This is a genomic window from Chitinophaga sp. S165, assembly GCF_003182155.1.
Classification (GTDB): Bacteria; Bacteroidota; Bacteroidia; order Chitinophagales; family Chitinophagaceae; genus Chitinophaga.
This window is the reverse complement of the sequence record NZ_QGTG01000007.1, coordinates 1-230686: the sequence shown is the minus strand read 5'-3', so window position 1 is coordinate 230686 and position 230686 is coordinate 1. Positions and strand designations below refer to the sequence as shown.

General features: G+C 45.0%; 177 protein-coding genes and 2 pseudogenes (1 of these 179 cut by a window edge). 69 read left to right on the top strand and 110 right to left on the bottom strand.

Annotated features, from left to right (window positions below; translation table 11 throughout):
* Positions 1-836, bottom strand: the 5' portion of a protein-coding gene (locus C7475_RS24115; RefSeq protein WP_110055971.1) for an MFS transporter. It extends 412 nt beyond the left edge of the window; the window shows 836 of its 1248 coding nt (coding positions 1-836); the start codon lies at positions 834-836; the stop codon falls past the left edge of the window.
* Positions 837-960: 124 nt separating this feature from the next.
* Between C7475_RS24115 and C7475_RS24110 the strand changes: the two genes are divergently transcribed.
* The 4 genes from C7475_RS24110 (at position 961) to C7475_RS24095 (ending at position 3956) form a co-directional block, all read left to right on the top strand.
* Positions 961-1395, top strand: coding sequence for a MarR family winged helix-turn-helix transcriptional regulator (locus C7475_RS24110; RefSeq protein WP_110055970.1), 435 nt, complete (start codon positions 961-963; stop codon positions 1393-1395).
* A 10-nt stretch (positions 1396-1405) separates the two neighbouring features.
* Complete coding sequence (locus C7475_RS24105; protein ID WP_110055969.1) at positions 1406-1876, top strand: OsmC family protein; 471 nt, start codon at positions 1406-1408, stop codon at positions 1874-1876.
* 238 nt (positions 1877-2114) lie between these two features.
* A complete protein-coding gene (locus C7475_RS24100) occupies positions 2115-2753 on the top strand; it encodes a YiiX family permuted papain-like enzyme (RefSeq protein WP_110055968.1) in 639 nt (212 codons plus the stop codon).
* A gap of 105 nt (positions 2754-2858) precedes the next feature.
* Positions 2859-3956 carry a tetratricopeptide repeat protein gene (locus tag C7475_RS24095; RefSeq protein ID WP_158286606.1) on the top strand — a complete coding sequence of 366 codons (1098 nt, stop codon included), beginning with the start codon at positions 2859-2861 and terminating at the stop codon, positions 3954-3956.
* A gap of 37 nt (positions 3957-3993) precedes the next feature.
* Here C7475_RS24095 and C7475_RS24090 read toward each other — a convergent pair whose 3' ends face one another.
* The 5 genes from C7475_RS24090 to C7475_RS33185 form a co-directional block, all read right to left on the bottom strand.
* A complete protein-coding gene (locus C7475_RS24090) occupies positions 3994-4362 on the bottom strand; it encodes a hypothetical protein (protein WP_110055966.1) in 369 nt (122 codons plus the stop codon).
* Between the two features lie 285 nt (positions 4363-4647).
* The gene (locus tag C7475_RS24085) at positions 4648-5577 is read right to left on the bottom strand and encodes an endonuclease/exonuclease/phosphatase family protein (RefSeq protein WP_110056140.1); all 930 of its coding nucleotides are present in this window, start codon (positions 5575-5577) and stop codon (positions 4648-4650) included.
* A 37-nt stretch (positions 5578-5614) separates the two neighbouring features.
* The gene (locus C7475_RS24080) at positions 5615-7417 is read right to left on the bottom strand and encodes a RagB/SusD family nutrient uptake outer membrane protein (protein ID WP_110055965.1); all 1803 of its coding nucleotides are present in this window, start codon (positions 7415-7417) and stop codon (positions 5615-5617) included.
* Positions 7418-7449: 32 nt separating this feature from the next.
* A complete protein-coding gene (locus C7475_RS33190; protein WP_199236280.1) occupies positions 7450-9504 on the bottom strand; it encodes a SusC/RagA family TonB-linked outer membrane protein in 2055 nt (684 codons plus the stop codon).
* Positions 9505-9510: 6 nt separating this feature from the next.
* Positions 9511-10656 (bottom strand): carboxypeptidase-like regulatory domain-containing protein, encoded by a 1146-nt coding sequence (locus C7475_RS33185; protein ID WP_199236279.1) that lies wholly within the window; start codon positions 10654-10656, stop codon positions 9511-9513.
* 255 nt (positions 10657-10911) lie between these two features.
* Between C7475_RS33185 and C7475_RS24070 the strand changes: the two genes are divergently transcribed.
* Together C7475_RS24070 and C7475_RS24065 are read left to right on the top strand one after the other, a co-directional pair.
* A complete protein-coding gene (locus tag C7475_RS24070) occupies positions 10912-13482 on the top strand; it encodes a kelch repeat-containing protein (RefSeq protein WP_158286605.1) in 2571 nt (856 codons plus the stop codon).
* Positions 13483-13570: 88 nt separating this feature from the next.
* A complete protein-coding gene (locus tag C7475_RS24065; RefSeq protein ID WP_110055963.1) occupies positions 13571-14095 on the top strand; it encodes a DinB family protein in 525 nt (174 codons plus the stop codon).
* A gap of 137 nt (positions 14096-14232) precedes the next feature.
* Here C7475_RS24065 and C7475_RS24060 read toward each other — a convergent pair whose 3' ends face one another.
* Complete coding sequence (locus C7475_RS24060; protein WP_158286604.1) at positions 14233-15627, bottom strand: VWA domain-containing protein; 1395 nt, start codon at positions 15625-15627, stop codon at positions 14233-14235.
* Positions 15628-15746: 119 nt separating this feature from the next.
* Between C7475_RS24060 and dinB the strand changes: the two genes are divergently transcribed.
* Entirely contained in the window at positions 15747-16865 is a 1119-nt protein-coding gene (dinB, locus tag C7475_RS24055) for a DNA polymerase IV (RefSeq protein ID WP_110055961.1), read from the top strand.
* Between the two features lie 108 nt (positions 16866-16973).
* Here dinB and C7475_RS24050 read toward each other — a convergent pair whose 3' ends face one another.
* The 16 genes from C7475_RS24050 to C7475_RS23975 all read right to left on the bottom strand — a co-directional run bounded on the left by C7475_RS24050 (position 16974) and on the right by C7475_RS23975 (position 41504).
* Positions 16974-18608 carry a RagB/SusD family nutrient uptake outer membrane protein gene (locus C7475_RS24050; protein WP_110055960.1) on the bottom strand — a complete coding sequence of 545 codons (1635 nt, stop codon included), beginning with the start codon at positions 18606-18608 and terminating at the stop codon, positions 16974-16976.
* Positions 18609-18627: 19 nt separating this feature from the next.
* Positions 18628-21597, bottom strand: a complete 2970-nt coding sequence (locus C7475_RS24045; RefSeq protein ID WP_233259948.1) for a SusC/RagA family TonB-linked outer membrane protein — start codon at positions 21595-21597, stop codon at positions 18628-18630.
* A gap of 590 nt (positions 21598-22187) precedes the next feature.
* Entirely contained in the window at positions 22188-22691 is a 504-nt protein-coding gene (locus C7475_RS24040) for a DinB family protein (RefSeq protein WP_110055958.1), read from the bottom strand.
* Positions 22692-22718: 27 nt separating this feature from the next.
* Positions 22719-23759 (bottom strand): exo-alpha-sialidase, encoded by a 1041-nt coding sequence (locus C7475_RS24035; protein WP_110055957.1) that lies wholly within the window; start codon positions 23757-23759, stop codon positions 22719-22721.
* 109 nt (positions 23760-23868) lie between these two features.
* Complete coding sequence (locus C7475_RS24030; RefSeq protein ID WP_158286603.1) at positions 23869-25491, bottom strand: SusD/RagB family nutrient-binding outer membrane lipoprotein; 1623 nt, start codon at positions 25489-25491, stop codon at positions 23869-23871.
* 34 nt (positions 25492-25525) lie between these two features.
* Positions 25526-29050 (bottom strand): SusC/RagA family TonB-linked outer membrane protein, encoded by a 3525-nt coding sequence (locus C7475_RS24025; protein ID WP_233259947.1) that lies wholly within the window; start codon positions 29048-29050, stop codon positions 25526-25528.
* 408 nt (positions 29051-29458) lie between these two features.
* Positions 29459-30508: a FecR family protein gene (locus C7475_RS24020; protein WP_158286602.1), complete on the bottom strand. Its 1050-nt coding sequence runs from the start codon at positions 30506-30508 to the stop codon at positions 29459-29461.
* 96 nt (positions 30509-30604) lie between these two features.
* Positions 30605-31246, bottom strand: a complete 642-nt coding sequence (locus C7475_RS24015) for an RNA polymerase sigma-70 factor (protein ID WP_110055953.1) — start codon at positions 31244-31246, stop codon at positions 30605-30607.
* 193 nt (positions 31247-31439) lie between these two features.
* Positions 31440-31937 carry a ferritin gene (locus C7475_RS24010; RefSeq protein WP_110055952.1) on the bottom strand — a complete coding sequence of 166 codons (498 nt, stop codon included), beginning with the start codon at positions 31935-31937 and terminating at the stop codon, positions 31440-31442.
* Positions 31938-32036: 99 nt separating this feature from the next.
* Complete coding sequence (locus tag C7475_RS24005) at positions 32037-32366, bottom strand: cupin domain-containing protein (protein WP_110055951.1); 330 nt, start codon at positions 32364-32366, stop codon at positions 32037-32039.
* Between the two features lie 177 nt (positions 32367-32543).
* Positions 32544-33677: a TlpA disulfide reductase family protein gene (locus tag C7475_RS24000; protein WP_110055950.1), complete on the bottom strand. Its 1134-nt coding sequence runs from the start codon at positions 33675-33677 to the stop codon at positions 32544-32546.
* A gap of 194 nt (positions 33678-33871) precedes the next feature.
* Entirely contained in the window at positions 33872-35188 is a 1317-nt protein-coding gene (locus C7475_RS23995; protein ID WP_110055949.1) for a sugar porter family MFS transporter, read from the bottom strand.
* 220 nt (positions 35189-35408) lie between these two features.
* Positions 35409-36254 carry an aldo/keto reductase gene (locus C7475_RS23990; protein ID WP_110055948.1) on the bottom strand — a complete coding sequence of 282 codons (846 nt, stop codon included), beginning with the start codon at positions 36252-36254 and terminating at the stop codon, positions 35409-35411.
* A 402-nt stretch (positions 36255-36656) separates the two neighbouring features.
* The gene (locus C7475_RS23985) at positions 36657-39095 is read right to left on the bottom strand and encodes a glycoside hydrolase N-terminal domain-containing protein (protein ID WP_110055947.1); all 2439 of its coding nucleotides are present in this window, start codon (positions 39093-39095) and stop codon (positions 36657-36659) included.
* Positions 39096-39314: 219 nt separating this feature from the next.
* Positions 39315-40964, bottom strand: coding sequence for a glycoside hydrolase (locus C7475_RS23980; RefSeq protein ID WP_158286601.1), 1650 nt, complete (start codon positions 40962-40964; stop codon positions 39315-39317).
* A 258-nt stretch (positions 40965-41222) separates the two neighbouring features.
* The gene (locus C7475_RS23975) at positions 41223-41504 is read right to left on the bottom strand and encodes a hypothetical protein (RefSeq protein ID WP_110055945.1); all 282 of its coding nucleotides are present in this window, start codon (positions 41502-41504) and stop codon (positions 41223-41225) included.
* A gap of 101 nt (positions 41505-41605) precedes the next feature.
* Between C7475_RS23975 and C7475_RS23970 the strand changes: the two genes are divergently transcribed.
* Complete coding sequence (locus C7475_RS23970) at positions 41606-42541, top strand: AraC family transcriptional regulator (RefSeq protein WP_110055944.1); 936 nt, start codon at positions 41606-41608, stop codon at positions 42539-42541.
* A 317-nt stretch (positions 42542-42858) separates the two neighbouring features.
* Here C7475_RS23970 and C7475_RS23965 read toward each other — a convergent pair whose 3' ends face one another.
* Positions 42859-43053, bottom strand: coding sequence for a hypothetical protein (locus C7475_RS23965; protein ID WP_110055943.1), 195 nt, complete (start codon positions 43051-43053; stop codon positions 42859-42861).
* A 95-nt stretch (positions 43054-43148) separates the two neighbouring features.
* Here C7475_RS23965 and C7475_RS23960 point away from each other — a divergent pair, with 95 nt between their 5' ends.
* The 7 genes from C7475_RS23960 to C7475_RS23930 all read left to right on the top strand — a co-directional run bounded on the left by C7475_RS23960 (position 43149) and on the right by C7475_RS23930 (position 53725).
* Complete coding sequence (locus tag C7475_RS23960; protein WP_110055942.1) at positions 43149-44978, top strand: ABC transporter ATP-binding protein; 1830 nt, start codon at positions 43149-43151, stop codon at positions 44976-44978.
* Positions 44979-45050: 72 nt separating this feature from the next.
* On the top strand, positions 45051-46394 hold the full coding sequence (locus C7475_RS23955; protein ID WP_110055941.1) for an NAD(P)/FAD-dependent oxidoreductase: 1344 nt from the start codon (positions 45051-45053) through the stop codon (positions 46392-46394).
* Positions 46395-46439: 45 nt separating this feature from the next.
* Complete coding sequence (xseA, locus tag C7475_RS23950; protein WP_110056139.1) at positions 46440-47879, top strand: exodeoxyribonuclease VII large subunit; 1440 nt, start codon at positions 46440-46442, stop codon at positions 47877-47879.
* On the top strand, positions 47857-48063 hold the full coding sequence (xseB, locus tag C7475_RS23945; protein ID WP_110055940.1) for an exodeoxyribonuclease VII small subunit: 207 nt from the start codon (positions 47857-47859) through the stop codon (positions 48061-48063). The genes xseA and xseB overlap by 23 nt, the downstream gene beginning before the upstream one ends.
* Before the next feature lie 211 nt (positions 48064-48274).
* The gene (locus C7475_RS23940; protein WP_110055939.1) at positions 48275-49531 is read left to right on the top strand and encodes a TolC family protein; all 1257 of its coding nucleotides are present in this window, start codon (positions 48275-48277) and stop codon (positions 49529-49531) included.
* Between the two features lie 2 nt (positions 49532-49533).
* Positions 49534-50544 (top strand): efflux RND transporter periplasmic adaptor subunit, encoded by a 1011-nt coding sequence (locus tag C7475_RS23935; protein ID WP_110055938.1) that lies wholly within the window; start codon positions 49534-49536, stop codon positions 50542-50544.
* Positions 50545-50578: 34 nt separating this feature from the next.
* Entirely contained in the window at positions 50579-53725 is a 3147-nt protein-coding gene (locus C7475_RS23930) for an efflux RND transporter permease subunit (protein WP_110055937.1), read from the top strand.
* Positions 53726-53865: 140 nt separating this feature from the next.
* Here the strand turns inward: C7475_RS23930 and C7475_RS23925 are convergent, their stop codons facing one another.
* From C7475_RS23925 to C7475_RS23835, 19 genes are all read right to left on the bottom strand, one after another.
* Positions 53866-54681, bottom strand: a complete 816-nt coding sequence (locus tag C7475_RS23925) for a hypothetical protein (RefSeq protein WP_110055936.1) — start codon at positions 54679-54681, stop codon at positions 53866-53868.
* Between the two features lie 78 nt (positions 54682-54759).
* Positions 54760-59262: a chemotaxis protein CheB gene (locus tag C7475_RS23920; protein WP_110055935.1), complete on the bottom strand. Its 4503-nt coding sequence runs from the start codon at positions 59260-59262 to the stop codon at positions 54760-54762.
* Positions 59263-59312: 50 nt separating this feature from the next.
* A complete protein-coding gene (locus C7475_RS23915; RefSeq protein ID WP_110055934.1) occupies positions 59313-60836 on the bottom strand; it encodes a GAF domain-containing protein in 1524 nt (507 codons plus the stop codon).
* Between the two features lie 25 nt (positions 60837-60861).
* Positions 60862-61440: a biliverdin-producing heme oxygenase gene (locus C7475_RS23910; RefSeq protein WP_110055933.1), complete on the bottom strand. Its 579-nt coding sequence runs from the start codon at positions 61438-61440 to the stop codon at positions 60862-60864.
* Between the two features lie 76 nt (positions 61441-61516).
* On the bottom strand, positions 61517-61966 hold the full coding sequence (locus C7475_RS23905; RefSeq protein WP_110055932.1) for a response regulator: 450 nt from the start codon (positions 61964-61966) through the stop codon (positions 61517-61519).
* A gap of 265 nt (positions 61967-62231) precedes the next feature.
* Complete coding sequence (locus C7475_RS23900; RefSeq protein WP_146217638.1) at positions 62232-63722, bottom strand: S41 family peptidase; 1491 nt, start codon at positions 63720-63722, stop codon at positions 62232-62234.
* A gap of 196 nt (positions 63723-63918) precedes the next feature.
* A complete protein-coding gene (locus C7475_RS23895; protein ID WP_110055930.1) occupies positions 63919-64680 on the bottom strand; it encodes a hypothetical protein in 762 nt (253 codons plus the stop codon).
* Between the two features lie 120 nt (positions 64681-64800).
* Positions 64801-65763: a hypothetical protein gene (locus C7475_RS23890; RefSeq protein WP_110055929.1), complete on the bottom strand. Its 963-nt coding sequence runs from the start codon at positions 65761-65763 to the stop codon at positions 64801-64803.
* 35 nt (positions 65764-65798) lie between these two features.
* Complete coding sequence (locus C7475_RS23885) at positions 65799-66518, bottom strand: hypothetical protein (RefSeq protein WP_110055928.1); 720 nt, start codon at positions 66516-66518, stop codon at positions 65799-65801.
* Positions 66519-66540: 22 nt separating this feature from the next.
* Entirely contained in the window at positions 66541-67326 is a 786-nt protein-coding gene (locus C7475_RS23880; protein WP_110055927.1) for an HmuY family protein, read from the bottom strand.
* A 33-nt stretch (positions 67327-67359) separates the two neighbouring features.
* A complete protein-coding gene (locus C7475_RS23875) occupies positions 67360-68058 on the bottom strand; it encodes an HmuY family protein (RefSeq protein WP_110056138.1) in 699 nt (232 codons plus the stop codon).
* A gap of 8 nt (positions 68059-68066) precedes the next feature.
* On the bottom strand, positions 68067-70193 hold the full coding sequence (locus C7475_RS23870) for a TonB-dependent siderophore receptor (RefSeq protein WP_110055926.1): 2127 nt from the start codon (positions 70191-70193) through the stop codon (positions 68067-68069).
* A 39-nt stretch (positions 70194-70232) separates the two neighbouring features.
* Positions 70233-71258: an HmuY family protein gene (locus C7475_RS23865; RefSeq protein ID WP_158286600.1), complete on the bottom strand. Its 1026-nt coding sequence runs from the start codon at positions 71256-71258 to the stop codon at positions 70233-70235.
* Between the two features lie 39 nt (positions 71259-71297).
* On the bottom strand, positions 71298-73382 hold the full coding sequence (locus tag C7475_RS23860) for a TonB-dependent siderophore receptor (RefSeq protein WP_233259946.1): 2085 nt from the start codon (positions 73380-73382) through the stop codon (positions 71298-71300).
* Between the two features lie 263 nt (positions 73383-73645).
* Positions 73646-73963: a DUF6686 family protein gene (locus C7475_RS23855; protein ID WP_199236278.1), complete on the bottom strand. Its 318-nt coding sequence runs from the start codon at positions 73961-73963 to the stop codon at positions 73646-73648.
* A 425-nt stretch (positions 73964-74388) separates the two neighbouring features.
* Positions 74389-75420, bottom strand: a complete 1032-nt coding sequence (locus C7475_RS23850) for a hemin-degrading factor (protein ID WP_110055923.1) — start codon at positions 75418-75420, stop codon at positions 74389-74391.
* Positions 75421-75423: 3 nt separating this feature from the next.
* Positions 75424-76272 (bottom strand): heme ABC transporter ATP-binding protein, encoded by an 849-nt coding sequence (locus C7475_RS23845; RefSeq protein WP_110055922.1) that lies wholly within the window; start codon positions 76270-76272, stop codon positions 75424-75426.
* Entirely contained in the window at positions 76269-77333 is a 1065-nt protein-coding gene (locus tag C7475_RS23840; protein WP_233259945.1) for an iron ABC transporter permease, read from the bottom strand. The genes C7475_RS23845 and C7475_RS23840 overlap by 4 nt, the downstream gene beginning before the upstream one ends.
* Positions 77334-77340: 7 nt before the next feature.
* Positions 77341-78186, bottom strand: a complete 846-nt coding sequence (locus C7475_RS23835) for a hemin ABC transporter substrate-binding protein (protein ID WP_233259944.1) — start codon at positions 78184-78186, stop codon at positions 77341-77343.
* A 500-nt stretch (positions 78187-78686) separates the two neighbouring features.
* Between C7475_RS23835 and C7475_RS23830 the strand changes: the two genes are divergently transcribed.
* Positions 78687-78938 (top strand): hypothetical protein, encoded by a 252-nt coding sequence (locus C7475_RS23830; protein WP_110055921.1) that lies wholly within the window; start codon positions 78687-78689, stop codon positions 78936-78938.
* Between the two features lie 8 nt (positions 78939-78946).
* Here C7475_RS23830 and C7475_RS23825 read toward each other — a convergent pair whose 3' ends face one another.
* The 4 genes from C7475_RS23825 to C7475_RS23810 all read right to left on the bottom strand — a co-directional run bounded on the left by C7475_RS23825 (position 78947) and on the right by C7475_RS23810 (position 84103).
* The gene (locus tag C7475_RS23825) at positions 78947-79816 is read right to left on the bottom strand and encodes a DUF4249 domain-containing protein (protein ID WP_158286599.1); all 870 of its coding nucleotides are present in this window, start codon (positions 79814-79816) and stop codon (positions 78947-78949) included.
* A gap of 9 nt (positions 79817-79825) precedes the next feature.
* Positions 79826-82465, bottom strand: coding sequence for a TonB-dependent receptor (locus tag C7475_RS23820; protein ID WP_110055919.1), 2640 nt, complete (start codon positions 82463-82465; stop codon positions 79826-79828).
* A gap of 23 nt (positions 82466-82488) precedes the next feature.
* The gene (locus tag C7475_RS23815; RefSeq protein WP_110055918.1) at positions 82489-83445 is read right to left on the bottom strand and encodes a FecR family protein; all 957 of its coding nucleotides are present in this window, start codon (positions 83443-83445) and stop codon (positions 82489-82491) included.
* A gap of 148 nt (positions 83446-83593) precedes the next feature.
* Positions 83594-84103: an RNA polymerase sigma-70 factor gene (locus C7475_RS23810; protein WP_110055917.1), complete on the bottom strand. Its 510-nt coding sequence runs from the start codon at positions 84101-84103 to the stop codon at positions 83594-83596.
* A gap of 129 nt (positions 84104-84232) precedes the next feature.
* Here C7475_RS23810 and C7475_RS23805 point away from each other — a divergent pair, with 129 nt between their 5' ends.
* Entirely contained in the window at positions 84233-85255 is a 1023-nt protein-coding gene (locus C7475_RS23805; RefSeq protein ID WP_110055916.1) for a quinone-dependent dihydroorotate dehydrogenase, read from the top strand.
* Between the two features lie 223 nt (positions 85256-85478).
* Here C7475_RS23805 and C7475_RS23800 read toward each other — a convergent pair whose 3' ends face one another.
* From C7475_RS23800 to C7475_RS23770, 7 genes are all read right to left on the bottom strand, one after another.
* Positions 85479-87479, bottom strand: coding sequence for a glycoside hydrolase family 127 protein (locus C7475_RS23800; RefSeq protein ID WP_110056134.1), 2001 nt, complete (start codon positions 87477-87479; stop codon positions 85479-85481).
* A gap of 1 nt (position 87480) precedes the next feature.
* Complete coding sequence (locus C7475_RS23795) at positions 87481-89097, bottom strand: RagB/SusD family nutrient uptake outer membrane protein (protein WP_110055915.1); 1617 nt, start codon at positions 89095-89097, stop codon at positions 87481-87483.
* 17 nt (positions 89098-89114) lie between these two features.
* Entirely contained in the window at positions 89115-92393 is a 3279-nt protein-coding gene (locus tag C7475_RS23790; RefSeq protein WP_233259943.1) for a SusC/RagA family TonB-linked outer membrane protein, read from the bottom strand.
* A 269-nt stretch (positions 92394-92662) separates the two neighbouring features.
* The gene (locus C7475_RS23785) at positions 92663-93535 is read right to left on the bottom strand and encodes a FecR family protein (RefSeq protein ID WP_110055914.1); all 873 of its coding nucleotides are present in this window, start codon (positions 93533-93535) and stop codon (positions 92663-92665) included.
* A 68-nt stretch (positions 93536-93603) separates the two neighbouring features.
* On the bottom strand, positions 93604-94179 hold the full coding sequence (locus C7475_RS23780) for a sigma-70 family RNA polymerase sigma factor (protein ID WP_146217637.1): 576 nt from the start codon (positions 94177-94179) through the stop codon (positions 93604-93606).
* Positions 94180-94323: 144 nt separating this feature from the next.
* Positions 94324-95031, bottom strand: a complete 708-nt coding sequence (locus C7475_RS23775) for a 16S rRNA (uracil(1498)-N(3))-methyltransferase (protein ID WP_110055912.1) — start codon at positions 95029-95031, stop codon at positions 94324-94326.
* Positions 95032-95204: 173 nt separating this feature from the next.
* A complete protein-coding gene (locus C7475_RS23770) occupies positions 95205-95450 on the bottom strand; it encodes a hypothetical protein (RefSeq protein WP_110055911.1) in 246 nt (81 codons plus the stop codon).
* A gap of 224 nt (positions 95451-95674) precedes the next feature.
* Between C7475_RS23770 and C7475_RS23765 the strand changes: the two genes are divergently transcribed.
* Positions 95675-96364, top strand: coding sequence for a hypothetical protein (locus tag C7475_RS23765; protein WP_110055910.1), 690 nt, complete (start codon positions 95675-95677; stop codon positions 96362-96364).
* Here the strand turns inward: C7475_RS23765 and C7475_RS23760 are convergent.
* The 3 genes from C7475_RS23760 to dnaB form a co-directional block, all read right to left on the bottom strand.
* Complete coding sequence (locus C7475_RS23760) at positions 96341-96538, bottom strand: hypothetical protein (RefSeq protein ID WP_110055909.1); 198 nt, start codon at positions 96536-96538, stop codon at positions 96341-96343. The genes C7475_RS23765 and C7475_RS23760 overlap by 24 nt on opposite strands.
* 117 nt (positions 96539-96655) lie before the next feature.
* Complete coding sequence (locus C7475_RS23755; RefSeq protein WP_110055908.1) at positions 96656-97999, bottom strand: MATE family efflux transporter; 1344 nt, start codon at positions 97997-97999, stop codon at positions 96656-96658.
* 74 nt (positions 98000-98073) lie between these two features.
* Positions 98074-99651, bottom strand: a complete 1578-nt coding sequence (gene dnaB, locus C7475_RS23750) for a replicative DNA helicase (protein ID WP_110055907.1) — start codon at positions 99649-99651, stop codon at positions 98074-98076.
* A 983-nt stretch (positions 99652-100634) separates the two neighbouring features.
* Here dnaB and pheT point away from each other — a divergent pair.
* The 6 genes from pheT to C7475_RS23720 all read left to right on the top strand — a co-directional run bounded on the left by pheT (position 100635) and on the right by C7475_RS23720 (position 107443).
* Complete coding sequence (pheT, locus tag C7475_RS23745; protein WP_110055906.1) at positions 100635-103067, top strand: phenylalanine--tRNA ligase subunit beta; 2433 nt, start codon at positions 100635-100637, stop codon at positions 103065-103067.
* Between the two features lie 75 nt (positions 103068-103142).
* A complete protein-coding gene (locus tag C7475_RS23740) occupies positions 103143-103451 on the top strand; it encodes a hypothetical protein (protein ID WP_110055905.1) in 309 nt (102 codons plus the stop codon).
* Between the two features lie 20 nt (positions 103452-103471).
* Entirely contained in the window at positions 103472-103765 is a 294-nt protein-coding gene (locus tag C7475_RS23735; RefSeq protein WP_110055904.1) for a cell division protein ZapA, read from the top strand.
* A gap of 376 nt (positions 103766-104141) precedes the next feature.
* A complete protein-coding gene (rny, locus tag C7475_RS23730) occupies positions 104142-105707 on the top strand; it encodes a ribonuclease Y (protein WP_110055903.1) in 1566 nt (521 codons plus the stop codon).
* Positions 105708-105825: 118 nt separating this feature from the next.
* Positions 105826-106425 carry a DUF1080 domain-containing protein gene (locus C7475_RS23725; RefSeq protein ID WP_110055902.1) on the top strand — a complete coding sequence of 200 codons (600 nt, stop codon included), beginning with the start codon at positions 105826-105828 and terminating at the stop codon, positions 106423-106425.
* 205 nt (positions 106426-106630) lie between these two features.
* Complete coding sequence (locus tag C7475_RS23720; RefSeq protein WP_110055901.1) at positions 106631-107443, top strand: purine-nucleoside phosphorylase; 813 nt, start codon at positions 106631-106633, stop codon at positions 107441-107443.
* Positions 107444-107510: 67 nt separating this feature from the next.
* Here the strand turns inward: C7475_RS23720 and scpB are convergent, their stop codons facing one another.
* The 6 genes from scpB to C7475_RS23690 form a co-directional block, all read right to left on the bottom strand.
* Positions 107511-108821, bottom strand: a complete 1311-nt coding sequence (gene scpB / locus C7475_RS23715) for an SMC-Scp complex subunit ScpB (RefSeq protein ID WP_110056132.1) — start codon at positions 108819-108821, stop codon at positions 107511-107513.
* 150 nt (positions 108822-108971) lie between these two features.
* Positions 108972-109862 carry an ATP synthase F1 subunit gamma gene (gene atpG / locus C7475_RS23710; RefSeq protein WP_110055900.1) on the bottom strand — a complete coding sequence of 297 codons (891 nt, stop codon included), beginning with the start codon at positions 109860-109862 and terminating at the stop codon, positions 108972-108974.
* A 161-nt stretch (positions 109863-110023) separates the two neighbouring features.
* Positions 110024-110950, bottom strand: a complete 927-nt coding sequence (locus C7475_RS23705) for a WG repeat-containing protein (protein ID WP_110055899.1) — start codon at positions 110948-110950, stop codon at positions 110024-110026.
* A 106-nt stretch (positions 110951-111056) separates the two neighbouring features.
* A complete protein-coding gene (locus C7475_RS23700; protein ID WP_110055898.1) occupies positions 111057-111638 on the bottom strand; it encodes a DJ-1/PfpI family protein in 582 nt (193 codons plus the stop codon).
* A gap of 185 nt (positions 111639-111823) precedes the next feature.
* On the bottom strand, positions 111824-113437 hold the full coding sequence (locus C7475_RS23695) for a RagB/SusD family nutrient uptake outer membrane protein (protein ID WP_110055897.1): 1614 nt from the start codon (positions 113435-113437) through the stop codon (positions 111824-111826).
* A gap of 18 nt (positions 113438-113455) precedes the next feature.
* Entirely contained in the window at positions 113456-116446 is a 2991-nt protein-coding gene (locus C7475_RS23690; RefSeq protein WP_110055896.1) for a TonB-dependent receptor, read from the bottom strand.
* A 242-nt stretch (positions 116447-116688) separates the two neighbouring features.
* Here C7475_RS23690 and C7475_RS23685 point away from each other — a divergent pair, with 242 nt between their 5' ends.
* From C7475_RS23685 to C7475_RS23675, 3 genes are all read left to right on the top strand, one after another.
* Positions 116689-118065 (top strand): DUF1080 domain-containing protein, encoded by a 1377-nt coding sequence (locus C7475_RS23685; RefSeq protein WP_110056131.1) that lies wholly within the window; start codon positions 116689-116691, stop codon positions 118063-118065.
* Between the two features lie 304 nt (positions 118066-118369).
* On the top strand, positions 118370-120133 hold the full coding sequence (locus C7475_RS23680; protein ID WP_110055895.1) for a DUF885 family protein: 1764 nt from the start codon (positions 118370-118372) through the stop codon (positions 120131-120133).
* Positions 120134-120529: 396 nt separating this feature from the next.
* Entirely contained in the window at positions 120530-120871 is a 342-nt protein-coding gene (locus C7475_RS23675) for an MmcQ/YjbR family DNA-binding protein (protein WP_233259942.1), read from the top strand.
* Between the two features lie 145 nt (positions 120872-121016).
* On the opposite strand, the gene C7475_RS23670 is transcribed toward C7475_RS23675, so the two are convergent.
* The 13 genes from C7475_RS23670 to C7475_RS23610 form a co-directional block, all read right to left on the bottom strand.
* On the bottom strand, positions 121017-121811 hold the full coding sequence (locus C7475_RS23670; protein ID WP_110055893.1) for a sulfite exporter TauE/SafE family protein: 795 nt from the start codon (positions 121809-121811) through the stop codon (positions 121017-121019).
* A 318-nt stretch (positions 121812-122129) separates the two neighbouring features.
* Positions 122130-122735, bottom strand: coding sequence for a hypothetical protein (locus tag C7475_RS23665; protein ID WP_146217636.1), 606 nt, complete (start codon positions 122733-122735; stop codon positions 122130-122132).
* A gap of 83 nt (positions 122736-122818) precedes the next feature.
* Complete coding sequence (locus C7475_RS23660) at positions 122819-124189, bottom strand: alkaline phosphatase family protein (RefSeq protein WP_110055891.1); 1371 nt, start codon at positions 124187-124189, stop codon at positions 122819-122821.
* Positions 124190-124238: 49 nt separating this feature from the next.
* Positions 124239-125450: a metabolite traffic protein EboE gene (eboE, locus tag C7475_RS23655; RefSeq protein ID WP_110055890.1), complete on the bottom strand. Its 1212-nt coding sequence runs from the start codon at positions 125448-125450 to the stop codon at positions 124239-124241.
* Positions 125437-126600 (bottom strand): 3-dehydroquinate synthase, encoded by a 1164-nt coding sequence (locus C7475_RS23650; protein ID WP_110055889.1) that lies wholly within the window; start codon positions 126598-126600, stop codon positions 125437-125439. The genes eboE and C7475_RS23650 overlap by 14 nt, the downstream gene beginning before the upstream one ends.
* Before the next feature lie 104 nt (positions 126601-126704).
* A complete protein-coding gene (eboC, locus tag C7475_RS23645) occupies positions 126705-127565 on the bottom strand; it encodes a UbiA-like protein EboC (RefSeq protein WP_110055888.1) in 861 nt (286 codons plus the stop codon).
* Positions 127566-127727: 162 nt separating this feature from the next.
* The gene (locus C7475_RS23640; RefSeq protein WP_110055887.1) at positions 127728-128714 is read right to left on the bottom strand and encodes a TatD family hydrolase; all 987 of its coding nucleotides are present in this window, start codon (positions 128712-128714) and stop codon (positions 127728-127730) included.
* Positions 128715-128819: 105 nt separating this feature from the next.
* Positions 128820-129707: an EboA domain-containing protein gene (locus C7475_RS23635; RefSeq protein WP_110055886.1), complete on the bottom strand. Its 888-nt coding sequence runs from the start codon at positions 129705-129707 to the stop codon at positions 128820-128822.
* Between the two features lie 380 nt (positions 129708-130087).
* Entirely contained in the window at positions 130088-131584 is a 1497-nt protein-coding gene (locus C7475_RS23630; RefSeq protein WP_146217635.1) for a VCBS repeat-containing protein, read from the bottom strand.
* A 97-nt stretch (positions 131585-131681) separates the two neighbouring features.
* On the bottom strand, positions 131682-133478 hold the full coding sequence (locus C7475_RS23625) for a RagB/SusD family nutrient uptake outer membrane protein (protein WP_110055884.1): 1797 nt from the start codon (positions 133476-133478) through the stop codon (positions 131682-131684).
* A 60-nt stretch (positions 133479-133538) separates the two neighbouring features.
* Entirely contained in the window at positions 133539-136790 is a 3252-nt protein-coding gene (locus C7475_RS23620; RefSeq protein ID WP_110055883.1) for a TonB-dependent receptor, read from the bottom strand.
* A gap of 462 nt (positions 136791-137252) precedes the next feature.
* Positions 137253-137873 (bottom strand): peptide chain release factor H, encoded by a 621-nt coding sequence (gene prfH, locus C7475_RS23615; protein ID WP_110055882.1) that lies wholly within the window; start codon positions 137871-137873, stop codon positions 137253-137255.
* Between the two features lie 4 nt (positions 137874-137877).
* Positions 137878-139278 carry an RtcB family protein gene (locus tag C7475_RS23610; RefSeq protein WP_110055881.1) on the bottom strand — a complete coding sequence of 467 codons (1401 nt, stop codon included), beginning with the start codon at positions 139276-139278 and terminating at the stop codon, positions 137878-137880.
* Between the two features lie 346 nt (positions 139279-139624).
* Between C7475_RS23610 and C7475_RS23605 the strand changes: the two genes are divergently transcribed.
* Positions 139625-140005 carry a transmembrane 220 family protein gene (locus C7475_RS23605; protein WP_110055880.1) on the top strand — a complete coding sequence of 127 codons (381 nt, stop codon included), beginning with the start codon at positions 139625-139627 and terminating at the stop codon, positions 140003-140005.
* 129 nt (positions 140006-140134) lie between these two features.
* Here the strand turns inward: C7475_RS23605 and C7475_RS23600 are convergent, their stop codons facing one another.
* The 7 genes from C7475_RS23600 to C7475_RS33440 all read right to left on the bottom strand — a co-directional run bounded on the left by C7475_RS23600 (position 140135) and on the right by C7475_RS33440 (position 148559).
* Complete coding sequence (locus tag C7475_RS23600) at positions 140135-143551, bottom strand: ThuA domain-containing protein (protein WP_110055879.1); 3417 nt, start codon at positions 143549-143551, stop codon at positions 140135-140137.
* Positions 143552-143626: 75 nt separating this feature from the next.
* Positions 143627-144472 (bottom strand): ThuA domain-containing protein, encoded by an 846-nt coding sequence (locus tag C7475_RS23595; protein ID WP_233259940.1) that lies wholly within the window; start codon positions 144470-144472, stop codon positions 143627-143629.
* A 12-nt stretch (positions 144473-144484) separates the two neighbouring features.
* Positions 144485-145198 (bottom strand): DUF1080 domain-containing protein, encoded by a 714-nt coding sequence (locus tag C7475_RS23590; RefSeq protein WP_110055878.1) that lies wholly within the window; start codon positions 145196-145198, stop codon positions 144485-144487.
* A 125-nt stretch (positions 145199-145323) separates the two neighbouring features.
* Positions 145324-145737, bottom strand: a complete 414-nt coding sequence (locus C7475_RS23585) for a c-type cytochrome (RefSeq protein WP_110055877.1) — start codon at positions 145735-145737, stop codon at positions 145324-145326.
* Between the two features lie 242 nt (positions 145738-145979).
* Positions 145980-147032: a sugar phosphate isomerase/epimerase gene (locus C7475_RS23580; protein WP_110055876.1), complete on the bottom strand. Its 1053-nt coding sequence runs from the start codon at positions 147030-147032 to the stop codon at positions 145980-145982.
* Between the two features lie 17 nt (positions 147033-147049).
* Complete coding sequence (locus C7475_RS23575) at positions 147050-148213, bottom strand: Gfo/Idh/MocA family protein (RefSeq protein WP_110055875.1); 1164 nt, start codon at positions 148211-148213, stop codon at positions 147050-147052.
* 214 nt (positions 148214-148427) lie between these two features.
* Positions 148428-148559: a hypothetical protein gene (locus C7475_RS33440; RefSeq protein ID WP_255412665.1), complete on the bottom strand. Its 132-nt coding sequence runs from the start codon at positions 148557-148559 to the stop codon at positions 148428-148430.
* Positions 148560-148962: 403 nt separating this feature from the next.
* On the opposite strand from C7475_RS33440, the gene C7475_RS23570 reads away from it, so the two are divergent.
* The 11 genes from C7475_RS23570 to C7475_RS23520 all read left to right on the top strand — a co-directional run bounded on the left by C7475_RS23570 (position 148963) and on the right by C7475_RS23520 (position 162909).
* On the top strand, positions 148963-149706 hold the full coding sequence (locus C7475_RS23570) for a glycosyltransferase family 2 protein (RefSeq protein WP_110055874.1): 744 nt from the start codon (positions 148963-148965) through the stop codon (positions 149704-149706).
* A 12-nt stretch (positions 149707-149718) separates the two neighbouring features.
* Entirely contained in the window at positions 149719-151407 is a 1689-nt protein-coding gene (locus C7475_RS23565; protein WP_110055873.1) for a hypothetical protein, read from the top strand.
* Positions 151408-152286: 879 nt separating this feature from the next.
* The gene (locus tag C7475_RS23560; protein ID WP_110055872.1) at positions 152287-152946 is read left to right on the top strand and encodes a DUF4253 domain-containing protein; all 660 of its coding nucleotides are present in this window, start codon (positions 152287-152289) and stop codon (positions 152944-152946) included.
* A 327-nt stretch (positions 152947-153273) separates the two neighbouring features.
* Complete coding sequence (gene secA, locus C7475_RS23555) at positions 153274-156636, top strand: preprotein translocase subunit SecA (RefSeq protein WP_110055871.1); 3363 nt, start codon at positions 153274-153276, stop codon at positions 156634-156636.
* 404 nt (positions 156637-157040) lie between these two features.
* Positions 157041-157904 carry a carboxypeptidase-like regulatory domain-containing protein gene (locus C7475_RS23550; RefSeq protein WP_110055870.1) on the top strand — a complete coding sequence of 288 codons (864 nt, stop codon included), beginning with the start codon at positions 157041-157043 and terminating at the stop codon, positions 157902-157904.
* A gap of 55 nt (positions 157905-157959) precedes the next feature.
* The gene (locus C7475_RS23545) at positions 157960-158736 is read left to right on the top strand and encodes a carboxypeptidase-like regulatory domain-containing protein (protein ID WP_110055869.1); all 777 of its coding nucleotides are present in this window, start codon (positions 157960-157962) and stop codon (positions 158734-158736) included.
* A 6-nt stretch (positions 158737-158742) separates the two neighbouring features.
* Positions 158743-159567: a carboxypeptidase-like regulatory domain-containing protein gene (locus C7475_RS23540; RefSeq protein ID WP_110055868.1), complete on the top strand. Its 825-nt coding sequence runs from the start codon at positions 158743-158745 to the stop codon at positions 159565-159567.
* A 75-nt stretch (positions 159568-159642) separates the two neighbouring features.
* The gene (locus C7475_RS23535) at positions 159643-160479 is read left to right on the top strand and encodes a carboxypeptidase-like regulatory domain-containing protein (RefSeq protein WP_146217634.1); all 837 of its coding nucleotides are present in this window, start codon (positions 159643-159645) and stop codon (positions 160477-160479) included.
* 137 nt (positions 160480-160616) lie between these two features.
* On the top strand, positions 160617-161264 hold the full coding sequence (gene deoC, locus C7475_RS23530) for a deoxyribose-phosphate aldolase (RefSeq protein ID WP_110055866.1): 648 nt from the start codon (positions 160617-160619) through the stop codon (positions 161262-161264).
* A 45-nt stretch (positions 161265-161309) separates the two neighbouring features.
* Positions 161310-161750, top strand: a complete 441-nt coding sequence (locus tag C7475_RS23525) for an SPOR domain-containing protein (RefSeq protein WP_158286598.1) — start codon at positions 161310-161312, stop codon at positions 161748-161750.
* On the top strand, positions 161734-162909 hold the full coding sequence (locus C7475_RS23520) for a M20 family metallopeptidase (protein ID WP_110055864.1): 1176 nt from the start codon (positions 161734-161736) through the stop codon (positions 162907-162909). The genes C7475_RS23525 and C7475_RS23520 overlap by 17 nt, the downstream gene beginning before the upstream one ends.
* A 143-nt stretch (positions 162910-163052) precedes the next feature.
* Here C7475_RS23520 and C7475_RS23515 read toward each other — a convergent pair whose 3' ends face one another.
* The 4 genes from C7475_RS23515 to C7475_RS23500 are packed head-to-tail and all read right to left on the bottom strand — an operon-like array spanning position 163053 to position 165819.
* Positions 163053-163721, bottom strand: a complete 669-nt coding sequence (locus tag C7475_RS23515) for a hypothetical protein (RefSeq protein WP_110055863.1) — start codon at positions 163719-163721, stop codon at positions 163053-163055.
* An 18-nt stretch (positions 163722-163739) separates the two neighbouring features.
* On the bottom strand, positions 163740-164111 hold the full coding sequence (locus tag C7475_RS23510) for a GntR family transcriptional regulator (RefSeq protein ID WP_110055862.1): 372 nt from the start codon (positions 164109-164111) through the stop codon (positions 163740-163742).
* 30 nt (positions 164112-164141) lie between these two features.
* Positions 164142-164969: a hypothetical protein gene (locus tag C7475_RS23505; RefSeq protein WP_146217633.1), complete on the bottom strand. Its 828-nt coding sequence runs from the start codon at positions 164967-164969 to the stop codon at positions 164142-164144.
* 16 nt (positions 164970-164985) lie between these two features.
* On the bottom strand, positions 164986-165819 hold the full coding sequence (locus tag C7475_RS23500; RefSeq protein WP_110055860.1) for an ATP-binding cassette domain-containing protein: 834 nt from the start codon (positions 165817-165819) through the stop codon (positions 164986-164988).
* Positions 165820-166042: 223 nt separating this feature from the next.
* Here C7475_RS23500 and C7475_RS23495 point away from each other — a divergent pair, with 223 nt between their 5' ends.
* The gene (locus C7475_RS23495) at positions 166043-167113 is read left to right on the top strand and encodes a hypothetical protein (RefSeq protein WP_110055859.1); all 1071 of its coding nucleotides are present in this window, start codon (positions 166043-166045) and stop codon (positions 167111-167113) included.
* A gap of 55 nt (positions 167114-167168) precedes the next feature.
* Here C7475_RS23495 and glyA read toward each other — a convergent pair whose 3' ends face one another.
* On the bottom strand, positions 167169-168446 hold the full coding sequence (gene glyA, locus C7475_RS23490) for a serine hydroxymethyltransferase (RefSeq protein ID WP_110055858.1): 1278 nt from the start codon (positions 168444-168446) through the stop codon (positions 167169-167171).
* Between the two features lie 267 nt (positions 168447-168713).
* Between glyA and C7475_RS23485 the strand changes: the two genes are divergently transcribed.
* Positions 168714-169706 (top strand): sugar phosphate nucleotidyltransferase, encoded by a 993-nt coding sequence (locus tag C7475_RS23485; RefSeq protein ID WP_110055857.1) that lies wholly within the window; start codon positions 168714-168716, stop codon positions 169704-169706.
* Positions 169707-169939: 233 nt separating this feature from the next.
* Positions 169940-170875, top strand: coding sequence for a nitronate monooxygenase family protein (locus tag C7475_RS23480; RefSeq protein WP_110055856.1), 936 nt, complete (start codon positions 169940-169942; stop codon positions 170873-170875).
* Positions 170876-170879: 4 nt separating this feature from the next.
* Here C7475_RS23480 and C7475_RS23475 read toward each other — a convergent pair whose 3' ends face one another.
* The 6 genes from C7475_RS23475 to C7475_RS23450 all read right to left on the bottom strand — a co-directional run bounded on the left by C7475_RS23475 (position 170880) and on the right by C7475_RS23450 (position 177559).
* Positions 170880-172193 (bottom strand): ABC transporter permease, encoded by a 1314-nt coding sequence (locus C7475_RS23475; protein ID WP_110055855.1) that lies wholly within the window; start codon positions 172191-172193, stop codon positions 170880-170882.
* 60 nt (positions 172194-172253) lie between these two features.
* A complete protein-coding gene (locus C7475_RS23470) occupies positions 172254-173207 on the bottom strand; it encodes an ABC transporter ATP-binding protein (protein WP_110055854.1) in 954 nt (317 codons plus the stop codon).
* 38 nt (positions 173208-173245) lie between these two features.
* Positions 173246-173938 carry a LytTR family DNA-binding domain-containing protein gene (locus C7475_RS23465; RefSeq protein ID WP_110055853.1) on the bottom strand — a complete coding sequence of 231 codons (693 nt, stop codon included), beginning with the start codon at positions 173936-173938 and terminating at the stop codon, positions 173246-173248.
* Positions 173935-175440 carry a sensor histidine kinase gene (locus C7475_RS23460; RefSeq protein ID WP_110055852.1) on the bottom strand — a complete coding sequence of 502 codons (1506 nt, stop codon included), beginning with the start codon at positions 175438-175440 and terminating at the stop codon, positions 173935-173937. Before C7475_RS23460 ends, C7475_RS23465 begins: the two co-directional genes overlap by 4 nt.
* 69 nt (positions 175441-175509) lie before the next feature.
* Positions 175510-177072 carry an NAD(P)/FAD-dependent oxidoreductase gene (locus C7475_RS23455; protein WP_110055851.1) on the bottom strand — a complete coding sequence of 521 codons (1563 nt, stop codon included), beginning with the start codon at positions 177070-177072 and terminating at the stop codon, positions 175510-175512.
* Positions 177073-177175: 103 nt separating this feature from the next.
* On the bottom strand, positions 177176-177559 hold the full coding sequence (locus C7475_RS23450) for a DUF3127 domain-containing protein (RefSeq protein WP_089828619.1): 384 nt from the start codon (positions 177557-177559) through the stop codon (positions 177176-177178).
* A gap of 588 nt (positions 177560-178147) precedes the next feature.
* Here C7475_RS23450 and dnaA point away from each other — a divergent pair.
* From dnaA to C7475_RS23420, 6 genes are all read left to right on the top strand, one after another.
* Positions 178148-179581, top strand: a complete 1434-nt coding sequence (gene dnaA, locus C7475_RS23445; protein WP_110055850.1) for a chromosomal replication initiator protein DnaA — start codon at positions 178148-178150, stop codon at positions 179579-179581.
* A gap of 142 nt (positions 179582-179723) precedes the next feature.
* Positions 179724-180272: an RNA polymerase sigma factor gene (locus C7475_RS23440; RefSeq protein WP_110055849.1), complete on the top strand. Its 549-nt coding sequence runs from the start codon at positions 179724-179726 to the stop codon at positions 180270-180272.
* A gap of 85 nt (positions 180273-180357) precedes the next feature.
* Positions 180358-181317, top strand: coding sequence for a FecR family protein (locus tag C7475_RS23435; protein ID WP_110055848.1), 960 nt, complete (start codon positions 180358-180360; stop codon positions 181315-181317).
* Between the two features lie 121 nt (positions 181318-181438).
* Entirely contained in the window at positions 181439-184822 is a 3384-nt protein-coding gene (locus C7475_RS23430; protein ID WP_110055847.1) for a TonB-dependent receptor, read from the top strand.
* A gap of 21 nt (positions 184823-184843) precedes the next feature.
* The gene (locus C7475_RS23425; RefSeq protein ID WP_110055846.1) at positions 184844-186358 is read left to right on the top strand and encodes a RagB/SusD family nutrient uptake outer membrane protein; all 1515 of its coding nucleotides are present in this window, start codon (positions 184844-184846) and stop codon (positions 186356-186358) included.
* Between the two features lie 94 nt (positions 186359-186452).
* Positions 186453-188285, top strand: coding sequence for an alkaline phosphatase (locus tag C7475_RS23420; protein WP_110055845.1), 1833 nt, complete (start codon positions 186453-186455; stop codon positions 188283-188285).
* 297 nt (positions 188286-188582) lie between these two features.
* Here the strand turns inward: C7475_RS23420 and C7475_RS23415 are convergent, their stop codons facing one another.
* Positions 188583-189638, bottom strand: a complete 1056-nt coding sequence (locus C7475_RS23415) for a hypothetical protein (protein WP_110055844.1) — start codon at positions 189636-189638, stop codon at positions 188583-188585.
* A 245-nt stretch (positions 189639-189883) separates the two neighbouring features.
* Here C7475_RS23415 and C7475_RS23410 point away from each other — a divergent pair, with 245 nt between their 5' ends.
* Genes C7475_RS23410 through C7475_RS23400 form a run of 3 tightly spaced genes read left to right on the top strand, consistent with a single transcriptional unit; the run spans position 189884 to position 193390 of the window.
* Complete coding sequence (locus C7475_RS23410) at positions 189884-190981, top strand: caspase family protein (protein ID WP_110055843.1); 1098 nt, start codon at positions 189884-189886, stop codon at positions 190979-190981.
* Positions 190971-192530: a hypothetical protein gene (locus tag C7475_RS23405; protein WP_110055842.1), complete on the top strand. Its 1560-nt coding sequence runs from the start codon at positions 190971-190973 to the stop codon at positions 192528-192530. Before C7475_RS23410 ends, C7475_RS23405 begins: the two co-directional genes overlap by 11 nt.
* Positions 192527-193390 carry a caspase family protein gene (locus tag C7475_RS23400; RefSeq protein WP_110055841.1) on the top strand — a complete coding sequence of 288 codons (864 nt, stop codon included), beginning with the start codon at positions 192527-192529 and terminating at the stop codon, positions 193388-193390. The genes C7475_RS23405 and C7475_RS23400 overlap by 4 nt, the downstream gene beginning before the upstream one ends.
* On the opposite strand, the gene C7475_RS23395 is transcribed toward C7475_RS23400, so the two are convergent.
* Positions 193391-195772, bottom strand: coding sequence for a histidine kinase dimerization/phosphoacceptor domain -containing protein (locus tag C7475_RS23395; protein ID WP_158286597.1), 2382 nt, complete (start codon positions 195770-195772; stop codon positions 193391-193393). It abuts the gene before it with no gap.
* Positions 195773-195932: 160 nt separating this feature from the next.
* Positions 195933-197573 carry a M28 family metallopeptidase gene (locus C7475_RS23390; RefSeq protein ID WP_110055839.1) on the bottom strand — a complete coding sequence of 547 codons (1641 nt, stop codon included), beginning with the start codon at positions 197571-197573 and terminating at the stop codon, positions 195933-195935.
* 203 nt (positions 197574-197776) lie between these two features.
* Here C7475_RS23390 and C7475_RS23385 point away from each other — a divergent pair, with 203 nt between their 5' ends.
* From C7475_RS23385 to C7475_RS23370, 5 genes are all read left to right on the top strand, one after another.
* Entirely contained in the window at positions 197777-198829 is a 1053-nt protein-coding gene (locus tag C7475_RS23385) for a helix-turn-helix domain-containing protein (RefSeq protein WP_110055838.1), read from the top strand.
* Positions 198830-199017: 188 nt separating this feature from the next.
* Complete coding sequence (locus C7475_RS33040) at positions 199018-199185, top strand: hypothetical protein (protein WP_158286596.1); 168 nt, start codon at positions 199018-199020, stop codon at positions 199183-199185.
* 222 nt (positions 199186-199407) lie between these two features.
* Positions 199408-200412: an AraC family transcriptional regulator gene (locus C7475_RS23380; protein ID WP_110055837.1), complete on the top strand. Its 1005-nt coding sequence runs from the start codon at positions 199408-199410 to the stop codon at positions 200410-200412.
* 290 nt (positions 200413-200702) lie between these two features.
* Positions 200703-202517, top strand: a complete 1815-nt coding sequence (locus C7475_RS23375; protein WP_110055836.1) for a glycoside hydrolase family 2 protein — start codon at positions 200703-200705, stop codon at positions 202515-202517.
* Positions 202518-202809: 292 nt separating this feature from the next.
* A complete protein-coding gene (locus tag C7475_RS23370; RefSeq protein ID WP_158286595.1) occupies positions 202810-205320 on the top strand; it encodes a S9 family peptidase in 2511 nt (836 codons plus the stop codon).
* A gap of 81 nt (positions 205321-205401) precedes the next feature.
* Here C7475_RS23370 and C7475_RS23365 read toward each other — a convergent pair whose 3' ends face one another.
* The 5 genes from C7475_RS23365 to C7475_RS32825 all read right to left on the bottom strand — a co-directional run bounded on the left by C7475_RS23365 (position 205402) and on the right by C7475_RS32825 (position 211960).
* Positions 205402-205881 (bottom strand): hypothetical protein, encoded by a 480-nt coding sequence (locus tag C7475_RS23365; RefSeq protein WP_110055834.1) that lies wholly within the window; start codon positions 205879-205881, stop codon positions 205402-205404.
* A 295-nt stretch (positions 205882-206176) separates the two neighbouring features.
* Positions 206177-206668, bottom strand: a complete 492-nt coding sequence (locus C7475_RS23360; RefSeq protein ID WP_110055833.1) for a thioredoxin family protein — start codon at positions 206666-206668, stop codon at positions 206177-206179.
* Between the two features lie 2 nt (positions 206669-206670).
* A complete protein-coding gene (locus C7475_RS23355; RefSeq protein WP_110055832.1) occupies positions 206671-209778 on the bottom strand; it encodes an NAD(P)/FAD-dependent oxidoreductase in 3108 nt (1035 codons plus the stop codon).
* Positions 209779-209881: 103 nt separating this feature from the next.
* Positions 209882-211411: a hypothetical protein gene (locus C7475_RS23350; RefSeq protein ID WP_146217632.1), complete on the bottom strand. Its 1530-nt coding sequence runs from the start codon at positions 211409-211411 to the stop codon at positions 209882-209884.
* A 207-nt stretch (positions 211412-211618) separates the two neighbouring features.
* Entirely contained in the window at positions 211619-211960 is a 342-nt protein-coding gene (locus tag C7475_RS32825; RefSeq protein WP_146217631.1) for a hypothetical protein, read from the bottom strand.
* A gap of 986 nt (positions 211961-212946) precedes the next feature.
* Here C7475_RS32825 and C7475_RS23345 point away from each other — a divergent pair.
* From C7475_RS23345 to C7475_RS33565, 7 genes and pseudogenes are all read left to right on the top strand, one after another.
* On the top strand, positions 212947-215535 hold the full coding sequence (locus C7475_RS23345; RefSeq protein ID WP_110055830.1) for a S9 family peptidase: 2589 nt from the start codon (positions 212947-212949) through the stop codon (positions 215533-215535).
* A gap of 555 nt (positions 215536-216090) precedes the next feature.
* Positions 216091-216255, top strand: coding sequence for a transposase (locus C7475_RS33035; protein WP_158286594.1), 165 nt, complete (start codon positions 216091-216093; stop codon positions 216253-216255).
* Between the two features lie 687 nt (positions 216256-216942).
* The gene (locus tag C7475_RS23330; protein ID WP_233259938.1) at positions 216943-218607 is read left to right on the top strand and encodes a reverse transcriptase/maturase family protein; all 1665 of its coding nucleotides are present in this window, start codon (positions 216943-216945) and stop codon (positions 218605-218607) included.
* Between the two features lie 324 nt (positions 218608-218931).
* Positions 218932-219222: an IS66 family insertion sequence element accessory protein TnpB gene (tnpB, locus tag C7475_RS33575; RefSeq protein ID WP_370445440.1), complete on the top strand. Its 291-nt coding sequence runs from the start codon at positions 218932-218934 to the stop codon at positions 219220-219222.
* 169 nt (positions 219223-219391) lie between these two features.
* The gene (locus C7475_RS23320) at positions 219392-220303 is read left to right on the top strand and encodes a transposase (RefSeq protein ID WP_158286593.1); all 912 of its coding nucleotides are present in this window, start codon (positions 219392-219394) and stop codon (positions 220301-220303) included.
* A pseudogene (locus C7475_RS33570) lies at positions 220260-220669 on the top strand (transposase). Before C7475_RS23320 ends, C7475_RS33570 begins: the two are co-directional and overlap by 44 nt.
* On the top strand, positions 220659-220796 hold the full coding sequence (locus C7475_RS33565) for a transposase domain-containing protein (RefSeq protein WP_110055822.1): 138 nt from the start codon (positions 220659-220661) through the stop codon (positions 220794-220796). Before C7475_RS33570 ends, C7475_RS33565 begins: the two are co-directional and overlap by 11 nt.
* Here the strand turns inward: C7475_RS33565 and C7475_RS33560 are convergent, their stop codons facing one another.
* The 7 genes and pseudogenes from C7475_RS33560 to tnpB (C7475_RS33555) form a co-directional block, all read right to left on the bottom strand.
* Positions 220797-221054, bottom strand: coding sequence for a transposase (locus C7475_RS33560; RefSeq protein ID WP_370445443.1), 258 nt, complete (start codon positions 221052-221054; stop codon positions 220797-220799).
* A gap of 2 nt (positions 221055-221056) precedes the next feature.
* Positions 221057-221866 (bottom strand): IS66 family transposase, encoded by an 810-nt coding sequence (locus C7475_RS23295; protein ID WP_158286590.1) that lies wholly within the window; start codon positions 221864-221866, stop codon positions 221057-221059.
* Positions 221857-222093, bottom strand: coding sequence for a hypothetical protein (locus C7475_RS23290; protein ID WP_110055819.1), 237 nt, complete (start codon positions 222091-222093; stop codon positions 221857-221859). Before C7475_RS23290 ends, C7475_RS23295 begins: the two co-directional genes overlap by 10 nt.
* Before the next feature lie 205 nt (positions 222094-222298).
* Positions 222299-223021: an IS21-like element helper ATPase IstB gene (istB, locus tag C7475_RS23285; protein WP_110055818.1), complete on the bottom strand. Its 723-nt coding sequence runs from the start codon at positions 223019-223021 to the stop codon at positions 222299-222301.
* A 21-nt stretch (positions 223022-223042) separates the two neighbouring features.
* A complete protein-coding gene (locus C7475_RS23280; RefSeq protein WP_146217630.1) occupies positions 223043-223246 on the bottom strand; it encodes a hypothetical protein in 204 nt (67 codons plus the stop codon).
* Between the two features lie 25 nt (positions 223247-223271).
* Entirely contained in the window at positions 223272-224999 is a 1728-nt protein-coding gene (gene istA / locus C7475_RS23275) for an IS21 family transposase (RefSeq protein ID WP_146217629.1), read from the bottom strand.
* 250 nt (positions 225000-225249) lie between these two features.
* Positions 225250-225612, bottom strand: a pseudogene (tnpB, locus tag C7475_RS33555) (IS66 family insertion sequence element accessory protein TnpB).
* A 1046-nt stretch (positions 225613-226658) separates the two neighbouring features.
* Between tnpB (C7475_RS33555) and C7475_RS23255 the strand changes: the two are divergent.
* From C7475_RS23255 to C7475_RS23235, 6 genes are all read left to right on the top strand, one after another.
* Positions 226659-227009 carry a hypothetical protein gene (locus C7475_RS23255; protein ID WP_110055812.1) on the top strand — a complete coding sequence of 117 codons (351 nt, stop codon included), beginning with the start codon at positions 226659-226661 and terminating at the stop codon, positions 227007-227009.
* Positions 227010-227712: 703 nt separating this feature from the next.
* Entirely contained in the window at positions 227713-228060 is a 348-nt protein-coding gene (locus C7475_RS32820; protein ID WP_146217628.1) for a hypothetical protein, read from the top strand.
* Between the two features lie 359 nt (positions 228061-228419).
* Positions 228420-228764, top strand: coding sequence for a hypothetical protein (locus tag C7475_RS23250; RefSeq protein WP_110055811.1), 345 nt, complete (start codon positions 228420-228422; stop codon positions 228762-228764).
* Positions 228761-228967 (top strand): IS66 family insertion sequence element accessory protein TnpB, encoded by a 207-nt coding sequence (gene tnpB / locus C7475_RS33550; protein WP_110055810.1) that lies wholly within the window; start codon positions 228761-228763, stop codon positions 228965-228967. Before C7475_RS23250 ends, tnpB (C7475_RS33550) begins: the two co-directional genes overlap by 4 nt.
* Positions 228885-229124, top strand: coding sequence for an IS66 family insertion sequence element accessory protein TnpB (gene tnpB / locus C7475_RS33545; RefSeq protein WP_110055809.1), 240 nt, complete (start codon positions 228885-228887; stop codon positions 229122-229124). Before tnpB (C7475_RS33550) ends, tnpB (C7475_RS33545) begins: the two co-directional genes overlap by 83 nt.
* Before the next feature lie 52 nt (positions 229125-229176).
* On the top strand, positions 229177-229620 hold the full coding sequence (locus C7475_RS23235) for a hypothetical protein (protein ID WP_110055808.1): 444 nt from the start codon (positions 229177-229179) through the stop codon (positions 229618-229620).
* On the opposite strand, the gene C7475_RS23230 is transcribed toward C7475_RS23235, so the two are convergent.
* The coding region (locus C7475_RS23230) for an IS66 family transposase (protein ID WP_110055807.1) at positions 229604-230686 on the bottom strand (1083 nt) is incomplete at its 5' end. The two genes, C7475_RS23235 and C7475_RS23230, sit on opposite strands and share 17 nt — an antisense overlap.

Sequence of the window (230686 nt, the reverse complement as noted above, 5' to 3'; positions counted from 1 at the left end):
TTAAGCGTAGCCATAAAAACTGCTCCGAACAATGCGCCTAGTCCTGCTGCACTCTCAAACCAGCTGAAAGTGGTTGCATCTCCGTGGAAAACATCTTTAGCGAAAACAGGCAATAACGTTGTATATGGGATCACCAGAAGGCTGGATGCCGCCAATAAAAGGATCAGGGAAGAAAGGTCGGGGGATTCCTTCAGATATTCATATCCCTTACGCAGGTCCATCCAGATATTCACCTCCGATCTGGAGGCAGGGATCAGTTTCAGCTTCATCATCAGCAAACAGCAGATCACTGCAATAAAGCTCAGGAAATTGACCAGGAAACAGACATCTTCTCCCAGGGAGCTGAGTATGATACCCGCCAGCGCCGGTCCCACTAACCGGGCTGCGTTGAAGGCGGAAGAGTTCAGGGCGATAGCATTCGGCAGGTCTTCTTTGTCATCTACCAGGTCAACCATCAATGCCTGACGGGCAGTGGTATCAAAAGAATTGATCAGCCCCTGCATCAGGCTTAATGCCGAGATCCAGGCAATACTGTAGTAATTCAGCCATACCATGGCCGCCAGGGCACCGGCTTGGACCATCAGGGCGATCTGTGTGACCATGACCACCTTAAATTTGTTATGTCTGTCTATAAAACTGCCGGCGAATGGCGCCAGCACAAGTGAGGGTATCAGACTGAGAAAAGTGACCAGCCCGAGTAAAAAAGCGGAGCCTGTAAGGCGGTATACCAACCAACTGATGGCTACCCGCTGCATCCATGTACCTATTAATGATATGGCTTGTCCTGTAAAGTGAAGTCTGAAGTTATGGTGTTTAAGTGAACGAAATACTGACATGTTAATAAAGTAAATTAATAAAGCTACTTTACAAAAGTACGACTTTTTAGCCAGATAGATGTAGGACAAGGTAGTATAGGTAGTTAAATAAATGTAAAGTAACTTTGCAAATTGATTTTCTTATATGCCTACTAAAACTGATGAAGTAGCAGCGTCATTACGGAGTACGGTCACTCGCCTCGTAAGACAGCTACGCAAACAAAATATCTCGTCCGACTTCTCCAATGCAGAGCTTTTAACCATGGGACTGCTTGACCAGCATGGTAAACTCCTCCCCTCCGCATTGGCCGACATGGAACGGATCTCGGCACAGGCCATTTCCCAGATCCTTAACCGGCTGGAAGAAGCCGGCTGTGTGAACCGGGTCATGGACGAAACCGACAAACGGAAGTCGGTCGTATCCCTGACGGAAAAAGGCACCGAATATCTCTACGAGAATAGGCGTATTAAAGAAGAATGGCTTGTAAAAGCCATGGATAAGTTATTTTCGGCGGAAGAGCTGTCGCTCATCGAAGCCTTCCTCCCTCTCCTACAAAGATTGGCTGAATACAACGGATAACCACTCACATATGAAAGCACATCATTATACAATGACCACCCGGTGGACGGGTAATACTGGCAGCGGAACCGCCAGTTATCAGTCTTATGAACGCAGCCACGTTCTTCAGACCGATGGCAAGCCCGAGATTCCCGGCTCGTCCGACCCTTCATTCCGGGGCGACAAGACCCGGTACAATCCGGAGGAAATGCTGGTCGCGTCTCTCTCCTCCTGCCACATGCTATGGTACCTGCACCTTTGCTCGGCAGCCGGTATCGTTGTAATTGATTATGTTGACCATGCCACCGGTACCATGACAGAAACTGCAGATGGCGGCGGATATTTTTCAGAAGTGACCCTGCATCCCGAAGTGACTATCACCGATGCTTCCCTGACAGACAAAGCCAATGAACTGCATCATGAAGCCAATGAGCTGTGCTTCATTGCCAATTCTGTAAAATTCCCGGTACATCATCAACCCACCTGCAAAGTACAGGCATAATGCCTGCTTGAAACGTCAGGAGTACTAAGTAATGGAACTCATTCCCGGAAATCCCTTTTTGGGTGCAAAGCCCCATTTCTGCCCAAAAGTTGATAAAAAAGCATAAAAACCGGGTTAAAAAAAGACTAAACAGGCCTTTTCGTATTACCGTACAAGTATTTTAACATTTGCGTAGCGATAAAATTATCTAATTTTATATATGTTATAACGCAGGCGCTTATACCAAACTTTTCTTCTTATGAAAAGGATACTCACAACTGTATTGGTAGTTTTTACTTTGGGACTGGTTATCACACTGTACGCCTTCAGGGACGATACTCCCGCACTGCGTTCCGGTGATGTCATTTTTCAGACCTCTATGTCGCCACAGTGCCATGCCGTACGGCTGGCCACCCGTTCCAAATTCAGCCACTGTGGTATGATATGGAAAAAAGGCGATAAAGACTATGTACTGGAAGCGGTACAACCGGTAAAAATAACACCGCTGGACGAGTGGATCTCCCATGGAGAGGGAAAGAAATACGTGATCCGGCGCCTGAAAAATGCAGACAGCGTGCTGACGCCTGTAGTGTTGGACAAGATGGAGGCCGAAGGAAAGAAAATGCTGGGGAAATCTTATGATGGGTTCTTCGAATGGTCTGACGATCAGATATATTGTTCTGAACTGGTATGGAAGATCTACAAAAGAGCAGCAGGAATAGAGGTAGGCAGACTGCAAAAGATAAAGGACTTTGACTTGACCAGCAAGCCTGTGCAGCAGATTATCCGGGAACGTTACGGCGACAATCTTCCTGTAAATGAAACAGTTATCTCACCGCAGAGCATTTACGAAAGTAGTCTATTTGTAACCGTTGTAACGAAATATGGCAAAAAATAGTATTATCTTCAGTAACTTTGCAGTACAGGTCTGGTTTAACCAGTGAGAACAAGGTTCGATTTTTTATATCAACGGCGTAGTACCGTTTATTCCAATCCTATGAATATGAAAAGAATTTCTACATCCCTATTGCTATCCGTAGTGTTTTCCCTATCCGCTGCAGGACAAAACTATAAACAGGATTTTGAAAAATTAAGTGTCAGTGGCGATACCGCTAAGCAGCGTACTCTCCTTGCTAAATGGGAGAAGGCTAAACCCGGGGACGCGGAGCTATACATCGCCTATTTCAATTATTATGTTACCAAGAGTAAGACCGAGGTGGTGACCATCAATCACACCGCCAATGGCTCCAATGCTTTAAAGGCTGGTAAAAACGGAGATCCTGCCGGATATACCAGTGAAGTAGGTTATAAAAAGGAACCCCTGAACAGAGGTTTTAAATATATCAACACAGGTATTTCCAAGTTTCCTAACAGACTGGATATGCGCTTCGGTAAGATCTACATGCTGGGCGAAAACTATAATTATACCTATCTGACAAAAGAACTGGTAAGTGCTATCAATTACGGTCATACGATCAGCAATAAATGGAAATGGACGGACAACAAACCGCTGGATAAGCCGGAACAGTTCATGCTGAACGCTGTACAGGAGTATGTTGCACAGATCTACAACGTAGGTAAGAGCCAGGCAGATAACATGAAGCTGATCTCTGAAACAGTATTAAAATATTATCCTAAACATGTAGAAAGTCTGTCCGACCTCGGCCTGGCCTATACACTGAAAGAGGACCTTGACAATGCGCTGAAAACTTTGCTGAAGGCCAATAGCATCGCTCCAAAAGATTTTATAGTATTAAACAACATTGCAAACATCTATGCAAAGAAAGGAGATGACGCGAATGCCGTAAAGTACTATGAACAGGCGCTGAAATATGGCGACCAGGAAGCGAAGGACCTGGCCACCAATGAGATCAAACGCATAAACGCTAAGAAACCGGTGCCAAAGGCTACTATGCCTAAACCAGCTACTGCAAAGGCATCTACTGAAAAAGCAAGTACGTCCAAGCCGTCGGCAGCTAAAACTACTGCAAAGGCGAAAACTACCAGTACCAAATCAACTACATCAAAATCAACTGCATCTAAGTCTACTGCTTCTAAAAGCAGCAGTAAGACTACAGGTAAAAAGCCTTCCAAGAACTAATCCCGGAAGGCTTTTACCGGCAAAAAGAAGATTGCTCTTATTTGATGGACTGTAGTAAACTACAGAATTCCAGTTTCTGGTCTGAGCTCAGAAAGGTATTGGCAATCGTTTCATTGATTAAATCGCTGGTCATAGAAAATTCATCGTACAGATCATTTTGTTCCACTCCATACTTTTTGGCTGTAGAATAGCGCACTGCTGCCAGGATTTCTTTCGAGGGGACCTTCTTTTCCACCAGTAAAGGCCTGATAGAATACAGCATTTCATTGTTCGCAATCTCTATTTTTTTCTGATAGTCATTTTTACCGTGCCTTGAAAAATACTGCCTGGTAAATAAGTAGACGATCAATGATAGTAATACACCGAAGATTGCAATAAAAACAGTGTTGTCAGGAAAGTGCATCATAAATGGTAAATGGTTATGCGAGCTTAAATGTGTAGAAATACATTATCAACATCCACAATATATGAGATACACATTCTAATAATCTACTGATTTATTGTGCGTTCCAACAAGATTATTTCCTCCTTCGTATCAACTGCCTGTTAATCAGTATACATTATAAAAAGTACTCACAGAAACGAAAATGAGTACTACCACTCGATGCTAAAAGAAAAATAATGGGTATTTAAAACAAATGCTCCTGACAGGAAAACCCATCAGGAGCATTGATCAATTAAGTAGTTAACCTTACTTCCAGGAAACAACGATCATTACCGGGAAATGGTCTGATGGCTCACGGGCCACATATTTGTTAAGAGATACTTCTTTCGGGAAATCAGCGGAGCTAACCTTCTCATCGCCTTTATCTGATACTACCGGACCACGGTAAGTGTCTGTCAGAATACCATACTTTTCCACACGGAATTGTTTAGTCAGGAAGACATGATCTATCCTGCTGTCAGTTTTGCTGTTAGGATTGAACGCATTGAAAGTGCCATTTTCCGCGTAACGGATAGCGGTTGTTTCATATGCATCTTTCAGCAATCCGGATGTATTGATCAGCGTATAAGATTCGCTGTGCTGGTCCACGTTAAAGTCGCCCGTCAGGATAGTGGGAATATTGCCAGCCATCTTCTTTACCTTTTCCATTACCAGTTTTGCACTTTCTGCGCGGGCTTTTACACCTACGTGGTCCATGTGCAGATTAAAGAAATAAAAGGTAAAGCCGGTTTTAATTTCTTTGAATTTACCCCAGGAACAGATCCTCGGCAGAACAGCGTCCCAGCCTTTATTAGGTCTGTCAGTGATCTCTGACATCCAGAAATCACCGTTTTCCAGCAATTTGAATTTCTTTGAATTATAAAAGATAGCAGAATATTCGCCTGCCTGCTTTCCGTCGTCACGGCCTATCCCTACATAAGCATATCCCGGAAGACTGTCTTTAAGATTTTCCAGCTGGTGGTGCATACATTCCTGTGTACCAAATATGTCAAAGCCATGAAACTTTATCATGCCTGCAATCACCGGAAGCCGCTGTTTCCAGCCATTGCCGCGGGCGGCATCTTCCTTGTTATTGTCGTTACGCATGTTGTAAGTAGCCACATTGATCGTTTGTGCGATCACCGCGTAAGAGAATATGGTAAAAACTGCTGCTAAGAGGAGCATCCTTCTTTTCATCTGCATCTCAATTTTATAATGATCATTAAAATTCACTTTACAATTCCCAACCCGGATTCTGCCCTAACTTCGGATTCAGCTGCAGGTCGTTATACGGGATCGGATAAAGATATTTATAATCGCTCCAGTCACGTTCCACGTTATCCAGCCAATGAATCTCTCCATAAGTATCGTTAGATAACTGCTGTGGATTGGTCACGCCATTAATTGTAGGAGAAACATTGATATAAGTTACTCCCTTAATCTGTGTAGCCGGCAGTGTTTTATAGAAACACACATCATATTGACCATCTCCATTCAGGTCCATCGGCGTATCCAGCGCAGGCACATACATACCGTTCCATGATTTTGACAGCAGGTCGCCCTTCTTCCATCTGATGAGGTCATGAACGCGGAAGCCTTCCAGTACCAGCTCAATTCCCCGCTCCCTGCGGATCTCCAGTAAAGCAGCATCCGTGATATCCGGAAAATAGTTGGTTTGCAGATAATTGTCAGCCACTGTTGGCTTTGCCCCCAATCCTCCTGTAATACCCGCACGCTGGCGAAGTGCACCTACTGTTTTCGCCCAATCAGCATCAGATAATTTTCCGAGTTCAGCTGTTGCCTCCGCATAGTTCAGCAGGATCTCTGCATAACGCATTAGTGCGATGGAGCTCGTACCGGTTCTGCCATTGTCATAATAAGTATCATCCAGGCTGAACTTGATCGGCATATATCCGGTGTAAGTATAAGAAAATACGGGCGGAGCTGCAATGGTTTTTCCATTATCGGTCCGGGTGTACGATCCCATACGGATAGTTTGCTGTAAACGTTTGTCGCGATCCAGCGTTTCTTTCGCCAATGGTAGTGTATCATGCCCCGATTTACTGGTAAATGGTGTACCATCGATATTCAGGTAAGTATTTATAAACTTCCTTGTAAAGCTCAGGCGGTTTCCATATGTAGCACTGGTGAAGTACCAGTTGGCATCGTTGAACACCGCAAGTGTGGTACTGGATACGTTAGCAAGCATCACTTCAGAAACAACCGGTCCTGCACTGGTAAACAGCTGACGGTAAGACAATCCGTTACCGCCTGCCTGGTTAAGACTGAAACCACCTTCGGCCATTACTTTCGCAGCTGCATCTGCTGCCTGTTGTAATAATGCCGGAGCTGTAGAGGTCAGCTCATATGATGTCTGATATTTACGGAAAGTACCTTCGAAAAGGCATACCCTCGACTTCAATCCATACACGACATATTTGGTGATCTGACTGGCTGTCGGATCAGTTTTCAATGTGATATGTGACGCTGCATAATCCAGGTCGGCAATGATGGAATCCATCACCAACGTACGTTTATCACGACCAGCATACAACATATCCTTATCATCTATGCTCAACGGCCTGTTGATCCAGGGAACGTCACCAAAACGTTTTACTTTCTCAAAATAAAAATACGCTCTGAAGAACCGTGCCAGTCCGATATAGTTGCCACGGGTAGTGGAATCTACTGCAGGGTTATTACAATTTACGATGAAGTAGTTGATGTTACGTAACTGCTTCCAGTCCCATCCATCTGCCACGCGGGCATTGTAAGCACCTTTCCTCAGATAATCGGGAATGCTGCTTACTGCACTGAAGTCAGCCGTTGCATCTACCTTATAGGTATCGTTAATACCAGGCAGCACATCATAAAAAGAGTTGGTATAAAGTTTCATACCTGCCTCACTGCCGAAGATCGCATCCTTATCGACAGTCGATTCCGGCTGCTGGTCCAGGTTCTTTGAGCAGCTACCGGCCAGCACTGATATTGTCAGCGCCATCACTATCCATTGTAGCCGGGAAATATATTGTCTCATCGTTATTATCTTTTACTGTTTGAATTAGATGATCAGAATGTAGCACTCAGACCGAAAGTCAGACTTTTCAATATTGGATAGTTGTTACCATTACCCGAGTTGTTATTGTCGGTAACGGTGTCAGATCTGCCAATGCTTTCCGGATCGAGATCTCTTGTAACCTTGTACATCGGAGAATATGACCAGAGATTTTCTGCAGAGATATAGAAACGTGCTGCAGTTAATTTAGCCCTGCTGATAAACGCCTTAGGCAGGTTATATCCGACCTGTATATTTTTCAGTCTGATGTAAGCCACGTTCTGCAAGTATTTTGTCTGCTTCACGTTCAATACGCCTGAACCGTTCTGTGCGATGTAGCCACGATAACGTGGGAAGTAAGCATCAGGGTTTTGTTCTGACCAGATCTTTCCTACCTGCGATTTAGGCATAAAGTTGTAAGGACGGTTGTATTGTCCCCAGAATACATCTGCTTCTGCACCAGGCCACCAGTCCTGTTTTCCTACGCCCTGGAAGAATGAGCTGAAGAAGAAGTTATTCCAGCTTGCATCCAGGTTCACACCATATGTATAACGTGGTGTACTGTTACCGATGATCCTCATGTCACCATGTTCGGCAAGGGTATTCGCTCCATTGTTGATTACCTTATCCTGGCTATTATCCAGGTTTTTGAACTTGATATCACCTGGTAACCACTGACCGCCATTGGAGGCTTTGAACAGTGCCTGTGTTTTCGGTGCATCAGCTACATTCTGCGCAGTCCAGTAACCATCGTTCTCATATCCCCAGATCTCTCCGGCTTTCTGTCCTACGTAATAATCTGTCAGCTTGTTGTTGGTATTGTTATACTTTGTAATGGTAGCTGTATAGTCGGCCAATACCAGGCTCACGCCATAATTGAAAGGCTTGTCTGCTACCTTGAAATTATCTCTCCAGGATACAGTAGCTTCCCAACCTACCGTCTTCAGATCAGCGTAGTTACCTTTAGGCACATCTGTACCAAATACAGCAGGCAGCGTTTGACCTACAGTGAACATGTTGGTCGTTCTGCGGATATAAGCATCTCCGCTTACGTTCAACCTGTTGTTCAGGAAGACCATATCGATACCGCCATTGGTTGTTGTAGAAGTTTCCCAGGTAAGACCATTCGGCAATACCACCGGCTGGCTGGTCATCTGTGGCCTTACGGCATTGATCACCCTACCAGACTGGGTGATATTAAATAACTCCTGGAAAGCGTAAGATGCGATGTTACCGTTTCCGAGGGAACCATAAGAACCTCGGATCTTCAGATCAGACATGATCGTTGCGGGTACTTTCCAGAATTTCTCCTGAGACACTCTCCAACCTGCAGACACAGACGGGAAGAATGCATACCGCTGATTGGACGGGAATTTAGAAGAACCATCATAACGGCCATTCACCTCTAACAGATAACGGTCTTTATAGCTGTAGTTCACACGGAAGAACTCACCCTGTATCGCCCAGCGCTCATAGCCGCCGTTGGTGGCGATATTACTGCCCAGGGCCAGGTTCAGGTCTTTCGCATCACTGTAAATGAGGCCGTTCCTGTTTACAGCAAAACCTTTGAAGGTAGATTGCTCGTAGTTCAGACCTGCCAGTACTTTGATGTAATGACCACCACCGAGCGTAGTTTCATATTCACCATAAAGGTTTGAAGCCATGTATTTGACAGTGGAGTCTCTCATGTACAGATCATTATATCCCGTACCTACATAAGCTATAACACCGGGAGCAGCACTATAAGGCACCTGTACGCGGATGCGTTTCTGTCCTTCGGTCAGATGCTGGAAGGTGAAGTCGCCTCTCAGTCTTAATTTATTCTTATACACATTGGCAATAAAGCCTGTTGTGTTACGGAACAACGATCTTGTAATATCCACGCCGTTCCTTCCATAGAATAGATCTCCCACCGTATAAGCGGCGCTATAGGTTAGCGTACCATCAGGGTTAAACAGCATAGAAGAAGGATGCGCCTCATCGGCCATATTCCTCCAGATGCCGCCGCCTTCTCCGACGTTCAGCGGGTTGTGATACTGACGGCTGGAATATTCGGTGTTATTGTACACCTGTAGTCAATCAGTCAGTTCGATATTTCCCTTCGCACGCATGTTGTACATTTTGTAATCGTCGGAATTATATCTGAACAGACCATCCTGACCATAGTAGCGGCCGGTTACTGTGTAGCTGGCTTTCCCGCTGCTACCGGAAACAGACAGGTTCTGATCTATGCTGGAAGTACGTTTTTTATATAAAAGGCCATACCAGTCAGTATTACCATAGTAAACATAGTTACCATTGGCATCCAGTTCTGTTTTAGGCAGGGAAGGATCATCGTTATGTGCCTTCAGCGCCTCCAGGTAAGCCGGAGAGAACTTCTGGGTCTTATTGATGTTCTGTGGTGTTTGCGCATAATCATTCCAGGCAGTCCACGCTTCATTAAAGTTTTTGGCATACTCATACCCATTGGTTACCATGTCTGGCACCGTTGTAGGCTTCTTAATGGAATAACCGGAGGAATAGGTAACCGTCAGCTTGTCTTTAGCAGGATTTTTAGTAGTGATCAGCACCACGCCGAAAGCACCCCTTGCACCATAAATAGCGGCGGAAGAAGCATCCTTCAGTACAGAAACACTTGCCACATCTGCAGGGTTCAGCATACTTGGATCGCCTTCCACACCATCGATTATTACCAGGGCGTTACCGCCCTGACCAATAGAGGTCATACCACGGATGTTGAATGCAGGCGACTGGATAGGCTTGCCATCTCCAGGTATCAGGTTCAGGTTAGGTATCATACCCTGCAGGCCTTGAGCCAGGTTAGGAATAGGACGGTTTTCCAGGACCTTACCGGATACCTGGGAAACTGCACCTGTCAGATTTACCTTCTTCTGAGTACCATATCCTACTACCACCACATCATTCAGTGCAGATACATTGCTATGCAGCACTATATGAATATCTGACTGCGAGGTAACCTTCACGCTATCCGTTTTGTAGCCGATAGAACTGAAGATCAATACGGAATTCTCAACTGCATTCAGTTGGAAAAGCCCTTTTACATCTGTACCGGAACCGTTGGCGGTACCCCGTACTTTAACCGTTGCCCCGATTACAGGCTGGCCTGTTTCGTCGGTCACCCTGCCTTTAACAATACGCGACTGTGCGTAACTGTTAAAAACACAACACGCCAGTAAGAGGACGCATAACCATCTTTTCATGATGTTTCTTGTGATTTGTAAGAATTAGAAATTGAGTTAAATGGCTGCAAAGGAACTTTCAGAGGGTGAACAGAGAGATTAATAAGCGGTTAATGAATAGCGCTAACCGGTTAAAAGAATGAGTGTTAACACAACAAAACATTGACCTGCAACAAAATACACCTTAACAGAATACATGTTGTTAAAGAAAAGTTAACATACGCTAACCCATAAAGAATATATCTTGCCGTCTCAAATGAGTGAATGATGGGGTTTGTGACCTATATATCTTTATTGAGGAAGTACCGTTGTTTTCTTTATACGATGGTATTACTGTTGATGGCTTATTCTCTCTATGCACAGGAAAAGTATGGGGTAGAATTTGCAAGTAAAGGGATAGATCCGGAGTATAGAACAGGAGTTAATTTCTTCCCTGAAAAGCCGTTAACCGTTACTCATAACTTTTCACTTGCCTTTGACCTTTCTCTTATGCCGGACGCCGGCTCTTATTTCGGATATGTCTTTCGATTAACAGATGAGAAGGGACAGCACATTGACCTTGTATTTAATATGAGGACCTCCTCTTTTGATCTTATCGGTGGAAATGCTTATTCAGGCATATCCATTAAAACCACTCCCCGAACTTTTTTCCATAACTGGCATAACATACGATTAGATATCAACGATAAGCAGCGCACCTTCATACTATCGATGAATGGGAAACAGATCAGCAAAGCCTCTATTACTTTCCCTGCCGGCCATGAATGGCGGCTTTCGTTTGGCGCCAACCGCTATGATGAGGCGAAGATACTTGACCTTCCTCCCATGCGGTTGAGAGATGTTAAGATCTATATAGACGATGAGTTAACGCACCATTGGCCACTGGACGAAGACTCCGGCGCCATAGCGAGGGACCTTATTGACGGGGCAACAGCCACTATTGAAAATCCTATCTGGCTGGCATATACTTGTCGCAACTGGCAGCAGTCAGCCGATTTTGTAACCCTGGGTAATGCAAGTGTCGCATTTGATGGCGAACAGGGGATTGTGTACATCGGCGGAAGGGATTCGATGTATTATTATAACTGTGCAAAAAATATCCTCGGGGCAGACCGGCTGGAAGAAGCGCAGGGATTACCCGCTGGTAATATGACGGTTTTCGGCGGAAAACAGTTGTATAACTTCTTACCCGACCTGAAAAAGGTATCGACGTATGACGGGGAACATCACGCATGGGATCTCAATGCAGATAAAGACAGCGTGACAAGGTTCTGGCATGCCAACAAATATTATGCTCCCTTCGACAGTGCTATTTATGTTATAGGCGGATATGGCTACTACCATTTCACCAACCAGGTACAACGCTATTCCACCACGAGCCATACCTGGGACAATCTTGATATTGAAGGCGACAGCTTCACACCCCGCTACATGTCGGCGCTAGGTACAACACCCGACGGCGATTCCGCCTTTATCATCGGCGGTTATGGTAGTGTGTCCGGCGATCAGCTGCTGAATCCGCACAACCTTTATGACCTTCTTCTTTTTGACGCCAAAGCCAGAACATTCAAAAAAATATACCAGTTACCTGTACCGGAAAAGCCTTTTGTATTTGGCAGTTCTATGGTTGTCGATACCAAAAGCCAAAGCTATTATGCTTTAACCTTCGGGAACGACAGGATGCAATCGTCCCTGCAACTTATCAAAGGCTCACTGCTGCGCCCTGAATATACCAAGCTGGCCGGCGAAATACCTTTCAGATATTTTGACATCCGTTCCGGTGTTGAGCTCTTTTATTATGCCAAAGGACAAAAGTTGATTGCTGTAGTACGTTACACGCCAGAGAACCACGTGACACAGATCAGGATCTATAGCATCCCTTTCCCGCCCGCCTTATTGACGACCAGCCCCGCTCCGTCACATCCTTTCAGGATATGGCTATGGGTGATAGCAGGCGTTTGTCTGGCGGCATTCCTGTTGGTCAGAAGCAAATATTTCTTCCAGGCCAGCCAGCCTTCGGAAGCGCCTTACACTATCAATGTTTCCGCACCGGTAATATCCGATACCCGGCCATCAATGACGGTGGCAATCAGCCGGCAGGAAACAGGGCAGATCCTTCCGGCACATTCCTCCAGACCATCTATTCTACTTCTTGGTCAGTTCACAATATTAGACAAGGAAGGGACCAATATCAGCAAGTTATTCAGTCCGCTGGTGAAAGAGCTTTTCCTGTTATTATTATTGCATTCGCTGCCTGACAAAAAAGGCATCACGTCCGAAAAGATCAATGAAACACTGTGGCCGGGCAGAGCCGCAAAAGATGCTAAGAATAACCGCTCGGTAAATATTGTCAAGCTGAAGGCCATACTTGATAGAGTGGGATATTATACACTGGAAAAAGAGGAAGGCAAATGGGTACTTCATTTTGACAATGAATACGTCGATATAGACCTGCAACAGTACTTTGGAATGTCTGACTACAAAAGTGATAGTGACATCCGCCAGCTGATAAACATCACCGGGAGAGGTGGATTATTGTCCGAGACGGAATACAGCTGGCTGGACAAATTCAAATCAGACTTAGCCGCGGAGGTCACCCTTCTTTTTATTAACTATCTCAACCAGTGGGCTGCCGGGTCATCGGCGGAGCGGATCATCGCTATTACCAACTGTATACTCAACTTTGATCCATTGAGTGAAGAGGCGGTCATGTTCAAATGCCGTGCCCTGGTAACGCTCAGACAACATGCTGCCGCCAGGGCCATTTATAATAATTTCGTCAGGGAATACAAGGACATCTACGGCGAGATGTTCCGAAAAGAATACCAGGAATTACTGGTAGACTAAAAAAGTTTGAGGTTGTGACATTCCTGCTGACATAGGGTTGTCACAAGGCGGTCGTTACTTTGTTTCAGAAACAAAAAAACACGCAATCATGGAACTCATACAATCTCTCCTCAAAGAAATGGAACAGGAAGCACAGACAACCCGTAAAATGCTTTCTATCATTCCTAATGATAAGTTCAACTGGCAGCCGCACCCCAAGAGTATGTCTATCATCCGGCTGGCTACCCATATTGCAGAACTGCCCACCTGGGTCAGCATGGTACTGACTACGGAAGAACTGGACTTTGCGGCCAATCCATACGATCCAAAGGTGATCAATAACGTAGAAGAACTGCTGGCCTATTTCGAAGAATCACTGGCTGACGGCAGGGCACACCTTGAAAAAGCGAAGCTCTCACAGTTCGACGAAAATTGGACGCTGAGGAATGGTGATGACATTTATGACGTATCCCTCAAAGGGGAAGTGATACGTATGGCATATAGCCAGATCGTGCATCACAGAGCACAGTTAGGTGTATTCCTGCGTTTGCTGGATGTTCCTATCCCGGGTAGTTATGGCCCAAGTGCAGATGAAGAGTTTACAGTAGCGGTAGTAGATACGCCGACATTATAAACGGGAAACCAGGGGAATTGACAGGAGTTGAGAGCGACCGCCATTCGCCTCCATCCTGGTCAGTTAAAAAAGGCGTTGCTACAAACACATAGTTCCAGGATAGAGCTATGCGTTTGTAGCAACGCCTTATATCAACCCTATAACTTGGTTTCCGCTGATTTCACTTTTTTAGTCTGATAGTTGAACGACTTATTCATCTTTTGATACATTTTCTTTTCTGACTCACGCATCACTTTTACAGAGTCCATCTGCTGTACGTAGATCGTCATCTTTTTTACCTGTTCTTCCAGTTTAGGCGAATTATACATCACCTGTTTTTCCTTTAACACTTTCACAGCCGCATCGCCTTTCAGGCGGGCAGATTCGTAATTCCCTTTATCCACATCCGCCATCACATCGTCAAACCTTTCAGTAGATTCAAATAACGCCAGCATTTCCTGTACGTCCTTCTCCTCTCCTGTCTTGATCAGTTCTTTATCTGTAGTTACTTTGACCTGCACCGGTTTTCCTTCTTTCACCTGATCGAAGGTAGCTGCATCTGTATATCCTAATGTACAATCGAACCGCAGATTGTCTGTAAACCTGGTCCTGGCTTTCAGTTTGATCAGAATAGCTTTTTCGTCATTGGCATAAATATCATTGAAACGGATCAGCACTTTCCCATCCTTTACTTCATAGGGATAACCGTACACGTGCTGGCACTCCAGTCCTTCGGGAATAGTTACCTGCGCCCAGGCATTTTGTGCTACTACGTTCAACAGCCCTTTCAATTCGCGGGCAAACAATTGCGGGATCTTGTCAGCGCTGTCGATGAAGTAATAATTAGCTCTGCCGGTTTCCGCCAACATGGTCAGCAGGTCTTCATTATAATCTGCACCTAAGCCGAATGTGGACAACGCGATCCCATCTTCCAGGTATTTCTTTTCAGTCAGCTTTTTTAATTGCTGCGGATCAGTGATACCTTCATTCGCCAGTCCGTCTGTCAGCAGCAAAACCCTGTTTACATATCCTTCCTTACGGGTGCTTTTTACCTGCGTATATCCTTCCAGCATGCCACCACTCAGATTGGTAGCTCCTCTATCTGTTATTTTATCTACTATGTTCTTCAGCGCTTCCTTATTTTTCACTGGCTGCGATCCACTGGTCACTTCTACCTTATTGTCATAGTTAATAATAGACAGATAATCTGATGTACTTAACTGATCTATCAGGAATTTGGCTGCCCGCCTTGCATATTCGATCTTCTCTCCTGCCATAGAACCGCTTCTGTCCAACACCAATGAAATGTTCAACGGCACTCTTGGCTTATCGGATGCCCCTGCCCCACTCTTGATATTCACATACAAATAGCAATCGCCGGCGCTGTTCTGTAACAACCAGCTGTTGCCCGGCTTTACTTCCCAGTTGATCACTTTATTGTCATCCGGTTTTGCTGGCGCGGGTTTATCGCTGTTATGTCCGGCCGGGCCGCCACTGGAAGTCAGCCACACAGGTATCGATAAACTTGCAAGGAAAAGTAAGGCAAACTGCATAGCAATAGTTTTAGGGTAAATGAATAATTTAAGCGTAGGATGCAAACTGTCCGAACATTCCATAATGTCCCATGCCACTTTAACATTTCTTTGGCGATCTTTGTATTACTGCGGCTACCATGGAAGGTGAAACACATAGGAAACAACGGAAGATCATTCATATAGATATGGATGCATTTTATGCATCTGTAGAGCAGCGGGACAACCCTGACTACAGGGGCAAAGCCATTGCAGTAGGCGGATCTCCTGAAGGTCGCGGCGGTGTGGTAGCTACCGCCAGTTATGAAGCCCGCAAATTTGGCGTCCGCTCGGCCATGCCATCCAAAAGAGCCATACAATTATGCCCTGATATTATCTTCGTACGGCCCCGTTTTGATGTATACAAGGACGTATCCCGCAGGATACGCGAAATATTCAGCCGGCATACCGATATTATTGAACCCCTCTCGCTCGATGAAGCCTACCTGGATGTAACGGAAGACAAACAACAGATCGGTTCTGCCATAGAAATTGCTAAACTGATCAAACAGGCCATCAAAGAAGAACTTCAACTGACTGCGTCCGCAGGCGTATCCATTAATAAGTTCGTTGCCAAGATAGCATCAGACCTCAACAAACCGGATGGGCTTACATTTATCGGCCCCTCTTCCATTGAATCATTCATGGAAAAATTGCCTGTAGAGAAATTTCATGGCGTGGGTAAAGTAACTGCCGACAAAATGAAGCGAATGGGGCTACACACTGGGGCCGATCTGAAACGGCTATCTGAAAATGATCTGAAACAGCATTTCGGTAAGGTAGGCGCCTTTTATTATCAGATAGTGCGAGGTATAGACGAGCGGGAGGTACAGCCACACCGGGAAACAAAATCCCTGGGCGCAGAAGATACATTTCCTTTCGATCTTACAAAGACGGAAGAGATGTATGCGGAGCTGGAAAAGATCGCTGTAACAGTTTATGAACGGCTGAAAAGATATGGGTTGAAAGGCCGCACTATTACACTGAAAATAAAATACGCCGACTTCAAACAGATCACCCGTAACCAGTCATTCCCATTCCCTGTGGGAGATTTTGAGAAAATACTGGAAACAGCCAAACAGCTGTTGTTATCCACAGAACCGGAAGATAAACCTGTAAGACTACTGGGCATTTCTTTGTCCAATTTCGGAGAGGTGATTTCTGTTGCAGGAAGGACGGACAATCCGGCACAATTGTCCTTGTTTGACGAGGAAGAATAGACAACTTCAATATGCTATAAATCACGAAAGCCTTCCGCCAATGGCGGAAGGCTTTCGCTATCGTTTATGGAACCGCATTGAGATCAATGCGCGCTTATAAGTACTTTATTAGTTTGGATAACCTGGGTTCTGTTTCAGGTTTGGATTGATCAGGCGCTGATTCTGCGGCACAGGGAATATTTCTCTGTACGCTTCAGATGCCTGGTGATCCCACCATGTATTGCCAGTGTATTTACCCCAGCGGATCAGTTCCTGGCGACGGAAACCTTCAAAGATGAATTCGCGGCCCAGTTCAGCCAGCAGTTCATCCATGGTCAGCGTAGTAGTGGTATACTTGTGTGCATCCCATACTTCTGCAGCGAACGCACGCTGACGACAGGTATTGATCAGGTCTACAGCTTCCTGTGTTGCTACTCCGTTGTTCTTACGCATCAGCGCTTCTGCCTTTGCATAGTAAATCCATGTCAGACGATATACGGCCCAGTCAGTGCTTCTATACTGAGGATCTGTCTGAGCTCCCAGTTTGTATTTATTGAAACGTACGCCACTGTTCTCTTCACCCTGTGTCATATCGGAAACAGTGCTACCTAACTTATTTTTGCGGATGTTATCTACGAATACCAGTTGTTCACCATTATATTCGTTACCGCCGCTACTAATAACAGGATCAGTTCCATTAGAACCATATTTCCATTGTGGGCCTTCCAGTATCCATTCCTTCTTACGCTTGTCGGCATCATTGAATGTGGTATACACACCAGGTATTACGACTACGCCATCATTACCGTTACGGTCGTTGCCATTGATCTGTCCCTGATTGAAGTGGAAGAAATCACCGGTCCACTGAGGAGTAAAGTTAGATACCTGGAAATCGTAAGCAATAGAGAAAATAATCTCTTTGGCAACATTACCGTTATTAGGAATATAAGTATCTGTCAGGTTCTGATCGAGAGCCAGCGCACCATTCATACCACCTGCTTCGTTGTTGATCAGTTTATCTGCGGCAGCGATACAATCATCCCAGCGCGGAGTACCTGACCATTTCTCAGCATTCAGATACAATTCCACCAGCATGGCATAACCACCTGCTTTAGATATACGCCCGAGCAATGATTTAGATAAAACCGGCGCTTTATCAATATTATCCTTGATCTCCTTTTCAACGAATTCAAACACCTCTTTCCGTGTTTTTGTAGCAGGACTGATAGGCTCTCCTATTTTTGTTACTATAGGTACATTACCCCAGATGTCCAGTACCTTGAGGTAATGAAAAGCACGCAGCATGATGAGCTCAGACACATAACCGTCTTTCTCTTCCTGGGTCAGTCCCATTGAAGCGGCATCACGGCCTTGAATATTCTCTATCGCTGTAGTACAGAAACCAATTCCTGTCCATATCAGGTTCCAGCAATCTCTTACCGGACCATCATCCACCAACCAGGTATGATAATGCAGCCTTATCCAGTTGCCACCATCATAACCATGGCGACCTTTCTGTGGCCATGCCAGCTGGTCTGCCGACAGTTCGCTCAATCGCCACCAGCCATTCTGTCCTGGAGTGGTCCAGGCATTGGCGTGCGTATAAGGTCTTAATACAGCAGATACTACTTCGTTCTTATTATTGTAAAAATCATCCGTTACGATCTCGTCATATACGTTCTCTGTAAGATCAGTACAGCTGTTGGCAAATACAGGGAGTAAAGCCAATGCAGTATATGTCGCTATTTTTCTAATTTTTTTCATCCCGAAATGTTTAATTTTTTTAGAAACCTACATTAAGACCAAACATGAAAGATCTCGTGCTTAAGTAAGGAGTACGTTGGTCGCTGTTGTTCAAAGCGTCAATTCCAGGGTTCAGACCTGAGTCCTTGATGAAGTCAGGATCGTTACCGGAATATCCTGTAATAGTAGCCAGATTACCACCGGTGAAGTAGATCCTCATATTGTGTATATACTTGTTCTTGAACGGAACATTGTAACCCAATGTTACCTCATCCAGTTTCACAAACGCACCTTTTTCCAGATAGTAGTCAGAATACTGATAACTATCATTCAGCTTTGCATGCTTAGTGAATGCAGTTTCCAGTACATTGCTAGGCAGTGACTGTTTGTTACCGTACAACATTTCCATTGTGTTCAGCACATCAAATCCGAAACGGCCGCGCATGAATACACGCAGGTCCCAGTTTTTGTAACGGAAGCTGTTGGTAAGTGACATGTAATATTTCGGGATAGCGTTACCGATGATGGTAAAGTCTTCTTCACTGCTCAACTGATCAGCAGAAGCTTTGGTTCCGTCCTTTTTATAGAACTGCCATTTACCATCGTCTGTCAGGCCAGCAAAACGTTTACCATAAAAGTTACCGATATTACCACCTTCTTCAATACGCAGTGCATTACCCAGTGCTCCATAACCGCCAATGTCGCCATAAGTTTTAAAGTCAGACTTATATACATCATTGGAAAAGCTTAGCATCTTGTTATTAACAGTACTGAATGTGAAGTCTGTCGACCAGCGGAAGTCTTTCATTTCTACTGGCGTAGCATTAACAGTTAACTCCAGACCTTTTGACTGAAACGATCCTACGTTAGTATATATCGTTGTCTGAACATATGAAGGTAGCTGAGAGTTAAAGGTTTCCAGGAGATCAGTTGTTTTACGCGTAAAGACGTCCAATGATCCGGATAAGCGGCCTTTAAAAAAGCCATAGTCCACTCCGACGTTCCATTCCGCTTTCTTCTCCCATCTCAGATTCGGATTAGGGTTTCTATTCGGGCCATACGTCTGGCGCCAGGTACCATCAGGGTTAATGTAGTTCCCACCGGTTCCCATAGTAACCAGAGATGCATAGTTTACAAGACTGGTATTGCCCGTAATACCATAACCAACTCTCACCTTTAACTGATCAATGAAGCTAACATCGCTCATGAAATCTTCTTTATGAAGGTTCCAGCCTGCAGAAAGTGCGGGAAAATTACCCCACTTATTGTTCTTGCCAAAGCGGGAAGAACCTTCATGACGCAGAATACCGGATACCATGTATTTATCATCAAATACATAGTTTACCCTTCCGAAAAAAGCAATGAGCTTACTGTCATTTTTATAACTGGTCATGGTCGCTTTACCTAAGCCAAGCTGTGTACCTGCCTCCAGATTATTTTCCTGGAAAATATCATTTACAAAACCATAGTTACCGGAATCAAAGCCCTGATTCACATCATAACGGTAGCTATAACCACCTATCGCTGTGACATTATGCTTATTATTTATCTGTAAACTATATTCCAATGTAGGCTCAATGGCATATTTAATCTTTAGCTCACTATTCTGGTAAGCCCAACCAGTACCCTGGTAGCTTTCCAGAGACAATTCCGATTTCAGGTCGGCATAAGCACCATCAGTCCAGCTATCACGTGTTACTGCTCCAAAAATTGAAGCCTTTAGTCCTTTTACAAGTTCAAGGGACACTTTAGCATCACCGGAAGTAGTTTGCTGCTGACGCATATTAGTCTGCTGTGACAGACGGGCCAGTTCATTCGTGCTGGTCTGCTCAAAATACCAGGAACCATCATCATTGTATGGAGAATAGGTTGGCTGGAACGTCAGGTAGCCTACCAGGTTACCGCCGTCTGTTAACCGGTTTGCCTTATTAAAATTAGTAGACAGGTTAAACTGTGCTGTCAGGCGGTTATCCAGGCCTTTAGAAGTCACGCTTAAACGGCCACCGTATTGCTGGCGTTCGTTTTCTTTGAGTATACCTTCCAGGTTCGAATAATAAACGCTTGCACGGTAAGTTGAATGTTCATTACCGCCTGAAACTGCCAGATTATGATACTGAGTAAAGTTATCGTGGTTTACCAGCAGATCAAGAAAATCTGTTCTGTGACCTCGATCTGTTGTAACGATCTCGCCACTAGCGATCTTCTCAGCAAATGCATCAGCAGTCAGGAATTTAGGCCTGCGCTGTACATACTCTTTACGAAAATAAGTATTATAATCGACGCGGGCATTACCTGCTTTACCACGTTTGGTAGTGATCAGTACAACACCACCATTTGCCTGCGTACCGTAAATAGCAGCAGCTGAACCATCTTTCAGTACAGAGATAGACTCAATATCATCCTGTTGCAGCAGGTCCAGGTTACCACCGGGAATTCCATCTATCACTATCAATGGGGCCTGGCTTCCCGCCAATGAAGTAGCACTACGTAACTGAATAGCAGGGCCAACATTGGGGTTGGAGCCGCCTGTACGTGTGATCTGCAAACCCGCAACCTTACCTTGTACGAGGTCCATTGCATTACGGGCTCCACTTTGTCTGAAATCATCTGCAGTAATAGAAGTAACTGCGGATGTAACCTCAGATTTTTTCTGTGTACCATAACCCACCACCACGATATCTTTCAATGCAGTAACATCTGCAGCTAAACTAACGTTGGTTGCACCGGAAGCACTGATCAGCTGCTCGGTCTTCTTATAACCAACAAAAGTAAAGATCAGCGTAGTAGAACCTTGTGGTACTTCCAGCTTATAAGTTCCATCAGCGCCTGTTTGAGTTCCTTTATTTGAACCTTTGACTTGTACAGTCACACCAGGTAAAGGGGAATTTCCCGGCGTCTCTGTGACTTTACCGGTAATTGTTCGGGATTGGGAAAATGCTACCAGCGACAGGAGTAGCATCCATAGGCTGTGCACGAATACCCGAGAAAGAAATGATGATCCTCTCTTCATATATACTTAAATTTTGGTATTAAGCTGACTGTTACGACAATAAAATCTGTTACGCTCCCTGCACCCGCAGCGGAGGTTTAAATAAATGATCTCTAAAGGAAAGTTCAGGAAGTTGCGCCTGTTCTAGTTCTTAGCGATGATTCTGGTTCAATAAGCAAAAAGGCTTTTAGCAATAAATGAATAATAAGTTCAATAGTTTCAATAGTTCAATAACGTTCGCACCGGACAAATAACGCCCGCATTAGCATGATCTGTCCCTTTTTTTCATTACGTTTTTAGCAATTCTTTTTCTGGATAGCTTCCTCTACATACAGATAAAGTAAAATCGATTTAGCAATCGGTAGTAAAAATAGAGACTTTTTTAAGAAAGCAAAATAGAAACAAGGGGTTTTGATTTGCGTTAACAATGTTTAATATTCATTAACAATTAACGCATTAGGCAATCTTACTGCAGTGAGTAAATGGAGATCTGTCAATGGTTTAGTACTGCTAAAAACCGTGCTTATCTAACTAAAATGAGTTAAATAAGTATTGACTAAATGTTTTACACATTGCAGTAAGACATTATGGTGGTTACAAACATTAACACATTATTGGCCTTTCAATACGCTCGCAGTGACTAACAACTGGCCGGTATGTCTCATAGTATGTTCTGCCGAGTGGAATAATAATCCCATTACAGTAGAGGGCAATTGCTTCCGCCCTACTCCACGGAAATCGGTCAGACTGCTTTCTTCAGTAGCCTTTAGCCCCGCGATGGCAGCTTTTATCTGTCCATCCAATGCCGTCAGTAAACTGTTTACAGTCACGCCTTCGATTTGTTTCCCCTCCCCGGTCAGATACTCCATTTGTACTGGCGATAAGGATTGACCGGCCGCATAAGTGAACAATCTGTCCAGTACACCGGGAATATGTTGCAGATGAAATCCTACCGAGGCAACACCCATAGGTTGCTGCCATAATAATGTTTCCGGAAAATCTTTCATTGCATCATGCAACTCTTCCTGTGCCTGCAGCAACGTGTGCGCCACCGGCTGCAATAATGCCGGAATACCGGCCACCGGTCCCCGCATCCATACTTCGGGTTGTTTCATATTATTTGCAGATTTAAAATTCAATACTTAATACTTTCCCAGTTTTAGCACCACGTGTTTAATATTTTCCCGGTTGTATGTATATGTAATATGAAGTGATCCATCTTTAGTCTGAATGATTGCCGGGTAGCTGAACTCTCCCTTCGGCTGTTTCACCAGCTCATATACATCCTTCCAGTGCTCTCCGTCTTTCGACACTGCTACCCGCAGCTCATTCCTTCCCATCCACCAGTCTTTTCCTGCTATCGCAGGATTGTATACCAGCACATGAAGTCCCTTTGCTGTAGTCACTGCGTCAATACCGGAATTGGGATTCTTAATTGACTGTCTGCTCAGCGGCGACCACGTTTTCCCGTTATCGTCCGACCAGGTCTGGACAATCACGTTCTGGCGGCTCCTGCTGATCATTTGCAGCCGTTTACCGGCGTGGAACAATACGGAAGGCTGTATCACCCCAAAAGTATCACAATCGATCGCTATATGTCTCCAATTGTGCCCGGTGCTGTCAGAGAGTTCCACATGTATATGCCACTCCTTCTCATCCAGGCTCTCCGTACTTGAAGGATGGAGGATACTGCCATCTGCCAGCTGTACCGGTTTATTCTTGATAGGCCCGAGTATCCCTTCCGGCAGCCGCTCGGCCGCCGACCAGGTTTGACCGTTGTCCGTGCTCGATTGCATCAGCCCCCACCATTCACGCGGATTAGGTCCTACCTTATAAAACAACAGGATCCTGCCGGTTCGGGTGGTCAGCAATACAGGATTCCAGGCGGCATACCTGGTCGTATCGTTTATAATACCAGTCGCTGCCACTACCGGGTCAGACCACCTGCCCTTTTGAAAGCGGGAAGTATAGATACAAACATCCGGCGCACTTTCCCTGCTGCCGCCAAACCAGGCAGCCAGCAATTCCCCGCCTGGTAACTCCGTAATAGTAGATGCATGTGCTGCCGGTACAGGAGGATGCTGCATGATAAACTCATCCTTAACAAGCACTGCTTTCTGCTGTGCCGGGACCTGCAGTAGTGTGATAATTACCAATCCGGCCGTGAGAAGATATCTTTTCATTGCGTTCCGCTATAATAAAATTGACAAGGCCACAAAGATAACAATGTCTGCCATTGTTAGCTTTGTGGCCTTGTCCCCCATCTAAATTATAATTCTTAAAGCCGGTCTGTTATTCTTTCATCCAGAAAATTTTTGCGTCACGAGTATCTTTTGCCTTCACTTCTGAATAGCTGCTGTTATAAGCAACTTCACTTGTTGGGTAGAGCAACCTGTTTGGAGGCAACTCATATCCCGGACGTGGTGAAGGGAAAGTAGTTATTTTCGGAGAACCGGTACGACGCCACTCAGCCCATGCCTGACGAGATTGCAGCATATTGAAATGAAGCCATTTCTGTGTCCAGATCCTGTCAAGCTTCGTAGCCTGATCGCCTGCGTATGCAACAGATGGCTGTGTCAAAAATGCCGATACAGTAGCTGTAGACGGCTGTGTCAGCGCTTCATACTTGCTTGTGCTCGTATTGTATAAATAATACATAAAAGCAATTGCCTGACGGATCCCTAACTCATAAGCAGCTTGAGCCGAACCTGCGTAGAAGCCACGTTCAAACGCCTCTGCTTTGAGGAAATTCGTTTCTGCAGCAGATACATAAACACCCGGAAGCCTTGAGTTAAAAACGAATACGCTTGAGTCCATAATGGAGCAATAAGTAAGACTGTCAGCCTGTTTTGTTTCGTTGTATTTCATCGCCCGATATGTCTTATTAGGCTCTTTACCCTTATTGGTATTTTTATCGAACATGAACGGTATACGCGGATCGTTCGCCGGCAGCATCACGGTATTTAACATGTAGTCCGGTGCAGCGATAGCCCTTGTTTCTGTAAAAACGTTTCTCAGGTTATCGGTATAGTTATTAAACTGCTGCAATAGAACATCCGTGTTGAGCGGATTATAGTTATCTCCTACACCATCTCCATCTACCAGTGGGTAAAAGATCGGATTTGAAAGGATTTCCGCTACCTCTGCCTTTGCTCTTTCCTCATCAACGAAAGAAATACGCATCAGGTAACGCAAACGGATAGAGTTGATGTAACGACGCCATTTATCAAGACTTCCACCCATCAGATAGTCCTGTGACTTAAATGATGCTTCTGCACTTGAGTTCAGGGTTGTTCCTGCAAACCATTCAGCAACGTCTTTCAGACCGATAAGAATTGTATCGTACAATTCTTTCTGGTCCTGGAATTTTGCATTTGAAATAGTGTTGCTATAATCCAGTGAGCCTGCTTCTGTGAAGGGAATATCTCCAAACAGATCGATCATCTGAGCTGTCTGATCAAGAAGCAGCGCCCTGCCCGCCATCATAAATACCTGAACGTTCGGACGCTCATCCAAAGGCAATACACCATACAAACGCTGCATAGTGCGGTACTGCGCCATCACACCATTACCGGTGTTATAATCGGCAGGATTTGAGCTCTGGTTGCTCGGTCTGTAGAAGTCATTCCAGAAACCCTCTACGTGACCGGCATTCTGGAAATATCTGTCTTCAGCAGAGTTATCAATTGTAGCGGTCTGGCAATAAGCACCGGCTATCGTCGCGGACATCGTACGTATTTCCCAATACTGAGGCCTTATACGGTTGTTCTCCAGAATACCTGAGAATAACTTCTCAATTGTTGGATTGGTGGTTTTGTCAGGGTCTACATAATAATCATCAAGCTGGCTGCTACAACCCGCTATTCCCAGGACCAACCCTATTAGACAACTTATATTTATTATTAATTTTTTCATACTTAGAACTGTTTGTAACAAGTCACATTTAAGATTAGAAGCTTGCATTTAGACTGAATCCGTAGCTGCGGGTCGCACCTGATGAACCTTCATCGATACCCTGTTTTAACCAGCTGCTACCCATTGGAGCTTCCGGATCAAGGTTCTTCATGGTTCTGTACACATACAGCAGGTTTCTTCCGATCAGGGAAAGACGCAAACTCTGGAAGTGCAATTTCGCCGCTGTCGCTTTTGAAATGTTATAGCCGAGTACAAGTTCACGCAATTTTGCATAATCGTTCTTCTGTACCGCAGGCGCATTCCATGTTGTAGCACCATCAGTAAATGTGTTACGGTAGTAATAAGCCGCTTCAACTATTTTGGTATTAGGGGAACCATCTTTCGTTACGCCTTCCAGTCTTACACCGTCATGATAAGCCTTTCCAACAGGAGGGACAGAGTTATGGCTTGGTAATTCTACTTTCTCATTAGCAGCGTTTATGTAGTAAGGAATACCTCCATGCTCTTCATCACGATACTCCAATGTGTTAGTGAACATACCACCCGCTGTCTGGAATTTCAGTGGCGTTGATACGATCTTTCCACCAAAACGGTAGTCGATCATAAAGTCCAGCGACAGATTGTGATAATTAATTGTATTCGCAAAACCACCCACGACCTTCGGTAACAGGTTACCTACTTTTTCCAGTTTGTTAACATCGATCTGGTATAAACCATTGTCACCAATGATGAAGTTACCTTTAGCGTCAACAGCACGTGGATACATATAGATATTACCGATAGGCTGTCCAACTTCAGCAACCACTCTCAACGCGTTCTGAGAAGCATTGAGCATCACGATCTGATTTACACCTGGCGCCAGTGACTCAACAGTAGAGGAGTTCATAGCGAAGTTCAGACGTGTATTCCACTTGATCTTTCTGTTTACCGGATTCGCGTTTATTGCAACTTCAAGACCATGGCTATGCAATTCTCCCACGTTAGTGATCCTCGTCAGCGCACCGTTACTTGCAGCAACGTTCAAACGCATCAACAGGTCAGTTACCCTACTGTTATAATAAGAGATGTCCAGACCTAAACGGTTTGACATTACTTTCAACTCGGTACCGATCTCCATTTCTTTTTTGCGCTCTGACTTCAGGCTCTCATTACCGTAATTATCCTGTGCAACAAGTACCGGAATCGATTTTGTACCTACCGAAACTGGTTTCTGAGTATAAGTCACGTTAGATTCGAATGCAGGAGGCGCATTACCTACCAGACCATATGAAGCTCTCACCTTACCATAAGAAAGGAATGTCGGCAGGCGGAAAGCTTCAGTAAAGATGAAGCTCGTGTTTACTGAAGGATAGAAATAACTGTTATTCTGGTGAGGCAATGTTGAGGAATATTCCTGACGGGCAGTACCTTCCAGGAACAAATAGTTCATATAACTCAGGTTCATGATACCGAGATATGCATATTTAAATACACCGCTGCGGCGCTCAGATGTGGTCTGAATATTATATGAGTTATTGATACTAAACCAGTTTGCAGTTACCAGACCACCGTTCGTGCCCGAGCTCTGATCACTGTAGCTTTCTTTACGTGTCTGTAAACCTGCGCTGAATGAATAACCAAACTTCCTGGAATCTTCATCTTTTGCATATGTCAGTAACTGGTCAGTATAGGTAACCGCATAGCGGCCCTTAGATACGATGTAAGCACCGGTACTTCCACTTGCTGCGTTAAACGCAATTGGTTTTTCGTTGTATTGTTTGCTTTCAGTATTCAAGCTAGTGAAGTCATTACCTATCCTGGTACGGAACTTCAGCCCTTTTGCAAGTTCAACATTCAACGTTACACTGGAAAGTAAACGGTCCTGCTTTTCTACCTCCTGGTTACGTAACTGTCTCCACAGGAAATCAAGCAACTCAAAAGGACGGATCTGATACTTGAGTGCTTCTTCGGGGTTTTCATTCACCCTGTCGAAGGGGACCCACTTGTACCCTTTTGAAGTTTTGTACTTGTCAAAGATCACACTCATATCTTCTGCACGGGAGAAGAACCCGTCGAACGCATTGAATATACGTGCCATCTGCATAGGCCTGTTGGTGATCTTTGTATTTACATAACCACCCACAACATCCAGGCTTATTTTGTTATGCAGCTTGATAGTACTGTTCAGGTTGAAAGTATTACGCTGCTGGTCACCGCCGATCTGGATACCTTTGTAATCATTACGGGTATAAGAGAAGCGGTAATTTGCTTTTTCTGTCATGTTCGAAAGGGATACATTCAAATTTGAATTGTATCCCTTCTGAAAGAGTTGCTTATAGTTATCGGGTTGGGGTGAATAGGGATGCATAGTACCATCCCACCAGGGAACCATCTGTCCCTCCATTTTCGGACCAAACTGGGAGTAAGCCCTGAAAAGCGGTCTGACCGTTCCGTCGGTTCCTACATCTACCCATCCATCTGCTCTCGCGCCCTGGCTGATGTTAACTGCAGCATCGTTACCAGGTCCATATATATTCTGGTATTGAGGAGCAAAAGCAATTCTCTCTGCGGTATGTGAATAGTTCACGTCAACGCCTAAGCCTCTTCCTTTCATACCTTTCTTGGTAGTAATTACCACAACACCGCTCGCTGCGTCAGAACCATACAGCGCAGTAGCACTCGCACCTTTCAATACTGTCAGACTTTCGATGTCGGCCGGGTTGATATCCAGGATACCGTTACCACGGATACGTTGATCTGCCCAGTAGTCAGTGTTGTTTGTACCTGCTGCACCTTTTTCGTTGTTATTCCTGATCTGCACACCGTCTACTACATACAGCGGTTGCGTATTGTAGTTGAGGGAGTTCACACCACGGATCTGTATATTCACCGCACTGGTAGCACCACCTGGAGCGGTAGTGATCTTTACACCGGCAGCCTTACCATACAAGGCAGAGGCAAAGTTGGTGGCGCCAGAAGCAGTGATCTGTTCAGAAGTGATAGTACTTACTGCGTACCCGAGAGCCTTTTGCTCTCTCTTGATACCCAGTGCAGTTACTACCACTTCATTCATCATTTTTTCATTTGGTTGCAGAGTGATAGTGATGGCGGTCTTACCATTCACAGGAATTTCCTGTGTTTTAAAACCTACATAAGACACTAATAATACTGCATCGTCCGGAACGCTAATGGTGAACGCACCATTTTCATCCGTCGCTACCCCATCAGAAGTTCCCTTGATCTTTACAGAAGCTCCGATCAAAGCCTCACCAGTCTGGTCCAATACCTTACCGGTAACTTTGATAGCTTTCAGCTGAGCGCCTTCCGGCATGATAACGATCAGATTGTTGGACAGTTCCTGGTATGTATAACCAGAGTTGTTCAAAATCAGATCCATTACTGTAGTGATCTGTGCGTCTTTTACATTAATGTCTACTTTACTGTCGCTCGGTATGTTCCTGTTGCTGAACATAAAGCGGTAATCGCTCTGACTTTCAATTACAGTCAGTACCTTTTTAAATTCAACGTCACGGAGGTTAAGAGTGAGTTTGGTTGCACGGGCGCTTGCGCTAACACTCATAGTAAGTATTAGTCCCAAGACCAGATTCATAAGTAGCATTGGCTTTAAAAGCCCGTAAGGGATCTTTACGCCCCTGGGGCGTAGGATAAAAGTCATAACTTAGATGTTAAGGGTGATTAAAGTCTTTCAAATGTCAGGATTGTTCAAAAAACCATTCATTTAAGGATATAAGTTTCGTTGACAGCAGGTACCATTTAAAAAAGGTCCCTGCTTTATCTAATAGTTGTCGATCTCTTTTCCCATACACAAAATTTTAGGCGTTAATACTTTGTTTCTGGTGAAATGAACGAGCGAATACATAGGTGTAATCATAGACATAGGTATCGGCTGCATAGGGTTCTCATCTCACCTTCCAATGTTTGAAAGGATAATTCTTAAATCGTTTTCTCTTTTTCCAGGTCTTCCTGATCAATATATTACTATCGTCGAATCTTCTATTCTGTAACTGAAATCTTCCGTCAGGTGTAGTGCGCTAAATGCTTCCGCCACCGTTTCCCCCTCCAGGATGCCGGTAAATCTTAACTGCTTCATACCGCTTTTGTTAAACCGGATACTGATATTATACCAGCGTTCCATTCTTTTTGCCAGCGTTTCAAAGGATTCATCCTGGAAAACCAGTTTATTCTGTAACCAGGAAGTTTCCATGATCACGGTATCCTTTTGCTGGAAGTAAGTCAGTGTGGTTAATGCCGGTACGACATTTTTCAGGGATACTGACTTCTTTTTCGTAGAGTCATAGTTGTTTACGACCAGTTTCTGGGATGGTTTCAGTACTATCTTCTCAGAAGGATTGTCTGCTACCGTTACTTCTATTGCCCCTTTTAGCAGCGTTGCTTCTGTTGACGTTTCGTTTGGATAGGATTTTACGTTGAATGCTGTTCCCAACACCTTAATATCCATTTTATTAGTATGGATGATGAAAGGCTTCTGTGCATCACTGTGCACATCAAAGAATGCCTCACCGGTCAGATATACCTCCCGGCTTTCCTCCGGGAAGTTAGCTGCATATTCCAGCTTACTGTCCGCATTCAATGTTACCCTTGTGCCGTCTTCCATCATAAAGGTGGATTTCTCCCCTTTAGAGGTATACTTGGCCACAAGCGGCTCATGCAGTGAGGTGTATAGATACACACCGCCGGTGATCAGGAGCGCTACTGCTGCAGCAACACCAGACATCCATACCAGGCGGCCTTTTCCGCGTACAGGCGTCATCAATGGCTCGATGACCTGCGTACCGGCTTCTTTCTCCAATTCACTGATACGCGTTTGCACATTAGAAAAAAGTCTTCTGCTGTCAATATGATCATGATGATTCTGGGCCCAGTACATGCGGAACAGCTCATACTGTCTGGCGAAGACAGTATCCTCACTCATGATATGTTGCAGTTCCTGGCCTTCTTCTGGTGTTGAATCACCAGCCAGGTCCTTTATAACAATTTCAAAAAAACGTTCGCTCATTGTCCGATGGAATAACCCTTTGTATATAAGACAACATTTAATACCTAATATGCGTACAAGGTTTAAAATTTTTTTTAACATATATATATTGAAGGGTTAATTACCCATAAATATTGATATTATCAGCAATGTTGTTATTATAGTATCTGTGATATTATCTGAAGCTTGTTTATTTGCCTTTTTAAGATAAGGCTCCATCGCTACCGTCATCTTCTTCATAGCACGTAACATCTGGGTATGCACCGTGCGGGGGGATATATTCAGGATCTCTGCTACTTCCTTGTATTTCATCCCGCTCTCCTTCACCAGCCGGAATATAATGCTACACTGGCGAGGCAGGGAAGAAATAGCCTGGTCCATCCTGAAAAACAACTCTTTCTTCTCTAACTCCATCTCCGGGGAAGCTGTATTGACCAACTGCGTACCTCCCTCGTGGTCGTCTATATTTACCAGTTGGAGACTGGAAAAACGCTTGTTGTAGTTTAATGCGTGGTTCTTTACGGCAATAAAAAGATATGTCTCAGGCTTGAGAACGTCCTTCATTTTAGCTCTGTCCATCCAGCATTTAACAAATACGTCGGAAACTATCTCTTCCGCAACTTGTTGATAATGAACGTACATAGTGCAAAACTTCACGAGCCTGGGGTTTAATTCATGGAAAAAAACCTCAAATGATTTTGGATCGCTGTCAACCGTGATGCGCTCCCATAGATCATTTATATTAACCTCCTTTTGCATTCTAACTTTTCATTATATTTCAGACGGCAATGTAGTAAAACTATATGGCAAATAAAAATAATAAAACTTTCTGAATTAATTATTTATAATATATATTAACTCCAATACATTAGGAAAACACATCCTGTTTTGGTGCAAATAAGAAGCCCGGTCTGCTTACGCAGGCCGGGCTTATAAATATCTGTAAATCAATCTATTCCTGATCCATAGTCATGATATCGCGGTCAAACAGGTACAAACCGCTCTTATCATCGCCTATCAGCTCGAGCTTGTCATTACACTCTCTGGCCAGGCGCTCCTCTTCAATCTGCTCATTTACATACCATTGCAGGAAATTATGGGTCGCATAATCCTTTTCCTGCAGGGCGATGTCCACCAGCTCATTAATCCCTTCACTCACTTTTACCTCGTGCGCGAAAAGCTCCTCGAAAGCTTTTTTCAGAGACACAAAAGTCAGGACCGGTTGTGCCAATGCAGGAACTACCGCAAAACCTCCTCTTTCGTTAATATAATGGATCAGCTTCAGCATGTGGAAACGCTCCTCGTCGCTGTGCTTGAAGAAAAACTTTGTTACGCCTTTCAGACCGGGCTGGATATCCGCCCAACTGCCCATTGCCAGGTAAGCCTGGGAAGACTGCGCTTCCATTACCACCTGCCGGTTCAGGGCTTCCTGCATTCTTTGTGACAACATATTATTCGCTTTTAGGGTGAAAAATTGAACAAGCTAAATGTACTAAATTTCCTGAGCCCGCTGAAATCTCACGCTCAATTAGTATTGAAAACCACTGCCTTACTTAATAAAATCTTCCCGGTGCGGGCTGAAAACGTCTATCAGCACGCCAGGTTCCAGGCACAATGCCCCATGTACCACGTGAGGCGGGATATAATAGGCGTCCCCTGCTTTCAGGGTCTTCTTCACGCCGTCAATGGTGATCTCAAAAACACCACTTTCTACATGGGAGATCTGTGAGTGGTAGTGCTCATGCAACGCTCCTACCGCTCCCTGCTGAAACTCCACTTTTACCAGCATCAATTGCTCATTATACGCCATTATCTTCCGTCGGATGCCCACATCGGGCGTTTCCCACTGAATATGTTCGTCTTCTATAAATAGGTCCATTTCGGGTTATTTTAAGCGCTTCAGTGGCGCGCTTCACAAGCCTGTTAAAATGAAATAGCCCATAGCGCACCGTTCCTGTTGCCGGTTTCTTAGCTTACCAAGTTAATCATTGATCTGCTAATAACTACTCAACAATTTCGATCTCTATGGACTATATCTTAAATAAATATCCCGGAACTATTTCAGTATTTCACTCAAACGTTTATCCAGCTCCTCTCCTCTCAGGTTTTTAGCCACGATCTTACCCTGCGGGTCAAGCAGGAAGTTCTGAGGCACTGATCTTACACCGTACATCTTAGCCACGGCATTGTCCCAGAATTTCAGATCGGATACGTGCGTCCAGGTGAGGTTATCCTTATGGATCGCCTTCAGCCAGGCGTCACGACCGGTCGGCTGGTCTAACGACACGCTGAGAATGGTGAACTGCTTGTCTTTGTGGTTGTTATACGCTGCAACTACATGCGGGTTCTCTGCACGGCAGGGACCACACCAGGAAGCCCAAAAGTCAACCAATACATATTTACCACGGAAGTCTTTCAGGTTCACTGGTTTACCCAGGGTATCATTTTGAGTGAACAGCGGGGCTTCTGCTCCAACAGCAGTGCTCTTCCAGCTGGTCAGCAGTTTCGCATATTCCGCCCCGTTCTTGCTCTTTTGCACGCTGGCGTCCAGACTGTTGAACATGGTTTCTATCTGTCCGATATCGTCGGGCATACCTCCTGAATATTGCTGTAATGCATCAAGGCTGATAATAGATTTGGGATTGTTCTTCACAAAGTCTGCATAAATAGCCTTCTCCTGCTTACGGAGTTCTTCCACCTTCTGGTCCAGGTACTGACGGAACTCAACGGAGCCGCGTTTCTCGTCGTCAGCAGCCATATATTCCGCATTCAGCTGTCCATAAAGTGTACCTACCGGCTTAAGCGCTTCCTGTAAACGTTGGTTATCAGCATTTACCGGTGAACCCGCAAAAGTAACTTTCTGCAGAGAGTCCGGGCTGGTCAGGGTGATAGTTCCTTTTTCAACGTAGAAGATGATCATATCACGCTGTCTCGGGTCTGGCGATGGTGTGGCATGCTTCAATACCATCATAGCCTGGGAAGGCCCATCTATCGTGCCCTTAAATTCAAATGCACCGTCTTTTAATACGGCAGAGTCCTTTACATCTACGCCTGCCTGACGGTAAACGAGGTGTGCCTTCACTGGAGCGTTCCAGTTGCCAATCTTACCTTTCAGTACGAAATCCCCTTTCTGAGCTAACAAAACACCTGGGGACAGCAGTAAGGTTAAGGCTGCTAATAATCTGTTCATGCTTGGTTTGGTTTGATTTTTTTCGAGTATCACTAAAAATAGTAAATAAATACGAAGTCGGACTGCACCCGCTGGATAATCGGTCAAAACAGTATATGAAAAACTTCCGGGATAGCATTTGACCTATATCCTACTGGCCTACTACGCCGTAGGATATAGATCAGATCAAATTGATATGGGAACTGCAGCCTGCGTTACTCTATCCCCAGTTCCTTCTGGATCTCTTCCAGTGACCGGCCTTTGGTTTCCGGCATCACCTTCCAGATGAACAGCAACTGCAACAACATCATACCGCTATAGAACACAAAGGAATAATAGCCGCCCATCTCACTGCCCGACACAATGATCGGGAAAGTCCAGGAAATAATGGCCGCCATGATCCAATGGGTGAAACTACCCAGCGCTCCGCCCTGCGATCTTACAGAATTAGGGAAGATCTCGGAAATAAATACCCAGATCACAGCTCCCTGGGAGAAAGCAAAGAAGGCTATATACCCGATCAGGTAGATCAGCACATTACCGCCAAGATGAGCAGGATCTCTGAAGGCGTAAGCAGTCAGGCCCAGGAACAGGATCATCCCCAGGGAACCGATCAGCAATAAGGTCTTCCGGCCAAATTTATCAATAACCGTCATCGCCAGTAGGGTGAACACCAGATTGGCCGCGCCGATATAAACCGGCTGCAGGTAGGCGTCCTCCTTGCTGAATCCCGCCATTTCGAATATACGGGGCGCATAATACAGAATGGCATTAATACCAGACAGCTGATTGAACATCGCCAGCAATACAGCATAAAGGATCGGTTTAGCATACCGGGCCTGAAAGAGGTTCTCCTGGTGTGTTTTAACCGATTCCCGGATAGCCGTTATAGCCCCGGGGATATCCACTTCCTGTAAACGCTGCATAATAGGCACCGCTTCGGCCTCCCGGTTATTAAGTATGAGCCAGCGTGGACTTTCAGGAATAATTCTCAGTAATATCCAGAACAAACCCGCCGGCACGACCATAATACCCAACATCCAGCGCCAGGCTTCATCTCCCATACCTACAAACAGGAAGTTTGTCAGGTAAGCAACACATATCCCGCCTACGATATTCAGCTGGAAAGATCCTGCCAACCGGCCGCGCAACTGTGCCGGAGAGATCTCTGAAATATACATAGGCCCTACTACCGAAGAGGCACCAACGGCAATACCCGACATAAAACGGAACAATATGAACAATAACCACGCAGATACGGAGGCGCAACCAATGGCCGAAAGGACGTACAGGATCGCAATGGCCTGCAACACTTTCTTACGGCCATAGATACGTGCAGGAACACCCACTACCAGAGAACCAAGTACAGTTCCCAATAAACTGGAAGCCACCGTAAACCCAAGCCAGAAAGGGCTGAGCTCCCATAGCTTCATGAGCGTCTTTTCAGCGCCGGATATAACAATTGTTTCAAAACCAAACAGGAAACCGCCTAATGCGGCTATCAGAGCAATTCTAACAGGATAAGAAAACATGAGTGAAATTTATTGTGATTGTTTGTGGAGCCTCGGTTGATCATAACGTTTTACTAAAAGGGAAAAAAGTAAACATAAAAAACGGTAAAAACAAACCTCCCGTATTTGAAATTCATACAGGTGTTACAGGGGTTAACATTCACAGCTCCTGATACAAAAAAAGCTGTCCGCCCTGTTTTGTAACAGCGCGTAACAGCTTTTGTACACAATCAAATGATCGTTATTTTGATAACTCGTCGAATTCTTCGTCGGTCAGCTCTATCTCAGCGGCTGCCAGGTTCTCTTCCAGATGTTTTACAGAACTGGTACCTGGTATCAGCAGAATATTGTCTGCCCGTTTCAGCAACCATGCCAGTGCGATCTGCGCAGTAGTTGCATTATATTTTGCTGCGATCTTACTGATCTTATCGGCCAGTGCGTCCGGACCTGAAGCCAGCGGGAACCACGGAATAAATGCGAGGCCGCGTTTAGCGGTATAATCAACAATTTCCTCCCATTGACGGTTACCCAGATTGTAGAGGTTTTGCACAGATACAACAGGCAATATCTTTTCAACCTGTTCGATCTGTTCAATAGTAACTTCCGATAAACCTACATACCTGATCTTTCCTGCTTTTACAGCTTCCACTACAGGCACCAATGTTTCTTCTACCGGTACATTAGGATCAATGCGGTGCAGTTGCCAGAGGTCGATAGTATCTACCTTTAAGCGTTTCAAACTACCCTCTATGTTTTCACGAATGAAAGCCGGTGTACCATTAGGCGTCCATTGATTAGGTCCGGTACGGCCAAATCCTCCTTTGGTTGCAATTATCAGGTCTTCTTTGTAAGGATAGAGTGCATCTGCGATCAATGATTCATTAAACTTTGGCCCATATGCTTCTGCAGTATCGATGAAATTTACACCACCGGCTACAGCAGCCTGCAGTACTTTCTTCGCATTCTCACGATCAGCTACTTCTCCCCATACGCCTGTTCCTGTCAATTGCATTCCACCGTAACCAAGACGGTTGATCTCAAGCTGGCCCCCTAAACTGAAGGTCAGGTTCTTTGTGCTTGTTGCCATTTTATATGTTTTAATAATCAATCCTGAAATGTAATATGATAGTACTGTTACGTTATTCTGTTTACAGGTACGCTATCTGCATCAATAAACATACCTGCCCATATTATGGTTGAGCGCATCAGTGAACTATCTTCTTAAATAGCTGATATATCAAAAACCAGTTTTTTATCAAACTGACTGATCATTCATTTTGTTCAGTTTGACTACACAAAGATGAGATGTTTAGAAAAAACGGAGATTAGCAAAAACAAATGTTTTCTTATGAATTTCAAAGATGAAGGGTAGTTCCAATAATCGCTGAAAATAATATAATTGGTTATATAGTTGCTCACCCCACACAGTCTGCCATATGTGAAAAGGTGAGCAACTTTTTTTAAATAAAGTATCATCAACATCGTATCATCACATCGCTGTAAACACATACGTCTTCCCCTTCTCCGTCGCCACATCATACAAACGAGTCTCAGCAAATTCCAGCAGCTTCACATCCTTACTATGTATCAATGCTTCAGCCACAGGCGTTACCTGGTAAAAAGGGTTACTATTCTCCCCACTCGCTTTCTTCAATTCCTGCGTTGCCTTTAACGGCTGATTACTTCTGATACGGCAATTGCCTCCCAATGTAGATCTAATCACCAGCTTAGTAATTTTCCCGTCCTGCCATACCAGATCGTCCACCACAAATCCACCTCTGGCACGCAAGCCTTTTATACTCCCGCTCTTCCATTGCGATGGAAGCGCAGGCAATACATAGATGGCTCCATCATGGCTCTGCATCAGCATTTCCGTAATACCGGAAGTACATCCGAAGTTACCATCTATCTGGAATGGTGCATGTGCGTCAAAGAGGTTCGTATAAGTACCGCCTCCATGTTTACCCACAGGGTTCAATTGATTTGTGATCAGCTTCATAGCATGTTCTCCATTTCTCAATCTGGCCCACCAGTTCACTTTCCACCCCATACTCCATCCGGTAGATACATCACCACGTTGTATCAACGTTGTATTGGCGGCACTGGCAAGTAAGGGCGTACGGTCGGGCGATATCTGAGCAGAAGGATACAGGCCATATAAATGTGAAATATGACGATGCTCATCCTTCGGATTATCTATATCGTCGATCCACTCCTGCAATTGTCCGTACTGACCGATCTGCATGGGCGGCAGGCGCTTGCGCACAGTGCGGAAAGTATCTGCCAACTTAGCATCTCTACCCAGGATATCAGCCGCATTAATAGCAGCGCTTAATGCATCAAAAACGATCTGGTTATCCATCGTACAACCGGCATCGAAATAAACGCCCGGCCTGGAAGCAGGCGAGTTCTCCGGAGAATTACCCGGATTCACTACCAGATATTTCCTTTTAGGATCTTCTACCAGATCATCTACAAAGAACAACGCTGCACCTTTAATAGCCGGATATACATCCGCCAGATAACGTTTATCCCCGTTGTAGAGATAACGCTCCCACAGGTGCTGTGCCAGCCAGGCGCCTCCCATACTCCAGATGCCCCAGTAGATCTTATCTACCGGGCCGGTTATACGCCAGAGGTCCGTATTATGATGCGCTACCCATCCCCTGGCGCCATAAAGCGTACGTGCAGTGCCCTGGCCCGTTACAGAGAGTTCTTTGACCATCTGTATCAGCGGCTCATGCATTTCCGGCAAATTGTCTTTTTCTGCCGGCCAGTAGTTCATTTCAGTATTGATGTTGATAGTGTATTTGCTATCCCATGGTGGTCTCATCTCTCCATTCCAGAGTCCCTGTAGTGTGGCTGGTTGTCCGCCAGGCTGAGAACAGGAGATCAGCAGGTAACGGCCGAACTGAAAATAAAGCGATACGAACTGCGGATCATATGCCTTTGAGAAATTGGCCAGCCTTACATCTGTAGGCTCTTTCGATGCATCTGAAGTACCCAGGTCGATCTTCACACGATCAAAGTACCGTTGGTAAGCAAGCGTATGCGATTTCACCAAAGCAGCATAAGGTTGTTTTACCGCAATATTCAATGCGTCAGTTGCACGCTTCACGGCATCAGCACTAAGGTCTTTATAATTCACATAGTTGGTAGCCATGGAAATAAAGATCAGCGCGTCATTGGCGCCCTTCACCGTAATAAGTGTATCGCCTGTAACAACACTGCCTCCTGAAGCAATCACCCTTGCAATACCGCTGAACTGCACCTTTCCTTCCACCCCCTCATGACTGCCGGTTGTTCCATTAACAGTAAGATCTTTTCCTGCTGCTTTTAAGGCCGCATTTTTCTGCGGCGTGGTCAGATAAGCAGAAAAGTCCAGCGCACCGGGTTTACTGCTACTAAGCCGTACTATAATTGCCTGTGCAGGCACTGAGGCAAATACCTCACGGGTATATTGTACACCATTTACAGTGTAGGTTGTCTTTGCAATCGCCTTTTTTATATCCAGTTCCCGGTAGTAATGCTGATACTGATCATGTCCGGGAAATGCCAGGTGTAAACTACCTACAGGCTGGTACATTTGTCCATGGGAAGTTTTACTCTGGATCTTTTCCACTGCCAGCTCCTGTGCTTCCTTATACTTGCCGTCAAAGATCAGCTGCCTGATATTCGGCAAGGCTGCCAATGCATCAGGATTGTCATTACGGTTTGGACTACCGGTCCATACCGTACCTTCATTCAGCTGAATGATCTCCTCGGCCGGATTACCGAATACCATTCCTCCCAAACGTCCGTTCCCTACAGGGAGCGCCGCAGTCCAAACATCGCCGGCTGGTTGCCGGTACCATAACTTCAATTCTTGCTGGGCAAATGAAAACAGTGGTAAGATGCCGCCTAATAAAAGCAGGGCTGTTTTTTTCATAACTGGATAAGTGTTAACCTATAAAAGATCAGCCATGCCTGTTTACAGTTCATGGCCGGGAATATTGTACAGGAAAGCAAAATACAAACGATGATCTACGAATGCAAACCGCCTGTAAATAATAATTGTAGTTTTAACACATAAATGCCGGTATACAGGGATCAACTAACGGGGAAACAAAATTTTAATCAGCATGGCATCAGTCAGTAATGATATACTTTAATGTGTTTCATCGATCAGCATCACATCCCAGGGCTGCAATGTTTTACTGATCAGCAGTACGCCTGTATTACTGGACAATACCTGTTCTTCCCTCACTGCCATTGCCATCTTCTGCATCATCTTCAACGGATCTCCTGTCAATGATTCCGGATTCCCCGCGTCCTTCCATGCATTGAGCGCATTACCGTTTTCCTTATCGAGGATCTCCACATTAAACGTTGCGTCCTTATTCGTATTCATCAGCTTAAATGTAAAGTCGCGCGGCTCTCCTGATTTAAGTGTATTAGCCACCACATCATCTGCGCCAGAAGGCGGCGAGGTCTTTAATCCCGCCGGATAGTTATACACAAGTGCAGTCAGCTTTTGTGTACTCTTATGCCGCGTTACTACAATACCGTCCTTATTGTAAAGCAGTTCATCACCCAGTGCATGTAACATGCGGTAAGCATGAAACGATGGCTTGGGAATACTCTGATAATTCAACAATCCATATCCGCCTGTAAATGCTTGTCCGCCGGAACCTTGCTCCCCACTGTCTGTAAACGACCAATACGAAAGCGAGTCTGCCAATCCGATGCTATCCACATTGGCCTTAACAATATAAGCTGCCGTTGGCAATGCATCGTGCATCGCATCCCTGCCGGAAGAACTGGTCCCCCATTCTGTAAGATGGATCTCTGCCTTTGGAAAGGCACTTTTATCCACGACAGCCCTTAACCACTGCAGGTCTTTTAATGTTGCATCAACACCGCGGCTGCGGCCTTTGGTGCCATTGTAAGGGAAGTCGGTAGGATATGGATGGGTAGATATAAAATCGACCGGCGCCTGTTCCCGTTTGCAGTATTCCAGGAAATCTTCTATCCACACTCCTTTCCATTTCAGGCTATCCAGGTCTTCCGTACTGGCTGTCAGTACTTTTGATTTATCTTCTGCTTCTCCATCAAAGCGTCCGTCGCCGACGAAATTGCCAGTGGCCGGGCCTCCTACTTTCAGTTGCGGCGATACAGCCTTCAGCGCCTGTGCAGTAGCCTTATACATGGCGAAGTACTGACTCTTGCTGCCATCCCACATACCTTTCTGATTAGGTTCATTCCATACTTCAAAATACCAGGTACTCACTTCGTTCTGACCGAACTTTTCTATACAGTGTTTTGCAAAATTGGTGATGAGTTGTGACCATTTCGAAAAATCCGCCGGAGGCGATACATTCGCTTTCCACCAGAAGGCCGTGCTTGCGCCACCAGCCATTTCCCTCGGAAAGAAACTCAGCTCTACAAAAGGTTTCATCCCGCTTTTCAGTATCCTGTTGATCAGATCATCTACCCGCAGCCAATTATAAACACCGCCCTGGTAAACGGACATATCATCATGAAAGATGCCATGAAAGCGACAATATTCAAAGCCACAATGCTTCTTTGTGAATTGCAGTTGTTCCAGCCAGGGAGATCCGGGGCGGAATACTTCGCCGGCCCTGCCGGCGCCAACACATTTGCTCCAGAAATGAGAAAAGGTACGCCCCTGAATTTTGGTGTCAATAAGTAAAGGAGGCTGTTCTTCCCAGAATGATCGGCCAGATACAATGCCTGGCAACAATGCGCTACCCGCAGCGGTAACAATTGCCTGCTTTAGAAAATTACGTCTTTCCATGAGGTAAGGGTTAGTTAAATATGCGGCTGCCCCCTGGTTTTTCATAGCGCACGACGCTGCTCACAAGTAATACAGATCCGGGGATACAAGCCTCTTTTGATTGATAAAATTGCTATTGTGTAATCATAACTATTAATATACAATGTACGGTATTTTATGAAATACGCAACTCGTTTACGCAATCCATTGACTACAATACACATATGTACAATTTACTCTATGTTTACGATATATGCAAGGAAAGACGAAAGGATATTTTCAAAACATAACTGGTACAGCATGAATAACTTGGCTTACGTCCGTTCTGATCGCAGGATCATTTTCCAGAATAGTACATAACTCTGTATCAGATAATATTGACAATGAAACAAATAGCTCATCTTCATGCACCAGCTGCCCCCTTTGCAGGACCTTGCCCCGTTGCCCCAGCTCATCATAGAATTCCTTTTGTGCCGCCAGGCAGGCCGCCCTGTTTTCACTTGCCCAGTTTTTCCCTTTCTTAAAGAAAAGTAATACCCCATGTGGCTGTCCGTAGTTCATAAATAACTTTATTTTTGTACGAAGTTCCGGATCAAGCCTGTTTTCCTGCTAACGCAAACGGGACTATTATAGCCGCAAAAAGTGCCAAACCATTTTTTCTTATGAACTTAATGCCATCACCACATCCTACCTTCAAACTGGAAGAGACCGAACGTTTCTACTCCAAAGCTGAAACCGACGGCCCGGAAATCCGCCGCAGCGAGATCCTGATGGATAATGCCAAAATGATGTGGTACTCTTATTCGGTCGATAAAGAATATCATTTTCCCATGCAACTCGAACAGGAACGGGTGGAAATGCACTTTAAACTGAATGGCAGGTCTGGTGTAACCTACGAAGGAGAATACCTCGTGATGCATAGCAACGAACAAAGCCTTTTTTATCAACATAACCTGGAGGGAGAATATATCCTGTTTCCCGGCGAAGAAAGTTCCCTCTTCGAAATAGAGTTACCGCGCCCGGTATTTGAATCGCTCGTTACGGAGGATTGTTCCTTTCTGATGGACTTCTCCCACCAATTGCAAACGCCCCGCCATCACCACTGGCCGGGACATAGTATGGAGATCACACCACAGATGCACATGATCATCGCGGATATGCGTAACACCTCCTACACCGGACATATGAAACGGCTGTTCCTCGAGGCTAAAATGATCGAACTATTCCTCTTGCAGGTAACAGGATTTGACCAATATATACCTCATGCAGACGCATTTCGTCCCTCCGATGTAGAACGCCTGCACGCAGCCAGGCAATACCTGGAGCTGCACTTTATGGATGACTGTTCCATATTTTCCCTGGCCACCCATGTGGGTATCAATCAGAAAAAGCTAAAACAGGGGTTCAAGGCATTATTCGGCTATACCGTTTTCGGCTATCTCACCCATATAAGAATGGAGAAAGCAAAACAATTGCTGCTCGACGAAAAGAAGACCGTAGGAGAAGTGGCGGAATTAGTTGGTTATCAATACCCGCAACATTTTGCAGCTGCTTTTAAAAAGAAGTATAATATCTCCCCTGGTAAATTAAAACAATAAAGTATCTTTGATCAGTACAGATCACCTACCCAGTAGATGCATTTTGGACTAAACAATCACCATATCAAGTCCACATCAAGTCCAGCTCAAGTCCACATCAAAAGCATGGTTAAAGCATGGTAAAGCCATGTCTGATGCGTATTTACGTCATCCATCTACCTGGTAAGCGGCATTATGTCCACCTCTGATATTATTTTAACTAAAACACCCTGGTCGAACAGGCGTCGAACAAGCATCGAATAAGCGCCGGCAAAGCATAGAACAACCACTGAAGTCAATTCAGTATAAACACTACCATACCTGCCAGGGAACATGTCTCAGGAAGGCCGGTCCTTTGTACTTCTGATCAGACCTATGCCCGCAAAGAAGAAGATAGCCCCCAGGATGGAATAAATGATAATCCCTTTAATGCTCCGGGTAGCCCCTGTACTGTTCATAAAGTTCATAGCGCCCATTATCAGGCCGGCAATACCCAGGAAGGTAAGTATGATCCCAATGATCCGCTTTTCCATAGCAAGTTTTACAATAGGAGATACAAATTACATGCCCCTCCCTGCCAAATAGACGCCTGCCTCTCCTATGGTGTAATTTTTGTGCAGAACCCGGCATGAAGATCTTCTGGAATTACATGCGCCCCCATCGCTGGATGATTGCCCTATCCCTCCTACTCGCCGGTATCGGACAGGTGGCTATGATGACCGACCCCGTGATCTTCGGGAAGATCATCGACAATTATGCCCTGCATCCCGGCAACAGGACCGAAAGTGAACTGGCAAGAGGTGTGCTGCTCTGGCTGGCCCTGGCAATAGCGGTAGCTATGGTAGCCCGCCTATCCAAAGCTCTCCAGGACTTTATCATGCGGCTCATCGTACAACGGTTCGGCATGCAGGTATTCAATGATGGACTTAAACAGACCCTCCGTCTCTCCTTCCAGGAGTTTGAGGAACAGCGAAGCGGTGAAACAGTCGCCCTGCTTCAGAAAGTCCGCAACGATACCGAACGTTTCATCAATGCATCTATCAACATACTCTTCTCTTCCCTTGTAGGTATAGGATTCCTGATCTGGTATGCCATTACCAAACACTGGGCCCTGGTCCCTATTTTTTTTATCGGGGTGGTTGTGTTAGGCGCCCTAACCGGATTGCTCAGCCGGAAAATAAAAAAGATCCAGCGGGCCATTAATAAGGAAACATTGAAGATGTCGGGTACTATCACCGAATCTCTCCGCAATATTGAACTGGTTAAAAGCCTCGGGCTCACCTTTCCAGAGATCCGGCGCTTACGCACCTTCACCAAAACCATCTACGACCTGGAGATAACGAAAGTAAAACGGGTCAGGACATTGTCTTTCATACAAGGCACCACCCTGAACCTGTTAAGACAATCCATACTCTTTATCCTTCTATGGCTCATCTTCCGTAAGGTGCTTAGCCCGGGGGAACTGATCGCCATGCAGTTCATTTCCACCATTATCTTCGGGCCTTTGCAGGAACTGGGAAGTATCATCCTGGCGTACAGGGAAGCTGAAAGCTCGTTGCAATTATTTGACCAGCTGATGCACAAACCGGTAGAAGAAAGACCTGCCAGCCCGGTAGAACTGGGACCGCTGGAAACGATCCGCTTCTCAGAGATCGTATTCCGCCATCAGACAGCTACAACGAATGCCATGGATGGTATCAGTTTCGATGCAACATTGGGAGATACTATTGCCTTTGTCGGCCCCTCCGGTTCGGGTAAATCCACCCTCGTGAAATTGCTGCTGGGCCTTTATCAACCAGTATCGGGAGAGATCCTTTTCAACGACATTCCTTCCGGCGATATCCGTTATAACCAGATGCGCAGACAGATCGGTTTCGTATCGCAGGATACCCAGTTATTTGCCGGCACCATCAAAGACAATCTGCTGTTCGTAAAACCAGACGCCACCGATGAAGAAATGATCGCCGCGCTCCACAAAGCCTCCTGCGCGCAGCTGCTGGCCCGTTCTTCACACGGACTGAATACGAAACTCGGAGAAGGAGGACTGAAACTTTCCGGTGGAGAGAAACAACGCATTTCCATTGCCCGTGCACTGATCCGCAATCCGAGACTGCTCATTTTTGACGAGGCGACTTCTGCGCTTGACTCATTAACAGAGGAGGCCATCACTGATACGGTGCGTAACATCTCCGCCAGGAGAGAGCAACTTAATATACTCATCGCACACAGGTTGTCCACCATTATGCACGCAGATACCATTTATGTGCTGGAAAAAGGCAGGATCGTGGAAACAGGGACACATCAGGAGCTATTGGAACAAAAGGGGCTTTATTACGCCATGTGGCGCCAGCAGATCGGCGAACGCCGCAGCCCATCACCTTCGGGCCCTGAAGATCTTAGCCAGATGGGAACGTCGTTACCAGATGTTACACCACTCCCTGTTCCGGAACAGGAGTAAGATCAGCGTACCCTGCGGGGCATGGTTTTTGGGCCACTGTTGCGTACATAAACCTACCCAAATCATTGTTTTATGGAACCAATGAAGCAGATCACCCTTAATATACCCCCTACCACCAAACCCCGCGTTGTTATCGTAGGCGCAGGGTTCGGCGGATTGAACGCAGCGCAGAAACTGCCTGATGATAAGTTTCAGATCGTCCTCTTCGACAAACACAATTATCACACCTTTCAGCCGCTGCTTTACCAGGTAGCTTCAGCCGCCCTGCAACCAGACGCCATTGCAGGCCCGCTGCGCAACCTGTTCCATGGAACAAAAGATTTTCACTTCCGGATGTTGCGGGTACTTTCCGTAGATCCCGACACTAATACCATCAATACATCCGCAGGCCCGCTGCAATATGATTATCTGATTATCTCCAGCGGCGCCAAAACAAACTATTTCGGTAACGAGAATATGCAACGGCATGCATTACCGTTGAAGACTATACCCGATGCCCTGAACATGCGTAGTCACCTCATGCAGATCTTTGAATGGGCCAGTCTCAATGCTAATCCATCTCTCGACGATCATATGCTCAACGTAGTACTGATCGGCGCCGGCCCTACAGGTGTTGAAATGGCAGGCGCATTCTCAGAACTCAGAAAAAATGTACTGCCTAAAGATTATCCACGGCTTGACTTTAAGAAAATGAAGATCTACCTGCTGGAAGGACTGGACAGGGTACTCCCGCCGATGCACCCCAAATCAAGCGCCCGCGCACAACGCGACCTTGAAAAGATGGGCGTGATCGTTAAACTGAGCACAATGGTAGAAGACTATGACGGAGAAACCGTGAGGCTGAAAAGTGGCGAGGAAATAAAATCCTATTTCGTGATCTGGAGCGCGGGTGTAACCGGTGAAGTGTTAGCCGGTATCCCAAAAGAATGGACAGAGCGGGGCCGTATATTGACAGATCCTAACTGCCGTGCCATCGGCAGCAAAAATATCTTTGCCATCGGCGATATTGCCCTGATGAAACTGGAAGATTATCCGAAAGGTCATCCCGGCGTAGCGCAGCCAGCTATTCAGATGGGAAAGTATGTAGCTAAAAACCTCTTTGCACTGCACAGGAACGAAACAGTAAAACCGTTTAAATACTTTGACAAAGGCTCGCTCGCAACCATAGGCAGAGGAAAGGCTGTAGCCGATCTTCCGGGAGATATCCACCTCGGCGGACGACTGGCCTGGTATATCTGGTTGTTCGTGCACGTAAACTTCCTCGTGAGCTTCCGCAACAAGCTGCTCGTGATGACCAACTGGATCTGGAACCTGTTCACCTTCGATAAAGGCAACCGTCTCATCATCCGCCCATACATCCGTAAAGGAGATGAAAGGGCCAAAGCCGTCTTTGCTGAAAATCAGGTCGGTAGCTAACAACTGCCTTTTCTGGCAGTCCTTTTTCGTACCTTTGTGCCTGCTTTGGATACAAGAAATTACATAACATTATCGCAATTAGCGGCCAGCATACAAGGTACTATCAGGAACGCTTTTTCGGGTCAGAGCTACTGGTTGGTGGCCGATATCACCAGCCACTCGTTCTATCCCGCCAAAGGATATCACTACTTCGACCTTGTTGAAAAAGATGGCCGCACCCACCAGCTCACCGCAAAGATCTCTGCCAATGCCTGGGGCAATGGCAGTACCCGCATCAAAGAGTTTGAAAATGTGACCGGTCAGCGCTTCGGTAACGACATGCACGTACTGATCAGGGTGGGCGTGGAATACCATCCTGTATACGGATTAAAACTCTCACTCCTGGATATTGATACCAGCTTCACCATCGGATTACTGGAACAACAGAAACAGGCTACACTGCAACGGCTTCTGACCGAGTGTAGTGATATTGTGCGTAAAACCCCGGAAGGATATATTACACGCAATAAACAGCTAACGCTGAATCCTGTCATACAACGCATCGCTGTTGTTTCCTCTGCTTCTTCCGCCGGTTACCAGGACTTCATGCATACGCTTCAATCAAACGCGTACGGATATATTTTCTATATAGAAAATTACTTCACCGCTGTGCAGGGTGAAGCCAATGCTACGCAGTTATGTATGCAACTGGAAGCGATCATTGATTCCGGAAAACAATTCGACACGGTGGTCATCATTCGTGGCGGAGGTGCACAAACAGATCTGCTGTTGTTCGATCAGTTCCCGCTGGGGAAAGCTGTTGCAAGTTTCCCTGTGCCTGTCATCACAGGCATCGGCCATCATAAGAACGAGACGATTACAGACATGTTGGCGCATACAGCAACGAAAACACCCACACGTGCCGCGGAACTCATCATCGCGCACAACCGCAGCTTTGAAGAGGCATTGCTCTTGCAGCAGCAACATATCATTATCCGCATGCAACAGATGCTGGCAGGCAAACAACAACAGTTATCTGCTTTACATGCGGGTATTGTGAACAGGTCCCGCGATCTGCTTACAAGCCATAAGGAAGGACTGGCACGCAACCGGCAGGCCATCCCGCAAAGCGCACGGCATATGCTCTTAAGACAGCGTTCTGCTATGGCACAACTGTCAGGACAACTGCTCGCAAAACCCGGTCAGGTCACCGCCAGCCGCTTACAGGAGCTGTCACATATCCGTAAAGACATCCAGGTATATGCCCGGAAACTTCTGCAGCAACAGCAGCAAAAACTACTGCATCATGAAACGGTCGTGCGTATCATGAGCCCCGCTTCACTATTGCAGAAAGGTTTTGCCATGGTGCAGCATAAAGGGCAGATCATTACCAGCGCTGCACAACTCTCCCCCGGAGATGAGATCACCGTCCAGATGGCCGATGCCGGTGTACACGCTACAATCACTTCAAAAACAACAAACGATGGATACGAGCCTAACATATGAAGCAGCTTATAAAGAACTGCAACAAATAGCAAGAGAGATTGAAACAGAGTCCGTTTCTGTTGACATACTGGCCGCAAGAGTGAAACGTGCGTCTGAGCTGATCACCTTCTGTCAGACCCGTTTACGGGCTACGGAAGCCGAAGTGGAGAACATTATTCAGCAAATGGAAGACAAACCGCTTTAAGCTTTTTAAGCTGCAGCGTTGTGCTATATCATTACAACGCTGCAGCAAACCTCCATCCCTCCCTTATTTCCCCAATTCCCTGCCATTTTAAGCCAGCTTAAAGGTTTTAATATTCTGATTAAAAACCGGTTAAAATCAATGTGTAACGCGCCGGGAGCCGCTACTGTTACTGACCTTTGTCCTGAATTCATCAGTGGACAAACAGTATCTCATGAAACGAGCGATCGTCCTGGCTGTAGCAATACTTGCATTATCCTGTATCAGGAACCTTGCTACCGCCCAAACCAGCTACTCATTACCGGCCGCCCTGGATACCGCCAGGATCAACAGTCCTGTACTGAAGGCCAGACATATGAACATCGGCGCCGCACAGGCAGATGTCATCACCGCAAAGCTGCGGCCTAATCCCATCCTGAACAACCAGACAGTGCAACTGGTCAGTTCAGATCATTTTGCACCCGATACAAGGTGGTCTTCCAATCAGAACAGGCAGGTATGGTATCAGGTAACAAAGCCCATACAATGGCCTAATCAGCGCAAATACAAAATTGAAACAGCCGATAAAGATGTAGCAGTAGCCAACGATACTTACGAGGAAGATGTACGCAACCTCTCTCTCAATGTAGGCAACAGCTGGATCAATTGCTGGGTATTGAAGAAACGCCTTACCCTGCTCAATAGCAGCAGAAGTAATCTCGATACGCTGGTGCGTATCAATGAGCTTCGTTACAAAGACCAGGTCATCACACAAACAGACCTGATCCGTACGAAAGTGTTGCTGGACCAATATAATCTGCAACTGAATAAATTCAATCAGGATTACCAGAACGAACTGCAAACACTACAACTGCTTACAGGCAACACATCAGCTATGGACATCGATACTTCCAGTGAGATACTTACCCTCACACCGACCGTAACGCTGGACAGCCTCATTACACAAACCATGGAGAACCGCTCAGATGTAGTATTGGCTAAAAGCACGATCGATGAGCGGAACAGCAACGTAAAATATCAGCAGGCACTCGCCGTACCACAACCTGAACTGGGCATGATATATAATCCACAGAACTCCGTGCCTTATATCGGTTTCTATGGTACCATAGACCTGCCTTTCTTTAACAGGAACCAGGGTGAGATCAAAAAAGCACATATCCTTCAGCAACAGGCGCAGCAGGAATTATCTTCCACACAACGGCAGGTGCAAACAGAAGTTGTAACTGCATACAACACTTACCAGCTCCAGAAAAAGAACATGGAGAAATACAGCGGCATCCTGCAACAGTCACAACAGATCCTGGATAACATCAAGTATGCCTACCTGCGGGGCGGTACTACTATCATTGACTTCCTCGATGCACAACGTAACTGGTATGACACGCGCCTGCTTTATTATGATTCACTACAGGCATATTATCAGAGTTATTTACAACTATTATTCGCTACCGGCCTTATAAACCAATTATAACTATGCAACGCATTACCGGATATTTCTTAATCGCCGCTCTCCTGCTTGCAGGATGTAAACACAAAACACAGGACGTAGTTGTTGCAGACGATCCATCTCCTGTTATCAGCAACAACGGACAACAGATATCGTTCCCCGACACGGCGTCTTCTAACTTCTTTTCGGTAGAACCCGTGGGCGATTCTACACTGAGCGGTATCTTGCACGCACCGGGTAAAGTAGCGGCGATAGTATTACGTTCTGATGAAGGCGGACAGAACATCGTACTGTTTGACAATCCCGACCTGACAAGCGACTATTCACAACTCATCCAGCACAGGATCAACATCAATCATATCCGGGATGTAAACATCACACAAAGGAAAACAGAACTTGACCGCACACAGGACCTCTTCGATCATGGCGCTGCCAGTGGAAAAGATATCCTTGAAGCAAAATCAGAACTATCTGTTGAACAAACCAATCTCGCCAACGAGAAAACACAATTAATAGAACACGAATCAGGATTGAAGGCTGCAGGCTTTGATCCGGAAGCCTTACGCGTTGCAGCTCCGGGATCTGTATATATCATCTGCGACGTTCCGGAAAATCAGCTGAACAATATAAAGAAAGGCGCGACCTGCAACATCGTACTGTCTTCATTCCCCGACAATACTTACAGCGGCAAAGTAGAAGATGTAGCCGATGTGATAGACGATGTTACCCGCATGATCAAGCTGCGCATCCGCCTCACCACACCAGATACTGACATCCGTGCCGGTATGTTTGCCACTGTTACTTTCCAGATACAGGGAGAAAGTAATGGCATCAACATCAGCAGGGACGCCTTGGTGACTGCCGACGGACAGAGCTACGTATTTGTAAGAACAGCACGCAACACTTTTACGAGAAGAGAAATACGCACGGGACAACAGATCGGCGACCGCATTGCAGTGTACAGCGGTTTGAAGAACGGTGAGAACGTAGCAGTAAAAGGCGTTATGCAACTGAAAGGACTGAGTTTCGGATATTAACAATAATCCAGCATTTGATTGAAACATACTAACAATGATTCGCAATCTCTTAATATTCTCGCTTAAAAACAGATGGGTGATCATCCTGATAGGGCTTGGTATGATGGGCATCGGTTACTGGTGCTTCACCCAACTGAAAATAGAAGCGTATCCTGATATTGCCGATACGAATGTGATCATCGTTGCACAATATCCCGGCCGTGCAGCAGAAGAAGTAGAACAACAGGTCACCATTCCGATAGAAAGAGCTTTACAGAATACGCCCAATGTACTGGACCGCAGAAGCCGTACCATCTTCGGATTGAGTGTAGTACAGCTGACCTTTACCGATGGTACGGATGACTACTTTGCACGGCAGCAGGTCAATGAAAGACTGGCTACGGCAGAACTGCCGGATGGTGTAGCACCCGAATTGGCGCCGCTGACTACTGCCGTGGGCGAGATCCTGCGCTATGTGGTTGAAGCACCGCCTACCTTCACACCTACCGAAATACGCGATCTGCAGGACTGGGTCATCAAACCTGCACTCTTACAGGTGCCTGGCATTGCCGATATTACCACATTTGGCGGTCCGCTCAAGCAGTTCCATATTCTTACCGCACCCGATAAACTGCGTAAGTTTGATCTTACCTTACAGGATGTTATAGATGCTGTACAAAAGAACAACCAGAACACAGGTGGTAATGTCATTAACCGTGGTGAACAAGGCTTTGCAGTACGTGGACTGGGAGCAGTAAAAACAGAAGACGACATCCGCAATATTGTACTGAAAGCTGCTAACGGAATGCCTGTTTATCTCAGGGATGTAGCCACTGTAGAAGTGGCGCCACCGCCACCAAGTGGTGTGATGGGTTATACTATAAATGCTACCAAAACAAATGTGAGCAATGGCGTGGAAGGGATCGTGCTGCTGCGCAGATATGAGAATCCCAGTGAAGTATTAAAACTACTGAAAGACCGCATACAGGACCTGGAACAGAATGAACTGCCCAAAGGCGTACACCTGCACACATTGTATGACCGCAGTTTCCTGATAGACCATTCCCTGGAAACAGTAGGGCATACCTTACTCGAAGGCGTATCTATCGTAGTGATCATCCTCATCTTTTTCCTGGGTAGTTTACGCAGCGCCCTGGTAGTAGCGCTCACCATTCCGTTCTCATTATTGTTCGCATTTATACTGATGCGCCTAACCGGCATACCGGCTAATTTATTGTCGCTCGGCGCCATTGACTTCGGGATCATTGTGGACGGCGCCTGTGTGATGGCAGAGCATCTTATACGGGCATACAGAACGGCCTCGCCGGAAGAAAAAAAGAAAGGCATTATTGCACTGACGCTGCGTGCATCGCAGGAAGTGGGCCGTGAGATCTTCTTCTCTGTGACCATCATCATCCTGGCATATATGCCTATCCTGCTCATGACGCGTGTGGAAGGAAAGCTGTTCTCTCCTATGGCGCTGACACTGGCATTCGCGGTGATCGGCTCTATGCTGGCAGCGCTCACACTGATACCGGTACTGATCTCTTTCGCCTTTAAGAAGGCCTTCGATAATACGGACAAGCCGATGAAAGAGCATCGGAACATCGCGCTCGACTTCCTCTCCAATCAGTACTCACGTGTACTTGCCCGGGTTATGAAACGGCCTAAAGCTACTGTCATAGGCGGCTTCTCTATCGTGATGCTGCTGGTATTACTGGGTGGCAGCCTGGGCTCTGAGTTCCTGCCTGAACTGGATGAAGGTTCTATCTTCCTTCGGGGCAACTTCCCGGCGGGTATCACAATCCAGGAGAATGCGAAGTACTCACCGAAGATCAGGGAAGTGATCGCCAAATATCCACAGATATCTTTTGTGATCACTCAGGCCGGCCGTAATGATGACGGTACCGACCCATTCCCATCCAATCGTAACGAGATACTGGTAGGGCTTAAAGACTATAAACTGTGGAGTGATACTATTTCTAAAAAGGAACTGGTGACCAACATAAGGCATGATCTTGAGAAAGCCATGCCGGCGGTACAATTCTCTTCCGGGCAACCTATTATTGACCAGGTGATGGAGATCGTGACCGGTAGTGCAGCAGATCTGGCAATTTCCATTGTAGGCGACGACCTCACCATGATGCGCGCCAAAGCCGATACGATTGCCAATCTTGTAAGACATACGAAAGGATCTGAGTCTGTCAATATCGAACAGGAAGGCCCGTCAGAACAGATAGCCATCAATATAAACAGGGAGAATGCCGCCCGCTTTGGCATCAATGTAGGCGATATACAGAGCATGATAGAAGCTGCAATAGGCGGTAAGGCCATTTCTACCCTCTACGATGGCACCAAACGTTATGACATGGTGATCCGCTACCTGCCTGGTGAACGCAGCACTATTGAGTCTGTAAAAAACCTGCAGGTACCTTCCGCCACAGGTGCGCTCATTCCAATGAGCCAGCTGGCAGACATCTCTTATGTCCAGGGTCAAACGAACATCTACCGCTACAACAGCAAACGTATGGTGACAGTGCGTACCAATATCCGTGGCTGTGACCAGGGAGGTTTTGTGAATGAGATCCGCAGGAAGATCAATACGCAGCTGCATGTGCCTAAAGGTTACAGCATTATTTACGGCGGGCAATACGAGAACCTGCAGCGTGCCGGCAAACAGTTGTCCATTACTATTCCGCTTACTATTATCATGGTATTCCTCGTGTTGTTCATATTATTCCGCAACATGCCGCAGACGTTTGTGACGGTCAGCTGTATCTTCTTTGCACTGGCAGGTGGTATTGTGGCGCTGTTCATCCGTGGGTACCATTTCAATGTATCGGCAGGTGTGGGTTTTGTGAGCATCTTCGGGATCTCGGTAATGGCGGGCGTATTGCTGGTATCGGCCTTTAACCGGCTGCGGATAAGGCCTGATCAGACATTGTTACAAAGTGTTTTAACGGGATCAAGGGAACAACTAAGCGCACTACTATCCATCCTGATCGTTGCCATTGCGGGCCTGATACCGGCTGCAACATCTTCCGGTATAGGCTCCGATGTGCAACGGCCTTTAGCAACGGTCATCATCGGCGGATTGACTAGTACATTGGTCTTCGCCCCTTTATTGATACCTCCCCTGTACTGGTGGATAGAAAGGAACAGAACGGCTAAAAAAGTGGTAAAAGAAGAAGAACTGGCATAAGTGGTCAGCATTATAAGGACAGGGGTTATAAAAAAGGGCTGCCGATCTACAGATCGTGCAGCCCTTTCTTTTATCTTTAAAAACAGCTATCGGAAGATGATTGGTCCTGCTGTCAGGACCTTTTCTCCTTACCGGGAAGTTTATTCGGTAATGATCTCACATTTCACCTTTGCGCCGGATTCCACTTTCTTGGCAATATCAGCACCACCTTCTTTAACGATGCATACGGAGAAGTTCTCATCTTCTACTTTCGCCACGGCAATCTTACCTAAAGTCTTCTTTCTGTGCATTTTCTTGCCATCTACGGTCAGATCGGTTATTTCATATACCCTGAACTCATCGTGTTCTTTCACTCCGGCTAAACTGCCCGCAACGAGCAATACGCGGATCGCGTCGCCACTGCTGCTTTTTTCCTCTATCTGCGCAATAGAAACCGCACTTTTCAGGTTATCGCGTACGAATTTGTCGATCTCAGGCTCCAGTCCTTTCAGGGCGTCTTCGAAAGCGGTCTTTCCCCTGCCGGCACCGGTAAATCTGTTAGACGCGATCTCTTCACCGCTGGTCACATCAACAACGGCAAGGTCAAACAGCAGATCAGATACATTGGTATTGGTGATCCCTAACGGGAGATTGGACGGTTTTGTTTCTACGTTGGCTTTCAATACATTACCGGTTATGATATACTGAGCGCCTAAGGATTTTGCCTGTGCCAGGGCCCCTGCATCGGGATTAGCCTGTCCTACTCCTGTCTTGATCTGCTCCAGCTTGTTCTTCTCCATCAAAGAAAACCCTCTCAGTCTCAGGGTAGCATCGTATACTGCGTCCTCAATGGCCGATACATGTTCAGTACCACCAGCACTTTTAAAAGGTGCTACACCGATCAGGTTCTTGTTTTGAGCAAAAGCAGATGAGAAAGCAACAATGCCGCATAAAACGGATAATACTCTTTTTGTCATGGCTAGGTATTAGTTTGAAATAGCCGTCAAATTTAATGACTATTCCTTTATATATACTTTTTATTAATAAATAAACCCCTAACCGGCTGGCTGGTCCTGTTTCACAGGCAGGATAATGTTAAACGTTGCTCCCTCTTTTTCACGGCTATGGGCAGTGATCAGGCCATTGTGTTTATCAATGATCTTCCGGGTGACGGCCAGACCGATGCCGGTACCTTCATATTGGTCTTTCGTATGCAAACGCTGAAAGAGCACAAATATTTTATCAAGGTACTTTTCATCAAACCCTATTCCGTTGTCTGTGATGGAGATACATACATAAGGTCCGTCAGGGTCCTTCTCACTTTCAAAGTTTCTCTCCTTCAGGCGTGTGGCCGTTATGTTGATAACTGGCTGAACACCCTTGCCGGAAAACTTGAACGCATTACTCAGCAGGTTCTGGAACACCTGTCTTAACTGTCCGGGTACGGCTTCTATTACCGGCATTGGGCTGACAGTAACTTTTGCGTTCTTTTCATGGATAAGTATTTCAAGATCAGAGAGTATTTCTTTTATGATCACTTCCAGGTTCACCTGCTCAAAGAAACTGGCCTGTGACAGGCGGGAGAACCGCAACAGGTCATTGATCAGGTTTGTCATACGGGAAGAGGAATTAATAATACGGTTCAGATAATCCACTGCCTTATCTTCCATGCTCTCCTGATAACGTTCTTTCAGCATGTTCCCGAACATATGGATCTTACGAAGAGGTTCTTTCAGGTCATGCGATGCGACAAACGCATATTGTTGTAGTTCGGCATTACTGGCTTCCAGTTCCTGGTTAGCTCTCTGCAAAGCAAGCGTGCGCTCCTGAATACGCCGTTCCATGATCTCGGCCGCCATCTTTTGTTCATTGATATCGGTGCTGGTACCCACCAGTACACTGGACATCCCGTCTCTATCTTTTTGTACCCGCGTCCTGTGCAGGAACCAGTCATACCGCCCTTCCTGATGCCTGATACGCAATTCCATTGCAAAGTCCTCCTTATTCTTTACAGCCTGCCGCCACTTTTCCTCCCAGCCTGATATGTCATCCTTATGGATCACACTATGCCATCCTTCATCCTGCAGCTGCTCCAGGGACTTGCCGGTATACACGATAAACTGCTCATTGACAAAGTTGACAATCCCTTTCGGATCTGCCGTCCACAGTATAAGAGGCATTGACTCTGCCAGGAAGCGTTTTTCTTCCCGGTTCACTGCTGCAATTTCTTCTGCATGGCGCAGGGTTGTAACGTCCATCATAGACCCCAGCATACGGTAAGGCGTTGCATATTCATCAAGCATTAAATAACCACGGTCAAGTACATGTGCATATGTACCATCGGCACGGCGGAACCGGTACCCTTCCGACCACTGGCTTTGTTTATTGTTCACTGCCCTGCTTATACTATTCCTCACACGCTCCCTGTCATCAGGATGAATATTTTCCATCCAGAAAGTACGGCTGCTTGCTGCTTCTCCGGCATGGCCATAAACCGCGGTGAAGTTGTCGCTCCACCAAACGGTATTCCGGGCCAGGTTCCAGTCCCAGACGGTGTCATTGGTCGCTTTGGAAACCAGCCGGAAGCGTTCTTCACTCATGGTCAGTTCCCGCGTCCTTTCGAGCACTTTATTTTCCAGTCCTACATTCAGGTTGCGCAGGCTTTCCCTGGCTTGTACCAGTTCATTATAGTTGCGGCGCAGGCGGTCCTCTCCATCTTTCTTTTCTGTCACATCCATACAGGTGATCACGATATTACCATCCTGCGTTTTTACACCCAGCATCTCATACCAGTATTCCTGCTCTTTGCGTGTAATATGGAACTCTGTACGTAACAACGAACCCTGAGTGTATACTTGTGTATATTTTGAGAACAGGCCTTGTGCAAGCAGTTCGGGAAAAGTCTGTTTGATAGAAGGATGATCCAGCAAAGACACATCCTTTCCGAGGAAACGTACCCCTTCACTGTTAGCGGCCAGTAATCTGAAATCGGTCACCTCTCCTTCCTCATTGATCACCGGCTTCAATGCCAGTATCACACTGGTGCTGGCATTAAAGACCCCTTTCAGCAACATGTCCAGCTCTTTGATAGCCGAAATATCGACAAAGGTGATCACCGCACCGTCGGTCTGTTTATCCTGACGGATGTAGGGAAGAACTTTCATCAGATACATGTTGCCATTACTCAGCACCATCTCTTTCTCCAATGTCCTCTTATGCCTGATCACCGATTGGATATCATCGATCATGCTGTCCTGCTGGATATTAGTGGAAATATGATTGATGGGCCGCCCTATATCTGAAGGTATCAGGTTGATCATTTTTATTGCCGCCGGATTGAACTTGCGGATCCGGAGGTTTGCATCAACAAATACCTGCCCGATGTCCGTACTACGGAAGTAGTTGTCCATGTCGTCATTCAGCTCCACCAACTCCTTGATTTTCAGCTGATGTTCCGTATTAAGGGTATGCAGTTCCTCATTCAGTGATTGCAGCTCCTCATTGCTGGATTGCAGTTCCTCATTCGCGGAAAGTAATTCCTCATTACTGGACTGTAATTCCTCGTTGGAGGTTTCCAGCCCTTCTATAGCCATCTGGAGATTGGTACGGGTTTCGCCCAGCTCCGCCTCCAGGGACATAATATGTTCCTTTACATCTGCCGGTTGATCATGCGTGTTGGGCGCATCTCCCGGCAGGCTTACTTTGTCGGATTCTTCATTAAAAACGATCATGGTATACTGCCCATTACCGTTCCCGGAACCCGGCCTTATCAACAGGTTGACTAATTTTAATCCCTCCGGCGTATTCATTTTCACGCCTTTCACCATTGCTTTCTTTTCTGTAGCCCATGCCTGCCTCAAAGCGATATTCAACGCCATCGACAGATCAGCCGGCACCATCTTCAGCAGGTTAAGGTGCAATTTCTTTTCCGGCAGCGACAAATAAATTTTATAATTCCCTATCGCTTCCTGGATCTCGTAAGCCTTATCAATATAAACGGCGGCAAAACCAAAGTCTTCCGCCATCACATCCCGGAATTCTTCCAGTAGGTTATTCAATTTCTTATCTGCAAGACGGGTGTTACCGTTGCTGCGCATTTCACGCGTCTGCCTGATATATTCCAGGGGACTGTAAAGATTGTCTGGCAGTGAGCTGCGTGTATTATCCGTTTTCCGGTAGATCTTCCATTTCTGATGCACCTCTTCCAATCCACTTCGGATCAATGAAGCAGATTCACTGGGACCGAGGAACAGGCATCCGCCGGTATTCAATGCAAAATGGAGAGATGACAATACCTGCCGTTGTAACACATGCTCCATATAAATGAGCATATTGCGGCAGGTTACAAGATCATTTTTTATAAAGGGAGGATCTTTTAAAATATTATGACGGGCAAACACGATCAGTTTCCGCAGGCGGGGAACGATCCTGTACTTCTTCTCTTCTTTTATGAAATATTTCTTCTGCAGTAACGGATCTATCTCTTTGATAACCGCACCCGGATAAACGCCCCTGGCGGCAAATTCAATCGCATTACTATCTATGTCCGTGGCGAAGATCTTAACATCCAGCCACTTGTTCTTTTCCTGTAAGCACTGATCAATCAACATGGCCAGCGTATAGGCTTCCTCACCTGTACTACAGGCGGTGACCCATATTTTCAGCACGGCGCCTTCTTCCTTCTCATCAACCAGTTTACTGAGTACATGTTCCTTTAAATACTGGAACGCAGATTTATCTCTGAAAAAACGGGTCACGCCAATCAGAAAATCCCGGGCCAGCGCTTTACTTTCGTCCTCGCTCTGCCGTAACAACTGCACATATTCCTCAAGGCTTTTTATATTGAATTGCGCCATCCGTTTGGCTATACGCCGCGTAATGGTAGGAGGTTTATAATGATTGAAATCCTGACCGCTATGCTCTCTTACAAGCTGAAAGACCTCCGCAAGCATATCCTCATCGATCTTTCCATTGAACACCTGTACGGGCATGTCCTGGATGTAATTATATATTTCCGCCGGCATAAATTCCGGCGCCAACACATAGTCTACATTCTCAGTACCGATCAGGCTGCGGGGCATACCGTCAAACTTAGCGGTTTCCGGGTCCTGCACCATGACCATTCCCCCTGCTTTCTTAATAGCAGCAGCACCCCTGGTACCATCCGTGCCGGTACCGGAAAGGATGATACAGATGGCAGCATTGCCCTTATCTTTTGCAAGTGAAAAAAGGAAGGTGTCAATAGCCGTATTAGGCGCCTTCTCGGTAGGTTTTTGTACCAACCGCAAACGGCCCTGCTCTATGACTATTTCTTTATTATTGGGAATAACGTATACGCAATCGTTCTCCACCCCCATATCCTGCTCTACCTCCCTGACCTGCATATTAGTATGCTTGGATACCAGCTCCACCAGCAAACTTTTATAGTCGGGGGATAAATGCTGAATAATGACAAAGGATAGATTGCCATATTCCGGCATATTATCAAAGAATTCATGGATGGCTTCCAGTCCACCCGCAGAGGCACCTATCGCTACTATGTAGTTCGCTTTCTTCATTCAATTGTTAACAAATAACCATTTTCATACCAAATTGTACCATTACCGGCTTAAGCCAGTCCCTTCACAATATATTCCAGGATAAAGTTCCGGAGATGTGAGGCCATCACCATTTCTGTCCGCTGCCAGGGCAGCGCTGTATGACGGACAGTCTGTTGCCAGATGCTGAATGAATTCCGGGGATGGTACTGAATATTATCTTTTTCAAACTGTAAGGCTTCATTGGGGTTACCTCCCCAATTCACTTCCTGGATCACTTCGGGCCGGAATGCTATGAGATATTCCCCCTTGCTCGGTTGTACCGGTATGACCAATATACCACTGGCCAGATCGGCATATTGAATGGCGGGTTCATAAACACCGGGAAGATGCAGCTCCTGCGATACCTGGTTAGAGGCTGAACTTTGAAGCCACATGAAAAGGTCCTTCAGGGCGTTCCTGTCGGGCGTCTTACCAATGGTTTCCAGCCGCCTGTTATACATCAGGGCCACACCCGAAGCGTTCAGCAATTGCAGTACATTCACCTCATTGCCCAGTAAACCCTGTATCAGATCTCCCGCTGTATAAACCTGTTCCACCAATTTGGTATGTACCTCATGCAGTTTCGTATGCTCGTCCCCTTCTTCCTTATAGTACAGTGATACGATACGTGCAGCAATAATGTCTGACAACAATTCAAACAATGCTCTGCCCTCGTACGGAAGTTGGTAAGCCGTACGATGATGACAGGAAAACAGCCCCCACAACTGCCCGTCTTTCAGGATACGGCAGGACATGGATGTCATAATATTCATGTTCTTCATGTATTCCAGGTGCACGGCCGGTACACTACGCAGGTTGCAGCCCGAAAGGTCTGTAAAAGCATTGGTCAGCGGATTGATAACGGGATACAAACCAACGGGCACGTAATCCCTGTTGGGGATCATACGGTAGGGATTATGCAGGTACATGGCCCTGGCCTGCCGCGGGATGTCGGACGCAGGAAACGTCAGTCCGAGATATGATTCCATTCCCGGCTCCAGTTCTTCGGCAACAACGGTACCGTTCCAGTCTTTATCAAACTTGTAAACCATCACCTTGTCATAGCCTGACAATGCCTTCAGCTGCCTGGCAGCCGCCTCACAGGCCGCGGTAATGGTAGGCGCTGCATTGATGGCAGCCATAGCATATTTCAGTTGCTGATAGATGCTTATAAACGATTTTTCCGTCTGCTGCTCCCCCAGCGGTTCTATTTCGAGCAGCATGGATTCTCCTGACAGGTGTATTACCGCCAGGTAGTCTTTCTGCGAAGCACTGGTCGAAACCGTAAGAGTAAAAGGCAATTTATTCACCAGCCCCTCTTCCAGCTTTTGCCGCAGTTCTTCCATCTGGGCGGCAGTTATATAATCGAACAGGAATGTGTCCACCACTTCTGCAGGCGGCAGTCCCAATGCGGCTGTAATATTCTCACTAACCTGGATGATCTTGTAGTCTGCTTTACTGATCACCAGCAGGAAGCCATAAGGTTGAATAAGATTAATTTGGTGTAATGGCACACTCCCACAGAAGGTGGCGTCAAAGTTCTGGTTTTGCATAAAGAGTAAATGGGTTGCGAAGATGTTATTGCAGTTTCTGTTGCTGTACTGCCCACAATTTAAATTTTAAGAACGTATCGGCAGCTGCATCGAGCATACGTTGCCTTTGTTCCTCACTGCCATGGTACCCCTGAAGGTAATGTACGAATGTGTCCCAGTAAGATTGTGTATCGGTGCCATATCCATTGAAAAAGGTCAGCGACTTTGATAACTCAGGAACGGACAGATTGCGTATCAGTATCTGACAGATCACCTGTCCGCCCAATGTAGATCCTTCCAGTACGTACATCACTCCCAGCGCCTGCGCTGCATCTGTTATCTCTGGCAGGTCCGAGCTTGTTTCCGACGGGCTTGCATGCGCACCAGTGATCGTAGAGATATCATCCAGTAAAAGAGAGGCCTTCCTCCTCCGTTCAAACCCGCCCGGAAATGAGATATCCATATGAGCAGCAATGTGCTGCTCCAGCGGATAATAATATCCGTAGAACAATTCTAATAACCTGACATATTTTTCAGGCGTATTCACATTCTTAATAATGGGGATAAGCACACGTTCCAGCTCCTGATGCTGTTTACCCGTACGCTCCCTTAACAATTCTATCATTGTTTATACAGTTGGTAAGTTGTCGAGAGTAGTTAAAAGTACGGTGAATTAATGTCAGGGCCGTGTGGAAAGATTTCTACGGTAGTTGAACTACTGTAAACCAGTAGGTATGCAGCATGCGGGTAAATGCTACCAGATCTGAAAAGTTGGCTGGTTTGATAGTGTAACTGTTAACGCCCAGCTCATAACATTTTGATATATCCTTTGCTTCCGTGGAGGTGGTCAGGATAATAATGGGTAACCATTTGAGGCTGGCATGCTCTTTTATTTCCCGTAAAGCTTCACGACCGTCTTTACGTGGCATATTAAGGTCCAGCAATATGATACTGGGAAAAGGAAACTTTTCTTCATCTGCATATTTTCCCTGCCTGTTCAGATAAAACATCAATTCTTCTCCATTCTCCACAAAACGCAATTCAATGTCTGCACCACTTTCTTCAAATGCCACTTTAATGAGCTCTCTGTCGTCTGCGTCGTCATCTGCCACAAGTATACATTTCCTGTTACGTAGCACCTTTTTGATCATCCAGTTTTTAGATTTAACAGCTAAAATTACTAAATAAACTTGCAATATGTTAACAGAATGGGGAATTGTGCCTTTGGTCCCATTCTCAAGAGAATGGGACCGTTAAAGGACTTATTAAATTTAATGAAACTTTATTGCTGTGACTGAAAGTCAGATTTGGGCTTAACAAACAGCACTTTTAAATTAGGAAGCTGTTGCAAAGATAGCCGCAGCTAGCCTAAACGATTGATCAAATCGGGAAAAAACATTACGATATAAGGAAATATCAACGCAGTTTTAACCTCGTTTCGATCGTACCGTTAAAAGTGGCCGGCCCCATGTGTATAACAGGCTCCACTGGCCCGGTACGCAGCCCTGACGGGTGCCCCTTTATATAATTCAGTGCTGCCATAACACATGTTTCACCCTCATCGCCAAAGTCATGTCTCACATCATCTACAGCCGGTATATCCACCTGCATACCATGGAAATAATCACCATCCCCATTGGCGTTCTGCATATAAAAATTGGATAGATAAACGGTGTATTTGTCGATCGTAATACCGAAGAAGCCTACCGGCTTTCCATAGGTGTTAGCACCTACCAGTTTTACCGGCATATGGGGTTTCAAACTGTTAATAACCAGCTCGCTCGCGGATGCAGTACTACCACTCACAATAAACACCACCTGCTTTACAGTATTCAGCGGCCCGTCACCGGTAAACTTGAATGTATTACCAGCCACAGTGAAGTCCAGATCTGCATAAGTGGCCCAATGACCGTTCCACATAACAGGGTTCCCTTGGCTGTCACGGTACAACTGCTGTTGCAGAATAGGCGCCTGCCCATTCTGTAACAGGTTATTGAAATATTCTACATACATCACCTTACCCTCCAGCGAAGCAGGAGCTATCTGATTGATCATATATTCGGCAGACTGCGTATAACCTCCACCATTATATCGCAGGTCAACTATCATGGAGGTGACGCCTTCTGAATTAAACTTTGAGAACGCCTGATCCAGAGCTGCCTGTGTTGCAGTAAGAGTAGAGAAACGGCTATACGCAATATACCCTACCTTCTGTCCCTCTGCAGGGATCACTTTAGTGTTCAGCACTGCGGACGAAGTATAATTCGTTTTTGTCAGCGTTACTGTACTTGGTACTCCGGTGCTCTTCTCAACATTCAGTGTTACAGTGCCTTTATCCAGTGCAGAAGCTATAAAGGAGCCGGAAGACGAGTTAACAGTAGTTCCATTTACCGTCAGCACTTTCATGCCTCTTTTTAATCCGGCATTAGCTGCAGGAGAAGCGGGATGAACGATACTGATACGCACATCTGCATCACCGGCGGCAGCAAGCGCCAGCCCGAAGTCATCTCCTTTATCGTTCAGGTCAATAGTACCCTTTCTTCCACCTGTAAGACTTTCTTCGGTTATGAATGAATATTTCGGGTGATTGGGAAAGCCTGAATACTCATAAGGCTCCCCGGTAAGAGGATTGATCTTGAATTGTGTAATAGCGAAAAGCTCCCGCTGATAATTATAGAAAACATCACTACCGGTAGCATATTGCCTGGGCTTAAAAACATCAACCGCCGGCAATGCGTCGTACCAAAGATAGATCTGCTGGGCATAAAGGTACAGGGAGTCCAATGTCAGCTGCTCCCGGCTACCTTCTGCAGGCGTAGGAGGAGGGGCTGGCTGGCCGTCTTTTTTACAGGCAAACCATAACATGGACAGGAATAGTAATTGGATAAGGGAATTTGTCTTTTTCACCGGGATGGTTTTAAGTTGACTATAGATAGTACAATCTTATGAAATTACGAAAAAACACCCACTCCCCGGACTATAAGGACTTAAAGCAATATTAAATAAAACCAGATATCTGATAATCAGCATATAAGAAACTGAAAGGGTGCACCATAGGAATAGTGCACCCTTTCTTCCGTCAGATGGCGGCGGCCGCAAAAGACTAGTTAAGTCTCTTGTAACGGAACTTAAAGAACGGATAGTTGTTTGCCTGTACGGTATTGTTTGGCGTACCGTTAGAATACAGGTCCTGCATCTGAACTTTGTATTTCACGCCGGTATCGGTAGTTACGATCAGAGTCACTTCTACACCCCATTCAGCTACAGGATATACAATGTGATTCACCACATCATAGTTATACCATCCCGGATGTGCGCTGTTAATTGTTGTACTGCCTGTAGGAGGTCCCGTCAGTATACGGTTGTAACCGAATACAGATACAGTAGTACCTGTAGTACTCGCCGTAACGCTCGCAAATGCGGTCGCATTAGTATATTGTAAAGTGTAGCCGGATGGCACTCTGATATCAGCATTGGCAGTACCATTGAAAATCAGATCAAAACCATCACAGCCACCATCATTGTCTGCAAGGCTGTAGTAGTATGTAGAATGTGCAATATGCGGAGGGTTACCGGTTGTACCCTGTACTCCCTGGAAAAAGTTTGCCACATTATACACACCATTGGCATCTAGTGTAACAGTACCGAAAGTACTGTCGCAGTTAAAAGAAACTGTCTGACCGGTACCAGGATTTGTAGCAGCAGTAGTCACGTCAGCAGCTGGCAATGAAGGCGCCGCCTGCTCTCCTTCCTTCTGACAGGAAGAGAAGATGGCTACTGATACAAGGGCCATAGCAACCAATGAACGAGAAATATTTTTTGTAGTTTTGACTGCTGATTTGGGGGCAGTGTCTAAGATTTTCATTTTTAGAGTTTTAAAATGTTAAGGATAAGATATTTGTTCCCGGATCTTCCGGGAGCCGGACAGTACCAATGTCTGGCTCTCTTCATTTCCGGGCCTGCAGCCGCCGCTGACAGTTTCTATTTATTCTGTAATGATCAGAACCGGGTTAATTGTTCCTGCACGCACGTATACGGTCAGTCCCTGATAATTCTGGAATGCCGCATGTAAAAGATTATAATTCCCTAATGGAAAATCAGCAGGTATACGATAGGTTACACTTGTCAGATCAAACTCCGCCAGCTCCAGATCGTAGTAGGTTTGTCCACCGGCAAGTCTGGCCCTGCCTGTAACCATCCCTCTCATGTTCGTACCACTGAGGGTAAATGTTTCTCCTCTCTTCAATGTGAGCGCTGTTGTTACAGCATTTACAGTTGGAATAGGATAGATGATCTTCAGATAATATCTTTCACTAATGACCGTACGCGTTCCGCTCACCACTTTCAACTTGTAACCGCCCGTATCTACTGATGGCGTTTCAATATTCATAGCATATTCATTGGCTCCTAGTTCCGCAAAACCATTGATCACACATTTAGTTTCCACTCCTGCTACAGATACCAGGTAAGCCTTCGTGAATGCAGTATCTGGTATCAGATAAGTGATGCCTCCAATGTCCGTAGTGGCGCCCAGTCTGCCCGCAATATCTGTCCCGTCATTGATCAGCGGCTCTGGCTGATTAATTACCAGGCGCAATTTATAAGTAGCGTTTGCGCCTGTTTCCGCAGTCACTACATAAGACGTACTATCCGCCAGCGCAATACTTGTTCCCGATGCGGGTGATACTGTCGCATGCTCTGAAACAGATATCGCTGGTGTAATAGATGCAGGCACAGGACGATCGAAAGGCCAGTACAAAATAATGTCGCCATTAGTGATAGCAGCATGGATCGTGTCTCCTATTCCTACTACCACCTGGAAGGTCTTCAGTTCATTATAAGGATATGGTGCCTGTACGGTTTCTTTACTACAGGCTCCCGTTATGAGCCATACCAGTAGCAAAGCCAGGGCCGTAAGTTGTGTGATAGATGTATTGAGAAATTTCATGTGCTTATTTTTAGTTTTAGCTATTAAAAGGGCGTTCAGAGTGATTGTACCTTTACCGGATTTTTCATGGTGGCAGAACGTGTATACGACGTCACCCTGATCCTGTACAAGCCCGCAGGAAGTTGCTCTGCCGATGGTACGGCTGTACCTATCCTGTAGGTGTAGTTATCTCCGTTTACAGCAGTGTATACCACATTGCCCTGCTCATTCAAATAACTGATCGTAGAAAAGATCCCCAGCAATTCCTGCTGTGGTATAAAGTTCTTACCTGTTACTTCAAAGAAGTTAAATTCAAACGTAGCCGGTTTACTATGGTATAATACTGTCGGATTAGCTGGGTCAGTTGATAGCTCATCCAATGTAATTGCAGGCTGTTGTGTTGTCAGCAGTAATTTATAGGTCGCCTTACTTCCGTCTTTTGCTGTTACGACATATTCAATCTTCGTCCCTTCCGTCATTTTCTTCGTAATACTATCTATGAGCACACCACTCGCCGGACTTACCGTTGCGCCCTCTGGAACTGCGATCTCAGGCTGAATGGTGGTCAGGTAGTAATAATAAGGCAGAATGACTGTAATAGTCCCTTGCTCATCATTAACAGCACCGTAAACAGCTTCGTCAGGCACATTCGTCACCTTAAAGGAAAGTATCCTGTTGTTAGCCTGGGCCGGCGCTTCTATTGTTTCCGTTTTTTTACAGGCAGCGGCCAGCGTTAATGCCGGTATTGCCAGCAGTAGCAGGTATTTGATCTTCATTGAGGTATATATTGAATATTGATTATTTCAGGTCCAGTTGTTTACTGCCATCTTTCTGAATGGCGTACTTGAAGGTCACAAAGCCGGGTTTATTAGAACGATTGGGCAGTGCCGGGGCTCCCTTATAAATACTATATATCACCATCTTCGCATAATTGCCCTTCGCCGTTTTTATGATCAGCGTGCGCGGCATACTGTAACAGATGTGTGCTACGCTATCAGGATTTGCGCCCGGGAACTGCAAACCATAGAAGTCATAAAATGCCCAGCCGTCTGTGCTCGGACCGAAATAATCCAGTCCGATACCGTCATTTGTTAACAGCTTATCATCACTCACAGGAACTGTTTTTACATGTGCAAATGCACTATCAAATAAACGACGGTCAGGAACTGTTTTCAGGGCCTTCTGCGCACCACCATAGTATTCCGCATCAATAGCTGCATCTTTAACAAGATAGATGCCTCCTACGCCTGGTCCGCCGTAACCTGGAGAATATTTCGCCTTACCGTTGTTAACAAGAATAGTACTGTTGTAAGTTCCAGTAAAAGCAATATCCCAGTTTGCCGTTTGCACCTGCGATGCAGGGATCGTCTTCTGGTCTTCAAGGCTATAATAAAATGCTTTCGCAGCAGCACCGGATGTAGCGGCAGTATCGGCCGCAAGATCGGCCATGGTATATACACCGGTCTTAACGTCCACAGTGGTTGTATCTTCCGGAGGCGTCACATCCGGTGTATCGGTATCGCCTTTACCACAGGCGATTGCAAACATGGCCAGGGCCATGCATAAAAGATTGATCTTTTGCATAGATGTATATGTGCTTAATCAGGTAATTATTGATCAGGGAGTTTTCAGATTCCGGCTTCCATCTTCCTGCACATAATACCGGAAGGTGAAGTAAGGCGCCGGCCAGTAAAGGTCTGTCACGGCCGGAGGGTTTCCCTGGTATACATTGATCAGTTCCAGCTTTGCATATTTACCTTCCGCCGTCATGAGAACGAACGTCCGGTTCCTGATGGGTATTGCCAGGTGAGTGGTCAGCGAATAAAAGTACCAACCTGTATTATAGACCTGCGGATAACCATCCCAGCCTGTGAACTTCAGATTATTTTCTTTCATCTCTTCCGGAGAAGGTGCGACAGTAACTTTCGAATATGCAGAATCCACTGCTACGATCAACCCTTTCCCAGGTCCTCCATAGCCCGGGCCATTAGGATTACTGCCATCATTCACATATACCAGTGCGTTATACACATCTGTAAAGGCAATATCCCAGCTGGCGCTTTGCCTGTTAGCGGCAGAACTGTCCCAGGATTGCAACTTGCTCTTCAACTTGAAATAAAAGCTTTTGAACGGGCGTCTCTCCTTTCCTTCCACACCATCAGCTACAGATGCTTCTGTATCGCCGGCCAGGTCATAGATCACCGTACTGACGCCATCCTCATAGTTAGTTTTAGTATCATTATTTTCATCCTTCTTGCAGGATACAGCGGTTAACAGTGCAAGTGTTAACAGACAAATATGGGTTGTATATCGCATGGTAGTGTTCATTTAAAAATCCGCCATTTTAGTCCGGCCATTAGTATACGCCCCGGTTGTCCGGGCATCAGCATATCGGTATAATTCATCAGGTTATCCGCTGTTAACTGCACGGATAAATGACCTTTACAAAATTTCTTTTCGAGGGATGCATAAAGCATAGCATATCCTCCTATGAAGGTATCGTACCTGTCGAGGAACCGGTTATTGTTTGCATCATCATACCCGGCCTTACTCCTGTAGGTAACACGGAAAGTAGCGTTAAGCCCCCATGCGGCGTACTCATAAAACACCCGTGCATTCGCCATATGTCTTGACCTGTTTTCAAGACCGATATAATCGCTCACTTTCGAGGTTACCGTTTCACCGGTATTGCTATTCCTCACTTTGTTATATGGATAACCACCTGCACGAATAGAATCCATCACGCCCCGGTCTCTGGCATACAGTAACTGATACCCTGCGGAGATGTCCAGTCCAGTTACGGGACTTACAGACACTCCTGCTTCCACGCCGGCAGTATAGGACCTGTCCAGATTAATATAGGAATAAACAGGCTGATAATTTGTTCTTGTTGCCACCTGCACGGTATTAATGAAGTTGTGCAGGCTATTATAGAAAACATTCACATCAAACTTAACAATTGTATGCGGCTGTACGCTGACGCCTAAATTATAAGAGACAGATGTTTCGGGTTGCAGCGCAGCGTTAATATTTTTCGCTACCGGCCTTACTTCACTGATCAATCCTGCTGCCTGCATCTCTGCCAGTGTTTTAGCTACCTCCTCTACTCCCAATACAGTATAACCTGCCTGTGGATTGGTAAATACCTGGTAACGTTTCTTAAAATCAGGTGTTTTATAACCGGTACCTACAGCTGCTTTTAACGTGATCCTGTCAGTGATGCTATAACTGATCCCTACACTTGGGTTTAGCCTGCCTCCATAGTAATTATGATGGTCATAACGCACACCGGCGCGTGTAGTCAGCTTGCTGAAGATCTTCCAGTCGCCTTGCAGGTATGCATATTCACTTCGCATATCATTACCGCTATGGAGCTCTGTATCGTCCATACTTTCCAGGTTGAGGCCTGCTCCGCCGGTAAAGGACAGTTTATCTACAGGTGTGTATAATACCTGCTCTTCAATGCGGTGAAAGTATTGTGTGAACTCATTGTCCTTTAGCGCCACCTGTTTGCCGGTGCTCACATCCTGGCTGGAACTGTAGCGGGTTAAGTAATACTGGCTGTTCAGCCTGAACTTAGTACTAAAAGCTGACTGTAATACAACAGACGTATTGACATCACTCTCGCTCAGTACGTCTTCTGTACTGTTCTCCGTCTGACCCGAACCATAAACAGATTCATTCCGGGAGTTACGCAAAGCCCATCTGCCAGAGAGGAACAACTGCTGGCTGTTACTAAGGCGATAGCGCAGACGTGACTGCATGCTATAGCTATCATAAGGCGGAGCTGTAGCGCCTCTGCGCAGATAGCTGTTTACGTTATATCCATCCGTATGGTAATAGTTGCCTGACACTGAAAGGGAAGCCTTCCCTTTTGCGAAAGGCGTCTCTCCTTCCAGTGTAAGGTCTTGTGTATTCTGCGAACCATATCGCACAATACCTTGTGCCTGTGGTTCCGTGATCTTCTGACGGGTAATGATATTCACTACTCCTCCCAGGGCCTCGCTGCCAAATAAACTGGAAGAAGCGCCTTTCACGATCTCTATCCGTTCAATATCTGAGACTGTAATACGGGACAGATCAAAGTTACCGGCATTTCTACCGATCATCGGTTGCCCGTCTATCAGTATCAGAATATAATCGGAGCTGAAGCCCTGCATCTGCATACCGATAGCACGCGAACCGGCAGCAATATCATTGACAATGTTTACCCCGGTCTGTTCGCGCATTACCTCATCGAGCCTGCGGCTTCCCATCATCTCCAGCGTTTTCCTGCTAATGACCGTCACGGGCATAGCAGCTTTACTGGTGAGCGTTTCCAGGCGAACAGCTTTCACTTCCACTCCCCGCAGGTCTTTCGGCCTGGTAGCAGTATCAGTCTGTGCCATCGCACAACGGGCGCCAACACAAAACAATAAGATAGTAACGTACAGATCCTTTCCGGTATACATTGGTTAAAATGCGGGTACGGGTAAATGGTTATTTCATTCCTATTTTCCTGATGACTTCACCAGCTTGTACTCAATAACAGGATATCCTCTTGTGCCGCCATCGTTCAGCCCCATGCTTACAAACTTCAATTTGTAGTAGTTGCCATTGGCGTCCTTAACGATATAATAGAAGTTCTTGAAGATCCCGTTACCTGTAGTCGCTCTCCAGCTGCTGCCGATCGCATCGCGGGTAGATACAAAGGTCTGTGCAGCAATATTGGACTCTGTGAAATTGTTATAGCTCACTACAGCGCTATCAACTTTCGCAGCAGTTACACCCGCATACTGATTGATCACTACCAGGTCAGAGAAGAAATAAGGGATCGTCTGGGTGTAATAAGCTCCATAAGACCAGGCAATGTCCCATTCTGCTTTCTTAGGCTCAATATTTACGGTGTTACCGTTGTCCAGTGAGAAGAAAGTAAAATTGTAATTATTGTCTTTGCTGATATTAGCAGTTTTGATAGTGGTTTCTTTCAGCTTTGCGTACTTCAAAGTATAACCATCGCCATTGCGTGTAACAAGGATCTTATACCAGGTAGCAGGGTCCGCAGCGGAAGCATTCTCAGGTTTTACCAGGTATACGTGATTGCTGGTTGCCGTAGCAGATACTTCGTCTATCACAGTTTTAGTCAGATCACCAAATACATCATCGATCATGCTCAGTGTACCTGCGCCCTGACCAATTGCCATGCTGATGCCTGCTGTGTCCTCAATGTTCACGGTCCCGATATCGGTCTTGCTCAGTTCAACAGCGCTCATAGCAGTGAAGCCATTGAGTATTACACGGAACGAAGAGCCGCCATAGAAACCGAGCGACCAGCTGGCACGTGCTCTTGTAGCGGTAGAATCGGAACTGAAGTCTACGTAAACGGTATTAGGGGAACCAGTACCACCACCGCCGTTCAGCGTTAGCTGAGAACCATCTGAAGGTGGGATCACTACGGTGGGATCTTCGTCTTTACTACATGCACTGAATAACCCTGTTCCTATAGCAAGTACGAAGAAAAGTCTGCTTAATTTCATAGCCATCTTTGTTTTTAATTGTATTTATTTAATCAATAGTTATTTGTTACTGTTCCAGTTAAAACTCAATCCCAGGAAATAAGAACGTCCATACCACATAGGCAGGATGCCTCCTGTAGTGTGTGCCTGTCCACTGGTCAAAGTCGAATTGTTAATGTTTGTATTGTCAAACAGGTTCCTGACACCACCGTTGACGGTTACATACTTTGTGATACTTTTCGTAGCTGTAACATCTGCCTGATGGAAGGCCTCCGTCCTGATCTCATGTATAAAAGCAGGTGCATTCGTTGTTGTTACTTCTTCATAAGCCGGACGTTCACCATTGAACTTATAGGAAACATTCAATGCACCGCCGATCTTTCTGAAGCGATAGGTAATATTTGCATTCACTTCCGGCGTCCAGGTAAATTCCGGACTGGGATATGTTTTATTGTATGTCTCATCATCTGCAAACTGATTATACCTGCCTATATAGGACATGCCGGCATTCACCTGCAGATTATTCCAGTTCAGTACCCCGCTCAGTGTACCACCAGTGGTTTTAAACTTGCTGATGTTCACGTAAGTAGAAGTGTCTGAACCATTGATGGTGGCAATATCTATCCTGTCATTAAAGTCGTTATAGAAACCTGTAGCAGTTACCCCGATACGCACAGGGCCTTGTTGTATTGCCTGCCAGCTTACCGACCCGGTAAAGCTGTTTGAATATTCCGCCTTCAGATCACTGTTGCCTTTTATCGAGTGACTGGCATCAAAGAAATAGAAATACAATTCTCTCAAAGCAGGCGCTCTGAAACCGCGGGCGTACGACAAGCGCAGGTCCAGGTTACTGCGTAACGCAAACTTTGTATTGATAGAGGGGATCACCGGTGGTGCATCGTAAACGGAGTTCTTACTCAGCCTCACTCCCGGACGAATATTCAGCCAGTGTAAGGGTTTCATCTCTGCCGAAAAGAAAAGGGAGTAATCACTGATATCCGGCGTACCCAATATCCGCTGCCCGGACGAACCATCCCGGCGATATTCAACACCTGGCTGGAATGACCAGACAGGAGATAATTCATATTGTGCCGTACCCCGGAAAAAGATCGTATTAAACTTCGATACATCCTGTGCGCCATCATCTGGAGAAAGGCTCTCAGTATTACTTATAAAATCTTTAATAGTGGTACGTGTGATCCTTCTGTATTGCTGATAAGAAGCGGCACCATTTATACTTAAGCCTTTGTTAACCTGCCATACCGCCTGCGCCTGATGTGTATACCGGTCGGTCATGTAATGCTGGTCAGTAGCCTTACCATTGTCAAAATTGATATCCCCCCGGCTGATGATGTCTTCATCAAGGTAATCCAGCCTGTACCACACTTTGAGGTGATCATTACTATAGCCGAATGAGCCATTCGCGATCAACTGGTCTTTCGGTTTCCATGCTTTCTTTCTGCCTGTCAGTGAATCACTCCATCCACCAAAATCATTGCGGGTAATGCCGCCTCCGGCGAAGAAGCCCTTATGCCCCCATTGAATGCCCAGGTTCTCATTATGTATACCTTTACCACTGAAAGCTGCATATTCTTTTCCCACTGTCTCCTCCTGCACCCTGGCCGTAACCGATAGCTGGTTACCGCCATGATATTTCTTTGTAATGATATTGATCACACCTGCCAGCGCATCTGTGCCATATACGACAGACATCGGGCCTTCTACTATCTCGATCCTTTCTATTGTATTAATATCAATTTGAGTAAGACTTTGCCTCGTACTACCTCTGTCTACCAATGGCACACCATCCAGCAATATCTTCACATTTGCACCTGATGTCCCCATGATCTCTACATCCGTTTCTCCCAGGGTAGCATCATTAGAAAAACGCACGCCGAGCTCATTGTCCAGTACACCCAGCACATTGATAGCACCACGTAATTTCATGTACTCACCGGATATTGTCCTTACCTGGTAAACAGATTGTTTTAATGATTGCGGCGTATATTGTCCCGTTACCACTACGTCACGCAAACGTATTGAATCAGATATAACGGTAGCTGCTGCAGCATTCTTTGCAGATTGCGCCCATGCGCCGCTATAAAAGGCAATAGAAAGACCCAGCACAATTAGATGTGACCTCATAAAGTATAGTAGCATTAAGTAGCGCTAACGCCTTACAGTGTTAGAAACAAAAGATCCCCTTGCCGTTATACCACGACAGCAGTACAACGGCCCATGCGGATGCATCACCTGTGTTAATGAAATATGTTACTGTATTACACGAACTGCAGCGGAGATTACAGTTATAGTGCAATATTGGCGGAGTAATAATACATGCAAAGTAAGCATGCGGCGGACAAATAAGTTTATCTATTCAGGAAATTGATTTACGCGAAAAGGAAAATCTACCTGATCAGTTCATATACCTGTTGGAGTAATATGGCTTCCTGCAACGCTTCCTTCATATTCAACCACTCCGATTGAGTAAAAGTAAAGCTGATATCCCGGCACGGAGAGTGTACCACTACCCGTTCTTCACCATCAGGGAACATCATACTGCAGTCGTAAAACTCCTGGTGTTCCAGTGTTTCATAAAACAGCTGAAAATCCTGCGGAGTAAAGTTCAGGACCAGGTTGTTGTGCCAGATATATACTGTCTGGCAATTCGCACAATGGCTGATATGAGCCTGTTTCTTAGCGCACAATGTTCTGATATCGCACATATTATTTTCTGGTTTAAGGGTTTTTATTTCAGCTATGGATCACCCGATAGTCCACAAACACGGAGCTCTTAACAAATCCTGATACGGCATTGAAAATGCCTGACCATTTTAAGTAAGAGCTACATGTTGCAGCACTGCCTGAAATTGAGGCTCACTTTTACTGATATGTTTTCAGAGGATAGTAAATACTTTTCTGGGCGCTAACAAACAATGAATGTTTGCAGCATTATATGAATCAATCACTCTTTACGCAATTCAAAAATAAGAACAAGTGTTTAGGACGGATGCTCAAATGAGGAAAACGATTTTTCTATTAGGGAAAATATCAGACACCGGACGCGACCTCATAAAAAAAAAGAGATTAAATGCACGAACATTTAATCTCTCTCCAATAGTTTAACAATATTACAAGGCTAAGATCACTACTATAAAGCAGCAGCCAACGCGCGCCATTCTTCCAGTTCAGGATTACCTGGTTTGCGTTTACCGAAGAATTGCGCGATCATCTCACCCGCTGCATCAAACACTTCCAATGATGTTACAATGCCATCTACTGAAGGTTTTTCAACTATCCAGCATTGTGCAATAACATCTGTCTTCAGATGCAGATTAAAATCTTCATCCATTACATTGATCCAGTTTGGAATTTCAACGATCTTCTGAACAGGACCGGTATGTATTTCGATGTTGCCAGGATTGCCTACGAAGACCATGATCTCCAGCCCACTTGCTGATGCTTTTTCCAGCAGTGTCTTTACACAATCATTGCCTGTGCGGCGGGCAAACTTTCCTTCTGCCAGTTCCAGCGCACGTACCCTGGAAAGCTTATGCTTCATCAGTAGAGGGAAGAAGTCATGTGTATCCTGCAGCGCAGCCCATCCTTGCAGGAATGCTTCGCTATCTGCATCTTTGTCGTTATATACAGGAGCAGGAGGTGCAGGCGCTACGGTAATAGCAGCAGGCTGCTCTGATGCAGTAAAGTCTGCAACCAGTTTATCCCATGCGGCGAGGTTAGTCTGTTCCACAGCATAGATCTTCATGATAGCAGTTCCTTGTGCATCAAATATCTGCAGCGACTTTTTGAATCCAATGCTATCATCAGTGGCTACAGCGAAACCATATTTCCAACGGGAGAAGAACATACGCAGATCGATGTCTTTTCCCAGTACAGTACCTACATGTTTATTTTCTGTATTAACTATTTCAAAAACGCCTTTTCGCTCTATTACACAGTGTTCATTGCGGGTCAGCACCATCACCTTACCCAATGCAGGCATAGCCTGTATGAGGGCAGGGAATTCGTTCTTCAGATGTTTTACAGTACCGCCGGTACAAGCAGCTACCAGCTCACCTTCGCTGACCTGCAATTGACTGGCGGCGTCACGGATCCTCACTTTCGGATGCTGTTCGCGAAAAGCCTGCCATTGTTCTTTTAATGTGGTTACGGTTGCGTTCATTTTTTACAATACTTTTAATGCCTTTGCGGCAGGTGATGGAAATAAGCCACCGGCAGTGGCGGTAACCACCAGTGGGTAATGACAGTGCGGATGTTCCAGTACTGCAACATCCACGCCGAAACAGTCTTTAATATGTGCAGATGTGAAAATTTCTTCAACACTCCCCTGTGCATATACATGGCCATTCTTCAACAATAGCAGTTTGTTAGCATAGGCTGCCGCCAGCTGGAAGTCGTGCAGTACCGCTACGACCAGCACACCACATGAGGCCAGTGTAGTTGCCAGTTGTAATGACAGTTGCTGGTGAAGGATGTCCATTCCTGTGACAGGTTCATCCAGCAGCAACATTTTTCTGCCGGTATAATCTGTTGCCTGCAGGTCGGGCGCTTCCAGCAGTTGTGCCAGCACCCGTGCCATTTGCACACGTTGTTTTTGGCCACCGGATAGTGTCGTATATGTTCTGTCACGCAGGTTCTGTACCTGCATAACTTTTAAGGCATAGGCTATGATCTCTTTGTCTGCGGCAGAAAGATGGGCATTATAAATATAACGGCCCATGCTTACCACTTCTGCCACAGTAAATGGCTGGTTTAATGTGAGCTGCTGAGACAACACAGCCCTTGTTCTTGCCTGTGTTGCTATCGGCAATGTCTTTAGTTCTTCACCCCCTATACTTACGCTACCCTTGTACTGCATGTACTCTCCGGCTATTACCTTCAGTAGCGTCGACTTACCTGCACCATTGGCGCCCATGATCACACATAACTCACCGGCTCCTGCCTCAAGGCTCACACCTTCAAGGATCTTCATTTTACCGAGCGACAACGAAATATCTTTTACACACAACATCATGCTAGTATGGTCCTTTTTTCTTTGATAATAAGCCAGAGGAAAAATGGCGCACCTATTACAGCGGTAACAATCCCTACCGGTAGTTCCGCAGGTGCTACAATGGTTCGGCACAGTAAGTCCGCTACAGTCAATAACACAGCGCCCGATAAAGCAGCTCCCGGTATAAGTATGCGATAATCCGGACCTGTGAACTGACGTACGATATGTGGCACGATCAGGCCAATGAATCCGATGATCCCCGCAACCGCTACTCCTGCTGCTACCGCCATCGTCGCAAAGATGACCAGCATGGATTTTAATCGTGGCACCCCTACACCGCTGTGCATCGCTTCCCGCTCTCCCAGTGCTAACAGATTCAGCGCAGGCGCCAAACGTGGCAGCATGATCAGAGGGATGATAATAAAAGGCGCTACGCCTGTTACCGTTTGCCAGCTGGCGCCTCCCAGGCTGCCGAGCGACCAGAAGGTAATGCTGCGTAACTGCTCATTGTTTGCCAGGTAAGTCATCAGCCCTGTAACAGATTCACATAACGCCCTCACCGCAATACCTGCGAGCAGCATAGTAGAAATAGCTGCCTGTCCACCGGTACGGGCAATACGAAAAATAAATAACGTTGTAATGATCGCACCTGCAAATGCAGCAAGGTTCAATGCATAAAAATTCAATGCGGGTACCTGTTGAAAAACCGGCAATGCGTTTTGAATAATGATCATCACCACAGCCGCCATAGAAGCGCCTGAACTGATACCTATCAAACCAGGATCTGCCAGCGGATTACGGAATAGGCCCTGCAATGAGGCACCCGCTACGCCAAGCCCCGCACCGATCAATACACCCAATACTACTCTCGGCAGGCGGATCATCCACAGCACGCCAGGCATGTTCTCTTCATAAGCAACAGGCAGGTGAATACCTGCCTTGTCTAACAATATGGCAAGTACCTGCGTGGGAGACATATGCATCGCGCCTGTCCCTGTAGCCAGCAGTATCACAATAATGAGCAATATGCTTAGTATAGTAATGCTGCTGACACGCTTTATATTTTCTTTGTTCATCATCATTGGTACACTACGAGTTCAGCTTACCCGCCAATTCCTGTACCGCCTGTATTACACGCGGGCCGAAACCGGTCAGCAACTGACCATCCATTACGATCACTTTCTTTTCTTTACCTGCGGTAGTTTGCGGAATGCCCTGCACTTTCAGCAGGCCATCCACACCGCCCATACTTTTCAAACCTTCATCAAACATGAGGATCACATCGGGATTAGCAGTAACCAGTGCTTCCGGCGTCAATGGCTTGAAGTCATTGAAACCGGTAGCTGCGTTCTGTGCACCTGCCAATGCAATGATCTTATCCAATGGTGTTTCTTTACCGGCAACCATCATCGTACCAGCGCCACGTGCATAGATGAACAATACTTTCTTGGATTGTGATTTTATATGCAATGCCTTTTGCTCCTTATCCAGTTGTTTTACCAACGCAGTACCTTTCTCAGGCACCTTCAGGGCAGCAGCCACTTCTGTTATCAGTTTTTTTGTACCGGCTACAGAGAATTCCTGTTTGATCAGCACCGTTTTTACGCCTACGCTTTTAAACTGCTCGATTACAGCCGGTTGTATGAAGTTGTCGGTAGCCAGGATCAGGTCCGGTTGTAAAGCCAGTACAGGCTCTGCTGAAATATTCCGGTTATGCCCCACCTTCGCCATCTGTTTCATGCTGGCAGGATAAGTGCTCGTTACATCCACACCTACCAATGCACTCTCAAATCCCAGTGCACAAACAATCTCGGTAACAGCCCCGTTCAGGGATACTATACGCTTAATGCCCTGTTGTGCACTAACATTCAGCGCAGTGAACAGGCAAACAGCTAATGACACGACCAACGGGCGTATCTGTATACGATTCATCATAGTTTGAATAAGTAAGAATGACAATAAATAATGTTGAAAAGAAAATTAATGGTTGACCCTACCCGGGGTTTGGGCCAACCATCGCTTACCGTAAGCATTTTTACTCCGCCATGCTCCGGCAAGATTCTTAAATAAGTTATCAGGTACAGGATACCGGGAAGTCAGGTATTGGCACAGAAAGGCCACTACGGAACTTCACAGTGATCCGGTACAGTTTACCAGTAATTAAATTTTAAAAAGTAACTATCAGCCGGGCATGATATATATAGGGAATATACCAGTATTGGACTGACAGGTGCGGCGGAGTAATTGAGTGATGCAAATCTATGTCATAGAAATGTAACGAACTAATCGAATCGGGAAAATTTTATGACAATCTTTACGCGAAAGGAAATATTTATGTTTTTCAATGTTTTTAGGGAAGTTATCAACGGGGTAAACTAAATCCTTTATGCTATTGTTAAATATACATTACCTATCACCGGAAAAATTTAAAACCCATGGATTGGGATGAAATACTAAATCCACTATCGCCATACTATCAGAGTGCGATGCAGGAACAACAACAGCTCGTAAATCTGCAGGATGGGCTCATATCAGCCGCTAAAGAACTGATGTCTTCCACTTACCCGCAGATCTATCACCTTGAATCGGCCGGATACACAGAACTAGAAAACACTATTATTTCGGAATGTGTCAAACTCTCGTGTAAGCTGAACGATATCATTTTGAAGTACCAGATAGAAAAATAGCCACTGTACTACTCTACTGAGAATGAAAGCCTTCCGGCATTCACACCCGCGACGATGCCATATCCGTTTTCTACATTGGAAAAGATATTCACCGGATCAATAGAGAAATCCAGCCTATCCTCCAATCGCTGCGAATATGTGCCATCAAGGTACTTAAAGGCTCCTCTGGTCAAACCGCTGACTTCCACGATCATGTGAGAAGCTGTGATCTCTTTGCTCGTCTGCAACACAAAGAGCACATCTTTTCCATTGATACGTTCATCTGTCAGCAGCACTTCACTGTAATAGGCATTACCAATAATGTCTATGAAGTTGTTATTGTATGAGGGGTCCAGGCGGAACTTTACTGTATCCTGTTTCAGGGGTACGATCACTCCGTTGACAGTATCGGCATTGTATACCCGGATCCTGTAATAATTCTTCTCGGCAGCATTGTCTTTCAGGGAAAACCTTACCCTGTTGGAGGTCTTTTGTGCAAATGCATTCTGTATTGCAGGTCTCGCCGGAGTACTGTCTACTGCTACCACACTGGCGAGGCCGGTATAACTGACGTTCACAGTGTATCTTGCGCCCACTTTAGCCACGCCCTGCGATACGTAATACCCCTTTCCATTGATCACTGTCCACCGTGGTGCGGGCAATGTCGTACCGTCTTCCTGTAAGGTCACCACCGCACCCGCTAACTCCGGAAACCGCAGGTTACCAGACTCCTTTACAGGTTTGCTTTTGGTCACGCGGATATACATCAGACTGTCCGGCTGGATCAGGCTGTTCAGCACCACCTTATCTCCATCATAAGGAATATCGATGCGTGATTCCTTCTCACATGCTGCCATAACAATGATCAGCAATATTGCATAAAGACTATATGGACGCATACTCTTCATTTAAAATTTGATTGCATAAGTTACACTTGGCAGGATAGGTAGAATACTTATCTCTGACAGGTAACGTTCCTGTTTTTCCGTATTGGTCACCATATAATAGTAATATGGGTTCCGCTGATTATAGGCATTGTACAAACTGAACGTCCAGCTCTTCGTCCACAGTTTTTTCTTCTTACTGTACGTTGCGCTGATATCCAGTCTGTGCATAGATGATGTACGATAAGCATTCCTGTTACCGATATGGTCCAGGATAGGATCATGCTGCGGAGGATCGTAAGGAGACGGATCTCCCACTCCTTCGTAACTTGCTGTAGGCAGTGTCAATGGCAATCCGGTAGTATATTCCCACGTTGCAGACAATTCCCAGCGTTTCCCTAAACGCTGTGTCAATACCACTTCAAGATCGTGGCGGCGGTCGTATTTGTACGGGAACGACTTGCCTTCATTTACAGTGGGGAATGTTCTGTCAGACCAGGAAAGTGTATAACCGATCCATCCTCTCGTAGTACCTTTTTTCTTTTCCAGCATGATCTCTCCTCCATAACTCCTGCCTTTACCAATAGCTACCTGCTCATCCCAGTGTTTACCCGCGCCGCTGAATGGCGATACATACTCACTGTATTCTATTACATGGTCCATTGTTTTGTAATAACCTTCTACAGACATCGCATACATATGATGCTTGCTTGTCTTGGAGATGCCCACAGAAGCCTGACGGGAAAACATAGGCCGCACCCTCCCTGTAGACGGTACCCAAAGGTCCGTAGGCAGACTGCTGCCGCTGTTTGACAACAGATGCAGATACTGTGTCATATGCGTATAAGATAACTTAAGCGCCCAACGGTGAGGGAATCCATACCTCACACCTAATCTCGGTTGTATGGAATAATATGCACGGCCATCCACAAGAAAAGCGGAAGCATGCACACCGGCATTTGCCAGCAAAGCCTTTGATACTTTCCACTCATCTTCGCCATACAACAATATCTCCTGCCCTACAGATGCGCCATTGTCATAGGTTGTATCTACTGATGGCTGACCGATCCCTTCATCCTCAAAGAGTGATACGCCCGGATTAAAAACATGTGTGATCACGCCACCTCCAAACCTTATCGTATGCTGCGGTTTAGGCCTGTATTCAAAATCGACCTTACCAACGATGTCCTGTATACTGGAATAATACTTCCCGTATAACTTGCTGGTATCGGTCGTATTTATTGGTTTGTAATCGTATTTATATTCTGTCGAAAAATAGTACTGGGAATAATTTGTCGTCACGTTAGCAAACAACTTCGGACTAAACACATGGTTCCAGCGTAATGTACCTGTATAGTTGCCCCATACAAAACTGGAGCGGCTATCGCCGTAGTAACTTTCCGGATCGTCAGTTCCTTTCGCTCCTTCCTGCCATGTCATATTCAGCTTATCCTGACCTACATATCCACTCAGGTATAAACGGTCTTTCTCTGAAAAGATATGATTCACTTTCAGGTTAGCATCATAAAAGAATACAGTGGTATTATCCGGTCCGTCATCGTTGTTATCAATGAACACATCATTCATCATATCGGCATGTGAACGCCGGGCAGATACAACAAACGAAGTCTTATCTTTTTTTAACGGACCTTCCACCATTGCCTTTGCAGCGATCAGCCCAATAGCGGCTTCCCCATGATACTGTTGCATATCGCCGTCTTTGAGAGAGATGTCAACAATAGAAGATAATCGTCCGCCGTAACGCGCAGGAAATGCGCCTTTATAGAATTCTGCATTCTTCACAATGTCGGGATTGAACACAGAGAAGATCCCGAATAAATGCGATACGCTAAAAATAGGCGTACCATCCAGCAGCACAAGGTTCTGGTCAGGACTTCCACCTCTTACATTCAATCCGCCGCCACCTTCTATACCGCCCGATACACCCGGTTGTGCCACAATAGTACGCATCAGGTCTGCCTCACCCAGTAAGCGTGGCATTGCCTTGACATCCGCTGCCGATAACTTTAACCTGTTCAGCACTACCTGTTCCTGTTGCTGACGGGCTGAATCTGTTGTGGTTACCACGACTTCCGGCAAACTATTCTGTGCCTGTAATGTAACAATAACAGGTTCGCGCTGACCTTTCTTTACAGCCAGGCGCCCAGGCTTATAACCAACATAGGTCACTTGCAAACTGCTGGTATCACGGGGCACTGTAAAACTGAAAAAACCGAACTGATTAGTCGTGGTACCTACATGTTGTACCGGGGAATAAATAGTCGCTCCGATGAGCTTTTCACCGGTGCCATAATCCTGTACATATCCACTGATAGTATTGGTAGGATGATTTTTAGCTGTCAGCACGATCTGATCACCGATACGCGCAAAATGAATATCGAAGGGAGCAAAAATATCGTCCAACGCTTTCTTCAGGGGCTTGTTATGTATATTCACTGTTACCAGAGGCGTCAGGTTCACTACATTCCTGCTGTAAGAGAAATGAATACCATATTCTTTCTCCAGTATCATACATATGGTTTCCAGCGACTGGTCTTTCACTGATACGCTGATCCTCGTGCGCCAATCCCAACCGGATGCCTGTACAGGAATATAGATTAGCAGCATCCCCAATAACATCAACATCCTACACAACAATGACATGATTCTTTTTAAGGTTGTAAAAATTATTCTTCATGCTTCTTTAATATTACTATGGTGTCTTTTTTCTCTATGCCAGCATTGGTCATAAATGCGATAGATGCCAGTACGTTCTCCGCTGTTTCTCCTGTAAAAGTGGCTGTTACCAGCAATTGCAGCAACGCAGTATCGGCAGTAACATGTATATCATAGATCACTTCAAGCGTTTGTAATACTTCTGACAGCGGCGTATCTGTAAATACCAGTTCCCTGCCTGCAGCATCCGCCACATGTGTAGCAATCCTGAATGGTAATTCTTCGTTCTGCTGTTCCAGCAGCATACCGGCCGATAATACCACACTATCCTGACGGCCTTTGTTCATTACCATGATCTGTCCTGTATCCACATGTATTCGTAATGGGCCATTTTTACCGGGCGCCGCATCTACCATAAAACGGGTGCCCAATACTTTTATGGTCCTTTCTCCCAGCTTTATTATAAACGGCTGGTCAGCGTCTGGCGTTACATCGAATACCGCTTTTCCTTCCAGCGAGACTTCCCGTTGCAAGTCTCCAAATCCGGCCAGTACCAGCAGGCGGGCATTGTCCTCTAACTGAACGTTAGTACCGTCTTTCAATTGTGCTACAAGCGGCCCGGTAAACCGTTGCGTACGGCCATTGCGGGCTGCCAGCCATAAACCAGTCACCGCAGCGATCAGTAATACCGCAGCTGCCATCCACCACCGGCGCCATTTGGAGATGGTCACCACACTTCCTCCCATGCCGGCACTAAGTGCCTGCCAGGCACGTTCAGTGTCGGCGGCTGTCACGGCCAGTCGCGGTTGTTCCACCAGCAACTTTTCAAGTGCTGATAACAACACGGGATGACTGGCATCACTCTTCAGCCAGTCGTCAACCCACTGGCGTTCAGCGACATCGGCCTCACCGAGCACGTATTTACATAGCAAGGCGTATAACGCCTCATCAGCATATAGTTTAGTCATCGAACAGTTTGTAGTAGTTATAACAGATGAAAGCAGGCAAAAGCATACAGTTGCTTTCGTATGGTAACAGACGCAGGTTATGGCAGGTTGCCCCTATAAAGGGGATAAATATTTGATCTTTCCCGAAGGATAAAATATTTCGAAGAGGTCAGAATAATAGCACCTGCAGGTACTCCTTCAACTCTTTATGCATGATTTTCAATGCTTTTCCCATCTGATTTTCTACCGTTTTCACCGATATGTTCATGACGTCGGCTATCTCCGCATATTTTAATTGTTGCTGCCGGCTGAGTACAAATACTTCACGGCAACGTTCGGGCAGTACTTCGAGCGCCTGTTGATAGAGTCGTTCCAGTTCCCAGGCCGATGCCTGTAACTGTCCGTCCCCTGCCCGCAGATCGCCGGCCACCTGCTCTTTTTCCTGTCGCACCGTTTCTTTCCGCCAGTTGCTGATAGCAGTATTCCGGATGGCTGCAAAAAGGTAAGATCTCGTAGCGCCCGTAATATCAATGGTTTCCCGCTTTTCCCAGAGCCGCAGGAATACCTGCTGCACCACCTCTTCCGCCTCATGGACATTGCCGGTATAATGCACCGCAAATGCCAGGCAGGAGGCGTGGTGTTCTCTAAAGATATCTTCAAATGTACTACGGTTCAGCATTGGTATTTAAGCACCGTAAAGATATAATATATACTGGGTTTTGTTGTGTTATCTCCTGACTATCATTCTTTCAGGGTATTCTCTCAAGGAAAGAATACTATTGTCTAACTTATTTATCTTTGTGCCCGCATGTACAATCTTATCAAAAAAATACTCTTCCGCTTTCCGCCGGAAAGCATTCACTACCAGGTCATGAAAGGCCTTCAGGTGATGCATGGTGTTCCACTAGGGAAAAATATCCTCCGTTCTTTCTGTCAGCCGAAACGTAAAGGCCTCGAAAGACAACTATGGGGACTGACTTTCAAGAATCCCGTAGGCCTGGCAGCCGGCTTCGATAAAGATGCCCGGTTCACCGACGAACTGGCCTGTCTTGGGTTCGGATTCGTGGAGATCGGGACCGTCACTCCGGTAGCACAACCCGGCAATGATCAGCCCCGCCTGTTCCGTCTTCCTGCCGACCAGGCCCTCATTAACCGTATGGGCTTCAATAACGGAGGCGCCATCGCCGCCGCTAAACGCCTTCAGAAAAGGAAGTCAGATATCATTATAGGTGGCAATATCGGTAAGAACAAGATCACACCGAATGAACAGGCTATCAGCGACTACGAAAAATGTTTCCATGCACTGTTTGATGTGGTGGATTATTTCGTTGTGAATGTCAGCTCTCCCAATACACCTAATCTCCGCGCATTACAGGAAAAAGAGCCATTAAAACAGTTACTGCACCATCTGCAGATGCTGAATACACAAAAACCGAAGCAGAAGCCTATTCTGTTGAAAATAGCCCCAGACCTGACCACCAGTCAGCTGGATGATATTATAGAAATCGTACAGGAAACCAAACTGGCTGGTATCGTTGCTACTAACACAACGATAGACAGGGAGAACTTACAAACGCCGCAGGCAGAAGTAGCTGCTATCGGCGCAGGTGGTCTAAGCGGTTTGCCGGTGAAAGAAAAGGCCACGGAAGTGATCCGGTATATTCATAAAAATACCAATGGCGCTGTTCCTATCATCGCCGTAGGCGGTATCTTCACCGCTGAAGATGCACAGGAAAAACTGGACGCAGGTGCGTCACTCGTGCAGGTATATACTGGATTTGTGTACGAAGGACCAATGATCGTGAAGAAGATCTGTGACGGATTGAAGTAATAGTTTCCCTACGGGATCGGATATTCTAAAATTAAGTTAATATATAATTGGAAGGTGTATTCTTACGGATACACCTTTTATTTTCATCCCAAAAATAACCCATGAGGACATTTGTTCTATTTACAACCCTGCTGTAATCATAAAAACAAAAAACTCCTGCGAAATCAAAACCGTTCTTCCACAAAACGGTTTTGATTTCGCAGGAGTTTTTTTCCGGGCAATATTACTTAGCCAGTATATCCACATCCACTATCTTTTCAGGGAACCATACATTCATTTCTCCTTCTCCCCTGTTCGCCCAGGCATAATACGGTATCAATGTAACCTGTTTTGGAACTGTGCTCACCTGCTGCTGTTGTTCATTCACCTGGATGCTCTTACCCTGTCCTTTCAATACCACCACACCATTAAGGATATCCTTTCTTTCTTCAGGCTGAAATACATCAGGCAACAACAGATTGCTGGTGCGGCCATCATTATCCTTCCATTCTGCACAATACATCAACGGGCCTCTCTGGATAGCAACCTTACCATTATCATCTTTGATTTTCTGATCAGCCAGTACTTCATGTGTTTCCATTGGCAACTTTACTTCCACGACATCTTTTTTATTCCACTTCTTTTTGATCACAGCGTATCCCTGCTCCTGTTCATAAGTAACAGGTTGTCCATTCACTTTGATCACGACATTAGCTGCCTTGCGGTCTTTGAACTGGTAAAGGCCTCCGGGAATAGCTTCCTGTCTTACCCAGCCTGGTATCCTGATCTTCAGTGTAAAATCAGTAGCTGATGCCGGTTCAATATTAAAGCGCAGATCTCCCTCCCAGGGATAGTTATTAGATTGTGTGATCTTTACTTTCTGCTTTTCAACCTGGAGTGACGCTGTACTGTTGATGAACAGATTGACATACACATCCTTTTGCTTTTGTGCATAAACATAACCAGGCAATGAAGGTAGAAAGCGCACCATGTTAGTCGGGCAACAGGAACACTCAAACCATCCCGAGCGGCCAGCTTCCATGCTATGATGATGCTCCCCTCTTCTGATCTGCATAGCATTGGTGTAGAAGAAAGACTTGCCATCCAGTCCTACACCCGATATCAAACCGTTGTAAAGGATCTTCTCCAGCATGTCAATATACTTCGAATCCCCATGCAACTGGAACATACGTTGATTCCAGAACGCGTTACCGATAGCAGCACATGTCTCATTGTAAGCGGTGGCATTGGGCAGCTCATAGTTTTCTCCAAAACGTTCGCCTTCAGGAATAGCACCGATACCACCCTGTACATAGATCTTCTTGGTAGCCATGTTATCCCATATCCTGTCGATGGCATGCAAATATGCCGTATCTCCTTCCAGCGCTGCAATGTCGGCCATTGCTGCATACAGATACATCGCTCTAACCGCATGTCCTACTGCTTCGGATTGATCTACTACAGGCGCCTGGTCCTGCCAGTATTTACCGTTCTCCCATTGATTCCTGCTCTTTGCATTATACTGGCGTTTGCCTCTTTCATCAATGAAGAACTTCGCCAGTTGCAAATATTCTTTCTTTCCTGTAATACGATATAAACGCACCAGTCCCATTTCCACAACTTCATGTCCGGGTGCAACACCACGTTTACCAGGACCAAAGGTCTGTACCAGCAGGTCTGCATTCTTCAGTGCGATGTCCAGGAAATTACGTTTACCGGTTGCCAGATAATGTGCACTGGCGGCTTCAAACATATGTCCGGAGTTATATAACTCATGACTTAGCTCATGCTCTCTCACCCAGCGCTCCGGGCCAGACCAGTCATGCGGATGCGCCGGATCGATCGTCCTGGCTGTATACAGATAACCGTCCGGTTCCTGTGCCTTGCCCACAATCGTGATCAGTGAATCTACATACGCGTCCATCCGCTTATCGGGAGTAACAGCCATCGAGTAAGAAGCCCCTTCGATGGTCTTATAAATATCTGTATCATCGAATGGGAATTTCGTACAGAACTTCCCTTCTTTAGCCGCTGCCATTTCAAAGTTCTTCACACGGCCTGTGCTTTCACAACGTGCGAACGAAGCCGGAATGGTCACACTATGATTAGTGCGTACACGCGGTAACCAGAAGCTGTCTGTCAGTTTCACAGCTGTGAAATCTACCGCCCTCACAGGATAATCCGCCTGCTGCGCACAAAGCGGGATAACATACAACAATGCGAGTGATAATAATTGTCTTTTCATATTAATAGCCATCGTTTTGTTTGAGTTTTCCATTCTTATTTATTTCATTCCGTGGAATGGGAAAGAGTGTTCTATAGTCGCCATTGGACACATGCGAAAACCATGATTTCTTTGTAAATACTTTAAAGCGGATCAGGTCCTGCCTGCGACGGGCCTCTTGTGTAAACTCCCAGCCCAGTTCATCCAGGAAACGGCCGTACTGAATATCAGCGCCACCTTCCACCGTCTGATTCAAATGATTACGCAAGCCGTAATTATAAACACTTCCCTTTACCAGATCCGCCGCTGTAACGATCGCTTTCTGCGGATGATCTGCAAAGTTGCGTTGCCTCACCTGCGTTACAATTGTAGCCGCATCAGCAGCGTTGCCTTTTCTCAATAGACTTTCTGCTTTCATCATGAGGATATCCGCATAACGGAACAATGGCCAGTCATTACTCAACTGTACATTCGCTTTCTGCTTGATCTCAAACTTACCCAGGCGGAAACCATGGATCTCTTCCGACAGATCAATACCAGGTACTTCATTAATAAACGCCAATGGTTTCCCTGTATACGCTCCCATTGTGCAGTTCAGTTCAGCACCCGCAGCACTGTATTGCTGTCCTTTGATCCAGTTATCACGATACCGCGCGTCATCTGTATCAAATGTATTGATGAACTGAGGGATAGCGCAAATGCCTCCCCACGGCGTAGATTTAAGATTATAAGTAGCCTGGCAGGCCGGTTGTAATGTCTGCATGTGAACGTCGAATGCATTCCAGTTCGTCACATACGTTTCATCAAATGGCAGTGCGAAAATGATCTCTTTGGAATTCTCATTGTCCGTTACAAACACACTACGCTGTACAGGTTCCAGTATGAAACCCTTTCCTGAATTAATGATAGCATCACATGCAGCAATACAGTCATCCCATGCAGGCGTTCCCGAATAAACCTCTGCATTCAGGTACATCTTAGCCAGCAAAGCGTATGCAGCCCATTGATTGAACTTCCCATAAGTAGTTACGTCGTTCTTATCACTGAGCAGTGCGATGTTGTCTTTTATTTCTTTGATGATGAATTCATACACCTGCTTACGGGTGCTCTGTTCCGGCAGAAAACCTTCCGGTACGTCAAACTGTGATACGATGGGCACATTACCATACACATCACATAGCACGTAGTAATATGATGCCCGTAACACCTTCAGTTCTGCCAGCGTTGCTTCCTTAGCACTACTTACAGGAATACCGCCCGATTCTAACTGATAGATCACCCGGTTACAATTAGTGATACCGGCATAAGTACGGTTCCAGGTATTGATGGTAACATCATCATCCGCCGTCCATTTATGTTCATGCAGACGGCGATAGATTCCGCCATCTACCCAACCGTTGGGACGCGCAGGGATCACCACTTCATCCGAAGTAGCTTCCTGTATACGCGAATAGCCATTCCAGTCATTCAGTACAAGACGCCAGTTCACATACGCTGACCCTACCAATGACGCCAGGTCTTCCGGTGATGGGTCAAATTGCCCGGCGATGATCTCGTTATAACTTGTCTCTTTTAATTTAGTACAGGCGCACACCAGTAATAGCGCTGCCAATAATATCTTCTTGCTTATTTGTTTCATAACAGTAGATTAACGGATCAGAAATTCATATTAACACCAACAGTAAATGTCCTGACAGAAGGATACTTATCCCGCTCGTCATTACCAGGCGCAAGCCCCAGCCTGTTCACCTCCGGATCAATACCTTTATAACCGGTGATCACAAAGGTGTTCAACGTAGATACATATACGCGCGCCGAATGCATGTACTTCAGTTTCAGATTACGGAAGTTGTACCCCAGCGTGATATTATCTACCTTCCAGAAATCACCATTCTCCACATAATAGCTGTTAAATTCCAGCGGCATATCCTTACTCAGTACAGCCTTGCCGAATACCTTGTCATAAGCTGACTTAAAACGATTGTATTGTTGCAGGCCAGTATTCTCATAATACATGCGTTGATAATTCAGGATCTGGTAATCGAAAGCGCCACGCATAGTGATGTTCAGGTCAAACTGTTTGTAACGGAAAGTATTGTTCCAACCGCCGTAGTATTTAGGAAGCCCGTTACCCAGTACACGTTTATCCTCAAATGCATGCTGATAGTCGTCATACTGAACAGGCTTACCATCACGGCCCTCATAGATCCACTTACCATCTGCTGATATATCAATCACCTTAAAACCATAGAAGTCGCCGATATTATCTCCGATGTTCACAATATGTGTGAATGTCTGAATAGGCTCGCCGGTGCTGCCGGTGGTAAAGTAGTTGTTGGTCGTCTTGTAGAGATTATTGGAAAGGTTCACCAGCTTATTGGTGTTGGTAGAGAAATTCACACTGGTGTTCCATTCAAAATTCTTTGTCTTTATGGGAACAAAGTTCACCAATACTTCCAGTCCTTTATTCTCCATCTTACCTACATTCGCACGTGTGGTCGGATATAGGTTCGGAGGACTCGGCACCTGGTAGTCGTACAACAAACCATTGATGCGACGGATATAATAATCTACACTACCGCTGATCCTTCCGCTATGTATAGAGAAGTCCAATCCTGCATTCGTTTCATGTTTCTCTTCCCATCTCAGATCAGCATTTGGGTTCTGCGATGGTCCCAGTGTCTGTATCCACACACCATTAGAATACACATAATCACCATAACTGAGAATAGCCACACCGAGGAAAAGGTCTGTCGGCTGTGTACCCGTAACACCATAACCGACACGTAATTTCAGGTCGTCGAACAATGTCTGTCTTTTCATGAATGCCTCATTGCTGATACGCCATCCCGCAGAAATAGCCGGGAATGTACCCCAGGGCTTACGCGTACCATACAGCTGACTGGCGGCTTCATGACGTAAGCTAGCCAGCAACAGGTAACGATCGTCAAAACTATAGGTAGCCCTGCCAAAGAAACCGATCAGGTTCGTTTCCAGCTTCTCGCTGAATTCCGGTGCCAGTCCCTCTTTCAAAGCCTGGCCTATACCGATGTTATTATAAGTGAAACGATCTGTCGGGAAGTCCCAGTTCTGCATCCAGTGACTGTTCAACTCACGCTCCTGGTAACTGTACCCGGCAAGTGCAGTGAACTTATGTCTTCTGACGCTGGCATTATACTGTGCCGTCAGTTCCATCAACCTGTCGATGGTTTGTTTTGTGCCGACAGAAGCATAGCCGTTTCTGCTGTCCCTGAGTGTTGAAATATGCCGCTTTGTTTCTGAATATCCCCTGTCTTCATTGTAACGGGTATAAGAGAATAAAGCGGACAATTTAAGCCCTTCTACAGGCAGTAATGTCAATGATCCGTTCAGACGAGTATTTTGAGAAGTATTCCTTCCATCGCTTTCGTAAAGCCTTGACAGCGGATTTTCATAGTTAAACAAGCCCGCCTGTTCAAACCAGTTACCGGCAGAATCACGCGCTGGGGACGTCGGATTACGGATAATGGCCTGTCTGTAAGTATACCCGTTGAAACTAATACCATCGCCGGTAGTCGTGTATTTATTATTGGCACTCAGCATACCGATATTCACGCGCAGTTTATCATCCAGCATACTGTGATTGATATCAATACGGCCGGTGAATGTGCGGTTATCCGATTTCTTCATGATCCCTTCCAATGAGCGGTAGTTCGCATTCGCCAGATAATTTGTCTTTGTATTCCCACCCCTCAATGTCAGGTTATGCACATGTGTTAACGGCGTCTGCGATATTTCCTTTAGCCAGTCTGTATTACTGCCCTGGTCCCAGGAAGCGTCCCTGATACCATCAGCGATCTGCTTCCGGTAGTCCTCAGCAGTCAGCATTTCAGGTTTACGGGCGATGGTTTGGGTACTGACATAACCGCTATACTCTACTGAGTTGTTAAAAACACCACTGGCCCTGCGGGTCGTGATAATGATCACCCCATTAGTACCACGCGTACCATAAATAGCGGCAGCAGAACCATCCTTCAACACATCCACCGATTCAATATCTTCCGGAGCCACCGTCTTCAGATCACCGGGGATACCGTCTATCAGTACCAGCGGATCAGCATTCGCACCCAGCAGGGTTGTATTACCACGCAGGAGGATCTGTGAAGTACTGGTAGGGTCGCCACTGGGCGTACCGATAGAAAGCCCGGCCACTTTACCCTGTAACAACTGACCGGCATCCAGCACATTTCCTTTTACAAAGCTCTCCGACTTTACAGTGGCTACTGCACTGGTCAGATCGCCTTTCCGCAGGCTGCCATAACCAATTACGACAACATCTGCCAGCGAGTTATCACTCAACGCCATCTGGATATTCAGCTGGCTGCGGCCTCTCACAGCTATTTCCTGCGTACGGTAACCGATATAACTGATAAGCAGTGTATCAGCATCATTCTTTGCTTCCAGCGAGAAAACACCCTTATCGTTTGTGATAGTACCTGCTTTAGATGATTTCACCACAATACTAACACCCGGCAATGGCTGCCCCTTCTCATCGGTTATCATACCGGTAATGACCTTTGCCATTCCCGCCGGAACTGGCAGCCCCTGAGCCACTGCCTGCATAGCGGCAGACATAGGCATTCTTTTGATGATGATGTACTTGCCTTCCTGCACATAGAAAAGATCATGTGGCAGCAGTAAAACATCCAGCACATCTTTTAGAGAACGCTCCTTGTTCTCAAGTGCAGGTACGGAAGTATTGCCCGCCAAAGCACCATCTACGATGAAGAAGAAAGGCGCCTGTGTTTCTATGCGCTTCAATACCTTGTCAAGCTTACCTTCCCTGATATTAAGCTGTAGCATGACGGTACTCAGGTCCTGCCCGCTGCTATTGCGGGCTACGAGCAACAACGCCGTTGTGCACAGCACCATTACTATCATGATCACTGTTCGCATTATTTTAAACAAAAGGTCTGGTAAATAATGGAGCGGAATGCCCACGGGCATACCTGTCAAAATACCGTAGTATTTCATATCTTTAATTGCATTTTGTATGATGTAATAGAATACAAAGCCGTAGCGCTTGTTTGCATATATGGTTTGCAGACTCTGATGCAGACAGCGCTATGTTTTTCCCCTTTCCTGTATGGAAAAAAACTTATGTAGTATTACCTGGGAATGTGATTGTCTGTTTCATAACGGGATTGCTTGTTTTTCGTGAAATATTATTGGCTACACCCTTTTCCGCTTATATAGATTTCCTTTCTATCCTGACTGATGCGGAACGTGGAATTATTGATCTTACATAGTAGCTCCAGTACCCTTTCCATAGACGTTTGTTCATCAAAGCTGGCGATGAATGTACATTTTTTCAAAGCTTCGTTTTCAAAGCGGAAAGCCACATCGTACTTTCTGCTCAACATGTTGGCAATGGCTTCAAATGATTCGTTGTTCACTTCAAATCCGCCATTTATCCAGGCGTGATAAACTGTTGCGTTTACTGTTCTTTCTATCGCACTGTCGGTTGTTTGTTCCAGTGTGATCTGTTCATTGGCTGTTAATACTGATATACGTTTCTGTTCGTCCTCTACTTTGATCTTTCCGGAAGCGACCGTGATAGCGGTAGGTTCTCCTTCATAAGCTTTAATATTGAACCTGGTGCCCAGCACGGTGGTAGTACTGCCTCCGGCCTTTATGACAAAAGGTTTAGCAGCTTTCCTTACATCGAAGAATGCTTCGCCGCTTAACGTAACTTCCCTATGCTGCAGGTCTTCACTATACAACAGTTTACTGTCTGCATTCAGCCATACAATTGAACTGTCGGGCAGCACGATCCTGTTCTGCTGTTCTTTAGGGACGTATACGGCCAGTTTCTTTTCAACCTTCTTCGGATATAAGACCCAGATCCCGGCGCCTATCATGATAGCGGCAGCCATCCACCATACGGTCGACAAATACCGCTTCCGGGAGCGCTCTTCATTCCTGACTATATCCATTTCCTCCTTTCCGTACCATTGCATCAGGATATCGGTCTCCTCTTTTGTAGCGGTGCCTGCCAGCCATTTGCGGGCAAGATCATGGATGTAATCGTCAGGCATATTTCCGTGTTATATTAATTAAGAGTGTACAACTGACAATTTACCCTTGCTCAGTAATAAGTTTTTTTTCAGAAAAGAGTGGAGTGTAAGGCGCTTAGTTTAAGACGTAATATTTTCAGAGCTTTCGTGAGGTGGCCTTCGGCAGTTTTGGTAGATATATTAAATGTCTCTGCCGCCTGCGGAATGGAATAATCGAGTAACTTATTATAATAGAATACCTGCCGGCTTTTTTCGGGCAGTTCATTGGCGATGGTCTCTATCAATTGTAATAAGAGCCTGTCATTTACGAGCGACTCAATATCGGCGTCATTAGGAGTAATATCAGATAGTGCTTTCATCCTGGAGGCAATGGTCTGTTTACTGGCCAGGTAATGAAATACGGCGTATCGGGTAATGGCGAACAGGTAAGGTTTCAGGGCGGTGATCTCTATAGTATGTCTTTTCTCCCATAAAATAATAAAGGTATCCTGTACGATCTCTTCAGCGATTTCCCTGACCTGAAGGCGCTTCATGGTAACGTGAAACAACAGGTCCCAATACCGGCTGTACACTTCGTTAAAAGCGTCTACGGAATCTGCCTTGATCATGTACCACAGATCGTTATCCGTACAAGTGGAATCGGGATGAATGTGTGCGTTTTTCACGTGAAAAGTATAAAGACTATAACATGTGTTCTACATACCCTTATAAGTGTGTAATCTACAATTAAATCTTTACTTTTCCAATATGGGATTAGTTGTCAGGAAAAACGACTGCTGTTATATTTTTCCTTTATATATTATATGGGATCATGAGGCGGTAGCATTCACAGCATTCATCATCGTACATCCTACTATTCCCGCAGTTTCGGTACGCAGGCGGGTGTCTCCCAGTGAAACGGGTTGAAATCCTTTCTCTAGTGCCAGTCTGATCTCATCTGGCGTAAAATCGCCTTCAGGCCCTATCAGCAGTAAACTATCCTTACCGGGCTGCATGGCTTGCCAGAGATGCTGTTTTTGTTCCGGCAGGCAATGGGCGATGAACAACTGTGCTGCCGGCGGCTGTTGTACTAGCGCCTCAAAAGTAACGGGGGCGGTTAGTTCCGGCAGGTAATACTGCTGCGACTGTAACATGGCAGAGACGAGGATATTCTCGAAACGGTCCGCCCGGAACTTCTCCTTTTCAGTACGCTGGCTCACCAGGGGAATAATGGTCTGCATACCGATCTCGGTCGCTTTCTCCAGGAACCATTCTATGCGGGACGTATTTTTTGTGAAAGAGATAGCAATACGAACAGGCGCTTTTACAGGCGGCATCAGTTCATAGTCTTTGATCTGCACAACGCATTTCTTACGGTTATCATCCGTAATAGCAGCGGTGTACCGTCCCCCACGACCGTCGGCCAGCTGTACTTCATCGCCTGCCTCATGCCGCAACACCTGGATGCAGTATTTGGAGGTAGGTTCGTCCATCGTGTAATGCCCGGCGCCGGGAGTTAGATCTTTTGCGTAAAACATGATAGCCTGTTGGATTTTTGCAAATATCGGTTACTTGATTGAGAATAGGGAAAGAGTATTTTTCAAATAACATAACTGAAAAACCGCCTCATTTGTAATGAGACGGCCGTTCAAAATATATTTAGGGGCAATAACAAAATCAGACTTTTGTGATCCTGGAGAAGGAGGTGATGTCAATAGCCTATTACGTCATCAATTGCCTTCAGGATCTTCGATTCCACACAGAAGAAACAGGCTTCAGCTTTTGTTAACCGCGGATCTTCCATTTTCTTTTTAAAAGATGCATACTGTGCGCTCACTTTCTCCTGAAAAGCCCTGGCTACATTGCGATGCGGCCCGCGACTGATACTAAGCAATCTCACGTATTTGTTCAACGTGTTAAAGCCTTTCATTAAGGCTGTAAATTGTTCATTCCCCATAATAATATAAGTTTTACTGAAGTTAAGATGGTGGGAGAATACTAACAAATAATGAGAAAAATTTCAGCAGATCTGAACATCACCGTTTCGTTAGTATTTTTTCTATATCGCGCTACGATTTTATCGATTATAATGGATGCCACAAAATATTTCTATCGGTAAAGAACACACGCAACACAAATCAAAACAAGATAAAAAAGCTATATTGCTTTTAAATATCCATTGTGTCTGATAAACTGAATTATGTAAATGATAACATAGTAACCCCAGTTTATAATATTAATGACAAATATGCGCTGATAAGCGAGCATAATTTAACTATGAAAGACCTGATTAATCTTTGTGGTGGCATACCATCCAGGGAGGTTACTGAATGCAGGTTAGAAATCATCTCAGGTTCTAAAAACGTTATCCATATCAAGGTCTTTACTAATTTATACGAGGTAGTACGTACTATAAATTTCGAATCCAAGACAATAGATAATCATTTTATGCTTGTATATAAAAAGGGGGAAAATATAGGAACCTGTTTATTTTTAAATCAGGTAAAAGCGGCCATTAAAAGGCGATTTGTAAAACTTAAAACAACCGCACTCGCCCCGAATCATGGAGAGGACACTGCCTGGCTGGGATATTACTTTTGGGGAAAAGTAGGATATAAGATGGCAGCTGATGATCAAATAGAATTTGTAAAATGGTCAAAGGAGTTTGGAAGAAATGAAAGTTCTCTTCGAGAATTATTATTAACTAGAGAAGGCACTGAATTGTGGAAAAAGTACGGCTACACATGGATGGGGGAATTTTATCTGAATGGCAAAGGGAAATGTTTACATTATCTGACACTTTATCTGCAAGGGAAAAATATGCCTTTTGATATAGAGTTCCCTGCGCTAAATGTGTGGCAAATGCAGTAGTTGATGCTTTACTTCTGTGATGCTTTTATGTTTATTCTCCAAAACAAATTCTTTTTGCCTGGGATACGTCTCTTCTACTGCCTCAATACCCCTTTCATTGAAAAGCAGGAAAGCCAAAAGCATTTCACTAATAATTATCTTTTTCCTGTAAGATTCTTTTTCTTTATTATCCATCTATACAAATTTAACAAAAAAAGACGGTTCTATTTAAAACAAAGATTTTAATCATCTTCAAAATAAATAAAACCGCCTTTTGCAGAGAACCTGTTATTTCAAATAATAATACTGCAATCACTTACCAGCAATCGCCTCTCTCGTCTTATGCTGAAACCTAAAAAACAACAGTATCGACGCAGTCAGCAACCCTATCAGTAATCCCCACCAGATGCCTTGCACACCGTATCCAAGATAGATTCCCAACAGGTAACCTACGGGCAATCCCAACACCCAATACGCCAACAGTGTGATCACAGTTGGGACCCGTACATCGCCTAATCCTCTCAGTATTCCAAGTCCAACTACCTGCGTACCGTCAAACAATTGGAAGAAGGCTGCAATGATGAGCAGGTTAGCTGCAATATCGATAACAGCAGTATCACTGATATACATCAACGGTAACAACCTGCATCCGACCATAAAGATGAGCGCTGTAATACCCATCATCACCAGTACCATATGATAACTGGCAATTGCGGATGATCTTAGCTCCCTCCACTTTCCTGCGCCAAAATGATTACCGCTTCTGATACCCGCCGCAGAAGAAATACCGCTGGCCATCATGTAAGTAATAGACGCAAGATTGATCGCTATCTGATGGGCAGCCTGTTCTCTGGCGCCGATCCAGCCGGCCATCACAATGGCGCTGCTGAAGGCGCTCACTTCAAAGATGTATTGCAGCGCAACAGGAGTACCGATACCCAGGATCTGTTTGATCGCAGCTACAGACAGATAACGCTGCCGGAAATGGACCAGGTATTCCTTGAAACGGGGAGATGACAACACATACCAGGCCATAGCAACAGCCATCAGAACCCGGTCTGTCAGCGTACTGATACCCACGCCTATCACGCCCAGTTTAGGCGCTCCAAATAGTCCATATACCAACGTAATGCCTATTATTATGTTCAGCACATTGCCGATAATACTGATGTTCATCGCCTGCCTGGTAAATCCTAATCCTTCTGCAAATTGTTTGAAGGTCAGGAAGATCATCAGCGGGAAAAAGGAAACACCCAATAATTGAAAGAACGGCCTGGCCAATACACGTACCTCTTCCTCCTGTCCAAGCAGATGCAGGTAATTGCTGCCCACTATGATAGTGGCTGACAATAGTAATCCCAGCACGATATTGATAACGAGGCTATGACGTAATAGGAAACCGCATTGGGCAAGGTTCTTCCGTCCATGTTCCTGTGCAATCAATGGAGTGAGGCCATAAGACATACCGATGCCTACCACCATGAATATTGAAAACAGGCTGCTGCCAAGCGCTACTGCCGCCAGCGGAACATCTCCGGTATGACCGATGATAACTGTATCAGAAAAAGCTACCAGTACATGTCCCAGCTGGGAAATAACGACGGGATATGCTAACCGGAAATTGTCTTTGTAGTACAGACGATATTTAGTCCACATAGTGATAACGGGAAATTAAAAAAGGCGCCCCGTTTTGAAGGAGCGCCTTTCAGTATTTTACTGAATCTGTTTAGTTAAAAAGGAGCATCTTCAAATCCTTCATCGAAGGTCATATCGTTCATCTTGGAACCCTTTTGAATATAGAGTTTCGCTTCATCGTTAGCGCCGCTGTCGCCACCACCACGCAATCCTGCAAATGCATTGCTGCTACCACCGCCGCCGCCAGGGTTTTCCAGACTACCATCGTCTTCGAAACGCTGGAATTCCAGTACCGCACGCAGCTTAATGGTATCCAGCTGACCGTTACGGTGTTTCGCTATACGCACGTGGGTTTCACCTTTGTTGGATTCGCCCATCTCATTGGTATTGATCTCGTAATATTCAGGACGGTACAGGAACATTACCATGTCGGCATCCTGCTCGATCGCACCAGATTCACGGAGGTCACTCAACTGCGGCATCTTGTTACCGTCTTTACGCTTTTCCACATCACGGCTCAACTGGGAGAGGGCCAGGATCGGAACGTGCAGCTCCTTCGCCAACCCTTTCAGGTCCCTGGAGATCTTACTGATCTCCTGCTCACGGTTCGTACCCTTTCCATCGGCGCTGCCACTCATCAGCTGCAGGTAGTCGATGATGATCACCCCTACCCCGTGGTTATGTACCAGCCTTCTGGCTTTTGCACGCAACTCGAAGATGTTCAGTGCCGGGGTATCGTCTATGAAGATAGGCGCTTTTGCCAGGCGTTCAATACCGTGGGTCATCAGCTTCTTCATTTCATACTCTTCCAGTTTACCCCTGGTGATCTTTTCAAGCTTTATTTCTGACTCCGCAGACAGGATACGCTGTACGATCTGTCCGGACGACATTTCTAAGGAGAACACCGCAGCTCCTTTCGGGAATCTGGGGTGAAGGGCGGCATTCCTGGCCAGGTTCAGTGCGAAAGCCGTCTTACCCACCGCAGGACGTGCCGCGATGATAATCAAGTCGGTCGACTGCCAGCCATAGGTCACCTTATCGAGTGAAGGGAAGCCGGAAGGCACCCCAGTGATATCGTCTCCACGGTTACGCAGGTCTTCGATACGTTTCATGGTGTTCACCAATACGCGGTCGATACTGTCGTAGTTCTTACGTAAGTGGTTATTGGTAACCTCAAACAGTTTGCTTTCTGCGGAATCCAGCAGGTCGAACACGTCTGCCGTGTCCTCGTAGGACTCACTCAGGATCTCTCCGGATATGCGGATCAGTTCCCGCTGAATGAACTTCTGCAGGATGATACGGGCATGCGCCTCAATATTGGCGGAAGAAACCACCATATTGGTCAGCCGGGTAATATAATATGGGCCGCCCACTATTTCCAGTTCGCCCATTGAACGCAGTTCCTCCACAACGGTCAGGATGTCCACCGGCATGGATTTTCCCGCCAGCTTAGTCATAGCCGTAAATATCTTCTGATGCGCTTCTACATAAAAACACTCCCCTTTCAATATCTCTACCACCGTGTCAAATGCTCCTTTTTCCAGCATAATGGCTCCCAGTACAGCCTCCTCCATCTCCTTCGCCTGCGGAGGAATCTTGCCGTACATCATGGTAGATACGTCAACGGACGGCTTACGGCGTACGTTGCGGTCTTTCTTTAGATTGAGATCCATTTATATTCTCGTGATTAGTCTGTTAATCAAAAAGTTAAAAGTCGTGGCGTCCTTAGTTGTTGTTACAATTTTATTGTACCAGTTTGAGCTACTCCCGTTTTATCAAATTGTAAACTTTTTTGGGCCTTTCAAACTAAGGTAACCGCAATTTTCCATTTTCTAAAGTTTGCCTGGGTATATAATTTATAAGGTGACATGCACAGGTTATGCACCCGCAAAATGACAGTTATGCACTGACTATCGATTCATTATCCACCAAATTCACACACTATCCCCATGCAAAGGTCAGGATATTCACAAACAATGTGCAAAAAAGTTTCACACATAAGCCTTGATGATTTGCACATTTCCTCTTTGGAAACGTTTCCGTCGTTTTCGCGTCCGGGTTAGCGGTATAAACTGGTGTGATTATTGAAAAGAGGCAGAGGAACTGGAAATCCCCGGGCCGGCTTGGATACTTTCCCAATTTATCTGCAAAATCAATCCGCGAAGGGGTATAAAAACTTAAATTGTTATGTAAAGCTTAAATTGTGCATCTGCAAAGTCCATACTGAATTTACAATTATCTGTTAAGTCAATCCTGATCCTCACTATAAAACTGTAAACCTATTTCAGGACGAAACGTCGCTTAGATACCGCTTATATATCGCTTATGTATCGCTCATCCTACGTTCATCTTACGTTCATGAACGTAAGATGAACGTAGGATGAGCGATACATAAGCGATGTATAAGCGATGACTGCCCGGTAATACCCTGGCTTACGGTTAACGATAAAAAAAAGCTAATATGATCTCCGGATCCGGGCTGAAAACTTCGCCTTATATCCAACGATGCGTCGTATATGCGCCATGTATGAAGCATGTATACGTCATGTATAAAGCGTACTTTCCCTTTTTTCCCCCTCCCTCCCGCTATTCCTTCCCGGCTATAGGGACTATTCGTGATTTACACTAACTTTACGGCACTTATATAAATTTACAAATGACTATTTCGTACAATTGGCTGTGTGACTATTTGCCGGTTAAACCTACGCCGGAGGAACTATCTGTTATCTTGACGCGTATAGGCCTCGAGGTGGAAAGCCTGGAACAATTCGAGTCCGTAAAAGGCAGTCTCGAAGGACTGGTGATCGGCGAGGTACTGACCGTAGCTCCCCATCCTAATGCCGATAAACTGAGATTAACTACAGTAAATACAGGCAGTGGCGAACCGCTGCATATCGTTTGCGGGGCCCCTAACGTGGCCGCCGGACAAAAAGTAGTAATAGCGCCTATCGGGACTACCATCTATCCTGCCAGCGGCGAACCGCTGACCATGAAGAAGGCCAAGATCCGTGGGGAAGAAAGCCATGGAATGATCTGTGCAGAAGATGAGATCGGCCTCGGCGGCAGCCATGCCGGTATCATGGTACTGGACCCTTCCCTGGTACCAGGTACTCCTGCCAGGGACGTATTTAAACCTGTTCAGGACTGGGTGTATGAAATAGGGCTGACCCCCAACAGGATGGACGCAATGAGCCACCTGGGTGTTGCCAAAGATGTGTGCGCTTACCTGAATAATAGCGAAAACACACTGAAATACAAAGCATTAGCACCAGAACTGACCACCCTGCCCAAAGCAGCAGCTCCGCTTCAGATCGGTGTGACTATAGAAAACACAAACGCCTGTCCAAGATATAGCGGCATTTCCATCACTGGTGTGAAGATCGCCCCTTCTCCGGATTGGTTAAAGAATAAACTGCTGGCCATCGGTGTACGCCCTATTAATAATATAGTGGACATCACCAACTTCATCCTGCATGAAACCGGTCAGCCGTTACATGCATTTGACGCCGACGCTATCGACGGTCGTCAGGTGATCGTAAAGAACCTGCCACAGAACACGCTTTTTGTAACGCTGGATGAAAAGGAACGCAAACTGGACGCCGCAGACCTGATGATCTGTAACGGTAAAAGTGAGCCAATGTGTATTGCCGGTGTTTTCGGCGGACTCCATTCCGGTGTAACAGACGCTACCACCAACATATTCCTGGAAAGCGCCTGTTTCAGCCCGGCAAGCATCCGCCCTACCTCTTTCCGTCATGGCCTCCGCACCGACGCGGCCGCCCGTTTCGAAAAGGGTACAGACATCTCAGCTACAGTCTATGTACTGCAGCGCGCTGCCGCACTGATCTGCGAACTGGCCGGCGGTCAGGCTGCTTCTGAAGTGGTTGATGTTTATCCACAACCAAAGGCACAAACAGAAGTAGAAACCAGCTTTAACTACATCCATAAACTGAGCGGAAAGGCTTATCCGGAAGATAAAATTGTGAATATCCTGAGCAGCCTGGGCTTCGGCATCCTCAAAAAAGATGCGGAAAGACTGCGGGTAAGCGTGCCTTATAGCAAACCTGACATCAGCATTCCAGCCGATCTCGTGGAAGAAGTCATGCGTATTGATGGTCTGGATAATATCGAGATTCCTTCCCAGGTACTGATCACTCCTTCCGCCAATCTGAAGCCAGATCCGGAAAGAGTACGTGAGAAAGCGGCTAACTACCTGGCATCCAACGGATTTAACGAGATTTTCACCAACTCTATCACCAATAGTAAGTATTTTACACCTGAGGTGCAGGAGTATACCGTGAAAATGATCAACAGCCTCAGCGCCGACCTGGACGTGATGCGCCCTTCCATGCTGGAAACCGGCCTTGAAAGTGTTGCACACAACCTGAACCGTCGTAATGACAACCTGTTGTTCTTCGAATTCGGTAATACATATGCTGTTAAGGAACAAGGGAAATATGAAGAAACTGCTCATCTGAGCCTCTACATGACCGGCCAGAAAAGAACGGAAAACTGGATGCACAAGGCTGAACCGGTAGATTTCTACTTCCTGAAAGGCTATGTACAGAACCTGTTCAAACAGTTAGGCATCACAGGTCTGCAGTGGTCAGAAGCAGAGAACGATTCCCTGCAGAACGGCTGGCAGATCAGTGTAAAAAACAAGCCGGTAGTAGTGCTCGGCGCTGTTAATGCACAGAAACTGAAACAGTTCGATATTAAGCAACAGGTACTGTTTGCCGACTTCAACTGGAAGATTGTATTGGGATTACTGCAAAAAAGCGATAACTTTTACAAAGAAATACCGAAGTTCCCGGCTGTTCGCCGTGACCTCGCCCTCGTACTGGACAAACAGGTAAAATTTGCTGCTGTGGAAGCTGCCGCTAAAACAGTGAAGTCTTCCCTGCTGCAGGAACTGAACCTGTTTGACGTTTTTGAGAGTGAGAAACTGGGCGCCAATAAAAAGTCATACGCCGTTAGCTTCACCTTCCAGGATGCACAGAAAACCCTTACCGATAAGGAAATTGACGCGGTAATGGATAAGCTGGTAAAAGCATTCGAAGGACAGTTACAGGCGGAAATCAGGAAATAATTAGGAACAGGGAATCGGGGATAGTCATCCGAAATCATTCCTGGTTCCCTGCTCCCGATCAATGAATTAACTTTTATGGCTTTAGAGCAGTACATACAAAGGATAGACGATAAGCTCCATTTGTTGTTAAAAAAGCTACAGCAGGTGCAGGCTGAAAATGTATTGCTAAAAGAGCAATTGCAGGCACAGGAAGGAACACTGGCAGCCCAGGAGGAAACGATCGCTAATCTGGAAAACAAGCTACATCTGGCCAAAATGGCCGTGGCTACCCAGGGGTCGCCGTCCAACCGGGAGGATGACGAAGAATTCAGAAAGGAAATGCGAAACAAGATCAATGATTATATCAAAGAGATCGATCGCTGTATCGCACTGTTAAACAGCTAGTTAAAACCAAATCCACCAACATGGAACCGCTGATTCCCATAAATATTGTGGTAGCCGACAGGTCTTACCGCATTAAGATAAAGCCGGAAGAGGAAGAGGAAGTACGCCGTACCATGAAGGAAGTGAACGAAAAGATCATTGAATTCAAAACAGCGTACGCCGGTAAAGACCTCCAGGACTATATTGCGATGGTCCTTATCATGTACGCCACCCATCCTGTAACAAGCGGTGGGAAGATACAGGCTGGCCTGGCGCCATTCCTGGAAGAGAAGTTACAGCACCTCGAAGCGCTGCTGGACAACTCGCTGAAGTAAGAAAGATCAGCAATTAAGCAGGCAGGAGACCGGAACAGTGAGCTGAACGTGTATGAAACCATTCCTGATTCCCAGCTTAGATTTCTGATTGAAACAGATCTGTGATGCTCTAAAATAATTTTGAAAAAGTAGATTAGCAGCTAGTAACGTATTGAAATAAAACTACAACATATTACTAAGGTAATCAACGCTTTATCCACTTATTGACTATAGGGTTCTCCTGTAAGCTTCCACACATCTGCATATCAGCACGTCGTTCCGTCGTTTCGCACGTTCTTTTTTGTATTTTCGCGAATCAAGTTCTAAACCCTTTACCTTTTCCACGGAATGGGATATGGCAAAGAATGCAACATAAATCAAGTATTAAAATTTTTGTATGGAAGTTATTTTAATGTCGACAATAGCTGCAGTAGTGGCTTTGATCATAGGTATTTTGTTAGGTAAGGTGATTTTTGCCAAGAACACTCAACATAAAATACAAGAGGCAGAATTACAGGCACAGAAAATAGTATCCGAAGCACAACTTACCGCAGAGAACCTGAAGAAGGACAAACTACTGGAAGCAAAAGAAAAATTCCTCCAGCTGAAAAGTGAGCACGAGAAAGAAGTTTTACAACGTAACCAGAAAATAGCAGATTCAGAGAACCGCATCAAACAGAAAGAGCAGACACTGAACCAGAAGACCGAGAACCTTCAGAAACAGATGCAGGAGAACGAGGCGATCAAAGAAAACCTCAACCGTCAGATGGAACTGGTTGCCATAAAACGTACTGAACTGGAGAAACACCAGGAAGAGCATATCCGCCGCCTGGAAAAAGTAGCTGCCCTGACCGCTGAAGAAGCCCGTCACCAGCTCATCGAAAGCCTGAAAGAAGAAGCCCGTTCACAGGCGCTGGCACACATCCAGGAAATTATTGAGGATGCTAAACTGAAAGCAAACAAAGAAGCTAAAAAGATCATCATACAGTCCATCCAGCGTACTGCTGCCGAGCAGACCATCGAGAACGCTATTACCGTGTTCAACCTGGAAAGCGACGAGATCAAAGGCCAGATCATCGGCCGTGAAGGACGTAACATCCGTGCTATTGAAGCCGCTACCGGTGTTGACCTGATCGTAGATGATACCCCTGAAGCGATCGTACTGTCTTCCTTCGATCCATTACGCCGTGAGATCGCCCGTTTATCCCTGCAACGCCTGGTACAGGACGGACGTATCCACCCTGCACGTATCGAAGAAGTAGTAGAAAAGACTAAGAAACAACTGGAAGAACAAGTAATGGATATCGGTGAAAGAACTGTGATCGAGCTGGGTATCCATGGCTTACATAAAGAACTCGTTCGTCTGGTAGGTAAGATGCGTTTCCGTTCTTCTTACGGTCAGAACCTCCTGATGCACTCTAAAGAAACTGCTAACCTTTGTGCTGTAATGGCTGCGGAACTGGGTCTGAACCCTAAACTGGCTAAACGTGCCGGTCTGCTGCACGACATTGGTAAAGTACCTGATGAAGAAACTGAACTGAGCCACGCACTGCTGGGCGCTAAACTGGCTGAGAAATACGGTGAGCACGCTGCGGTAGTGAACGCTATCGGCGCGCACCACGATGAAATGGAAATGCAATATGTGATCTCCCCTATCATCCAGGCTTGTGACGCCATCAGTGGTGCACGTCCGGGTGCTCGTCGTGAGATCATGCAGAGCTACCTGCAACGTATCAAAGACCTGGAAAACCTGGCCCTCGCCCATGATGGTGTGGAAAAAGCTTACGCTATCCAGGCAGGCCGCGAACTGCGCGTGATCGTTGAAAGTGATAAAGTAACAGATAACGACGCTGACCGTCTGTCTTTCGAGATCGCTAACAAGATCCAGACTGAAATGCAGTACCCTGGTCAGATCAAAGTAACCGTGATCCGTGAGAAACGTGCCGTGAACGTAGCGCGCTAAACTGACAACTGTATAACCTATTTTAAAAGGCGTCCTGAAAACAGGACGCCTTTTTTATTTTTAGTTTCTTACATTTAAGTACCACGTATTCTTTTTAGTTATTAAACCGTTCTGAAAAATGAAAAAACTCTTTTTGCTGGCTGCGGCCGTGTTCATGGGTAGTCCTTTCCTCTTCGCGCAGAAACAATCCCTCTTCAACGGCAAAAACCTTGAAGGCTGGAAAGTATATGGTACCGAGAAATGGTATGTAGAAGACGGTAACCTCGTTTGTGAAAGCGGTCCTGATAAGGAATATGGTTACCTGGCTACCAATCAGTCATTCAAAAACTTTGAACTGTCCGTACAATTCAAACAGGAGGCCAATGGTAACAGCGGTGTGTTCTTCCACTCCTCCATTGAAGGTACAAAGATCACCGGCTGGCAGGCAGAAGTAGCACCGAAAGGCAGCCATACCGGAGGTATATACGAATCTTACGGCCGCGGATGGCTGATCCAGCCTTCAGCCGATAAAGAACAATATCTGAAAGAGGGGCAATGGAATACGATGAAGGTGATCGTAAAAGGTAATAGTGTTACTACTATCCTGAATGGTCATGAAATGATCCAGCTCACCGATGAAAAGATCGGCGGCGCCAATGGTCAGATCGCACTTCAGATCCACTCCGGCGGAGGCATCAAAGTAAGGTGGAAGAATCTTTCCATTACGACTTTAGACTAAGACATCATACTTCAACAGCGGTGAGGCACTTTTCAGACTGTGTCTCACCGCTGTTTTTATTTACGGCGGATGCTTGTAAACGTTCCTGATCATCCCCCGGAAACTAACCCGCCTATACTATTTGACGAATGTCAATCGGCAATAAAGAATTACCTGTTACCTTCGCTGCTCTAACTGTCATTGATAATTCGTAATTGATAAAACCATGCTTCAACAGCAAATAAAAGACGCAGCAGCCTTTCTGAAAGACCTCCAGCCTGCCCGCGTAGGCATCGTGCTGGGAACCGGCCTCGGTCAACTGGTCAATCATATCAAGGTCCAGAAAAGTATCCCGTATCACCAGATCCCGCACTTTCCGGAATCGACTGTGGAATCCCACAAAGGACAACTGATCTACGGACATATTGGCGACACACCTGTTATTGCCATGCAGGGCAGGTTCCATTACTACGAAGGCTATACTATGCAGCAGATCACGTTCCCGATCCGTGTCATGAAAGCCCTCGGCATTCAACATCTGTTACTGAGCAACGCTGCCGGTGGTATCAATAAAGCCTATTCCAAAGGCGATATGGTACTCCTGGATGATCATATTAATCTTCAGACAGATAATCCGCTTCGTGGTCTTAATTCGCCTGAATTCGGCCCCCGTTTTCCCGACATGAGCCGTCCCTACGATCCTGTGCTGGGTGAAGCATTATTAGCTGAAGCATCTGTGCTGGGGCATAAGATGCATACCAATGGAGTGTATGCAGCCGTTACCGGACCTAATCTGGAGACAAGGGCAGAATACCGTTATCTGCGTACTATCGGCGCCGATATTGTTGGCATGAGCACCGTGCCTGAAGTGATCGTAGCTAATCAGTTGCAATTGCCATGTGCGACAGTTTCTGTGATTACAGACGAATGTGATCCTGACAACCTGCACCCGGTGTCTATCGAAGAGATCATTGCTGTAGCAGGAACTGCGGATAAGAAGTTGAGTGAGATCTTTGCAGCGGTAGTGAGTAATCTATAAACTTATATAATTGAAAAAGCCGGTCAATGCTATTATGCACTGACCGGCTTTTAAATATCTGTAAGGACTATTTCCTGTTGTCGTCGTCTTCATCGTCCTCTTCATCATCCTCATCACCAAAATCTTCATCCTCATCTTTGTAGAAACCTTCATCATCTACGGCTTCCTCTTTATTATCTTTATCCTCTTCTTCATCGTCATCTTCCTCTTCATCGTCGTTGTCTTCGTCCAGATCATCTTCATCACTGTCCTCATCATCTTCATCTTCATCTTCCTCATCATCTTCCTCATCATCTTCGTCTTCCTCATCATCTTCTTCGTCGTCTTCGTCTAAATCCTCATCATCCTTGTCCTCTTCATCTTCCTCATCGTCATCTTTAGGACCCAGATCTGCGGCAGCTTCCAGGAAAGCAGCTATATCATCGTCTGTCGCAACAGCGTTATCGTCGTCTTCGTCAGTGTTATCGTCTTCATCACTGATATCTTCAGAGGCTTCATTGTCGTTATTTACAACATCTTTCTCTTCCTCAGATTCCTGCTCAGTTTCATTTATCGCAGGGATACCACCTACGATTGTCAGTCTTGCACCCTCTGAGGCAGGCTCATTCTCATCAGCATCTTGTACGTCATCAACCGGTATATCTTCGTCTACGACAGGAATTTCTTCAGGTGTATCCACATGATGGCCATTTAATCCGGCTTTAGGCTCTTCATTGTCAGGTGTTTCTCTTTCCACCAGTTCACCTGTTTCAGATACGACCATGTTCAGTCCATCATCATCAGGCGATTCTGTATTCCCCAGGCCAATGAGCGTAGGCTGTATACCTTCATCGTCAAATACCTCTTTCAGTTTCGGCAGGTCTTTCGGAGAGTTCAGTCCGAAATAGTCCATGAAGGCTTTGGAGGTGGCGTATAAGAGTGGCTTGCCCGGCAGGGTTTCGCTACGACCGGAGATGACAATCAGTTCTTTTTCAAGTAGTTTCTGAATGGAGTAGTCGGTACTTACACCACGGATATGTTCTATTTCCCCTTTGGAGATCGGTTGTTTATAAGCAACGATTGCCAGGGTCTCCAGCGCTGCTGTAGAAAGGCGTTTCAGGAATTTCTCCCCGTTCAGCTGTGCAACGGTCTGGTAATATTCTTTTTTGGTCAGGAACTGGTAGCCTCCACCGCTTTCTCTTACCTCAAAAGGATAGAATTCAGTGCTGTATTTCTCCTTGATAGCCTCCAGAGCGGTCTCCACCTGTTCCAGAGAAGCACGGTCTTCCAGGAAGGCCAATGCATTGTTCAACAGGTCGAGTATTTCCAGCAGCGGCAAAGGTCTGTCTGCGGCAAATATCAACGATTCTACGTGCGGTATGATCTGTGAGATTTCCATTATCCGGTTTTCAGTATTCAGGTGCGGGAAGGCTAAAGCCATTACCACGTCTGCAAAAGAAAAAAGTCAAAGACCGAAAATACAGCCTTTGACCTTTATGAAGAAATCAAAATATTTTGATGTTAATTCGATGTGTATAAGTTGTTATGATCAACCTTCCAATGCTGCAGCACCGCTCACGATCTCAGTCAGTTCGGTCGTAATCGCAGCCTGACGTGCACGGTTGTAAGAGATCTTATAGCTACGTAACAGTTCGTTCGCATTCTCAGTCGCCTTATCCATTGCGGTCATACGGGCGCCATGCTCAGAAGCGTTGGCATCCAGCATTGACTTGTACAGCTGAGTGTTCAGGATCTTAGGCATCAGTTCCGCGATCAGGGCTTTCTTCTCTGGTTCGAAGATAAAATCTGCACGGCTGGAGTTCTTCTGGTCAGTGCTACTTTCCACGCGGGCTACCGGCAGGAACTGCTCAGATACATAACGCTGAGTAGCAGCGTTTTTGAATTCGCTGTAGATGATCTCTACCGCATCATAGTTACCTGCAACGAAACCATCCATTGCAAAAGCTGCTGCCTGCTTAACATGTTCGAAATCCAGGTGGGCAAACAACTGCCAGAAAGTATCGTTCAGTTTGTAACCATTCTTTAAAAAGTGCTCGTACCCTTTTTTACCGATAGGCAGTATCTCTACATGACCTTTGGCAAACTGCTCCTCATATTTCTCACGGATCACCTGCTTGGTCAGCTTGATCAGGTTAGAGTTGTAAGCACCACATAATCCCCTGTCAGAAGTGATCACTATCAACAGCACCTTTTCGACCGGGCGCTGTGCGGCCAGAGCCAGATCAATGCTTCCTTCACTGTTGGAAACGATGTTTTGCAGCATCTCCTGGAGTTTCAGCGCATAAGGACGCATCAGCAAGATAGCATCCTGTGCACGACGCAGCTTGGCAGCACTTACCATTTTCATGGCTTTTGTGATCTGCAGGTTAGACTGTGTTGACTTTATACGGTTGCGAACTTCTTTAAGCTGACCGGACATAATGTTTTATGTATTACTTTATTTTGAATGATAATTAGGCCCCTGGGGACTTTTCAATTTGGCTGCAAAGGTAATAAAAAACATGTCTATTTGAGCATGTCTCACAAAACATTCCCCCCCAAGAGCTATAAATATAAGGCTCCTGGCGGAGCCGGTCATTATCATTTGTTGTTGGCTGCTTCAGCTGGTTCCAGCGGGCCGGCCTGTGCTTCAGGCCAGGACTCCTTACCATCTTTATCCACATACCCGATACGGCCGTTCAGACGGATGATACCTCTGCCTTTGGAATAAGTGTATGCCTTATCGTATTTCTGAGGTATAACTACCTGGTTCTCTTTATTGATGAAACCATATTTATGGTCCGTAGCCACGGCTACCAGCCCTTCGTTGAAATTGCCCACCCAGTCGTATACCAGTGGAATGATCAGTTCTCCCTTTATATTTATAAACCCGAACTTCTTGCCCTCTCTTACCCAGGCCATTCCATCTCTGAAAGGACCTACTTTCTCATAAGACGTCATTACCACCTTGCCTTTTGCCAAGTCTGCCCGGCCACATTTACCACCTATATACACCAGCATACTGGCATTTGTAACGAACCCCAGGCGCTCATATTCAGGCTTTAAGACCGTCTTTCCCTTTGAATTGAGCACTCCATATTTGCCACCTGTGAATACGGAAATATAACCATCCCGCAGGCCAGCTACATCATCATATTTAGGAGATACGAGCTCTTTGCCCCGGCTGTCGAGCATACCGGTCTTACCACTGAGCTTTACCATAGGATGCCCTTCTTTTAGCCATACAGAATCATATTTCAGGGAAGAGGTCTTACCATCGCGTAACAGGAAACCAGCCTTTTTATTCTTTTTCACAACCGCCAGACCATTAGTGAAAGGTCCTATGACATCATATACAGGTGCTATGACAACTTTTCCCGCCGTATCGGCAAATCCGTACTTACCGGCCTTTTCAATTTTTACCAGGAGAAGGGAATCTTCGTCTGTTTTACCGGAAGGGGTTAATGACTGGGAATAGCCCATAACAGCCGGCAACAGCAGGGATAGCAGAACAAAACACTTTTTCATAGGTAGCTGATTATGCTGCCAAAAGTAACAAAAAAAGAGGCATTTCAATATAATAAATATGTAAATACCTCACTGGCACTATACAAACGGATCAATAATAAGTCGGCTATAATTGGATATTGGTACCTAATACCTTCAGGAAAGCGGCGATCCACTGCGGGTGAGCCGGCCATGCAGGGGCAGTTACCAGGTTACCGTCAGTTACTGCTTCGTCAATGTTCACGGAAGCATAAGTTCCACCTGCCAGTGTTACCTCGGGCGCTACCGCAGGATAGGCTGTCAGGGTCCTGCCTCTTACTACATCCGCAGCAGTCAGGATCTGTATGCCATGACAAACAGCGGCAATGGGTTTTCCTGCAGCAGCGAACTGTTTTACAATATCGATCACCTTTGCATTCAACCGCAGATATTCCGGAGCTCTTCCTCCTGCTATCATTAAAGCATCGTAGGCAGATACCTGCACATCTGCAAAAGAAGCATTCAGCACAAAGTAGTGTCCCCGCTTTTCACTATAGGTCTGATCTCCCTCAAAGTCGTGTATAGCTGTGATGATCTTATCACCTGCCGACTTATCCGGACAAACGGCATGAATGGTATGTCCGACCATCTGCATCATCTGAAAAGGCACCATTGTTTCATAATCTTCTGCGTAGTCTCCTGTAAGGAAAAGGATCTTTTGTTGTGACATGAGTAGGGGATTTTTTTGGGTGTCTCTAAAGTTAACAAAAAAAAGCTCCGGTAGTATTAACTCTATACTACCGGAGCCGCTGGATCTTCATGAGGGAAATATTTGCGCGTGTAAGTACTACACCTTGACTACTACAACCAGTAACTCAGTAACGATACACGGTGAAAGAGCCTTTATGATGCAGATCAATACTCGGGATTCTGCGGGAATTCATTGCTTGTCCTGTCTATCTGGTCTTGCGGAATAGGACGCAGCATATGTTTGGTTTCAATGTTAGGACCGGCCTGCGGATTGTGCAGTCGTACACGTTCCAGAAGTTTATTGGTACGTACAAGGTCAAACCACTGTTGCTGCTCACCCACCAGTTCACGGCCACGCTCATCGAGGATGAAGTCTATATTCAGCTGTGCTTCCGAGATCTTCATTGCTTCACGGTGTGCAGCTGTTTCCGATTCATTAGCACCGACACGCGCAGCACGCATACGCAGTGTATTGATGTAGTCTACTGCAGCGCCCTTTTCACCTTTATACATCAATGCTTCTGCTGCAATCAGGTAGTCTTCTGCGAGGCGGAAAGCAATGAAAGGACGCACACCGGAAGCCTGGTTGTCCGGACGTAAGGCGTCAGCAAATTTGTTAAGAGAAGGATATAAACGTTCCGTGTAATTACGTGGAGGTACCAGCTGATACTTCTTACTTTTAATTTCATCTTCGGTCACATTATAACCGGGCATGAAAACAGAAGTATCGCCTATTTTCAGATTATCCTTATTGTCGTTAGCGAACCATACGGAAGTAAAGAATTTCTGATAACGGGTATCATGCACACGTTCACCAAACAAAGTATCCAGCAGAAACTTTGTAGGAGCGAAACGCTTCCATGGCGTACCGTTTGTGATATCGCGTTTCATACCTCTCAGTACATCGTACTGCATCAGGAAGAAACGGCAGGCATTATTGTCCGGATAATTATATAAAGCATCTGTAGTGAACTGTACGGCAAAAACAGTTTCTGCACTATTTTCTTTACCCTGTGCCCACACCTGGCCTACATCGGGCAATAACTGCATACCGTACTGGGAGATCACACGGGTAGCATAGGTAGCAGCACTATCATAATCATTTGCTCCTTTTGCAGCAGAAGTAGCCCTGGTCAGATATACTCTGGCCATCAGGTGTTCAGCTGCAGGTTTGGTAGCCCTACCCCACTCCGCCTGTGTTACAGGTAATGTTTGCGCGGCATATTGGAGATCGGCCAGCACTGCTGCATAGATGTCTGCAACCGGGTCACGGTGTGCTTCTGTAACGATCTCTTTATTTTCTGTTAATCTTAGCGGTACAGCGCCGAACATCTGAAGAAGCAGGAAATGATAAGTGGCCCGGCAGAAACGCGCCTCCGCAATCCCCTTACGCTTTGCGGCACTATCCAGATCAGGGACCTGATCAGCCCTGTCAACAACCACGTTACAGGTGTTGATAGCCTGATAAAAAGCGTTCCAGATTTCACGCAGATGTGCGTATCGCGGATCAAGTTGTGAAGTATATTGATTGACGAACTTGAAATCACCGTCAGATCCATTGGTGTAAGTATCTGTACCGAACACGCTTACTGTCATTCCGCGTTCTGTACTGTAAAAGGCACGAAGACCGGCGTAGCCGCCGTTCACAGCGCTCTGGAAACCGGCTGGTGTATTATAGAAATCATCAGTAACAGATGATACCACCTTTTCATCCAGCATTTTATTGCACCCTGTTGCAATGCATGCGCATAAGAACAGGAACCAGCATATATTTCTCATAAGATTTTTTTTGAAGCATTAAAAAGTAGCATTAACACCAAACTGTAACATCCAGGTAGCCGGAGCATCCACACCGATCGTGTTCACGTCTTCCGGATCTATCCCTTTATACTTCTGCCTGTAAGGAGCGAGTATCAACGGTTGTTTTACATCCACTGAGAAGCGGAGCGATTGCATATTCCAGCGTTTCACCGTGCTTGCAGGTATGGAATATCCCAGTGTGATATTGCGAATCTTGATGAAATCTCCATCAAAGTAGCTCAAGGTATTGTAGTTGTTTGGACGCTCCTGGTTGTAATTCGGAAGAGGGAATCCATTAGTATGGTTCGTTGGTGTAAAGTAATCCACATCCAGGTTATTGTAACGGCCATAGAGCGTATTAAACGTAGAATAGAAATCACTCTTAACCATACTACCCATACGGGCAAACGCAACTATTGACAGGTCAAGACCTTTGTAAGCGAAACGCTGTGTCATACCACCGGACCATTTAGGCTGTGGTGAACCGAGGATGGTACGATCCTTATCGTCCAGTTTCTTATCATTGTTAATGTCTGCCAACTGGATCTCTCCCCGGTGTTGTTTATATACCTGTGCAGAGGCTTCGTCCTGCCAGATGCCTACTTTTTTGTAATCGTAATACACATAAGTTGGCTGTCCTACGAACCATCCGTTACCGACATCCTGTGTCTTACCTTCACCCAGCGCGAGGATCTTCTCACGGTTCATGAACCAGTTCACGTCTGTTGACCAGCTAAATCCTCCTTTCGTTTCCAGAATGATAGCGGATAATCCTACTTCCCAGCCTTTATTTTGGGTAACACCCCTGTTCTCTAACACAAAGTTAAAACCGTTACTAAAGGGCAGGAAACGTTGTAACAACAGGTCGGTTGTTTTCTGTTTATAATGATCGATGCTACCGCTAAGTCTTCCTTTGAAAAAGCTGAAGTCGATACCGTAGTTAGCAGAGGCCGTGGTTTCCCAGGTAAGATCAGGATTACGTAACATGATAGGAGAAAATCCTATTCCACCTTTATTGGCAAAGGAATAAGGCGCACGTCCTAACAAGCCTTGCGTAGCATATGGCGGGATACCAGTGTTACCAATACGGCCGTAACTAACACGTGCTTTCAGGTTTTCGATCCATGATATATTTTTCATGAATTCCTCACTGGTTATATTCCAGCCTGCCGCTACAGAAGGAAAGTATCCCCATTTATGTCCCTGCGCAAAACGGGAAGAACCGTCTGCACGTAAAGTCAGTGTGAGGAGATAACGATCGTCATAACCATAGTTCAAACGTCCCATATAAGACAGGATGGTCCAAGTACCGAGCTGACTGCCAATACCTGTTACTGTGGCTGCCTGGCCTAAGTTGTAATATTCCTGCCATTCAACCGGAATACCTCTTACAGAAGCAGTGGAACTATCTTCACGCTGACGTTGTACACTATACAATGCGGTGAGGTTCAGCGAGTGTTTTTTAATCGTTTTATTATAGGTCAGCAGGTTTTCTATTGTATAGGCCCATACTAACTGGCTCTGTTTGCTGGCCGTTGCATCTCCTCCACCAATAAGCAGGTCAGTGTTCTTTTTACCCTGGAAAAGACCATTGTTATCCTGCAGTACATCAGTACCGAGATTGAGGCGGTATTTCAGACCGTCCAGGATAGTTACCTCACCATACACACTATTGAAGAGACGGAGATGGTACAATCTTTCAACACGGTTACCATCTTCATAATCCAGCAAGGCATTTGGTTGCTGGCTATCTCCTGTAGGATAGGTAATCAGTTTACCTGAAGCATCGTAGGGAGCGGCAATAGGCAGCATTTTCAGGGCAGCGTTCATACCATTGTAGGTAGCGCCCTTGCGGGTACTAAAGGTAGCCAATGAGGAAACACCTACCATTACACGTTTACCTATCATCTGATCAACGGCGACATGCAGATTATAACGCTCATAACTTTGTAGTTTCAATACGCCCTGATCTTTAAAATAGCCTCCCGTCACGGCATATTTAGTGTTTTCAGTACCGCCGCTTACACCTATTGAGTGGCGGGTTTGCCATCCCGGATCCAACATAAGATCCTGCCAATCAGTATTTACACCCTTCTTAATATTTTCCAGTTCGAGTGGAGTGAAAATGGTCGCATCGGATGAATCGGGATTATTATCGTTGTAACGTCCGGCAGTACGGTTAGCTTCTCTTTTCATAGCAAGGTATTGCTTGCTATCCATCATGTCGGTCCTGCCAAGTGTGTTAACAATACCATACATACCGCTATAGGTCACCTGAGGTTTGCCGATCTTTCCTTTACGGGTGCTTACCAGTACTACACCATTTGCACCGCGTGAACCATAGATGGCGGTAGCGGAAGCATCTTTCAGTACATCCATAGAAGAAATATCCTGTGGATTGATGTCATTCAGATTACCTGCAAACGGAATTCCATCTACTACATAAAGCGGGTCATTGCCAGCGGATAAAGAACGTGTTCCCCTAACCCTGACACGTGGTTCATCACCTGGTTTATTACTGTTATTCAGTACATCAATACCTGGCGTCCTTCCCTGAAGCGCCTGTTGTGCGTTGGTCACCGGAACTTCCATGATCGTTTTACTGCTAATAGAAGATATAGCACCGGTTATATCCTTTTTCTTTTGCTGGCCATAACCAACAACTACTACTTCGTCCAGTTTCTTCTGATCTTCAGCCAGTTTCACTTCAATGTCTGCTCTGCCGTTCACTGGCACTTCCTGCTGTAGATAGCCGATAAATGAAATTGTCAGTACAGCATCTTTTGGAGCGTTTAATTTATAGAGGCCGGAAACATCGGTCACTGTTCCCGTCTTTTGCCCCTTTACAGAAACAGAGGCACCGATAATAGGGCTACCGTCCGGTCCGGTCACTTTACCTTTAATAGGAATGGATTGGGCGCTCATAAATGTCCCATAAAGGAGCAGGCATAGCAGTAACGCGCCCGCCTTCGATAACGTGTTCTTCATACGTAGAATTTTAATTTGTATCACAATACACCTCCCTGAAAATCAATAGTTTATTTCTTTCATCAGGTTTTTCTAAAACATTTTTCAGAGGATGGGGTAGTACAAGTTAAGTAGATTAGTCATAAATTGCAAACGATTGCATAAAATCAACCCGAAATAATACCGCTTATCATAAAATTTGTGCAATCGGTTGAATAAATAGTTATCATTATTTACTTTTAAGAGTACTTTAGGTCATGGTTATGAAAAACACGTTATTAGTATGCAGTGCCATACTCATAAGCAGCTTCGCTGGTGCCCAGCAGAAAAAAGCAGAATGGCAAAACCTGTTCAATGGCAAAACGCTGGATGGATGGAAAGAAGTAAACGGGACAGCAATTTATGATGCGAAAAACGGGATGATCAATGGCACGTCTGTGGCCGGCAGCCCGAACTCCTTCCTGGCTACAGAAAAACAATACGGTGATTTTATTCTTGAACTTGAATTGAAGCTGGATGCTCCTATGAATTACGGCATACAGTTCCGAAGTGAAAGTAAACCTGAATATAATAATGGCCGTGTGCATGGGTACCAGATGGAAGTAGATCCGAGCGACCGTGCATGGAGCGGTGGTATTTATGATGAAGCCCGCCGTGGATGGTTGTATCCGCTGGAACTGAACCCTAAAGGTAAAACTGCATTTAAAAAAGAAGGTTGGAATAAATACCGTATTGAGTGCCGTGGTCCGGAGATCCGCACCTGGGTTAACGGCGTTCCTACTGCTCACCTGATCGATGATGTTACTCTGAAAGGGTTTATCGCTTTACAGGTACATCAGATCTATAAAGAAGACGATAAAGGAAAACAGATCCACTGGCGCAATATCCGCATCATGGAAAATCCGGCTCCTTCTCAATATTCCTCATACGACAACATATATGTTGTAAACGATCTTCCTAACAACGTATCTGCCCAGGAAAAAAAGAACGGTTTCGAATTACTCTGGGATGGTAAGACCAGCAATGGCTGGCGCAGGGTAAACCAGGACAAATTCCCGACCACCGGTTGGAGCATGGAGAACGGCGAACTGTCTATCCATCAGTCTAACGGTGATGAAATGGGTTCTGGCGGAGACATCGTAACCACCAAAGAATACGGTGCTTTTGAGCTGGAATTTGATTTCAAGCTTACTGAAGGTGCTAACAGCGGTGTGAAATATGATGTAAAAGAAGATTACGATACAAAGGGCAAATCAGCTATAGGACTGGAATTTCAGGTACTGGACGATGAGCGTCACCCGGATGCAAAACTGGGCCGTGATGGTAACAGGACCCTGTCTTCTCTGTATGACCTGATCCCACGGAAAAATACTGATCTGAATAAGGCCGCAATAAAGAAAATTGGAGAATGGAATAAAGGACGTATAATTGTATATCCCAACAACCATGTTGAACATTGGTTGAATGGTTTCAAAATGGTCGAGTACGAAAGGGGTTCCAAAGAATTTAAAGACCTGGTAGCGATCAGTAAATATAAAAATTGGAATAACTTTGGATTGTGGCCCGAAGGACACATTTTATTGCAAGACCACGGCAATACAGTGTCATTCCGCAGCATAAAAATCAAAAATTTAAGATAGGTTAACAAGTTCTGTTTGTTAATTAAGCTAATTTTGCATTCGCCTGCCGGTCTGTCCGGTCAGGCGGGTTGATAGAAGTAAGCTCCGTATTGTTCAGGTTTGTGCAACAAAGTATCACGGAATCAATTACTTGCCTTTACTATAAATTTATAATAATGGCTTATCAACTGATGAAAGAGTTTTCATTGTTCACTGTTCTATATAAAACATTCCGATTCTTCGGAGTGTTTTTTTTATGTTTATTCTTCCCGGAAAGCTATTAATATCAGGAATAAAATACTTTACCATCATCTAATCGCAACACATGCCCAAGACAAACCAAACCCTTTTGCTGGCAGTGACGCTATTTTCAGCATCCTGCTCAGGACCGCATAAACAGGCGGAAAACAATACCCGGGATTCTCTACACCACCTTGTTCAACATTACTATGATGAAAGAATGGAGCTCTTTCCCATGGAAGCTACCATGAATGGGGAACATCAGTACGACGGTTCGCTCCAGATCGACATCAGCGATCGTTTCCGTTTAAAACTGGACAGCTTTTATAACCGCTATCAGGAGGCCTTACAGGGAATTGATACTGCAGTACTGAATGATAATGACCTGATTAGCTATTCCATGTTGCAAGGGGAAATATCCGTAGGTAAGGAAGGTCTCCGCTTTCCGGACAACCTGATGCCTATTCAGCAGTTCTGGGGGCTTACCCTCACACTCCCCCAATTTGGTTCGGGTACCAGTGCCCAGCCGTTTAAGAACAAAGCAGACTACGAAAAGTTCATTCTGAGAATGAAAAGCTTTGCAGAATGGAGCGATACAGCCATTGCAAACATGCGCCGTGGTATGTCTCTCGGATATGTATTACCCAAAGCGCTGGCTGTAAAAGTGGTCCCTCAACTTGCCGACCTCGCCAAAAAGGATACTAACAACGTGTTTTACACACCGTTAAGGCTCCTTCCTGCAGATCTTGATAGTATGGGCAAACAAGACCTGCGCATCGCCTATAAGGCTGCTATTGAACAATATGTGCTTCCCTCCTATGCAAAACTGCACGAGTTCATAACAAAAGAATACCTGCCCAGGACGCGGACGAGCACCGGCATCGACGGCCTCCCCCAGGGTAAAGAGTGGTACACTTACCTGATCAAATTCTGGACTACCACGAACCTTACACCGGATGAGATATTCGCTACCGGTGAACAAGAAGTGGCCCGTATCAGAAGGGAAATGGATTCTGTAAAGAACAGCACCGGCTTTACCGGCGACCTGCCTGCTTTCTTTAACTTCATCCGTACCGATAAGCAGTTTAAAATTTTCACAACGCCTTCGCAGGTACTGGATTCTTTCAGGGCCATTGAGCAGAAGATCATGCCAGCCGTAAACCAGTTGTATGGTCACCTGCCCAGAACAAAATTTGAAGTACGCCAGACAGAAGCCTTCCGCGCAGCCTCCGCCAGCGCCGAATATATACAGGGCAGCTCCGATGGTTCCCGTCCAGGTGTTTTCTATGTACCGATCCTGAATGCTGCTACATTCAATTATACCGGGATGGAATGCCTCTTCCTCCATGAAGCCATCCCTGGTCACCATTTCCAGATCTCCATCCAGCAGGAAAACGACTCCCTTCCGAAGTTCCGCCGCTTTAACTGGATAGGTTCCTATGGAGAGGGCTATGCCCTTTACTGCGAAAGCCTGGGTAGCGACCTGGGGCTTTATACCAATCCTTACAGCTACTTCGGCCACCTGTCAGACGAGATTCACCGCGCTATCAGGCTTGTAGTCGATGTGGGAATGCATGCTAAAGGATGGACCAGAGAACAGGCCATTAAATACATGATGGATAATGAACCGGTTAGTGAACCTGAAGCAGTCGCCGAGATAGAACGTTATATGGCGATACCTGGCCAGGCACTTTCTTATAAGATCGGTGAACTGAAGATCCGTGAACTGCGGAACAAATACAGTCAATTTACTGGATTCAGTATTAAAAATTTCCATGATGAACTATTAAAAGATGGCTGTGTACCCCTGAGTGTGCTGGAAGAAAAAATGGCCCGGAGGTTTAAATAACTCATCCATAATTGATAGTAGTCCATAGATGATAATCACTAACTTATTCTGTTTTTTTAAACTATAATAAATTCGGTGATCATCGTCTGTGGACTACCCGTTTATAGAGTTGTCTGTATCAGTTGTTAACAAAAAATATACATCAGGCTTTGCAAAAAGATACTTAAATTTATAGTAGAAATATGTCGGGTACCTCAAGGGTTTAGGTTAGTTGCCATATCAGTTATACACAACAGAAAACAACATATCCGGAACAGACCTGCATGTCTGGCAAAAGCTGGAGTAAGAAGACAATCAACGACCTTACCATTACTTGTTGTTTCAACTTTTTTGATTGCTTTTATATTTTCCACTCTAAGATTTTTTAACTTTTAAGCTGCCAGTATTATGTTTGACATGACCCTTAATTACTGTCTTGCATTTCCTGCTGTAACACAGGAAGAAAAATGGGACGAAGATCTGCGCTTCTCCGTAGGAGAAAAGTTATTCTGCATGGTTTGTAAAACGCCTCCTCACCAGGTGTCATTAAAATGCCGACAGGAAGATTTTCACCGCCTTATTTCACAACCAGGGATAGTGCCTGCCCCTTACCTGGCGCGTTATCACTGGGTACAGATAAGATCACTGGATACGTTGCCGGTATCTGAATTGCAGTCACTTCTTCAAAATGCGTATGATCTTGTGGTGAGTACATTACCTCCGGAAGAACGGGCTAAAATTCAAAAAGAAAGAGTATAAACGTAGTAATACATCGGTGCTATTGTTACACGGGGAGTTTCTGCGTATAGCGCCTGGCAGCGTATAAAATATTTAAAAAGAATGGCTCGCAGGGCGAGCCATTTGTGTTTCTCTACATCTAGCGTGTCCCCATGTCCCCTGTAGGTTATTTCCAGAGTGTATAAATAATGTCATAGACCCCAAATATGATGAGGGTACAGGCAAACAATTTCTCCAGTAACGGCGACTTCATTTTCACCGCTGTTTTAGCCCCCAGATAAGATGAAGGGATTGCCGTCAGTGACAATAACAGAGCGATACTCCAGTCAATATGCCCCAGCCACCAATGTGCCAGCGCTCCCGGTATCGATAATAATGCTGATAATACGATTGAACAAGCCAGTGCCTGTTTGATAGGCATGTGCAGCTTTTTAATGAAAAAAGAACTGAACAATACACCGCCTGCATTTGCCAGTAACCCTGACAATAACCCAATACTCAGAGAGGCCATCACGATCATTGTATGATTACCTTGTACAGATGCTGCCGTGCAGGAAATTTCCTCCTCACGTTCCTTCTTCCGCAAAAAAGAGTACAATAAAGAGCCTCCTATTGATACGATGAACAATGCCGTCAGGATCATCAATGTTTCTCCCGGCAGGAACTTACTGAACCATGCCCCCGCCAGCGTAGCAGGTACACCGAATAAGGCGCCGGTAATGATAACCTGCCTGTTGAATAGTTTCTGTTTGCTGTAAACGGTGGTTGCGGAAATAGTACTGGTAATAGCAGCCGGCAATGGAGATGCCAGCGCATAGAAGGGGTTTACACCTGCAAAGATCTGCAGTGCCGGCGTACTGACTGCGCTACCTCCTTTGCCCAGTAAACCGGACAGATAGCCTACAATAACGCCAATAACTAAAACGACCAGATAATCGGTCTGTTGCAATAATGTGATCATAAAACTTCCTTCAGCAAACAGGCCTTGGTGTTGAGCCGATGCTGCTTTAATTAATGGTTGGTATGCGTGAATTACAGGTATCCTCTTCAGTTAACATCGATGCTTTAAATGGAAGGACAACCCAAAACTACAGTACTGGTACGGGTTCAACAAAATTCCGGACAAGGTGTCACTATTACTAAAAGTTATCGCGGATAACCTTAGGTAATAATTTCGACAGCAGCGGTTTACACCCGTGTATAACCTATCCAGCCTACTAAATCTATGATTTGAATAAGTTCACTATAATAAGGTAAAAAGAGAAGATATGGGGGAATATCACCAACTATAGACCATGCCTATACCGCCCGGTGCAACACTCAGTTGCAGCTCGTCAAATCGCTGGAATAGCTTTTTGCCATGTGCGTGATGCAGCGTAAAGTTTATACCGTCAAATAGCAACAGGAAAGCGCCCTGCATAATAAACGAATTACCGTATCCTTTCCAGCGGTCATGCCCCGTTCCGATAAGCTTTCGCTTTCCATGTTCCCGCAGGTACAATCCGCCTGCCATATAAGCCAGGTCCAGGGCGCCGTTGATCAGAAAGATCTTTTCTATTTTATGTTGTTCCTGTACACTCTCCTGCCAGTTGTATTTGCCCGGATTCAACTTTCTATTACCGAAATAGCTGGCAGTAGCAATCCCCAGGTTTACGACTCCCCACACAGCATTCATCTGGTGAAAGTACTTTGCTTCTCCGCCGGCTGTGCTATTACCGATCAGGCCTGTGGCAATGTTTGCTACGCCCCAGCCTCCAAGTACCAGCATGGCGGTTTTAGTCAGGTTGATCCGTTCTTTGTTTTGTTGATAGAGGAAGGAGTTTTCTTGTGCTGATAACATTAGTGCATGCAGAGCCATGCATAAGAGCAGGAAGAGTTGTTTCATGGGGTAGTGTTTTGGTATATATACGGAGGAAATGGATAATCCGGGATCAGCATCTTAGAAAGCTACTGATCCCGGACCTTATGTTATTTTCTTGTCAGTGTATTCCAGATCACCCCGTAAACGTCCGTAGCAGCCAGTTGCTGCCCCGCAGGTACACTACCTGATATCAATACAGGATGGTTAGCCGGATCTTCAGAAATACGCCCATGAGAGCCTTTGATAAGGGTCGCATCCAATGGTATCACATTCATGAGATACCGGAAGCCCAGTTTTTTCTTTAGTAACTTAAACCCTGCTTTTAATTTGATCAGAGGATCAGCGGGATTCATGAACATCTCCACAGGATCGTATCCCGGTTTCTTGTGGATGTCTACCAGGCGGGCAAAGTCAGGCGCTCTGGCATCGTCCAGCCAGTAATAGTAAGTGAACCAGCTATTGGCGTCGGCTACAAGCACCAGTTCACCGCTACGGGAGTGATGCATCTGATGCTCGCGTTTACCAGCCCTGTCAAGCACCAGTTCAACACCCGGTGTATTCTCTACAATGCTGCGCACTTTTTTATATACAGAGGGATCATTTACATATACATGTGCTATCTGATGGTCCGCTACTACAAATGCTTTTGAAGCACCCGGATCCAACAGTTCAGTACCTCTTTCCTCCCTTATCTGCAGCAACCCTTCCTCGCGAAAACGACGGTTCAGATGAATAGGATTATTGACATTGGTAATACCGTATTCAGACAAAATGATCACTTCACATCCTTTCTTCTCATAAAACTCAACCAGCCGCTTACATACCGCATCGACTTCACCCAACTCTTTACTGATACGTGTAAAGTCCTGTCCGAATTTCTGCAAACAGTAATCCAGGTGAGGGAGGTAGATAAGTGTTAATGTCGGATCGTATAAATTATCTGTCAGCATGGACGCATCAGCTATCCATTGAGTTGATTTGATGTTAGCTCCCGGCCCCCAGAACTGGAACAGCGGGAATGTACCCAGTTCCTTCTGCAGATGGTCGCGCAGGTCGGCCGGATGAGAATAGCAGTCCGGTGCCTTTCTGCCATCGGCCAGGTATTGCGGACGGGGAGTAACTGAATAGTCGGCGGTAGAATACATATTATACCACCAGAACATTTTAGAGACGGTAAAGGAGGGATCAAGACGTCTGGCTTTATCCCATATCTTAGGAGCTTCTACCAGCTTGTTTGATTGCTTCCAGAATTTAATTTCACTGTCTTGTCTGTCGTACCAGCCATTGCCGACAATACCATGTTCTGCCGGCCATTGGCCCGTAACATAGGTACTCTGTACGGCTGTTGTCACAGCTGGTACCATTGGCTTTATTGTTGACAAATGCTGCCGCTTGGCATAAGCCTGCAGGAAAGGTGTGTGCGCACCTATGAGGGAAGAAGATAGCCCTACTACATCAATTACTACTGTCTTTTTCATGATTGTGGCGCCGTTAGGATATGTGGGTCAAAACTAGGTTTCGGAATCATCAGCTTAACTGTTGTAATACCCATTGCAGCTCCCTCGAAATGGACCTGTCCATAGGTAGTTTCAGATCAGCGGGCAATACATCCCAGGTATAAGTCTCGACTTCCATGTGTTGTGTAAATGGTTGTTTCCGTTGTAATTGTAATACTTTTTCTATGTCGGATCGGGTAGATGATAATACCCCGTAACTATCGATAAAAACCGGCACATGAAAGTGAGAGCGCCATTCTTCTACCGCGGGATTGGCAGCGTCTTCCAACGCCTGCGGAAGGTCGGGATAATGCACATAACCGTCTGCTTTGCGCGCTACTACCTGATGAAGATAGGTCGTTTCATTAAACTCACGGAAGGCATCGATCAATGGTTTTCTGGCAGTCATATCGGTAGGCAACAAGGCTTTTACCGCTGCGCTGATCTGTATCTTGCCCACTTTCAATCCATGCTCGTCCAGCTTCTTCAATACACTTTCTGCTGATTCATACACCAGTGCAAAATGGCAAACATCATAACAGAGCTGCACGTGCGCTTTTATACTGGCTGTAGCTTCATCTTCACTCATACCGAATTTATCCTGCAGATAAGGCACGCCATATGGCAGCAGATAATTCAGGTACCAGTGAATATATTCCTGTGAATTCTCCATTAATCCATCCGGTTCCGGTTCAACGTCCAGGTGCATCAGCGGACCACCGCCACGCCGGGTCCTCACCAGCTGTTCTACCACCTGTAGTACTTTGAGGGTAGTGGATTCCATGATAGCATCCCTTTCTGATTCGCAACGTACATGCCACAATTTATAGGTGAGCGGCGAAGTAGAGATCCCTCCTTCCATTCCTTCCGGCAGCAGGGCTGCCAGCAAACGGAACAGGCGGATGGTGTAGAATACCCTGTCGGCCGTTGTCCAGTCAGGCGTATGTACATGATCTTTCACTACTGTATGATGAAACCCGCCATAGGGAAATCCATTCATAGTAAAGACATAACAGTCTTGTTCCTGCAGCCACTGTTTAAATTCTGTCAATGCGCCTTCTTTGCTCAATTCAAGACTGGCGGTGTTCGATAGGCGTAATCCGATACCAAATGGTTTATCGGGCGAAACTTCCCGTTTTACTGCCGGGATGAATTGCTTGAGCTGCTCAAAGTGAGCACCCCAGTTTTCCCCCGGATGAATGTTCGTACAATAGGTTAAATGAGAATGGTCAGTTACTTGCATAGTTCACTTTTATATGCTCCACAGCTTTATTCAGTAACACTTCGTCAATTACATGCACTTCTGCTCCGAGGCCTATTGCCTTTAGCAGGCAGATAGTAAGACGTCCGCCCAGGTGCTCCCTGAACTCCTGCAAACCTTTGATAACGGGCGATGAAGCACCGTTCCGCATTTCCAGCAGGGGATGAAAGACAGGGAGTTGCAGTTTCACCAGCAAACGGACAATTCTTTCGGCAGCGCTTTCGTCGATCCATCCCAGTAAGGAAGAGTACACGCTATCAACAGCAATACCTATTGCAACGGCTTCCCCGTGACGTAATTCGAAGTCTGTCAGCTGCTCCAGCTTATGCGCGCTCCAGTGGCCGAAGTCGAGCGGACGCGAAGATCCGCTTTCAAACGGGTCGCCGCTGCCGCCAATATGGGCCATATGTAATGCAGCACACCTGTAAACCAGTTCCTGCATTACCGGCAGATCATTATTCACTAATGCGGAAGCATTTGCTTCCAGCCATTCAAAGAAAGAAGCGTCTTTAATTAAAGCCACTTTTACAGCTTCTGAGATACCCGAACGCCAGTCTTTTCCTGATAATGTCGTTAGGAACTCCGCATCATTGAATACAGCGGCAGGCGGAGCAAACGTGCCGAGGAAGTTTTTCTTTCCCTTATAGTTGATGCCGTTTTTTACACCCACACCTGAATCATTCTGCGACAAAACAGTGGTTGGTATACGGATATGACGGACGCCTCTGTGCGATACGGCAGCCACCATCCCTACAAGGTCCAGTACAGCACCGCCGCCGATAGCCACCACAAAAGAATGCCTGTCTATACACTGTGCATCAATATGGTCTATCAGACTATAAAAAAGTTCTTCGTCATTTTTGCAGGCTTCGCCACCTGGTACAAGGATCACATCTCCTGCTATCTTAAAACCTTCTATCTGTTGTAAATAAGCTGCTATTTCTGTGGTAAGCGCCGGATGGGTCTTAGCTACACCGTCATCTAAAATAAAAAGTAGCTTCTTCGTAAGCCCCTGCGTTGTCTGAGAGGCCAGATAATTCCGGAATTCCGGATTAGATGGATTAAAAAGGTACCGGGTAAAAAAGACCTTAAAAGAATAATCTACACTAAAAGTCTGTTGAATACTCTGCATGGATAATCGCTCTGGTGTTTCGTTTAATTAATCGTCAAAACAGGCTGTTAAAATACAAAATTCTAATTGTTATGACGAATTACCGAGGATGAGCGGGTAACGGATCAGGTCACTGCAAACGCCCGGGCCATTAATAATGATAACGGCAATAGGATCAGCACCAGTAATGCATGAGGCAAGGTGGAAAAAGCAGCTACCCAGGCCGCATTCATGGCTATCAGGGCAATAATGCCCCCTTTTACGGCCTTTCCGATTTTAGGCCCGGAAGGCTCCTTTATAGCCCTGAACAAAGGCAGGTTGATCATGAAGGCAAATAAAATGACGAACGGCAGGGCTATCAAAATATGCCCGTTTATGGCCGCTAACACTAATATAGTAGCGTACACCAGCGCATAACAAAACGCTGCGATACGTAATATCCGTTTGTTTCCCCCATGCACCTCTCCTCTGCTGATGGCAGTGATAGCCGCAATGTAAAGTACCGGGATCAGGCCCAGCCACCAATACTCATTTAAGGCAGGCGCTACCATACTGATTCCCATCAACAGGTTTAATCCACGGCACAAACCCATGTTCACAGGCCCCCAGGACTGATGTTTTCCCCATTTATCATACACCAGGGCGCTAATAGCAATGCCCAGGGCGAAATAACCGGTAATACGCCCAACTGTAAAGGCTGCCAGTACGCCTACCAGCAACAGGTAACTTCCCAGTACGATAGCTTCAGTGAGAGAGATGACGCCACTCGGAATAGGGCGTTCGGGCCGTTCCTTTTTATCCAGCTCTGCGTCCATGACATCATTAAATACTACTCCTCCTCCATATAAACCGATCGTTGCCAGGCACATACATACCACAGGCAACAGATGGTCCAGGTAATTTGACACTTCAGAACCCAGAAAGCCGGAAATAGCAACTCCCGCCAATATATCTGCCACTGCTGTGACTATGTTGGCGGGCCGCATTAAACGTAAATATCCTAACAACTTGCTTATAATATAATTCACCGGGCTCGGGTTTTCTCCAAGTAGGCAACACACGAATGGCCGAACAATGCGTGACATACACCAATGTTCTGCAGTTCACTACATAGTAACCGGGCACCCGTAGTACAGACTTGTAATTGTTTATCTAATAATATTAGATTGTTTATCTATTCTTGGCTGTTGGCCACCGCGCAGTACGGTACTTCCGTTAAATTTCAGACTTTGATCCACGTCTTTGACCGTATCAAAATCTGTTTCGTCCATCTGACCACTTTGAGCGAAAGCAGTTATAGCATTGCGGTAAGTTACCAAATGAATGTCATTCAAGTCAATACCACTTTCGTGCATGAGCGCCGCAGTTTTCGGTACAGCCAAAGGGTCACTTATGCCCCAGTCAGCCGCTGAATTCACCATTATGCGCTCACTACCATACTGTTTTACGATTTCGACCATGCGTTCATTACCCATTTTAGTAAACGGATAGATCGTGAACGCCGCCCAGAAACCTCGATCGAGTACTTCCTTGACTGTTTCTTCATTGTTATGGTCCACAATGATCATACGTGGATCCAGGCCATGTTCCAGCGCAATGTCCATGCTGCGCTGCGTCCCTTTTTTCTTGTCCCGGTGCGGGGTATGTATCTGAACAGGTAGCCCTGCTTCTTTAGCGAGTTCAAGCTGTGCACGGTAGTATTTTTCCTCTGCTGCCGTCTGATCGTCAAAGCCGATCTCTCCTACGCCTACTACGCCCTCTTTGTATATAAACGACGGTAATATTTCCATCACTGCCTCTGCCAGCTTTTCATTATTGGCTTCCTTTGAATTAAGGCCAATAGTGCAATAGTGCTTAATGCCGAACTGAGAGGAACGGAACCTTTCCCAGCCGATCAGACTGTTGAAATAATCCCGGAATGTATCGACCCCTGTACGTGGTTGTCCCAACCAGAAAGCCGGTTCAATAATTGCCACTATCCCAGCATCCACCATTGCCTGATAATCATCCGTTGTACGGGACGTCATATGTACATGAGGATCAAAGAAACGCATGCCTTTTATACGTTCCAGATAAGAGGAAGGTGTGGTGATAGGTTGAAATTCTTTACCTGTTAACTCATAACTGCTACACATGTCTTATTCGGTTTAATTGAGACCTGTAAATGAACAACCTGCTTCAGCCGGCTGAGATTCCGCTGTGCAAGTTAAGATTATATACACTGAAGGTGTGATACACGTTTATGCTATTCGTGCGGCGATTGTATCCCATGTCAGACGATGGCTGGATATTTCTTCTCTAAGTGTGGCGGACTGCTCCAGAAGCGATTGTGCAGGAGCATAGGTACTTGCCGCGCAGGCAAGCGCGGCTGCCTCTTTTTCGACATTCACTTCAGAATGCCATATACGTTGTATATCCGGGAAATTGTCAGCATTGATAAATGGTCCTACCAACCTCCATAACATGGGATGTACCTTCCTGCCGGCAGCCCAACGCTCATGTGCATAATCCGTGAGCGTTGCAGCCAGTTTCGGATTAGCCCTTTCGTCCAGACCAATAATAAGATGAATAGGTTTATCCGTAAAGAACGCCTTCATCACCAGTTGATTCCAGGCTGCTTCCTCCAGATTACGTGCAGGATAAATGTTATATAACATCACCGCTTCCTGTACCGGCCCTATATTGGAACGTATTCCTTCGGTAGTACGGAAGGTCCATGCCTGCGACCAGGCCAGCAAAGGCAAAGCAGCATATAATGCAGCCTGTTCATTCATATCAGCAGCATCGAACAATCCCTCTATCACCTTTATGTAAGTATCTTTATCCGCCACTGGCAATTGTAACAGCCACCAGATCCTCACCAGTTTGTCTAACGTTGCTCCCTGTATGAAAAAGCGGTCGCCGGTAGACAATTCAATAAATGGCACAGCCGATTCTACAGCCTGCTTTCCCATAAATCTGGGTATCGCTGTGAAAGTAAGATTGAAGCGCTGTACACTTACCGGCTCTCCCAGTTTTTCCTTCTGTTGCTGTAACCAATTGAGTGCCTGTTCAGTACTGTTTCGCTCAACGATGTCGTATAATGATCCCTCGAATTTATTCCTGTCGTAATAGTAAGCATGTTCCATCACTCCGGCTAATTTATCCGGGTTAAAGTTAGCAGAATAAGCATTAAAAAAAAGAGAAAACTATGATGGATGGTGCTGTAAATAAAAGAGAGGCACGGTGTGCCTCTCCTTCCGCCATTCTAAAACCTGATCAGTTCAATCAGGAGTATCTTGAAAAACAATAATTCTGCGGCAGACTATTGTCTTATAAATTCAGTACTATTTACAGGGAAAAAGAAACGCTACACAAGGGCTAAACTGAGTAGTTTAAGCAGCATAGATTTAGATTTTTGCCTGACATTGTTAATGCAATATAATAATTTATTTGTTACAACTGCAATCGAATGTTCAAAAAACTATTCTAGCAATTACTATTTTTAAACTGAGCAAGTGTAATTCGCTCATTTTGATTTATTTCTGAGCAAAATCAACGGAGTGTTAAGATTCCAGTCAGGCTTAAAATCATTCTGGATAATAAACCCTTTTGAGTAGCTCCCAAGCACAATATCGAGGTCGCCATCCCTGTCATAATCACCTGCATCCATACAGATCCATCTGCCTGTGCTACTTAATCCAGGCATTACATGCGGACTAAACTTTATAGGCCCTTCCTGTTTGAATAATATGAACTTTTCTTCCGGATGATTCTTCAGGTCAGCAAAAAACGCAATACTGGCAATATCCAGGTCCCCGTCAAGATCGAAATCTGCCGCGATAGCCTTTGTGCAACCATTCACAGGGTAAAACCAGGCTTGTTCAAACGTGAAGCCCCCCTTGTTTATGTAAAGATATACTCCATGAAAAGGCTTCAGCTCCATGGAATAATCTCCGTTATCACCGGCTGTATATAAGATGTCGGGCAGCCCGTCCTTATTCATGTCCACCACCTGAAACCCGGTGGAACCCTGTACCGGTGGGAAACGGAGCAGTTGCTGCTGTTTGAACCCGCCTTTATGATCATTCCTGAACAACCAGATCCCTTCGTCGCCATAAGCGAATAATACCATTACATCCGGCCAGCCATCTTGATCAAAATCATCTACTACTGCATGGATCGCCCCTGGCACTTCCCACACAGGCCGTTTGGTATATTCTTCATCTGCCGTTTGCTGCAGCACATACAATCCCCCGTAATTATGTCCGAAGCCGCATACCAGGTAGTCTATCCGCCCATCTTTGTTGAAGTCCGACGATATACTCTGCACAGGACGGGGCAATCCCATCCCGATCGTTTTCACCTGCCGGGATTCTTCTGCTGCCGGATGTACTTCCCACAATACACCTGTCGGCACATCTACAGCCCTCATATTACCAATACAGGTTAACGATGCTGTATCTGCAGCACGCCAGTTCATATCTACTGCTGTTGATTGAAGTTTTATAGCCTGCGAAGCTTTTAATTGCTTGTCCCACTTATAAAGTGTTGCACCGGCTTCTGTCGAAGAATAAATATCACCTGTGAAGGGATTAACCGACACCATTGTTGTCATAGCGGTCAGCGACTGACTATCAGTTTCTGGCTGTAACAGCTCAAAAAGTTGCAGATCTTCCGCCAGTGGTTGAGGCGCTTTTGCAGACGCCAATGTATCAGGCGCCAGTTCTTCATAATATGCAACGATATCTTTCCAGTCTTCAATACTGATATTGTTTCCGCCACTAACGGGTTTAGAAAAATATTGATTCTCCTGCCATACGCCTATTCCCAGTTTAGGCGCCATTGCAGGCAGCACGTGTTTTGTCCAGGTCATTTTGTCCAGCATAGCCGGAGCTACCGGCAAATGACAAACGCCGCAATATTTTTCAGAGAGGAGTTTACCTTTCTCCTGCTTGCTTAAGGAACAGGAGGTGTAAATGGTTGTGAATGCAATAACGAGAATGAAAGGGAGTAATGTTTTCAAGTCTAACCGGATTATGCAATGGCAGAAATATTAAAAAAGAAAGGCCCTGTTTCCAGGGCCTTCCGTGTATTCCTATTCTTAAAAATAACAATAAATTTTAGTATCCTTCATTCTGGTCAAGTGTCTTTGCACCACCTTTGAAGCTCAGGTCAATCTGACGTTGAGGAATAGGATAATGCTCATTACGTCCTACTGTGAATTTACCACCATTCAGGTCGGTAGTGATCTTAGACTCGTAAGCAAAGAACCTTGTCAGTTCAGCTGACGCAGTTCCCCAACGTACGATATCAAAGAAACGATGACCTTCCATAGCAAGTTCCAGTTTACGTTCAAAGCGGATCGCTTTTAATGCATTGTCTTTTCCCATACCGGTGAATGCGCCTGCAGCGTAATTGGCCACTACATATTTCGCTGCCGGTGTGGTAGAGAAACCGCCCATTGGCTTAGTATCATCTATGTATTTGTATACAAGCGTCTGCGGATTTGCAGCCCTGGTACGTACGATGTTAACATAAGTCTGAGCAGCCTCCAGGTTACCCAGTTCCGCTTCTGTTTCCGCAGCTAACAGCAATACGTCTGCATAACGGATCAACACAATATTGATAGCAGATCCCGGAGCCCAGGAGTTAGCATCTTTGTATTTATCCTGGTTATATTGCCAGTAAACATTCTTTTTAGGAGCGTATGGACCTGCATAGTTCTGGTCGCGTACCCATGAACGGCCCGGGTGATTTCCCCAATCCAGGTATGGAACACCGCGACGTCCAACAGTCCAGTCTAAGCGAGGGTCCAGGTTACCTGCATCCGGAGTGAACGGATCGGTAGACAGGATCTTCATGTCGCTTTTTACTGCGTTGTCATTGTAGGTATCCAGGAAAGGCAGACCGTTTACATCTGTACGGTAAGAGTTTACCAGTTCCTGCGTTGGCTGATAGAAGCCGCAACAGCCGAATGGACTGTTATATGGGAAGTTCAGCATCTCACCCTGGTTACCATTGGATATCTGACCGGTACCATTGTTGGCAGACATCTGAATAGCGAACACAGATTCAGTGTTGTTCTTCTTTTCAGAATCGAAGTTGTCCTCAAACCTTGCAGTCAGCGCATATTTTTCACCCTTTGATGTAGCGCCATCTTTGGTGATCACATCAAATAAAGCTTTAGCTTCAGGCCATTTCTTTTCATATACATATGTCTTAGCCAGGTAAGAAGCACCAGCCCATTTGTTTGCACGGCCCACCTGCGACTGAATAACAGGCAGATTGTCATAAGCAAACTGGAAATCTTCTTCGATCTTAGGCCAGATATCTACGTTATTTGGTTGTTTGTAATCACCAATATGCGTTTCATCTACCCAGGGCACTTTACCAAACATCTTTTTCAGTTCGAAGTAATAGTGTCCACGCAGGAAACGGCACTCAGCTTCAACCTGTGTCAGTTCAGCTTCTGTCATGTCCTTTACATCAGGTAACAAAGACAGAATGATATTTACACGTACAACGCCTTCAAACAGTACTTTCCATTTTGTGTTGAAGAAACCGTTGCTTGGATCGAATTGTCCGGTTGCTATCAAACTGATAGGCGGCTGGTCGGTCGCATCACTACCTTTATGTGCATCACCACCGGCAACGCTGCCATAGATCCAGTTGCTCGGAGCAGCTTCCCACGGGCCACCCGTACCGATAGCAGCTACATCCTGTTGCTGACCATCCAGTGCGGCATAGGCGCCTATCAGCAAGGCAGAGATACCATCTTTGGTAGACACATCCGCTCCGGTCAGTGTTCCTTGCGGAGCACGTTCCAGGAAGCTTTTACTACAGGAGTGAAAGAATAGTCCTCCTGCAACCACTGCTGCAGCAAGTATATATTTTGATCTTATTAATGTCCGTTTCATTTTTAATAGTTTTGATTTTCTCCAATTACTTTTAACATAACCATTTACGTTAGCTAAAAATTAGAAGCCCACATTAACACCTACGAGGAACTGGCGCTGGTTTGGATAAGCACCTTCATCAAGACCAAAGTTGGTAGTTCCACCTGTGATCTCAGGATCGATACCAGTATATTTAGTGATGGTGAACAGGTTAGCCGCCTGTACATAGATGCGGAATTTCTCAATACCGATACGCTGCAGAATTGGTTTAGGCAATGTGTAACCTAACATCATGTTCTTTGCGCGCAGGTAAGAACCATTCTCAACCAGGAAGGAGTTAGGCACTGTGTTGGTGCTGAAAGAACCTTCGTTTTCCTGGATAGGAGCTTTTGCGTTCAGGTTATCTGGTCTCCAGGAATCATACAGGGCAGTTTTGCTCTTAGCACCTGCGAATGATGGATAGAAGTCTGTCCACCAACGTACCTGGTTCCAGATGTTGTTACCCTGTACACCATAGAAGAATACAGTAAAATCAAAATTCTTATAGTCCAGTTCCAGGTTCAGACCATAGCTGAAATCAGGGTTAGGGTTACCCAGGAAGGTACGGTCAGCTTCAGTAATGATGCCATCGCCGTTGGTATCCTGGTAACGGAAACGTCCAAGTCCGATACCTGTCTGATAAACTGCATTTGGATTGTTTGTTGCTTTCTGCGCCTGATCATTAGCCTGTGCAATTTCATCTGCGCTATCCCAGAATCCATCAGTTTTGTAACCGAAGAAGCTGGAGATCGGCTGACCAACGGCGTTACGGATAATGAAGTTACCATTGAAACGGCGGGCTTCCTGATCGAAGTAAGGAGCATCCGCAGAAATGTTAACGATCTTGTTAGAATAAGTGGTCAGTGTAGCATTAGCTTTCAACACCAACTCTTTCGTAAGATGAATATCATTGATACCAAGAGAGATGTCTATACCATGGTTCTCCATTTCTGCGATGTTAACAGTTGGAGGATCTGTACGACCGGCAGTACCAGAGATCTCGGGTTTGTACAGCAGGTCTTTTACTTTTTTCTTGTAATAATCTGCTGTTACTTCCAGTTTACCTTTAAACAAGGTCGCGTCAACACCGATGTTCATGTTGGTATTACTTTCCCACTTCGCATCAGGGTTACCGATGTGTGTTTTGAAGAAACCGGATGCCAGTGAATTGGATGTACCTCCGATATCATAGAAAGAAGAACCTTTGTTCAGACCATACTGAGTGAATGCGTTAGCTGCTTCCACGTTCAGCTGGTTACCCATCACACCATAACCTCCCCTGATCTTTAAGTCAGAGATCCAGGCTACCTGTTTCAGGAAAGCTTCCTGTGAAATACGCCAGCCGGCGCTCACCGCAGGGAACACACCATAACGGTTGTTAGCACCGAACCTGCTGGAACCGTCACGACGGATAACAGCACCGAGCAAGTATTTGTCTAACAGGCTGTAGTCCACGCGACCGAATATAGAGAACAACGCATCAGTATAAGTACCACTTCCATTTGTTACAGTACCCGTACCGCTACCGAGGTTAGTGAAGTTAGGGTCGAATATAAAGTAGTTCTGTGTAGTACCCGTCAGTGTACGACCATGGTTATCGAACGCTTCAGTACCTACCAGCACTTTGATATCATGCACCTTGTTAAAGTTCTGTGCATAGCTCAGTGTATTGGTCCAGGTCCAGTTGTATCCATTGCTGGATCCTTCTGTAAAGGAGTTCACTTTATTATTCTCTGCATTTTCGTATTCAGGGAAAGTGAAGTTGTGGGTTGAAGCCGAGAAGATCTCACCACCGAAAGTAGTGCGGAATGTAAAATGCTTCAGGAAGTCTGCTTCTCCGTATACACTACCCAACAAACGGTTACCGAGGCCACGGTTCTCTCTTGTACGGTCCTGTATTGCAACAGGGTTACGGGCGTTACCCAACTGGGCGCCGTTTGTACTGAAGGAACCTGCAAAGTTACCTCTGATGTCGTGTACCGGAATGATCGGCTGCTCACGGAATGCCATACCGATAGCACTTCCTTCTGTCAACGGATCGATCTGCGGGTTGTCTATTACAGAGAACTCGAGGTTTTCACCGATACGAACATGCTTACCTACGTTAAAGTGGCTGTTAGAGCGGATGGAATAACGTTTCAGATAAGTGTTCTTCAATGTACCTTCCTGGTTGAAGTAATAGAAGGAGAGATAATAAGCACCCTGATCGTTACCACCGCTAACAGATACGTTATGGCTGGTGATCATGGCAGGCTTGAATATTTCATGGAACCAGTCTGTACCTGCTTTGTTCGCCCTGTTAATACGGTAGAAATTGTCCAGGTCTGAAGGGTTCTTATAATAAGGGTTCACGTTATATTTGGAAGGATCAACGCCCGGATCTCCTTCCATAAGGCCGCCCGGAGCAATATAGTCTGGCAGTCTTGGAGTAGCGCCGGAACCATACAGACCATCGTTGTAAACTACATTCGGATCTGTATTTTTTAATGCCATCCATTTCAAATTGGCCATTTCCTGTGGAGAAAGGATATCCCAAACGTTACCGCCTTTAGGGCGTTGTGTACCGTAATAGCCATCATAAGTAACTCTTACTTTACCATCCGGTTTACCTCTTTTGGTGGTGATGATGATCACACCGTTTGCTGCTCTCGCACCATAGATAGATGCAGAACCTGCATCTTTCAATACCTGCATAGATGCAACGTCATACGGGTTAAGGTCTACGATGTTCTGTGTAGGTACTCCATCTATAACGTAAAGGGGAGTATTATTTCCGAAGGTGTTCACACCACGGATACGCACCTGTGGCTCTTCACCCGGCTGACCGGACCCCAGTACGGTGATACCGGATACCTGTCCCTGTAACTGGTTGCTTACCTGCGCTGTCGGCTGACGGCTGATCTGCTCTACGTTTACAACAGATACGGCGCCTGTCAGGTCCTTCTTACGCTGCGTAGCGTAACCTGTTACTACTACTTCATCAAGTGAACCCACTTTTTCACTTAAAACTACACTAACAGAAGTGGCATCACCCAATATCACATCCTGTTGTGTGTAACCGATAAATGAAAATACCAGGGTCTCTCCTTTTTTAGCAGTGATGCTAAAATTACCCGCTGGATCTGTGGCTGTACCACGGGACGAATTCTTAATTGCCACTGTTACTCCTGGCAACGGATTACCGGAGGTCTGGTCGGTGACCTTTCCGGTAAATTTAGTCTGGGCGAATGCGGCACTGGCAAATAACAACAACAGCCAGCAGCACGCAAAGGTGCGGTAGACATGTCTCTTCATAACGTGAAACGTTTTTTTTGGTTAATAAAAAGCCTGTTCCGGTCTGCATAACTGCGCGAGTGGCAGGTACAGACACGAAAATTGACCGGGTAAATCAATATCCTGGTCTTAGAGGGACACTATAATAACTCCTTACTCTCGGGCTAAAATCCATACTGACACTGTTCGCACAGCACCAATGCAATAATATTTCCGGGCATCAATTGTTAAAAAATGGGAATGGCGTACACAAAGTTTTTTAAAGCCTACAGTTTAGTTTTTTCATACACGTGTTAACATTAAAATTTAGGGAACTAGGATTAGATCTTGGCTACTTATAAACACACACTAAAATTTCAATTGTTAACTGGCCGACAAGGTAACACATTCGTTTAATTTAAGCAAGCCAAGTGGCAAAATTTTAATCAGTCTTTAATAATTTACTATCAGCATTTAAATAATCTTCAAAAAAAAGGGGGGTGATCACAGCTTTTCTGTGATCACCTTTACTGCCCTTCCTCTTTCGAGCTCATTATGTTCCTGCCACTGGTCCTGCTGACGTGCCAGCATTTGTTCCATCTGCCACGACATGAACTTCGCTTCCAGCCTTTCCAGGCAAAGCTGTTTGTTCTGCAATTGAGAACGGCTATCCATTGCCAGTACCTGGATGCCCGAAGGAAGATGCGTGCCCCGTACCGCCGTCTCCACTTTGTTGACGTGCTGTCCACCAGGCCCTGATGCCCTGCAGGATTCCAGCTTCACATCTTTCAGGTTCCATTGTAACTGCGCTTTCACATCAAACACTTCTACACCCACAAACCAATTCTTACGTTTATGGAACTTGCGGTAAGGACTTTGTGCGATCCACTGCACCGTACCCCTCCACTCTTTTATAAAGGCCTCGATTGTGGCCCCCTCTCCTTTTGCTAATAATACTGCTGATAATAAAGTGCCTTTCAGATCTCCCTTTTTACTTTCCAGCACCTGAATATCCAGCGCCTGCCCGCGGGCAGACTTCATGATTAATTCCACCACCTTTGCGACTACCCGGGTACATTCTGCGGGACCTCTTCCGGCAGTTACCTGTATGATAAACTTGTTCATGTTGTTACTCTTTATACATTCTTACGATCCGCGGTAAAAACCGCCCTTCTATATTGACCAGTTCCTGCTGTGCAGTGATCACACTCTCTATATCTTTATATGCAAGCGGATTTTCTTCCACGCTACCACCGATCAATGTAACACCGGCATCTGCAAGCATTTTTTTCAATGCTGATACCGTCATGCTTTCTCTTGCTCTCTTCCGGCTCATCATTCTGCCAGCTCCATGTGAAGCAGAAAATAAAGACTGCTCCACTCCTTTGCCTGTTACCAGGTAAGCGGCTGTTGTCATGCTGCCTGGAATAATACCCGGCTCGTTTTCATGCGCAGGTGTAGCGCCCTTACGATGTACGATCACCTTACGGCCATCCGCCAGTTTTTCCTCCCAGGCAAAATTGTGGTGGTTCTCAATGGTCATCAGGCGCTCAAGCCCCAATGCTTTGGCCATATTGATATGGATCCGGTCATGACAGGCCTTTGCATAATCGCCCGCCAGCTGCATGCTGAGCCAGTATTCCTGTCCGGCTTCACTGTTCATGTCCAGCCATGCCAGTTGCTGCGCTTCTCTTGGCAGCTTGCAGGTATCCATGGCGATCTTCGTATAGTGCATTGCTACATTCGCGCCCAGTCCGCGACTGCCGGAATGTGACAACAATGCTACATAGTCTTTCGCCGGAAGTCCGAGGGAATTGTCTTCCGACAAACTGATCATACCAAACTCCACGAAGTGATTACCACTACCGGAGCTTCCCAGCTGCCTCGCAGCTTTCTGTTGTAACTTCTTCAGTAATGTAGTTGCCTGGAAAGCGGGATCATCCAGTACCGGATGCTCCTGTTCAACTTCCAGTCCTCCTTCCATACCGAAGTGTGTCCACTCTTTCAACGCTACCTTCATCTGGTAACCGAAACGTTTGATAAAACTCTCTCCTTCGTCAAAGATGGACAATGCCATACGGCAACCAATATCCACGCCTACCGCATAAGGTATAACAGCGTTATCTGTAGCCAGTACTCCTCCGATAGGCAGACCGTAACCTGTATGCGCGTCCGGCATCAAAGCTCCCTGCACTGTTACAGGCAGTGACATGGCCACTTCCATCTGCTTCTTCGCACTATGCTCAATCTCCTTGCCTCCATAGATCTTCAACCGTCCTGTTTGCTCCAGCAACGTGAATTCTTTATGGTGAGTGACTTCCTCTTTCTCTATAAAAGTGGCTGCGATCTTACCTACTATTTCATCATTAATATATTGTTCAGGTTTTTCTTTGATGCCTGTCAATAATGTGATGAGTGCTTCTTTGGTATGATGCTTAAAATGTTTTGAAATGATATTAATGACCAGACTTCTTGCACGGTCATTCGTGTAACCGATCTTACTCAGTTCTTTTATACGTATACTGCCCATATAGGTGCGTAATAAAGTGTATAGTGATTGGAACCGTTCAAATGATATCGAACGATAAATTAAGGCATAAAATACCCTTTCCGCAGGCGCAGAATATCCAGTCTATACAGGCATAGTAATGAGTTGCATGAATGATGAATGCTCATCAATGCTTACTCGCTTCCAGTAAATGAAAAAAGGAATAATGCCTGGATCAGGCAGCGGGCGAAAGGGTCGATATGTGAATACGTTCTGTCATGATTCCTTGTGTTTTTAGATGTGAACAAATAAAGGAATTCGGGCACAAAGGTATGTATTTTCAATAATATATCAAGTATCTTCGTTCTATCGCTGATAATTTTTTTCTATGAAAATATTCAACATCATCTGGGGTATCTTGTTCATCGTCTTCGCCGGGTTACAATACAACGATCCTGATCCTTATATATGGGGACCTATTTATCTCTTTGGCGCCGGATGCTGCCTGCTTGCTGCCCGTGGCCGTTTCTACAGACGTGCTTATCTCTTTGGCATATTCATATACTTAGCATATGCCGCCTATCTTTTCTTTGATAAGAATGGTGTAATAGACTGGGCTACGGAACATCATGGTGAGAACATTGCCGGATCAATGAAAGCTGCAAAACCATGGATAGAAGAAACACGTGAGTTCTTTGGATTATTCCTGCTTATTATAGTACTACTGATTAACTATTTCTATGCAGGCAAACGTCTGAAGAAACGTTAACCGGTTACCACCACAAGTATAACGTTTATCATTACACGCATAACATTTCTGCTTTCAGATATTCAATAAACAAAGGGGGCGTCTCATACATTTGAGACGCCCCCTTGTTATTTAAATTACTTCGTGATATTATTTACTCATCAACTGGAATGTCAATATACCCAGACCAGTTTTCTCTGCCGGATCGGCTGCTTTGATACGTACGAACAACGTATGTTTCTTCGCATCTGTTACCGGAGGGAAAGATACCATTGCATTGCTTTGCGCCATGCCTTTTGCTCCTACTCCAATAGTAGCTTCTCCTAGTTTCTGACCGTCTGCTTTATCCAGTAATATCTCTACGATATAGCCATGTTGCAATGGCTCCTGTGTGAAGTAGATAATATTGATACCATCCACAGCTGTCAGGTCCAGATCTTTATAAGTTGCCCATCCGCTACCGGTAGGGATCAGCAGTTTCTTACCATCAAATTCGAATGTAGAAACACCATCTGATTTATCAAAGCCTGCTGCTGCTATTTTCGGACTTCTCAGTGTGATCGCATCAGTGCCTGTAATAGGCTTGATACCAGGACCGCCTTTATCAGTATAGCTGGCCATCAGGTACAACATGCCATTATCCTTTTCCGGTTTGCCGGTAGTAGGATCAACTGTACCACTTGCCGGTAATGATGGCGTGGCCTTGTTATTACCTCCCAGGGACATGATATATTCTACCAGCTGATGTGCTTCCGAGTTTGTGATGGTCGGGTGTGCAGACATCGCTGTTTCACCCCATACGCCACCACCACCTTTGATGATCTTGTCCGCCAGGTAATCAGGCGCCTTCTCATCGTCTTTATACTTCTCTGCCACTTGTTTGAAGCTTGGTCCGATCGATTTCTCATCTACCTTATGACAGGTTTTACAATCATTGGATTCTACCATGTTCCTGCCGGCAATAGCGCCTGTAATGATCTGGTGACCACGTTGAGGGATACCAGCTTTATCATTGCCTTCCATATAATCGGCCCTGATATACAGGTTAGCTGCATTGATCTTTCCATCCTCAGTTGAACCGTCCTCTTTGTCTTTTACACTTACATTATAAGCAACTGGTTTGCCGGAGAAATAGAACATCGTATTACCAGTGATATTCACTTTCACATCAGGTGTTTCATTACCTGCATACAGTTCTATACCACTGCTACGTGCGCTTGTACCATGAGCATCCACTACTTCAACTGATACTGCATATTCACCTGCGGTAGTATAGGTCACTTCTGTTTCCGGCTCTTTGGTTTCCTGTTTATTGCCATTGCCCAGGTACCAAATATAAGTCAGCTGATCACCATCAGGATCGGAAGAACCTTTTGCATTCAGTTTTACTTTGAACGGCAGTCCGCCAGACAGTTTATCCACATGGATCTCTGCCAGCGGCGCACGGTTACCACCGTTATAGTCTATACGGGAAAGTGCTGCGTCTTTATTTTTGCTGAACCATCCATTACCATACTCCAATACATAAATGCGGCCGTCGGGTCCCATTTCCATATCAATGAGGGCATTGAATTTAGTATGCGGCATGAAGTCTTCCGTCTTTGACAGGTTGTAGTCTTTATCGAAAGTTGCAACCTTGATCCATCCACGTACCCAGTCGTAGAAGAAGAACTTGTTGTTATAGTAATCCGGGAGGCGTGTTTCCTTCGGATAGAATTCGTTGTAGTACACCGGTCCCGCCATTGCGTTACGGCCACCGCTACCCATTGACGGGAAGTCGGGCGACTTCGCATAAGGATACCAGATAAACGCTGGTGTTGCAGGTGGCAGGTCTTTGATACCAGTATTGTTGCGGGAGTTATTCACAGGTTTAGCCGGATCAAAAGCTGCTCCGCTTTTACCTGTTTCATAATCATACAGATGATATGGGTAGTTGTTACCTACGAACATCGGATAACCGAAGTTACCTGGTTTCTTCGCCTGATTGATCTCATCATAACCACGCGGGCCACGGTTAGGATCATCGTTATTGGCATCCGGTCCTACTTCACCCCAGTATACGTAGCCATTCTTACGGTCAACAGAAATACGGTAAGGGTTACGTGTACCCATCGCGTAGATCTCAGGACGTGTATTAGGCGTACCTTGTTTGAACAGGTTACCATCCGGAATACTGTACGTACCATCTGCATTAATCTTAATACGCAGGATCTTTCCACGCAGGTCGTTGGTGTTGCCTGAAGTACGGCGGCCATCATACTGCAGATGTCCAGGACGATCGTCCAGTGGTGCATAACCATTGTTAACATACTTCTGGTTCGGCTCATCGAATGGAGTGCTATTATCGCCTGTAGACAGGTATAACAGTCCGCCGGGGCCGAAAGTGATTGAACCGCCGGTGTGGCAACAGATGTTACGCTGGGAATATAATTGAAGAATGATCTTTTCTGAAGCAGTGTCTAATACATTATTCTCAAACTTGAAACGGGATAACCTGTTTACGGAAGTATCAGCCGGAGAATAATAAATATAAACGTAGTGGTTATTAACAAAGTCAGGATCAGCGCCAATACCGAGCACGCCTTCTTCTGCATTCACATTTGGCGTTTCTGTTTTATAATACACACGCAGGAATCCCACTTGTGAAAGCTTATGGCTGGTCTGGTTGAAATACATGATCTCTCCCCTGCGCTCTGCCACTAAGATGTTGAGGTCAGGAAGGACGGTCATTTCGGTAGGTTCAAAGAACTCGCCTGAAATGAGCGAATTTTTAGTGAACCTGTTCTCTTCAGGAACACGTAATGTTGTAGCTTGTGCATAATCCAGCATGGTATTTTTACCGATCGCGTATTTTATACCACCCAGGATGTGTGCCAGGTAATTCGCTTCTGTATAAGATTCGTTGGTGTGACCTAGTTCTGTATAGAAAGCACGGCCACCATCAAAATCGTGGTACCAGCTGATAGGATGATCAGGGCCATTGGTACCGCCTTCGTAGGTTTTCTCATCTACGGTGATCAACACGTGTGTGTTCTTACTGATCTTTTTGAAATTGTACCATTCGTCAGTATGTTCCCATGTATCAGGCAGCGTAGCTGTGGCCTGGAATGTTTTGTCCTTCACTATCAGTTTGGCCTTGTGTGTACCGGCAGGATGATTATCGAAATAAGCACCTACCAACTCTCCATACCACCCCCATTCATATTCAGTGTCGGTTGCTGCATGTATACCTACGAAGCCGCCGCCTGACTGAATATATCTTTCGAAATCTGCTTCCTGGAAGTTGTTCAGCACATCACCGGTTGTATTCAGGAAAATAACTGCAGCATATCTCTGCAGGGTATCTTCTGTGAAGTAATCGGCATTTTCTGTCGTATCTACTTCAAAGCCATTTTCCTTTCCCAGTTTCTGAATAGCCTGGATCCCTGCTGGGATAGAAGCGTGCCTGAAGCCGGCAGTTTTTGTGAACACCAGTACTCTAGGGTTACCGGGCCGGGTTTTCTTCGAGCAACCGGACATTACTGTTCCCAGTAATACCAGCAGCATCATTACGTACCTGATTTGCATGATAATTTTTATGTTGATTGATAATGCGGGATACGGTGCGGCTGCATGCCGTATCCCGCAATAGGGACTATGCGTTTATTTTTTGGCTTTAACGTTCATCGCGTAGCGAAGACCGCCCAACACATGCTGCAGGTATACAGGGTCGGCATAGGACTCTTTCGTATGACCTAATTCTGTATAAAAGGCACGGCCGCCTTCAAAATCATGGTACCAGCTCATAGGATGATTGTCTCCGTTCTTACCACCTTCGTAGGAGCTTTCATCAATTTTGATCAGTACATGTACATCTGGGTTGAGGTCTTTAAAGTTATACCACTCATCCCAACGGGACCATTTTTCTTCCAGGTGACGGGTTGCATCGTTGTTACGGTCTACCACCAGCAAAGTAGCCTGCTGCTGCTTCGGATGACTGGTGAACCAGGCGCCTGCCAGCTTGTTGTACCAGGGCCATTCATATTCTGTATCAGTAGCTGCATGGATCCCCATGTAACCGCCACCGCCATGAATGTATTTCACCATTGCCGCCTGTTGCTCATCGTTCAGCACATTGCCGGTTGTATTGAGGAACATTACAGCCGCATATTGCTTCAGATTTTTATCATTGAACACACTGGCATCTTCAGTCGTATCTACCGCAAAACCATTTTCCTGTCCCAGTTTGATCATCGCCAGTTTGGCGACAGGGATACAATCATGACGGAAACCTGCAGTTTTAGAGAATACGAGTAAACGCGGTGTTTTTTTGAATAATGCAGCATGGCTGTCTGAAGTGATCACCAATGCCAGCAGAAGGGCAATAAAAAAGCATGGTCCCTTCCTGAAAGGAACCATGCTTAATATACCTGCTTTGTTAGAAGCCAGGTTATGATATTCTTCCGTCCGAGACGAAAGTTTTGTTTTTCTTACGTGGATATTGTTCATGTGTAAGAGATATTACAGTACACGGATTTTAACATTACGATACCATACATCATTACCATGGTCCTGCAGTGCAATATGACCTTTGGCATATTCGCCGAAACCTTTCCAGTTTTTAAATTTGCTGCTTGCGATCAGCGCTTTCCACTCTTCACCTACCATTGTAGTTTCTACGGTTTTAACACCATTCAGCCAGAGGGTCAGCTTACCGTTCTTCTTCTGGATCTTTGCTGTATTCCACTCGCCAACAGGTTTTGCAGCGTATTTCACAGACTTTTTCATGTCGTACAGGTCACCTGAATTATGTTTGGTGATCTTACCGTCAGGATGTTTGGCATCATCCAGCACCTGCATTTCAGGGCCAGTCAAGTAAGTCTGCTTGAACTGCGGATCTTCGTGAACACCGAAAATGATACCACTGTTACCACCTTCAGAGATCTTCCAATCAATTGACAGTTCATAATTTTCGTACTCTTCGTTGGTTACCAGGTCACCACCGGGAGCGCCATTTTTCTTGGCTTCCTGGTCGAGTGCCAGTGCACCGTCTTCTACTTTCCAGGCAGCGCTTGGTTCTGTTTTCAGGTAGGTGTGCCAGCCTTCGGTAGAGGTACCGTTGAACAATAATTTCCAACCCGCTTTTTTCTCTTTAGCGGTGAGGGTATTCAAATCTTGTGCGGATGCAGAAATGGAGAGCAGGCTGAGTGCCAGAACGGGAATAATGTGCTTCATTGCAAATTGAGTTTTTTTAAATAGCCGGAAGTTGCTGTACTGTACCGCCACAAGCGGTCAGGCAACTACCGGCTATATATGATAGTTAATTATAGAAAGCTGAGAGACCAATAAAATACTGACGACTATTTCAGCGACAGTATGTATTTCACCATTTCCTTTGCATCGTCTTTAGACACATCCGGATGTGGCGTCATTGCTACTTCACCCCAGTTACCGCTACCGCCACTGATTACTTTACCAGCCAGGGTTTCGATGTTTGCTTCTGTAGCTTCATATTTCTGGGCTACTTCTTTGTAACCGGGACCTACCAGTTTAGCATCTACTTTATGGCAGGTTTTACAGTCTTTCTGCTCTATCAGGGCAGCACCTTTTGAAGCTGCAGCTTCAGCCGCTCCGGGAGTTACCATGGAATTGTCTACCGGTGTTTCGCTGACAGTTTCTTCTTTCTTTTCAGTTTTGCTTTCATTGCTGCCACCACCGCAGGAGGCCAGCACTACTGCACACAAAACAACAGGCGCCAAAAAACGCATTCTCATTTTACAATCGTTTATAAGTTCCTAAATACAAATTTGACTTCTATAAAAAACGTGAATTATCTTCTATAAGCGTGCCATATTAATAATAATGGCTTTACTACGACTAAAGCAGCATAGTATAACTCTTTCTGAACCATTAAGAGGTAATATACTCATCATTATACAACGATGTATATATTATTTGATGAGCAATGTCCCCCCAGCTATTTCATTGTTTGTTACCGGCGGCCTGTCGTTCTTTCTTACAGCCCTAATACTTTCCTGTTCAGGGTTTCATCAGCCCCACCGCCTGCAAAGTCATCAAATGCCTTTTCAGTAACACGGATAATATGGTTCTGGATGAACGGCGCACCTTCTTTCGCTCCATCTTCCGGATGTTTGATGCAGCACTCCCATTCCATTACCGCCCAGCCGCTGTAATCGTATTGTGTCAGCTTGCTGAAGACAGATTTGAAATCCACCTGACCATCACCCAGTGAGCGGAAACGTCCCGGACGGTCGATCCACCCCTGGTAGCCGCCATATACACCTGAACGGCCGGTCGGATTGAACTCAGCATCCTTTACGTGGAACATCTTGATCTTCTCGTGGTAGATATCGATGTATTCCAGGTAATCCAGGCACTGCAGCACGAAATGGCTTGGATCGTACAGCAGGCAGGCGCGGTTATGATTGCCGGTGGCCTCCAGGAAGCGCTCGTAAGATACGCCATCGTGCAGGTCTTCACCCGGATGGATCTCATAACAGAGGTCTACTCCGTTGGCGTCAAATTCATTCAGAATAGGCAGCCAGCGGTTGGCCAGTTCCCTGAAACCTGTCTCCACCAATCCGGCAGGGCGCTGTGGCCAGGGGTATACTGTATGCCAGAGCAGCGCGCCGCTGAAAGTAGCGTGTGCGTCCAGTCCTAAGTTACGGCTTGCCTTTGCGGCATATTTCAGCTGATTTACCGCCCATTCGGTACGGGCAGCGGCGTTACCTCTTTTATCGGCAGGAGCAAATCCGTCAAACAGTTCGTTGTATGCAGGATGCACGGCTACCAGCTGTCCCTGCAGGTGCGTAGACAACTCGGTGATCTCCATACCGGCGGCGTTCACGATACCCTTGATCTCGTCTGCATAAGTTTTGCTTTCAGCAGCCTTCTGCAGATCTATCACCCGGGAATCCCAGGTTGGGATCTGAACACCTTTAAATCCTAATCCTGAAGACCATTTACAGATGCTCTCCAGGCTATTGAAAGGCGCAGCATCTCCGAGGAACTGCGCCAGGAAAATTCCAGGGCCTTTTATTGTTTTCATAATACGTGCTGTTATTATTAGATTTCAAACGTCGTCCATTTCTCAGTGCTCTGGCTGGAACGAACCACATTATCAATGAATGCCATACCACGGATACCTTCTTCTACGCCAGGGAAATCGAGTGATTCCGCAGCAGGGGTCTTTCCGTCCAGTTTAGCCTGTAATGTCTGCGCGAAGTTGCGGTAAAGGTTACCGAAAGCTTCGAGGTATCCTTCCGGATGTCCGCCCGGAGTACGGGTATTATGAATAGCGTAGCTGCTCTGGTAAGCACCATAGTTACCACCGGCACGATATATTTCGGCAGGTTTGTCCAGCCATTTTACCAGCAGGGTATTAGGTTCATGTTGAGCCCATTCAAGACCGCCTTTTTCACCATACACCCTGATCTTCAGTGCATTCTCTTCACCGGCAGCTACCTGGGAGGCCATCAGCACACCACCGGCACCGTTGTCGAAGCGGAGCAATACAGCACCGTCATCATCCAGTCCGCGGCCTTCTACCATAATAAGCAGGTCAGCACAGAGTTTTTCGATCTTTAGTCCGCTGATATATTCAGCCAGGTTAGCAGCGTGGGTACCGATATCGCCGAAACATCCGCTTTTACCGGAACGTTTAGGGTCAGTTCTCCAGGCAGCGCCTGCGCTATCTTTTTCTGTTGGTTTGCTCAACCAACCCTGTGGATATTCCACCCATACCTTACGGATCTTGCCCAGAGCGCCTTCAGCCACCATGCGGCGGGCCTGTTTCACCATAGGATAACCGGTGTAAGTATGTGTGAGCAACAGGGTCAGACCGGTTTGTTCCACCTTTGCCTTCAGTTGTTTGGCTTCATCGAGGTTAAAGGTGATCGGTTTTTCGATCACGACGTTAAAGCCTTTGTCCAGCGCCATCATCGCAGGTTCGAAGTGTGCGAAGTTGGGAGTAACGATGGTGATAAAATCCAGCCTTTCGCTCTCCGGCAGTGCAGCCTCTTTCTCCAGCATGGTCTTATAGTCGGTGTATGTACGGGCAGGGTCCAGGAATAACATCTTTCCTGATTCCAGGGCCGTCTCAGGATGTACACTCAGGGCGCCAGCTTTCAATTCGATCAGGCCGTCCATGTTGGCAGCGATACGGTGAATTGCTCCGATGAAGGCATCCTTACCGCCCCCGATCATTCCCATTCTTAACTTACGGTTCATTGGCAAAACGTTTTATTCTTTATAGGTTTTGAGTTGTCTTCTTAGACCATTTAACGTGGAATAAGCCGGAAAAGAGCTTTTCCGCCGTCTAATATATAAAAAAGTACAGGCAACAATCAATATTATACGTAAAAATGCAGCGATCGGGAGGGTTTCTCCATAACCTTCTGCATGAAAAGTCAGACCTGTAAATTTTTACTCATATTTCCGGATGCTATCCCACATGCAGCCCTCCCGGTTCAACGTCCCACCTGCGGCCAAGTAATACTCCCGGCGGACGGTTAACGATGGAGATCCTGCCTCGTTTGCTGGCAAAAACCTTAAATGTAGAAAACTCCAGCCACATTTTTGTGTGATATTTTAATGAAGGAAGTAGGTAGTAACACCTACAAAATTGGCTACTTTTATCCTACGAAAGTGTTACAATTAACACTGTTTAGTATACGAAAAGCTATAATTTCCGGCTGCGGGAACAGATATAAAGAAGGGAAACAAGTGACTTAAATACAAATATTTATAAAAAAAGAAAGAGCCAAATAAGACTATCCGGCTCTTGTTTTACTATCCTATGAAAACCCTAATAATGTAAAGGTAAAGTGTTGTAACAAATGATAGTGTTAAATGGTCGTTAATAAGGAAAGTTTTTTTCCAAATGAGCTGGCTATTAATATTTTTTTTTTACATGCTTTTTTTGCTTCTTTGCACCCGCTTACAGCAATTATGCTGCAGAGAATCTGAAAATTGTCATTATGTCGCAATACCTCCTTTCCGTAATTATTCCAGCTTACAACGAAGAAAGATATATATATAATATACTTGAAAAGGTTCAGGCTGTTACATTAATTGGTGACGTACAGAAGGAACTCGTTGTGGTGGATGATCACTCTAAAGACAATACTGGCGGCGAAGTGACACGGTTTCGCACAAACTATCCGAATGTTAAGATCCAGTATATAAGGCACGAAGTGAATAAGGGTAAAGGAGCTGCGCTGCGTACTGGTATCCAGCATGCGAGCGGTGATTTTACTATTATACAGGACGCCGATCTTGAATATAACCCTGAAGAGTTTAACCGTTTGTTAAAACCCATGATAGATGGCGTTGCTGATGTGGTGTATGGCTCCCGATTTATGGGAGATGGCCCTCACCGGATCCTGTTCTTCTGGCACACCATAGGCAACAAGGTACTGACGTTCCTCTCTAACGCCCTGACAAACCTGAACCTTACTGATATGGAAACCTGTTATAAGCTGTTCCGTAGCAGTATCATCAAGCAGATCGATCTGAAGGAAAACCGTTTCGGGTTTGAGCCGGAAGTTACCGCCAAGATCAGCCGTGTTCCAGGTATCCGTATATACGAGGTAGGTATAGCATATTACGGCCGTACTTATGCAGAGGGTAAAAAGATCAACTATAAGGACGGATTCCGTGCTATCTATTGCATATTGAAGTATAATATCTTTTCCAGGCAGAAAAGCCGGATTAATCTCTAGTAAATATTTACTATGCTATTCCTGTTCGTTAAGTTCCTATATATAATAGGACTCTCTTTTATATATGGGCATTCTTTACAGCGTTTCCTGCAACGTAAACTCCTGAAACAGGACCCGTTCCCAGAATACTTTTCGTTAACGACAATTACAGGTCTGGCGCTCGTTGCGGTGCTGGCATCCTATCTTTCAATCGTTATGCCTCTTGCAGGCATGGCGCACAGTATCATCCTCGCGGGCGGTCTTGTGTTATATGTGGCTAATCGTAAAGCAGTACACGAACAATTGTCCGCAAATATCCGGCAGGCCCGTTCAGCAGGAATAGCAACCAAAGTTTTCTTCGTTATTGCCGTCGTTTCCATGCTGTACCTTTCGGTACAACCTCACGTTTCATTCGACGAAGGGCTTTATTACGCTCAGTTCGTCCAATGGATGAAAACATATAAGGCCGTACCGGGACTGGCAAACTTGCACACACGCTTTGGGTTCAACTCCCAATGGCATGTGCTGGCTACGTTTTTTGACATTTCCTGGCTGACGGGATTCAATAGCAACCACCTGAATGGCGCATTATACTTGTTAACCGCGCTATATCTTTTTCCGCTGGAAAAAGACAACAACTTTATCAGACTGATGAAGGCAGGACTTCTCATACTCATAAGTATGCCACAGTTCTGTGTTTATAACATTATAGCTCCGGCGGCAGACTCGGTGATATTCTACGTTGGATGCCTTGTAGCGCTTATCTGGCTGGAAAAAAAGGCCAATGGCGAAACACCGGTGGAAGGCCACGGCAATATATTCCTGCTGTTTTTACCTGCCTTCCTGATCACTGTCAAAATTTCCTCTATACCCGTACTACTGTTAAGCGCTATCATCTATTTTGAGGCATTGCGTGCAAAGAAATATCTACAGCTGACCGCTATGCTGGGTATTGCGCTGTTTACAGTTGCACCGTGGATCATACGTAATATCATCCTCACTGGTTATCCGCTGTTCCCAATAGAACAGCCGGACTTCTTACATACCGGCTGGGCAGTCGATATGTCAAGGTTACGGTCCACCCGTCTTGATATTACGACATTTGCATACTACCATGTCGCTGATTATGCACGATATGCCTCAGACACTTTCTTCCAGCGAATGAGCTTCTGGTTCAATAACTGCCTGAAGTATTATGAGAAGGCTGTTGTACTGTTCGTATTGATCTCTCCCATAATTGTATTGATCAGGCGTAAACATTTACCAACAGGAGGATTATCATTATACTTATTCCTGCTTGCCGGTTGTTGCTTCTGGTATATTCAGGCTCCCGACCTGCGTTTCGGATACAGCTATATTGCCCCTCTCATGACCATTACAGCCATTATCTGTGTTCCAAAGGTACAGGCACAAAAGGTCTATGCTCCTATCTTAGGATTGGTGCTTGTCTTTCATCTGATCACAGTTAAGCTGGAAAAGGGCCTTTGGCAGCAATTTGTAGACAAGAAAATGACGGCAGTCATACCACATCCTCAATGGTGGTTAACACCTACTCCGTATGCTCCTGTACCTTATACCACTCATGATACGCCTGTGCGGGCACATGTTCCTAATTACTGGGGACTTTGCTGGGACTCTCCTATACCATGTACAAACGAATTGCCACCGGATATCAAAATGAGGGGACAATCGCTTGGAGACGGGTTCGCACCTGCTAAATAATATTTCATCGTCTGGCCAGCTCCGGGTAGCATATCTGCCCTGAGCTGGCCTTCGTATTTGTACTCAGCGAACACTGCCGCCACATTAGCCTGAAATCTGGCCTATCTCCCTCTGCAGTGGGTTAATTGACCCAGAAATCTTCTTCGACGCTTGTTCGACGCTTGTTCGACCAACGCGGTTCCCTCCTGATTAGTTCCGGTATCTTACTCTGCGTCTTCTCTGCTTGGACTCTGCTTGGTCTCTGCTTGGACTCTGCTTGGACTCTCACATAAAAACCAGGGATGTTTTCCTAAAAATAGCTACATCGTTACCACATTACCTGGGAAATCCGGGCTATTAACCGGATGGATCAATACCCGGGATGTATCATTAACAGGATGTGTCATTACGCCGGGTTACGAACCCGTGGCTACAAACAGGGGACTTCTAAGGGAGTCCTATTATGTTTTGTTGATTTGGCTTTCGGCGAAGTACGCTTTATACCCGACGTATACCCGACGCATACCCGACGCATCTAGGGAACATCCCTACCGGCCATCCATATCGCTTTGAAAAGCTACTGTATTCAATTGATGCGGCGGAATAGCGTCTAAAAAGCCCGTACGATTGACAGCGTTCAATAGTCTCCCAACCGGAGAGGCGCCGACCACCATCCTACCTGAAACCGTGCAGACGCGAAAAAGATCAACAGGCGATAAAACAAACTCATAAAAGACAATCAACCCGGAATTTGTGTAGCCCGAAAAAAATAATATTCCCTAAAAGCGCCATGCAAAAGCTAACTGACAAGGTCAACTAAAATATAGTGAGTAGTCCCATTTCTACTTCAGCCCGCTAAAGAAACATTTTGTACTTTTATTTAATATTTCAGAGAATCCTATGAATAGAATCCTATTATCCTTATCACTGGCAACCGTGATGTGTGGCTGTAATGCGGCTGAAAAACAGAAATATCCCTCATCAAAAAGAGACTATGCACTGGCAGATGCAATCCACTACGATCACACAGTTATTGATGCACTAAGAGAAACGGTACCGGGAAGTATCAGCAGATTAAAACCAGCAGTAAGTGATGCAGGCGGATTAGAAGATGCGCTGCAATTTGAGTACGATGTGAACGCAGAAAATACGAACGATTATGAGCAGCTCAAAACATCACTAAAACAAAAAGGATATTTCCTGTTTAAATCTGAAGAAAACTTCGGTACCACACCCGACAAATTCGCAGTTCTTAAAACAAAAGACCAATTTGACATTGTAAAATTCAGGGCCACCAGCGGACTAAACTATAACATCAACAATGACAGCATTATGTTGAAGTTACAGCAGTGGTACAAGCTGCAACCGTTTGAAATAACCGGTGCTGATGCAGACTGGGTAGAAGTTCACCTGAGTAAAATAGACGCTGCTACAGCCCAGGCATTTGCAAACGAGGTATATGAATTCTGTCCGGACCTAACAGAACAGGGGGCGGAAAGTGTGGAGAACCTGGCTGCTGAAATGCTGGAAACCAAACGGTTATTCCTGTGGTGGGATTAAATAACAGTATTTTAACATTTGAAGCCGTCCCAGTCGCAAGGGGCGGCTTTTTTGCACCGTCAACCGGATCCCGCGTATTTTAAACGTCCCTCCCCTGCTGCTTTCCCCATAAAAATCCCTTAACTGCTGCTGTAATACGGCATTTAGCCTTCACTATGTGCAAATAATTCCTAATTTTACAGGCCTTGCCAAAACCCGGTTAAAGTCTGACAGCTTGTCATCGGATGCTGTATAAGCACAATATTTGGGTAAGGTAGTCAGACATGATAAGACTATCGGTCTTTGACTGTTACAACTGTTTTAACAATCATTCGTAATAAACACAACATGTTAGGTTTTTTAACTAAACTTTTTGGCGGTCATAAGTCGGAGAGAGATATCAAATCCATCGAGCCTATAATCAGGCAGATCAATGAAGCGTTTGAAAAACTGCAATCCCTTCCTGTAGACCAGCTGCGCAACAAAACGCAGGAGTTCCGCCTGCGTATCAGTACGCATCTGGCTAAAATTGACGGTACTATCGCCGAAAAGAAAATTTCGGCTGAAAATGTACATGACGTAGCGGAGAAAGATACCATTTACCAGGAGATAGATAAATTAAAGAAAGACCGTGACGCTCAGCTGGAAGAGGTCCTGAAGGAGCTTCTCCCTGAAGCTTTTGCAGTTGTTAAAGAAACAGCACGCCGTTTTTCTCAGAATACTACCATCACGGCTAGGGCTACCCCGCTTGACAGGCAGTTGGCAGTGAGGAAAGAATATGTCACTATAGAAGGTGACAATGTGACGTGGAAGAATAGCTGGAGCGCTGCAGGTAGCACTGTTACCTGGAACATGGTCCATTACGACGTTCAGCTCATTGGTGGTACAGTGCTCCATCAGGGTAAGATCTCTGAAATGGCAACGGGTGAAGGTAAAACCCTCGTATCTACATTACCTGCTTACCTCAACGCGTTAGCTGGTGAAGGTGTGCACGTGGTAACTGTGAACGATTACCTGGCCCGTCGTGACTCCGAATGGAACGGCCCGATATTCGAATTCCTCGGTATTACTGTTGATTGTATTGATAAACACCAGCCTAATACTCCCGAGCGCCGCAACGCGTATCTCGCGGATATTACTTATGGTACAAATAACGAATTCGGCTTTGACTACCTGCGTGATAACATGGTGCATAGCCCGGATGAAATGGTACAACGCAAACACCACTTCGCAATGGTCGATGAGGTGGATAGCGTATTGATCGATGATGCGCGTACGCCGCTCATCATTTCAGGTCCTATCCCACGTGGTGAAGAGCAGGAGTTCTATACCCTGAAGCCACGTATCCAGGCACTGGTAGATGCACAACGCAGGGCTACCAACCAGTTCCTGATAGAAGCTAAAAAGCTGATCGCTGAAGGTAAAGACGATCCGAAAACCGGTGGTCTGGCCCTGATGCGTGCATGGCGCGGTTTACCAAAGAACAGTGCACTGATCAAATACCTCAGTGAACCTGGTATCAAGGTATTGCTGCAGAAAGCTGAAAACTACTACCTGGCAGATCAGCAACGTGAAATGCCGAAAGTAGATGAAGAACTGTACTTCTCTATTGATGAAAAGAACAATAGTGTTGACCTGACTGAAAAAGGTATTGGTCTCATTACTAAGACAGGTGAAGACCCACACTTCTTCATCATGCCTGATGTTGGTTCTGAAATAGCAGAGATAGAAAAAAGCCTGGAATCCGCAGATGAAAAACTGCGCCGCAAAGAAACACTCCTGGCAGACTTCGCACAGAAATCCGATCGTATCCACTCCGTTCAGCAGTTGCTGAAAGCATATACCCTCTTCGATAAAGATGTGGAATATGTGGTAATGGACGGCAAAGTAAAAATAGTAGACGAACAGACAGGCCGTATCCTGGATGGACGCCGTTACTCCGATGGGCTGCATCAGGCAATCGAAGCAAAGGAAAATGTGAAAGTGGAAGCCGCTACACAGACCTTCGCTACCGTTACCTTGCAGAACTACTTCCGTATGTATCACAAACTGGCAGGTATGACCGGTACGGCTACCACAGAAGCCGGTGAGTTCTGGGAGATCTACAAGCTGGATGTGGTAACCATTCCAACCAACCTGCCTATCACCCGTAAAGACTCGGAAGACCTCGTTTACAAAACAAAACGTGACAAGTTCAAAGCTGTTATAGAAGAGATCAAAGTATTGCAGGCTGCCGGTCGTCCGGTACTTGTAGGTACTACTTCCGTAGAAGTATCCGAATTACTGAGCAAGATGCTCACATTCGAGAAAGTACCACACAATGTATTGAACGCTAAACAGCATGCCCGTGAAGCACAGATCGTAGCAGAAGCCGGTCTGGCAGGTGCTGTGACCATCGCTACCAACATGGCGGGTCGTGGTACGGACATCAAACTCGGACCTGGTGTGAAAGAAGCAGGTGGTCTTGCCATTATCGGTACTGAACGCCATGAAAGCCGCCGTGTAGACCGCCAGTTACGTGGTCGTGCCGGTCGTCAGGGGGACCCTGGTACTTCACAGTTTTTCGTGTGTCTGGAAGATGATCTGATGCGTATGTTCGGTTCCGATCGTATCGCAGGTCTGATGGACCGTATGGGCTATAAAGAAGGAGAAGTGATCCAGCACAGCATGATCACCAAATCTATCGAAAGAGCACAACGTAAAGTAGAAGAAAATAACTTCGGTATCCGTAAGCGTCTCCTCGAATATGACGACGTGATGAACAAACAGCGTACTGTGATCTACAACAAACGTAATCACGCACTGTTTGGCGAACGTCTTGCTATTGACGTTGACAATGCTTTCTATGATGTAGCAGAGAACATGGTGACCAATCACAAAACCACCGGCGATCATGAAGCATTCAAACTGGATGCGATCGTGAACTTTGCTATCGATACAGATATTACGCAGGAAGAACTGAACCGTGTAGATACTACTACACTTGCCGGCCGTCTCTATCAGCAGGCGAAAGACAATTACGAGCGTAAAACAACTGAACTCGCACAGAATACACTGCCGGTTATTGAGCAGATCTACCGCGAGCAGGGAGAGCATATCGAGAACATCTCCATTCCATTCACTGATGGTAAGAGAGGAATGAACGTGCTTGCCAATCTGCAGAAAGTAGTAGACTCTAAAGGTTTCGAAACGATCAATGCATTAGAGCGTAGTATCACGCTGTCACTGATAGATGATGCATGGAAAGAACATCTGCGTGCGATGGATGATCTGAAACAATCCGTTCAGGGAGCTGTATACGAACAGAAAGATCCATTACTGATCTATAAATTTGAAGCATTCAATCTCTTCAAAGAACTGAATGCTGATACCAGCCGTGAGATCGTATCCTTCCTCTGCAGATCAGGTATACCAGTTCAGGAAGATAATCGTCCTCCTCAACAACAACAACAGCAGCAGGCTCCACAGCGTCCTCAACCACAACCTCAGATCCGTGAAGGCCATGAGGAGAAAACTGATATGAGCCGTTTACGCGCTTCTCATCAGGAGTTCGAAAGCAACAATGGTCATACCGCAGTAGAAGAATATGCAACGAATGCAGAACAGGCAAAACAAGAGCCGGTGAAAGCAGGTCCGAAAGTAGGCAGGAATGATCCTTGTCCTTGCGGAAGCGGTAAGAAATATAAGCAATGCCACGGAAAAGATTTCTAATTCCGTAGTCATATAAATCATCGAAGGGCGCCAAATGCAGGCGCCCTTTTTTGTTACAGTTATTCATCATGACAAGTTTCTACGATAATTTTTTTGACAGATTTGACAGCAGATTAAAAACTTTTTCGTTAGATTTGATTACTCAACTGATTCTTATCATTTTAAAGAGCAAATAGCAAGGCACTAAGAGCGTCGTAATATCAACCTCAAAAAATCATATTCGCCCCCTGATCATCAAAAGTTTTATTTTTTAAAGTTGATTCCAATCATGCAGTAAACCATTGGTTGCTGTTATCATTTTTTGCCATTAACGGCGGGACTACAGACACAAAACTATACGTCACAGTTTAAGGATACAATTCACTGGTATTATCTGTTTGAATACTTTGATAACCTCTTAATGTATGACCTCCAAAATCATCTTGAGCTTATTTAGCTTCATAGCTATCTATTCGATGTTCTCGTGTACCAAGGAAGGCGATCCGGGACCTCCGGGGCCACCTGGCGATACAGGCGTTTATTTATCCCTTAAGGGAAACATCACAGGAAAAGTGATCGTATACGATACACTCGGAAGAGCCCTTGCAGATCATTCCGGCGTGGTAGTGATCATAGATTCCACCGGCCTGGCAGACACAACTGATGCAAGTGGCGCCTACAGTTTCAGCGATGTACCTGCGGGACGTTACAACTTCTCTTACATAAAAGAGGGGTATGGCACTTATCGCATCATTCGCCAGCTACACCCCGGCGGGCCTCAGGCAACAAAACTTGCGGATGCGGACGTAGGGCAGATCTATAATGGGCCGCCGGTAACCCTCTTCGTCCTCTTTGGTTACGGAAGTCCTGATAATCCACGCATCACCCAATATGTAGAATTTGAATCCCAGATACGGAAGCCTGTAGCTACTGTTCTCTATATCGATACAAGCGCGGCTCCATCGAAGACAAAATTCAAGACTAACATAAGATACTATTCAACCTGGGATGCTTATGAAGCGTGGTATGAAACACCTGAAATTGATCCGGAGATCATAAGGTCAGACAGTTCATTGATCAATGCGCGCACCTTGTATTTCTTCCTGGCGTTTGACAACCTCAGAAACATTCACTACAGAGATGAACAGGGTCGTACAGTTTATCCATGTACAGGCCAGCAGCTGGGGGCATTCACGCTGTCAGGATCAACATTCATACGAACGCCGTTCAGCGCCAGGAAAACTGACGATTGGATCTATCCACAGCTGCGGAGGTTCCGTCTGAAATAACAAAAGCAGTCTGATCCTAAAAAGAACATCAATCCTCAAATTCTAATCCATCCACATGAAAAATATTGTATTCCTCTCATTCTTCTTGTGCCTTATCATGGCATGTGCTAAAGAAGGTCCACCTGGACCTAAAGGACCGGATGGCCCGCCATATACATGGCCTCCGGGTAATATTACAGGTTATGTCGAATTACGAAATCAGGGCGGCTTTGTAATAGAGAGAGCGGATAGTGTGTTATTGCAAACCTACAATGGAGACAGCATTTTCAGAGCCTATACCGATACCAACGGATACTTTAATCTGAAGGCTGTACCGCCAGGCAATTACGATATCAGTTTAACAAAACCTGGCTTCGATTCTCTGCATATGTACGTGCAACATGCAGGAGGAGTGATCGATAAATTCACAGGTACGATCACGATGAATGAGCATGTAACAACAACGTTGGTCTCATTGACAGCAGTGCCTTACAGGGACCGCTTCTGGCTCCGTGTACCTGTGGAACTGGTGTTTAACTGGCTGGCGCCACCAAGCACTTTACTATCTGGCATTATAATATCGCTTGACACTTCATCAGTGCCAGGATCCGGCAGATCTTTAGGTTGGTATGGCCCCCGTACAGTAACAGATATAGATGGCATCAGGGGAAAAGTGACGCAGCTTATTTCAATAGATACTTTCTATGTTAAACAGTCTAAAGTATATCTGACGGCGGCGGCAGTACCGGCAGTACCCAGTACGCAATGGTTTAATTACGCCACCGGATCGCAGGTGCCTTATCCTTATCTGGGCGATTCAATAAAAACACAAATTACTTACACAGAAGATTAATCTCATATGAAACAGCTACTATTAGTGTTATACTGTAGTCTTTGTCTGGTAGCATGCGTAGATTGGGATGTTACCGGTCCGGCGGGCCCTGAAGGTCCTCCGGGGCCTCCTGGACAAAAACCACCTGGTACTGACACGTCAACTATATATGGAAGAGTATTTACCTTCAATGAATTTACGTTTCCTATATGGCCTGTTGACAGCGCAAAAATAACCTTACATCTGAGCCCGGACTCTACGCTCGAAACGATGGCTGATACGTCTGGCTTCTATCAATTTAATGGTATAAGTACAGGTACTTATAATATCACTTTCAGCCGCGATAGATTCGGGACAATGAAAGTGTTCGGTCTGACGCATCTTTCCGGAGGCACACTGGGTTCGCCTGTGCCGGACGTGGCGATCGGCCAGATCCCTGTGCAAACTGCGCTTGATTCAGCCTGGATCATAAATGCAGCAGGCGACTATTTTCAGTTTGCATTCAGGTACAGGACCCCTGTCCCTGAATTCCCACAGCATAGCGGGAATTTTGAGCTCTATTTTTCCAGGAATGCAAACGTAAGCCCGACTAACTATTTGTTGCGATCAACAAGTTTGTCTGTCTTAAAGTCGGCTTTACGCGGATATTTTGCCCCGGGAGATTCCATGTATGTCAAGATATATACGGCTCCTAAATATTTCATCAGGGAGGTGGTCTTCTTCAATGGCATGATACTATGGTTTGATCAGGAACGGCCGGGCCTCTATTACACAGATCCAGCCACGGGCTCGATTGTATACCCTTTCAGAAGTGCGGAAGGGGCGTTAGTATCGACAATTTATAACGGATAATGTTATACGGCAAGATCATTCACAGATGAATTTCATGGTTCATTTTCGTTTTGAAATTTGATAACCTTATAACGTATGACCTCCAAAATACTCTTTAGCCTTTGCTGTATTGCAGCAGTATGCTTTATGATGTCCTGTAAAAAAGACCCGCCTCCTGAACCCGAAGGAATTATTACAGGCAATGTGATCGTATACGATTCTACCGGCACTGCCCTGACGGATCATTCAGGCGTAATCGTAACAATAGATTCCCTGGGGCTGAAAGACACCACGGATGCCAGTGGAGCATACAATTTCAATGAGGTAGCCGCCGGGACGTATAACTTCTCTTACAGCAAGGCAGGCTATGGTACTTACCGCATCATCGGTCAGGTACATGCCGGCGGCACACAGGCAACGGAATTGCCTGATGCAGATGTAGGACAGATCTATTATGGTCCACTGGTGGACTATGTTACATACATGGGCTTCGGAAGTCCGGACAATCACCAGATATATCCCTATGCGCTATTCCTGGCGCCTATGCAGGTGCCTACGGCGTTCGTTTTATATTTTGGCGTTAACGGGCCATCCAAGACGGACTTTGTCACAAGCACGCGGGATTATCTGCCGACGAACGACTATCCTACTGAATATTTCAACTTCAACAAGGAAATTGATCCCGGCATTATATACGGGGATACGACTCTGCTCAATGCTGATGGGATTACGTTTTCGCTGGCATTTGACAACCCGAGGGATATTCACTACGTAGATGAACAGGGCCGTTTCATATACCCCTGTACAAGTCCGATATTGGGATACTTTACGCTGCACTCTTCGACATTCACACCACCAGGAGGTGGCAGGGTGAAAGCTGCATCATCTGCAAAAGCGGGCAGGGAAATCAGTCTGCGCGCCCGGCATCAGTAATTGTTCATAGTCTATATACGGTTTAAGATCGATACTGGCAGCATTATTATGTGCTGCCAGTTGCTTTTAATATTGTCGGTGAACGTGTTAGCCCATTTACAGATTTCCCTTACTTTCGTGGCCGAAACCTGTTCACAATGAAACTCAACAGATACATCGACCACACGGTCCTGAAGCCAACTACCACACTGGAAGACATCAAAAATCTCTGTATGGAAGCGGTGGAGTATGATTTTGCAGCGGTATGCATTCCTCCTCCGTTTGTAAAACTGGCGAAGACCTTTGTAGGCAGTACGACTACGAAGGTGGCGACCGTCACGGGCTTTCCATTTGGTTATTCTGCCATAGAGGCCAAAGTAGCCGAAACGGTACTCGCTATTGTGGATGGGGCGGACGAGATCGATATGGTAGCCAATATTCTGGCCATCCGGAATAAGGACTGGGAATATGTGGAAAAGGAGATCGCGACCATCATGCCGATCATCCGCAATCATAAGAAGACGATCAAGGTGATCATTGAAAGTGGCATATTATTGGAAGAGGAGATTGTGCAGTGCTGCCAGCTATATGCTAAACACCAGGTAGATTTTGTGAAGACATCTACAGGGTATGCCGAAAAAGGAGCGACCGTTGCCGCCGTTCAACTGATGAGGGCCAATTTGCCGGCAAATATTCAGATAAAAGCTTCCGGTGGTATTCGTACCTTTGCCTTCGCCCAGGAGCTGATCGACGCGGGCGCTACCAGGATAGGCACGAGCAATGGTGTAGCACTCATGAAGGAATAATTACGGATGAAGATCATTCGTGACTATCCTCCCAAACAGATGAATATGAAACACTTAATATTATTATTCTCCGGATTGCTGATCGGAGGCCTGGCCATGGCCCAGGATGCACCTATAGCCAGCACAGGCGGCGTAAAAGTCGTAAAAGACCCGCGTCTCGACCTGCTGATCAGGAAACAGATCTACATTAATACCCTGGCTATCCGCAACCAGCCGGGCTTCAGGGTACAGATCATCTCCACTAACAAGAGGAATGAGGCCAACGATATCAAGGCCCGTGTAATGCAATTATATCCCGATTACCGTACTTATCTGGATTACCAGGCGCCTTATTTCAAGGTACGCGTGGGTGACTTTAAGAGCCGGGAAGAGGCAGCTGAATTACGGGAAAAGCTTACCAATAGTTTCCCTGGTGGAGTATTTGTAGTACCAGCCATCATTAATGTGTCACCTGAGAAAGAAGCCGGGAATGAAGAATCGTATTAAAGAACTGGCGCATCAGTATGCGCCCGAGTTCGTTGCTATCCGCCGCCACATCCACTCCCATCCTGAATTATCCTTCCAGGAATATGAAACATCCAAGTTTATACAACAGAAACTGGATGAATTTGGGGTATCCTATACAGCAGGTATTGCCGGAACAGGCATTATTGCTATCATAGAAGGAAAAAATCCATCTTCCAAGACCATCGCCTTAAGGGCCGACATTGACGCCCTGCCTATCACAGAAGCCAATGATGTGCCTTATAAATCACTCAATACCGGTGTAATGCATGCCTGCGGACATGATGTACATACGACCTGTGTATTGGGCGCAACCCGCATCCTGCAGGAACTGAAGGATGAATTTGAGGGGACGATCAAAGTGTTATTCCAGCCCGGAGAAGAAAAACATCCCGGAGGCGCCAGCCTGATGATACAGGAAGGAGCGTTGGAGAACCCTCGTCCGGATGCGATATTAGGTATGCATGTGCAGCCGTCTATGGAAGCCGGTAAACTCGGTTTCAGAGCGGGTCAGTATATGGCCAGCGCAGACGAGATCTATATTACGATCAAGGGCAAAGGCGGTCATGCCGCCCTACCCCACCTTACAGTTGATACCATCCTGGTGGCGTCTCACCTGGTTGTAAGCCTCCAGCAGGTCATCAGCCGTAATAACAATCCGTTCTCTCCTTCCGTATTGAGCATCTGCGCTTTTAACGGAGGATATACTACGAACGTCATTCCCAGCGAAGTAAAGCTAATGGGTACCTTCCGTGCAATGGATGAAACATGGCGCTTTAAAGCCCATGAGATCATCAAAAAGCAGGCAACGGAACTGGCTCATGCCATGGGTGCCGAAATAGATATTGAGATACTGGTAGGCTATCCCTGCCTGTATAACAATGAAGCGGTAACGGCCACGGCACGTTCCCTGGCAGAAGACTACCTGGGGTTGCCTAATGTAGAAGATACTGAGATCCGTATGGGAGCGGAAGACTTTGCATTCTATTCCCAGATCGTACCTGCCTGCTTTTTCAGGTTAGGTACTGGTAATATCTCCCGTGGCATCACTTCAGGTGTGCATACGCCTACTTTCGATGTCGACGAAAGTGCCATTGAAGTAGGGATAGGTACCATGGCATATCTTGCCACTCAATTCTGATAATACTTTGTATAATATTGTAAAGGCCTGGATATAGATCCGGGCCTTTCTTTTAAATAATTAATTACTATTGAATAATAAAGGGCCCGCTAGAAAGCAGGCCCCATCAACATAGCCTTTTTGTCTTTCGTTATTGAAAAAAGTTATTTGATCTGTTTCATGCTGGATAATGATTTTCCTCTTAATTCCAGCTCCTGGAGATTATCCACATCCATTGACACATGTCCATAAGGCACGTCAAAAGACTTTAACGAGCTGGACTTTCCTAATTGAAGATGGATAGAATCAATCTGGCTATATTCGCCCATCGCAAAGTATTCCGTCTCTTCTCCTCCTTTCACATTCAGCACATTTGCCTTCAGACTGATCAGCTCAATATAACTGGAATTATCTGCCGATATGTTCATTTCATGCACATCAAAGTTTTGAAGGGAGACACCACTTCCGCCGGACAAGATCACTGTTTTTACTTCAGGACATCCCAGCACAAACTGCCCCTCTCCTCTCAATTTGATAAACATCGTATCATTTTGAACAGCGTACACAAACTGTGTACTGTCGCCCAAAAAAGAGATCTCATATTTTTCTCTTCTTATGACATCTTGCTTACGCTGTCCGTCACCTTCAATTTTCAATACCTTGAATGCGTTTATAGGAATTGTCTTTGTCCTTGTGAAATGCTCATCGGCGCCCAGGTCACCATCTCCGCTTTTCCCTCTTTTATAGTTAGCCCACATCACTGTATCTGCGAGCAGCATCAACAAAACGATCAGTCCAACAAAAGAGAGTAACAGTTTATTACTGGTCTTCATAATTATCACTTTAATAAATTATCTGAAATGAGATTTTTTATATTTCTCGTAATGTGTTTTTAATTCGTCCAGTTCGATATCCAGCAAGTAGATATTACGGAAGAATTGCGGAAGTTCATTTGCGAGGAAACGTTCTTTCTTCAATTGTTTTATTTTCCTTCCTGCGTTAGGTGCAACAAAATATCCGATCCCTCTTTTATTATAGATGATCTCATATTGCTGCAGGTATTCACAGGTACGCATTACCGTATTGGGATTCACCTCCAGCTGTACAGCCAGTTCCCGCACCGAAGGAATTCTGTCCTCCGTTTTCCATTTATCCAGCAATATCTGTTCGCACATATGATCTGCGATCTGGAGATATATAGCTTGTGACTCTTTGAATTCCATAAACAAGTTTTTTTTCAGGCATTGCCCTGATTACATCTCTTTATCTCTTAATCGCATGTACGCTAATGCCCAGATCATAGGGGTAAATAGATATTTGCCGAAGAACAGGAATACATCTCTGACATTTGACGGTAACATCAGGAATTGATGCGTTTGAGGCTCAAACTCCGAAGGACGTTCACCTAACATCACATTGATACCTACAAAGGGGAAATGAGCGTTCCATTTCGGCATGCGATGACCAAAGAAGCTTAAAGCGAACACAGTATTGATGAAGTATAATGCCAGGAGAAATATCGCGAACAGGAATATAGTTTTTATAAAACTGAATTTCTGGAAATAGACAGATCCCAGTAACATGATCGCCTGTGTAATAAACCATGCGTAATAGAAGTATGGCATCGCTTCATGTTTGAATGTATCTTTAAGATCATTCTTAATATGCATGCCTGTAGTGGATGCGAGTATTGCGTCCATACCAAGATAAGCGAGGTAAAAAGCAAAATGATAGATCAACAGAAATCCTACTGTGGTAACAAGCAGTGTGCTCAGGTATTTTTCCAGCTGGGAAGCAGGAAATAACAGATAGTCTATCCCCTGCGGTTTATTTGACAGTTCCCTGAAAGATAGGCTTGTGAATATGAGCCCTGTCAGGAACAGACCAATAAAATACAGTGGCAATAAATTGCTCATTGAAGGACGTATCCTGAAATTATCGGATAAATTCAATAACAGTATAGTTAACAGCAATACCGTCAGAACAATAATAGACATACCGTAAATGCGATAATTGTCTACCAGGTGTTTTCTCATATAGAGACTGAAGCGGCTTGCACTAAAAATATTATTCGCTTGCATAAGGAGTGTACAGTGGTTAGTTAAAAATTTGAGAGATGCTTTCCCGTTTCTCGAGCACGGCATTGAATAACAATTCCATATCGATACGGCTATGTTCTGATCCTCCGTTTGCAGTGATAACGGCGTGACCACGGATAGAGCTATCTGCAAACAATACATTCTCTACTTCCGCGATGTTCGTTACATTTTTAAAGCAAAGCCTATCCGTTACTGCCTCCACATTCTGCCGGAAGATGATCTTATGATCATCTATGATCACAATGCTATCGATCAGGTTATCCAGATCGCGCACCTGGTGGGTAGATATAACAATGCATTTCTCGTCACTGACTGCAGCAGCAATTACCTTACGGAACTGGCTTTTGGAAGGGATATCGAGACCGTTGGTAGGTTCGTCCAGGATCAATGCTTTTGTATTAGCGGCCAGGGCGAAGCTGATCAGCACTTTCTTTTTTTGTCCGTAAGACATTTCAGTCAATCGCTGTTCTACAGGAATGTGGAATTCTTCCAGGTAGTTATGAAATGCCTTCCTGTCGAAGTTGGGATAAAAGGGGGCATAAGTACTCAGGTAGCTTTTAATATGCACCTGTGGCAGATAAAACTCTTCAGGCACCATAAACAGGTTCTGCAGAAATGCGGGCTGGCGGTAACGGGATTCAAAGCCCATTACTTTACAATGGCCTTGCTGTGGAAATAATAAACCGGCCATATGCTTCAGCAGGCTGGATTTACCAGCTCCGTTCTTTCCCAGTAAACCATAGATGTGACCAGCTTCCAGTTGCAGATTGAGGTGTTCGAACAGGGGCTTGTTCTTCCGGTAACTGAATGAGAGATTCTGGATAGATATCATTGATTAGTGATTTAGTGTACTACATACCTAGTACACTGTAAATGTATGGTGCTTTTTCTTATAATTCCAAAAAAAGTTATCAGGAAAAATCTGTGTGTACATTTCAGGTATTGATTTTCAATCATTAGCCAGGAAAAGAATTTTCAGTGTAGAAGCATTTCTACACATTAGAACTTTTTAATAGGTTATATTTGCCTGTGGTTTAAACTAAAATATATCTCCTATGAAAGGCCCTATAGCAGCCTTGCTTTGTTTAAGCCTTTTATTTTCAGCGAATACGGTATCCGCGCAGTTCGTGAAGACGAAAGACCTCGAGAAAATGAAAAAAAGGACAAGGGTCCTTGTGGTGAAAGAAAAACCTGATAAGAAGATCTTAAAGCAACTCGCCCGTACCTCTTCTGAAATGGCAAATGCTTATAAGCAGGCTATCAAACAATTAAACCAGGATTTCCCTGAAGCGGTCCGACAATTCTGGACCGCAAATGGTAGTGCTACCATTGAAGTACGTACTGAAAAAGAAATTGAAAAGATCCGGAAGAAGAACGACAGAACGAGTATTGTACTGGATTGCCAGTCGTTACACGTCAAAGGCGTGAAAAGCAAGTACTCCAAGTTTACGCGCACCTATACCTCCTCCCTGGTATGGCAGAAGGACAGTAAAGATCTCAGTGTACCGGTCATTAATATGACCTTCATAGAAAACGATGTTCAGTATCCATTTTACATCCAGAACATGTCGGACAAGTTCCCGGACTTTATTGATCTGGCTGTGGGTCTGCGCCTGGCAACCTTTGTATTCAATGAGCAACTGGAAGGCCGGTCTTCTACTGTTCTGCAGAAAGAGATCAAACACAATGCGGTGCTCATGAAAGGCAAAACCCTGGTATTGTGCAAAGAATGGCTGGATGAGGCGTTTGAAACTGCTATTGCGAAAAAAGACTACCCCTTCCCTATCCGCTATGTAAGCCTGGGAGAACTGGAAAGCCTGATCCGGAAAGACGTTTTTGACAGTACGGTCGTGGCCTATGTGCCGGCCGGCGTATTCTCTACATTCGACCGCAACGCACCCAGTATGGAAGTACATGTACCTGTCGTTTTTGACCCGGTAAACGGTATGCCGCTCTGTCATTCGGATATAAGTGACGAGATGTTCCAGGCCTGGGGGTTTTCACTCATTCCCCGGATGGGGAAAACGGTGGTCGGGTTTAAGAAGATCCGGAATGAGGATATCAGGAACTTTGCGAAGTCGATCAATGAAGGAGAGGAAATAGATATTACCCAGAGTATAAAATAAGAAAAGCGCCTTACGTGTGTAAGGCGCTTTTCTTTTATCATTATGACTGACCAGATTATAATTCAGGATACAGTACAAATTGTTTCATGAAGTCATTCACCGAGCCTCTTACTTTGGTGATAAGCGCCTCATTATCAGCATCCATCAACAGTTCATCGATCCAGGATACAACCTGCGGCATATGTTCTTCTTTCATACCACGGGTAGTGATAGCAGGAACACCTACGCGGATACCGGATGTTACGAATGCAGATTTATCATCGAAAGGCACCATGTTCTTATTAACAGTGATATCAGCCTTTACCAGCACCTGTTCAGCCTTTTTACCAGAGATGTTCTTATTACGCAGGTCGATCAGCATCAGGTGGTTGTCTGTACCGCCAGACACGATCTCATAACCTTTCTCTACAAATGCTTTAGACATTGCCTGAGCATTCCTGATGATCTGTTTTGCGTATACATCGTATTCGTCAGTCAGGATCTCAAAGAAGGAAACTGCTTTAGCAGCAATTACATGCTCCAGCGGACCACCCTGGATACCTGGGAATACAGCAGTATCGATCAAGGAGCTCATCATACGGATTTCACCTTTTGGTGTTTTCAGACCGAATGGATTTTCAAAGTCTTTACCCAGCAGGATCAGACCACCGCGGGGACCACGTAAAGTCTTGTGGGTAGTAGTGGTTACAAAGTGACAGTGTTCAAACGGAGAGTTCAGTAAGCCCTTAGCGATCAGACCCGCAGGGTGCGCGATATCTGCCAGTACAAAAGCGCCTATCTGATCGGCGATCTGGCGGATACGTTTGTAATCCCAGTCACGGCTGTAAGCAGAAGCACCGCATACGATCAGTTGAGGTTTTTCCTTCAGCGCGATCTCTTCCATTTTATCATACTCTACCAGGCCGGTTTCTTTGTTCACACCGTAAGATAACGGCTGATACAATTTACCTGAGTAGTTTACCGGAGAACCATGGGTCAGGTGACCGCCCATGCTGAGGTCCAGTCCCAGGATCTTATCACCTGGTTTCAGGATAGCCAGCATTACGGCTGCATTTGCCTGTGCGCCGGAGTGCGGCTGTACGTTGGCATATTCTACATTAAAGATCTGCTTCGCTCTGTCGATGGCCAGTTGTTCGCTCTGGTCAACGATTTCGCAACCGCCATAATATCTACGTCCAGGATAGCCTTCGGCATATTTATTGGTCAGAACGGTTCCCATGGCCTGAATTACCTGCAGACTGGTAAAGTTTTCCGATGCAATCAATTCTATGCCATGACGCTGGCGCTCCAGCTCCTGGCCGATGATATTAAATATTTGCAGATCTCTTTGCATTGTATGATACTTTGAAAATTTGCTGCAAAGGTAATCGAATTTGCGAATAGTGCATAGTGAATAAAGGATAGTAGATAGTTTTTTTTGCTACAAAAACACATTAGTATAGTTATAAATACTATAAAACTCTGTCGTTCATAGACGATAGTTCAATGTTGCCCAGATGGAAACTGTGCCCACTATGGACTATTTTCATTTTTTGTTCTACCTTCACGCCCTCGGTACAATAACAACTACGAGACGGATCATTTAAACTAACCTGCGTACATGAAGGCCATTATACCTGTAGCCGGTGCTGGCACCAAGCTACGTCCTCATACATATACACAGCCAAAAGCATTAATACCCCTTGCGGGCAGAACTATATTAAGTATTATCATCGATCAGCTGGCAGAAGCGGGTATCACCGAATTTGTATTTGTTATCGGATACCTGGGAGAAAAGATCCAGCATTACGTTCAAAATAAGTACCCGCACCTGACCTGCCACTTTGTGCAACAGAACAGTCGTGAGGGGACCGGCCATGCTATTCTGCTGACCCGGCAGGTGGTACAGGACGATGAGATACTGATCGTGCTCGGAGACACCATTTGCGAAGGCAACTTCCAGGAACTGATCTCCGCTCCCGTATCTATGCTCGGCCTAAAGAAAGTGGACGATCCACGTAACTTCGGCGTAGCGGAATTGAATGAGGAGAACAACATCATCCGGGTAGTGGAAAAACCACAAATTCCAAAGTCCAATCTCGCCCTTGTAGGCGTTTACAAAATAAAAGAGACCGCCCAATTGTATGATTGCCTTGAGCAGAACATCCTTAATCAAAAAAAGTCGCACGACGAATTTCAGCTGACAGACGCGCTACAGTGTATGATAGAACACGGTGTGACGTTTAAAACCTTCAAGGTAAGCAACTGGTTTGACTGCGGCCGGAAGGAAACGTTGCTGGAAACAAATGCCATCCTGCTGAGCAAATACAAAATGCCCGGCAATCAGGGAGCACCTTATGAGAATACCATCATTATCCCCCCTGTGAGTATAGGAGAAGGCTGTCAGATAAAAAACTCTATTATAGGTCCGAATGTAGCAATAGGCGATAACACCGTTGTCAACTATTCGATCGTAAAGGATTCCATCATTGGTTCTTTTAGTAATTTATATGAAGTGGTGTTGAAGTCATCTCTCATCGGCAGTGACGCGAATATCCGCGGATTAAGCCAGAGCTTGAATATCGGGGATAATACGGAGATTGATCTGGGATGAAGGGTATAAAATCATCAACAAACACAAGGGACTCTAATGGAGCTCCTTATATTTTTGTTCACGGTGTCCTCCGGGAATGGATAACTGCAATCCCCATTCATTATTCATAATAACAAAAACACCAAAACATAATAGGACTCCTAACGAGTCCTATTATGTTTTGGTGTTTTATGCTATGGTTTCAGCCTATTGTCGTTTGTTGTAATTTCAACGAAACATCCTATTTTCATTCCATGAACCGTATCACCCAATTATTCCACATACAATATCCCATTATCCAGGCAGGTATGATCTGGGCCAGCGGCTGGCGTTTGGCCAGTGCAGTAAGTAATGCAGGCGGATTAGGATTGCTTGGCGCAGGCAGCATGTACCCGGAGGTATTAAGAGAACATATCCAAAAATGCAGACAGGCCACAATACAACCATTTGGTGTTAATATTCCCTTGTTATATCCGGACATTAATAAGCTGATCGATATCGTCATTGAAGAGAAGGTGCCGGTCGTGTTCACATCTGCCGGTAATCCTAAAACCTGGACGCCCACACTGAAAGCCGCAGGTATCACGGTTGTGCATGTAGTATCCAGTGCTCTGTTTGCAGCCAAAAGCGAGGCTGCAGGAGTGGACGCAGTAGTGGCTGAAGGTTTTGAAGCAGGCGGGCATAATGGCCGGGAAGAGACAACTACTATGGTATTGATCCCTGCAGTATGTGAAAAGGTGCATATTCCCGTTATTGCTGCCGGCGGTATAGGATCAGGTAAAGCAATGACCGCCGCATTTGCATTAGGAGCGGAAGGCGTGCAGGTCGGTAGCAGGTTTGTAGCATCACCGGAAGCATCCTCCCACCCTCATTTTAAGCAAGCCATACTTGATGCGAAAGAAGGAGATACGATGCTGGCAATGAAAAAACTTACTCCGGTAAGACTGTTGAAGAATACCTTTTTTGAAGCAGTAAAAGAAGCAGAAGATAAAGGTGCTGATCCTGAGATGCTCAAAGCACTATTGGGACGTGCACGGGCCAAGACTGGGATGTTTGAAGGAAATATGGACGAAGGGGAACTCGAAATCGGGCAGGTAAGTGCATTGATACATACACTTAAACCTGCCGGAGATATTGTTAGAGAAATTTGGGATGAGTTTAATGTTACGAGAAAGAGCTTAGGTCAGTGATGGCTTACGACTTCCTCCCGATCCATTTAATTGCTTCTTTCCACGTGATCTTCTTACCATACATCAAAATACCTGTACGGTATATCTTACCTGCTATCCATGTAGTGAAGAGGAAACCTAATATCAGCAAACTCATTGACAATCCCAGTTGCCAGTAAGGTACCGTACCTGGCACTCCATAAGGAATGCGTGCCATCATGACCATGGGTGATGTAAAAGGAATGATACTTCCCCAGAAAGCAAGAGGACCTGTAGGATTCTGCACAGATGAGATCATCACCATGATGCCTATGATAATGGGTAATGTGATCGGAAATGTCAGCGCTTGTGCATCGGTAGGGTCTTCATTTACGAGACTACCAACAGCAGCAAATAAGGCTGAATAGAAAAGGTATCCTCCCAGGAAATAAAATATAAAACAGGTGATGATCACTGTCCAGTTTATGCTGCCTACAACGAACTGGATCTTTTCCATAGCTTCTATGACAGCGGCATTACTGTTGCTCTGCATCATGGCGCCACCTTCACTCATTGCAGCCACGGCGTCCGTAGGCAGGAACAATGGCAGTATCAACTGCACGCATACAATAAGTACTACCCAGATCAGGAATTGTAACAGTCCAACGGCAGCAATACCAACGATCTTGCCCATCATTAACTGGAAAGGTTTTACGCTGGAGATCATCACTTCAGCTATACGGCTAACCTTTTCTTCCATTACGCCGCGCATCACTGCCATTCCAAAGAACATCAGGATAATATAGATAATGAAACCACTGGCATATCCAACGCCATAAGCTACAGCAGAACTTCCTTTTTTACCTTCTTCTCCCGTTTTGAAATCAATGCTGATATCAGATTTCACAGCTTTTAGCTGGGCGGCATCAATATTTGCTTTTTTCAGACGTTCTTCCTCTATCAGGTTATTCACCCTTCGGGTAAGACGGCTTTCCACTGCAATTCCTGGCTGTGCATTACTGTAATAGGTGATGCCACCGGGACGATCGATATCCAGTTCGGGAATGTAGAGTAATCCGGCGTAGCCATAGTCCGCATATTTGTGCTGGAAGGTGTCAACGCTGGTATTGATCAGGTATTTATAATAAACGCCTTTATCGTCAGAAAAACGATTCATGAAAAGGTGACTATCATCTATCACCGCGATGCGCTTTTCTTCTTTTGTATTTGTTGCTATCAGAATAGGCACAACAACCATTGCAGCAAAGAACAGCGGTACGAGCAAGGTCACTACCAGGAAAGAGCGTTTCCTCACGCGGGTAGTAAATTCTCTTTTTATAATGAGCCAGATCTTGTTCATAGAAATTAGGAATGATGGGTTAGAAATAACGAATTTAAGTCAGTGGTCAGGAATGAAAGATCAGGAATATGCAGGCTGACCTTCATTCGTAATTCCTATTGCTGCATTCGCAATTGAAGTCACCTGTTGAATGAATACCTCATTAATAGAAGGTAATATTTCCTGGAAGAAGGTGATTGGTATTTCATGCCTGATGAAATGCATGAGGATATCGTTAGTGGTACTGCCTTCACTGAGTTTTACGGTATAAGCCAGTCCTTCCTGTTTAATGATCGAAAAATGGTAAGTCGCCATTTGTGCGAAGTTCGGCATTACGCCCACTTCAATACGGAAGAGGTGCTGTTTGAAGCTCTGTTTGATCTGTTTCACTTCACCGTCCAGCAGTTTCTTACCCTGGTTCACAAGCACGATACGGTCACATATTTCTTCTACCTGTTCCATTCTGTGCGTAGAAAATATGATAGTGGTACCATTTTTACTGAGGTCGAAGATCTCTTGCTTGATAAGGTTAGCGTTGATCGGATCAAGGCCGGAAAACGGCTCATCCAGGATCAGGAGTTGCGGGCTGTGCATGATAGTAGATATGAACTGCACTTTCTGATGCATCCCTTTACTCAGTTCTTCTACCTTTTTATTGTACCAGTTATTGATCTCAAACTTATCGAACCAGTATTTGATTTTGTCCTTCGCGTCCTTTTCTGACATTCCTTTCAGTTGTGCCAGGTATAAAGTCTGCTCTCCTACCTTCATTTTCTTATACAATCCTCTTTCTTCCGGCATGTAGCCAATGGAGTGGATGTCTGTACGTGGATCGAAGGGGCGTCCGTTAAACAATATTTCTCCCTGATCAGGATAGAAGATACCGGTGATCATACGCAGCAGTGTTGTCTTACCTGCACCATTGGGTCCCAGTAATCCGAAAATGCTGCCCTTGGGAATAACAAAGCTGATATCGTCTACGGCCTTGTGTGTGGCATAGTCTTTACGCAGATGTTTTATTTCTATGAGGTTCATAGAATAAATGTAGAAAAATAATATGAGAGAAAAGAAAATTACCTCAATATGCTTTCTGCTGCATGCGCATAGGCAGCGCCAATACTGACGGGCACCTGGCCGATATAAAGACAGTTCTTGTCGGCCTTTTCGATTTTGTTATTAGCCACTATAAATGACCGGTGTACACGGGTGAAACGGTCGGGTGGCAGCAAGGCCAGGGCTTCCTGCATAGACAAACGGGATAGGATGCGTTTATCTCTCAGTACGAAATTGATATAGTTACCGGCACTCTCCAGATAAAGGATGTCATCAAAAGGCACCTTATATTGTTCATAACCACTTTTTATCATGATATGAGCAGGCACATCTGATTTCTGTCGTTGCTGAATTAATTCCTGCAATCCTCTGGCCTTGTTGCATGCTTTCAAAAATCGCTCGAAAGAAAATGGCTTCAGCAAGTAGTCCAGTGCATCCAGCTCAAAACTTTGTACTGCATGTTCGGAGTACGCTGTTGTAAAGATCACCATTGGGGCACCCGGCAAAGTGGTCATCAGTTCCAGTCCTGATATATCAGGCATACGGATGTCGAGAAATAACAGGTCTATTTTTTCCTGTTGCAGATAATCCAGTGCTTTGAACGGATCAGTAAAATATTCCCTGATGTCCAGAAAAGGGACTTGCGCAGCATGTGTACGTATTACGGACAATGCCACCTGTTCATCATCTATCGCAATAGCAGTTAATGTCATACTATTTCAATGGTAAGATGTACAAAATATTCTGTAGCTGTTTCGCGGATATTCAACTCATGTTTATCGGCATACAACAGTGCCAGGCGCTGCCGTACATTATGTAAGCCTATTCCCATGCTGTCTTTTTCTACTTCGGTAGCCCTGTTTGCATGAACAGTATTATAAACGTCAAAATAGATCTTCTCCGGAGTGCATGACAAAGATATTGTAATACGTGATCTGCTGCGAAGGCTGATACCATGTTTAAACGCATTCTCAACAAATGGTATCAACAGCATAGGAGCTATTTCATGCTCGCAGTGTGTATCATTTATATTGACTTCGATCTGTATATCAGGCACACCCTGTACACGCAGGCGCTGCAGCGCAATATAGTTTTCCAGGTAAGCTATTTCCTTGGTGAGAGATATACGTTCCAGCAAATTATCATGCAACATAAACCGCATCATATCGCCCAGTTTCTGAATACCCTCGCTTGTAGCGGGTGCCTTTTCCATTAATGCAGTACCGTATAAAGTGTTGAGCGCGTTGAACAGGAAATGCGGATTGATCTGCCAGCGTAAAAAGTCCAGACCTGTTTCAGACTGATCGAGTGCTTTACGTAATCCGAGGATGGTATTACTGCGGGACTGACGCGTGTTAAAGATCCAGATAGATAATGGTAATACCAGGAAAAGATTAGCTACGAATAAAGTGAAGCACAGCGTCAATACAGCAGAAGGGTGCATATGCCGGTCGATGATCCAGAATACCGGAACAAATATCAGAACTGTCAGACTTATAAAAGCAGTATCTCTTACCAATACACGGAGGTTCTGATGGAAGCGGTAACGGGGAAGCAGGCGATACTGTAGTATCAGGTAAACAGTGCCGAGATACATACCGATAGACATTACAATAAGCACCTTGTCGAAACCCCGGCCTGGCGTTATTAATGTAAATGCCACCAGGAATAACGCCATAACGATCAGCTCTACCATCACCTGATTGAACCAGGGCTTATTGACAATCTTTGGATGTAACTGATGAAAATATAAATACTTGATCGCATAGTATAACGCATACAGTGTGGCATAGAATATTGTAATGATAAAGGCTGATTTTGCGCAATGCATATGTACTCCGCGCACAGTTTTGTATACACCGAACAGATAGCCATTATACCATGTAGAAGCGACCATTACGACCAGGAAGACAGTTAAAGCGGTAGGGAGCAGTAATAAGGAGCCTATCTGCCATCTTCCGTTCTCAAATTTCTTAGGTACTACCCAGAAGTTCACCCACAGAAAGGCAAGGTATACAACTGTAATATGCGCGAGCAATGGTAACAGGTAATGTTTATAGTAATCAAATACCTGATCGTATCTGGCAAACTTATAACCATACTCATGCTGCAGTTCAAATACGTTATAGGAAACGCTCTTATATAAAAGAGAGAATATAATTAACAGGAAAAGTCCTGTTGCAATACCTAGTTCTGTTTTTCTTAACTGGTTCATAAGGATAAAACTTTCGGCAATGATAGTTATCCCTTTTGCACTTTTTAAAAAAGTGTGACAAAACGGACGCTACGCGTGATAGAAAGCCACAATTCGCTCTGCTACCCGTTCTCCATCCATGGCAGCAGATACGATCCCTCCTGCATACCCGGCTCCTTCTCCACAAGGATAAAGGCCACTGATCTGCGGATGCATGAGGGTATCATCTTCACGGGGAATACGCACAGGGGAAGAAGTGCGTGACTCTGTTGCGACGAGAATAGCCTCGGCCGTATAATAGCCTTTCATCTTACGGCCAAACGCTTTAAATGCGGCAGCCAGTCTTTGATGTACACTAACGGGCAGGACATCACGGAGATCGGTGCTGTTTACACCAGGCAGATAAGAGCAGGAAGGCAGCGTTGTGGAAACCTTACTGTGTACAAAATCCGTCATCCGTTGAGCGGGCGCTACAAATTGTCCGCCTCCGGCTGCGAAGGCATCGCGTTCCACCATTTGTTGATAGTACATCGCTGCCAGCGGCCCTTTATCAGCAAAAGGTAAAAAGTCTGTTTCATCAACAGTGACAACCATTCCGGAATTAGCGTAAGGGTTATCACGACGGGAAGGAGACCATCCGTTCACAACGAGTTCTCCCGGATCTGTTGATGCCGGGGCGATAATGCCGCCCGGGCACATACAGAAAGAGAATACGCCTCTTCCTTCAACCTGTTCTACAAGGCTGTAACTGGCTGGGGGTAAATACTCATTTCTTACAGGACAATGGTACTGTGCACTGTCTATCAATGCCTGCGGATGTTCCACACGAACGCCAAGAGCAAAGGGTTTGGCGGTGATCAGAATATCTTTCTGATGTAACAGATGAAAGATATCCCTCGCAGAATGGCCGGTAGCGAGTATCACCTGTGAAGCAGAGAAAGTATCACCACTAGCTGTCTTTACACCCGTCACCTGATTATTATAAACTGAAATATCAGTTACTTTTTGTTCAAATAATACCATGCCCCCACTATTGGTGATCTGCTCGCGCATGGCTACAATAATATGTGGTAATTTATTGGTACCTATATGAGGATGTGCATCATACATGATCTTCTCGGTAGCGCCAAAATGAACAAAGATGCTAAGTATGCGGTTGATGTCACCGCGCTTATTTGAACGGGTATATAATTTACCATCTGAGTAAGTACCTGCGCCACCTTCACCGAAACAATAGTTAGAATCAGGATTAACAACACCTGTCTTATTCAATGCGGCCAGATCTCTCCGTCTTGCGCGTACGTCCTTGCCACGCTCCAATACGATAGGTCTGATACCTGCTTCTATAAGACGCAGTGCAGCAAACAATCCTGCAGGGCCCGCACCTACGATAATTGCGCTTGGCGCATCAGCAGGTAAAGTATCATATATAGGTATGATGCGTTCTCTTTCCTGGAAAGGCTCATTGACAAACACTTTGATGGTAAGCATGAAATAAGCTTGCCTGGAACGTGCGTCGATAGAGCGTTTGAGCAGATGGAAGCCGGTGATGGCTGAAGGCTTTACACCAAGAGCTGCAGCTGCCTCCCCGATAATGGTGATATCGGAAGCTGCCTGAGATGGCAGCAATTTGAGAGAGAGTTGTTGGATCATATAAGTAATGGTTAGGTAGTTATCCCAACAATTGAAAACGGATACCCGTATTTCAGGTATCCGTTTTCAGTTATTTTGTTAACGAGTTGTTATTGTCGGAGCATTAAAATGGCAGATCATCAGCCTGACCACCTCCGGAAGAAACTTCCTGGGAAGTATTATAATTAGGCATTGAGTCTGTAGAAGATCCGCCTGCCACAACAGATTCCATGCGCCATGCATCAAGGTTTGTGATGTAATTCACCCTGCCGTCTTTCTCCCAGCGGGTACCTTTGATGTTGAAGTAAACCTTTACGGTTTCACCTTCATTGAAGCGATCTACGATAGCAGTTCTGTCCTGTACCGCCTGGAACTTGATGTAGTTATTTATAACGCGGCCATTGATATCATCAGACTTTTCGATAACGAACTCCCTGGTTTTAAAGGTTTCGCTACGCTGCATCGTATTATACTTCACGATCAGTTTTCCGGTTATTTCAAAACTCATATAAAAATTTTTAGCTGTTCAGAGGGCCAAAGATAGGTTTTTTAGCAAGAAGTCCCACGCAATAAAATTTAATAACAGGCAGTTATAAAAGAAGTAGCAAGGTACGGGCGCGTATATAATAATTTTGCATGGTATTTGCTAACCTAAAGGACATTTTTTTAAATGCAATTACTAACATAGTTTTGCACCCCCGCAATTGAATTATTCACATCGGGAGCGATCATTAGAGTGGTCAAGAAGTAGCTTGTAATTGCGTACAATAGTATTTTATCAGTAAGTACACATATCTATGGCAAACGAGTTAATGTCAATTGGAAAAGCCTGTCTATCAAAGCAGTGCCGTACTGACTTTCATCATATTACAATGACAAAAAAACAAGCGCATAAAAGGGAATAAAAACAGCGAAAAACAGAGGCGGTAAACTGTTATCAGAGAAATAAAAACAAGGGGAGATAAATTTTTTTTTTCAACATTTTCTACTGATATTCGTCGTCCTGTCTGAAAATCTTTCAACCCCCCACGTTGATAAGATTTACAATTCGAGAACAATCCTTAATTTAAGAACAACATTAATTTACAATAGCTCAATGAATAAAACTTGCGAACAAGTTTGGGAAAGGTGTCTTAATATAATTAGGGATATTGTGGAATGGCAGCCATTTAAAACCTGGTTTGAACCAATTAAACCCATCCAACTTGAAAACAATGTTTTAACGATTCAGGTTCCCAGTCAATTCTTTTATGAATATCTGGAAGAACATTATGTAGGACTACTGGGAAAGACAATCAAACGCGAACTGGGTAAAGAGGCAAGACTAGAGTATCGTATTGTGGTGGAAAACGGTACCCCTCATCAGCATCCTAAAACTGTAAACATGCCTGGTCAGTTTGCAAAAAATAAAAAGGACAGCGAAGTAGATTTTCCGTTAACCATACAGAACCCAGTAAAGAATCCTTTTGTTATTCCGGGCATCAAGCGCGTACAGATCGACTCTCAACTGAATCCGCATTATACTTTCGAATCTTTTATTGAAGGTGACTGCAACCGTGTGGCTCGCAGAGCAGGTAAAACTGTATCTGAGAAACCAGGTGGTACATCATTCAACCCACTAGTAATATATGGTAGCGTTGGTCTTGGAAAAACACACCTTGCCCAGGCTATAGGCAATGATGTAAAACGCATTCATCCTAACAAGGCTGTATTATATGTAAGTGCTGAGAAATTCATCAATCAGTTTATTGATCACTCCAAGAATAGTATCATCAATGATTTTATTCACTTCTATCAGTTAATAGATGTATTGATCGTAGATGATATACAATTTTTTGCGCGTGCAGAAAAAACTCAGGATGCGTTCTTTGCCATCTTCAACCACCTGCATCAATCCGGTAAACAACTTATCTTAACTTCAGATAAACCACCGAAGGATCTGGACGGTTTACAGGAAAGACTACTGAGCCGTTTCCGCTGGGGATTAAGCGCCGATATGCAGATGCCTGACTTCGAAACACGCATGGAGATCCTTGAAATGAAAATGCGTAACGATGGTCTCGAAATGCCAAAAGAAGTTGTGAAGTATGTCGCATACAACATTCAGAACAACGTACGTGAACTGGAAGGTGCATTGATCTCCCTCCTGGCACAATCTTCCCTCAACAGAAAGGAGATTGACCTCGAACTGGCTAAGCGTGTACTGAAATCTTTTGTCAAGACCTCCTCTAAAGAGATCACCATCGAAAGCATCCAGAAAATGGTATGTGAATATTTCGATGTGCCTTACGACAAATTATTACAGAAGACACGTAAACGTGAAATAGTGCAGGCACGACAGATCACTATGTACCTGGCTAAATCATTTACGAAGAACTCTCTTAAAACCATTGGTGAACACTTTGGCGGACGCGATCACACTACTGTTATCCACTCCTGCCAGACAGTAAAAGACCTGATGGATACCGACAATACATTCCGTGACAATGTAATTGAACTGCAGCAGAAAGTACAACTGGCTGCCATGTAATGAATCCCCTATATTATACCTTATTGGTCCCGGGTACACTGCCCGGGACTTTTTATTTTACTACCTCCCTGTTTAACAATTTCATAATTTAGAGCAGCTACAGCAGTACATAACAACCAATAACTTTGTGACACTTTACTATATGTCAAAAGAAGGTCAATACACTTTATGGAGCTCCATCCGCACAGGTAATGAAATTGCCTTCCGTCAGCTGTTCGAAGAATACTGGGAGCCCCTGTTCACATACGCCTGTAAAATAACCAGAGACCATTCCCTGGCACAGGACAGTGTACAAAGCCTCTTTATTCATCTTTGGGAAAAACGTGACGTACTGCCTGAAGTAACTGCCATCCTGCCATATCTTCGTAGCGCCCTTAGAAACAGATTACTTAATGCTCTCCGCGATGAGCATGTGTATCAAAAGCACGTCGACATCTTCACACAGGTACTCGATACCAATGCTCCTTCTTCCTCCGATAAACTACACCTCAAAGAAACAGAACAACAACTCATGTTGTCCATCAACCGTCTTCCTGGTAAAATGAAAGACGTCTTTTACCTGCACAGGATAGAAGACCTTTCGGTAGCCGAGATCGCTTGTAAGCTGGGCACCTCTCCACAAACAATCCGTAATCAACTCAGTACCGCCATGCAGCGGCTGAAGAATGGCTGGAAGACCATCGTAAGCTAAATTCTATATTACCGAATTGTTAATGCTGATATCCCGATAGTTAAACCGTCTGTTACTGGTGTCTTATTATAAACCACGGAACAGTTTGGACAAAGGGACATTATTATCATTACTGGAAAAGTTCCGGCAGGGCACCTGCTCACCGGAAGAAGAAGCACTTTTATTACAATGGCTGGATGCACTGGAACAGGAAGACACCGCACCTGAACTATCCGCTATTGAAATGCAACAGATCAAAAAGAACATGCAGCAGCAGATATGGCCTGTCCCCGTTGTCCATTCCCGTCGCATAGGCCTACGTATAGCTAAAGTTGCAGCCGTAGTGGTCCCACTCATCATCGGTGCATATTTTGCTCAACGGTACGCTCAACATTCTTCCCGATCGTTACCACACACTGCCACCGCATGGCAGACCGTCAAAAATACCGGCGGTCAATTAAAGAAGATCGTACTGCCTGACAACTCCGTAGTAATGTTAGGTCCTTTCAGTACGATCGAATATCCTGCACATTTTCCTTATAACGCCAGAGCAGTTAAACTGGCAGAGGGCAAAGCCTTCTTCGATGTTGTAAAGGATACACGGCCTTTCAGCGTAATGGACAATGCAGGAGTACGCACAACTGTATTAGGCACCTCTTTTACTATTGAAGCAAGTAACGCTTTGCATATTTCAAGAGTAGCAGTCGCTACCGGTAAAGTAAAGGTAGAACATAAGGGCATAAAGCCAGCTACGCTTGGACCGTCACAAAGACTAACATTCAGTGAACAATCATTCATGCAAGACAGCGTTGCTGCAACTGATCTCCTGGCATGGACCAAAGGAGAGATCATACTACGCAATGCCACTTTGCAGGATCTGTTTTTAACCATAAAGAATCAATACGGCATCACTGCGACCACCGCATTGAATGTACACCAGGGAAATTACACATTACACATTCCGGCCACAATGACCTTACAGGAAGTCCTGGACATTATTGAAAAAATCAGTTACAGACCAAAAATTCATTTCCTAATGAAAAACAATCAGTTACTAGTCAACTAAAAAACAATGAATTAAGAATGTAGTTACTGTTCTTAATTCTTATTTCTGATCCACAAACATCAAAATTGCTTCCACTCTGGTGGGACAGCCATACTCATGCCTTTACCTTAATCATTAATATATGCAAAAAAACAATTTACAATTCTCTTTACGGCTTCGCTCTGCATTCTTTGCAGGCCTTGCGTTGCTCGTACTGGCGTCGACCGCCTTTGCCGTGCCTTCCAGCGCACAGGCATTACAAAAGATCCTGCAACGCTTCCAGGTGCAACAGGGCAGCCTATCTTCCGCACTGAAACAACTGGAATCAAAAGCACAGATCAGTCTTGCTTACGATGAAGCTGCCTTACAAAAGATCCAGGTACGCGCAAACACCTATCAGAAGAAAACTGTCATCAACATTTTGCAGGACCTGCTCAGTCAGTCCTCGCTGAAATTTGAAGAGAAGTATAACACTGTACTGATCTACGACAGCGCCGCTATTGCTACTATGAATACCATACAGCAGGCAGAAGAGAAGATCACATTAACCGGTGCGGTAAGCGATAAGAATGGTCCGCTGATCGGTGCTACTGTTATGATCAAAGGTACCAGCAACGGTACAGGTACTGATGCTTCCGGACAATTCAAATTGTCAGTAACCGGCAGTAATGACATGGTACTTGTTGTAAGCATGATCGGTTTTAAAACACAGGAAATCCCTGTTGCTAATCAGCGTAATTTTCAGATCGTGCTGGTGGAAAATAGTATGAACCTGAACCAACTCGTAGTAGTAGGTTACGGTACACAACGCAAGGCTACCGTATCTGGCGCTGTTGCTGATGTGAAGCTGGACAAACTGACGTCACGTTCACTGAATAATCCGGCTGAAGCGTTACAGGGTAAAGCTCCTGGCGTCATCGTACAGAATAATGGCGGCGATCCTACGTCTAATCCTACTGTCTACATCCGTGGTATGGGTGGTATCAATGGTGAACAGGCACTGTATATTGTAGATGGATCTATCTATACAGGTGGGCCTATCAATCCAAATGATATCGAATCTATCAACGTATTGAAAGATGCAGCGGCTGCTATTTACGGTGCCCGTGCTTCTGGTGGTGTGATACTGATCACTACTAAAAAAGGTAAAGAAGGCACCGCCACTGTTACTTTGGATGCAAAAACTGGCTGGCAGTTCGCTGCTAAAAAGCTTGACCTCCTGAATGCAAAACAATTTGCTGATGTAGAGAACACCGCATATGCTGCTGCCGGTACACAGCTGGCGGATGCTTTTGATGCCACCAGGTATCCCGACGGACAAATCACCCGTACAGACTGGCAGGACGAGATTTTCCGCACCGGCAAGATCCAGGATTACAATGTGGGTGTAAAAGGCGGTAATGAGAAGAACAGATATTATATGGGATTCGGCTACCGCCGCAATGAAGGTATCCTGCTGAACACACATGCTGAACGTTATACTTTCCGTATGAATTCAGATGCGCAGATAAAACCCTGGCTGAAAATTGGAGAGAACCTTTCCTTTACTTATACTAATGGCAATGGCGCTAATACCACCAGCCCTTATACTGGCGCAATCTTTACTGCATTAGGATATCCACGTCATATTACTCCACGTACTCCCACCGGCGCTTTCAGTGGTATGCCAATTGATTATGCAGGTTCTTACGGAGACCTTGCCAATCCGGTTGCTATCCTGACGCGCATGGATAATAAGACACCGGAAACTGCTATCGTTATCAATCCTTATGCGGAATTGTCGCTAACAAAGGACCTGGCGTTCCGCTCTAACTTCTCCTTTACCAAATCATTCAGTGACCAAAAAAACTTTACAACACGCGCACTTGAAATTGGTAAGATAAATACCAGCAATGGCCTGACTGAAAACACCGGTAACTACACAAACCTGCTTGCAGAACAAACACTGACATACACCAAACAACTTGCGGGCGTTCACAATATCACGGCTGTAGCAGGTTACTCTTATCAACATGAAGACGAGACGTACCTGTCAATATCAGCCAGTAACTTCGGAGACGAAAGAGATGTTTATCGCTATTTCGACAATGCTGCTACATGGGCCAAGCCTTCCAGTGGCAGGGCACAAAAAGCAATGGTATCTTACTTCGGCCGTGTGAACTACGATTATAAGAACAGGTACCTGCTCACATTACTGGGACGCCGTGACGGTAGTTCACTCGTTGGTCTTGAGAACCATTTTGAAAACTATTATTCTGTTTCCGGTGGATGGGTATTGACAGAAGAAGATTTCTACCAGAAGAATGACATCCTCAATTTCATGAAATTCCGCGCCAGCTATGGCCTGTTAGGTAACCTGGGAAGTCTTCCGGCCAATGCTATCAACATCAACCTGAAGTCCGTTAATATTTACACAGGTGCTAATGGTAATCAGACAACCGGTCTTGCTGAAGATGCTTTGTCAAACCCCAATCTGAAATGGGCTAATTCCCGGCAGATCAACTTCGGTACTGATCTCGCTTTCTTTAAGAACAGCTTGTCGATCACCGCTGATTACTTCATAAAGACCACTGAGAACATGATCCTGCAGGTAGACCCGCCAAGTACTGCAGGTGTTAGCGCAGGCATGTTCAAAAACATGGGTGAAGCCCGCGATGCAGGTATCGAGCTGGGTATTGACTATAATGGCAGGATCGGAAAAGACTTTACTTTCAGCATCGGCGCTACGGCCACACATATCAAAAATGAACTGGTGGAACTGGAAGAAGGCAGAAATGAAGTTGTTACCTCCAATATTAACATTCGCAGTACGCTTACCCCGATCGTTACACGTGTAGGGCACCAGGTGTATGCTTATAATGTGATCAGAACTGACGGTATATTCCAGACGCAGGAAGAGATTAACAAATATGTCAACAAAGATGGCAGTCTGATACAGCCGGAGGCAAAACCAGGCGACCGTAAGTTTATTGATAAAGATGGTAACGGCGTTATTAATAATAATGACAGGGAGATCGTTGGCACGCCTTTCCCTGGGTTCACTTACGGCCTCAGTCTGAACGCCAGCTACAAGGGATTTGACCTGAATGTGTTTGGACAGGGTGTACAAGGTAATAAACTGTTCAATGCTCTGAAATATACCAATATGAACCCCAGCATTGGTACCAATTATAACATGCTGTCAGGTATCCTGAATGCATGGACTCCACAGAATACCAACACCGATGTAACCCGTATTATATCTACTGATAAGAATGGTAACTACGGTAATACTTCCGACTGGTATATTGAGAATGGCTCTTATCTGCGTATCAGGAACATCACACTGGGTTATACATTGCCAACCAACCTGACTAACCAGGCACATATCGGCGCTGTAAGATTATATGTAACTGCCACTAACCTGTTCACCATTACCAAATACACCGGTTACGATCCGGAGGTAGGTATGGACGAACTGGGTATTGACAAAGGCCGTTATCCACAAGCCAAGAATGTGCTGATAGGCTTGAACGTTAATTTCTAATACACACTAATGACGATTACAATGAAGCAACTAATAAAACATATCACCCTATCCCTGGCAGGTCTTTCCCTGCTGGCGGCCTGTAATAAAAAGCTGGACATCACACCGGAAGGTGCGCCCACTACGGGCAACTTCTGGCAAACAGAAACAGATGCTGTTGCCGGCGCCAACGCAATGTACAACCTCTTTGATGACGAGAACTTCTATGGCCGCGGTTACTGGTGGTTTATCAACGCAAGTGACGATATGGTGACCGGTCGTGTAAAAGCGGAAGGCGACAACATCAAAAACTTCAATAGCAATTTCATTGGTGGTTCTTATACAGAAGGCCAATGGAAAATGAGATACATCGTAATCAAACGTGCGAATGATGTGATCATGCATGTGCCTTCCATCGACATGGATGCGAAACTGAAGAACCGCCTGTTAGGTGAAGCTTATTTTCTCAGTGGCCTGATGTACTTTGAGCTGGCCTATACTTATGGTGATGCCCGTGCAGGTGTGCCTATCGTAAAGCGTGACAGCCTTACCGGCGATAAACCTATTCCGCGTGCCGCCAATGTTAACCTGGTATATGAATATGTAGAGCAGGAACTGAAACAGGCTGCTGCCTTACTGCCTTACTTTGATGAATACAGCAGCGATGAATATGGCCGTCCGCATAAAACTGCGGCTTATGCTTTCCTCAGTAAAATGTTTCTTTACAAAAAGGACTATGCCAATGCTGAAAAGTATGCCGATTCAGTTATCCTGAGTGGCAAACATAAACTCCTGGACAACTTCGCAGATGTGTTCACTATTGCTAACAACTGGACCGGTGAATACATCTGGTCTGTATACTCCAACTCTAAAGGTCCAAGCGGCTGGGGTAGTATTCTGCCAGGCGTTATGCTGGAAAATAAAGGCTGGGGTAAATACAATGGTTGGGGATATTATATGCCGACCAAAGAACTGTACGACTCCTACGAACAAGGTGACAAAAGAAGAGAGGCCACTATCCTCAAACCAGGTGATGCCTTCACCTTCTACGGAGAAGATATGGAATATGCTTCTACCAACAGCCTCTCCGGTTACCAGTTCCGCAAGTATATGGAGCCGTTCACCTACCCTGCCGGTGCACATCTGAGTCCTAACGGCGATCATCCTACTACTGATCTGAACCTGCCACTGCTTCGCTATGCAGAAGTAATACTGATCAAAGCAGAAGCAGAACTCATGCAAAGCAAAAATGCAGATAAAGAAATCAATATGATCAGGCATCGTGCTGGTCTTCTGGATGTAACCAATGCCAATATGAATGAGCTGAAAAAACAACGCCGCTCCGAGTTAGCCGGTGAGTGGGCTAACCGTCACTTCGACCTCGTTCGCTGGGGTGATGCGCAAGCTGCCTATGCTAAACCTTTACATGGCTTCGGCGGTACTGAAATATGGCCTGCCCGTACCTTCAATCCTGCGATACATAATGTATGGCCGGTACCAAGAAGCGAGGTGACCAGCAGCAGCGGTATCGTAAAACAGAATGCCGGCTGGGAATAACAGCTTTTCAATTTATTAATTAGGAATTAAGGGCCAGGAGTATTAATATTCCGGAGCTTAATTCCTTTTTTTGATATTTAATTTTCGAGAACACATGCTTAGACAGACATTTCTTGGCCTTTCTCTTTTCACCACCCTCACCGCCGGGGCTCAAACCAGCGCATACAGCACATTGAGCGCCCATGCGCATAATGACTATGAGCACCCTGTTCCTTTTCTGACCGCTTATCACCGTCATTACGGCTCTATAGAAGCCGATGTTTTTGAACGGAACGGCCAACTATTCACCGCACATAATGAAGAAGACATCCGTCCGGAACGCACACTGGAGAAGTTATATTTAACCCCTCTGCAGGAGTTGATCCGCAAAAATGGTGGTACTGCTTTTAAAAATAGTAAGGATACGTTACAGCTGATGATCGACTTTAAGACCACCGGCGTACCGACACTTAATGCCTTAGTGAAAATACTGGAACATTATCCGGAGATCACTAATAACCCTACCGTTATTATCACTATCAGCGGCGATCAGCCGATCCCTGCACAATGGGAGCAATACCCTGCCTTCATCCATTTCGATGGTAAGCGCGGAGGAACTTACACGTCCGCACAGCTCAAACGCATTCCTATGTACAGTGTTGATGTGAAAGCATTCACCAACTGGAATGGAAAAGGACTGATCGTTAAAGCTGAACGCGATAACATCCAACGCTGGATCGATAGCGTACACCAGACTGGCAAGAAAGTGCGTTTCTGGGGTACGGCTGATAATGTGAATACCTGGAAGACACTGATGAACATGGGCGCCAATTATATTGGTACTGACCTTGTAGAAGACCTTGCAACCTTCCTCACTAACAGAAAAAATCTCGAATATAACGGCACTACCACTCCGCATACATTGTATCCTGCCCGTTATGTGAATAACGATAGCTATGATAAAGTTAACAATGTCATTCTCCTGATCGGTGACGGTATGGGATTAGCGCAGATCTATGCTGGGTTCACCGGCAATCGAGGTCAGCTGAACCTGTTACAGATGCGCAACATCGGCTTCTCGAAAACGTATTCCGCGGATAGTTATATCACCGATTCGGCTGGTGGCGGCACTGCTATGGCTACCGGTCATAAGACCAACAACCGCTACATCGGCGTAGATGCCACTGGTGTTCGTCTTGCTGCTATTCCGGATATCATTGCACCTAAAGGATATAAGAGTGCACTGATCAGCGCCGGTGATATTACCGATGCTACTCCTGCTGCTTTCTATGGTCATGTACCGGAAAGATCTTTGGAAGATTCTATTGCTACCCACTTCCTTTCCAGCCCTGTCAGCATCATGATCGGTGGTGGCGCGAAGCACTTTAATGAGCGTAAAGATAAACTGGATCTTGCGGCACAGTTAAGGTCCAAAGGCTATGTATTCAGCACCAGGCTGGAAGACCTTGACACTATCCGCTCTTCCAAATACGTTGTGCTGGATAAACGTGCAGAACTGTCTATGCTTACCGGTAGAGGCAATTTCCTGACACATTCTCTCGAAAAGAGTATTGCAACTTTACGTCAGAACAAGAAGGGATTCTTCGTGATGGCGGAAGGCGCACAGATCGATTATGGCGGGCATGTTAACAACATGTCGTATGTAACGACTGAGATGATGGATTTTGATCAGGCTATTGGTGCGGCAATGAAATTCGCGGATGAAGATGGGCATACATTAGTGATCGTTACTGCCGATCATGAGACGGGTGGATTATCTTTATTAGACGGTAACATCTCCCGCGGATATGTTGATGGAAATTTCAGCAGTAATGATCATAGTGCGATAATGGTACCGGTGTTTGCTTATGGCCCGCATTCAATGGATTTCAGAGGCGTGTATGAGAATACGGAGATCTTTGCGAAGATCATTGCGTTGTTGAAGTAGGTATTTGTTTACAAGGGTTTAAGGTGGGAGCGCTGGCTGTAGTTCTTTGAAGTTCCTTCATATTTAGCGTTGGTAAGGCGTGTTTGGCATTAGCTATCTGTTAAACGCCTGGTGCGTCGCATCAGCGTACTTCAAATAACTAAGGCCAGCGCATCCCACCTTAAACCCTTGCTGCTTCCAGACATCCACTTATAATTAGACTTCAATCACTATAGGCTGATCTGGATTTATATTCATTTATTGTTTCCCTTGTGACTTCTTGCTCTGGAGATTTTCATTCCTGATAGCTGCCTGCTTCTATTGTTTCTTAAATCTCTCCAATACCCTTTTCCTGTCTCCCATGTGTGCGCCTAAGTGCTTGTATACGACCTTTCCGACATACTTGCGTACATCCTTTTTCAGGGATGGCATATCCAGTTCATCTTTGGTGCTACCACCAAACTCTAAGGGTTCACCTTTAACAGATGCTATCAATACTAACTGCCGGCCTATTCTCTTCCTGCTTACTTTTAATTCTACTCCTTCTTTTTCTCCTGCCGCTTTAAATGCATCCTGCATTCCTTTCAGGACGCCGTCTACCAGCGATCCACCGGATTGCGTGCTATCATTGTTGGCAAACGACCTTATATAAGGCTCGGGATAGTTTGTGTAGATATGATGGTACCTGATGATGATATGGTAGATATAACCGTTGATGGCTGTTTTTAATTCCAGGGCAAGCCAGGAATCCTTTTTACCATAGTCGTGCTTCTCCAGTATATTATTGAATAGTTCCTTTAGTCCTTTTTTGTAATAGAATACATTACGCTGTAATTCTCCCCTGTTGTCAACACTGATGATCTTTAAACCTGCATTCAGGTATGCCAGCTGCTGGAACATGATGTTCATGGGGATATATGAGACATGACTTTCACTGAATATGTTGTCGTCCAGCTGGAAATCGAGCTTAATGCCGTTAGGTTCTTCCGGTGAACATGGCGTAACTGTGATATCAAATGCGCCTGACTCCGATGCCAGTACATGCCTTTCCGGATTGGATACGATCCTTAACAGACAGGCATTACTGACGCCCAGCAGCATACCGATCTTGAAATTCTTGGGAGATGCAACATGATGCATCAATGCGATCTCATGCAAAAGCTCTTCTGTTGACAGACCTGATATGACGATGCTGATGTGGTTGTCCGGATTGAAGGTGACTTCAATGGTATTAATGCCGGTAACGGTTTCCAGGTATTCTGAAATCACTATTTTTAGTAACCGACGGATGCCGTAACTGTTGGTCGATCCCAGATACATGGCTGGTCGTCTCCGGATAGATTCAATGATACTGAGGCCTGGCTGTCCGTTCATACATGAGCATTTTCTGCAAATTACTTTAATCGGAGCAGATTACTTCATGTCGTACCTGAAGCTATCTACGGGCCAGGGAAGCTTGCCCCTACCATATGTCATTTAAACTTGTTAACATCGTATCAGTAGTTTAATTTTATATACAGATAATCAGATTTTTAATTTTTAGTTCAGTACCCCAAAACGCCATGGCATTTCCTCCCATGTGGCGTTAACATTAGTTTAAATTGTAAAAACGATGCCCCATGAGCCCCAAAACACTCATTTCGGAAGCACCACCAACAACGGCTACTGTCCCCTGTGAAGAAGCCATCAACGAAAACCTAGCCAAAGGACTTGCTGTCAATGAAGAAGACTATGCGATCATTGTCGGCGTAAGTCATTATTCCAGTCTGGCGCCATTGGAAGGCCCCATTACAGATGCCTGCCGGTTCAGGAACTGGCTCATCAAAGCAGATGGCGGCAACCTCCATCCGCAACATGTGTTCTTTATTCCTTCAGCTCCCGGCAGTAATGCACCCGATCAACTGGCTATTGATAAGGCGCTTTCAGATATTATCCAGATGGCAGAAACCAAGCCTGCACGCCGCCTGTATTTTTACTTTTCCGGGCATGGGTTTGGTGCGAACTGGGAAGTGAACGGCATGTGCCTGCCTATATGGTCTCCCAGCTTCTATAATGCCGCGCTTTCCTCTAAAGCTTACCTGGACCTGCTCGTAGAAAAAGACCTCTTTAAAGAAGTCTATTTCTTCCTGGACTGCTGTCGCGACAGAAAGATCAATACCAAACCGTTGCATTCTATGCTCGGCGGTCCCAGACCGGGAGGCGCTAATACGATGGCAGTAGTCATGTATGCATCTGAATACGAGAATCCGGCGTGGGAAGGTATGATGAACTCCAACGGCAACCTACAGGTACATGGATATTTTTCGAGGGCTTTGCTGGAGGCGTTAAATGGCGGTGCTGTTAATACCAACGGAGACATCACTATTACCAGTTTCCTGGACTATGTGAGGGAAAAGACAGAAACATATGCCAAAGAAAGAAATCATACGCAAACGGTACGGTCAGATATCCGTAATAACAGTTACGGGTTAGATTATGTGATCCATAAGACCGGTAGAACGCCGGGCACCGTATTGACCATACAGTTCAAGACGGCTGGGGACATTTCCCTGGAAGGACCGGACCTCAGTAATATTAAATCCGGCCCTGTGCAGGCCGGTGATTCCTGGCTGGTGCCATTAGGCAAAGGCTATCACCAGATCACAGATAAAGTCTCCAACAGGTCTTCATTCATAACCATTGATGGTACCCTAAAAACTATGACATATGAATTCTAGTACCCCTGTGTTTAAACTGTCCGTTACTGCTGTCGGCGTGATGTCCGACTTTGCGCATATCACGGTGTATAACGGCGTCCTGGAAGATATTGCCAGGGGATATGAGCAACTGAACCTTACACTGCCGGCGGGACTTTATAGCATTACGCTTAAACTGGATGGGAATATCATCAAAGAACATGTCCGGCTTACAGAAGATACACATTACGAGATCCCTACTCCTCCGGTATACTCTTCTTTGGTGGCCGACCGCTTTGAATCATCTCACGAATATTATACACATAATGCTGAACGCTACAGCCGTGAAACCACTGTGCAAACTGATACTACGGAGGGCGGCGCTATCTTTCTTTTTTTCCGGTATACTGACGTTGATAAACGGAAGGAATTAAATACCGAGCAACATTCATTGGGAGAAGGGTTCTCACTGCTGGATGCAAACCGGAAGGTGTTATTCCAGCTCCAGGGCAACAACATCAGCGAAGATACCGATACCGGCTGGATGGCTTTTCATGCGATACTTCCTGTAGGCATTTATTATCTGCACTACAGCGGGCATCAGTTCGGGGAGGATATTGGCAGCGATCATGATCTTCCTCCGAGAGAAATTCCGCTACAGGTATTCAAGAGCAGCGATAAACTACAGGGCCTTGCTGATAAATACTGGCAGACGCAGGTTTTCCTCACTTTCGGCTATGGCCCTATTTTCCCTTCCATGAGCATCTTCATTGCTCCGAGGAAGCAGGGATTCATTAATAATGATGAGAACAATTACCGCATAGACGGTCTCCGTCATAAATTTCACAATGGCGTTTTTATCTTACCGGAGAAGGTGCTACTTGAGTTTGAGCAGGGACAATGGGCGGCGCCCATGAAAGGACTGCTGGCTGCGTATGTCTATTTCAGCAGTCCGGAAACCAATAATGAGCTGCTATTTAAGAATGTTACACAAGACCTGCCCGACCTTCTTGGCGCTGATACACCGGATGTAAAAGCTTTACAAGTCCTGGCGGCACAGTATTATCATGAGCAGGTGCCTGGCGTTACGCTTAGTCAGCCCTGCATGTTCCTGGCAGGCGTACGTGCGGTGATCAGGGCGTCTATTAAACATCCTGAAGTTATTGCAGACGACAGTCTGCTGGAGGACATTGCCGACAAACTTTATTGCGATATGGTATGGACATCTTATGTACCTGCGCCATTACCGGAAGCCCATGAGCAAATAGAAACTACTGCATCCAGCGATTCCCTGACATCTACTATTTACAATGCCGTAGAAAAGATCATTGGATATGGAAGCTCTCCTGAAGAGATCGGGGAACGATTGCTAAAGTCACAAACAGTCAGCACACTATTGTATTACATAGAAAAGCTGGATGATGATGTTGACATCAATGATCTGGCAAACAGGCTACAGATCCCGCCTAATGTGGTCAGGAAGACCATCAATCATATTCTGAAATTCTCCGACAGTATTAAAGACACGGAAAGTAAACCAGACCAGTTCAATAGCAGCAACATTAATAAACTGAAAAGCATCCAACAATGACACCACAAGGCTATGCACTGCATATTGGCTTGAATGCAGTTAATCCCGACAATTATGAAGGCTGGAACGGAGAGCTCTTCGCCTGTGAGAACGATGTGGCCGTTTATAAGGCCATCGCTGAAAAAGCGGGTTTTCAGTCAATCCATTCCTTGCTCACGGCAGCCGCTACTTCTCAGAATGTATTGCAGCATTTGCAGGATGCAGCTCGTTTGCTGCAGGCCGGTGATATACTGTTGCTTACTTATTCAGGACATGGCGGTTCACTTATAGACACAAACGGGGATGAAACGAACAACTTCGGCAGTATGGATGGTTTCGATGAAACCTGGTGCCTGTACGACAGGCAGCTCATAGACGACGAACTGTTTGATTGCTTCAGCAAATTCAAAGCCGGCGTACGCATACTGATCTTTTCAGATAGTTGTCATTCGGGATCTGTTTCCAGAAATCCGGCAGCCATCACCAATGCTTCTCGCACTGATACAGCTAATTATACACGCGCCCGTGTAGCGCCGCTGAATGTGTTAATGCGCACTTACAATAAACACAAAAGCGAGTATGATGGCATACAGTCACAACTCAAAGCCGGTAAGGACGACATAGCCGCTTATGTTGTGCAGTTTGGTGCCTGCCAGGACGATGAACTGGCGATGGAAGTATGGGGTAACGGCATGTTTACAGCGAAATTACAAGAGGTAATGAAGGAGGAGATCAATAGTTATAACGATCTGTTTATTGCTATAAAAAGGGGCTTTGCAGCCAATCAGCATCCGAACTTGTATCATTATGGGGATGAGGCTCTTAACTTCCTGGCGCAGGCGCCGTTTAGTGTGCAACCGCTGGCGGGTGTGAAGGAGTAGTTATTGCTGCCTGAATAGCAAACGTATTGTCAAACCGTCCTTGCTTTCAATACTCAGCTCTCCTTCCAGCTGTGCACTGAAGGTTTGTATCAATCTTACACCTAAAGACTTTCCCGCTGCAAAATCAACGTCAGCGGGAAGGCCTGCGCCGTTATCAGAGATCATCAGCAACAAATGTTCGGGAGCTACGTAGTCAAGGGAGATCGTGATACAACCAGCCCTGTCATCAGGGAAAGCATATTTGATCGCATTGGTGACCGCTTCACTCAGGATCAGTCCCATGGGAACTGCCTGGGATACATCCAGGTCGATCGGGGCAATATGCATATCGAAATAAATGCGGCGTACGCCGCGATAGCTGTCTTCCAGGTAATGCACCAGTTCATGGATGTAGGAAGGCATGTTCACGAGGCTGAGATATTCTGACTGGTAGAGCTTCTGGTGGATGAGCGAGATGGATTGCATACGGTGTGCGCTATCCTTGATAGCTGCCAGTGCTGCTTCGCTTTCCAGGAAATTGGACTGCGTGTTGAGCAGGCTCATAACGATCTGCAGATTATTCTTCACGCGGTGATGCACTTCTTTTATCAGCCATTCTTTCTCTTTCAATAGTCTTTGCAGCGAGACATTCTTGTCAGTGATCTCCTTCTGCTGCATAGCCAGTTGCCGCATGCTACGCTGCTTCAACCGGTAGCGGTTCACGCTGAGCAATAACAATAAGATCAACAGGATAATACTACCGAAGGTGACCCGTTTCAGGAGATTAGACTGTTCGATCTGTTTTTGTTGCAACTCGCTCTTTTGACGAAGCAGCAGGATATCCTTTTCTTTCTGGCTTGTTTCGTAGCGTACCTGAAGTTCTTCCAGTTGTCTTATCCGTGTAGCGTTAAAAATAGAGTCGCTGAGCCCCTGGAAGGTACGCAGGTGATTAATAGCCTGTTCATACCTGTTCAGTACTGAATCTGTTTTGAACAGCATGAAGTGAATGTCTTTCACTATAGATAACGGCATACGGCCAGGCGTAATGGTCAGGGCTGTATCAAGGTAGCCGTCGGCCTGTTGGTATTGTTCACGGTCGAGATAGAACTTGCCAATAGAGTAATAAGCCATTGCGGATATCTGGTTACCGGAACGGGTAAGGTTTTCCAGGTAGATCATTTCCCGGTAGTACTTTTCGGCCAGCTGGTATTGTTTTAACGCGGCATAACAATCAGCAAACGCACCGGCCATCAATTCTCTGTTCAGGGGTTCTTTAGGCGGATAATTCTTCATACTCCGGTTGAGTATCGTAAGCGCCTCCCGTGGCAGTCCTGCTTTTATCAGTTCTTTTGTGAGGAAATAATTGATCCGGCAGGCGTGCTCTTTGTCGGTATTCTTTTCGTGCTGGACCAATGCTTTTTTGTACCATTCGATGCTACGGTCGTGGTCAGTCAGCTGACTGTAAATAGTACCCAGTTTCTCATACGCATCGGGGGCGACGGTACTGTCGCCGGTATGATCAATGTATTGTACACACGCAATACCATAGGCCAGGGCTTTATTATAATCTCCACGGTACAGATTAATGTCCATGAGGGTGTAATAGGTATTTTGCAGATAGCGGTCGCCCTGTATTTTTTGTAGGTTCAGCACCTGTAAAAAACCATCTTCTGCCATGTTAAGGTTACCCTGACGCCGATACACTTCTGCTCTTGCTCCCAATACCCATTGCGCACGGGGATTGTCACGCAGCTGCTGGTATATGTCCAGCGCATTGGTCATATAGGTTATCTTCTCGGGAAATGTGCTGTCGCGATCAGGAATGCGATAGCCGAGATCAATCCACCAATCGGCTTCGTCAAAGATATTATTTTCTGCATGGTATTGGCGGATGACGTCCAGGTAGGTCTTTTTGCCTGCGGCAATATCGCCGGACTCAAAATGATACTTTGCTATCATGCGGAGGCTTTCCCGTTCACCCTTCTGGTATTTGAGGCTACGGCTTAATGCCCGGGCTTTATTGAACCAGCGCAGTGCGGAATCGAGGTCGGTTTGATTGCTGCCCGGCCGTTCCAGGTAGTCCTGCCCAACCAGCAGCGTGGCGTGCACGGAAACGAGGTCCCTGGGCGATTTCCTGATCATGTCGTTCACCTTGTCCAGCTGCCTGCCGGCAATAAAAGCTTTCACGGCAAGCAGACTGGCTTCTTTGCGCCCCTCGGCATAATCGATCTGGTTACTCAGCTGCCATGCCCAGGTGGACAATATTACCGCGGTATCCAGATCAATACGACGTTTCTCCGGCAACCAGATATACCGCATTCCCTGTTCGATCATGAGATCGACCAGGGCACTATCCTGTTGCGCAGCCCCATTGATCAGTCCCCATCTTTCCCGTATCGACATCTCCTTTTTTAACCGCGGCTGTGCCCTCAAAGCGAAACACACGAATAGCAGGAAACACACACAGACAATCTTCCTGAATAGATGCATTGGTCGGTATTATTAAAAAAAAATCCGGAAGCCGCATGAAGTAGCTTCCGGTTTTCACATAGTATCTTGAGCGTTATCGCTTCGATTTAAACTCTGAACCTTCTTTCCATTGGGGGAATTTGTCCTCATTGGACAAAGTTACGCCTACATCAAATAAAAACCGTACATCTTCTACCATTCCTGATAATTCCCAGCTGGGATCCATCTGATCAAAAGGAGAATGATAATGATCGCGGCCGTAGGCGGCGGCATGATCGGGGGCCCAGAGGGAGTCATGCGCCAGAGATTTTGTTCCGCTACCGGGATATAATGCCGGAATGCCCACTTTGGCAAAATTGAAATGGTCTGAGCGGAAGAACCATCCACCGGATGGGTTAGCTTCAGGCACCAGGTAACGGCCCTGTTTTTCGGCCGCTTTGGCTGCATAGTCGTCGAGGTCGGATTGTCCTTTGCCGATGATGGTAATGTCTTTAGTACGGCCGAAGAAGTTCAGGACGTCCATGTTGATATCAGCGACGGTCGATTTCACTGGGAAGATGGGATGCGCCGCATAATATTCTGAGCCCAGCAGGCCCTGTTCTTCTCCTGTTAACGCCAGGAATAAAATAGAGCGTTTAGGCGCCTCTTTCAGCTTCGAGAACGCCGTTGCCAGCTGCAGGAGGCCTGCCACACCGGAGGCGTTATCCAGGGCTCCGTTGTAAATAGAATCGCCTCTTACAGCTTCTCCTATACCCAGGTGGTCCCAGTGGGCGGAGTAGATAATGTATTCATTTTTCCTTTCTGAACCTGGCAGCAGGGCGGCCACGTTGTGGGAAACAGATTTCCGTGTCTTGTTCTTCAGTGCTAAAGAAGCGGTCACGCCTAAAGGCACCGCTTTGAAGCCAGGATGTTTTGCCTGGTCCATGACACTGTCGGGCACACCGGCCAGCTGGAACAGCTTTTTGGCGGATTCCTGGGTCAGCCAGCCTTCTATGGCCGCACGGCTCATGTTATTGTCGGCCGTTTGCAGGTCCAGTTTAGGCTTGGACCAGCCGCTGCGTACAACGGGCCAGCCGTAACTGGCGGGTAGCACATCGTGGATGATCAGGATGCCTGCAGCGCCCTGGCGGGCAGCCTCTTCGAATTTATATGTCCACCGGCCGTAATATGTCATGGTCCTGGTCTTCCCTTTGAACAGGGTGCTGTCGTAGAAGCCGGGATCATTCACCATTACCACCACTGTTTTTCCTTTTACATCCAGGTTGGCGTAATCGTTCCAATTGTACTCGGGCGCCACTATCCCGAAGCCTGCAAACACCATTTCCGACTTGTCTATGGCTACCCGGTCCTGTACACGTTTGGTACCGGCAACGTATTGGTCGAGATAGGTCAGCTTCAGTTCTCCTGTTTTACCGGCGATGCGCAGATCTCCCTCCGGCACAGACCTGATCTCCACCATAGGCACTTCCTGCAGGAAGCTGGTATCATTACCAGGCTGCAATCCTATTTCTTTAAACCGTTTGGTGAGGTATTCCAGCGTTTTATCCTCTCCGATAGTAAAGGGTTTACGGCCCTGAAATTCATCGGAAGCAAGTACGGAAATATCCTGGGCCAGTGCGGCGGAGTCTATGGCCTTAATGGCGGTTGAGTCTTCAGCGCTGGTTTGCCTGTTTCCTGAATTACAGGCAGCAGCGGCCAGCGTAGAAAAGAGTAACAGATTACGCAGGTTTTTCATGAGCAAGTTGTATTTACTTTAAAGATATTCAAATTATGTTCAAACTGTTTCTCTTCATAACTGTTGTTCGCGCTTTGAACAATTAATTATAAGTTTGCCGCCAAACCGGTCATTCGTTCTGTTAACAAATTACACGTTATAAAAGCAGCTATCAGCAGCTCCACAAATAACAATGGATCGATGTCCCCAATAAAATCTAAATTATGCCGCATTTCGGAGAAAGATTAAAAAGCGCGCGAAGGATAAAAGGCTGGTCCCTTCAGGATCTCGCCAACTATGCAGCTCATGCCGTGAGCAAACAGGCGTTGAGCAAATATGAGACGGAAGCGATGATGCCTTCGCGCAAAATATTGCTGCTGCTTTGCACCGCATTGGATGTAACGCCTAATTATTTTGAAACGCAGCCGGTGTTCAAGCTGCCGGTATTCGAGCTGCGCAAAAATACTTTGCCGGTGAAACAGGCCGAAAGTATCAAAGAGAAAGTAAAGCGTGCGATGGAGCTATACCTGCAGACAGAAAATTTATTAAACATCAAAACCAGGTTCAGCAATCCTATCAGACCTATTCCAGTACCTGACGAAGAAGCGGCTGCAGATATTGCAGACAAGCTGCGGGATAAATGGGACCTGGGACGAGGCGCGCTGCACAACGTGATAGGGATGCTGGAAAACAGAGGCATCCGCGTGATCCAGGTCACTTCACCTGCTATCTTTGATGGCGTAAGCACCTATGTAGGCAGAGCGCCTGTGATCGTACTGCACGAGGAGCGCCCAGCGGATATCAAAAGATATGCTGCCATGTATGAACTGGGGCAATTGTTACTGAATATCCCGGAAAACGCGGACAGGCATAAACTCTGCGAGATCTTCGCCCGTACGATGTTACTACCGGGAGATACTTTGGGTATTTTACTAAGCTACAAACGACAGGCTATCTCGCCGGGAGAATTGCTTTGTGTAAAAGAGCAGTATGGTCTTCCCATGCAGGCGGTGATGCACCAGGCCATTTTCAAAGGCATCATTGACAAGAAGAACGCACAACCCTTTTTTAAGCTTATAGCCGATAACAAGGATGAAACAGGGTTAGGGAATTATATGGGCACTGAGAAGAACTACCGTTTTGACAGAATGTTAGGCAGACTGGTGATAGAAGAGATCATTGACCTGGAAAAAGCGCTGGAGCTTACGGGGATGTCTGCAGAGGAATTGCAAAAGAAAGTGGAACTGTTTGAGCCGGCGCCGCAGGAAGCTGTGTAAACAAATATGTAAAATCAGATATGGGTCTTTTGTGCTGTGCACAGAAGGCCCTTTTTTTATTTTAAGTACGGGAAAAATCCCCTCCCGCTATCCGTCTATCTCCCATTGTCCCACCCTGGCGGACAGCCTACCTTTGAATTGAACGCAAGGCCCCGTACAGCTATTCATCACATTTAACAACGACAATTATGGACCCCACCTTTATCCAGGAATATTTCGACCGGCTCGACAAAAGAGCCATCAGGAAGATCATCGCAGCAGCCACTAAAGGCCAGGAGCTGCCTGTCACCATCCGGCCTGTCACCCCACAATTTAACCCCAACAAACAAACCGGTAAAAGAAGAACGTCCCGTTAACAGCGGGACGTTTCACGTTTGGCACACCGCGCTGAAAAACCTGCTAAAACAAGCTACACAAGGGACCGGTTATACCTTCCATGTCTCACCAGATCATTATGTAAGCGCCGGTTTGCAGAAAAAGATAATATGGACAAAAAAATAAAATATCTGCACAAAACCGTAAAGAAATTATGAGACTGGTAATATCGTTGCAGTACTGTGTTTTAATTTGGTAGTACGATGACCCTACCATTGTCCATTTCAACCCACATCGGTCAGCCGATACTGTTTACCCCCGGAATGCCTGAGGCCTATTCCAGCTACGCGCTGCAGGGCACGAAGCCTTTCTACGCGGTAAGCGACAGTTTTGGCTGCATCCTGTTCCAGCAGGTAGCGAACCATAGTTACAGTGCATGGGTGAGTCATTATATCATTAATAAACCGACAGCATTCAAAGTAAAAGGAAACGTGGACGACTTGCTGCTCCACCACACATTAAAGGGTAATATGTTTTATGAGCTGAACAGTCATGAAAGTGAGACCTTTCAGCACCATATGAATATTCTGGTAGCTCCCAGGCTTAAGCATGTAGTCCGTTTCAAGGCAGCGGGCGTATATGTAGCGCTGGACATACAGATCCCGGTGGAAGAGATGAAGAGCTACCAGGAAAGTTTCCCGGTAGTACAAGATCTACTCAATAAACTTGACAATGAAAATACCATTACGTTGTTGGACCAGCATATGATTGCCCATGAACGCCTTCGCAATATTATACAGGATATCACCGAACGCCAGTTACCTAAGGCTGCCAGCGAAAAATACAGAGAACAGAAAACCGGAGAACTCATCATTGAATCACTTGATATGCTTTCACGTTACCTTACAGATGCCAACGGCCTCAGTGCGGCCGACCATGAAAGAGGCCAGAAGACAGAGGTACATTTGCTGAAACATCTGCAGCAACCATCCCCGCCTACCCTCAAACAATTGGCCAGATTTGCCGGTACGAATGAAAAGAAACTGGAAGAGATCTTCCGGAGCCGGCACGGTATTACCGTATACGACTTCTTTCAGAATGCACGTATGCGGATCATATACCGCAAGCTCACAGAGACGTCTATGCCATTGCAGGACCTGGCGGAAGAATTCGGCTACACCGATTATTCCAGCTTCTCTTATGCCGTTAAAAAACGCTTCTCTATGAGTCCGCGGGAACTGCGAAAGAACAGTAGTATCAACTCATAGTTGATTTTCTCTCTTTCCAAAGTTTCATTGCGTCACTCCTAAAAACCCCCATCAGATCATGATGTAACTTTAAAACAGAAACAACAATATTATTCGTTTTCGTTGCCATAACGACCTATAATACGACAAGAACATTTAATGGTATATTGAGGAAAACAACGTCCTGGCTCTCTAGCCGGGACCATTTTTCTTACAATGTTACCAGTTCCAATATATCGCAACATATACCAATTACTATGACCACTCATCTCATTATTTGTAACTCCCCATTAACTTATTAACCCAGGTACATGAAACCGTTTAAAAGCACGCTTTTGTTTGTTACCCTATGCTTCCCCTGTTTTCATTTCGCCCTTGCCGCTGGTGGGGGCGACTTGTTTTCTGACAGATGGTCTATGCAGCCTGTTCCCCTTCAAACACGTTGGGCGGCGGACGTTTCTCCTGACAATGTTTTACCTGAATATCCACGGCCGCAGATGGTACGTTCGCAATGGCAGAACCTGAACGGCTTATGGGAGTATGCTGTTACCCGTTGGGATGACGATATGCCTTTACAATTTGACGGTGAGATCCTGGTGCCTTTCGCTATTGAGTCCGCGCTTTCCGGCGTACAACGGGCGTTGTTGCCTACGCAAAGGCTCTGGTATAAACGGTCTGTCAAAAAGCCGGATACCCGGGGCAGGAAACGCGTTCTCTTGCATTTTGGGGCGGTTGACTGGCGGGCAGCAGTCTACCTCAATGGGAAGCTTTTAGGGCGGCATATGGGCGGTTATCAGCATTTCTCGTTCGATATCACCGCTTCTTTGCAAGAGGGCAATAATGAGCTTGTAGTGAGTGTTCTTGACCCTTCCAATCTCGGGCCTAATCCCTGCGGTAAACAAACCTTACGCCCGCGGAAGATCCTCTATACGGCTGTTAGCGGGATCTGGCAGACGGTTTGGATGGAGACCGTGCCGCCGGCTTATATCAGCGACCTGTTTATGACACCGGACCTTGATGCCGCTTGCCTTAACTTGCGGGTCAATACTTCCGATACTGCGGGTAGTGTAGTTGAAGCGATCGCGTATGCAGGGACACAGGTTATTAGCCGTACTACCGGTCCTGCCGGCAAGATGCTGGACCTCGGTGTTCCCTTCGCGCATTTATGGAGCCCTGCGGATCCTTTTCTTTATCATCTGAAGATCCGCTTGCGACGCAACGGACAAGTCGTAGATTCCGTAACCAGCTATTTCGGGATGCGGAAAATTGCTGTTCAGAAAGATAGTACCGGTATGCCACGGCTCTTCCTCAATAATAAGTATACCTTCCATTTAGGTGTGCTTGACCAGGGATACTGGCCGGAAGGCTTGTACACCGCCCCTACCGATTCCGCGCTTGTCTTTGACATTAGGATGATGAAGGATATGGGATTTAATACTATCCGTAAACATGTGAAAATAGAGCCTGACAGGTGGTATTATCATGCAGACAGACTGGGCATGCTGGTATGGCAGGACATGGTGCCTTGTGCGGATGAAGACTTCTACTCTACTTCACAGTTTGAACAGGAGAACGCCGAGAACCTTTATCAATTGCATAACTTCCCGTCTATTGTAATGTGGGTGCTGTTCAATGAGGGATGGGGCAAATACAATCAAAAGAATCTCACGGAGTGGATGAAACAATCCGATCCCTCCCGGATCATAAACGGCCATTCCGGTGAGAACCTGGATGAATATAGCGACACACCTATCCGCGACCGGTGGATCAGCAGTGATGTGGCAGATGTCCATTATTACCCCGGGCCGAATATAGCACCTTCCCTGCCCGGCAAGGCAAGGGTACTGGGCGAATGGGGCGGAGTTCGGGTGATCACGCCGGGACATCAATGGGCGCCGAAAACAGGCTGGGGATATGTGGAGGTGAGTGCGGCTAGGTTTGCAGAGCGGTACCGGTATATGATGGGAAGATTAAAGACGTACGAGCAACAGGGATTGTCCGGTGCCATCTACACACAACCTTATGATGTGGAGTCTGAAGAAAACGGGTTTATGACCTACGATAGGAAGGTGATAAAGCTGAGTGCCGATTTCCTCAAAAAAGAAAACAGCAAATTATTATATTGATATGAGGAGTCTTACCTCCCGGATAAGACTCCCTGAAAAAAGCCTACCAGATGGTAGTCGTTAAATTCGATGTTATTACACATGGATAAAATGCGCCACCTCTTCCTACAATAGCCATACCTCCTCTTTTCGATGGTTTTCGGCGACTCCATATGTGCCGGCCTGGCAATGAAAGGTATCTCTTTCCAAAGCGAAATACTTAGGAGATAGGTATAAAAATTGCATTGGATCATCCTGATCTACTAAGCAGCCCCACCAGCTCATGGCCTATTTTAAAGCGACTCCAAACTTTATGAAATACGTAATTATCTTTCTTCTCTGCTTTCATATTTCGTTCGTAAACGCCCAAAAACCTCCTATTAACAACTTCACGTACAAAGGATGGGAGATGTTGTTAAACTATCATATATCCGATGACGGTAAATACGTCTGGTATACTTATGGTTCCGAGGTTACCGGTATCACGTTGGTAGTACGTTCCATTCATGGCAACTATTCCAAGTTATTTACCGGCGTATGGGATGCCACCTTTACGTCAGACAATCAACACCTGGTATTTAATTCCCCCAATGGCCTCGGCATCCTGACATTAGGTGCATCGACTATACATTATCTACAGCGGGTCAATGGTTATACAGTCCCGGACAATGGCAACTGGCTGGCAGCAAAGCTAGCAGATACGCTATTGCTGAAAAATCTTCATACTAAGCAGGAACGCCGCTATGTTGGCGTAACGACTTATCTGTTTAATAAAGCCGGGAATGTGCTGGTATATTATGCCAACGACATCCTGATGTGGACGGATCTTACAACTGATCACTCCCGGCCTGTTACCTTAGGAGATCAAATTAGCAACATTACTTTTAATCATGCGGATACTGCTATTGCGTTTACGGACAGTAGCCATATTTACTATTTCGGAAAAGGCATGGACAGCGCGAGGCAGATCCGGCTGGCAGGTTTGAGACCTGGTACTACATTCCTCCCTATGCCCTTACAATTTAGCACTGATGATAAACTATTATTCCTGAAGGTTGCTTATGAAAGAGTGCCTGTCCCGAAGCAGTCCAAGCAGCTACCGAATAAACTACACATCTGGGACTACAGGGATACACGTCTGCCTTCCCAGGAGGCACCTGATCCTTATCGCCCTATATCTGCAGTTGTTCCAGTAGGCGGAGGTACCGTTATCCAACTTGAGAATGCAGACACTATCTTATCTGGACTGCCGGGAAATCAATATGCCCTGGTATCGAACATAGTGGATGAGGAAGATGCATACTGGAACCCGAAGCAGGTAAAAAGTTATGATCTCATTTCGCTGACAAACGGCACGCGCAAACATGTGACATCTTCTGCGCTGGACGTAGCGCTGTCTCCGGCAGAACATTACGTCAGTTGGTTTGATCCAGGCACTCAACACTACTTTACTTATCAAATTGACAAAGGGATTATCAGAGATATATCTTCCAATGTTTCAACTACGCTGACCAATAAACATCTTAGCAGTGCCGAGATACGGCCCTATGGATCCGCGGGCTGGCTATCCGGAGATCAGCGACTGCTTATCTATGATGAATTTGATATCTGGCAATTAGATCCGAATGCCAGCACACCTCCTCTTAATATCACTGAGCATTATGGTCGGCGGTATAAGACAATTCTCCGGGTAGTATATCCACAGCAATTATCCCTGTTGCGCGAACATGATCCTTTGCTGGTCAGCTGCCTTGATAGTAATAAGTATAACGGCTTTATGCACATTAAAGCCGGGGTTAATAACGCACCACATCCCGCCAACATGGAGCCCGCCGTATATCATTTCCCGGCCCTGGTTGTTTTTGAGCCTCCTGCTCCTGCCAAAGCAAAGACCACAGATGTTTACATCCTGCAAAGACAAAGCCCCACCCAGGCGCCGAACCTTGTTACTACTACTGACTTTAAAACATTCAAACCACTTTCCGATATCCAACCGCAGCAGTCTTACAACTGGCTGACAGCAGAATTGGTCCGCTGGCCAATACCGGGAGGGACTACCGGCACCGGCATACTTTACAAACCGGAGGATTTTGATAGTACCAGGCAGTACCCAATTATATTCAACTATTATGAACAAAGAAGTAATGAACTGTATCTCTTTCCGCATGTAAGGCTGAGCAATGGTACCTTAACCATTGCCTGGTATGTCAGTAACGGATACCTTGTTTTTGTTCCTGACATCTATCGACCCACTGGCCAGAATGGCACCGCTATTCTTAACACCGTTGTATCTGCAGCTCAGTACTTATCTGCCCGGCCTTATGTAAATGCGAAGAAAATGGGCCTCCAGGGCCACAGCTTCGGTGGATATGAAACCAATTACATCATTACGCATACTAATATCTTCGCTGCCGCACAGTCCTCCGCTGCACCTGCAGAACTATTTGGTCTACATGGTGGGATAGGATTCGGGGGCAAAAGCTATCATTACATATCTGAACAAGGGCAACTTAACCAGGGAGTACCTCCCTGGGAGAACCCGAACCTTTATGTGCAGACCTCTCCTGTGTTATTTGCTTCGAAAATCAACACGCCTTTATTAATGATGCATAATAAAGGCGATGGTGCTGTGCCGTTTTCACAGTCGGTGGCATTGTTTACAGCATTGAGGAGGTTAGGCAAGCCGGCATGGGTGCTTGAGTATGAGGACGAAGGGCATGTGTTGTTCGACCCGAAGTGTCAGTTGGACTTTAGTATTAAACAGCAAGAGTTTTTCGGTTATTATTTAAGAAACCAAGCTGCTCCCATATGGATGCAACAATAAAAGATCATCAGTGAATGACAAAAGCCAGACCCAATAGATCGAGTCTGGCGTAACTGCAATTTTCTTATGTTCCAATTATTGTTAATTTTTCAGGTAGGCCCGAGCTGCTCCGACTTCTGCTTCCTGTCCATCTCGTACTGCCTCTGCAATCGCATCTAAAATCGGTTTTCCTACCTGTTGGTTATCGACTTTGGGTTTGTCTATAAATTGGCCATTATCATATATAAGATTCGGATCAGAAATTTTCAACCCACAGAAGACTGCGCCTCCTGTGCAAAGAACGTTAATAGTACTACATTCCACCTCCACATACTTGGAAGGATCGTTGTACTGACCAGCAGTACCTGTAAAAGAAAAGCACCTATCGGCCCATCTTACGGTTGCCTCAACATGGGTCACGCCCAGACTGCTGGTAACTAAAGTGTGTTTTTGAATATCGCTTTTCACTGTTGTTGCTGCAATCATTTTGTTCAGCGTATATTTCCTGGCTCCAAAAGCCATTAATCCACCAACAATTGCAACCAATGCAATTAATACAAGAAGAATTTTTCCAGTTTTCATAACTGATAATTTAATTTTGTTGTGATGTGTTGCCTACTCTTTTCTGATGGTTTTCGGCGTTCCCATTAGCATTGACCTTTTTTGACCATTCTATTGAAGCTACAGTAAGGGCGTATGTGACAGATAGAAGGGAGTAACGAATTATCCGGCACATGGGTTGGAACATGACAGTATCGAATAAATGTAATCCTTATACTTCGGAAAAAATTTGGACGTAAAGAATAAAAGCCTTCCTAATCGGAAGGCTTAAATAGTTAGAATAAATAGGTCAGTAAAGTTTGAGAGATTATCTTTATTAAGAGTTTATAACCTTCTTCAATGAATCCACACCTACGCCTCCGATCACAATCTGTTTAAACTCCTTTTTCTTATCGTATATAGCAAGATATGGGAAGCCAGGCGCTTTATAGTAAGTAAAGAAAAAACCACTTACATCCTTTCCGATGGTTATATTCTTGTATTTATCCAACTTAAATAGCGTATCATAAAAATGAATTTCCTTAAAATCTGCCATAGTTGCCATGTAAAAACGAACATTCTTTAGCTCGCTCATCCGTTGAGTAATCTCTCTCGTAAAAGCCTGGCAATAAGGACAATCTGGCCCAAAGAAGAATAATACCACAGGCTGCCCTTTAGGAATCTTTGCGGTATTAAATTTCACAGTGGTATCCAATAACTGAATATTAAACGACGGTAAGTCTCTATCAATTCCAGGGGGTAATGCCCGACTATGCTTTGTGCAACTGATTATTCCAGCTAAAGCTATGACTAACAAAAATGATCTCATTATTATGCAATTTTATTATTGGCTGCCTTCCAGATATAATCCAGGAGCAATAAACCAAAGGAGAAAAATATTAATATCGGTAACATCTGGAACCGCAAAGCGATCTGGGAAGCGAATACGCTAAATCCGAAATTCACTATCCAGAGGCCAAATGCCAGTAACAACCCTATCGACAGCGTTCTATTATGTTTGATCCCGTGTAATACCACAAACCCTACCAGACTAAATAGGAATACCACATTCATCACCCCTACGAGAATAGGATAAAAGTTCAGTACCGTTACTTTCAAGTCCTTGAAATGCGTCTTGAGCTTGCGGGATTCATAACCAAACCACATCTGCCCCATCGGAGCAATACTGTCTTTACCCATGTTGTATGTATCCAAGAACTCTACAGGAGGTGCATAGTACTTCATTGTGTTAGGTAGTAAATAGTACTTCGCAAATGTTGTGGGATATTGTTTGATCAGATAAGCACCATATTCGGCCAAAATGGGACCGACAGTAGCCCACTTCTTCAAAATATGCGCATTCGGTTCCTTTGCAGACTTAAGCATCATATATTGTTGCAGCGGAGACTTAGGATCCCACATGTACCACGTATTAGCAATAAACATCTCCTGCTGGTGCATATAAAAGTTCCTGGTAGTATCAAAGTAAGTCCGCACCATTTTATCCAGCTGCTTAAACTTAGCCGGCATAGGAGGAGGTGGTTCGTCCTGCACAAAACGATAGGCATACAAGGCATTATTAGCCATCTGCCAGCCGCTAAAAGGCGAGAACTGCCGGATACCTGTTAGCCGGTTATATTGATTACTGGTATGATATACGAATCCCGCAATGAGAAGAACACTGGAAAAAATCCCTACCACTTTCATCTTCCAGGGCTGCCGGCTGATAATAAAAGCTAGCGCAGCCACAACCGGATAGAATAGCGCATTATACCTCACTGTAAATGCTAACAGGATAATAACGGCATGTAGTATGATCAATCTCTTTTCTGGCCGGTGCAATATCCAGAGCAATAACGTGAACCATATGAGGCTTAAACTCAAAAATAAAGCATCGCTAGATACATAATTACTGATATAAAGGAATACTGGATTAAACACCATGCCAACAAACAACAGCCCGAAAATAACCTTTCCTGGTTTATAAAAGTATGCCAGCGTAAATATCAGGAACAAGGCACTGAATTGTAGCAGTAGATATTGAAATGCTACCAATGCCGTATCGGATATTGTAAGCGTACTAAAGAAACGCAGGAATTTAGAATAGCCGATCGGATAGGTATTTATATTGAAATTCCCATAAGCAGATTCCAGGTATACATAAGAGTCTCCATCAATAAATCCTGCTGAAGGGTATAGATGTTTAAAGATAAAAAACTGTACAAACGCAGCTAAACAAGCAAACCAAACCAACGCTTTGTTCCAGGGCAGGTCCCATAGGAACTCCTTAAATGAAGGCACACGTTCAGATACTGCAGCCGAAGGTGGCACATCCGTGGATTTCTGTTCGTGGTACTCCTGTTCGGTGTTGATCGCCCATATATTATCTTTCGTATTAATTCCTTCTATGATGTTATCTATTGCTACCATTGCGGTCAGCATAGAATGATCTGCATTATTGTATTTATGCATGCCATTGCGGCCAACCAGGAATAAATTTTCCAGTTTGTCTGTATAAGCCCTTACCTCGTCAAAGTGTGCATAGGCTCCAAAATAGGCAGGATAGGTCTTTTCTACTCTCAATACGGTACTGTCCAGGACATTCTCGTGTGAGGCCAATCCGATCTTTTCCAATTCCCTGATGGCCAGGGCCGCAATTTCAGTATCCGGCAGTTTCCAGAACTCATCCGTCTCAATACAGAAGAACTCCATTCCCACCCAGGCGGTATCAGGATCTGCCACCATATAAGGGCTCCAGTTATTGAATAACTGCAACCTCCCCACTTTTACGTCCTTCTCTTGTATATAGATCCAGGTATCTTCCAGCTTCAGCGATTTCCATTCTCCTGTGTGCTTATCCAGGAAAGATAAACGACGAAGTAAAATACCCACAGTAATGAAATCCCGGTATTGCAGCTTAGAGGCAACGTCTTTTACTAGATCGGGCACTTCCCCTATTATTCCTCCGATCAGTTCTTTTACCGGCATTGTACTGAAGAAATAGTCGCCCGTCAGCGATAGCTCTTCCCCGGTTTGATTATTAACCGCTGTTATAGCGCTTACCTTGTTATCGTCAGTATATATATGTTTTACATCATGATGCATGTGGATAATCCCCCCCATCGCCTGTACTTGACGAGCTACTTCCTCCCACAGCTGCCCCGGACCAAGTTTGGGGTAAAAGAATTGTTCTATCAGGCTGGTTTCCGTATCCTTCTGTCCAACATCAACGGTTGCCTTTTTCTTGCTTTTACTGAGCTCCTGGATAGCGTGTTCTATTGCCTTGCGGATACTCACACCTTTAATACGTTGCGCCCCCCATTCAGCGGGAATCTCATTGCAAGGAACACCCCAGACCTTTTCCGTATAATCCTTGAAAAAGAGATGATACAAGGTCTTACCGAATCGATTGATCATGAAATCTGCCAGGCTCTTTTCCGGCTTGCGGGGGAATAGTTGTGCCCATAGGTAAGAGAAGAGTATAGCAATCGTCCTTCCTATTCCCAGTTTCCTTAATGTATCTATGGACAAAGTAATAGGATAAGTAAAAAAACGACGCAGGAAATAGATCCTCGACAGCCGCTTCCGCACCAACATCACTTTATCAGGATCATCACTTCTCAGGTTTCCAGGTAGATCCTTTCGATTGATATCCCGAGATTTATTTTGATACTTAATCTTAAACGACTCTTCATTACCAGCCTGCAAGGGTAGTATATTCAACCACCAATGCATTACCCGGTCAGATTTAGAGAAAAACCGGTGGCCGCCGATGTCCATGCGGTTTCCCTTATAGTTAATAGTCTTTGAGATACCACCTATATCTCCGCTTTTTTCTAATATAATAGGGATAATATCTGTGCGCTGTAGCATTTCATAAGCGGCGGTCAATCCTGCAGGACCTGCACCTATGATAATGGCATTTCTTTTAGACTCCATAATGTGGTATTGAATAATTGTAAAACAGGGCGCCTCAAGGGTCGTGGTTAACTATTCTAAAATACCACAGTATTAATTCAGGATTGTTAGGAGAAAGCGGATATTATACCGCTGGATCAGCGACTGGTTCAGTACTCTCTTCAACGGGCTTCGCTTCCTGCATGCTTTGCCGGATGACAAACTCCAATAGCAGACACGCAAATACAAGTGTAAAAATGAATGGAAATGCCTGATATCTGAGTACGATCGGTGAGGCAAGCACACTGAATCCCAAGTTAGCAAGCCAGATTAGCAGAACAATCCATAATACTTTACGGTAATAAGGAGTAATCTTAGAAAAACCACCGAGAAATACAAAGCCAAGAAATCCGAAACAGAAGATCACGTTTATCATGGCTAATAACGTCGGAAATATTGCAGTAATAATTATATCCTTATTCTTTGAGAAATGATGGACCTTATTAGATCTATACCCAAACCACGCCACAGCTCCCTGGTCGACTGTGTCACTCCCCATATTTACCATTCCCAAAAATTCGGTTGGAGGCGAATAATAGTTTATAAAATTTGGCCAGACGTAATAACGAAGGAACGCCCCCGGGTGCTCCCGGATTAACCAGCTGCCATACTGTCCAAAGAAATTTGATACGGAAGCCCATTGTTTTAGATAGTGCGTAGTACTATCCCTTTTATACTTTTCTATCAGGTATAATTTCAAAGGAGCTTTGTCATCCCATAAATAATAAACACCTAATTCCTGATCGGGTCGCTGTTTAAGTCGGTTGAGGGAATCCATATGTTTTACCGTAATAGTATGGATTCTCGCGAATTGCTTTGGAACAGGCGCCCTATCGGCCGGAGGAACATGCGCATACATAAAGAGTGCATTACTTCCCATCTGCCATCCACCAAAGGGAGAAAAAGTAGCTATTCCCAGCCTTTCTTTGAAAGTAAGCGTTGTATATATGGCAAACCATCCAACCGGTATAATAATGATAGCTAGTTTTAACAATTGCTCTTTAAACGTTCCCTTCACAAGTAACACTACCAAAATGCTTATAAAAGGGTAATACAAGGCATTATAGCGCACGGAAAATACAAACCCTAATACCAGCGCATGAAAGATAAACATCCTACCATTGGGGAGATAGAGTAGCCAGAATAAGCTTGTCAACCACAACAAACTACATGTAGAGAATAGCGCATCGCTGGATATAAAATTGGCAATATATAGCCAAAGCGGATTGAGAACGAGGAAGGCGAATAGCAATCGCATTGTCCATTTACCAGGGTGTAATAAGTATTTAATGGAAAACAAGAAAAAGAGTATTCCTGCTTGCAATAATGCATATTGCACAATGACCAATGCGGTATCAGATCGATTAAATACGCTTACAATTCGTAGAAACTTTGAGTACCCCACCGGCCACATGTTAATGTTCACATTATTATGGGCGGCGTCTATGTAAGAGTACGAGTCCGGCAAAAAGTTAGGGAAGGGATATAATTTTAGTATGATAGTCACCAATATTCCAGACATCAGTACAGATAATATTAAACAGATTCTATTCTCCTTGTCACGCCCATTACTTTTTAGAAAATCGGAGGGGAATAAGGGTTCTTTGAGTGTCATAATTCCGTAGGTTAACATATAAAGCTAAATGGGTGTAATATAGATAAGGATTAAGCGAGTGTGCTTAGTAGATGCAGAATATTTAATGAGAAATTTCTATTGACCAGCATGGCAATGTTACCCGACTGACGTTATTTTGTAGATTGTAAAAGTCACGATTGAATCATGACTTTTACAATCTACAAAATAAGAGGCAAAGAAAATACATTAGTTAAAATTACATGTAAATGTATCTGAAACTTCCACACATGAAGTAAAAATATTTGGAATTGGCGTTGTCATAGAGCCATATACTGCTAGCGCTGATAACCCATTCGTTAATGTTGTTGTTAAAACACCCATATCGCAAAAAGAAACGTTTGTTGTTGTGCAAAGCCGAGTTACGGACAGTGTGAAAACTCTCGCATCCACAGTGACCGAATAAGTAGTCAGAGGTATATTTTTATATATATACACTGGAGTACCATTAAGTGTATTCTTAAACGCCCAGGCCCCTGCAAAGAGCGCGAAAGAACCGATTGTAATCAAAATTGTTCTTGCATTTTTCATAAGATAAAAATTGCTTTTTAGGTTCCAAAAGCTAACCCTATATGCTAGGAAATTCTATATGGTTTCATTTTACTCATAAAGTAGTCATTAATCGTACCTTCTTTTGTTTCTTAAGTATCTTGTTCCATCTTTTATTCAACGGAGATGTAAGAAGCTGGAACTGTGGCGTGGCATTGTACATTATTACATGAGCCAATTAGGGGCTTATATTTTAAAAAACCAACATACTGTTTCAATTGTCTGCCAAATATAAACATGCATTTATTCAAAACTCTCCCAAAGATTATCGATCATCCAGATTTCATCTTTATATTCTTATACCCAAGCATAGCAATTTATCCAATTAACACCTCATAAAGTTACAGCTCTCCCTACTTTTGATAATTAGTAGCAAGGATTATTTTATCATAAGAACACGCCCTAATACATACCTTATTTCAATCAAGCCACTGAAATAAACTGATTTCACGGCTGTACTCGAAATCATCAATCCACAACTGACTGATTGAATATAGCACCAAGCCAATAATCCCACCTCTCATTTTTCATAGCTAGATCCTAAAAATCCTTTGAGTGCTATTAATATATAAGTTTTTCGTGTTGCTTGGAATCAAAGCATGATCAAATCATATTAAAATTAAACAACTCTCTCCTTTCCTGATCTTCTATGAGATTTCCACCAACAAAGAATGGACGCTCAAATCAGGTATTGCAATTAAAGGCCAATAGCGACCTTCCAAAACAGCTTTAAAAAACAATGTTACCCAAATCACTTTAATGCTACATTATCTATAAGAATTATTAAAGGATGATCTTTTCTCCAATTTCGCAAAATTCGAACAAAAAAGAATAATTCGATCTAGCAAACGCATATATTTCACAGTAACCATAGTTCAGTCAAATCGTCTAAATTTATGAAGTCACAATTCAAATCATAAATAAATCTATCTCCACTTTGATCATGGCTTATCAAAAAGTATCTTTTTATGAAAAAATTCATTTATATAGTTATCATCTTTCATTCAGTTTTATTCGGCGTGACTGCTCAGAAAAAAACAATAGATAATTCTTCTTATAAAAGTTGGGATCAATTAAGTTCATACAATCTAAGTAGCAACGGAAAGTATGCCTGGTTCAAGAATTGGTCGTTGAGTTCTAGTAGGATTTTAAACGTAATATTTCTAACGGACTTTCAAAAAATTATCTTTCCTGATATTGAGGGAGATCCAATTTGGGTTTCTGATAATTCATATTTGATTTTTAAAGCTAAAATGGCATTGAACATTTTTAATTTAGAAACGAAGAAAAATCAATGCATTGCAGACGTAAAAGACTTTAAAGTATCAAAGGACGGCCATTGGATAGCCTATAACTGTCAAGGACAGTTAACGCTTAAAAATCTTTCGTCAAATTATGAGAAAAAATACATCGGAGTGGAAGAAAGTTTATTAAATGACCAAGGTACTACCCTTCTGTTGCAAAAAAAAGGAATACTCATATGGGTTTCGTTAAATGACATGTCGGAAAAAATAATTGCGGAGGACTCAACCTACAACAAGTTAAAATTTGACAAAGCTGGAACTAAAATCGCCTATTTAACAGGTTCAAATGAATTAATCTTAAAATACTTTGAATCTGAAATGTCTGAAGTCCAATCTCTTATTGCCCCCACAACATCCAATCTCCGAAATAATTTCGAGATTTCGGATGAGCCAATCTGGTTTAGCAACAACAGTGAGAATATCTTTTTTAAATTGAAGAAAAAAGAAGCCCAAAATCAAATCTTGGCAAATGATACATTATCAAGTTCTAAAGTTAATATATGGTATTATAAAGATGAATATCTACACTCAGAGCGGCAATACGAGGAACTTAATTCTAATCGATCATCCTACACAGCTGCATTCGCCATTAAACAGAAAAACTTAGTACATTTAGAGAACGATAAACAGATTCTCATTGCTTCTCCCGGCAAACATTATGCTTTAGTTCGAACAAAAGTGCAGGAGCAAGAACTATATTGGAATAACGCTTTAATATCCTATGAATTAATATCGATTACTGACGGCGTTAAACAGCCTATTATTCAAGTGCCAAACAAGCTGATCGACATAGCGATATCCCCGACCGAGAAGTTTGTTTTATGGTATGACCCCAACAAGGACAGCTACTTTTCATATGAAATTGGAACAGGAGTTACCAGAGATATATCAAGTCAAATTATTGAACCACTATTTGTCGATAGTGATAGAGCAGATCCGACTTCTGTCGGCGTAGCTGGATGGCTTTATGAAGATTCCTCTGTATTAGTCTATGACAGACATGACATTTGGGAATTGGACCCTTTAAGCTATTCGCTTCCAACTAATATTACGAATTCATTAGGAAAAAAAAATAATTTGGCATATAGAATTGCTGTGATGGCTGATGAGATGCCACATAATAGATCGGATGATTCCCTTCTACTTGTGGGATTAAACCTAAGTACGAAAGAAAATGGTTTCTGGAAGTTATCCTCAAAGAAGCATTCTTCTCCTGTTATGTGTTCAATGTCTTCCTCTATTTATTATTTTCCTTCCTTTTTCGTGGGAGCCCCACATGTTCGACCGATGAAAGCGAAAAATGCAAACATTTTTCTACTGACTCGCTGTAGCGTCGATCAGGCACCCAATTTATTCATAACTTCCGATTTTAGAAATTTCAATCAAATTTCCGATATAGCTCCCCAAAAAGATTATAACTGGATGACATCCGAACTTATTCGATGGAAAATGCTAGACGGTAAGATCGGTGAAGGTATTTTATACAAACCAGAAAATTTTGACTCAACCAGAAAGTATCCTATTATCTTTCATTATTATGAAAGAAAGAGCAATGAGCTGAATCAATTTCACATGCCATCACTAAGTACAGGAGGCCTAAATATCCCATGGTACGTAAGTAATGGTTATCTTGTTTTCCTTCCGGATATAAAGCCCTCTAAAGGAAGTATTGGTGATGATGCCGCGAATTCCGTGATATCAGCAGGCCAATATTTTGCAAAGAAAAATTGGATCGATTCTACAGGCATGGGACTTCAAGGACATAGTTATGGAGGATATGAAACAAATTATATAATTACAAAAACCAGCTTGTTTTCAGCGGCACAATCATCGGCCGGGTTATCCGATTTGGTTAGTGAATTTGGCGGGCTTGGATTTGGAGACAAAAGCTTAACATTCATGACTGAGGTGGGTCAGATGAATCTAGGGAAGGCTCCATGGGAAGATCCATTAGTGTATATCAAGAATTCCCCAATATTTTATTCAAATCATGTCAGTACTCCATTATTGATAATGCATAATAAAAACGATGGAGCAGTTCCATTCTCGCAATCTTTAGAATTTTTCGTTTCTTTACGTCGACAAAAAATACCAGTTTGGTTATTGCAATATGATGGAGAAGGACATATATTATCAAACTCTATTAACAAACTTGATTTTAGCATTAGGCAACAGCAATTTTTCGATCATTTTCTTAAACACACACAAATTCCAAAATGGTTAAAGGAAATCGCGCCTATAAGAAAAAAATAAGTAGAGAATAGAGAACGCATGATTAAAGGCTATATGCAGATATAATTCTCGATCATGCTATATTGAATGACATATTGAAAAAAGTTTTACCCCCAAAAAAGGAGGAGCAATTATTTGACAAAGAATATAATGTAAGCATCGGAATGGGCGTGCAGGGTTATAGAATTATCTCGTTCCATGTCTTACTACTCTGGCAGCAAATATTTGGGGAGGATATACCTCTTTACGTATAACTCCGCAGGAACGCATTCCAATTGCTCTGTTTCCAACTGTCCAACCTTTTTACTTCCTTCGGGAACGTGTTCCCGTTCAAGGATTATTTTCCCTACGCAAGTGTTCAAGAAGTTTATTATGTCCCGGATGGATGGCAGGGGCAGTGACAATATTGGTCCGTATATATTCGATCTTACGGAATTTAGTAATGCCGTTGAGAACTTGATCTGTTGTTATATCTAGTAGCAAATGATCTGGGTTATTTACGTGTAAACACCCGAGATAGAGCGTCTTGCCCGCATGGAAACGGCTGAATAATATTGTAGCTATCAAACTGACAATATGGAACGCAATATTATAAGCAGAGGCAGACGTAGTCATGAGGAGATCACCCTCCTTTTGGAACAAAAGGTTCAGGAAGGGATTAGCACGAAGGACTTCTGTAAGATGAATGGGGTCACCACTTCGACCTTTTACAATTGGCGTGCGCCCATGAAGGCTGTTTAATAAATGTATCAATGGCAAGGTACCAGACCAGTGTTCATTAGAGGTCTGTCATCACCAGCTTATCCGTCAGGGAAACTAAACAGGGAGTGTAGCATGCTGGTAAAGCTTTAAGTCAGTTAGTTATCAAACTGCGACTGAAAGGTGGATGAGATCACGTTACAAGGATAAAGTCCTTACTGACTGAATGATAATTCAAGCGGAGCCCGTAAACTCTTTGGCGTAAGATAACTAAAATCGCCATACTGTGATACCTACTCTCTTTTGCCAGTGGAGACCGGGCGCGAACAGATCACAGCGCAGCTACTATAGGTAGAAAAGAATGGAAGTCATATCCGACAAACGAGAATGCTTTGTTATTAAACAGATGAATGGGGATTACTCTAAGTCGGAATGCCGCTGATGCGGCTATAAAGCGCAGGCTTTTGAAAATCCGATATGGTAACGGAGCTTCCGTAGTAGTTCGAGCAAGGGAAAACCTTGTACATGGCGAAGGGATGCAGCCAATATCTTTTAATACAATTAAAGGAAAATGTGTGAGACATTATGAGAAATCCGGCAAACGTATTAAACAGTCTATCAACGCACAGTAATTTACCCGGCTATAAGTTTAAAAGGTTGTACAGGATATTATTCAATGAGGAAATGTATTACACCGCTTATCAAAACATTTATGCTAAACCGGGTAATATGACTGAGGGGATATCGGACAATACAATTGATCAGATGAGCCTCACCCGAATTGAAAACCTCCTCAATACAATCCGGGATGAAAGTTACCATCCCTTACCTGCTAGACGGACTTACATTCTGAAGAAAAACGGTAAAAAGCGTCCGTTGGGCATCAGTGTTTTCGAAGACAAACTATTGCAAGAGGTTATCAGGATGGTACTGGAAGCAATCTATGAAAATAGTTTCTCTCCGGCATCACATGGGTTTAGACCACAAAGAAGCTGTCATACGGCGATCATGCAAATTAAGAGGACTTTCACAGGTGCTAAATGGTTCATTGAAGGTGACATCAGTGGGTTTTTCGACAACATCAATCATGATGTTTTGATCAACATACTGAAAGAAAAAATAGATGATGACCGCTTTATTCGTTTAATCAGGAAGTTCCTCAATGCAGGTTATGTGGAAAATTGGGTATTTCATACTACCTATAGTGGAACTCCGCAGGGTGGTATTGCAAGCCCAATTTTGGCCAACATCTATCTGGACAAGCTAGACAAGTATATGGAAGAGTTTAAAAAACGATTCGATACTGGAAAAGCAAGAAGAGGTAACCCTGTTCAAGACAAACTATGGCGAAGGAAAGAAACGCTTGTGCAACAACTCCAAACAGAGAAGGAGCCTCAGCAGCGCACTGCATTGATCAAGGCCATAAAAGCGATTGAAAAAGAAAGAGCGCTGATTCCACCACGTGACGAGATGGACAATAATTATAGAAGGCTACAGTATGTAAGATACGCGGATGACTTTATTGTTGCGGTGATAAGCAATCTTGAAGACTGTAGGACTATCAAACAGGATATTAAAAACTTCCTGAATGATAAATTAAAACTAGAACTCTCAAATGAGAAAACACTTATAACCCACGCTAATTCACCAGCGAAATTTCTGTCATATCATCTGACTATAAGCAAATCTAATCTAACAAAAAGGAACTCAAAGGGGGCATTACGCAGGGACTATAATAAACGCCTTGTCATAAAAATCCCACCTGATACAATCAAAAAGAAACTGATTGATTATCGTGTCATTAAGTTTAAGAACAATAATGGCATGGAGAAATGGGTTCCATATTACAGGCCCAATTTGCTTTACAAGGACGATCTGGAATTACTCCAGCATTATAATGCGGAGATAAGAGGCTTCTATAATTATTACTCACTAGCATTAAATGCCAGCTCTGTACATTCTTTTAAGCATATTATGGAGTACAGTATGTATAAGACTTTTGCGGCAAAGTATCAGACTTCTGTGCACAAGATTTGCAGCAAATACATTAAAAATGATGTCTTTACAGTAGACTACATTAACAAAAAAGGGAATGTAAGATCGCAATTCTTCTATGAGACAGGTTTTAAACAAAAGCCAAAGACTGTAATGTATAATGTTGACATCATACCCAAAGTTGCTTACACCTATGGTACCACCAGCCTGATAGATAGGCTTAAAGCGCGAAAATGTGAATTGTGTGAAAGCGTCGATGACCTTGAAATGCATCACATTCGCAAGATGAGTGATATTAAAAAGGGTAAACAGCATTGGGAAAAGATGATGATAGCCAGACACAGAAAAACGATGGCTGTATGTAAATCATGTCACCAGAAGATACACAACGGAGGATAGACTGCGGATATTGGGGGAGAGCCGTATACCTGGGAACGGGTACGTACGGTTCGGAGGCGAACACAGGGAAACCTACTATAGCAATATAGCAAGGCGCCCGGTGTTTAGCCTACAGAAACGGGTACTGCTAAAAAACGGCGGTATTTCAGCCAATCGTTTTATTCCAACTACGATCATGGATATAGCCCCCGTTAGGTTCCCCGTTCGCAGAAATCGCAAGTCCTGATGGCACTATAATCAGAATATTCCAGCATGTACCGGCAGATTATCTAAAATCAATAAGATAGCCGAATGCTTCATATATCTTCTTCCTACCGGTAGTTATTGTGTAGCGAGCCTGCAGATATGCGTAAATCATTCCATGGGCTGGCCACCATGGTTAAATATTACATGGGTAAAGACGTGGTGAATGGCGATGTGTATATTTTCATAAGCAAACGTCGCAATGCCATTAAATTGTTGTGTTTTGACGGCGATGACTTTGCGATGTACTACAAACGGAACAAGGAACCTTTGAAATACCTGTGTATGATAAGTGCCAGGGGCACTCAATATCACAGATGCTCAGTTGATCATGATCCCGAAAGGGATTGTTTTGAAGACTGCCACTTATAGAAAGAGACATAAGGCCTCTTATTCGCTGAATAACAATCCACTATAGCCTATTTGCCGTATATTGTATTGGCATGAATACGGTACCCCAAAAAATTACAAACTCCTCTACGAACAAAGCCTGAAGGAAGTAGAACGTCTTAATACTGAACTGCAGAAAATGCAGCTACAGATGAAGAAGTTCTCTGAAATAGTGTTTGGTAGCAAGCGGGATCGTTTTATAGGTCATCCTTCTCAATTATTACTAGAACTAGACACGACTGAGTCTTACCCTTCTTCTTCCCTGAACGAAGCAAAGAAAGTAACTTATGTAAAAGAAGATAAGCGTACCCGTAGAGCCCTGTCATCTTTGGGCACTTACCTGGAGAAGTTGCCGAGGGTGTATGAAACAAGAGAACTGGATCATTTACCTGCAGGCGCAGAGAAGATCGGAGAAGAAAAACATGAGATACTGGAATATACTCCCGGAAAACTGTTTGTAAGAGTTATCACCACTCCGCGCTATAAAATAGGCATTGAAGGTTCCCTAGGACAAACCCTGATTATAACAGCTCCTGATCCGCAGCGCCCATTGTTCAAATGTGTAGCAGGGGCTAGCCTGTTGGCGCAGCTGGTCACTGCAAAATATTGCGATCACCTTCCATTGTATAGACAGAACAAGGCATTCGAGTGGGTCTGTGCCGGTTTACCGTATAATACCATTGTAGATTGGACAGCGAAAGCCGCCGAGCTACTGTCACCGCTGTATGAAGCATTGAAAAAAGACGTACTAAAATCCACATATATCCATGTGGATGAAACGACACTTAAAGTGATTTGTGCGGAAGAGAATAAAACACGTAATGAGATCCATGATGGCTTCCTATGGTGTTATACCAATAGCATCGAAAAACTGATGTTCTTCGATTATCAGCCAGGCCGAGGACAGAACTGCACAATCGGGATACTTAAGAACTTCAAAGGCATTATCCAGACAGACGGCTGGCAGGTATACAAGAAAGTAGCTGCCAAACAGCAGGATATTACCCCAAATCTGTTGTTTGGCTCATGCCCGAAGAAATTTCACTTATGCCCAGACCTATGATACGGAAAGAGCTGAATATGCACTTACAAAGTTTGGTGAGCTTTATGCCATAGAGCGGCGGTGTAGGGACCAACAACTGGATTACAATCAGATCCGGGATATGCGTCAGAGAGAATCAGTCCCATACTCGAAGAGCTGCATACCTGGATGCTACAACAATATCAGACCTTGCCATCTGCCCCTATTACTACTGCTCTAAAGTACTCTTTGGAGAGATGGGACCGCCTGTCCTGGTACGTTAATGATGGAATGCTAAGTCCTGATAATAATGTAATCGAACGTAACATCCGACCGGTGGCGCTTGGAAGAAAGAACTTCCTGTTTGCAGGCAGTGTAGCAGGCGCCCCCCCTGGCTATGCTTTATAGTCTTATTGGAACCTGTAGTATGAATACTGTAAACCCGTATGAATGGTTGGAAGATATAATCTCACGTATCAACGATCATTCTGTTAACAGACTTAGTGAATTATTACCTCATAACTGGAAATCCTGATCACTGCCATAAGTGATTATCCTCTAAATACCTACACGCCCTATCTCGGGTGTTTACCTCTATCGCATTATTATCAATAAATAGCTTCCCCTCATTGGCATAAGCGCTTAATTTATCCCAGCGTTTTATGCTATATGCCAGTGCTTTGCCAATCGGGCTTTTAGGCAAGGCCTGCTGATACTCCGTTTGCATCCATTCACTCAGCAATGCTAGAATGGGTACAGATTGTTCCAGCCTCAGCTGTCTGCATGTTGTAATGTCTAGTAGCTGTTCAGTACAATTCTCTCTATAATATAAAGCTGCTGAATGAGATCTAATGCATATTCAGCACGCTGTTTATCGTTGTCAAGTGCTTCAACAAAGTACCTGCGAGCATGGGCCATACAATGAATAAGCGTAATTTTTTGCTGCTCAGCAATACCATCATATGCTGAGTCGCCATCTGTCTGAAGTATGCCGGTAAAGCTCTTCAGCATTGTAGCTGGTCCAGCTTTATTGCGCCCCTCCTGATAGTCAAAGATCACCAGCTTATTTATGCAGTCCTGATAAAGCCAGTAGAAGCCTCTATGCGTTTTACCCTTCTTATCCTTATCCAATACCGGGCAGGGTGTTTCATCAGCCTGGATGTAACCACCTTTAAATGTTTCTGCCACCAATGCATCGTATAATGGAGTAATCGGCTTACACATAGCACTTACCCATTCACTGATTGTGGAATAAGGTAGCTTTACACCTGAACGATCGAAGCGTTGCATCTGACGATGGAGTGGAAGATGGTCCGTATACTTGTCGATAATAAGTTGTGCCAGCAATCCTGAACCGGCCATACATTTATCGATAGGCTGAGTTGGAAGGTCTGCAATAATGATGGTGGATTCGATAGTTTTTTCCGTTGGCAACAAGTATTTCGGGCGGATATACTTCTTAATATATAATTCAGCTGGAATGCATTCCAGTTGCTCTGTTTCTATTTGCCCGATTTTCTTACTTCCATCAGGTATATGATCAGGTTCCAGGATAATCTCCTCTTTACGTAAATGATCTGGTAGTTTATTACGACCTAGATGCACAATGGTGTCGTTTCAATATTGGTACGGATATATTCAATCCTTCGAAAGTCAATCGTTTCTGTGACAGCAGGCCGCTCTGGTGCAATCCCAAGCGATAACTGGTTCGGGGTTGTTTCTACAACTAACTTCTCCTGACGGCTTCCAAAGATCATTTCCTTTAACTGCGCCAGTTCCTGCTGAAGTAGTGCAATAGTTGAGTATTTCGCGTAAAACCGGCCATCTGTCATGCTTTAACCAGCCAAGTATTTCGCGTGAAACCCAGCCAGGGGCACTAATGCAATTAGCAAATTACTCCAGGATTTCACATAAAAACCATCCAAAGGATTCAGAGCAAATCAAGCCGGAGGAAATATCCATAACAGCCTGCTTATTGATATCCGAAGGCATAGCAATCTTACAAAGAACTCATTTATCGGGTCAAATTTAGCTAAATTAACTCTTTCTCAAGGATCCTCCTTTCAATTCAATTCTATGAGCATTCGCTGTAAGTCGATCCATAAACGCATCCGCGTGAGTTGCCTCCTCAAATAGTTCATACCATTTGTCAACCGGTATCTGAGAAGTAACAATTACGGCGCCTTTTTTATAGCGGTCGTCCAATATTTCTATCAACGCAAGACTACTATTTAGGTCAAATGTCTTCAACCCAAAATCGTCCAGAACAATAAGAGGTGTCCGCTCAATTTTCTTCAAAGCCTTTCGATAGGAGCCATCCAGTCGAGCGGCTGACAGCTCATCCATTAGTCGATTCACAGGTAGAAAGCTGCAAGGATATCCGTGATCACAAGCGAGTCTTCCAAGAGAGCATGCAAGAAAAGATTTGCCACATCCTGTGGAGCCGGAGATTAGTACGTTTTGCCCTTTTTTGATATAGCTATTGTCACATAGTTTGAGGAAGTTCTCTTTGCTTAAGCCCCGATCCATTGAACAATTGACTTGCTCTGTGACTGCGTCATATCTTAATCGGGATTGCCTTAGATATCTGTCGCTGCGGTTTTGTACACGATATTCTTCTTCGGCTTCTGTCAATAATGCAAGAAGGGAATGCATATCGGGGTGTTGGTGAATCGGCGTCTCCAGTATTGCTCTATAGCGATTGGCCATGCCATACAGTTTCAATGAGGTAAGCTTTTCGTAAGTGATCTGCGTGTTCATACATTTGATTTTAGAAGGTGATTAATGATGGTTTTTGATTCGTTCATTTAATAAAATGAAAAACTCCTGTATGCTTGATGGACAAGAAGCGGCTACTGCCTCAATGTGTCTTAACATATGGCTTTGCTCTTCACGATCGTCTTCGGAGTCTGCTACCAGTGTAGTACCTTCCAGTCTTCCGTTACCTGGTGGAATGTGAATTAGAATGGATTTTTTTTGTTGCATGTATTTATCTTTTAAAGTAAACAACCTATTTATAGGCTTCAGGACCGCGAAGATTACAGTGTGAAGGAAGTTTTGATTTCAACTCAGATTCTTCCTGTTCCTTGTTATTGGCCAACATGTTGTTAATAGTCTTATACGATATAATTCCAGCCTTTAAGGCGCGTAGACAGACGTTTTCTAGCCTCTGTGGTCCTGCATGCTTATCTGCGGCCAATCTTAATAATCCTCTGCATGCGTTATAAGCTTGTTGTTCCTGAGGCCGTGATTGTAGTAGTGCTAAAATGTACGCATGTGTATGAGTACCAATTTTCGCTGCTTCTTGTAAAAAGTATGTACTGTCCCATCCTTTCTGTTTTTGATAGGCTTGATGATTAGGTGGCATATGAGTAGCAACTGTAGTATATCCTTCTGCTACGGGGCTTCTCATGTGTGTAGCTATTCTTTCCTGTCCGTTATAGATTTCTACTGTAGAGGTGTCGTATACCGCCGTTAATTTAACGCCTGCAAATCTGTATGGAACACTGTAATAATGGTTGTCTTCTGATAACTGAAAGTGATAATTATACCCAGCTTTCTTTTGTTGTCGATGCCGAATTATAAAGGGAAATGATGGTAATGGTGAAAGAGTTTCCTTTTCACTGTTGTTGAACCTTTCAAACCGGGTAAATCTCTTCTTTTGAAAAGGTTGATGATTATGTTGCTCTAACTCATGCCAGATAGCATCATTTAGTTCATTTAAGCTAAAGAAAACCTCATTACGAAGAGGGGCAAAAATTCGCTGGTAAGCGAGATGTACACCTTGTTCAACATGAGGCTTATCCTTGGGTTTCCGAACCCTGGCTGTAAGCAACGCTGTATTGTTATAAACGGACCACTGTTCCAACAGTTCGTTCAGCGCAGGCTCGTACAAGCAAGGCTTTATAACAGCCTGCTTCATATTGTCGCATTTAATATACAGAGATACTCCGCCGAAATATTGTAAGCAGTTATTCAATGCCTTCACTAATTGAGGAAGTGTTGCATCTGCAAGAGCCATCACATATGTATAGCCACTAAACGGCAGAACAGCTACAAATATGACACATTGAATTATTTCCCCACTATCAGGCTGTACATACGACATTTTATCGCCTGCAAAATCAATCTGAATGATTTCTCCAGCTTTATGTTCGTGATGCATGCTGACACCCTTGAGAGCTAGTTGCTCATCAAGTAAACCACAAAACCTGGTATACCCATAGCACTCAGGATACACTTTCCTATATTCTTTCAAAAGTAGCATTCTGGTAACGCCTCGCTTCCCTAATTCATTCAAGAAATACTCCTTACGAGCCATAAAGTCACTCAGTCTGGGATCGGCTGTTAACAAGGGCTTGGGCTGTAATTCCAAACCCAGTTCCTCGTCATTCAGACCCAGTAGCGTTTCATAACTCTTACCTGTGGCCTTAATTCGCTTATCATACACAGATACAGTCTCCCTGTTAAGTTCAAGTTCAATTGCAATATTTCGCATTGAGAACTCTCGCTGCAGTAACTGTATGAGCCTTCTTAATATTAGCATGTTAATGAATTTGTTAGGCATACGATCCGTTGATAATAAATTAATAATCAACGAATTAATAAATATAGCCTGTGATTTCCAATAATTACTTGAGACCACTATGCATTCATTATCAATACAATAAGCTTTGGGGGGGCATGCTGTATGAAAAAATTGGCTGGGTTTACTCTGAAATGTTTGGCTGGTTTGCAAACGAAGATTTTGGCTGGATTTGAAATGAGAAAATCACATCACTCCCAATTATTTTAGTAATAATTGGCTGGGTTTCACGCGAAATGTTTGGCTGGTTGAGACGTGGTGGTTGGCTGGATTAGATGCGAAATACTCACAATAGTACCTTGTGCCTGTTCAAAAAGGGCTTTATAGTCTATATTTTTTGTTGTTCCGGGGGCATTTCGCTGCAATAATAATAAACTATTAGCGCCTATATGTTAGCGCGATGTTAATGCACAGCAATTTTTTTACGATAGAGTTTCCTGTAATGTATCTTATTGAGACAAATACCCTGCAATATCAATAGTAACTGAGTGTAAGGTAACACCAAATGAGTATCGGTCAAGCCGAAAACCGGCAGTTCAAAAGTACCATCTTCAAGACGTTTATGATAAATGCAAAATCCATCATTCTACCACTGCAATAACTTGACCTGGTTACGTCTGCGGTTTAAGAACATAAATTTATCACCATTCAAGGGATTCTGATCCATCTGTTCATTTAAAATAGCGGCCAAACTATAAAAGCTCCTGTTAATATTGATCGGTTCCCTGTAAAGGAAATAACGGCTGGTACAAGAAAGGGCCAGCATATTTATGCAATTATTTCCTTCAATAGGCCCGGCTCCACGGACTGATGAAACAAAATCCGGTTACCATTCAGCAGGATTACTTCTGCAAACACCCTTTGTGCTATAATATTATGTTGCTTATCGGGTGATGTTCTTATAGGAAGGAATGCTTTAGATCTTGATTCTTGCTTGGGAGGTACACCAAATTGTCGTCTCCAGTATTTAAATGCAGATAGTGAGATCTGATGGCTGACACAAAAGCGTCCATCTTGAGATTGGACGTTTCCCATTGTTCTATAAGTGCCTTTTTCTCTGATATAGTTTTGCGAGGCGATGCTACTCGTGACGGGGATACCGACATCCTGAATATTTTTCCAGTAAAATTACAGCCCAGCGAATTCTGAGAAAGATGTAGTTGCTTGATGGCTTACGAACCAGAAAGCTTAATACTCGTCCCCATATAGATAGCGTGTAATTATTAACAGCTTATGGTACAATAGAAAAATCAAGTGGTGACCTAACGCAATGTGCGTTTGGCTCAGCGATATATCGCCACTTAATCCATTTATGCGTTTTAGGGTAGGCTAGTACTTAACACTCAAGTGAAACTTGCTGATCTGTTTTATACCTGTCAGTTGGTATGCTAAAGATGAGTCAAGAATCTCTCGCTTTACTTATCTAGCTGTAGTAATGCTAGTAATTTCTTCTGGGACAATGTGCTCAAAAAAATCCGTCCTTATGATAAATTAGTTATAGATACTAATTAGCAGAAAAAAGAGGAGGTGTAACTTTAATTAGGATATGAATGCAATATTTCACAACAGGAAACTTTATGTTCTTGAGAAAGAAAAAGATGTAGCATGGCTCCTATTCTGCCTGTATGATATATATAGTGATGCAATACAATCGTTTTAGTATCTAATTTATAAAAAAAACATTATTTAAGTCATCTGATCAGAGATATTACAATTAGGGTTAACGTCTATCGCCAGCATTGTAATATATATATATAAAGGATAGGCACTCAATTAAGGTTAGCTTTTCATACCTAAAAAGCACATTATCTCATGAAAAAGGCAAAAGTAATTTTAACAGCAATCGGTATCTTAGCAATTGTTGGCGGAGCTTTGGCGTTCAAGGCTAGATTTACTGGATCACCTGTTTATGTTTATAAAAACATACCTCTGACTACGTATTCAGTTACCGTTGAAGGCAGAGTTTATACACTAACGACCACTAGACTTTGCACATCAACTATTGGTACATGGTTCGCCCCTGCGCCTAACGGTCCCCTAACAACAACATTCACTAATGGATTACCTGCTGTTGCGACTTCAGGAGCACTTACAACCCCAGTTCCAGACATTTTCACTTCATGCCTTGAAGTGCCTGATACATTTACAATTAATGTAAACTAATCAATTAGCTTGTATCCAATTTCTCTTTTATTAAATAGTGCATGTCGTTTCATGCGCTATTTAATAAAAGAGAAAAATAAGGCAAGAGATTTAGATCATTAGTTTAATACTCCTTTAAAACAGTTCGACGCTTGGGTCTGGCGCTAATAGTAAGTCTTCTATATAGTCTATTTCTCGTTCTCTATTATGAAACAAGTAGGTCCCATAATCTGTACCTCGACTTCTGTTTTTCGTTCTATAAACCATTTCTGCTACGACTTCCGGATAGGAAGTGATCTTCCTAAACTATTATCCGTGTTCCTGTTCTCGGAAATATAAACATCCATTTTTAGGATAGTAAGTTAGTATACACAGAGCTACGCTCGTTTAAGAAATTCAAATGGAGATATCTCATTTAAAGGCGAGTTTCGATGATGCTGGCTATAGTCTTCCAACCATTGATTAGTAAAGAATCGTGGATCTATTTAAACAATCTTTTAAGTAGTTAAGCTTCGACAAAATTTAAGTTTAATAAGTTGAACATACTTAAGTAGTTAATCGCCTAATCATTCCATCCGAAATATGCACGACAAGTACTTCTATCCGCTTTTAAAAGAAGGTTGTGTTAAAGTCATTTGTCGACAACATAACGATAAGAACTAATTCATTAAGAACACCTTATTTATTAAGGTTATCTTTTCATATCTAAAAAGCACATTATTTTATGAAAAAGGCAAAAGTAATTTTAACTGCAATCGGAATATTAACAATTGTTGGTGGAGCATTGGCGTTCAAGGCCAGATTTGGTGGATCACCTGTCTACATGTACAAAAACATACCCTTGACCACTTATTCTGTTACCGTGGACGGCAGGGTTTATACATTGACGACAACTAGGCTTTGCACGTCAACGATCCCATTTTTTGCCCGTTCGCCTAACGGTCCGTTAACTACAACATTTACTAACGGATTATCTGCAATCGCAACTTCAGGCTCCCTTACAACACCAGTTCCAGATATTTTCACTTCATGTATTGAAGTACCTGATACATTTACAGCTAATATAAATTAACCTCATATCAAATTTCTCTTTCATTAAATAGTACATGTTGTTCATACACTATTTAATGAAAGAGAAAAATAGGGTAAAAGATATAGACACATTGATATAATACTCCTTTGAGACTATTCAACCTTTAGGCCTGGAACACAAGTAGTAAGATTTTTATATAGTCATTATTATAGCCTATTCTTCGTTCTTTATCGTAAACTAAGCAGATATTCGGATAGGAGATAGTTTCCAAAAGCTATCCGATCCGTTCTCTACCTCGGCAATGTAAACCTCTATTTTTAGGTATCCCTCCGAGCAAATGCATCTTGTTATTCATGATGACATGGAATAGTTTCGTATGAAATGAAAAGCATGTGATCATGTCGATAAATCAAACATCAACTTCACAACATATTAGATCCGTTACGGAGAAAAATAGGTTGCTGATAGAATGGCAACAAAGCAAAGTAACAATGAAGTCGTTCTGCATGGAGAAGGGCATCTCATTGTCTGGCCTTAAAACATGGATTAAACAATTTGACATGGGGCGTAAGCGCTATCCGGCTAAAAAAATACCGCCGTTTATATCCGTTATTCCGGATCAAGCATTGAACGGTTCTACCCCCTTTGTTGAGTATATTTTACCTGATAGTAGTCGTTTGGTGATCCATCATCCGGTGACCGCGATGTTTTTAAAGGAGTTATTAGATATTGAGAAAGGATGATAGCTCTTAATCCTGACTGCAGATACTTTTTGTATCGGGCGCCCGTTAATATCAATAAAAGCTTCTATACGCTGGCTGCTATAGTCAGAGAACAGATGAATACCGAACCCTTATCCAGGGATGTATTTATTTTTCTCAATAATAGGCGAACACAAATCAAAGTATTGGTATGGCAGGGAGACGGGGTTCGCCATTTTCCATAAGAGACTTGAGGAAGGCACCTTCGAATTGCCGGTGTTTCTACACGATCAAAAACATGTTGTAATCAGTTACAGTCAGCTAGTATTGATTCTCCAGGGTATTAGTTTGAGTAAAATACACTATAGGAGACGTTACCGCAAAGAAAGTGTGGCTCATTAACATCCTGCTAACATCTGAGCGCAGTTAGTTAGTTTGTTATTATTGCACTGCAATGAATACCCACGTGACAAATAACGACTATAAAGCGCTATATGAAGTTGCTCATAAAGAGAATGAACTGCTCAATTTTAAATTGCAGCAGCTGCAACACGAGCTCCTGCAGTTGAAGAAGATGATTTTCGGTAGTCGGCAAGAAAAGTTTGTTACAAACGTAAATAACCCAGATCAGCTGTTACTAGATATAGCAACAGATCAAGTTACCAGCGGCATTACTAAATTCCGTAAGATCGAATATATACGAACCAATATTGTCACTGCCCCTGCCATCCATCCGGGACGTAATAAACTTCACGAGCATTTGCGCAGAGAAGAAATAGTCTTTGAACCGGAACACGTTCCCGAGGGAAGTAAAAAGATCGGACAGCTGGAAACAGGTAAGCATCCGGTAGACAGCATCTATGTGATGATCTTTGAGATTGTTACTTTTGCTTTGTGATCCAGATATGCGGAAGAAGTTCTTTGATTCTGTTAATGGGATGGTCGTTGATGACTGTTAAAACATGTTTCAGCCAGAGGCTGGGATTAATGTTGTGCAGCTTACAGGTCGCGATCAGGCTGTAAAGCATCGCGATTCGCTTTGCTGACTCATGGCTTCCGGCAAAGAGGTAATTCTTCCTTCCGATCACAGTAGCCCTGATTGACCTCTCTGCCGCATTGTTGTCTGGATGTAGCTTTCCATCGTAAACGAAGGCACAGAGCTTATCCCAGCGTTTTATACTATAGGCAAGGGATTTTCCTATAGGGCTTTGTGGAAGTACCTGTTTGTATTGGTCTTCCATCCAGATTCCTAGTTTCTGGAGTATAGGTAAGGAATGCTTCTGTCTTAAAGCGGCTCGTTTTTCATTATCGTGATTTAACGCCCGGCTATCGCGTTCAATCTGATAGACGAGCTGTAATTGTCCCAGCACGTATTCTGCTCTTTCACGGTCGCTGTAAATAGCGTCAGCGAAGTATCTTCTTGCATGTGCAAGACAGTGGATTAAAGATATGTTATTAGTATCAACGATACTATTATACGCCGAGTAAGCGTCTGTTTGCAGCGTACCATAAAAATCTTTCAGCATTTCTGAGGGCCCTTCCCGGCCACGCCCGGGTTGATAATCAAAGACAACCAGCTTGTTAACATTATCCTGATAGAGCCAGTAATACCCCCGATGAGTGCTCCCTTTCTTATCCTTGTCGAGCACTGGTACCGATGTCTCATCAGCTTGCAGATAGTCAGCGTTAAGTACTTCTGTTACCAGAGCTCTGTAAATAGGAGTAATTAACGCAGCCGTCTTAGCAAAGCCATCATTCAGTGTTGAGTATGGTAGCTTTATGCCGTCTCTTTCCAGACGTTGTTGCTGGCGATGCACGGGGAGATGATCGCAGATCTTCTCTACAACCAGTTGAGCCAGTAAGCCTGGCCCCATCATAGATTTTGCAACTGGCAATGTTGGTAAAGTTCCGATAATAATTTTCGATGAAGTCTCGTCCGCAGATGGAAGAAGGTATTTGTTACG

Bases quoted from the DNA above. Each gene is read 5' to 3' on its own strand.
- C7475_RS23980 (WP_158286601.1), bottom strand. From the start codon at position 40,964: ATGGAAAGACGTAATTTTCTAAAGCAGGCAATTGTTACCGCTGCGGGT.
- C7475_RS23280 (WP_146217630.1), bottom strand. From the start codon at position 223,246: ATGCAACAAAAAAAATCCATTCTAATTCACATTCCACCAGGTAACGGA.
- C7475_RS24110 (WP_110055970.1), top strand. From the start codon at position 961: ATGCCTACTAAAACTGATGAAGTAGCAGCGTCATTACGGAGTACGGTC.
- glyA (WP_110055858.1), bottom strand. From the start codon at position 168,446: ATGCAAAGAGATCTGCAAATATTTAATATCATCGGCCAGGAGCTGGAG.
- C7475_RS23610 (WP_110055881.1), bottom strand. From the start codon at position 139,278: ATGGGCAGTATACGTATAAAAGAACTGAGTAAGATCGGTTACACGAAT.
- C7475_RS23800 (WP_110056134.1), bottom strand. From the start codon at position 87,479: ATGAAAAGACAATTATTATCACTCGCATTGTTGTATGTTATCCCGCTT.
- C7475_RS23485 (WP_110055857.1), top strand. From the start codon at position 168,714: ATGAAGGCCATTATACCTGTAGCCGGTGCTGGCACCAAGCTACGTCCT.
- C7475_RS23935 (WP_110055938.1), top strand. From the start codon at position 49,534: ATGCAACGCATTACCGGATATTTCTTAATCGCCGCTCTCCTGCTTGCA.
- C7475_RS23370 (WP_158286595.1), top strand. From the start codon at position 202,810: ATGAAATACGTAATTATCTTTCTTCTCTGCTTTCATATTTCGTTCGTA.
- C7475_RS23540 (WP_110055868.1), top strand. From the start codon at position 158,743: ATGAAACAGCTACTATTAGTGTTATACTGTAGTCTTTGTCTGGTAGCA.
- C7475_RS24090 (WP_110055966.1), bottom strand. From the start codon at position 4,362: ATGATGCACTTTCCTGACAACACTGTTTTTATTGCAATCTTCGGTGTA.
- C7475_RS23870 (WP_110055926.1), bottom strand. From the start codon at position 70,193: ATGTATACCGGAAAGGATCTGTACGTTACTATCTTATTGTTTTGTGTT.
- C7475_RS23985 (WP_110055947.1), bottom strand. From the start codon at position 39,095: ATGAAAAAAACAGCCCTGCTTTTATTAGGCGGCATCTTACCACTGTTT.
- C7475_RS23735 (WP_110055904.1), top strand. From the start codon at position 103,472: ATGGAACCGCTGATTCCCATAAATATTGTGGTAGCCGACAGGTCTTAC.
- C7475_RS23920 (WP_110055935.1), bottom strand. From the start codon at position 59,262: ATGAAGAAAGCGAACTACATAGTAGCGATAGGTGCCTCTGCGGGTGGA.
- C7475_RS32825 (WP_146217631.1), bottom strand. From the start codon at position 211,960: ATGAAAAATGCAAGAACAATTTTGATTACAATCGGTTCTTTCGCGCTC.
- C7475_RS23885 (WP_110055928.1), bottom strand. From the start codon at position 66,518: ATGAAGATCAAATACCTGCTACTGCTGGCAATACCGGCATTAACGCTG.
- C7475_RS24020 (WP_158286602.1), bottom strand. From the start codon at position 30,508: ATGAGCGAACGTTTTTTTGAAATTGTTATAAAGGACCTGGCTGGTGAT.
- C7475_RS23650 (WP_110055889.1), bottom strand. From the start codon at position 126,600: ATGCAGAGTATTCAACAGACTTTTAGTGTAGATTATTCTTTTAAGGTC.
- C7475_RS24100 (WP_110055968.1), top strand. From the start codon at position 2,115: ATGAAAAGGATACTCACAACTGTATTGGTAGTTTTTACTTTGGGACTG.
- C7475_RS23880 (WP_110055927.1), bottom strand. From the start codon at position 67,326: ATGCAAAAGATCAATCTTTTATGCATGGCCCTGGCCATGTTTGCAATC.
- C7475_RS23605 (WP_110055880.1), top strand. From the start codon at position 139,625: ATGAAAATATTCAACATCATCTGGGGTATCTTGTTCATCGTCTTCGCC.
- C7475_RS23470 (WP_110055854.1), bottom strand. From the start codon at position 173,207: ATGAACCTCATAGAAATAAAACATCTGCGTAAAGACTATGCCACACAC.
- C7475_RS23345 (WP_110055830.1), top strand. From the start codon at position 212,947: ATGAAAAAATTCATTTATATAGTTATCATCTTTCATTCAGTTTTATTC.
- C7475_RS23400 (WP_110055841.1), top strand. From the start codon at position 192,527: ATGACACCACAAGGCTATGCACTGCATATTGGCTTGAATGCAGTTAAT.
- C7475_RS24080 (WP_110055965.1), bottom strand. From the start codon at position 7,417: ATGAGACAATATATTTCCCGGCTACAATGGATAGTGATGGCGCTGACA.
- C7475_RS23390 (WP_110055839.1), bottom strand. From the start codon at position 197,573: ATGAAAAACCTGCGTAATCTGTTACTCTTTTCTACGCTGGCCGCTGCT.
- C7475_RS23990 (WP_110055948.1), bottom strand. From the start codon at position 36,254: ATGGCAACAAGCACAAAGAACCTGACCTTCAGTTTAGGGGGCCAGCTT.
- C7475_RS33035 (WP_158286594.1), top strand. From the start codon at position 216,091: ATGGAACGCAATATTATAAGCAGAGGCAGACGTAGTCATGAGGAGATC.
- prfH (WP_110055882.1), bottom strand. From the start codon at position 137,873: ATGAACAAGTTTATCATACAGGTAACTGCCGGAAGAGGTCCCGCAGAA.
- C7475_RS23290 (WP_110055819.1), bottom strand. From the start codon at position 222,093: ATGACAGATGGCCGGTTTTACGCGAAATACTCAACTATTGCACTACTT.
- C7475_RS24095 (WP_158286606.1), top strand. From the start codon at position 2,859: ATGAAAAGAATTTCTACATCCCTATTGCTATCCGTAGTGTTTTCCCTA.
- C7475_RS23955 (WP_110055941.1), top strand. From the start codon at position 45,051: ATGGAACCAATGAAGCAGATCACCCTTAATATACCCCCTACCACCAAA.
- C7475_RS23690 (WP_110055896.1), bottom strand. From the start codon at position 116,446: ATGAAGAACACGTTATCGAAGGCGGGCGCGTTACTGCTATGCCTGCTC.
- C7475_RS23420 (WP_110055845.1), top strand. From the start codon at position 186,453: ATGCTTAGACAGACATTTCTTGGCCTTTCTCTTTTCACCACCCTCACC.
- C7475_RS23995 (WP_110055949.1), bottom strand. From the start codon at position 35,188: ATGTTTTCTTATCCTGTTAGAATTGCTCTGATAGCCGCATTAGGCGGT.
- C7475_RS23575 (WP_110055875.1), bottom strand. From the start codon at position 148,213: ATGAACCGTAAGTTAAGAATGGGAATGATCGGGGGCGGTAAGGATGCC.
- C7475_RS23320 (WP_158286593.1), top strand. From the start codon at position 219,392: ATGAAGAAGTTCTCTGAAATAGTGTTTGGTAGCAAGCGGGATCGTTTT.
- C7475_RS23815 (WP_110055918.1), bottom strand. From the start codon at position 83,445: ATGACTAAACTATATGCTGATGAGGCGTTATACGCCTTGCTATGTAAA.
- eboC (WP_110055888.1), bottom strand. From the start codon at position 127,565: ATGCGGCCCGCCAACATAGTCACAGCAGTGGCAGATATATTGGCGGGA.
- C7475_RS23505 (WP_146217633.1), bottom strand. From the start codon at position 164,969: ATGCAAGCGAATAATATTTTTAGTGCAAGCCGCTTCAGTCTCTATATG.
- C7475_RS23495 (WP_110055859.1), top strand. From the start codon at position 166,043: ATGAAAGGCCCTATAGCAGCCTTGCTTTGTTTAAGCCTTTTATTTTCA.
- dinB (WP_110055961.1), top strand. From the start codon at position 15,747: ATGGAAGGTGAAACACATAGGAAACAACGGAAGATCATTCATATAGAT.
- dnaA (WP_110055850.1), top strand. From the start codon at position 178,148: ATGAATAAAACTTGCGAACAAGTTTGGGAAAGGTGTCTTAATATAATT.
- C7475_RS23535 (WP_146217634.1), top strand. From the start codon at position 159,643: ATGACCTCCAAAATACTCTTTAGCCTTTGCTGTATTGCAGCAGTATGC.
- C7475_RS23430 (WP_110055847.1), top strand. From the start codon at position 181,439: ATGCAAAAAAACAATTTACAATTCTCTTTACGGCTTCGCTCTGCATTC.
- C7475_RS23895 (WP_110055930.1), bottom strand. From the start codon at position 64,680: ATGAAAATCTTAGACACTGCCCCCAAATCAGCAGTCAAAACTACAAAA.
- C7475_RS23660 (WP_110055891.1), bottom strand. From the start codon at position 124,189: ATGAAAAAGACAGTAGTAATTGATGTAGTAGGGCTATCTTCTTCCCTC.
- C7475_RS33440 (WP_255412665.1), bottom strand. From the start codon at position 148,559: ATGTGGCTGGAGTTTTCTACATTTAAGGTTTTTGCCAGCAAACGAGGC.
- C7475_RS23480 (WP_110055856.1), top strand. From the start codon at position 169,940: ATGAACCGTATCACCCAATTATTCCACATACAATATCCCATTATCCAG.
- C7475_RS23760 (WP_110055909.1), bottom strand. From the start codon at position 96,538: ATGGATAATAAAGAAAAAGAATCTTACAGGAAAAAGATAATTATTAGT.
- C7475_RS23675 (WP_233259942.1), top strand. From the start codon at position 120,530: ATGACCCTTAATTACTGTCTTGCATTTCCTGCTGTAACACAGGAAGAA.
- C7475_RS23515 (WP_110055863.1), bottom strand. From the start codon at position 163,721: ATGAAGACCAGTAATAAACTGTTACTCTCTTTTGTTGGACTGATCGTT.
- C7475_RS23580 (WP_110055876.1), bottom strand. From the start codon at position 147,032: ATGAAAACAATAAAAGGCCCTGGAATTTTCCTGGCGCAGTTCCTCGGA.
- C7475_RS23805 (WP_110055916.1), top strand. From the start codon at position 84,233: ATGTACAATCTTATCAAAAAAATACTCTTCCGCTTTCCGCCGGAAAGC.
- C7475_RS23845 (WP_110055922.1), bottom strand. From the start codon at position 76,272: ATGATGTTGTGTGTAAAAGATATTTCGTTGTCGCTCGGTAAAATGAAG.
- atpG (WP_110055900.1), bottom strand. From the start codon at position 109,862: ATGTCCGGTCAGCTTAAAGAAGTTCGCAACCGTATAAAGTCAACACAG.
- C7475_RS24000 (WP_110055950.1), bottom strand. From the start codon at position 33,677: ATGAACAGATTATTAGCAGCCTTAACCTTACTGCTGTCCCCAGGTGTT.
- C7475_RS23380 (WP_110055837.1), top strand. From the start codon at position 199,408: ATGACCCTACCATTGTCCATTTCAACCCACATCGGTCAGCCGATACTG.
- C7475_RS23410 (WP_110055843.1), top strand. From the start codon at position 189,884: ATGAGCCCCAAAACACTCATTTCGGAAGCACCACCAACAACGGCTACT.
- dnaB (WP_110055907.1), bottom strand. From the start codon at position 99,651: ATGGATCTCAATCTAAAGAAAGACCGCAACGTACGCCGTAAGCCGTCC.
- C7475_RS23635 (WP_110055886.1), bottom strand. From the start codon at position 129,707: ATGGAACATGCTTACTATTACGACAGGAATAAATTCGAGGGATCATTA.
- C7475_RS23550 (WP_110055870.1), top strand. From the start codon at position 157,041: ATGACCTCCAAAATCATCTTGAGCTTATTTAGCTTCATAGCTATCTAT.
- C7475_RS24105 (WP_110055969.1), top strand. From the start codon at position 1,406: ATGAAAGCACATCATTATACAATGACCACCCGGTGGACGGGTAATACT.
- C7475_RS24060 (WP_158286604.1), bottom strand. From the start codon at position 15,627: ATGCAGTTTGCCTTACTTTTCCTTGCAAGTTTATCGATACCTGTGTGG.
- C7475_RS33185 (WP_199236279.1), bottom strand. From the start codon at position 10,656: ATGAAAAGATGGTTATGCGTCCTCTTACTGGCGTGTTGTGTTTTTAAC.
- C7475_RS23835 (WP_233259944.1), bottom strand. From the start codon at position 78,186: ATGATGAATCGTATACAGATACGCCCGTTGGTCGTGTCATTAGCTGTT.
- C7475_RS23620 (WP_110055883.1), bottom strand. From the start codon at position 136,790: ATGAAGAGACATGTCTACCGCACCTTTGCGTGCTGCTGGCTGTTGTTG.
- C7475_RS23565 (WP_110055873.1), top strand. From the start codon at position 149,719: ATGCTATTCCTGTTCGTTAAGTTCCTATATATAATAGGACTCTCTTTT.
- C7475_RS23825 (WP_158286599.1), bottom strand. From the start codon at position 79,816: ATGCGTCCATATAGTCTTTATGCAATATTGCTGATCATTGTTATGGCA.
- deoC (WP_110055866.1), top strand. From the start codon at position 160,617: ATGAAACTCAACAGATACATCGACCACACGGTCCTGAAGCCAACTACC.
- C7475_RS23680 (WP_110055895.1), top strand. From the start codon at position 118,370: ATGCCCAAGACAAACCAAACCCTTTTGCTGGCAGTGACGCTATTTTCA.
- tnpB (WP_110055809.1), top strand. From the start codon at position 228,885: ATGTATTTATTTTTCTCAATAATAGGCGAACACAAATCAAAGTATTGG.
- C7475_RS24050 (WP_110055960.1), bottom strand. From the start codon at position 18,608: ATGAAAAAAATTAGAAAAATAGCGACATATACTGCATTGGCTTTACTC.
- C7475_RS23850 (WP_110055923.1), bottom strand. From the start codon at position 75,420: ATGAACGCAACCGTAACCACATTAAAAGAACAATGGCAGGCTTTTCGC.
- C7475_RS23670 (WP_110055893.1), bottom strand. From the start codon at position 121,811: ATGATCACATTATTGCAACAGACCGATTATCTGGTCGTTTTAGTTATT.
- C7475_RS23855 (WP_199236278.1), bottom strand. From the start codon at position 73,963: ATGTGCGATATCAGAACATTGTGCGCTAAGAAACAGGCTCATATCAGC.
- C7475_RS23460 (WP_110055852.1), bottom strand. From the start codon at position 175,440: ATGAACCAGTTAAGAAAAACAGAACTAGGTATTGCAACAGGACTTTTC.
- C7475_RS23865 (WP_158286600.1), bottom strand. From the start codon at position 71,258: ATGAAATTAAGCAGACTTTTCTTCGTACTTGCTATAGGAACAGGGTTA.
- C7475_RS23350 (WP_146217632.1), bottom strand. From the start codon at position 211,411: ATGACACTCAAAGAACCCTTATTCCCCTCCGATTTTCTAAAAAGTAAT.
- C7475_RS23965 (WP_110055943.1), bottom strand. From the start codon at position 43,053: ATGGAAAAGCGGATCATTGGGATCATACTTACCTTCCTGGGTATTGCC.
- C7475_RS23590 (WP_110055878.1), bottom strand. From the start codon at position 145,198: ATGAAGCACATTATTCCCGTTCTGGCACTCAGCCTGCTCTCCATTTCT.
- C7475_RS23705 (WP_110055899.1), bottom strand. From the start codon at position 110,950: ATGAAAAAGTGTTTTGTTCTGCTATCCCTGCTGTTGCCGGCTGTTATG.
- xseB (WP_110055940.1), top strand. From the start codon at position 47,857: ATGGATACGAGCCTAACATATGAAGCAGCTTATAAAGAACTGCAACAA.
- C7475_RS32820 (WP_146217628.1), top strand. From the start codon at position 227,713: ATGAAAAAGGCAAAAGTAATTTTAACTGCAATCGGAATATTAACAATT.
- C7475_RS24065 (WP_110055963.1), top strand. From the start codon at position 13,571: ATGGAACTCATACAATCTCTCCTCAAAGAAATGGAACAGGAAGCACAG.
- C7475_RS23385 (WP_110055838.1), top strand. From the start codon at position 197,777: ATGCCGCATTTCGGAGAAAGATTAAAAAGCGCGCGAAGGATAAAAGGC.
- C7475_RS23525 (WP_158286598.1), top strand. From the start codon at position 161,310: ATGAAACACTTAATATTATTATTCTCCGGATTGCTGATCGGAGGCCTG.
- C7475_RS24045 (WP_233259948.1), bottom strand. From the start codon at position 21,597: ATGAAGAGAGGATCATCATTTCTTTCTCGGGTATTCGTGCACAGCCTA.
- C7475_RS23700 (WP_110055898.1), bottom strand. From the start codon at position 111,638: ATGTCACAACAAAAGATCCTTTTCCTTACAGGAGACTACGCAGAAGAT.
- secA (WP_110055871.1), top strand. From the start codon at position 153,274: ATGTTAGGTTTTTTAACTAAACTTTTTGGCGGTCATAAGTCGGAGAGA.
- C7475_RS23960 (WP_110055942.1), top strand. From the start codon at position 43,149: ATGAAGATCTTCTGGAATTACATGCGCCCCCATCGCTGGATGATTGCC.
- C7475_RS23830 (WP_110055921.1), top strand. From the start codon at position 78,687: ATGGATTGGGATGAAATACTAAATCCACTATCGCCATACTATCAGAGT.
- C7475_RS23905 (WP_110055932.1), bottom strand. From the start codon at position 61,966: ATGATCAAAAAGGTGCTACGTAACAGGAAATGTATACTTGTGGCAGAT.
- C7475_RS23560 (WP_110055872.1), top strand. From the start codon at position 152,287: ATGAATAGAATCCTATTATCCTTATCACTGGCAACCGTGATGTGTGGC.
- rny (WP_110055903.1), top strand. From the start codon at position 104,142: ATGGAAGTTATTTTAATGTCGACAATAGCTGCAGTAGTGGCTTTGATC.
- C7475_RS23915 (WP_110055934.1), bottom strand. From the start codon at position 60,836: ATGCAAAACCAGAACTTTGACGCCACCTTCTGTGGGAGTGTGCCATTA.
- C7475_RS23455 (WP_110055851.1), bottom strand. From the start codon at position 177,072: ATGATCCAACAACTCTCTCTCAAATTGCTGCCATCTCAGGCAGCTTCC.
- C7475_RS23685 (WP_110056131.1), top strand. From the start codon at position 116,689: ATGAAAAACACGTTATTAGTATGCAGTGCCATACTCATAAGCAGCTTC.
- C7475_RS23860 (WP_233259946.1), bottom strand. From the start codon at position 73,382: ATGAGGTCACATCTAATTGTGCTGGGTCTTTCTATTGCCTTTTATAGC.
- C7475_RS23925 (WP_110055936.1), bottom strand. From the start codon at position 54,681: ATGACAAAAAGAGTATTATCCGTTTTATGCGGCATTGTTGCTTTCTCA.
- C7475_RS23790 (WP_233259943.1), bottom strand. From the start codon at position 92,393: ATGCGAACAGTGATCATGATAGTAATGGTGCTGTGCACAACGGCGTTG.
- C7475_RS23840 (WP_233259945.1), bottom strand. From the start codon at position 77,333: ATGATGATGAACAAAGAAAATATAAAGCGTGTCAGCAGCATTACTATA.
- C7475_RS23890 (WP_110055929.1), bottom strand. From the start codon at position 65,763: ATGAAATTTCTCAATACATCTATCACACAACTTACGGCCCTGGCTTTG.
- C7475_RS23740 (WP_110055905.1), top strand. From the start codon at position 103,143: ATGGCTTTAGAGCAGTACATACAAAGGATAGACGATAAGCTCCATTTG.
- C7475_RS24010 (WP_110055952.1), bottom strand. From the start codon at position 31,937: ATGTTGTCACAAAGAATGCAGGAAGCCCTGAACCGGCAGGTGGTAATG.
- C7475_RS23975 (WP_110055945.1), bottom strand. From the start codon at position 41,504: ATGAACTACGGACAGCCACATGGGGTATTACTTTTCTTTAAGAAAGGG.
- pheT (WP_110055906.1), top strand. From the start codon at position 100,635: ATGACTATTTCGTACAATTGGCTGTGTGACTATTTGCCGGTTAAACCT.
- C7475_RS23940 (WP_110055939.1), top strand. From the start codon at position 48,275: ATGAAACGAGCGATCGTCCTGGCTGTAGCAATACTTGCATTATCCTGT.
- C7475_RS23600 (WP_110055879.1), bottom strand. From the start codon at position 143,551: ATGCAAATCAGGTACGTAATGATGCTGCTGGTATTACTGGGAACAGTA.
- scpB (WP_110056132.1), bottom strand. From the start codon at position 108,821: ATGGAAATCTCACAGATCATACCGCACGTAGAATCGTTGATATTTGCC.
- C7475_RS24015 (WP_110055953.1), bottom strand. From the start codon at position 31,246: ATGCAAAAGGAGGTTAATATAAATGATCTATGGGAGCGCATCACGGTT.
- C7475_RS23235 (WP_110055808.1), top strand. From the start codon at position 229,177: ATGAATACCCACGTGACAAATAACGACTATAAAGCGCTATATGAAGTT.
- C7475_RS23415 (WP_110055844.1), bottom strand. From the start codon at position 189,638: ATGAACGGACAGCCAGGCCTCAGTATCATTGAATCTATCCGGAGACGA.
- C7475_RS23585 (WP_110055877.1), bottom strand. From the start codon at position 145,737: ATGAGAATGCGTTTTTTGGCGCCTGTTGTTTTGTGTGCAGTAGTGCTG.
- C7475_RS23395 (WP_158286597.1), bottom strand. From the start codon at position 195,772: ATGTCGATACGGGAAAGATGGGGACTGATCAATGGGGCTGCGCAACAG.
- C7475_RS23500 (WP_110055860.1), bottom strand. From the start codon at position 165,819: ATGATATCTATCCAGAATCTCTCATTCAGTTACCGGAAGAACAAGCCC.
- C7475_RS23665 (WP_146217636.1), bottom strand. From the start codon at position 122,735: ATGAAACAACTCTTCCTGCTCTTATGCATGGCTCTGCATGCACTAATG.
- C7475_RS23570 (WP_110055874.1), top strand. From the start codon at position 148,963: ATGTCGCAATACCTCCTTTCCGTAATTATTCCAGCTTACAACGAAGAA.
- eboE (WP_110055890.1), bottom strand. From the start codon at position 125,450: ATGCAAGTAACTGACCATTCTCATTTAACCTATTGTACGAACATTCAT.
- C7475_RS23770 (WP_110055911.1), bottom strand. From the start codon at position 95,450: ATGGGGAATGAACAATTTACAGCCTTAATGAAAGGCTTTAACACGTTG.
- C7475_RS23755 (WP_110055908.1), bottom strand. From the start codon at position 97,999: ATGTGGACTAAATATCGTCTGTACTACAAAGACAATTTCCGGTTAGCA.
- C7475_RS23970 (WP_110055944.1), top strand. From the start codon at position 41,606: ATGAACTTAATGCCATCACCACATCCTACCTTCAAACTGGAAGAGACC.
- C7475_RS23545 (WP_110055869.1), top strand. From the start codon at position 157,960: ATGAAAAATATTGTATTCCTCTCATTCTTCTTGTGCCTTATCATGGCA.
- C7475_RS23910 (WP_110055933.1), bottom strand. From the start codon at position 61,440: ATGATAGAATTGTTAAGGGAGCGTACGGGTAAACAGCATCAGGAGCTG.
- C7475_RS23425 (WP_110055846.1), top strand. From the start codon at position 184,844: ATGAAGCAACTAATAAAACATATCACCCTATCCCTGGCAGGTCTTTCC.
- C7475_RS23365 (WP_110055834.1), bottom strand. From the start codon at position 205,881: ATGAAAACTGGAAAAATTCTTCTTGTATTAATTGCATTGGTTGCAATT.
- C7475_RS24035 (WP_110055957.1), bottom strand. From the start codon at position 23,759: ATGAAAAGATATCTTCTCACGGCCGGATTGGTAATTATCACACTACTG.
- C7475_RS23785 (WP_110055914.1), bottom strand. From the start codon at position 93,535: ATGCCTGACGATTACATCCATGATCTTGCCCGCAAATGGCTGGCAGGC.
- C7475_RS24030 (WP_158286603.1), bottom strand. From the start codon at position 25,491: ATGAAAAAATTAATAATAAATATAAGTTGTCTAATAGGGTTGGTCCTG.
- C7475_RS23255 (WP_110055812.1), top strand. From the start codon at position 226,659: ATGAAAAAGGCAAAAGTAATTTTAACAGCAATCGGTATCTTAGCAATT.
- C7475_RS23475 (WP_110055855.1), bottom strand. From the start codon at position 172,193: ATGAACAAGATCTGGCTCATTATAAAAAGAGAATTTACTACCCGCGTG.
- C7475_RS33040 (WP_158286596.1), top strand. From the start codon at position 199,018: ATGGACCCCACCTTTATCCAGGAATATTTCGACCGGCTCGACAAAAGA.
- C7475_RS23720 (WP_110055901.1), top strand. From the start codon at position 106,631: ATGCTTCAACAGCAAATAAAAGACGCAGCAGCCTTTCTGAAAGACCTC.
- C7475_RS23375 (WP_110055836.1), top strand. From the start codon at position 200,703: ATGAAACCGTTTAAAAGCACGCTTTTGTTTGTTACCCTATGCTTCCCC.
- C7475_RS23640 (WP_110055887.1), bottom strand. From the start codon at position 128,714: ATGTGTAGCAGTTATGAGTTAACAGGTAAAGAATTTCAACCTATCACC.
- C7475_RS23510 (WP_110055862.1), bottom strand. From the start codon at position 164,111: ATGGAATTCAAAGAGTCACAAGCTATATATCTCCAGATCGCAGATCAT.
- tnpB (WP_110055810.1), top strand. From the start codon at position 228,761: ATGATAGCTCTTAATCCTGACTGCAGATACTTTTTGTATCGGGCGCCC.
- C7475_RS23330 (WP_233259938.1), top strand. From the start codon at position 216,943: ATGACTGAGGGGATATCGGACAATACAATTGATCAGATGAGCCTCACC.
- C7475_RS23795 (WP_110055915.1), bottom strand. From the start codon at position 89,097: ATGAAACAAATAAGCAAGAAGATATTATTGGCAGCGCTATTACTGGTG.
- C7475_RS23360 (WP_110055833.1), bottom strand. From the start codon at position 206,668: ATGAGATCATTTTTGTTAGTCATAGCTTTAGCTGGAATAATCAGTTGC.
- C7475_RS23775 (WP_110055912.1), bottom strand. From the start codon at position 95,031: ATGTTTTACGCAAAAGATCTAACTCCCGGCGCCGGGCATTACACGATG.
- C7475_RS23405 (WP_110055842.1), top strand. From the start codon at position 190,971: ATGAATTCTAGTACCCCTGTGTTTAAACTGTCCGTTACTGCTGTCGGC.
- C7475_RS23930 (WP_110055937.1), top strand. From the start codon at position 50,579: ATGATTCGCAATCTCTTAATATTCTCGCTTAAAAACAGATGGGTGATC.
- C7475_RS23695 (WP_110055897.1), bottom strand. From the start codon at position 113,437: ATGAGAAATATATGCTGGTTCCTGTTCTTATGCGCATGCATTGCAACA.
- C7475_RS33565 (WP_110055822.1), top strand. From the start codon at position 220,659: ATGCTTTATAGTCTTATTGGAACCTGTAGTATGAATACTGTAAACCCG.
- C7475_RS24005 (WP_110055951.1), bottom strand. From the start codon at position 32,366: ATGGACCTATTTATAGAAGACGAACATATTCAGTGGGAAACGCCCGAT.
- C7475_RS23250 (WP_110055811.1), top strand. From the start codon at position 228,420: ATGTCGATAAATCAAACATCAACTTCACAACATATTAGATCCGTTACG.
- C7475_RS24040 (WP_110055958.1), bottom strand. From the start codon at position 22,691: ATGAAACAACCCGAAGTATGGATGCGGGGACCGGTGGCCGGTATTCCG.
- C7475_RS23625 (WP_110055884.1), bottom strand. From the start codon at position 133,478: ATGAAACGGACATTAATAAGATCAAAATATATACTTGCTGCAGCAGTG.
- C7475_RS23725 (WP_110055902.1), top strand. From the start codon at position 105,826: ATGAAAAAACTCTTTTTGCTGGCTGCGGCCGTGTTCATGGGTAGTCCT.
- C7475_RS23820 (WP_110055919.1), bottom strand. From the start codon at position 82,465: ATGTCATTGTTGTGTAGGATGTTGATGTTATTGGGGATGCTGCTAATC.
- istB (WP_110055818.1), bottom strand. From the start codon at position 223,021: ATGAACACGCAGATCACTTACGAAAAGCTTACCTCATTGAAACTGTAT.
- C7475_RS23810 (WP_110055917.1), bottom strand. From the start codon at position 84,103: ATGCTGAACCGTAGTACATTTGAAGATATCTTTAGAGAACACCACGCC.
- C7475_RS23520 (WP_110055864.1), top strand. From the start codon at position 161,734: ATGAAGAATCGTATTAAAGAACTGGCGCATCAGTATGCGCCCGAGTTC.
- C7475_RS23465 (WP_110055853.1), bottom strand. From the start codon at position 173,938: ATGACATTAACTGCTATTGCGATAGATGATGAACAGGTGGCATTGTCC.
- C7475_RS23355 (WP_110055832.1), bottom strand. From the start codon at position 209,778: ATGGAGTCTAAAAGAAATGCCATTATCATAGGTGCAGGTCCTGCAGGA.
- C7475_RS23875 (WP_110056138.1), bottom strand. From the start codon at position 68,058: ATGCGATATACAACCCATATTTGTCTGTTAACACTTGCACTGTTAACC.
- C7475_RS23450 (WP_089828619.1), bottom strand. From the start codon at position 177,559: ATGAGTTTTGAAATAACCGGAAAACTGATCGTGAAGTATAATACGATG.
- C7475_RS24025 (WP_233259947.1), bottom strand. From the start codon at position 29,050: ATGAGTGTTAGCGCAAGCGCCCGTGCAACCAAACTCACTCTTAACCTC.
- C7475_RS24085 (WP_110056140.1), bottom strand. From the start codon at position 5,577: ATGAAAAGAAGGATGCTCCTCTTAGCAGCAGTTTTTACCATATTCTCT.
- C7475_RS23440 (WP_110055849.1), top strand. From the start codon at position 179,724: ATGTCAAAAGAAGGTCAATACACTTTATGGAGCTCCATCCGCACAGGT.
- C7475_RS23595 (WP_233259940.1), bottom strand. From the start codon at position 144,472: ATGAACAATATCCACGTAAGAAAAACAAAACTTTCGTCTCGGACGGAA.